This is a genomic window from Sphingobium trunci, from assembly GCF_022664535.1.
Lineage (GTDB): Bacteria > Pseudomonadota > Alphaproteobacteria > Sphingomonadales > Sphingomonadaceae > Sphingobium.
In genome coordinates this window covers 114,281-308,141 of sequence record NZ_JAKUJY010000002.1, presented here as the reverse complement: position 1 = coordinate 308,141, position 193,861 = coordinate 114,281, and the positions used below count along the sequence as shown (strand labels likewise).

The 193,861-nt window shown below is 65.1% G+C and carries 185 protein-coding genes, 3 tRNA genes and 2 other RNA genes (1 of these 190 only partly in view); 110 read left to right on the top strand and 80 right to left on the bottom strand.

The window, feature by feature from the left end; all coding sequences use genetic code 11:
• Nucleotides 1-172: 172 nt before the first annotated feature.
• From MJ601_RS03565 to MJ601_RS03550, 5 genes are all read right to left on the bottom strand, one after another.
• Nucleotides 173-415: a DUF2842 domain-containing protein gene (locus MJ601_RS03565; protein WP_242123300.1), complete on the bottom strand. Its 243-nt coding sequence runs from the start codon at nucleotides 413-415 to the stop codon at nucleotides 173-175.
• Nucleotides 412-990: a 5-formyltetrahydrofolate cyclo-ligase gene (locus MJ601_RS03560; protein ID WP_242123298.1), complete on the bottom strand. Its 579-nt coding sequence runs from the start codon at nucleotides 988-990 to the stop codon at nucleotides 412-414. The genes MJ601_RS03565 and MJ601_RS03560 overlap by 4 nt, the downstream gene beginning before the upstream one ends.
• A 39-nt stretch (nucleotides 991-1,029) precedes the next feature.
• Nucleotides 1,030-1,186: non-coding RNA, 6S RNA (ssrS, locus tag MJ601_RS22075), on the bottom strand.
• A gap of 12 nt (nucleotides 1,187-1,198) precedes the next feature.
• Nucleotides 1,199-1,534 carry a cell division protein ZapA gene (locus MJ601_RS03555; protein ID WP_242123297.1) on the bottom strand — a complete coding sequence of 112 codons (336 nt, stop codon included), beginning with the start codon at nucleotides 1,532-1,534 and terminating at the stop codon, nucleotides 1,199-1,201.
• Nucleotides 1,527-1,739, bottom strand: coding sequence for a hypothetical protein (locus MJ601_RS03550; RefSeq protein ID WP_242123296.1), 213 nt, complete (start codon nucleotides 1,737-1,739; stop codon nucleotides 1,527-1,529). Before MJ601_RS03550 ends, MJ601_RS03555 begins: the two co-directional genes overlap by 8 nt.
• A 184-nt stretch (nucleotides 1,740-1,923) precedes the next feature.
• Here MJ601_RS03550 and tkt point away from each other — a divergent pair, with 184 nt between their 5' ends.
• The 4 genes from tkt to MJ601_RS03530 all read left to right on the top strand — a co-directional run bounded on the left by tkt (nucleotide 1,924) and on the right by MJ601_RS03530 (nucleotide 7,376).
• Complete coding sequence (gene tkt / locus MJ601_RS03545) at nucleotides 1,924-3,891, top strand: transketolase (protein WP_242123294.1); 1,968 nt, start codon at nucleotides 1,924-1,926, stop codon at nucleotides 3,889-3,891.
• Nucleotides 3,892-3,926: 35 nt separating this feature from the next.
• The gene (gene gap, locus MJ601_RS03540) at nucleotides 3,927-4,937 is read left to right on the top strand and encodes a type I glyceraldehyde-3-phosphate dehydrogenase (RefSeq protein WP_242123292.1); all 1,011 of its coding nucleotides are present in this window, start codon (nucleotides 3,927-3,929) and stop codon (nucleotides 4,935-4,937) included.
• A gap of 74 nt (nucleotides 4,938-5,011) precedes the next feature.
• Nucleotides 5,012-6,214 carry a phosphoglycerate kinase gene (locus MJ601_RS03535; RefSeq protein WP_242123290.1) on the top strand — a complete coding sequence of 401 codons (1,203 nt, stop codon included), beginning with the start codon at nucleotides 5,012-5,014 and terminating at the stop codon, nucleotides 6,212-6,214.
• 265 nt (nucleotides 6,215-6,479) lie between these two features.
• Nucleotides 6,480-7,376, top strand: coding sequence for a fructose bisphosphate aldolase (locus MJ601_RS03530; RefSeq protein ID WP_242123288.1), 897 nt, complete (start codon nucleotides 6,480-6,482; stop codon nucleotides 7,374-7,376).
• A gap of 21 nt (nucleotides 7,377-7,397) precedes the next feature.
• Here the strand turns inward: MJ601_RS03530 and MJ601_RS03525 are convergent, their stop codons facing one another.
• A complete protein-coding gene (locus MJ601_RS03525) occupies nucleotides 7,398-8,117 on the bottom strand; it encodes a DUF72 domain-containing protein (RefSeq protein ID WP_242123286.1) in 720 nt (239 codons plus the stop codon).
• A gap of 75 nt (nucleotides 8,118-8,192) precedes the next feature.
• On the opposite strand from MJ601_RS03525, the gene thiE reads away from it, so the two are divergent.
• The 24 genes from thiE to MJ601_RS03405 all read left to right on the top strand — a co-directional run bounded on the left by thiE (nucleotide 8,193) and on the right by MJ601_RS03405 (nucleotide 30,647).
• The gene (gene thiE / locus MJ601_RS03520; protein WP_242123283.1) at nucleotides 8,193-8,882 is read left to right on the top strand and encodes a thiamine phosphate synthase; all 690 of its coding nucleotides are present in this window, start codon (nucleotides 8,193-8,195) and stop codon (nucleotides 8,880-8,882) included.
• A 56-nt stretch (nucleotides 8,883-8,938) separates the two neighbouring features.
• Nucleotides 8,939-10,048: a L,D-transpeptidase family protein gene (locus MJ601_RS03515; RefSeq protein WP_245405623.1), complete on the top strand. Its 1,110-nt coding sequence runs from the start codon at nucleotides 8,939-8,941 to the stop codon at nucleotides 10,046-10,048.
• Entirely contained in the window at nucleotides 10,045-10,620 is a 576-nt protein-coding gene (locus tag MJ601_RS03510; RefSeq protein ID WP_242123279.1) for a M23 family metallopeptidase, read from the top strand. Before MJ601_RS03515 ends, MJ601_RS03510 begins: the two co-directional genes overlap by 4 nt.
• 102 nt (nucleotides 10,621-10,722) lie before the next feature.
• Nucleotides 10,723-11,286, top strand: a complete 564-nt coding sequence (gene efp, locus MJ601_RS03505; RefSeq protein ID WP_025549544.1) for an elongation factor P — start codon at nucleotides 10,723-10,725, stop codon at nucleotides 11,284-11,286.
• A 147-nt stretch (nucleotides 11,287-11,433) separates the two neighbouring features.
• Nucleotides 11,434-12,249, top strand: coding sequence for an inositol monophosphatase family protein (locus MJ601_RS03500; protein ID WP_242123277.1), 816 nt, complete (start codon nucleotides 11,434-11,436; stop codon nucleotides 12,247-12,249).
• A 130-nt stretch (nucleotides 12,250-12,379) separates the two neighbouring features.
• Complete coding sequence (locus MJ601_RS03495) at nucleotides 12,380-12,754, top strand: NADH-quinone oxidoreductase subunit A (protein WP_192666551.1); 375 nt, start codon at nucleotides 12,380-12,382, stop codon at nucleotides 12,752-12,754.
• Complete coding sequence (locus MJ601_RS03490) at nucleotides 12,745-13,299, top strand: NuoB/complex I 20 kDa subunit family protein (RefSeq protein WP_242123275.1); 555 nt, start codon at nucleotides 12,745-12,747, stop codon at nucleotides 13,297-13,299. Before MJ601_RS03495 ends, MJ601_RS03490 begins: the two co-directional genes overlap by 10 nt.
• A 1-nt stretch (nucleotide 13,300) precedes the next feature.
• On the top strand, nucleotides 13,301-14,077 hold the full coding sequence (locus tag MJ601_RS03485; protein WP_242123273.1) for an NADH-quinone oxidoreductase subunit C: 777 nt from the start codon (nucleotides 13,301-13,303) through the stop codon (nucleotides 14,075-14,077).
• Nucleotides 14,077-15,312: an NADH-quinone oxidoreductase subunit D gene (locus MJ601_RS03480; RefSeq protein ID WP_242123271.1), complete on the top strand. Its 1,236-nt coding sequence runs from the start codon at nucleotides 14,077-14,079 to the stop codon at nucleotides 15,310-15,312. Before MJ601_RS03485 ends, MJ601_RS03480 begins: the two co-directional genes overlap by 1 nt.
• Nucleotides 15,309-15,725 (top strand): hypothetical protein, encoded by a 417-nt coding sequence (locus MJ601_RS03475; protein WP_242123268.1) that lies wholly within the window; start codon nucleotides 15,309-15,311, stop codon nucleotides 15,723-15,725. Before MJ601_RS03480 ends, MJ601_RS03475 begins: the two co-directional genes overlap by 4 nt.
• Complete coding sequence (gene nuoE, locus MJ601_RS03470) at nucleotides 15,718-16,386, top strand: NADH-quinone oxidoreductase subunit NuoE (protein ID WP_242123266.1); 669 nt, start codon at nucleotides 15,718-15,720, stop codon at nucleotides 16,384-16,386. Before MJ601_RS03475 ends, nuoE begins: the two co-directional genes overlap by 8 nt.
• Nucleotides 16,383-17,699, top strand: a complete 1,317-nt coding sequence (nuoF, locus tag MJ601_RS03465) for an NADH-quinone oxidoreductase subunit NuoF (protein ID WP_242123264.1) — start codon at nucleotides 16,383-16,385, stop codon at nucleotides 17,697-17,699. The genes nuoE and nuoF overlap by 4 nt, the downstream gene beginning before the upstream one ends.
• A gap of 2 nt (nucleotides 17,700-17,701) precedes the next feature.
• A complete protein-coding gene (gene nuoG / locus MJ601_RS03460) occupies nucleotides 17,702-19,708 on the top strand; it encodes an NADH-quinone oxidoreductase subunit NuoG (RefSeq protein WP_242123262.1) in 2,007 nt (668 codons plus the stop codon).
• The gene (gene nuoH / locus MJ601_RS03455; protein WP_242123260.1) at nucleotides 19,705-20,754 is read left to right on the top strand and encodes an NADH-quinone oxidoreductase subunit NuoH; all 1,050 of its coding nucleotides are present in this window, start codon (nucleotides 19,705-19,707) and stop codon (nucleotides 20,752-20,754) included. Before nuoG ends, nuoH begins: the two co-directional genes overlap by 4 nt.
• On the top strand, nucleotides 20,751-21,236 hold the full coding sequence (gene nuoI / locus MJ601_RS03450) for an NADH-quinone oxidoreductase subunit NuoI (protein ID WP_004211738.1): 486 nt from the start codon (nucleotides 20,751-20,753) through the stop codon (nucleotides 21,234-21,236). Before nuoH ends, nuoI begins: the two co-directional genes overlap by 4 nt.
• Before the next feature lie 30 nt (nucleotides 21,237-21,266).
• On the top strand, nucleotides 21,267-21,878 hold the full coding sequence (locus MJ601_RS03445; protein WP_242123258.1) for an NADH-quinone oxidoreductase subunit J: 612 nt from the start codon (nucleotides 21,267-21,269) through the stop codon (nucleotides 21,876-21,878).
• A complete protein-coding gene (gene nuoK / locus MJ601_RS03440) occupies nucleotides 21,875-22,180 on the top strand; it encodes an NADH-quinone oxidoreductase subunit NuoK (protein WP_004211745.1) in 306 nt (101 codons plus the stop codon). Before MJ601_RS03445 ends, nuoK begins: the two co-directional genes overlap by 4 nt.
• A 6-nt stretch (nucleotides 22,181-22,186) precedes the next feature.
• Nucleotides 22,187-24,250 carry an NADH-quinone oxidoreductase subunit L gene (gene nuoL / locus MJ601_RS03435; RefSeq protein WP_242123256.1) on the top strand — a complete coding sequence of 688 codons (2,064 nt, stop codon included), beginning with the start codon at nucleotides 22,187-22,189 and terminating at the stop codon, nucleotides 24,248-24,250.
• Entirely contained in the window at nucleotides 24,250-25,803 is a 1,554-nt protein-coding gene (locus tag MJ601_RS03430; RefSeq protein WP_242123255.1) for an NADH-quinone oxidoreductase subunit M, read from the top strand. Before nuoL ends, MJ601_RS03430 begins: the two co-directional genes overlap by 1 nt.
• Complete coding sequence (gene nuoN, locus MJ601_RS03425) at nucleotides 25,803-27,239, top strand: NADH-quinone oxidoreductase subunit NuoN (RefSeq protein ID WP_242123254.1); 1,437 nt, start codon at nucleotides 25,803-25,805, stop codon at nucleotides 27,237-27,239. Before MJ601_RS03430 ends, nuoN begins: the two co-directional genes overlap by 1 nt.
• A gap of 5 nt (nucleotides 27,240-27,244) precedes the next feature.
• The gene (locus tag MJ601_RS03420) at nucleotides 27,245-27,943 is read left to right on the top strand and encodes a biotin--[acetyl-CoA-carboxylase] ligase (RefSeq protein WP_348635553.1); all 699 of its coding nucleotides are present in this window, start codon (nucleotides 27,245-27,247) and stop codon (nucleotides 27,941-27,943) included.
• Between the two features lie 15 nt (nucleotides 27,944-27,958).
• Nucleotides 27,959-28,741 (top strand): type III pantothenate kinase, encoded by a 783-nt coding sequence (locus MJ601_RS03415; protein WP_242123249.1) that lies wholly within the window; start codon nucleotides 27,959-27,961, stop codon nucleotides 28,739-28,741.
• Entirely contained in the window at nucleotides 28,738-30,375 is a 1,638-nt protein-coding gene (locus MJ601_RS03410; protein WP_242123247.1) for a ribonuclease J, read from the top strand. The genes MJ601_RS03415 and MJ601_RS03410 overlap by 4 nt, the downstream gene beginning before the upstream one ends.
• Before the next feature lie 11 nt (nucleotides 30,376-30,386).
• On the top strand, nucleotides 30,387-30,647 hold the full coding sequence (locus MJ601_RS03405; protein WP_242123245.1) for a DUF1467 family protein: 261 nt from the start codon (nucleotides 30,387-30,389) through the stop codon (nucleotides 30,645-30,647).
• A gap of 3 nt (nucleotides 30,648-30,650) precedes the next feature.
• Here MJ601_RS03405 and MJ601_RS03400 read toward each other — a convergent pair whose 3' ends face one another.
• Nucleotides 30,651-31,403, bottom strand: a complete 753-nt coding sequence (locus MJ601_RS03400) for an NRDE family protein (RefSeq protein ID WP_242123243.1) — start codon at nucleotides 31,401-31,403, stop codon at nucleotides 30,651-30,653.
• Between the two features lie 22 nt (nucleotides 31,404-31,425).
• Here MJ601_RS03400 and ssrA point away from each other — a divergent pair.
• Both ssrA and MJ601_RS03390 read left to right on the top strand, forming a co-directional pair.
• Nucleotides 31,426-31,772, top strand: a transfer-messenger RNA (tmRNA) gene (ssrA, locus tag MJ601_RS03395).
• A gap of 227 nt (nucleotides 31,773-31,999) precedes the next feature.
• Nucleotides 32,000-33,427: a CYTH and CHAD domain-containing protein gene (locus tag MJ601_RS03390; protein ID WP_242123241.1), complete on the top strand. Its 1,428-nt coding sequence runs from the start codon at nucleotides 32,000-32,002 to the stop codon at nucleotides 33,425-33,427.
• Here MJ601_RS03390 and MJ601_RS03385 read toward each other — a convergent pair whose 3' ends face one another.
• A complete protein-coding gene (locus MJ601_RS03385) occupies nucleotides 33,428-34,075 on the bottom strand; it encodes a prolyl hydroxylase family protein (RefSeq protein WP_242123239.1) in 648 nt (215 codons plus the stop codon).
• A gap of 183 nt (nucleotides 34,076-34,258) precedes the next feature.
• On the opposite strand from MJ601_RS03385, the gene MJ601_RS03380 reads away from it, so the two are divergent.
• The 19 genes from MJ601_RS03380 (at nucleotide 34,259) to trxB (ending at nucleotide 51,886) form a co-directional block, all read left to right on the top strand.
• The gene (locus tag MJ601_RS03380; RefSeq protein ID WP_242123237.1) at nucleotides 34,259-35,086 is read left to right on the top strand and encodes a type II secretion system protein N; all 828 of its coding nucleotides are present in this window, start codon (nucleotides 34,259-34,261) and stop codon (nucleotides 35,084-35,086) included.
• Complete coding sequence (gene gspD / locus MJ601_RS03375) at nucleotides 35,083-37,266, top strand: type II secretion system secretin GspD (protein ID WP_242123235.1); 2,184 nt, start codon at nucleotides 35,083-35,085, stop codon at nucleotides 37,264-37,266. Before MJ601_RS03380 ends, gspD begins: the two co-directional genes overlap by 4 nt.
• The gene (gene gspE, locus MJ601_RS03370) at nucleotides 37,263-38,810 is read left to right on the top strand and encodes a type II secretion system ATPase GspE (RefSeq protein ID WP_348635550.1); all 1,548 of its coding nucleotides are present in this window, start codon (nucleotides 37,263-37,265) and stop codon (nucleotides 38,808-38,810) included. The genes gspD and gspE overlap by 4 nt, the downstream gene beginning before the upstream one ends.
• On the top strand, nucleotides 38,803-40,020 hold the full coding sequence (gspF, locus tag MJ601_RS03365) for a type II secretion system inner membrane protein GspF (RefSeq protein WP_242123232.1): 1,218 nt from the start codon (nucleotides 38,803-38,805) through the stop codon (nucleotides 40,018-40,020). Before gspE ends, gspF begins: the two co-directional genes overlap by 8 nt.
• A 184-nt stretch (nucleotides 40,021-40,204) precedes the next feature.
• Complete coding sequence (gspG, locus tag MJ601_RS03360; RefSeq protein WP_242123330.1) at nucleotides 40,205-40,672, top strand: type II secretion system major pseudopilin GspG; 468 nt, start codon at nucleotides 40,205-40,207, stop codon at nucleotides 40,670-40,672.
• A gap of 58 nt (nucleotides 40,673-40,730) precedes the next feature.
• Complete coding sequence (locus MJ601_RS03355) at nucleotides 40,731-41,213, top strand: GspH/FimT family pseudopilin (protein WP_348635549.1); 483 nt, start codon at nucleotides 40,731-40,733, stop codon at nucleotides 41,211-41,213.
• Nucleotides 41,214-41,232: 19 nt separating this feature from the next.
• On the top strand, nucleotides 41,233-41,625 hold the full coding sequence (gspI, locus tag MJ601_RS03350; protein ID WP_242123326.1) for a type II secretion system minor pseudopilin GspI: 393 nt from the start codon (nucleotides 41,233-41,235) through the stop codon (nucleotides 41,623-41,625).
• Complete coding sequence (gene gspJ, locus MJ601_RS03345) at nucleotides 41,625-42,263, top strand: type II secretion system minor pseudopilin GspJ (RefSeq protein ID WP_242123230.1); 639 nt, start codon at nucleotides 41,625-41,627, stop codon at nucleotides 42,261-42,263. Before gspI ends, gspJ begins: the two co-directional genes overlap by 1 nt.
• Complete coding sequence (gene gspK / locus MJ601_RS03340; RefSeq protein ID WP_242123228.1) at nucleotides 42,256-43,245, top strand: type II secretion system minor pseudopilin GspK; 990 nt, start codon at nucleotides 42,256-42,258, stop codon at nucleotides 43,243-43,245. Before gspJ ends, gspK begins: the two co-directional genes overlap by 8 nt.
• Nucleotides 43,242-44,354: a type II secretion system protein GspL gene (gene gspL / locus MJ601_RS03335; protein ID WP_348635548.1), complete on the top strand. Its 1,113-nt coding sequence runs from the start codon at nucleotides 43,242-43,244 to the stop codon at nucleotides 44,352-44,354. The genes gspK and gspL overlap by 4 nt, the downstream gene beginning before the upstream one ends.
• Complete coding sequence (locus MJ601_RS03330) at nucleotides 44,351-44,836, top strand: type II secretion system protein M (RefSeq protein ID WP_242123226.1); 486 nt, start codon at nucleotides 44,351-44,353, stop codon at nucleotides 44,834-44,836. Before gspL ends, MJ601_RS03330 begins: the two co-directional genes overlap by 4 nt.
• Nucleotides 44,833-45,561, top strand: coding sequence for a type II secretion system protein N (gene gspN, locus MJ601_RS03325; protein WP_242123224.1), 729 nt, complete (start codon nucleotides 44,833-44,835; stop codon nucleotides 45,559-45,561). Before MJ601_RS03330 ends, gspN begins: the two co-directional genes overlap by 4 nt.
• A complete protein-coding gene (locus MJ601_RS03320; RefSeq protein WP_242123222.1) occupies nucleotides 45,558-46,313 on the top strand; it encodes a prepilin peptidase in 756 nt (251 codons plus the stop codon). Before gspN ends, MJ601_RS03320 begins: the two co-directional genes overlap by 4 nt.
• 100 nt (nucleotides 46,314-46,413) lie before the next feature.
• A tRNA-Met gene (locus MJ601_RS03315) sits at nucleotides 46,414-46,490 on the top strand.
• Between the two features lie 201 nt (nucleotides 46,491-46,691).
• Nucleotides 46,692-48,101 (top strand): circularly permuted type 2 ATP-grasp protein, encoded by a 1,410-nt coding sequence (locus MJ601_RS03310; protein ID WP_242123220.1) that lies wholly within the window; start codon nucleotides 46,692-46,694, stop codon nucleotides 48,099-48,101.
• Nucleotides 48,102-48,237: 136 nt separating this feature from the next.
• The gene (locus MJ601_RS03305) at nucleotides 48,238-49,170 is read left to right on the top strand and encodes an alpha-E domain-containing protein (RefSeq protein WP_242123218.1); all 933 of its coding nucleotides are present in this window, start codon (nucleotides 48,238-48,240) and stop codon (nucleotides 49,168-49,170) included.
• A 21-nt stretch (nucleotides 49,171-49,191) separates the two neighbouring features.
• Nucleotides 49,192-50,064, top strand: a complete 873-nt coding sequence (locus MJ601_RS03300; RefSeq protein WP_242123217.1) for a transglutaminase family protein — start codon at nucleotides 49,192-49,194, stop codon at nucleotides 50,062-50,064.
• Nucleotides 50,065-50,077: 13 nt separating this feature from the next.
• Complete coding sequence (locus tag MJ601_RS03295; RefSeq protein ID WP_242123215.1) at nucleotides 50,078-50,815, top strand: proteasome-type protease; 738 nt, start codon at nucleotides 50,078-50,080, stop codon at nucleotides 50,813-50,815.
• 108 nt (nucleotides 50,816-50,923) lie between these two features.
• The gene (gene trxB / locus MJ601_RS03290) at nucleotides 50,924-51,886 is read left to right on the top strand and encodes a thioredoxin-disulfide reductase (RefSeq protein ID WP_242123213.1); all 963 of its coding nucleotides are present in this window, start codon (nucleotides 50,924-50,926) and stop codon (nucleotides 51,884-51,886) included.
• 54 nt (nucleotides 51,887-51,940) lie between these two features.
• Here trxB and MJ601_RS03285 read toward each other — a convergent pair whose 3' ends face one another.
• Together MJ601_RS03285 and MJ601_RS03280 are read right to left on the bottom strand one after the other, a co-directional pair.
• Nucleotides 51,941-52,231, bottom strand: a complete 291-nt coding sequence (locus MJ601_RS03285; RefSeq protein ID WP_242123211.1) for a phosphopantetheine-binding protein — start codon at nucleotides 52,229-52,231, stop codon at nucleotides 51,941-51,943.
• Nucleotides 52,232-52,259: 28 nt separating this feature from the next.
• Complete coding sequence (locus MJ601_RS03280; protein WP_242123210.1) at nucleotides 52,260-53,267, bottom strand: GNAT family N-acetyltransferase; 1,008 nt, start codon at nucleotides 53,265-53,267, stop codon at nucleotides 52,260-52,262.
• Nucleotides 53,268-53,314: 47 nt separating this feature from the next.
• On the opposite strand from MJ601_RS03280, the gene MJ601_RS03275 reads away from it, so the two are divergent.
• The 19 genes from MJ601_RS03275 (at nucleotide 53,315) to MJ601_RS03185 (ending at nucleotide 77,141) form a co-directional block, all read left to right on the top strand.
• Nucleotides 53,315-54,853, top strand: coding sequence for an acyl-CoA ligase (AMP-forming), exosortase A system-associated (locus MJ601_RS03275; RefSeq protein ID WP_242123208.1), 1,539 nt, complete (start codon nucleotides 53,315-53,317; stop codon nucleotides 54,851-54,853).
• Nucleotides 54,850-56,082 carry a pyridoxal-dependent decarboxylase, exosortase A system-associated gene (locus tag MJ601_RS03270; RefSeq protein WP_242123206.1) on the top strand — a complete coding sequence of 411 codons (1,233 nt, stop codon included), beginning with the start codon at nucleotides 54,850-54,852 and terminating at the stop codon, nucleotides 56,080-56,082. The genes MJ601_RS03275 and MJ601_RS03270 overlap by 4 nt, the downstream gene beginning before the upstream one ends.
• Nucleotides 56,083-56,214: 132 nt before the next feature.
• Entirely contained in the window at nucleotides 56,215-56,862 is a 648-nt protein-coding gene (locus MJ601_RS03265; protein WP_242123203.1) for an XrtA/PEP-CTERM system exopolysaccharide export protein, read from the top strand.
• A gap of 2 nt (nucleotides 56,863-56,864) precedes the next feature.
• Nucleotides 56,865-58,376 carry an XrtA system polysaccharide chain length determinant gene (locus tag MJ601_RS03260; protein ID WP_242123201.1) on the top strand — a complete coding sequence of 504 codons (1,512 nt, stop codon included), beginning with the start codon at nucleotides 56,865-56,867 and terminating at the stop codon, nucleotides 58,374-58,376.
• A gap of 13 nt (nucleotides 58,377-58,389) precedes the next feature.
• The gene (locus tag MJ601_RS03255) at nucleotides 58,390-59,322 is read left to right on the top strand and encodes a P-loop NTPase (RefSeq protein ID WP_242123199.1); all 933 of its coding nucleotides are present in this window, start codon (nucleotides 58,390-58,392) and stop codon (nucleotides 59,320-59,322) included.
• Nucleotides 59,319-60,905, top strand: a complete 1,587-nt coding sequence (locus MJ601_RS03250; protein ID WP_242123197.1) for a hypothetical protein — start codon at nucleotides 59,319-59,321, stop codon at nucleotides 60,903-60,905. Before MJ601_RS03255 ends, MJ601_RS03250 begins: the two co-directional genes overlap by 4 nt.
• A gap of 31 nt (nucleotides 60,906-60,936) precedes the next feature.
• The gene (locus MJ601_RS03245) at nucleotides 60,937-62,172 is read left to right on the top strand and encodes an XrtA/PEP-CTERM system-associated ATPase (RefSeq protein ID WP_242123196.1); all 1,236 of its coding nucleotides are present in this window, start codon (nucleotides 60,937-60,939) and stop codon (nucleotides 62,170-62,172) included.
• 8 nt (nucleotides 62,173-62,180) lie between these two features.
• Nucleotides 62,181-63,026, top strand: a complete 846-nt coding sequence (locus MJ601_RS03240; protein WP_242123194.1) for an XrtA system polysaccharide deacetylase — start codon at nucleotides 62,181-62,183, stop codon at nucleotides 63,024-63,026.
• Complete coding sequence (locus MJ601_RS03235; RefSeq protein WP_242123192.1) at nucleotides 63,023-64,084, top strand: FemAB family XrtA/PEP-CTERM system-associated protein; 1,062 nt, start codon at nucleotides 63,023-63,025, stop codon at nucleotides 64,082-64,084. Before MJ601_RS03240 ends, MJ601_RS03235 begins: the two co-directional genes overlap by 4 nt.
• On the top strand, nucleotides 64,081-65,307 hold the full coding sequence (locus MJ601_RS03230) for a TIGR03087 family PEP-CTERM/XrtA system glycosyltransferase (protein ID WP_242123191.1): 1,227 nt from the start codon (nucleotides 64,081-64,083) through the stop codon (nucleotides 65,305-65,307). Before MJ601_RS03235 ends, MJ601_RS03230 begins: the two co-directional genes overlap by 4 nt.
• Entirely contained in the window at nucleotides 65,307-66,839 is a 1,533-nt protein-coding gene (gene xrtA / locus MJ601_RS03225) for an exosortase A (RefSeq protein WP_242123189.1), read from the top strand. Before MJ601_RS03230 ends, xrtA begins: the two co-directional genes overlap by 1 nt.
• Nucleotides 66,840-66,850: 11 nt before the next feature.
• Complete coding sequence (locus MJ601_RS03220) at nucleotides 66,851-68,746, top strand: XrtA/PEP-CTERM system amidotransferase (protein WP_242123187.1); 1,896 nt, start codon at nucleotides 66,851-66,853, stop codon at nucleotides 68,744-68,746.
• A gap of 74 nt (nucleotides 68,747-68,820) precedes the next feature.
• Entirely contained in the window at nucleotides 68,821-70,170 is a 1,350-nt protein-coding gene (locus MJ601_RS03215) for a sugar transferase (RefSeq protein WP_242123184.1), read from the top strand.
• The gene (locus MJ601_RS03210; RefSeq protein ID WP_242123182.1) at nucleotides 70,170-71,303 is read left to right on the top strand and encodes a glycosyltransferase; all 1,134 of its coding nucleotides are present in this window, start codon (nucleotides 70,170-70,172) and stop codon (nucleotides 71,301-71,303) included. Before MJ601_RS03215 ends, MJ601_RS03210 begins: the two co-directional genes overlap by 1 nt.
• A gap of 64 nt (nucleotides 71,304-71,367) precedes the next feature.
• On the top strand, nucleotides 71,368-72,111 hold the full coding sequence (locus tag MJ601_RS03205) for a class I SAM-dependent methyltransferase (RefSeq protein WP_242123180.1): 744 nt from the start codon (nucleotides 71,368-71,370) through the stop codon (nucleotides 72,109-72,111).
• A 38-nt stretch (nucleotides 72,112-72,149) separates the two neighbouring features.
• Nucleotides 72,150-73,481 (top strand): hypothetical protein, encoded by a 1,332-nt coding sequence (locus tag MJ601_RS03200; protein ID WP_242123322.1) that lies wholly within the window; start codon nucleotides 72,150-72,152, stop codon nucleotides 73,479-73,481.
• Nucleotides 73,478-74,638, top strand: coding sequence for a glycosyltransferase family 4 protein (locus MJ601_RS03195; protein ID WP_242123178.1), 1,161 nt, complete (start codon nucleotides 73,478-73,480; stop codon nucleotides 74,636-74,638). Before MJ601_RS03200 ends, MJ601_RS03195 begins: the two co-directional genes overlap by 4 nt.
• Nucleotides 74,635-75,387, top strand: a complete 753-nt coding sequence (locus MJ601_RS03190) for an FkbM family methyltransferase (RefSeq protein WP_242123176.1) — start codon at nucleotides 74,635-74,637, stop codon at nucleotides 75,385-75,387. The genes MJ601_RS03195 and MJ601_RS03190 overlap by 4 nt, the downstream gene beginning before the upstream one ends.
• A complete protein-coding gene (locus tag MJ601_RS03185; protein ID WP_242123174.1) occupies nucleotides 75,387-77,141 on the top strand; it encodes an MFS transporter in 1,755 nt (584 codons plus the stop codon). The genes MJ601_RS03190 and MJ601_RS03185 overlap by 1 nt, the downstream gene beginning before the upstream one ends.
• 6 nt (nucleotides 77,142-77,147) lie before the next feature.
• Here MJ601_RS03185 and MJ601_RS03180 read toward each other — a convergent pair whose 3' ends face one another.
• Nucleotides 77,148-78,848, bottom strand: coding sequence for an amidohydrolase (locus MJ601_RS03180; protein WP_491572879.1), 1,701 nt, complete (start codon nucleotides 78,846-78,848; stop codon nucleotides 77,148-77,150).
• Between the two features lie 59 nt (nucleotides 78,849-78,907).
• Nucleotides 78,908-79,777: an NAD(P)-dependent oxidoreductase gene (locus MJ601_RS03175; protein WP_242123170.1), complete on the bottom strand. Its 870-nt coding sequence runs from the start codon at nucleotides 79,775-79,777 to the stop codon at nucleotides 78,908-78,910.
• 97 nt (nucleotides 79,778-79,874) lie between these two features.
• Here MJ601_RS03175 and MJ601_RS03170 point away from each other — a divergent pair, with 97 nt between their 5' ends.
• The 3 genes from MJ601_RS03170 (at nucleotide 79,875) to MJ601_RS03160 (ending at nucleotide 84,735) form a co-directional block, all read left to right on the top strand.
• Nucleotides 79,875-81,122 (top strand): threonine ammonia-lyase, encoded by a 1,248-nt coding sequence (locus MJ601_RS03170; protein WP_242123168.1) that lies wholly within the window; start codon nucleotides 79,875-79,877, stop codon nucleotides 81,120-81,122.
• Nucleotides 81,123-81,255: 133 nt separating this feature from the next.
• A complete protein-coding gene (locus MJ601_RS03165) occupies nucleotides 81,256-82,074 on the top strand; it encodes an arginyltransferase (protein WP_242123166.1) in 819 nt (272 codons plus the stop codon).
• 126 nt (nucleotides 82,075-82,200) lie between these two features.
• On the top strand, nucleotides 82,201-84,735 hold the full coding sequence (locus tag MJ601_RS03160; RefSeq protein WP_242123164.1) for a sensor domain-containing protein: 2,535 nt from the start codon (nucleotides 82,201-82,203) through the stop codon (nucleotides 84,733-84,735).
• Nucleotides 84,736-84,784: 49 nt separating this feature from the next.
• On the opposite strand, the gene MJ601_RS03155 is transcribed toward MJ601_RS03160, so the two are convergent.
• From MJ601_RS03155 to MJ601_RS03140, 4 genes are all read right to left on the bottom strand, one after another.
• Nucleotides 84,785-85,288: a hypothetical protein gene (locus MJ601_RS03155; protein WP_242123163.1), complete on the bottom strand. Its 504-nt coding sequence runs from the start codon at nucleotides 85,286-85,288 to the stop codon at nucleotides 84,785-84,787.
• Between the two features lie 112 nt (nucleotides 85,289-85,400).
• Nucleotides 85,401-85,886 carry a GAF domain-containing protein gene (locus tag MJ601_RS03150; protein ID WP_242123160.1) on the bottom strand — a complete coding sequence of 162 codons (486 nt, stop codon included), beginning with the start codon at nucleotides 85,884-85,886 and terminating at the stop codon, nucleotides 85,401-85,403.
• Nucleotides 85,887-86,021: 135 nt separating this feature from the next.
• A complete protein-coding gene (arfB, locus tag MJ601_RS03145; protein WP_242123158.1) occupies nucleotides 86,022-86,447 on the bottom strand; it encodes an alternative ribosome rescue aminoacyl-tRNA hydrolase ArfB in 426 nt (141 codons plus the stop codon).
• A gap of 4 nt (nucleotides 86,448-86,451) precedes the next feature.
• Nucleotides 86,452-87,129 (bottom strand): RluA family pseudouridine synthase, encoded by a 678-nt coding sequence (locus MJ601_RS03140; protein WP_242123156.1) that lies wholly within the window; start codon nucleotides 87,127-87,129, stop codon nucleotides 86,452-86,454.
• A 70-nt stretch (nucleotides 87,130-87,199) separates the two neighbouring features.
• Between MJ601_RS03140 and MJ601_RS03135 the strand changes: the two genes are divergently transcribed.
• Nucleotides 87,200-88,162, top strand: coding sequence for an acyltransferase family protein (locus tag MJ601_RS03135; RefSeq protein WP_242123154.1), 963 nt, complete (start codon nucleotides 87,200-87,202; stop codon nucleotides 88,160-88,162).
• Between the two features lie 2 nt (nucleotides 88,163-88,164).
• On the opposite strand, the gene MJ601_RS03130 is transcribed toward MJ601_RS03135, so the two are convergent.
• From MJ601_RS03130 to MJ601_RS03115, 4 genes are all read right to left on the bottom strand, one after another.
• Nucleotides 88,165-89,025, bottom strand: coding sequence for a sigma-70 family RNA polymerase sigma factor (locus tag MJ601_RS03130; protein ID WP_242123153.1), 861 nt, complete (start codon nucleotides 89,023-89,025; stop codon nucleotides 88,165-88,167).
• Nucleotides 89,025-89,480 (bottom strand): carboxymuconolactone decarboxylase family protein, encoded by a 456-nt coding sequence (locus tag MJ601_RS03125; protein ID WP_242123151.1) that lies wholly within the window; start codon nucleotides 89,478-89,480, stop codon nucleotides 89,025-89,027. The genes MJ601_RS03130 and MJ601_RS03125 overlap by 1 nt, the downstream gene beginning before the upstream one ends.
• A 236-nt stretch (nucleotides 89,481-89,716) precedes the next feature.
• Entirely contained in the window at nucleotides 89,717-90,316 is a 600-nt protein-coding gene (gene wrbA, locus MJ601_RS03120; RefSeq protein ID WP_242123148.1) for an NAD(P)H:quinone oxidoreductase, read from the bottom strand.
• A 120-nt stretch (nucleotides 90,317-90,436) separates the two neighbouring features.
• Nucleotides 90,437-91,156 carry a pirin family protein gene (locus MJ601_RS03115; RefSeq protein WP_242123146.1) on the bottom strand — a complete coding sequence of 240 codons (720 nt, stop codon included), beginning with the start codon at nucleotides 91,154-91,156 and terminating at the stop codon, nucleotides 90,437-90,439.
• A gap of 108 nt (nucleotides 91,157-91,264) precedes the next feature.
• On the opposite strand from MJ601_RS03115, the gene MJ601_RS03110 reads away from it, so the two are divergent.
• Nucleotides 91,265-92,158, top strand: a complete 894-nt coding sequence (locus MJ601_RS03110; RefSeq protein ID WP_242123143.1) for a LysR family transcriptional regulator — start codon at nucleotides 91,265-91,267, stop codon at nucleotides 92,156-92,158.
• Nucleotides 92,159-92,367: 209 nt separating this feature from the next.
• On the top strand, nucleotides 92,368-93,075 hold the full coding sequence (gene ctrA / locus MJ601_RS03105) for a response regulator transcription factor CtrA (protein ID WP_192666791.1): 708 nt from the start codon (nucleotides 92,368-92,370) through the stop codon (nucleotides 93,073-93,075).
• A gap of 93 nt (nucleotides 93,076-93,168) precedes the next feature.
• Here ctrA and MJ601_RS03100 read toward each other — a convergent pair whose 3' ends face one another.
• The 3 genes from MJ601_RS03100 to MJ601_RS03090 all read right to left on the bottom strand — a co-directional run bounded on the left by MJ601_RS03100 (nucleotide 93,169) and on the right by MJ601_RS03090 (nucleotide 95,985).
• Nucleotides 93,169-93,582 carry a hypothetical protein gene (locus MJ601_RS03100; RefSeq protein WP_242123141.1) on the bottom strand — a complete coding sequence of 138 codons (414 nt, stop codon included), beginning with the start codon at nucleotides 93,580-93,582 and terminating at the stop codon, nucleotides 93,169-93,171.
• 273 nt (nucleotides 93,583-93,855) lie between these two features.
• Nucleotides 93,856-94,581, bottom strand: coding sequence for a hypothetical protein (locus MJ601_RS03095; protein WP_242123139.1), 726 nt, complete (start codon nucleotides 94,579-94,581; stop codon nucleotides 93,856-93,858).
• Between the two features lie 99 nt (nucleotides 94,582-94,680).
• A complete protein-coding gene (locus tag MJ601_RS03090; protein WP_242123137.1) occupies nucleotides 94,681-95,985 on the bottom strand; it encodes a S8 family serine peptidase in 1,305 nt (434 codons plus the stop codon).
• Between the two features lie 91 nt (nucleotides 95,986-96,076).
• Here MJ601_RS03090 and MJ601_RS03085 point away from each other — a divergent pair, with 91 nt between their 5' ends.
• Together MJ601_RS03085 and MJ601_RS03080 are read left to right on the top strand one after the other, a co-directional pair.
• Entirely contained in the window at nucleotides 96,077-96,565 is a 489-nt protein-coding gene (locus tag MJ601_RS03085) for an RNA polymerase sigma factor (RefSeq protein ID WP_242123134.1), read from the top strand.
• On the top strand, nucleotides 96,562-97,257 hold the full coding sequence (locus tag MJ601_RS03080) for an anti-sigma factor family protein (RefSeq protein WP_242123133.1): 696 nt from the start codon (nucleotides 96,562-96,564) through the stop codon (nucleotides 97,255-97,257). Before MJ601_RS03085 ends, MJ601_RS03080 begins: the two co-directional genes overlap by 4 nt.
• Nucleotides 97,258-97,276: 19 nt before the next feature.
• On the opposite strand, the gene MJ601_RS03075 is transcribed toward MJ601_RS03080, so the two are convergent.
• Nucleotides 97,277-99,949, bottom strand: a complete 2,673-nt coding sequence (locus MJ601_RS03075; RefSeq protein ID WP_242123130.1) for a coiled-coil domain-containing protein — start codon at nucleotides 99,947-99,949, stop codon at nucleotides 97,277-97,279.
• Between the two features lie 81 nt (nucleotides 99,950-100,030).
• Between MJ601_RS03075 and MJ601_RS03070 the strand changes: the two genes are divergently transcribed.
• The 4 genes from MJ601_RS03070 to MJ601_RS03055 all read left to right on the top strand — a co-directional run bounded on the left by MJ601_RS03070 (nucleotide 100,031) and on the right by MJ601_RS03055 (nucleotide 104,092).
• Entirely contained in the window at nucleotides 100,031-100,333 is a 303-nt protein-coding gene (locus MJ601_RS03070) for an Hpt domain-containing protein (protein ID WP_242123128.1), read from the top strand.
• A 78-nt stretch (nucleotides 100,334-100,411) separates the two neighbouring features.
• Nucleotides 100,412-101,578, top strand: a complete 1,167-nt coding sequence (locus MJ601_RS03065; RefSeq protein WP_242123127.1) for a hypothetical protein — start codon at nucleotides 100,412-100,414, stop codon at nucleotides 101,576-101,578.
• 46 nt (nucleotides 101,579-101,624) lie between these two features.
• Entirely contained in the window at nucleotides 101,625-102,713 is a 1,089-nt protein-coding gene (locus MJ601_RS03060; protein ID WP_348635547.1) for a DUF2336 domain-containing protein, read from the top strand.
• Entirely contained in the window at nucleotides 102,713-104,092 is a 1,380-nt protein-coding gene (locus MJ601_RS03055; RefSeq protein WP_242123122.1) for a sensor histidine kinase, read from the top strand. The genes MJ601_RS03060 and MJ601_RS03055 overlap by 1 nt, the downstream gene beginning before the upstream one ends.
• 55 nt (nucleotides 104,093-104,147) lie before the next feature.
• Here MJ601_RS03055 and MJ601_RS03050 read toward each other — a convergent pair whose 3' ends face one another.
• Together MJ601_RS03050 and gltX are read right to left on the bottom strand one after the other, a co-directional pair.
• Nucleotides 104,148-105,434, bottom strand: a complete 1,287-nt coding sequence (locus MJ601_RS03050) for a citrate synthase (protein WP_242123121.1) — start codon at nucleotides 105,432-105,434, stop codon at nucleotides 104,148-104,150.
• A gap of 18 nt (nucleotides 105,435-105,452) precedes the next feature.
• Nucleotides 105,453-106,922, bottom strand: a complete 1,470-nt coding sequence (gene gltX / locus MJ601_RS03045; protein ID WP_242123118.1) for a glutamate--tRNA ligase — start codon at nucleotides 106,920-106,922, stop codon at nucleotides 105,453-105,455.
• Between the two features lie 27 nt (nucleotides 106,923-106,949).
• On the opposite strand from gltX, the gene MJ601_RS03040 reads away from it, so the two are divergent.
• A complete protein-coding gene (locus tag MJ601_RS03040; RefSeq protein ID WP_242123117.1) occupies nucleotides 106,950-109,115 on the top strand; it encodes a ComEC/Rec2 family competence protein in 2,166 nt (721 codons plus the stop codon).
• Here MJ601_RS03040 and lexA read toward each other — a convergent pair.
• Nucleotides 109,106-109,771: a transcriptional repressor LexA gene (gene lexA / locus MJ601_RS03035; protein ID WP_242123115.1), complete on the bottom strand. Its 666-nt coding sequence runs from the start codon at nucleotides 109,769-109,771 to the stop codon at nucleotides 109,106-109,108. The two genes, MJ601_RS03040 and lexA, sit on opposite strands and share 10 nt — an antisense overlap.
• Nucleotides 109,772-109,924: 153 nt before the next feature.
• On the opposite strand from lexA, the gene MJ601_RS03030 reads away from it, so the two are divergent.
• Complete coding sequence (locus tag MJ601_RS03030; protein ID WP_242123113.1) at nucleotides 109,925-110,083, top strand: hypothetical protein; 159 nt, start codon at nucleotides 109,925-109,927, stop codon at nucleotides 110,081-110,083.
• A 47-nt stretch (nucleotides 110,084-110,130) separates the two neighbouring features.
• Here the strand turns inward: MJ601_RS03030 and MJ601_RS03025 are convergent, their stop codons facing one another.
• The 12 genes from MJ601_RS03025 to MJ601_RS02970 all read right to left on the bottom strand — a co-directional run bounded on the left by MJ601_RS03025 (nucleotide 110,131) and on the right by MJ601_RS02970 (nucleotide 123,717).
• Nucleotides 110,131-111,315 carry a molybdopterin molybdotransferase MoeA gene (locus tag MJ601_RS03025; protein WP_242123111.1) on the bottom strand — a complete coding sequence of 395 codons (1,185 nt, stop codon included), beginning with the start codon at nucleotides 111,313-111,315 and terminating at the stop codon, nucleotides 110,131-110,133.
• On the bottom strand, nucleotides 111,312-111,782 hold the full coding sequence (moaC, locus tag MJ601_RS03020) for a cyclic pyranopterin monophosphate synthase MoaC (RefSeq protein WP_242123109.1): 471 nt from the start codon (nucleotides 111,780-111,782) through the stop codon (nucleotides 111,312-111,314). The genes MJ601_RS03025 and moaC overlap by 4 nt, the downstream gene beginning before the upstream one ends.
• On the bottom strand, nucleotides 111,779-112,570 hold the full coding sequence (trpC, locus tag MJ601_RS03015; RefSeq protein ID WP_242123107.1) for an indole-3-glycerol phosphate synthase TrpC: 792 nt from the start codon (nucleotides 112,568-112,570) through the stop codon (nucleotides 111,779-111,781). The genes moaC and trpC overlap by 4 nt, the downstream gene beginning before the upstream one ends.
• A complete protein-coding gene (trpD, locus tag MJ601_RS03010) occupies nucleotides 112,567-113,559 on the bottom strand; it encodes an anthranilate phosphoribosyltransferase (protein ID WP_242123320.1) in 993 nt (330 codons plus the stop codon). Before trpD ends, trpC begins: the two co-directional genes overlap by 4 nt.
• 195 nt (nucleotides 113,560-113,754) lie before the next feature.
• Nucleotides 113,755-114,345, bottom strand: coding sequence for an anthranilate synthase component II (locus tag MJ601_RS03005; protein ID WP_242123105.1), 591 nt, complete (start codon nucleotides 114,343-114,345; stop codon nucleotides 113,755-113,757).
• A 140-nt stretch (nucleotides 114,346-114,485) separates the two neighbouring features.
• A complete protein-coding gene (locus MJ601_RS03000) occupies nucleotides 114,486-117,620 on the bottom strand; it encodes an amidohydrolase family protein (RefSeq protein ID WP_242123103.1) in 3,135 nt (1,044 codons plus the stop codon).
• A 112-nt stretch (nucleotides 117,621-117,732) separates the two neighbouring features.
• A complete protein-coding gene (locus MJ601_RS02995) occupies nucleotides 117,733-120,522 on the bottom strand; it encodes a TonB-dependent receptor plug domain-containing protein (RefSeq protein WP_242123101.1) in 2,790 nt (929 codons plus the stop codon).
• Nucleotides 120,523-120,686: 164 nt separating this feature from the next.
• On the bottom strand, nucleotides 120,687-121,478 hold the full coding sequence (locus tag MJ601_RS02990) for a metallophosphoesterase (RefSeq protein WP_242123318.1): 792 nt from the start codon (nucleotides 121,476-121,478) through the stop codon (nucleotides 120,687-120,689).
• 44 nt (nucleotides 121,479-121,522) lie between these two features.
• Nucleotides 121,523-122,077, bottom strand: coding sequence for a dCTP deaminase (gene dcd / locus MJ601_RS02985; protein WP_242123099.1), 555 nt, complete (start codon nucleotides 122,075-122,077; stop codon nucleotides 121,523-121,525).
• Between the two features lie 4 nt (nucleotides 122,078-122,081).
• Entirely contained in the window at nucleotides 122,082-122,558 is a 477-nt protein-coding gene (locus tag MJ601_RS02980) for a cytidine deaminase (RefSeq protein ID WP_242123098.1), read from the bottom strand.
• Nucleotides 122,537-123,202, bottom strand: coding sequence for a GH25 family lysozyme (locus tag MJ601_RS02975; protein ID WP_242123316.1), 666 nt, complete (start codon nucleotides 123,200-123,202; stop codon nucleotides 122,537-122,539). Before MJ601_RS02975 ends, MJ601_RS02980 begins: the two co-directional genes overlap by 22 nt.
• Nucleotides 123,203-123,234: 32 nt before the next feature.
• Complete coding sequence (locus MJ601_RS02970) at nucleotides 123,235-123,717, bottom strand: UPF0262 family protein (protein ID WP_242123314.1); 483 nt, start codon at nucleotides 123,715-123,717, stop codon at nucleotides 123,235-123,237.
• Nucleotides 123,718-123,839: 122 nt separating this feature from the next.
• Between MJ601_RS02970 and MJ601_RS02965 the strand changes: the two genes are divergently transcribed.
• Complete coding sequence (locus MJ601_RS02965; RefSeq protein ID WP_242123096.1) at nucleotides 123,840-125,321, top strand: replicative DNA helicase; 1,482 nt, start codon at nucleotides 123,840-123,842, stop codon at nucleotides 125,319-125,321.
• Nucleotides 125,314-126,162 carry an SGNH/GDSL hydrolase family protein gene (locus tag MJ601_RS02960; protein WP_242123094.1) on the top strand — a complete coding sequence of 283 codons (849 nt, stop codon included), beginning with the start codon at nucleotides 125,314-125,316 and terminating at the stop codon, nucleotides 126,160-126,162. Before MJ601_RS02965 ends, MJ601_RS02960 begins: the two co-directional genes overlap by 8 nt.
• A gap of 6 nt (nucleotides 126,163-126,168) precedes the next feature.
• On the opposite strand, the gene MJ601_RS02955 is transcribed toward MJ601_RS02960, so the two are convergent.
• The 9 genes from MJ601_RS02955 to MJ601_RS02915 all read right to left on the bottom strand — a co-directional run bounded on the left by MJ601_RS02955 (nucleotide 126,169) and on the right by MJ601_RS02915 (nucleotide 135,480).
• Nucleotides 126,169-126,564 (bottom strand): MAPEG family protein, encoded by a 396-nt coding sequence (locus MJ601_RS02955; protein ID WP_242123092.1) that lies wholly within the window; start codon nucleotides 126,562-126,564, stop codon nucleotides 126,169-126,171.
• 13 nt (nucleotides 126,565-126,577) lie between these two features.
• A complete protein-coding gene (locus MJ601_RS02950; RefSeq protein ID WP_242123090.1) occupies nucleotides 126,578-128,470 on the bottom strand; it encodes a CocE/NonD family hydrolase in 1,893 nt (630 codons plus the stop codon).
• 92 nt (nucleotides 128,471-128,562) lie between these two features.
• Complete coding sequence (locus tag MJ601_RS02945) at nucleotides 128,563-129,354, bottom strand: phosphoadenylyl-sulfate reductase (protein WP_242123088.1); 792 nt, start codon at nucleotides 129,352-129,354, stop codon at nucleotides 128,563-128,565.
• The gene (locus MJ601_RS02940) at nucleotides 129,347-129,787 is read right to left on the bottom strand and encodes a DUF934 domain-containing protein (protein ID WP_242123086.1); all 441 of its coding nucleotides are present in this window, start codon (nucleotides 129,785-129,787) and stop codon (nucleotides 129,347-129,349) included. Before MJ601_RS02940 ends, MJ601_RS02945 begins: the two co-directional genes overlap by 8 nt.
• On the bottom strand, nucleotides 129,780-131,411 hold the full coding sequence (locus MJ601_RS02935) for a nitrite/sulfite reductase (protein ID WP_242123313.1): 1,632 nt from the start codon (nucleotides 131,409-131,411) through the stop codon (nucleotides 129,780-129,782). The genes MJ601_RS02940 and MJ601_RS02935 overlap by 8 nt, the downstream gene beginning before the upstream one ends.
• A 2-nt stretch (nucleotides 131,412-131,413) precedes the next feature.
• The gene (locus MJ601_RS02930; protein WP_242123083.1) at nucleotides 131,414-131,710 is read right to left on the bottom strand and encodes a DUF2849 domain-containing protein; all 297 of its coding nucleotides are present in this window, start codon (nucleotides 131,708-131,710) and stop codon (nucleotides 131,414-131,416) included.
• Entirely contained in the window at nucleotides 131,707-132,495 is a 789-nt protein-coding gene (gene cobA / locus MJ601_RS02925) for a uroporphyrinogen-III C-methyltransferase (RefSeq protein WP_242123081.1), read from the bottom strand. Before cobA ends, MJ601_RS02930 begins: the two co-directional genes overlap by 4 nt.
• Before the next feature lie 129 nt (nucleotides 132,496-132,624).
• Nucleotides 132,625-134,058, bottom strand: coding sequence for a succinylglutamate-semialdehyde dehydrogenase (astD, locus tag MJ601_RS02920; protein WP_242123078.1), 1,434 nt, complete (start codon nucleotides 134,056-134,058; stop codon nucleotides 132,625-132,627).
• A 27-nt stretch (nucleotides 134,059-134,085) separates the two neighbouring features.
• Nucleotides 134,086-135,480, bottom strand: coding sequence for a protein adenylyltransferase SelO (locus MJ601_RS02915; RefSeq protein ID WP_242123076.1), 1,395 nt, complete (start codon nucleotides 135,478-135,480; stop codon nucleotides 134,086-134,088).
• 40 nt (nucleotides 135,481-135,520) lie between these two features.
• Here MJ601_RS02915 and MJ601_RS02910 point away from each other — a divergent pair, with 40 nt between their 5' ends.
• From MJ601_RS02910 to MJ601_RS02890, 5 genes are all read left to right on the top strand, one after another.
• Entirely contained in the window at nucleotides 135,521-136,390 is an 870-nt protein-coding gene (locus MJ601_RS02910) for an alpha/beta fold hydrolase (protein WP_242123075.1), read from the top strand.
• A complete protein-coding gene (locus tag MJ601_RS02905) occupies nucleotides 136,383-137,501 on the top strand; it encodes a glycosyltransferase (RefSeq protein ID WP_242123073.1) in 1,119 nt (372 codons plus the stop codon). The genes MJ601_RS02910 and MJ601_RS02905 overlap by 8 nt, the downstream gene beginning before the upstream one ends.
• Nucleotides 137,502-137,595: 94 nt before the next feature.
• Nucleotides 137,596-138,999, top strand: a complete 1,404-nt coding sequence (locus MJ601_RS02900; RefSeq protein WP_242123312.1) for an NAD(P)H-dependent flavin oxidoreductase — start codon at nucleotides 137,596-137,598, stop codon at nucleotides 138,997-138,999.
• Nucleotides 138,999-139,211, top strand: a complete 213-nt coding sequence (locus tag MJ601_RS02895; RefSeq protein ID WP_242123071.1) for a DUF2093 domain-containing protein — start codon at nucleotides 138,999-139,001, stop codon at nucleotides 139,209-139,211. The genes MJ601_RS02900 and MJ601_RS02895 overlap by 1 nt, the downstream gene beginning before the upstream one ends.
• 596 nt (nucleotides 139,212-139,807) lie before the next feature.
• Complete coding sequence (locus MJ601_RS02890; RefSeq protein WP_242123069.1) at nucleotides 139,808-139,972, top strand: hypothetical protein; 165 nt, start codon at nucleotides 139,808-139,810, stop codon at nucleotides 139,970-139,972.
• A gap of 9 nt (nucleotides 139,973-139,981) precedes the next feature.
• On the opposite strand, the gene purU is transcribed toward MJ601_RS02890, so the two are convergent.
• The 3 genes from purU to MJ601_RS02875 form a co-directional block, all read right to left on the bottom strand.
• Nucleotides 139,982-140,821 (bottom strand): formyltetrahydrofolate deformylase, encoded by an 840-nt coding sequence (gene purU, locus MJ601_RS02885; protein ID WP_242123310.1) that lies wholly within the window; start codon nucleotides 140,819-140,821, stop codon nucleotides 139,982-139,984.
• Between the two features lie 86 nt (nucleotides 140,822-140,907).
• The gene (locus MJ601_RS02880; protein WP_242123067.1) at nucleotides 140,908-141,927 is read right to left on the bottom strand and encodes a DUF1338 domain-containing protein; all 1,020 of its coding nucleotides are present in this window, start codon (nucleotides 141,925-141,927) and stop codon (nucleotides 140,908-140,910) included.
• Between the two features lie 67 nt (nucleotides 141,928-141,994).
• Complete coding sequence (locus MJ601_RS02875; protein WP_242123066.1) at nucleotides 141,995-143,023, bottom strand: SPOR domain-containing protein; 1,029 nt, start codon at nucleotides 143,021-143,023, stop codon at nucleotides 141,995-141,997.
• A 171-nt stretch (nucleotides 143,024-143,194) separates the two neighbouring features.
• Between MJ601_RS02875 and MJ601_RS02870 the strand changes: the two genes are divergently transcribed.
• From MJ601_RS02870 to MJ601_RS02860, 3 genes are read left to right on the top strand one after another with little or no spacing between them, the layout of a single operon-like run.
• Complete coding sequence (locus tag MJ601_RS02870; RefSeq protein ID WP_242123064.1) at nucleotides 143,195-143,914, top strand: AAA family ATPase; 720 nt, start codon at nucleotides 143,195-143,197, stop codon at nucleotides 143,912-143,914.
• A 15-nt stretch (nucleotides 143,915-143,929) separates the two neighbouring features.
• Nucleotides 143,930-144,487, top strand: a complete 558-nt coding sequence (locus MJ601_RS02865) for a hypothetical protein (protein ID WP_242123062.1) — start codon at nucleotides 143,930-143,932, stop codon at nucleotides 144,485-144,487.
• A gap of 13 nt (nucleotides 144,488-144,500) precedes the next feature.
• Complete coding sequence (locus tag MJ601_RS02860; RefSeq protein WP_242123060.1) at nucleotides 144,501-145,820, top strand: SPOR domain-containing protein; 1,320 nt, start codon at nucleotides 144,501-144,503, stop codon at nucleotides 145,818-145,820.
• Between the two features lie 134 nt (nucleotides 145,821-145,954).
• Here MJ601_RS02860 and MJ601_RS02855 read toward each other — a convergent pair.
• From MJ601_RS02855 to moaA, 5 genes are all read right to left on the bottom strand, one after another.
• A tRNA-Asn gene (locus MJ601_RS02855) sits at nucleotides 145,955-146,029 on the bottom strand.
• Between the two features lie 145 nt (nucleotides 146,030-146,174).
• On the bottom strand, nucleotides 146,175-148,265 hold the full coding sequence (locus MJ601_RS02850) for a TonB-dependent receptor (RefSeq protein WP_242123059.1): 2,091 nt from the start codon (nucleotides 148,263-148,265) through the stop codon (nucleotides 146,175-146,177).
• Between the two features lie 560 nt (nucleotides 148,266-148,825).
• Nucleotides 148,826-148,900: transfer RNA gene (locus MJ601_RS02845), tRNA-Asn, on the bottom strand.
• A 77-nt stretch (nucleotides 148,901-148,977) separates the two neighbouring features.
• A complete protein-coding gene (locus tag MJ601_RS02840) occupies nucleotides 148,978-149,754 on the bottom strand; it encodes an NAD kinase (protein WP_242123058.1) in 777 nt (258 codons plus the stop codon).
• Nucleotides 149,751-150,764, bottom strand: coding sequence for a GTP 3',8-cyclase MoaA (gene moaA / locus MJ601_RS02835; protein ID WP_242123057.1), 1,014 nt, complete (start codon nucleotides 150,762-150,764; stop codon nucleotides 149,751-149,753). Before moaA ends, MJ601_RS02840 begins: the two co-directional genes overlap by 4 nt.
• A gap of 109 nt (nucleotides 150,765-150,873) precedes the next feature.
• On the opposite strand from moaA, the gene MJ601_RS02830 reads away from it, so the two are divergent.
• Nucleotides 150,874-152,886 (top strand): putative bifunctional diguanylate cyclase/phosphodiesterase, encoded by a 2,013-nt coding sequence (locus MJ601_RS02830; RefSeq protein WP_242123056.1) that lies wholly within the window; start codon nucleotides 150,874-150,876, stop codon nucleotides 152,884-152,886.
• On the opposite strand, the gene MJ601_RS02825 is transcribed toward MJ601_RS02830, so the two are convergent.
• From MJ601_RS02825 to MJ601_RS02810, 4 genes are all read right to left on the bottom strand, one after another.
• Entirely contained in the window at nucleotides 152,875-153,564 is a 690-nt protein-coding gene (locus MJ601_RS02825) for a TorF family putative porin (RefSeq protein WP_242123055.1), read from the bottom strand. The genes MJ601_RS02830 and MJ601_RS02825 overlap by 12 nt on opposite strands.
• Before the next feature lie 25 nt (nucleotides 153,565-153,589).
• Entirely contained in the window at nucleotides 153,590-154,000 is a 411-nt protein-coding gene (locus MJ601_RS02820; RefSeq protein WP_242123054.1) for a hypothetical protein, read from the bottom strand.
• A gap of 102 nt (nucleotides 154,001-154,102) precedes the next feature.
• Nucleotides 154,103-157,564: a transcription-repair coupling factor gene (gene mfd / locus MJ601_RS02815; RefSeq protein WP_242123053.1), complete on the bottom strand. Its 3,462-nt coding sequence runs from the start codon at nucleotides 157,562-157,564 to the stop codon at nucleotides 154,103-154,105.
• A gap of 71 nt (nucleotides 157,565-157,635) precedes the next feature.
• Nucleotides 157,636-157,905, bottom strand: coding sequence for an FAD assembly factor SdhE (locus MJ601_RS02810; RefSeq protein WP_242123052.1), 270 nt, complete (start codon nucleotides 157,903-157,905; stop codon nucleotides 157,636-157,638).
• Nucleotides 157,906-158,049: 144 nt separating this feature from the next.
• Here MJ601_RS02810 and recG point away from each other — a divergent pair, with 144 nt between their 5' ends.
• Together recG and MJ601_RS02800 are read left to right on the top strand one after the other, a co-directional pair.
• Complete coding sequence (gene recG, locus MJ601_RS02805; RefSeq protein WP_242123051.1) at nucleotides 158,050-160,113, top strand: ATP-dependent DNA helicase RecG; 2,064 nt, start codon at nucleotides 158,050-158,052, stop codon at nucleotides 160,111-160,113.
• A gap of 94 nt (nucleotides 160,114-160,207) precedes the next feature.
• Nucleotides 160,208-161,287: a mechanosensitive ion channel family protein gene (locus tag MJ601_RS02800; protein ID WP_242123050.1), complete on the top strand. Its 1,080-nt coding sequence runs from the start codon at nucleotides 160,208-160,210 to the stop codon at nucleotides 161,285-161,287.
• Here MJ601_RS02800 and MJ601_RS02795 read toward each other — a convergent pair.
• Nucleotides 161,259-161,612: a PilZ domain-containing protein gene (locus MJ601_RS02795; protein WP_242123049.1), complete on the bottom strand. Its 354-nt coding sequence runs from the start codon at nucleotides 161,610-161,612 to the stop codon at nucleotides 161,259-161,261. The two genes, MJ601_RS02800 and MJ601_RS02795, sit on opposite strands and share 29 nt — an antisense overlap.
• Nucleotides 161,613-161,685: 73 nt before the next feature.
• Nucleotides 161,686-162,903, bottom strand: coding sequence for a tyrosine--tRNA ligase (tyrS, locus tag MJ601_RS02790; RefSeq protein ID WP_242123048.1), 1,218 nt, complete (start codon nucleotides 162,901-162,903; stop codon nucleotides 161,686-161,688).
• Between the two features lie 146 nt (nucleotides 162,904-163,049).
• Between tyrS and MJ601_RS02785 the strand changes: the two genes are divergently transcribed.
• Both MJ601_RS02785 and MJ601_RS02780 read left to right on the top strand, forming a co-directional pair.
• The gene (locus tag MJ601_RS02785; RefSeq protein WP_242123309.1) at nucleotides 163,050-164,138 is read left to right on the top strand and encodes an anhydro-N-acetylmuramic acid kinase; all 1,089 of its coding nucleotides are present in this window, start codon (nucleotides 163,050-163,052) and stop codon (nucleotides 164,136-164,138) included.
• A 247-nt stretch (nucleotides 164,139-164,385) separates the two neighbouring features.
• Nucleotides 164,386-164,661, top strand: coding sequence for a hypothetical protein (locus MJ601_RS02780; RefSeq protein ID WP_242123047.1), 276 nt, complete (start codon nucleotides 164,386-164,388; stop codon nucleotides 164,659-164,661).
• A 129-nt stretch (nucleotides 164,662-164,790) separates the two neighbouring features.
• Here MJ601_RS02780 and MJ601_RS02775 read toward each other — a convergent pair whose 3' ends face one another.
• Nucleotides 164,791-165,966, bottom strand: coding sequence for a vWA domain-containing protein (locus MJ601_RS02775; protein WP_242123046.1), 1,176 nt, complete (start codon nucleotides 165,964-165,966; stop codon nucleotides 164,791-164,793).
• A 138-nt stretch (nucleotides 165,967-166,104) separates the two neighbouring features.
• On the opposite strand from MJ601_RS02775, the gene MJ601_RS02770 reads away from it, so the two are divergent.
• Nucleotides 166,105-167,469 carry a methyl-accepting chemotaxis protein gene (locus tag MJ601_RS02770; RefSeq protein WP_242123045.1) on the top strand — a complete coding sequence of 455 codons (1,365 nt, stop codon included), beginning with the start codon at nucleotides 166,105-166,107 and terminating at the stop codon, nucleotides 167,467-167,469.
• A gap of 2 nt (nucleotides 167,470-167,471) precedes the next feature.
• Here the strand turns inward: MJ601_RS02770 and MJ601_RS02765 are convergent, their stop codons facing one another.
• The 8 genes from MJ601_RS02765 to MJ601_RS02730 all read right to left on the bottom strand — a co-directional run bounded on the left by MJ601_RS02765 (nucleotide 167,472) and on the right by MJ601_RS02730 (nucleotide 175,686).
• Nucleotides 167,472-168,494 carry a hypothetical protein gene (locus MJ601_RS02765; RefSeq protein ID WP_242123044.1) on the bottom strand — a complete coding sequence of 341 codons (1,023 nt, stop codon included), beginning with the start codon at nucleotides 168,492-168,494 and terminating at the stop codon, nucleotides 167,472-167,474.
• Nucleotides 168,495-168,589: 95 nt separating this feature from the next.
• The gene (locus MJ601_RS02760; protein WP_242123043.1) at nucleotides 168,590-169,003 is read right to left on the bottom strand and encodes a GFA family protein; all 414 of its coding nucleotides are present in this window, start codon (nucleotides 169,001-169,003) and stop codon (nucleotides 168,590-168,592) included.
• 4 nt (nucleotides 169,004-169,007) lie between these two features.
• A complete protein-coding gene (locus MJ601_RS02755; protein ID WP_242123042.1) occupies nucleotides 169,008-169,853 on the bottom strand; it encodes an AAA family ATPase in 846 nt (281 codons plus the stop codon).
• A gap of 86 nt (nucleotides 169,854-169,939) precedes the next feature.
• Entirely contained in the window at nucleotides 169,940-170,620 is a 681-nt protein-coding gene (locus MJ601_RS02750) for a DUF6975 family protein (protein ID WP_242123041.1), read from the bottom strand.
• A 162-nt stretch (nucleotides 170,621-170,782) separates the two neighbouring features.
• Nucleotides 170,783-172,828, bottom strand: coding sequence for an RNA polymerase sigma factor RpoD (gene rpoD, locus MJ601_RS02745; RefSeq protein ID WP_242123040.1), 2,046 nt, complete (start codon nucleotides 172,826-172,828; stop codon nucleotides 170,783-170,785).
• 41 nt (nucleotides 172,829-172,869) lie between these two features.
• Nucleotides 172,870-174,777: a DNA primase gene (dnaG, locus tag MJ601_RS02740; protein ID WP_242123039.1), complete on the bottom strand. Its 1,908-nt coding sequence runs from the start codon at nucleotides 174,775-174,777 to the stop codon at nucleotides 172,870-172,872.
• A gap of 4 nt (nucleotides 174,778-174,781) precedes the next feature.
• Complete coding sequence (locus tag MJ601_RS02735; protein ID WP_242123038.1) at nucleotides 174,782-175,183, bottom strand: endonuclease domain-containing protein; 402 nt, start codon at nucleotides 175,181-175,183, stop codon at nucleotides 174,782-174,784.
• Nucleotides 175,184-175,233: 50 nt separating this feature from the next.
• Complete coding sequence (locus tag MJ601_RS02730) at nucleotides 175,234-175,686, bottom strand: GatB/YqeY domain-containing protein (RefSeq protein WP_242123037.1); 453 nt, start codon at nucleotides 175,684-175,686, stop codon at nucleotides 175,234-175,236.
• Between the two features lie 154 nt (nucleotides 175,687-175,840).
• Here MJ601_RS02730 and carA point away from each other — a divergent pair, with 154 nt between their 5' ends.
• The 6 genes from carA (at nucleotide 175,841) to MJ601_RS02700 (ending at nucleotide 182,376) form a co-directional block, all read left to right on the top strand.
• A complete protein-coding gene (carA, locus tag MJ601_RS02725; RefSeq protein ID WP_242123036.1) occupies nucleotides 175,841-177,004 on the top strand; it encodes a glutamine-hydrolyzing carbamoyl-phosphate synthase small subunit in 1,164 nt (387 codons plus the stop codon).
• On the top strand, nucleotides 177,001-177,369 hold the full coding sequence (locus tag MJ601_RS02720; protein WP_242123035.1) for a ribonuclease E inhibitor RraB: 369 nt from the start codon (nucleotides 177,001-177,003) through the stop codon (nucleotides 177,367-177,369). Before carA ends, MJ601_RS02720 begins: the two co-directional genes overlap by 4 nt.
• Nucleotides 177,366-177,824 carry a hypothetical protein gene (locus MJ601_RS02715; RefSeq protein WP_242123034.1) on the top strand — a complete coding sequence of 153 codons (459 nt, stop codon included), beginning with the start codon at nucleotides 177,366-177,368 and terminating at the stop codon, nucleotides 177,822-177,824. Before MJ601_RS02720 ends, MJ601_RS02715 begins: the two co-directional genes overlap by 4 nt.
• Nucleotides 177,824-181,159, top strand: a complete 3,336-nt coding sequence (gene carB / locus MJ601_RS02710) for a carbamoyl-phosphate synthase large subunit (RefSeq protein WP_242123033.1) — start codon at nucleotides 177,824-177,826, stop codon at nucleotides 181,157-181,159. The genes MJ601_RS02715 and carB overlap by 1 nt, the downstream gene beginning before the upstream one ends.
• Nucleotides 181,160-181,240: 81 nt before the next feature.
• Nucleotides 181,241-181,717: a transcription elongation factor GreA gene (greA, locus tag MJ601_RS02705; RefSeq protein WP_192666842.1), complete on the top strand. Its 477-nt coding sequence runs from the start codon at nucleotides 181,241-181,243 to the stop codon at nucleotides 181,715-181,717.
• Nucleotides 181,718-181,743: 26 nt separating this feature from the next.
• On the top strand, nucleotides 181,744-182,376 hold the full coding sequence (locus tag MJ601_RS02700; protein ID WP_242123032.1) for a rhomboid family intramembrane serine protease: 633 nt from the start codon (nucleotides 181,744-181,746) through the stop codon (nucleotides 182,374-182,376).
• Between the two features lie 20 nt (nucleotides 182,377-182,396).
• Here MJ601_RS02700 and MJ601_RS02695 read toward each other — a convergent pair whose 3' ends face one another.
• The 5 genes from MJ601_RS02695 to MJ601_RS02675 all read right to left on the bottom strand — a co-directional run bounded on the left by MJ601_RS02695 (nucleotide 182,397) and on the right by MJ601_RS02675 (nucleotide 184,663).
• Nucleotides 182,397-182,618, bottom strand: a complete 222-nt coding sequence (locus tag MJ601_RS02695) for a DUF4170 domain-containing protein (protein ID WP_242123031.1) — start codon at nucleotides 182,616-182,618, stop codon at nucleotides 182,397-182,399.
• A 105-nt stretch (nucleotides 182,619-182,723) separates the two neighbouring features.
• On the bottom strand, nucleotides 182,724-183,332 hold the full coding sequence (locus MJ601_RS02690; protein ID WP_242123030.1) for a hypothetical protein: 609 nt from the start codon (nucleotides 183,330-183,332) through the stop codon (nucleotides 182,724-182,726).
• Nucleotides 183,325-183,648: a hypothetical protein gene (locus tag MJ601_RS02685; RefSeq protein WP_242123029.1), complete on the bottom strand. Its 324-nt coding sequence runs from the start codon at nucleotides 183,646-183,648 to the stop codon at nucleotides 183,325-183,327. The genes MJ601_RS02690 and MJ601_RS02685 overlap by 8 nt, the downstream gene beginning before the upstream one ends.
• Nucleotides 183,645-183,974: a phage holin family protein gene (locus tag MJ601_RS02680; protein WP_242123028.1), complete on the bottom strand. Its 330-nt coding sequence runs from the start codon at nucleotides 183,972-183,974 to the stop codon at nucleotides 183,645-183,647. Before MJ601_RS02680 ends, MJ601_RS02685 begins: the two co-directional genes overlap by 4 nt.
• Before the next feature lie 71 nt (nucleotides 183,975-184,045).
• Nucleotides 184,046-184,663 carry a hypothetical protein gene (locus MJ601_RS02675; RefSeq protein ID WP_242123027.1) on the bottom strand — a complete coding sequence of 206 codons (618 nt, stop codon included), beginning with the start codon at nucleotides 184,661-184,663 and terminating at the stop codon, nucleotides 184,046-184,048.
• Nucleotides 184,664-184,877: 214 nt separating this feature from the next.
• Here MJ601_RS02675 and eno point away from each other — a divergent pair, with 214 nt between their 5' ends.
• The 4 genes from eno to MJ601_RS02655 all read left to right on the top strand — a co-directional run bounded on the left by eno (nucleotide 184,878) and on the right by MJ601_RS02655 (nucleotide 189,189).
• Nucleotides 184,878-186,152, top strand: a complete 1,275-nt coding sequence (gene eno, locus MJ601_RS02670) for a phosphopyruvate hydratase (protein WP_242123026.1) — start codon at nucleotides 184,878-184,880, stop codon at nucleotides 186,150-186,152.
• 77 nt (nucleotides 186,153-186,229) lie between these two features.
• Nucleotides 186,230-186,541 carry an FtsB family cell division protein gene (locus MJ601_RS02665; RefSeq protein WP_242123025.1) on the top strand — a complete coding sequence of 104 codons (312 nt, stop codon included), beginning with the start codon at nucleotides 186,230-186,232 and terminating at the stop codon, nucleotides 186,539-186,541.
• A 144-nt stretch (nucleotides 186,542-186,685) separates the two neighbouring features.
• The gene (gene pdhA, locus MJ601_RS02660) at nucleotides 186,686-187,786 is read left to right on the top strand and encodes a pyruvate dehydrogenase (acetyl-transferring) E1 component subunit alpha (RefSeq protein WP_242123024.1); all 1,101 of its coding nucleotides are present in this window, start codon (nucleotides 186,686-186,688) and stop codon (nucleotides 187,784-187,786) included.
• Nucleotides 187,786-189,189: a pyruvate dehydrogenase complex E1 component subunit beta gene (locus tag MJ601_RS02655; protein WP_242123023.1), complete on the top strand. Its 1,404-nt coding sequence runs from the start codon at nucleotides 187,786-187,788 to the stop codon at nucleotides 189,187-189,189. The genes pdhA and MJ601_RS02655 overlap by 1 nt, the downstream gene beginning before the upstream one ends.
• Before the next feature lie 366 nt (nucleotides 189,190-189,555).
• On the opposite strand, the gene MJ601_RS02650 is transcribed toward MJ601_RS02655, so the two are convergent.
• From MJ601_RS02650 to MJ601_RS22000, 4 genes are read right to left on the bottom strand one after another with little or no spacing between them, the layout of a single operon-like run.
• Entirely contained in the window at nucleotides 189,556-191,397 is a 1,842-nt protein-coding gene (locus tag MJ601_RS02650) for a pilus assembly protein TadG-related protein (RefSeq protein WP_242123022.1), read from the bottom strand.
• Between the two features lie 11 nt (nucleotides 191,398-191,408).
• Entirely contained in the window at nucleotides 191,409-192,041 is a 633-nt protein-coding gene (locus MJ601_RS02645) for a hypothetical protein (RefSeq protein ID WP_242123021.1), read from the bottom strand.
• Nucleotides 192,042-192,076: 35 nt separating this feature from the next.
• Nucleotides 192,077-192,754 carry a TadE/TadG family type IV pilus assembly protein gene (locus tag MJ601_RS02640; protein ID WP_242123020.1) on the bottom strand — a complete coding sequence of 226 codons (678 nt, stop codon included), beginning with the start codon at nucleotides 192,752-192,754 and terminating at the stop codon, nucleotides 192,077-192,079.
• A gap of 39 nt (nucleotides 192,755-192,793) precedes the next feature.
• The gene (locus tag MJ601_RS22000) at nucleotides 192,794-193,180 is read right to left on the bottom strand and encodes a hypothetical protein (RefSeq protein ID WP_242123335.1); all 387 of its coding nucleotides are present in this window, start codon (nucleotides 193,178-193,180) and stop codon (nucleotides 192,794-192,796) included.
• On the opposite strand from MJ601_RS22000, the gene MJ601_RS02630 reads away from it, so the two are divergent.
• Together MJ601_RS02630 and MJ601_RS02625 are read left to right on the top strand one after the other, a co-directional pair.
• Complete coding sequence (locus MJ601_RS02630) at nucleotides 193,160-193,651, top strand: hypothetical protein (RefSeq protein ID WP_348635546.1); 492 nt, start codon at nucleotides 193,160-193,162, stop codon at nucleotides 193,649-193,651. The genes MJ601_RS22000 and MJ601_RS02630 overlap by 21 nt on opposite strands.
• A gap of 10 nt (nucleotides 193,652-193,661) precedes the next feature.
• Nucleotides 193,662-193,861, top strand: the 5' end (the start) of a protein-coding gene (locus tag MJ601_RS02625) for an EF-hand domain-containing protein (protein ID WP_242123018.1). Its footprint extends 265 nt past the window's final position; the window shows 200 of its 465 coding nt (coding positions 1-200); the start codon lies at nucleotides 193,662-193,664; its stop codon lies off the right edge, out of view.

The following is a 193,861-nucleotide window of genomic DNA, read 5'->3' as shown; positions in this document are numbered from 1 at the left end:
ATATTGGACGTAAAAATCCCCTTGCGGGATGGCGTGCGAGGGGGATGGCCGGACGCTGGTGGGAGGAACGGTGGATGTCGTGCCATTTCCCCTCTACCATGCTTCGCATGGTCCCCCTCCCCATCTCTCGATGGGGAGGATTTGGGAACTGAGCGATCCGCCCGTCTCCGCGTTAAAAACTCCGCCAGCGGCCGGTTTCCATCCAGGCGAGCAGGCGTTTGAGGGGGAGAACCCAGATCCAGATCAGGCCCAGGAAGATATAGACCGGCACCTGCACGATCATCGGCAGGCGGCCGATCGGGCCCGACAGGCTGCCCACCAGCACCGCCCAGAGCGCGATCAGGGCCAATATCATGAACATGCCCGCAGGCTTGCGCCAGCTGGGCTTGTAGGCGTGGCGGGGATCGATGCTCATTCCGGCAGGCCCTCGATCAGTTCGACTTCGGTCAGGATCAGGTGGAGCGGCAAGTCCCAGGGGTCGGCGGGCACATTTTCCTGTTCCTGGACCGACCAGCCAAGGCCGATCCGCAGCGCATCGGGATAGCGGGCGAAGGCGCGGTCATAATAACCGCCGCCTTGCCCCAGCCGGTTCATCGCCCGGTCGAAGCCGACGAGCGGCGCGATGATGGCATCGGGCACCACCGGCCCCTCGCCCGGATCGGGATGGCTGGTGCGGAACGGGCCGGGCTGGAGCGGCTCGTCCGGCCGCCATTGCAGGAAATCCATGGAGCCCAGGCGATCCAGCACGCGGGGGAGGGCGACGGTCTTGCCCATGGCCTGCAGCGGCGCCGCGAGCCGCTGGGCCGGTGCCTCGTCGTCCAGCCCCATATAGAGTGCCACGATCCGCGCGTCCGCCAGACGCTGCGCGAGCGGGGAGGGGATCACCTTGAAGGCGAGCCGGTGGGCCAGCGGATCGAGCATGGACAGGAAGGCGCGCCGCCTTTCCCGCGCCAGCGCGCGCAGCCTCGTCTTGTCGGTGTCGTCGCTCATCGAGGGGCCTGATTCGATCCGGGTTTGGGGGAGGAGGGTGACGGGACCGCCTCGGCCGTGTGCTGGAAAATCCTCTGACGCCTCAACGTCAGGTGGGAACCATGTAGATCGGGCCGGAGCCCGCCCAGGGACAGTCCCCGTGGATGTGATTATCGCCTCAGGGATGTTCGCTAAAGCTCGTACCGCGCAGTGCCCGTCGCCACTCTATTTAGGCTTGCGCCGTGGCGGCGGCAAGACGGTCGCGCAGCTTTTCTATGCGGGCGGCGAGGGATTCGAGCGCGCGCACGGCGGGTTCATCCTCCGGTTCCAGGGCCAGGCTCTGCTGCCGGCCGATCGCTTCCCGCTTCAGGTCGTTGAGTTCGTCCGCGAGGAAGAGGGCCGAGAACAAAAGGGTGCGCACCTCCGTCAGGCCGGGCGTGTTCTGCTGGGCCAGCCGCGCCTTGCGCTCGATCAGGTTGGCGAGATTGGCCAGATGGGCTTCCTCCCCGTCGCGGCAGCGTATGTCATAGACGCGCCCGGCGATGTGCAATGTGGTTTCAGCCACCGGTCTGCCCCTTCAATTCGGTGATGAGATTGTCCAGCGACTGAAGCGCCGCGCGCGCCGCCAGGCTGTCGATGCCGGGAGAGGATTCGCCGGGAGAGGACTGGGTGGAGGGAGCGGCCGATAAGAGGCCATCCATATCCTGTTCGAGCTGGCTGATCGCACGCTCCAGCGTGGCGATCGCCTTCATCATCCGGTCGCTTGCCATGCATCCTGCCATAGACAAAGTTTTCACCGTGCAAAAGCCGTCATTGGGCGAGTTGGAGGCGACTGGGCGCACCCCTGGGGCTGGCCATGGTTGACGCCTTGTCCCGGAGGCGACAAAGGGGGCGCAATTTCGATTCGCAGGCCTTAACAGGGGGCCGATCGCAAGCAGGAAAGACGCCGCCTCGATGACTGTCTCCGAAAAGTCCCTCGCCAGCGCCATCCGGGCGCTCTCCATGGACGCGGTCCAGGCCGCCAACAGCGGCCATCCGGGCATGCCGATGGGCATGGCGGACGTCGCCACCGTGCTGTTCGGCGATTATCTGAAGTTCGACCCCAAGGCGCCGAAATGGGCCGACCGCGACCGTTTCGTGCTGTCGGCGGGCCATGGGTCGATGCTGATCTATTCGCTGCTGCACCTGACCGGCTATGCGCGTCCGACGATGGAGGATATCCGCAATTTCCGCCAGTTGGGCAGCCCCTGCGCCGGGCATCCGGAGAATTTCGAGCTGGCGGGCGTGGAGGCGACCACCGGGCCGCTCGGGTCGGGCCTGGCCACCGCCGTCGGCATGGCGATTGCCGAGCGGCATCTGAATGCGCAGTTCGGCGACGATCTGGTCGATCATCGCACCTGGGTGCTGGCCGGCGACGGATGCCTGATGGAAGGCATCAACCATGAGGCCATCGGTCTGGCCGGCCACCTGAAGCTGGGCCGCCTGATCGTGCTGTGGGACGACAACAAGATCACCATCGACGGTTCGGTCGACCTGTCGAGCAGCGAGGATGTCCGCGCCCGCTATGCCGCGACCGGCTGGCATGTGGTGTCGTGCGACGGGCATGATGTCGCCGATGTGCGCCGCGCCATCGACGAGGCGCTGGCCGATCCGCGTCCGTCGCTGGTCGCCTGCGCCACCAAGATCGGCTATGGCGCGCCCAACAAGGCGGGCACGTCGGGCGTCCATGGTTCGGCTCTGGGCGAGGCCGAAGTGGCCGCCGCCCGCGAGTTCCTGGGCTGGACCGCAGAGCCGTTCGTGATCCCCGACGACATCGCCGCCGCGTGGAAGGCGATCGGCGCCAAGGGCGAGGGCGTTCGCGCAGAATGGCAAGGCCGTCTGGCAAACAGCGGGAAAGGCGCGGAATTTTCGCGCCGCATGGCTGGCGAGCTGCCCGCCGGTTTCTCGCTCGACGCCTATATCGACAGCCTGATCGCCAACCCGCAGAAGGTCGCCACCCGCAAGGCGAGCGAACTGGCGCTGGGCGCCATCAACGACCTGCTGCCCGAAACGCTGGGCGGTTCGGCGGACCTCACCGGGTCCAACAACACCAAGACCAAGTCGACCGGGCCGCTCACCAGGGACGATTATTCCGGCCGCTACGTCTATTACGGCATTCGCGAGTTCGGCATGGCCTGCGCGATGAACGGCATGGCACTGCATGGCGGCGTCATTCCCTATGGCGGCACTTTCCTGGTGTTCTCCGACTATATGCGTGGGGGCATCCGCCTGGCCGCGCTGCAGGAAATCCGCGCGATCCACGTGCTCACCCATGACTCCATCGGTCTGGGTGAGGATGGTCCGACCCACCAGCCGATCGAACATGTCATGTCGCTGCGCATGATCCCGAACCTTGACGTTTATCGTCCGGCGGACGTTGTCGAGACGGCGGAATGCTGGGAACTGGCGCTCAAGGATGCGGATGGTCCGTCGGTGCTGGCGCTGACCCGCCAGAATCTGCCGCAGCTGCGCACGGAGAAGGTCGCTGAAAATCTCTGCGCGAAGGGCGCCTACCGGTTGAAGGCGGCGGGCGCCGACCGTAAGGTGGTGCTGATCGCCACCGGCTCCGAGGTCGAAATCGCCGTTGCCACCGCCGCGCTGCTGGAGGAGCAGGGCATCGGCGCCGACGTCGTTTCCATGCCGAGCTGGGCGCATTTCGAGGCGCAGCCGCAGGCGTATAAGGATGATCTCCTTCCGCACCATGTGCTGCGCGCGTCGATCGAGGCAGGAACGACCTTCGGCTGGGAGCGCTATACCGGCATTGCGGGGCTGCGGTTCGGCATCGATAGCTTCGGTGCCTCGGCGCCGGCGGAAGATTTGTACGATCATTTCGGCCTGACCGCCGCGAAGATCGCGCCGCAGATCGTGGCAGCGCTCGACTGAAATTAGACCAACCGTCAATCCGGGAGACAAGTGCAGTGGCAACGAAGGTAGCAATCAACGGTTTCGGCCGCATCGGCCGTCTGGTGGCGCGTGCCATTCTTTCGCGCACCGACCATGATCTGGAACTGGTGAGCATCAACGATCTGGGCGATGCCCAGTCCAATGCCCTGCTGTTCAAGCGTGACAGCGTGCATGGCAACTGGGCCGGTGACGTCAGCGTGGATGGAGACGCGCTGATCATCAACGGCAAGCGCATCGCCGTCACCGCCGAGCGTGACCCCGCCAAGCTGCCGCATGCCGCGCAGGGCGTGGACATCGCGCTGGAATGCACCGGCATCTTCGCCGACAAGGCGAAGGCAAGCGCGCACCTGACCGCGGGCGCCAAGCGCGTCGTGATCTCGGCTCCGGCGACGGGCGTCGACAAGACGGTGGTGTTCGGCGTCAATCATGAAACGCTGAGCGCCGACGATATCGTCATCTCGAACGCGAGCTGCACCACCAATTGCCTCGCGCCGCTCGCGAAAGTCCTGCATGATGCCGTCGGCATCGAAAAGGGCTTCATGACCACGATCCACAGCTACACCAACGACCAGAACACGCTGGACCAGCTGCACAAGGACATGCGCCGCGCCCGCGCCGCTGCCCTGTCGATGATCCCGACCACCACGGGCGCCGCCCGCGCGGTGGGTGAGGTTCTGCCCGAACTCAAGGGCAAGCTGGACGGTTCGTCGGTGCGCGTGCCGACCCCGAACGTCTCGGTCGTGGACCTCAAGTTCATCGCCAAGCGCGCGACCAGCGTGCAGGAAGTCAACGAGCTGCTGAAGGCCGCTTCGGAAGCGGGGCCGCTCAAGGGCGTGCTCGGCTATTCGGACGAGCCGCTGGTTTCGATCGACTATAACGGCGATCCGCGCAGCTCGACCGTCGACAGCCTGGAAACGGCCGTGATCGACGGCACGCTGGTCCGCGTGCTGAGCTGGTACGACAATGAATGGGGCTTTTCGAACCGCATGATCGATACCACCGGTATCGTGGCGAAGTTCCTCTAAGACCCGAAAGCCCCGCCGGACCGATCCGGCGGGGTTTTTCAACAGACTGCAATGTGATTTTACAGGGAGCGATCATGGCAAAGCCGTTCAAGACACTCGACGACATGGGGGACATCACGGGCAAGGTGGTGCTGGTGCGCGAGGATCTGAACGTGCCGATGCAGGATGGGTCCGTGACCGACGACACCCGCCTGCGCGCCGCCATGCCGACCGTACTGGAACTGGCCGACCGCGGCGCGAAGGTGCTGATCCTGGCCCATTTCGGCCGTCCCAAGGGGCAGAAGAACCCGGAATTCTCGCTATCGAAGATCACCCGGCCGCTGACGGCGGTGCTGGGCCGCGACGTGCAGTTCATCCCCGATTGTCAGGGCGAGGCGGCGGTCGACGGCATCAAGGTGATGCGCAACGGCGATATCGCGATCCTGGAAAATACCCGCTTCCATGCCGGGGAAGAGAAGAATGACCCGGCGCTGGTCGAGGCGATGGCGGCGATCGGCGACCTTTATGTCAACGATGCCTTTTCCGCCGCGCACCGCGCCCATGCCTCGACCGAGGGGCTGGCGCACAAGCTGCCTGCCTTTGCCGGGCGATCGATGGAGAAGGAACTGGATGCGTTGCAGGCGGCGCTGGGCGAGCCGGTGAAGCCGGTCGCGGCGGTCGTCGGCGGCGCGAAGGTATCGACCAAGCTCGATGTGCTGAACAACCTTGTCGCCAAGGTCGATCACCTGATCATCGGCGGCGGCATGGCCAACACCTTCCTCTATGCGCGCGGCGTCGATATCGGCAAGTCGCTGTGCGAGAAGGATCTGGCCGGGACGGCCGAGGCGATCTTCGAAAAGGCGGAAGCGGCCGGTTGCACCATCCACCTGCCCTATGATGTGGTGGTGTCGAAGGAATTCGCCGCCAATCCGCCCAGCCTGCGGACCTGCAACGTGCATGAGGTGGCCGGGGATGAAATGATCCTGGACGTCGGCCCGGCCGCTGTCGAGGCGCTGGGCGACGCGCTCAAGAATTGCCGGACCCTGGTGTGGAACGGACCGCTGGGCGCGTTCGAGATCGCACCCTTCGACAAGGCCACGGTGGCGCTGGCCAGGACCGCCGCCGCGCTCACCAGGGAAGGCGGCCTGACGTCCGTCGCAGGCGGCGGTGATACCGTCGCAGCGCTCAACCATGCCGGTGTGGCTGCGGATTTCAGCTTCGTTTCCACCGCAGGCGGCGCTTTCCTGGAGTGGATGGAAGGCAAGGAACTGCCCGGCGTCAAGGCGCTGATGGCTTAGGTTTTGGAGGTTTCAGTCCATGGCGGGCTGCAAATGGCGGTTTTCCGGGCTTCCGGCGCTCACGACCTGTGGGTCGCACTGCGCCGGTTCTGGAAATCCACCATTTTCGCCTCGCCCTGAACGGAAGCCCCGCAAAACCTGAAAAGGTTGCGGTGCGCGCCTTGGAGAGTGGCGCGCTTCGCTCGACCGTGGGATGCCGTGCAAGGCGTCCCGTTTGACCGACGCGCTGCCGGGAGGGCGGCGCCAACAGAAAAGGTATGTGCAGATGCAATTCGAGGACATGAAGGCGAAGATCGAGGGCGGCAACGGCTTCATCGCGGCGCTCGACCAGAGCGGCGGTTCGACGCCCAAGGCGCTCAAGGGCTATGGCATCGAGGAAGGCGCATGGAGCGATGAGGAAGAGATGTTCGGCCTGATCCACGCCATGCGCAGCCGCATCATCACCTCGCCGGTCTTTTCGGGCGAAAAGGTGCTGGGCGCGATCCTGTTCGAGCGCACCATGGACGGGCAGGCCGGTGGCAAGCCGGTGCCGCAGGCGCTGATCGAGCGCGGCGTGGTGCCCTTCATCAAGATCGACAAGGGGCTGGAGGACGAAGCCAATGGCGTGCAGCTGATGAAGCCCAACCCGGGCCTCGACACGCTGCTGCACCGTGCCAAGGCGCTGGGCGTGTTCGGCACCAAGGAGCGTTCGGTCATCAACCTTGCCAACCGCGAGGGCATCGCCGCCGTCGTCAGGCAGCAGTTCGAGGTCGGTCAGCAGGTGCTGGCCGCTGGCCTGGTCCCGATCATCGAGCCGGAAGTCAACATCAAGAGCCCGGAGCGCGCCGAGGCCGACCAGATCCTGCTGGAGGAACTTCTCAAGAATCTCGACGCGATGACCGGCGACGACAAGGTGATGCTGAAGCTGTCGCTGCCGACCAAGGCCGGCCTGTTCGATCCGCTGGTCGATCATCCGCGCGTGCTGCGCGTGGTGGCGCTGTCGGGCGGCTTTTCGCGGTCGGAGGCCTGTGTCGAGCTGGCCAAGAATCGCGGCATCATCGCCAGCTTCAGCCGCGCGCTGCTGAACGATCTGCGCCATCAGATGAGCGAAGCCGAGTTCAACGCCTCGCTGGCTGAAGCGATCGACGAAATCCACGGCGCCTCGACCAGGAAGGCGGCCTGATCCGGATGGAGCCGCCGGGCGTCAGAGCCCGGCGGCTTCCTTCAATATCCGCGCGTCGGCAATGGCCTGCGCGTCATAATCATTGTTGAAATAAGCCCAGACCGTACGGCCCTCCCGGCTCTGTCCCTTCATCCATTCGGCCCAGTCCGCCAGCCTGTCACGCGAATAGCCGCCGCGATATTTGCCGGTCGTGCCGTGGAAGCGGACATAGGCGGTCGAACCGGCGGCAAGCGGGGGACTGGCCGAGCCGGGCATGTCATGCACGCAGAACGCCGCGCCGTGCCGTTCCAGCAGCGCATAGAGTTCATCCACATACCAGCTGGGATGCCGGAACTCGAATACCGGGACAGGATCGCGCGGCGCGATGCGAAGGAATGCCTCCAGCCTTGGCAGGTCGAGCGCGAAATGCGGCGGGAGCTGATAGAGCACCGGTCCCAAGGTCGCGCCGAAATGCGCGAAGGACGCCATCATCCTGGCCAGCGGTTCTTCGCAGTCCTTGAGCTTCTTCATCTGCGTCAGATAACGGTTCGCCTTGGCCGCATAGCAGAAGCCGGTCGGCGCCTGTTCGCGCCATTTATCGACCGTTTCCGGCCGGGGCAGGCGATAGAAGCTGTTGTTGATCTCGACCGTGTCGAACTGCCCGGCATAATGAGCGAACCAGTTTTTCGCCGCCAGCTTCTCGGGATAGAAGCGGCCGCGCCAATCCCGGTAATTCCATCCCGAACATCCGATCCTGATCATGCAGGGGGAACGCGGCTGGGCACGGATCGGCTCCGCCCTTTTCCAACAGCATCAAAAGCGGCTAAGGCGGAGCCCATGACCGATTTCACCGACGAAGAACTGGCGCTCGATCCGCATTTCGCCGACCGTTTCGAACAGGGCTTTCGCCCGCCCTGCCAGCTTTATCTGATTTCCCCGCCTGCGATCGGGACCGGATTCACGGACGGCCTTGCCGCAGCCTTTGACGCGGGCAAGGTCGCAGCCTTCCAGTTGCGCCTCAAGGGGCTGGACGAAGATGCCGTCGCCCGCGCCGCCGAACCGCTGCAAAGGCTCTGCGCAGATCGGGACGTGGCATTCATCGTCAATGACAGCATGGCGCTGGCGAAGCGGCTGGGGGCGGACGGCGTTCATCTGGGGCAGGGCGACGGCGATCCGCGCGAGGCGCGCAAGCTGCTCGGTCCCTCGGTGCAGATCGGCGTGACCTGTCATGACAGCCGGCACCTTGCCATGGAAGCGGGGGAGGCGGGGGCCGACTATGTCGCGTTCGGCGCCTTCTATCCGACCGCCACCAAGGAAACCCGTCACCGGCCCGATCCGTCGATCCTGAGCTGGTGGACGGCGCTGTTCGAACTGCCCTGCGTGGCGATCGGCGGCATCACGGCGGACAATGGCTTGCCGCTGGTCAGGGCGGGTGCCGATTTCCTGGCGGTGAGCGGGGCGGTGTGGAACCATGACGCGGGGCCGGGGGCGGGCGTGGCGGCCTTTGCCCCATTGCTGGGCGGCTGACCGGCCCGGCAGGCAGCTTTCTGCCAAACCGTGCGTTCTTTCCATAAAAGGAGAGAATGCCGGTGAAAAAACATAGCCTTGTGCTCTGCCTGCTGTGCGCGGCCTGCAATATGTCGGTGACGGAGGGCAATGAGAATGCCTCCTCCCCGCAGACCCGGCAACCGCAGGCGCAGGCGGCGAAGCCCGCCGCCGATCCCCCCGCCGCCGATCCCTACGCCTTTGCCATCCTGCCCGAACCCGCCGGAGCCCCCGCGCGGACCGACGGGGTGCTCCAGGCGCAGGTGGCGCTGGACCGGGCGGGCTTTTCGCCGGGCGTGCTCGACGGGAAGGAGGGTATGTCCTTCACCATCGCCCTCAAGGGATTTCAGGAGGCGAGGGGATTGCCGCCGACCGGCCGATATGACGAGGCCACGGCCAAGGCGCTGCTGGGCGACCGGCCGCCACCGGCTACCTGGCTGGTGCGCATCCCGGAAGGCTTTGCCAAGGGGCCGTTCCTTGCCGTCCCCAGGGATCTGAACGAACAGGCGAGGTTGCCCGCGCTGGGGTATCGCAACCTGCTGGAGAAGCTGGCCGAGCGTTTCCATACGAAGCCGGAGGTGCTGGTGGCGCTCAACCGGCCCGATACGCGGGTGGGCGCGGGCGCGACGATCCGCGTGCCAGCCATCGCGAACCAGCCGGTGGCGCGGATAGAGGGCGATGAGCGCGGATGGGGGGAGACGCTTGCCGGGCTGGGCGTGGCGAAGGACCAGACGCAGGCCGATCATATCGTGGTGGACAAGTCCGACGGGGTGTTGCGCGCCTATGATGCGCAGGACCGGCTGATCGCGCAATTTCCCGCCACCATGGGATCGCAGCATGATCCCCTGCCGATCGGAACATGGGAAATCAAGGGGTTGAGCCGCAATCCCGATTTTCATTATAATCCCGACCTGTTCTGGGATGCCTCCGCAACGGATCAGAAGGCGGTGTTGAAGCCCGGTCCCAACGGGCCGGTCGGGGTGGTGTGGATCGACCTGTCCAAGCCGCATTATGGCATTCACGGTACGCCCGAACCTCAACTCATTGGCCGGACGGAAAGCCATGGCTGCATCCGCCTGACCAATTGGGATGCGGCGCGGCTGGCGCAGATGGTGAAATCGGGCGTGAAGGCGGTGTTTCAGGAATGAGGACAGGCGGTTGGGCGGGGGTTGGTCTGACGCTTCTGCTCTGTCTTGCCTTCCTGCGCCTGTGCGTGCGGATCGTGCCCGCGGACGCGCCCGCGGATGCGCCCGCGCCTGGGCTCCGGCCCGCTTCGGCCGGGGCGGGCGAACTGCTCATTCCGGTCGAAGGCGTGCCGCCGACAGCCCTGACCGATACTTTCACGCAGGCGAGGGCGAGCGGTGCGCGGGCGCATGACGCGATCGACATCATGGCGGCGCGGGGCCGGGCCGTGCTGGCGGCGGCGGACGGCCGGATCGAAAAGCTGTTCTGGAGCGCGGAGGGCGGCAGGACGCTGTATGAGCGCTCCGCCGATGGCCGGCGCATCTATTATTACGCGCATCTCGACGCCTATGCGCCGGGCGTCAGGGAGGGGATGGCGGTGCGGCGCGGACAGCGGATCGCCAGCGTGGGCAGCACGGGCAATGCCGATCCGTCCGCGCCGCATCTGCACTTCGCCGTGCATGAGATGGGCGCGGGCGAGCCATGGCACGGCGGGCGCGCGATCAACCCCTATCCCCTGCTGGCGCGACCGCGATAGGCCGCTCCCCCTTGCCCTTTCGCCCTTAGCCATGTAAGGGCGCGCGCAGCCTCGAAACAGGCCGGCTCTTTTCACCTTCAGACATATAGGCAGGCTCTTCCCATGAAGATCAGCGGCGTCGAGATTCGTCCCGGCAACAATATCGAATATGACGGCAGCCTGTGGCGCGCCGTGAAGATCCAGCACACCCAGCCCGGCAAGGGCGGCGCCTATATGCAGGTGGAACTCAAGAATCTGATCGACGGGCGCAAGAACAACGTCCGCTTCCGGTCGGCCGAGACGGTCGAGCGCATCCGCCTCGACACCAAGGATTTCCAGTATCTCTATGCCGAGGGCGACATGCTCGTCTTCATGGACACGGAAACCTATGAGCAGATCAACCTGCCGCAGGATCTGGTGGGCGATGCCTCCGCCTTCCTGCAGGACGGCATGATGGTGATGCTGGAAATGTATGAAGAGCGTCCGATCAGCGTGCAGCTGCCCGAAACGGTCGAGGCGACCGTGGTCGAGGCCGACGCCGTGGTGAAGGGCCAGACCGCTTCGGCCAGCTACAAGCCCGCCATTCTCGACAATGGCGTGCGCGTCATGGTGCCGCCGCATATCGTCACCGGCACGCGCATCGTCGTCGATGTGTATGAGCGCGAATATGTGAAGCGCGCGGACTGAAAGACAATTCACCCCTCCGCTGGCGGAGGGGGCAGGGGGCGGGTGGCGAGCATGTGCGAGCTTCCTGCCCTTTCGGTATGAGAAGGCCGCTGACGCGGCCGCCCACCCCCGGCCCCTCCCCGTTTGCGGGAGGGGGGAGACAGAAAAATGGTATCGCATTCGGGCCTTCTGACCGTCATGGAACGTGCCGCGCGCAAGGCCGGTTCCAAGTTGCGCCGCGACTTTGGCGAGGTCGAACATCTCCAGGTGTCCCGCAAGGGGCCTGCGGACTTCGTGTCCAAGGCCGACCAGCAGGCCGAAAAGACCCTGGTGGAGGAATTGCAGAAGGCGCGGCCGGACTGGGGGTTCCTGCTGGAGGAAGGCGGCGAGATCGCCGGCGATCCCAGCAAACCGCGCTGGATCATCGATCCGCTCGACGGCACCACCAACTTCCTGCACGGCATTCCGCACTTCGCGATTTCCATCGCCGTCGAGGAGCCGCTCTACGGTGGCTCCAAGCGCGAGGTGACGAGCGGCATCGTCTATCAGCCGGTGACGGACGAAACCTATTGGGCGGAAAAGAGCCGGGGCGCCTGGCGCCATGACCAGCGGCTGCGCGTGTCGGCGCGGCGCGATCTGGGCGAATGCCTGATCGCCACCGGCATTCCGTTCATGGGCCATGGCGATATGGCCGAATGGACCCGTATCTTCGGCGCGGTGGCGCCTTCGGTGGCGGGCATCCGGCGGTTCGGCGCGGCTGCGCTCGACCTCGCTCATGTCGCGTCCGGACGGTATGACGGCTTCTGGGAAAGCGGGTTGCAGCCATGGGACGTCGCGGCGGGTCTTTTGCTGGTGCGAGAGGCGGGCGGCTTCGTCACCGACTTCCGCGGCGGCGACCAGCCGATCGAGCGCAAGCAAGTCATTGCGGGCAACGACGCCATTCACAGTAAATTACACAAGCTGGTTGCGGGCGCGCTGCGCTGAAAACCGTGCTTTTGGTAGCGGCATCAGGCTGCCGCGTCTGTTGCGAATCATTCTCATGCCTCCGGGCCTTGCTTCGCATATGCAGCGGGCTTAAAGCGCGCCTCATTGTTCATTCGCCCAGGGGATTCCGTTGGTCGATCTAGCCCAATATCTGCCGATCCTGATCTTTCTCGGGATTGCCATCCTGCTTTCGAGCGCATTCGTGTTTCTGCCGATGCTGGTGGGCCGCCTGACCGGCGCGCATCAGCCCGATCCGGCCAAGCTCAGTGAATATGAATGCGGCTTCCCGGCCTTTGAAGAGCCGCGCAGCCAGTTCGACGTGCGTTTCTACCTGGTCGCCATCCTGTTCATCATCTTCGATCTGGAAGCGGCGTTCCTCTTTCCCTGGGCGGTCAGCCTCGACCAGATCGGCTGGGCCGGCTGGGCGACGATGATGATCTTCATAGCGGAGCTTGTGCTTGGCCTCGTCTATGCGTGGAAGAAGGGAGCACTCGATTGGGAGTAGAACTTGAGCGTCCTGTGCCCGGCACCCTGCCGCCCGCAGGAACGCAGCCCGACCAGGATTTCTTCAACGCGCTCAGCAGCGAAGTCAGCGACAAGGGCTTCCTTGTCACCTCGACCGAGGAGCTGTTCCAGTGGGCACGCACCGGTTCGCTGTGGTGGATGACCTTCGGCCTTGCCTGCTGCGCGGTGGAGATGATCCACGTCAACATGCCGCGTTATGACATGGAGCGTTTCGGCGCCGCGCCGCGCGCGTCCCCGCGCCAGTCGGACGTGATGATCGTCGCGGGCACGCTGTGCAACAAGATGGCTCCGGCGTTGCGCAAGGTTTACGATCAGATGTCCAATCCGAAATATGTGATTTCGATGGGCAGCTGCGCGAATGGCGGCGGCTATTATCATTACAGCTATTCGGTGGTCCGTGGCTGCGACCGCATCGTGCCGGTCGACATCTATGTGCCGGGCTGCCCGCCGACCGCGGAGGCCCTGCTCTACGGCATCATGCAGTTGCAGCGGAAAATCCGCCGGGTCGGGACGATTGAGCGCTGATATGGGTCATTCTGCTCCAAAGGTCGTGAACCCGGAAGGGATCGCGCAGGAAATCGCCGGGTTGCTGGGAGCGATGCTGGTCGAAACCGTCGACCATGCCGACGAACTGAGCTTCACCATAGTGCGCGAGAAGCTGGCCGATGCCATGCTGCTGCTGCGCGACAAGGCGGGCTATCAGCAGCTGATGGAAGTCGCTGGCGTCGATTATCCGGAGCGTCCGGACCGGTTCGAGGTCTGCTATCATCTGCTCAGCGTCACGCGGAACCATCGCGTCCGGGTGAAGGTGTCCACCGACGAAGACATGCCGGTTCCCACCGTCACGCACATCTGGCCGGTCGCCGGCTGGCTGGAGCGCGAGGTGTTCGACATGTATGGCGTCATCTTCGGCGGCAATACCGACCTGCGCCGCATCCTGACCGACTATGGCTTCAAGGGGCATCCGCAGCGCAAGGACTTCCCGCTGACCGGCTATGTCGAGCTGCGCTATTCGGAAGAGGACAAGCGCGTCGTCTATGAGCCGGTGAAGCTGGCCCAGGATTTCCGCAGCTTCGACTTCATGAGTCCCTGGGAAGGCGCGCAATATGTGCTGCCGGGCGACGAGAAGGCGCCGCAGGCTCCGGGTGCACCCAGTCCCGCGCCCGCTCCCCCGCCGCCGCCCGCCGCGCCCAAGGGCGAGCCGAAGGCGGATACGCCCAAGACGACGGACAAGCCCGGCGTCAGCGGGGCAGGGGAGCCCGCCGACAGCGAGGCGAACAAAAAGTCTGAGGACAAGGCCTGATGTCCGACTATCTGGAAAAGCTGGACCATGTCATCAACGCGGACGATCCGACGCTGGGTGACACGGAAATCCAGAATTACACGATCAACTTCGGCCCGCAGCACCCCGCCGCGCACGGCGTTCTGCGTCTGGTCATGGAGTTGGACGGCGAAATCGTCGAGCGCTGCGACCCGCATGTCGGCCTGCTGCATCGCGGCACCGAGAAGCTGATCGAGCACAAGACCTATTTGCAGGCGCTGCCCTATTTCGACCGGCTGGACTATTGCTCGCCGCTGGGCATGGAGCATAGCTATGTGCTCGCCATCGAGAAGCTGCTGAATCTGGAAGTGCCGCTGCGCGCGCAATATCTGCGTGTGTTCTTCGCGGAACTGACCCGCATCTGCAACCACATGCTGAACTTGGGTTCGCACGTCATGGACGTCGGCGCGATGACGCCGAACCTGTGGTTGTTCGAAATCCGCGAGGACTGCCTCAACTTCTTCGAGCGCGCGTCCGGCGCCCGCATGCACTCGGCCTATTTCCGGCCCGGCGGCGTGCATCAGGATGTGCCGCTCAAGCTCCTGACCGACATCGCCGACTGGCTCGATACGCGCCTGCCGCGCCTGTTCGAGGACGCGATGAGCCTGGTGGTCGACAACCGCATCTTCAAGCAGCGCAATGTCGATATCGCGGTCGTCAGCAAGGAAGACGCGCTGAAATGGGGCTTCTCCGGTCCCATGATCCGGGGATCGGGCATCCCGTGGGACATCCGCAAGGCGCAGCCCTATGACGTCTACGACCGGATGGAATTCGACGTTCCGGTCGGCACCAATTTCGACTGCTACGACCGCTTCATGGTCCGCGTCGAGGAAGTCCGTCAGTCCGTACGCATCATGAAGCAGTGCTTGAGCGAAATGCCGGAAGGTCCGGTGGCGAGCTTCGACCGCAAGGTGGTGCCGCCCAAGCGCGGCGAGATGAAGCGCTCGATGGAAGCGCTGATCCACCATTTCAAGCTCTATACCGAGGGCTTCCATGTCCCGGCGGGCGAAGTCTATGTCGCTACCGAAAGCCCCAAGGGCGAATTCGGCGTCTATCTGGTCGCGGACGGCTCCAACAAGCCCTATCGCTGCAAGATCCGTCCGACCGCCTTCTCGCACCTTCAGGCGATGGATTTCATGATGAAGGGCCACATGCTGGCCGACACAACCGCTGTCCTTGGCGCCATGGACATCGTATTCGGGGAGTGTGATCGGTGAGTTATCGTGCTCAACCGTTCGACAAATTGTTGGCGCGAGTGCTTCGTTTGTCGAATGGACGGCTCTATATTTACCTGCTTCTTCAAGGCGCGGTCATTCTGGCCGCCATCGGGTTGTCGAATTTGAAAGTTTCGGTAACCGGCAAGGTTATAATCCTTATTGGGATTAACTTGTTCGCTCTTTATCTGTGCAAGCGTGCCTACGATTTGCCAAAGAAGATGTGGTGGTATTTATACGAAGGCCGTGGAGGGCCGCGATATTATCCACTGCTCTTCCGGGGACATCTGGATAATGATCAAGACTACCGTCGGATCGTTAATGACGATCTTGCAATCCAAATTGAACGCGAACTAGCTGAAAGAACATTTTGGGCGAGTTTGAAGAAATTTATCAAGAGGCCGACTAATGGCTGACGCAGTTCATATCCCGGACGAGGCCGAAACCCGCGCGCGCTGGGGCGCGTTCGCGTGGACGGCCGAGAATGCCGAACAGGCGAAGAAGGTCATCGCCCGCTACCCCGCTGGTCGTCAGCAGTCGGCGGTGATGCCGCTGCTCGATCTCGCCCAGCGTCAGGTCGGCGCCGAAACGCAGACGCAGGGCTGGCTGCCGGTGCCGGTGATGGAATATATCGCCGATCAGCTCGAAATGCCCTATATGCGCGTTTACGAGGTCGCGACCTTCTACACCATGTATAATCTGGCTCCGGTCGGCCGCTATCATGTGCAGGTTTGCGGCACCACGCCCTGCATGTTGCGCGGTTCGGACGATGTGTTTTCGGCGTGCAAGAACAAGGGGCTGGTGAAGGGCGGTACGACCCCCGACGGCCTGTTCACGCTGACCGAGGTCGAGTGCCTTGGCGCCTGCGCCAATGCGCCGATGGTCCAGATCAACGATGATAATTTCGAAGACCTGACCTATGACAGCATGAGCGCGATCCTCGACGATCTCGCCGCTGGCAAGCAGCCCAAGATCGGGCCGCAGATCGATCGCCAGACGAGCTGTCCCGAGGGTGGTCCGACCAGCCTCAAGGACATGGTCAACGAAAATCACGACTATCGGGGCGAATGGGCATGAGCGACGTGATTGCGCCTCTCAGCGACAAGGATCGCATCTTCACCAACGTCTATGGCTTCCAGGATTGGGGCATCGACGCGGCGATGAAGCGCGGCGATTGGGACAACACCAAAAAGCTGCTGGAAATCGGCCAGGACGAAATCATCGAGCGCATCAAGGCCAGCGGATTGCGCGGTCGTGGCGGCGCGGGCTTCCCGACCGGCATGAAGTGGAGCTTCATGCCCAAGGAAAGCAGGGATGGCCGTCCGAGCTTCCTTGTCATCAACGCCGACGAATCCGAGCCGGGCTCGTGCAAGGACCGCGAGATCATCCGTCACGATCCGCACAAGCTGATCGAGGGCGCGCTGGTTGCGGGTTTCGCGATGCGGGCGCGCGCGGCCTATATCTATATCCGCGGCGAGTTCATCTATGAGGCGAAGGTGCTCTTCGCCGCCGTCGAGCAGGCCTATGAAAAGGGCTTCCTCGGCAAGAATGCCTGCGGCTCCGGCTATGATTTCGACGTCTTCGTCCATCGCGGCGCGGGCGCCTATATCTGCGGCGAGGAAACCGCGCAGATCGAGAGCCTGGAAGGCAAGAAGGGCCAGCCGCGCCTGAAGCCGCCTTTCCCGGCGGGCGCTGGCCTTTATGGCTGCCCTACCACGGTGAACAATGTGGAATCGATCGCGGTCGCGCCGACGATCCTGCGACGCGGCGCTGAATGGTTCTCCAGCTTCGGGCGGGAGAATAACAAGGGCACCAAGCTCTTCCAGATCAGCGGCCATGTGAACAAGCCCTGCGTCGTCGAAGAATCCATGGGCATCAGCTTCAAGGAACTGATCGACCGGCATTGCGGCGGCATTCGCGGCGGCTGGGACAATCTGCTGGCGGTTATTCCCGGTGGGTCGTCGGTGCCGCTGGTTCCCGCGGCGCAGATCATGGACGCGCCGATGGATTTCGACGGGCTGCGTGGCTTGGGTTCGGGCCTTGGCACCGCCGCCGTCATCGTCATGGACAAGTCGACCGACATCGTCCGCGCCATTTCGCGCCTCTCCTACTTCTACAAGCATGAGAGCTGCGGCCAGTGCACGCCCTGCCGCGAAGGCACCGGCTGGATGTGGCGCGTGATGGAGCGTCTGCGTTCGGGCGATGCCGACCAGAGCGAGATCGACATGCTGTTCCAGGTGACCAAGCAGGTCGAAGGCCACACCATCTGCGCGCTGGGCGATGCGGCGGCATGGCCGATCCAGGGCCTGATCCGGCACTTCCGGCCAGAGATTGAGCGCCGGATCAACGAAAACAAGGGTAGCGCCCCCGTCATGGAGGCAGCGGAGTAACCATGCCGAAGGTCAAAGTAGACGGCGTAGAACTCGAAGTCCCGGCGGGCGCCACTGTCCTGCAGGCCTGCGAGCTGGCGGGGAAGGAAATCCCCCGTTTCTGCTATCATGAGCGCCTCAGCATCGCGGGCAATTGCCGCATGTGCCTGGTCGAGGTGAAGCCCGGACCGCCCAAGCCTCAGGCTTCCTGTGCGTTGCCGGCCGCTGAAAATCAGGAAATCTTCACGCAGACCGAGATGGTGAAGAAGGCGCGCGAAGGGGTGATGGAGTTCCTGCTCATCAACCACCCGCTCGACTGTCCGATCTGCGACCAGGGCGGTGAGTGCGATCTTCAGGACCAGTCGGTCGCCTATGGCAAGGGCAGCAGCCGTTACGACGAGAATAAGCGCGCCGTCACCGAGAAATATATGGGTCCGATCGTCAAGACGGTCATGACCCGCTGCATCCAGTGCACCCGCTGCGTGCGCTTTGCCGAGGAAGTCGCGGGCGTGCCGGAAATCGGCGCCATCTATCGCGGCGAGAATATGCAGATCACCACCTATCTCGAACATGCCGCGAAAAGCGAGCTGTCGGGCAATGTGGTCGATCTCTGCCCGGTCGGCGCGCTGACGTCGAAGCCCTACGCGTTCGAGGCGCGTCCGTGGGAGCTCAAGAAGACCCATGCGATCGACGTGATGGACGCGGTCGGCACCAATATCCGCCTCGACAGCCGTGGCCGGCAGGTGCTGCGCGCCGTGCCGCGCATCAATGACGATGTGAACGAGGAGTGGGCGAGCGACAAGACCCGGCACAATGTCGACGGTCTGGTGCGCAAGCGGCTCGACAAGCCGTTCGTTCGCAAGGATGGCAAGCTGGTCCCGGCGACCTGGAACGAGGCTTTCGCGGCGATCGCTGCCGTTAAGCATGGCGGGTCGGTCGCGGCGCTGGCGGGCGACCTGCTCGACTGCGAGACGATGTTCGCAGGGCGCGCGCTGGTCGAGAAGCTGGGCGGTTCGCTGCTCGAAGGGCGTCAGACGGGCCTTGCCTATGACGTGTCGAGCCTGAGCGCGGTGAACTTCAATACCACGCTGAACGGCCTTGAAAGTGCTGACGTGATCCTGCTGGTCGGCACCAACCTGCGCTGGGAAGCGCCGCTGGTGAACACCCGCATCCGCAAGGCGATCAAGAAGGGCGCTAAGGTCTTTGCGCTGGGTCCGCAGGTCGACCTCACCTACAAGGTCGAATGGCTGGGCAATGACGCGTCGCTGCTGGCGAAGCTGCCGGAAGCGGTGGTCGAGGCGTTCGGCAAGGCGGCGCGTCCGGCGATGATCGTCGGCGGCGGCGTGCTGGCCAAGGACGGCGCGCATGGCGATACGCTGGCGCTGGTCGAGACGCTGGGCCTTATCAAGGATGGCTGGAACGGCTATAATGTGCTGCACTTCGCGGCGGCGCGCATGGGCGGGCTGATGCTGGGCTATGCGACGCAGGGCGGCATCAAGGCGGTGGCCGCGGCCAAGCCGAAGCTGCTCTTCTCGCTGGGCGCGGACGAGGTCGATTATGCGGCGTTCGAGGACAGCTTCAAGGTCTATGTCGGCCACCATGGCGACAAGGGCGCGCATGCGGCGGACGTGATCCTGCCGGGCGCGAGCTACGCCGAAAAGCCGGGCACCTATGTCAATCTGGAAGGCCGGGTGCAGCGCGGTGAAAAGGCCGTGTTCGCGCCAGGCGATGCCCGCGAGGACTGGTCGATCCTGCGCGCCCTGTCGGAAGTGCTGGGCGCGACCCTGCCGTTCGACAGCTTCGAGCAGCTCCGCGCTGAAATGGCCAAGGCGGTTCCGGCTTTGGGCGTCGAGGGGCTGGCAGATTATGGCTGGTCCGTTCCCAAGCTGCCGACCGGTGCGACCGGCGAGTTCGGTTCGCCGATCAAGGATTTCTACCTGACCAACGCCATCTGCCGCGCCAGCCCGACGATGCAGCAATGCTCGGCCGAGCTGATCCATGGCGTGACCTTCGCGGAGGCCGCAGAGTGACCGCTTTCTTCAACAATCTGGGCCTGCCCTATGAAGGGGCGTGGCTGCTTTCGACGATCATCGGCATTTTGCTGATCGCGCTGCCGCTGATGCTGGCGGTCGCGATGATCATCTATGTGGACCGCAAGATCTGGGCGGCCATGGCCCTGCGCCGTGGTCCCAACGTGGTCGGTCCCTTCGGTCTGCTCCAGTCCTTCGCGGACGGTGCCAAGGTTTTCCTGCAGGAAACCATCATCCCGTCTGCGTCCAACCGGGCGTTGTTCCTGATCGCGCCGATCATCACCTTCACCGTCGCGCTGATGGCCTGGGCGGTGATCCCGTTCCAGGTGGGCGTGGTGCTGGCCAACATCAATGTCGGCCTGCTCTACATCCTCGCGATCAGTTCGCTCGGCGTCTATGGCGTGGTGCTCTCGGGTTGGGCGTCCAACTCCAAATATCCCTTCTATTCGGCGATCCGCGCCAGCGCGCAGATGATCAGCTATGAAGTCTCGATCGGCTTCATCCTCATCACCGTGGTGCTCTGGGCGGGCAGCTTCAACATCTCGGCGATCGTCGAAAGCCAGAAGGGCTATTATGGCTTCCTGAACGGCAATGGGTTCAACCCGCTGCTCTTCCCGATGGCGATCATGTTCCTGATCTCGGCCATGGCGGAAACCGCGCGCGCACCCTTCGACCTCACCGAAGCGGAATCGGAACTGGTCGCGGGTTACCAGACCGAATATTCGTCCATGGCGTTCGCCCTCTTCTGGCTCGGCGAATATGCCAACGTGATCCTGATGTGCGGTTTGAACGCCATCCTGTTCTGGGGCGGATATCTGCCGCCGTTCGACTGGGCGCCGCTCTATCTGGTGCCGGGGATCATCTGGTTCCTGCTGAAGCTCGCCTTCTTCTTCTTCGTCTTCTCCTGGGTGAAGGCGACGGTGCCCCGCTACCGTTACGACCAGCTGATGCGGCTGGGCTGGAAGATCTTCCTGCCGACCTCGCTGCTGTTCGTCTTCCTGGTTTCGGGCTTCCTCATGTTCACGCGTTACGGAGGCGCTCAATGAGCCTCGGCTATTATGTCAAATCCTTCACCCTCTGGGAGTTTGTGAAGGCGCATTGGTTGACGCTGAAGTATTTCTTCAAGCCCAAGGCGACCATCAACTATCCCTATGAGAAGAACCCGATTTCGCCGCGGTTCCGGGGTGAACATGCGCTGCGCCGCTATCCCAACGGGGAAGAGCGCTGCATCGCGTGCAAGCTGTGCGAGGCGATCTGCCCCGCCCAGGCGATCACCATCGAAGCGCAGCCGCGCGACGATGGCAGCCGCCGGACGACGCGCTACGACATCGACATGACCAAGTGCATCTATTGCGGCTTCTGCCAGGAAGCCTGCCCGGTGGATGCGATCGTCGAGGGTCCGAACTTCGAATTCGCCACCGAGACGCGCGAGGAGCTGATCTACGACAAGGCCAAGCTTCTTGAAAATGGCGACAAGTGGGAGCGGGCGATTGCCGCGAACCTTGCCGCCGATGCGCCGTACCGTTAAGCCGCAGCCGCCAGAGGGATATACAGACCTGTGATACATGTCTTCGCCTTTTACCTGTTCGCCGCGATCGTGGTGTGCAGCGGCGCGCTGACGATCCTGTCGCGCAATCCGGTTCATTCGGTGCTGTGGCTGATCCTCGCCTTCTTCAACGCGGCGGGGCTGATGGTCCTGCTGCGCGCCGAATTCATCGCGATGCTGCTGGTCATCGTCTATGTGGGGGCGGTCGCCGTGCTGTTCCTGTTCGTGGTCATGATGCTGGACATCGATTTCGCGGAGCTGCGCGCCGGTTTCGTCGATTATCTGCCCTTCGGGCTGCTGATCGCGCTGGTGCTGCTGGCCGAGATCGTGCTGGGCATTGGCCTCTGGAGCGCCGGTCCCATCGAGATGGCGCAGCGCGCCGCGCCGGTGAAACCGGAGCTTTCCAACATCCAGGCGATCGGTGCGCTGCTCTACACCCGCTATATCTTCCTGTTCGAAGCGGCGGGCATCGTCCTGCTGGTCGCGATGATCGGCGCCATCGTGCTGACCCATCGGGCCCGTGGCGGCGTGCGCGGCCAGAATATCGCCCGCCAGAACCGCCGCCGTCCGCAGGATGCGGTGCGTAACGTCAATCAGCCCGTAGGGCAGGGGGTGGAGCTGTGATCGGCCTTCAGCATTATATGGTGGTCAGCGCGATCCTCTTCGTGATGGGCGTGCTGGGCATCTTCATCAATCGCAAGAATGTCATCATCATCCTGATGGCGATCGAGCTGATCCTTTTGAGCGTGAACATCAACCTTGTCGCCTTCAGCGCCTTCCTGGGCGATCTGGTGGGCCAGGTGTTCAGCATGTTCGTGCTGACCGTCGCTGCGGGTGAGGCGGCCATCGGCCTTGCCATCCTCGTCATTTACTTCCGTGGTCGCGGCACCATCGCCGTCGACGATGTCAACCGGATGAAGGGCTAAAGCTCGATGATCCAGCTTATCGTCCTTCTCCCGTTGCTGGCTGCTGCCATCGCCGGCCTTGGCAACAAGGCCCTGGGCAAGCTGCCCGCGAAGATCGTCACCACCGGCGCGCTCTTTGCCTCCTGCGCCATGAGCTGGCCGATCTTCCTCAGCTTCCTGACCGGTCATGCAGAGCCTCATGTGGCGCCCGTGTTCACCTGGATCCAGTCGGGCAGCTTCGACGCCCAATGGGCGCTGCGCGTTGACACCATGACGGCGGTCATGCTGGTGGTCATCACCAGCGTGTCGAGCCTCGTCCACCTTTATTCGTGGGGCTATATGGAGGAGGAGCCGGACCAGCCGCGCTTCTTCGCCTATCTGTCGCTCTTCACCTTCGCGATGCTGATGCTCGTGACGGCGAACAATCTGCTGCAGATGTTCTTCGGCTGGGAAGGCGTGGGCCTGGCATCCTACCTGTTGATCGGTTTCTGGTTCCGCAAGCCAAGCGCAAACGCCGCCGCGATCAAGGCGTTCGTCGTCAACCGCGTCGGCGACCTTGGCTTCATGATGGGCATTTTCGGCACCTATCTGGTGTTCAACACCATCTCGATCCCGGAAATTCTGGCCGCCGCGCCGTCCATGGCCGGTTCGACCATCGGCTTCCTGGGCCATCGTTTCGACACCATGACCGTGCTTTGCCTGCTGCTGTTCGTCGGCGCGATGGGCAAGTCGGCGCAGCTTGGCCTCCACACCTGGCTGCCGGACGCAATGGAAGGCCCGACCCCGGTGTCGGCGCTGATCCACGCGGCGACCATGGTGACCGCAGGCGTGTTCATGGTGTGCCGCCTGTCGCCGATGTTCGAAACCTCGCCTACGGCGCTGCATTTCGTGACCTTCATCGGGGCGGCGACCTGTCTGTTCGCGGCGACCGTGGGCACGGTGCAGAACGACATCAAGCGCGTGATCGCCTATTCGACCTGCTCGCAGCTGGGCTATATGTTCTTCGCGGCGGGTGTCGGCGCCTATGGCGCGGCGATGTTCCACCTTTTCACCCATGCCTTCTTCAAGGCCCTGCTGTTCCTGGGCGCCGGTTCGGTCATCCATGCGATGCACCATGAACAGGACATGCGTTATTATGGCGGCCTCAGGAAGGAGATACCGATCACCTTCTGGACGATGACGCTGGGCACGCTGGCCATCACCGGCGTCGGCCTGCCGCTCGTCGGCGTCGGCTTCGCGGGCTTCTATTCGAAGGACGGCATTCTCGAAGCGGCCTATGCTTCGGGCGGTGCGGGCGTGGGCGCCTATCTGGTCGGCGTGTTCGCGGCGCTGCTCACCAGCTTCTATTCCTGGCGACTGGTGTTCCTGACCTTCTTCGGCAAGCCGCGCTGGGCCGCTTCGGAGCATATCCAGCATGCGGTCCATGGCCATCATGAGGCGGCGGATGAAGAGGACGGCCATGGTCACGACGCCCATGCGCATGGTCATGACGATCATGGCCCTCACGGCCATGAACTGACCGGCACGGCAGGCTATCATCCGCATGAAAGCCCCTGGGTCATGCTGCTGCCGCTGGTGGTATTGAGCCTGGGCGCGGTGTTCGCCGGTTTCGCCTTCCACGACCAGTTCATCGGCCCGGAGGGCGGCATCGAGTTCTGGAAGGGCGCCCTGGCGTTCGACAGCCACCTGATGCACGCGGCGCATGAAGTGCCGACCTGGGTCAAGTTCGGTCCGTTCACGGTGATGCTGACCGGCCTCGTGATCGCGATGCTGGCCTATCTCAAATTCACCGACTGGCCGCGGCGTTTCGTCGCCACCTTCGGCGTTCTCTACCAGTTCCTGCTCAACAAATGGTATTTCGACGAACTCTATCATGTCCTGTTCGTCAGGCCTGCCTTCGCCATCGGCCGCTTCTTCTGGAAGTTCGGTGACGTCGGCTTCATCGACCGCTTCGGGCCCAACGGTCTGGCCGCGCTGGTCGTGCAGGGCAATAAAGTCACCCGTCGGCTTCAGTCCGGCTACCTCTACACTTACGCGCTGGTGATGCTGATTGGCCTCGCCGCGGCTGCAACCTGGGCGATGACACGATAATGGACGGCTTCCCCATCCTTTCCCTGATGATGGCAGTGCCGATGGCGGGGGCCATCGCCTGTCTCTACGCAGGTGCCAGTCAGGCGCGTCTGATCGCGCTGGTGGCGACGCTGGTCGATCTGGTGCTGGGCATCCTGCTCTGGGCGCATTTCGACCAGTCGGCGGGCGCCGCCCAGTGGCAGTTCCAGGAATATGCGCCGATCTTCGGACGCTTCGCCTGGGCGCTGGGCATCGACGGCATCGCGCTGATGCTCATCATGCTCACCGTCTTCCTGATGCCGATCTGCATCGGGGCCAGCTGGCTGGCGATCGAAAAGCGCGTCGGCGAATATATGGCGGCGTTCCTGTTCATGGAGGTGCTGATGATCGGCGTCTTCACGGCGCAGGATCTCTACCTCTTCTACATCATGTTCGAAGCCGGCCTGATCCCGATGTACCTCATCATCGGCATCTGGGGTGGCGCCGATCGCATCTACGCGTCTTACAAATTCTTCCTCTACACGTTGCTTGGATCGGTGCTGATGCTGATCGCGATGATGTGGATGGTGCATGAAGCGGGCACGACCGACATCCCGACGCTGATGGCCTATCATTTCGATCCGAAGATCCAGACCTGGCTGTGGCTGGCCTTCTTCGCCAGCTTCGCGGTGAAGATGCCGATGTGGCCGGTCCACACCTGGCTGCCCGACGCGCACGTTCAGGCGCCGACCGCGGGGTCCGTCATTCTGGCGGGCGTGCTGCTGAAGATGGGTGGCTATGGCTTCATCCGCTTCTCGCTGCCGATGTTCCCGGAAGCCTCGGCGCAACTCGCGCCGCTGGTCTGGGGCCTGTCGATGGTCGCGGTGGTCTATACCAGCCTCGTCGCCCTCGTTCAGTCGGACATGAAGAAGCTGATCGCCTATTCGTCGGTTGCGCATATGGCGATCGTCACCGTCGGCCTGTTCGCCTTCAACCAGGCGGGCATCGAAGGCGCGATGATGGTGATGCTGGGCCATGGCCTGGTGTCGGGCGCGCTGTTCCTCTGTGTCGGCGTCATCTATGACCGCCTGCACACCCGCGAGATTGCCCGCTATGGCGGCCTCAGCATCAACATGCCGAAATATGCGGTGCTGTTCATGCTGTTCACCATGGCGTCGGTGGGTCTGCCGGGCACCAGCAACTTCGTCGGCGAATTCCTGTCGCTCATGGGCGTTTACCAGGCGTCGAGCTGGGTGGCGCTGGTCTGCACCACGGGCATCATCCTGGGCGCGGCTTATATGCTATATCTCTATCGCCGCATCTGTTACGGCGAGCAGAAGAATGCCGACGCGGCGGCCATGCCCGACCTGTCGATGCGGGAAGTCTGGCTGCTGGCGCCGATCGCCGCTGCGGTGCTGTGGATGGGCATCTATCCAGAGAGCTTCCTCGCACCCATGCGTTCCGACATCCGCGCGCTGGAAGCGCGCATCGCCTCCGCCGCTCCGGCGGGAGATTCCAGGATCAAGATGGGTCCGGCCATTCCGGCCGCTGAGGCCCATCACGAAGAAGCACCCGCGCACGGGGAGGCGCACTGATGATTGATAACGCTTCCCTTCTGGCGGTCCTGCCGGAGCTGGTACTGACGGCTGGCGGCCTGATCCTGATGCTGATCGCGGCTTTTGGCGGCGACGGCACCACCCGGCTGGTCAACTGGCTGTCGGTCGCGACGCTGGCCGTTGCCGGGCTGACGCTCTCGACGTCGCTGGCCCATGGGCCGGTGGCCTTTGACGGGCTGGTGTGGGCCGATGCCTTCTCTGTCTTTGCCAAGGCGCTGATCTATGGCGCGGCGGCGGCGGCGATCCTGCTGGCACCGCGCTATTTCGTCACCGGCGGCGCGCTGCGCCCCGAATATCCGATCCTGATCCTCTTTGCTGCCATCGGCATGGGGATGATGGTGTCGGCGGGCGACATGTTGACGCTCTATGTCGGCCTCGAAATGAACAGCCTTGCCTCCTATGTGCTGGCAAGCTTCATGCGGCAGGACGATCGCTCGTCCGAAGCGGGCCTCAAATATTTCGTCCTCGGTTCGCTGGCGAGCGGCATCCTGCTCTACGGCATTTCGCTGCTCTACGGCTTCACCGGCGGCACCAGCTTCGACGGCATCGCGGTCGCGTTGGGCGACGGCGTGTCGAAGGGCGAGCTGTTCGGCCTGGTGTTCGTGCTGGCGGGCCTTGCCTTCAAGATCAGCGCCGTGCCGTTCCACATGTGGACGCCCGATGTCTATGAAGGCGCGCCGACGCCGGTGACGACCTTCTTCGCCAGCGCGCCCAAGGTCGCGGCGATGGGCCTGACCGTCCGCGTGGCGATCGAGGCGCTGGGTCCGGCCGGGCTGGACTGGCAGCAGATCGTGATCTTCGTGGCGCTGGCGTCGATCCTGTTCGGTGCGGTCGCGGCTATCGGCCAGACCAACATCAAGCGCCTGATGGCCTATTCCTCGATCAACAATGTCGGCTTCGCGCTGATCGGCCTGGCGGCGGGGACCCCTGCCGGCGTGGCGGGCACGATGAGCTACATGGCGATCTATGTCGTGATGACCATCGGCGCGTTCGCCTGCATCCTGCAGATGCGCGATGCGGACGGCAAGCCGGTCGAGACGATCGCGAGCCTTGCAGGGCTGTCGCGTTCGCGCAAGGGGCTGGCGGCGGCGCTGGCCATCTTCATGTTCTCCATGGCCGGTATCCCGCCGCTCTTCGGTTTCTGGGCCAAGTTCCTGGTGTTCGATGCGGCGGTGGCGGCGGGGCTGACGGCTCTGGCGGCCTTCGGCATCGCGGCTTCGGTGATCGGCGCCTTCTATTATCTCAAGATCATCAAGACGATGTATTTCGACGAACCTGCCGACGCCTATGAAGCGCGCGGCGGGGCGGTCGAGAATATCATCCTGACGGCCTGCGCCGCGGTCATCGTCTTCGGCTATCTGCTGAACCCGATGCTTGACAAGGTGAGCGCGGCGGCAGCGGCGTCGCTGTTCTGAGCGACATCCGCTTCGTCGAGGAGACCGGCTCCACCAACGCCGACATGCTGGCCATGGTGGAGCAGGGCGTTTCCGAAGGCACATGGCTGCGCGCCGGTCGGCAGACGGGCGGGCGCGGCCGGATGGGGCGGACCTGGGAGTCGGTAGGCGGCAATCTCTATTGCTCGACCGTGGTTCGGCTGAACCCGAACGATCCCCTGCCGCATAGTCTGGCGCTGGTGGCGGCCAATGCCGTCCATGCGCTGGTCGCCCCCCTCTGCGACGGGCAGGCGCGGATCAAATGGCCCAATGATGTGCTGGTCGACGGCGCGAAGATAGCGGGCATCCTGCTGGAGCGATCGGGCGATGCGATCGTCGTCGGCATCGGCATCAACGTGACCAGCCATCCCGAAGGACTGGATCGCCCGGTGACAAGCCTGTTCGCGCAGGGCGCGACGGAGGCGGAAGCGGGCGCGCTGCTGGAACGGCTGGCCCAGCTTTTCGCGCATTGGCTCGCGGTCTGGCGGGCGCAGGGGCTGGAACCGGTGCGGGCGCACTGGCTGCTGAATGCCCATCCGTCCGGCACGTCGATGCGCGTGGTGCAACCCGATGGCGAGATCGTCGAGGGCACGTTCGACACGCTCGACCGGCAGGGCATGCTGATCCTGCGCTTGGCGAACGGGCAGAGCCGTGCCATTCATGCCGGCGATATCCTTCTCATTTGAAATCGGGGACCGGCCATGCTTCTCGCGATCGACGCGGGTAACACCAATGTGGTTTTTGCGCTGCTCGAAGGACGGGAAATCCGCTCGCGCTGGCGGATCGCCACCGATCCGCGACGCACGGCGGACGAATATGCGGTCTGGCTGAACCAGTTGCTGACGCTGGAGGGATACAGGATCGCCGATGTGGAGGCGGTCATCATCGCGACCGTCGTGCCGCGTGCGCTCCACAATCTTCAGGTGCTGGCGGAAAAATATTTCAAGACGACGCCGCTCGTCGCGGGGCAGGCGCCGGTGGAATGGGGCGTCGCGCTGGACGTGGATGAACCGGCCTCGGTCGGCGCGGACCGGGTTGTAAATGCCATCGCCGCCCACCATCTGTATGAAGGCGATCTGATCGTCATCGACTTCGGCACGGCGACGACCTTCGACGTGATCGATTATCATGGCGCCTACAAGGGCGGCATCATCGCGCCGGGCATCAACCTGTCGCTGGACGCGCTGGTCGCGGCGGCGGCCAAGCTGCCCAAGATCGCGATCGAGCCGCCGGAGAACCGGTCGGTGATCGGCCGCACCACGGCGGACGCGATGCATATCGGCGTCTTCTGGGGCTATGTGGCGATGATGGAGGGGCTGGTGGCCCGCATGCGCGCGGAAATCGGCCGCCCCGCCAAAGTGATTTCGACGGGGGGACTGGCCGTCCTCTTCGACGAGAATAGCGATATTTTCGATGCGATCGCGCCCGATCTGACGATCCTGGGCCTCGCATTGCTGTATGAACGGAGTTTGAAAACAGAATGATACCTGGAAATGAGCTGATCTTCCTGGCCCTTGGCGGGTCGGGGGAGATCGGCATGAACGTCAATCTCTACGGTTGTCAGGGCAAATGGGTGATGGTCGATCTGGGCCTGACCTTTGCCGATCCGGCCTATCCCGGCGTGGAGCTGGTGCTGCCGGACCTCGCCTTTATCGAGGAGCGCAAGGACGACCTGCTCGGCATCGTGCTGACCCATGGGCATGAGGACCATATCGGCGCCATCCCCTATCTGGCGGCGGACCTGGGGGTGCCGCTCTATGCGACCCCGTTCACGGCGGGCCTGATCCGGCAGAAGCTGGAGGAGGAGGGGCTGACGCAAGAGGTCGAACTGAACGTCATCGACAATGAGGGCAGCTTCGCGCTGGGGCCGTTCGGCTTCCGTTATGTGCCGCTGGCCCATTCGATTCCCGAAGGCAATGCGGTGCTGATCGACACCCCCTATGGGAAGGTGTTCCACACCGGCGACTGGAAGCTGGACGAGACCCCGCTGCTCGGCCAGCCCTCGACGCCCGAGGAACTGACGGCGATCGGCGACGAGGGCGTGCTGGCGCTGGTGTGCGACAGCACCAATGTCTTCAACCCGCAGGCGAGCGGTTCCGAAGGTGATGTGCGCGAAGGGCTGATGCAGACGATCCGGGGCGCCAGGGGACGCGTGCTGGTCACGACCTTTGCATCCAATGCCGCGCGCTTGCAGACGCTGGGTGAGGTGGCCAATGCCGTGGGACGCAAGCTCTGCGTCGCCGGGCGGTCGCTCGACCGGATCATCTCGACCGCGCGAACCGCAGGCTATCTCAGCGATTTTCCGCCGACCGTCGATTGGGACGATGCGATGGCGTTGCCGCATAATGAGGTGATGATCATCGCCACGGGCGGCCAGGGCGAGGCGCGGGCGGCCTTGTCCCGGATCGCGTTCGACAGCCATCCGATCAAGCTGGACGAAGGCGATATGGTCGTCTTCTCCTCCAAGCAGATTCCGGGCAATGAGATCGCCATCGGGCGCATCCAGAATGCACTGGCGGCCAAGGGCGTGCTGATGGTGACGGATCGCCAGGCGGAGGTCCATGTGTCGGGCCATCCGGGGCGGCCGGAACTGGAGGCCATGTATCGCTGGGTGCGGCCGCAGATCCTGCTGCCGGTGCATGGCGAGCGACGGCATATGGCGGAACAGGCGCGGCTGGGCCTTGCCAGCGGCGTGCCGAGCGCCGTCGTGCAGTCCAATGGCGATCTGCTGAGGCTGGCGCCGAACGGGCCGGAGATCATCGGCAATGAGGCGACCGGGCGGCTGGTGCTGGACGGGGACGTCATCCTGCCCGCGGACGGATCGACCATGAACGAGCGGCGCAAGATTTCGCTGCATGGACAGATCAGCGTGGCCGTGGCGCTGGACGGCAAGGGCCGGGTGATCGGGACGCCCGCGCTGCGGACGCAGGGCGTGCCGGTCGAGGAAGACAAGACCGCATTCCTGGAGGAAGCCGCCGAGGAAGCCGTGGGCGCGGTCGTCAAGGGATCGCAGGAGGAAGAGGCGCTGCGCGAACGGGTACGGCTGGCGGTGCGCCGCACGGCAACGCGCTGGACGGGCAAGAAACCGGTGGTGGACGTGCTGCTCATTCGCGCCTAAATCCGACGTCCATGAACTGGTACGCCATCTTCGCCATCTATGTGCTGTTCTGGACGATCAGCGCGTTCATCGTCCTCCCCTTCGGCATTCGCACGCCGGATGAAACGGGCGAGATATTGCTGAAGGGGCAGGCGGACAGCGCGCCCAGCAATTTCCGGCCGGGCGTCGTCGTGCTGAGGGCGACGATCCTGTCGGCGGTGCTGTTCGGCCTATATTATGCCAATTATGTCGAAGGCTGGGTCACGCTGGAGCGTTGGACGCATATCAGCTGAGGATCATGGGGACGGCCAGGAAAAATCGAGCCTGGTGCGTCCATTTTCCTCACCCTGTGCGTCGAACCGGCGTTCGGTGATGATGCCCTTCCCTTCCATGTCGATGGCGATGACGGTGCTGCATCGCGTGCCATAAAGTGGATTGCGGATGAAAATCGGCGAGATGGCCGCTTCGTCCGGGATATCGGAGGGGGCGTCGGGCGTCAGGCCCGCGTCCGGCAGATTTTCGATACGGAGGGCACCGAACAGCATTTCGGGCTGCTCCGCGCCTGCCACCAGCCAGTCGAGCAGCGCTGATTTGAGAGCGAGCGTCTTGGGCCATGGCGCGTCGAGCGTGCCGTTCGACAGGCCGTAGACGCCCGGCGTCAGATGGGTATGGACCGGATGCGGCCGGTTGGTGAGGAAATGGGCCTGATCCGGGGACAGGAGGATCAGGTTGAAGGGATTATAGTCGTCGAGCGCCGCCGTTTCCGGATCGGCGCCCTCCAGCAGGTCCGTCACCAACGCGCCGCGGGAGACGCGATCGGCGCGCGGATCGCCATAGCCGCGCAAATTGGTGATGATGGCCGCGCGGCCCCCTTCCGATATGCCGAGCCAGGTGCCGCCCGATTGCAGGTCGCGCCCGGCGATCAGCGACGGCGATTCGTCCCAGCGCGCCAGCGGCGCGGCGGGACGGGCATGGAATTCGTCGCGGTTGCCGATCAGGATCAGCCGCCAGCGGGGATGGACTCCCCACGCCATGGCCATGATGCACATCCGTTTTCCCTCCACGCTTCGCCGACTTGATAAACGCTCCGGCTCTCTCCATATAGGCCCGTGCCGGGTTCGCCCGGCTATGGTGATAAATCGTGTCGTGCAATAGGCGCAGCGGACCCGGGGGCAGTACCCGGCGGCTCCACCACAAATCCCGTTTCCGGACGGGGTCTTTGACGGGGCCGAACTAGGATCGACGTGTGTTGAAAAGCGGTGCCTTCACCCGGCCTGAGTACGCCGTAAAAAGGTTCAAAACTCACAAGTGCCAACGATAACGAGGCTCTTGCTCTTGCTGCGTAATTGATGGCCTCACGGCCGGACATTACTCAAAAAGAACGCGGTTGAACCCACCGGGCAACAGAAGGGAATTCAGCGGCCGCCGGAGGGGCCGGGCAACAGAACCCTCCGGACCCTTTCCCTGAAATTTATATTCCTGCGCGTGCGCCGGATGCGTGCCCTTTGACGGCTCGTTCAATGGCTGCCCGCGCCGGGCGGACGTGGACCTTTCCGATTTCCATTCCATTTCCGAATCTTTGTCTCCCCTGCCGGGTTCGTGATACAGGCGGTCTGCTATCGGCCGGAGCCATGGGAAAACGCGGATGAGCCGGGAAATCGAGCTGAAGCTGGAATTGGCGCGCGAAGCGGCGGATGCTTTCGCGGGACTGGCGCTGCTGCCCGGCGAGAGCGAAGTGGCGGATCTGCGGGCCGTCTATTTCGATACGCCGCAGCGGGATCTGGCGCAGCGGGGCGTCACCCTGCGCATCCGGCGGTCGGGGGATCGTCTGGTCCAGACGGTGAAGGCGGATGGCGACGGCGGCGCCGGGCTGTTCGCGCGGGCCGAATGGGAAATGCCGGTTGCGGGCGACATGCCGGTGTTGGATGCGCGCACGCCGGTCGCGGCGATGCTGGGGGAGGCGGTCGAAACCATCGAACCTGTCTTCCATGTTGATGTCGAGCGGCGCACATGGATCGTCAGCCCGCCGCATGCCGAGATCGAACTGGTGCTGGACCGGGGGCAGGTCAGCGCGGGGGAGAGGCAGGCGCCGGTCTGCGAGATCGAACTGGAACTCAAGGCAGGCGAACCGGCCGCCCTGTTCCATCTGGCGCGGCGGATCGATGGGGAAATTCCGGTCCGGCTGGGCGTCCTCCCCAAATCGGAGCGCGGCTACAGGCTGCGTGATGCGGTCAGCGCGGCGGTGAAGGCGGAGCCGGTGATGCTCGATGCGTCGGCGACCGTGGGCGAGGCCTTCGCGCGGATCGTATCGGCCTGCATGCGTCATTATCGGCTGAACGAGGCGCTGCTGTTCGATCATTATGAGCCCAGGGCGCTTCACCAGGCGCGCGTGGCGATCCGGCGGCTGCGGTCGGCCCTGTCCCTGTTCAGGCCGTTGCTGGCCGATGCGGACCTGGCGCGTTTCCAGGGCGAACTCAAATGGCTGGCCGGGATGCTGGGGGAGGCGCGCAACCTGGACGTGCTGGCCGAGCGGATCGGAGCGAAAGAACTGCGCCAACGGCTGGAGACGGTTCGAACCGAGGCGCATGAGCGTGTCGGCCAATGGTTGCAGTCGGCCAGGGTGCGAGCCTTGATGATCGATCTGGCGGAGTGGCTGGCGCTGGGCGCCGTGCGGGATGAAGGGCCGGCGGCGGATTTCGCGGCGAAGCGGCTGCGCAAGCTCCATCGCCGGATCGCGAAAGAGGGTTCGCATCTGGAAAGATTGTCCGACGCGGCGCGGCATGAAGTGCGCAAGGATGCGAAGAAGCTGCGCTATGGGTCGGAATTTTTCGCCGGGCTGTTTGCCGGAAGGAAACAGCGGCGGCGGCAGGCCCGGTTCATCGCGGCGCTGGAGAAGATGCAGGAGGGGCTGGGAACGCTCAACGACCTCGTTTCGGCGCCGGAGATCCTGGCGCGGCATGGGTTGGATGGCGGGGATGCGGTCGCGGTGCCACCGAAGAAGAAGCGCAAACTTCTGTCCGCGACTGCCGGTGCGCAGGAGACGCTGGCGCAGGCCAGGCCCTTCTGGACCTGATCAGCGCCAGGGCTTCTCCCGATACCATTTGGTGATGATATGCTTGACGCCGCTGCGCACCTTCATGCCATGATGGATGCTGGCGGGGTTGCAGGTGCCGGGCGACAGGCGGTTGTTCCAGGCGAGCAGCTTGCCGGGTTCTGGCTGTATCGTCTTGCCGATCCGGGTGAAGCGGGTCGCCCCGCCCGCTAAGGGTTCGTCCAGATAGACCATCAGCGTCCAGGTGCGGTTGCCCGCGACCGAGCAATATCGGGCGTAATCGGCGCCATCCGGTTCGAAATAATCGGTATGGGCCTTGAATTCCTGACCGGCGGCATAGCGCTGGCCCTGGATCGGTTCGCCATAGGCCGGATCGATGCCCGAAAAGGCGGCGAGCTTCGCATCGATCGCGGCGATGAAGGGATCGGCCGCATCCAGATCGCAGGTTTCGCTGGTGCGGAAATATCCGTCGCCATTGGCGTCCGCGATGGTGGATGGACGGCGTCCGGCGTCGATCCGCTCGATCAGTTCGGCGCATTCTCCCGGACACAGAAAGCCGCGCTGGATGAACAGGGCAAGATCGCGGCTGGGTACGCGCTGGACGCGGGGATGGGACGCGATCCAGGCGGGATCGGCGTCCGGTGCGCAAGGGGGCAGGCTGTCGGCCATGATGAGTCCTGAAAGAGCCGTCGCCAGGCGGGAAAAGCCGGTCTTTGCTATTCCTCATCGCTTGAAATGCAAGTGCCGTCGCTTCCGGCGTTGCGCTCGTAACGAAAGCGTCACACAACCGTCATCCGGCAGTAAAACCAGTTTCCTAGCAGGCGCCGGTATCAAGGGGGATTGCCACAGCTCATGCGCGTGCCTTTTGGCCACAATATCCGGAATTTGGGCGGGCGGCTCCGGCCGATCGACTGGTTGTCGGGGGTGGAAAAGCTTTTGCTGGGCCTTGTGGCGGTGCAATGCGCGCGGCTGGTCTGGGTGCTGCTGACCCCGGTCGGCAGCTTCGGCCCCTGGGAAGGGCGGCAGGCGCAACTGCTTTCCATGACGGAACGGCAGGCCCTGTTCGCGAGCTTCGACCCCTTCTTCCGCAGCGGTGCGCAACAGCAGGGTGGCGGCGTGGTGACGTCGCTGGCGCTGAAGGTCTATGGCATCAGGCTGAACGAGGGGTCCGGGCTGGGTTCGGCGATCGTGGCCGGGCCGGACGGCGTGCAGAACAGCTTTGCCGTGGGTGAGGAGATCATGCCCGGCGTCAGGCTGAAGGCAGTGGCCTTCGACCATATCACCATCGATCGCGGCGGTGCGGAGGAACAGGTTTTCCTCGACCAGTCGCAGCCCGTGCCGGCCGCCGCGCCCGCGGGGGGAGCGGCTGCCGGTCCCCCGTCCCCCGTCCCCGGCATCGACAATCCGACCGCCGACAGTCTGAAGCGCGACATCGGCTACACCCCCCGGACGCAGAATGGGCGCGTCACCGGCCTTATCCTGACGGCTAGGGGGCCGGCTTTCCAGAATGCCGGTTTCATGCCGGGCGATATCGTCACCCAGGTCGATGGCCAGCCTGTCGGCTCGATGGATGACCTTCAGGCGTTGCAGGGCAAGATCATGCCCGGCGCGCATATTTCCCTGACGGTGGAGCGCGGCGCCGCCGTCTCCTCGGTCAATCTGACTCTGCAGGGCCAATGACCAGAAAATTGCTTCTTTCCGCCGCCACGGCCCTCGCTCTGGCAGCACCCCTGGCTTCGCCCGCCATGGCGCAGCAGACGCTGAACGTGCGCGATGCCGATATCCGGGCCTTCATTCAGGACGCCGCGCGGGTGACGGGGCGAACCTTCATCATCGACAATCGGGTGCAGGGTAAGGTGTCGGTGGTGACGGACCGGCCTTTGTCGCGATCGGAATATTTCGAGATTTTCCTGTCTACGCTGCGTGCCAACGGGCTGGTGGCCGTGCCCGCGCCGGGCGGGGCCTATCGTATTCAGCCCGCCGATGGCGCGGCCGGGCAGCCCAGCGCCGTGGGCAGCGCGGCCAATCGCAACCAGTTCGTGACGGAGGTTTTCCGCCTGCGATCGATCGATGCGGCAAGTGCCCTGGAAACGCTGCGGCCGCTGATCAGCAAGGAAGGGTCGGTGACCGCCAATCGCGCGGGCAACAGCGTGGTGGTGGCGGATTATGCCGACAATATCGGGCGCATCCGGCAGGTCATTGCGCGGATCGACCGGGACACGGCTTCGACCACCACCGTGTTGCTGAAAAATGCCGGGGCGCGGGAAATCGCGACCTCCTTGCAGGCTCTGGTGACGACCGGCGGGGAGGGCGCGGCCAAGCCCGCGACCATCGTGCCGGTCGACAGCAGCAATGCGGTGGCGATCCGGGGCGACGCAGGCACGGTGGCCCGGCTGGCGCAGATGGCGCGCGACCTTGACCGGCAGGCGGCGGCGGGCACGGAAATCCGCGTCTACTGGCTGGAACATGCCGATGCGGAAAAGCTGCTCCCGGTGTTGCAGCAGTTGATCGGGCAGTCGGCCACCTCGACGGTGACGTCATCCACGCCTGCGGCGGGAACCGCGCCGTCGGCCGTGCCCGCCGTTTCCTCTTCGGTGGCGGCGGGGTCCGGCGCATCGGGCGGCAGCGGGATTTCGACGCGCGGCCCGGCCATCGTCACCCGCTACGAGGGCGCCAACGCGATCATCGTCGCGGCCAACAGCGATGTGCAGCGGATGCTGGGCGAGACCATCCGGCAGATCGACACCCGCCGCGAACAGGTGCTGGTGGAGGCGATCATCGTCGAGATCAGCGATGCCGCCGCCAAGAAGCTGGGCGTGCAGTTCCTGATCGGCAGCACCTCGACCGGCTTTGCCGCGACCAACTATTCCAATGCCTCGCCCAATCTGCTGACGCTGGCAGGGGCGGTGGCGGCCAACCGGCTGGGAACGACCAGCACGACGGTGGTTGCCGCCGACGGAACGACCACCACGACCGAAACCCAGACCAACAGCGATCTTGCCAGTTCGCTCCAGCAGGCGGCGGTCAACAGCCTTTCCAGCGCGACGGGCATCATCGGCGGCCTTGGCACGCAGATCGGCAGGAACGGCATATTCGGGGCGATCATCAATGCGGTGAAGTCCGACACCAACAGCAATATCCTCTCCACGCCGTCGATCATGACGCTGGACAATCAGAAGGCATCGATCCTTGTCGGACAGCAGGTGCCGGTGACGACCGGCGAGGCGCTGTCCCAGAATTTCGACAACCAGTTCCGCACCGTGCAGCGGCAGGATGTCGGCATCAAGCTGGAGGTGAAGCCCCAGATCAACACCGGCGGCGCGATCAAGCTGTTCCTGAAGCAGGAGGTGTCGAGCGTCGCCGGGCCGGTTTCCAGCAGCAACAGCGATCTCATCATCAACAAGCGCGAGATCGAGACGACCGTCACCGTCGACGATGGCGATATATTGGCGCTGGGCGGATTGCTGGACGACAATGAACGGCGGACCATCGAGCGCATACCGCTGCTGTCCGACATTCCGGGCATTGGCGAACTGTTCAAGTCGCGGTCGAAGAGCCGGACCAAGACGAACCTGATGGTCTTCATCCGGCCGACCATATTGCGATCGAAGGAAGATGCGCAGAAGCTGACGCAGCAGCGCTATGGCTATGTTCGCGGCATGCAGTTGCAGCGCAACCCCGATGCGGAACCCAGCATCGACGAGCTGGTGCGCGACTATATGGGGGCGACGCCACCCGCCGCGGCGCAGCCGGGCGATGCCGTGGTGCAGCCGCCCGCCGAGATCATCGAGCCGACCGCCCGCCAGTCGAGCGGCGTCGTGCGTCCCGTGGAGAGTCCGGCAAGCGAGGGTAAGCCGTGAGCGAAACGATTGCCGCGCAGACCGATCCTGTTCCCCCCCATGTGGCGCCGCGGGTGGTCGACATACCCTATGTCTTCGCGCGAAGGCATGGCGTGGTCATGTTGCCGCCGGAGGGCGACCGGCTGGCCATAGCAATGCGCGAGGGCAGCGATCCGCGCGTGCTGCTGGAGGTGCGGCGGCATCTGGCGCGCAGCTTCGATGTGCGCTTCGTCGACGGGTCGCAGTTCGATCGGCATCTGTCCGATCATTATGCAATGGAGGGCAGCGCGGCCGCCATGGCGGGTTCCCTCGACGTGGGCGCGGACGAGCTGGACATGCTGGCTGCCGATATCCCGACGGCGGACGATCTGCTCGACAGCGCGGACGATGCGCCGGCCATTCGCCTGATCAACGGCATCATTGCCGAGGCGGCGCGGCAGGGCGTGTCCGACATTCATATCGAGCCGTACGAAACCGGCCTGATCGTGCGGATGCGCGTCGACGGCGTGCTGCGCGAGACGTTGCGGATGCCGCCCCATGTCGCGCCCGTGGTGGTCAGCCGCGTCAAGGTCATGGCGCGGCTCGACATTGCCGAGCGGCGCGTGCCGCAGGACGGGCGGATCGGGCTGACGCTGGGGGGCAAGCTGCTCGACGTGCGCGTCTCGACCCTGCCGAGCCGGGCGGGCGAGCGGGTGGTGCTGCGTATCCTGGACAAGGAGAATGCGGGCATGAACCTCGACCTGCTGGGCATGGCGGGGGCGGCGGACCGGATATTCCGGGAGGGTTTGCAGGAGCCGAACGGGATCATCCTGGTCACCGGGCCGACCGGTTCGGGCAAGACGACGACGCTTTATGCCGGGCTGCGGCAGCTCAATGACGGGACGCTCAATATCCTGACCGTGGAGGATCCGGTCGAATATGCGATCGAGGGCGTCGGCCAGACCCAGGTGAATGCCAAGGTCGGGCTGACCTTCGCTGCGGGCTTGCGCGCCATCCTGCGGCAGGACCCCGACGTGGTGATGGTCGGCGAAATCCGCGACCGGGAGACGGCGGAGATCGCGGTGCAGGCCTCGCTGACGGGGCATCTGGTGCTGTCGACCGTGCACACCAATGATGCCGTCGGTGCGATTACGCGGATGCGGGACATGCGGGTGGAGCCTTTCCTTCTCGCCTCGACGCTGCGCGCCGTCATCGCGCAGCGGCTGGTGCGGCGGCTGTGCCAGCATTGCCGGGAGCCGGTGCAGGCGGACAAGTCGGCCAGCGCCCTGCTGGGCTTCGACCCCGGCACGATCATCTATCGCGCGCGGGGGTGCGATGATTGCAACGGCTCCGGTTACAAGGGCCGGATCGGCGTGTTCGAGGCGATCCGGGTGGATGACACGATCCGGCGGCTGATCAACGATGGCGGCGATGAATCGCTGATCGCGCGCCATGCCTTTCTGAACGCGCCCAACCTGGGGTCGGCGGCGCGGGCCCTTGTGCGTGATGGCCAGACCACTGCGGAGGAAGCCATCCGCGTATCGCGGCGGGACGCGGCGGAGGTGGAAACCATCGCCGATGGCTGAATTTGACTATATCGCCATCGAGCCCGCGGGCAAGGAGCGCAAGGGGGCGATCAAGGCCGAGACGGTCGAGGATGCTCGGGCGAAGCTGGATGCGCGCAAGCTGTTCATCGTGGGGATCGAGCCGGGGGCGGTGGAAAGGGCGCGCAAGCGGGCCGGATTGTCGCTGCGGGCGCCGCGCCTGTCGGCCAAGGAACTGACGCTGTTCACGCGGCAGCTTTCCACGCTGATCCAGGTCAGTCCATTGGAGGAATCGCTGCGCACCATCGGGCGGCAGAGCGAGCAGCTCCATGTCCGCGCTATCATCGGCAAGGTCCATTCCGGCGTGCTGGAAGGCCGGCGGCTGGCCGATGCCCTGGGCGCGGAGCCGAAAAGCTTTCCGCCGCTCTATCGCGCGATGGTGTCGGCGGGCGAGAGTTCGGGCAGTCTGCCCACGATCATGGAGCGGCTCTCCGACCTCATGGAGCGGCAGGCGGTGATCCGTTCGAAGGTGTTGACCGCCATCGCCTATCCCAGCGTGCTGGCGACCTTTGCCGTCTGCGTGGTCGCCGCGCTGATGATCTTCGTCGTGCCCAAGGTGGTCGAGCAGTTCGATACGGTCGGGCAGCAATTGCCGCTGCTGACGCGGATGGTGATGGGGATTTCGGCCTTTCTGGCCGGTTACTGGTGGTTGCTGCTGATCCTGATCGGCCTTTGCGCTTTCGGTTTCTGGCGGGCGCTCAGGGTCGAAAGCTTCCGCTATCGCTTCGATTCCCTGCTGTTGCGACTGCCGCTTCTGGGGCGGCTCATCCGTGATCTTCATGCCGCGCGGATGGCGCGCACGCTGTCCACCATGGTGGCGAGCCGTCTGCCGCTGATGGAGGGTCTGTCGCTCACCACGCAGACGGTTCACAACCGGGTGCTGCGCCAGGCTTCGGAGGAAATTGTCGAGGCCATCCGTGGCGGCGGCAGCCTGTCGGCGGCGCTGCGGCGGGCGGGGGTGTTTCCGCCCCTGCTGGTCTATCTGGCGGCCAGCGGCGAGAGTGCGGGGCGGCTCGACACCATGCTGGAGCGGGCGGCGGATTATCTGGAGCGGGAATTCGACAGCTTCACCTCCGCCGCGCTCGCCATGCTGGAGCCGGTCATCATCATACTGATGGGCGGCATTGTCGCCGTCATCATCCTGTCTATCCTGCTGCCCATCCTGCAATTGCAGAGCCTTACCGGGGCCTGAAGGAGTGTTTATGCGTAAAGTCCTTTCCCTCCGTCATTCCCGAAAAAGCGGGAACCCATCTCCGGACCTCACCCCGAGGTCCGAGGTACGGGACATGGATTCCCGTCCCTGCGGGGATGAAGACAAGGGTGCGGACGGAGAGAGCGGCTTCATCCCCGGCCGGCGTTCCGCCGAACACGGCTTCATGTTTTCGCGGCGTTCCGCCGAACACGGCTTCACGTCCTTGAGGCGTTCCGCCGAAAACGGCTTCACGCTGGTCGAACTGATGGTCGTGATCGTCATCATCGGCCTGCTGGCGACGATCGTGGCGATCAATGTCATCCCGGCGACCGATACCGCGCGGGTGGAGAAGGCCAAGGCCGACATCGCCACCATCGAACAGGCGCTGGAGCAATATCGGCTCGATAACCTCGCCTATCCGTCGGCGACGGACGGCTTGCAGGCGCTTCTGAACCCGCCCGCCTCGCTGGCCCAGCCGCAGCGCTATCGGCGGGGAGGCTATATCAAGAAGCTGCCCAACGATCCCTGGGGCCGGGCCTATCGCTATACCGTGCCCGGCAAGAAGGGTGCGTTCGACATCAGTTCGCTGGGCGCGGACGGCCAGCCGGGCGGCGAGAATGAAAATGCCGACATCTATTCCAGCGAGCTTTGATCGCCCGCAGGCAGGTTTCATGTCCTTGAGGCGTTCCGCCCAACAGGGCTTCCTCCCTTTGAGGCGTTCCGCCCAACAGGGCTTCACGCTTTCGCGGCGTTCCGCCCAACAGGGCTTCACGCTGATCGAGCTGATGGTCGTCCTGACGATCATCGGCTTCATTTCGGCGGCGGTGGTGTTTGCGATCCCCGATCCGCGCGGGCGGGTGATCGAGGATGCCGACCGCTTCGCCGCGCGCGTTGCCGCCGCGCGCGACGAAGCGGTCGTCACCGCCCGTCCCATGGGGGTGTGGGTTTCCGCCTCGGGCTATGGTTTCCAGCGCCGTGACGGGGCCGCCTGGGTGGCTGTGGAAGACAAGCCCTTCGTCACCACCCGCTGGAAGGGCGGTACGCAGGCGCTGGTGGGGAAGGACGGGCGGCAGCAGATCGGTTTCGACGGTACCGGCCTTCCCACCGATCCCATGACGCTGACCCTGGCGCGCGAGGGCGAACGGGTGTCGGTGACCGTCGACACGGCCGGGAAGGTCATGGTCGGTGGATAGTTACGCTTCCCCGCCGCTCATGCTCCATGGTCCCGCCAAAGCAGGAGAGGGGCGGCGCGAAGAAGCGGGCTTCACCCTGCTGGAGATGCTGGTCGCGCTGGCGGTGTTCAGCCTGGCCGCGCTCGCCCTTGTGCGCTTGCAGGGGGTGACGCTGCATACGGCGGCCGATCTCGACAGCAAGGCGATGGGGCAGATCGTCGCGCGCAACCTGATGGTGGAGCTGCAGACCGATCCCGCGCCACCCTCGCTGGGTTCCCAGGAGGGGGCGGTGGAGAATGGTGGGCGGCGCTGGCATTGGGTGCGTGAGGTCAAGGCGACCGATGACAAGCGGCTGTTGCAGGTCAGTCTGGCCGTGGACGGGCAGGCCGGTGCCTCCCCGGTCCTGCTGAGCTTCGTGCGGGTGGTGCGGTGATGTGCCCGTCTGTTCGGGAGGAGGCGGGCTTTACGCTGATCGAACTGCTGGTTGCCCTGATGATCTTCGCGATGCTGGCGGTGGCGGGCGTGCTGCTGCTCGGCAACAGCGTGTCGGCGCAGGCGCAGATCAAGCTGCGGCTGGACGATATGGCCGCCGTGCAGCGGGCGAGCGGCGCGCTCTCGGCCGATCTGGGGCAGGCGGTGCCGCGCATCAGCCGTACCGGGGCGGGCACCCTGGCGCCCGCCTTCTGGTCGCATCGCGAAGGGGAGCAAAGGCCCGTCATGCAGTTCGTGCGCGGCGGCTGGGACAATCTGGGCGATCTGCCGCGTCCCTCCCTGCAGAAGGTGGAATATTGGGTGCGGCAGGGGCGGCTGGAGCGGCGGACCTATGCCCAGGTGGATGGCGCGGCGGGTGACGAGCCGGCTACCCTGCTGGATCATGTCCAGGATATCGCGCTGCGTTTCCGCGACGCCAGGGGTGAATGGCGGGACGAGTGGGTGCCGGTCCAGCCCGACCTGATGCCGCGCGCGGTGGAGATGACGGTCAGGCGCATCGGTGAACCTGCCGTGACCCTGCGCTTCATGGTCGGGCCGGGACCGGCGGAAAAGCCGGAGACGGGGGGTGCCGGTGGCTGATCCGTTTCGCCCGAATGAGCGCGGCGCAGCGCTGCTGACGGTGCTGCTGCTGGTGGCGGTGATGGCCGTGGTGGCCGCGACCGCGCTGGAGCGGCTGGCCCTGGCCACGCGGATGACCGGCAATGGCGGCGCAGTCGATCAGGCGCGCGCCTTTGCCGATGCGGGGACGGAGATTGCGCGCCTGCGGATCGGCGATCTGGTGGCGGCCAATCCGGGCAAGACGACGCTGGCGGGCAACTGGATGGGAACGCCCCATTCGATCGCCGTGCCTGGCGGCTTGGCCGTGGCGCGGGTGACGGACGGCGGCAATTGCTTCAACCTCAACAGCGTGGTCGCGGGCGAGAGCGAGGCCGACCTGAAGGTCCGGCCGGTGGGCGTGTCGCAATTCCAGGCGCTGTTGCAGGCGCTGGGCGTCGACGCGCGGCAGGCGCAGGCCGCGGCGGCTTCGCTGGCCGACTGGATCGACAGCGACAGCGTGCCGCAACCCGGCGGGGCGGAGGATGAGACCTATGCGCAGAGAACGCGGCCCTATCGCACCGCAAACCGCTTCATGGTCGATCCGAGCGAACTGCGGGCGGTGAACGGCATCACGCCTGCCATTTATGCGCTGGTGCGGCCCTGGGTCTGCGCCTTGCCGACGGCGGACCTGTCGCCGATCAACATCAACACCTTGCTGCCAAGCCAGGCGCCGCTCTTTGCCATGCTGATGCAGGGGCAACTCAGCGTCGCGCAGGCGCGGCAATTGCTGGCGCAACGGCCCGCCGAAGGCTACGGCAGTACGGTGGCGTTCTGGGCCGCACCCGCTCTGGCAGGCCTCAGTCCCTTGGCGGAGGTCTCCCAACAGGTCAAATTGACGACAGGCTTTTTCGGAGTGGAAGTATCGGTGGACGTCGGGGGAACGCAGGTGGTCGAACGGGCGCTGATCGATGCGCGGCAAAGTCCGGCCATGCTGATACGCCGCAGCTGGGGGCCGGGTGCGTGAGCGAGGGGCTGATCGTCACCTTGCCGGAAGCGGAGGGCGCGGACCCGCTGTGGATGCGCGTGGCCAACGGGACCATGGTTCAGACCGGCGCGGGGGCCAACTGGCTGGCGGCATGCGGGCTGACGGCCTTGCCGGAAGATATGCAGGTGATGCTGGTTCCACCCGCCGCGCTGGTGACGCTGCACTGGCGGGACTATCCCGAACTGCCCGTCCGGCAGGGGCGGGCGGCCGCACGGCTGGCGGCGCTGGCCGAGGGGATCGTGCCCGCCGATCAGCTTTTCGCGGCGGCGGACGAGAATGACGATCCGGCGCGGCCGCATCTGGTGGCTGTCGCCTCCCGCGCCGACATGCAGCATTGGCTGCTCTGGGCGCAACATCATGGGTTGGACCCCGATCTGATCGTGCCGGCGCCGCTGTTGCTGCCGGAGATGGACGAGGGCTTTCATCGCGGAATCATCGGCGGCACGCGCGTCCTGCGGGGGCCTGACATGGCGCTGACCGGCGAATTGGCCCTGCCCGAGCTGATCGGCGACGCGCTGCTGCGCGACGTGCCGGCGGAGACGATCCATGCGCGCGCGATCGCCGCGCTGGACAATCCACCGATCGACATGCGGCAGGGCGATTTCGCCAAACGGGTGCGGCGGTCGTTCGATCAGCGGACGCTGAGGCGGATTGCGCTGTGGAGTGGACTTGTCCTGCTCCTCAGCCTCTTGATCGCCTTGACCGGGCTGGTGAAGCAGCATGTCGAGGCGGGCCGTCTGGATGCCGACAGCCTGGCGCGGGCGCGGGAAGTGGTGCCGGGCGCGAGCGACCTGATCCAGGCCGAGGCGGAAATGGACCGGCAACTCGCGGTGCGCGGTGCGGGCGGCTATGCCTTTACCGCGCCGGTTGCCGGGCTGCTCGATGCCCTGCAGGGCGTGCCGGGCGTGTCGCTGACGGCCATGTCGCGCGATCCCGACGGCATGGTCCGCGCGACGCTGGCTGCGGCCAGGCCGGAGGATATCGACAGGGTGCTGCTCGCGCTCCAGGCGGCGGGCTTTGCGATCACGCAGACGCCTTCGCAGGATTCGAGCGGGCGGACGCTGACGGATATCACGGTGCGGTCATGATCGAGAGGCTCAGGATATTTTGGGATGAACGCTCCCCGCGCGAACAGGGGATGCTGGCCGTGATGTTCGCGCTGCTGGCGGGGGTGATCCTGTGGTTGGGCGTGCTGCGGCCGCTCGACGGGGCGCAGAGGGCGGCGCGGGATGCCTTGCGCGAAGCGACCGACCGTAATGCGGCGATCCGGGAGAAGGCGAAGCTGCTGAAAACCTTGCCCAGGCTCGCGGGCGGCGCGGTTTCTGCCCCGCTCGACCAGCTTGTCGGGCAGAGCGCGGGGGAGGCGGGGCTGACGCTGGATCGGGCGCAGGCGCAGGGCGCTGACCGGCTGGACATAGCGGTGGCATCGGCGCGGCCGGCGGCGTTATTCTCCTGGCTCGCGGCTCTGGAGGGGCAGGGCATCCGGGTCGAGACGATGAACGCCCGGCCTTCGCCCACGGCAGGCAGCGTATCGGTGCAGGCGGTGCTGGTGCGGGGTGGCGGGCAATGATGGGCCTCAAACTTTCGCGTCGGGTGCGGCTGGGCCTGATCCTCGTCTTTGCGGCCGCTTTTCTCCTTTTCTTTCCGATGCGCATCGCGCTGGGCATGGCGGGGCTGGATCGGCTGGGCGTGGCGGCGCGGGAGGTGCGGGGCACTGTCTGGACGGGCGGGATCGACCAGCTGATGCTGGGGACGACGTCGCTGGGACCAGTCCATGCCGGGCTTTCGCCGCTGTCGCTCCTCGCCGGACGCGCGCGGTTCGATGTCTGGCGGGATGATGGCGCGCCGGATGATGTGCGCGGCGCATTGACGGTCGGGATCGGGCGGATCGGGATCGACGATGTGACGGGCACGGTGCCGCTGGGGCGGACCTTTGCGCCGTTGCCGGTGGGCAGCTTCGTCATGCACGACGTGTCGGCCTATTTCTCCGGCGACCGTTGCGGCCATGCCGAGGGGCGTGTGCGGGCGCAGATGGCGGGGCGGTTTCCAGGCCTCAATCTGTCGCAAGGGCTTTCAGGCGAGGCGATCTGCGATGGGGAAGCGCTGTTGCTGCCGCTGGTCAGCGAGTCGGGAATGGAAAAGGTCAATCTGCGCATCTGGCGTTCGGGCCGCTATGCCGCGGAAATGCGGGTGGAGACGGCGGACGCGACATTGGGCGAGGCGCTGGCGAAGGCGGGCTTTTCCGGGGCTGGGGCTGGGGGTGTGCGCGTGCTGAAGGTTGAAGGGACGCTGTGATCCATCCTCTTGCCGCCATGGCGGGTGGTGTCGCCGGGGCCATTGCCGGAAGTTTTCTCGCCACGCTGATATGGCGCTGGCCGCAGGGGCGAGGGGTGGTGCGTGGACGCTCGGCCTGCGACGGCTGCGGGCGGCTGCTGGGCGCGCGCGACCTGGTGCCATTGCTGAGTGCGCTGGTGCAAAGGGGAAAGTGCCGGACCTGCGGCGCGGCGATCGATCCGCTGCATGGGCGGGTCGAGGCGGGCTGCGCGACGATCGGTGCCCTGGCCTTCGGCTTTGCGCCGGATCTCGGCGGCCTGGGCTGGGCGTTGCTCGGCTGGCTGCTGCTGACGCTGGCGGTGCTGGACAGGCGGCATTTCTGGCTGCCCGATGCGCTGACCCTGCCGCTGGCCTTTCTGGGCTTCACCGTCGGATTTTGGGTCACGGACATGGCGATGGCGGATCGGGTGATCGGCGCGGTCGCGGGCTATGGCGCGCTGCTGGTCGTGGCGGTGGGTTACCGGAGTTTGCGCGGGCGCGAGGGGCTGGGATTGGGGGACGCCAAATTGCTCGGCGCGCTGGGGGCCTGGTTCGGCTGGCAGGCCTTGCCCTTCATCCTGCTGCTGGCGGCCAGCCTGGGATTGATGGCGGTGCTGGCGGCGATGACGCTGGGCCGCCCGGTCGGCGGCGCGACGCGGGTGCCGCTGGGCACGTTCCTCTGCCTTGCCGCGGTGCCGGGCTGGTGGCTTTCCTTGTTGGCGCTTCGGCTGTGAGGGAATTTTTCAAAAGCGCTTCAAACCCCGTTGACCCATGCGTCCGCGCTGCGTATAGCGCCGCCTCACCGCAGGGCACTGCCCCGCGCGAAGCCCTTGGGGCGGAGTAGCTCAGCTGGTTAGAGCAGCGGAATCATAATCCGCGTGTCGGGGGTTCAAGTCCCTCCTCCGCTACCACCTTCACAGTCCATTTTCCTTCATAGTCAGGCTTTTGCACGCGCACTTGCGCATGCGATGTGAACATGTGCCTTGGCTGCGCTGCAAAAAATATTGGAAATGCGCGGGTGCGTCACGCTTTTGCGCTTGCAATCCGTCCTGCGCGTTGCACTAATGTTGCAATGCACAACCAGCCCAGGCGGCTGAGGGAGGATCGACACTTTGCCCTTCCACGAAATGTTTGAGCCGGATGGTTCGATACGCCCCTGCTATGCGGAAGTGCAGAATTGGGTGGATCGGACAGGCATTGCCGGGCTCAATCGTCGGATGGATGAGGCGGAGGCGATCTTCCGGCGGATCGGCATCACCTTCGCCGTCTATGGTGAGGGCGGCGATCCGGAGCGGCTGATCCCCTTCGACCTGCTGCCGCGCATCTTCATGGCCCAGGAATGGCGCGTGCTGGACAGGGGCATACGCCAGCGGGCGAGGGCCCTGAACGCCTTTCTGCACGACGTCTATCATCGCGGGGAAATTGTGAAGGCGGGGATCATGCCCGCCGACATCATCTACCAGAACAGCGCCTATCTGGCGGAAATGGCCGACTTCACCCCGCCGGGAAAGGTCTACAGCCATATCGTCGGCATCGATATCGTCCGCACCGGGCCGACCCGGTTCGAGGTGCTGGAGGATAATTGCCGCACGCCGTCGGGCGTTTCCTACATGCTGGAAAATCGCGAGATCATGACCCGCATGTTCCCCGAACTGTTCGCGCAGGGGATCGTGGCGCCGGTCGATGATTATCCGGCGGAACTGCTGAAAAGCCTGAAGGAAGTCGCGCCGCCGGCCTGCAAGGGCGATCCGGTGGTGGTGGTGCTGACCCCCGGATCGCTCAACAGCGCCTATTATGAGCATAGTTTCCTGGCCGACCTGATGGGCGTGGAGCTGGTGGAGCCGGCCGACCTGTTCGTCGACGATGACCGGGTGTGGATGAAGACCACGCTGGGGCCCAAGGCGGTGGATGTGATCTATCGCCGCATCGATGACGAATATCTCGATCCGCTGGTGTTCCGTCCCGACAGCCTGCTGGGCGTGCCGGGCATCTTCAACGTCTATCGCAATGGCGGGGTGACGCTGGCGTCGGCGCCGGGATCGGGGATCGCGGACGACAAGGCCGTCTATATCTATGTGCCGGAGATGATCCGCTTCTATCTGGGCGAGCAGCCGATCCTGGACAATATCCAGACCTGGCAGTGCGGAAAGCCCGACGAATGCGCCTATGTGCTGGAACATCTGCACGATCTGGTGGCGAAGGAGGTGCATGGATCGGGCGGCTACGGCATGCTGATCGGACCGAAATCGACCAAGGATGAGGTCGATGCCTATGCCGAGCGGATCAGGGCCAATCCCGGCGAATTCATCGCCCAGCCGACATTGGACCTGTCGACCGTGCCGACCCTCGGCCCGGCGGCGGTGGTCGGGCGCCATGCGGATTTCCGGCCCTATTGCCTGGTGGGCAAGCAGATCCGGCTGGTGCCGGGCGGCCTGACCCGCGTTGCGCTGACCGAAGGATCGCTTGTCGTGAACTCCAGCCAGGGCGGCGGGGTGAAGGACACATGGGTATTGCAGGATTGATGATGGTGGAGCTGAGTCTTTTCTTTCCCCGTCATTCCGGCGCAGGCTGGGATCTCAGGCGACAGGGCGCCGCCTGTCCTCACGAGATCCCGGCTTTCGCCGGGATGACGGAAAACGGGTTGGGGGTGGCGCCTTCATGTTGAGCCGGACCGCCGAAAATCTCTTCTGGATGGCACGCTATATGGAGCGGGCCGAGGCGACAGCGCGCCTGCTGACCATGGGACAGCGCATGGCGATCCTGCCCGGCGCGCATCATCGCGACGAATGGCGATCGGTGGTGCGGGCGACGGGCGCGCTCAACCATTTCCCCGAAGGCGCGCAAGTGACGGAGAGCGATGCGATCGCCTTCCTGATGCTGGACCTCGACAATCCCTCTTCCATCCGGTCCTGCCTGCTGAAGGCCCGCGCCAATGCCAAGTCGGCGCGCACCATGCTGACGCAGGACATGTGGGAGGCGCTGAACGAGGGCTGGCGCAAGCTGGACAGCTATGACGTGGCGGAGGCGCGGCAGCAGCTTCCCGCGCTGATCGACTGGGTGAAGACGCGGGTGATGACCTTCCGCGGCGCTGCCCATTCGGGCCAGTTGCGCAATGAGGGGCATGATTTCCTGCGCACCGGATCGGCGCTGGAGCGGGCGCAGATGACGCTGCGGCTGCTGGACGTCAAATATTATGTGCTGTTGCCCGAAACCGAGGTGATCGGCGGCAATCGCGACCATTATCAGTGGACGTCGGTGCTCTACGCCCTGTCGGGTGCGCGGGCCTTCCACCATGTCTATGGCGGCACCTACACGCCCTGGCAGATCACCGATTTCCTGATGCTGAACCGGCTGTTCCCGCGCAGCGTCGCCTATTGCTACGACCAGCTCGCCTACCGGCTCAACCGGCTTGCGGGGTGGCATGATGCGCGGTCGGCCTGTCATGACACGGTGCGGGAGATGGTGGCCGATCTGGAAAAGCTGGACAGTGGCGAAATTTTCCGCCTCGGCCTGCACGAGACGATCCAGAACGGCCTGATGACGACCAACCGGCTGGGCGGGGAGATCGCCCAGGCCTATCATTTCGGCTGAGAAGAAGGGGGAAGGGCGCCAATGAAACTGCTCGTCCGCCATCAGACGGTCTACCGCTACGAGGCGTCGGCCGGGCGGGTGGCGATGCGGCTGAAACTGATGCCGGTCGATACGCCGGCGCAGAAGGTGCTGGATTGGCAGGTCAGCGTGAATGGCGAGCCGCTGACTGGCTTTCGTCCCAACAGCTATGGCGAGATGGAGGCGATCTGGGTCCGGCACGACCGGATGGACAATGCCGTCATCGTCGCCGAAGGCCTGGTCGAGACGCGGGAAAGCCATGGCGTGCTGGGCTGGCTGGGCTGCCCGGTCCATCCCCGCTATTTCCTGCGGGAGACGCGGCTCACCGGGGCGTCGGACGCGATCCGGGCGATGGCGCTGGCGTTGCCCGATGATGACGGTCCGCTGGCGCGCCTGCACGCGCTGTCGGCGGCGGTCAGCGATGCGGTGGCCTATCGGCCTGGCGTCACCACCGCCAGCACCACGGCGGCGGAGGCTTTCGCGCTGGGCGCGGGCGTGTGTCAGGACCATGCGCAGATATTCATCGCGGGCGCGCGGGCGATGGGCATTCCGGCCCGCTATGTGTCGGGCTATCTGCTCGCGGATGAGGGCGATGTGCTGCACGAGACCCATGGCTGGGCGGAGGCGCTGGTGCCCGAACTGGGCTGGATCGGCTTCGATCCGTCCAACCGTGTCTGCGTGACGGAGCGTTATCTGCGGATCGCCTGCGGTCTGGATGCCGATGAGGCGGCGCCGATTCGGGGATCCGTGACGGTGGCTGGCGATATCTGGATTGACGCGGACGTCCGGATCGCGCAGGCGGAGGAAGGGGTGGAGGAGCGGCAGCTGCAAAGACAGCAACAACAGATCGTTCAGCCAGTCCCGACGCAGGACTGAAACAGGAACCAAGATGACCTATTGCGTGGCGGTGCGCGTTGACCAGGGGCTGGTCATGCTGTCCGACACCCGCACCAATGCGGGGATGGATAATATTGCGCGCTTTCGGAAAAGTTTCACCTACAGCGTTCCGGGCGAGCGCGCGATCACGATGATGTGTTCGGGCAACCTGTCCATCACCCAGGGGGTGAAGGCAATGGTGGGGCGCGCGATCAAGGATTCGAAGCTCGATCCAGAGGTGGAAACGATCCTCAACTGCCCGACCATGCACCGCGTGGCCCAGATGGTGGGGGAGGCGATGTGCGCCATGCAGGGCCGCTATCGCAGCACCATAGAGATGCAGGGCGCGGCGGCGGATGCCTCCATCCTGATCGCCGGGCAGCGCAAGGGCGGCAAGCCGCGGCTCTACCTCATCTATTCCGCGGGCAATTTCATCGAGGCGACCGAGGACACGCCCTTCTTCCAGATCGGCGAGCATAAATATGGCAAGCCGATCCTGGACCGGATCATCAAGCGCGACACCACGCTGGAGGATGCGACCAAGGCGGTGCTGGTGTCGATGGACTCGACCTTGCGCTCCAATCTTTCGGTCGGCATGCCGCTGGACCTGACGGTGATCGAGCGGGACATGTTCGACTTCCGCGTCCGCACCCGGATCGAGGCGGACAATGAGGAATTCCAGCTTCTCTCGCACGGCTGGTCGGCGGCGTTGCGCAAGGGGTTCGAGGATCTGCCCAACGTCCTCGCCTGACGGGCCTGATCGTCCAGCTTCTTACCCCTCAAGCAAATCCATGGCTTGCGCCGGTGACCGTGCGGCCTATCTCATCCCGACATACGAATCGCAGCCGGAAAGACGTTCATGACCGCCACCCATTCGACCCGCATGCTGATCCTCGGTTCCGGTCCCGCTGGCCTGTCCGCCGCCATTTACGGCGCGCGCGCGGGTCTGGCGCCGATCGTGGTGCAGGGCATGCAGCCGGGCGGGCAGTTGACCATCACGACCGACGTGGAAAATTATCCGGGCTTCCGCGATGTCATCCAGGGGCCATGGCTCATGGAGCAGATGCAGGCGCAGGCGGAACATGTCGGCGCGCAGATGATGTACGACCAGATCGTCGACGTCGACCTGTCCGAGCGGCCCTTCCGTCTCAAGGGCGACAGCGGCACGCTCTATTATGCCGACAGTCTGGTGATCGCGACCGGCGCGCAGGCCAAGTGGCTGGGCACCGAGGGTGAGCAACTGCTGCAGGGCAAGGGCGTTTCCGCCTGCGCGACCTGCGACGGCTTCTTTTATCGCGGCAAGAAGGTGGTGGTGATCGGCGGCGGCAATACCGCGGTCGAGGAAGCGCTCTACCTCACCAACCACAGCCATGACGTCACCCTGATCCACCGCCGCGATTCGCTGCGGGCGGAAAAGATCCTCCAGCAGCGGCTGTTCGCGCATCCGAACATCAAGGTCCTCTGGAATCAGGCGGTCGAGCGCTTCGTCGGCGGCGGCAATCCCGAAGGGCTGGTGGGCGTCGATCTGGTCGACACGGTGACCGGCCACAAATCGCATATCGAGACGGATGGCGCCTTCGTGGCGATCGGGCATCAGCCCGCGACCGAACTGTTCGTGGACAAGCTGCCCATGGATGAAGGCTATCTGCTGGTGGAGAAGGGCACGACCAGGACCGCGGTTCCCGGCGTGTTCGCGGCGGGCGACGTCAGCGACAAAATCTATCGTCAGGCGGTGACGGCGGCGGGGATGGGCTGCATGGCGGCGCTGGATGTCGAGAAATTCCTGGCCGAAGCCGATTTCGAGGCGGTCGCGGCGGAATAGGCTCCTATATTCCCGCCCGCGCGGGAACGGCGTAGCGAGCGGCGGGAAGCCTGCTTAATTCCCGACCTTGGCCTTGGCGAAGGCGAGCAGCGTCCCGAACGTCTCGAACGTATCGCCGTCAATGTCGTCATCCTCGATCAGGATGTCAAGCCGGTCCTCCATTTCGGTGAGCAGGCCGGCGACGGCCATGGAGTCCAGCTCCGGCAGCGCCCCGAATAGCGGTGTATCAGCATCGAACGCATCGACCCGATCCTGGGACAGGCCCAGCACGTCGCGCAGCAAGCCGCGCATAAGCGTTTCGATATCCATGGCCCGGTCGACCGGTTGACTATGTTCCGCCCGCATGATGGGCGCCTACCTAATCGTTCCAGGGCTAACCTACAAGCGCGGAAATGGCCGTGCGCGCGGCGGGCAGCCAGGCGGAGGCGAAGCGCGGGTTGAAGAAATCGAGGCGGTGGAGCACTTCGCGCTGCTCCATCCAGTCGCTCTTGTAGCCATTGTCGCCCGTGCCATAGTCGATCAGGTCGACCCGATCCCCGTCGATGGCCGCTGCGAACATCGCGTGACTGAGCAGGCTGCCGGGAGAGGCGCCGTCGAACGCCTGGTCATGGGCCAGCTTGTGGATGAGGGCGGTGCCGTTCTCCACCGTCCAGAGCTGGGTCGCGACCGGCTGTTCGCCGAGCCGCGCAAAGCCCAGGCGCAGCGTTCCGGCGGCGCTTTCCCTCTCGGCCAGGTCGCGCAGGAAGAAGGGGCTGGGTTCGGGCTGTTTCCAGCTGCGGCCATGCATGGCGAGATAGTCGCCCCACAGCGCATCCGTCAGCGTGCCCGTGATGCTGAGCGTGAAGCGGCCGGACCGGCTCTTGCGACTGATGAGGGTACGCAGGCGTCCGGGGCGGCCCGCCCAATAATCCCCGAAACTGCGGCCATTGAGGCGCAGCAGATGCCGCCCGCCCATGGGTCGCTGCACGCCGAACCAGCCGCCCCGGCGGAAGGCTTCCAGCAGCAGCCCGGCGCTGCCCGTTACGGGATAAAGGTCGATCTGCGCGCTGTCCTTCAGCAGATATTGGGCGAGAAGCCCGATCAGGCGGCGCTGTGTCGCTGCGTCCGGATCGCCCAGAAAGTGCGGCGACCAGCCGAAACTGTACCAGTTGGCGAGCGCGCTCAATTTTCCGGGCGCGGGGGAGCGCAGGAACAGCCAGAGTTGATGCTCGCCCTCCATCGCCTGGAGGATGCGGACGGGTTCGTCGGGAAAACAATGGTCATGGAGCGATTCGAACCAGTCGATCCGGTCGAACAGGGACGGCGTGCAGGCGCGGTCGAGCGCCCCGGACAGCGCCATGCGCGCATCCTTCACGCTTCGATATTCCCTTGTGACCAGCAAAGCTCTATCTCCCGGCAACTCATGAGGGTTAGAAGAAAAGTCTGGAGATGGAGTTAAGCGATCCCCTGCCGCCGACGATCGATGGGGTGGCCATGCTGCCCATCGATCATGTGCTTCTGCGCGGCGATCCGGCGCGCCCCGCGCTGGACGGCCGGTCGGGCACGCAGAGCTATGCCGAACTGGAATGGACGCTGGGACGGCTGGCGGCCTGGCTCGCGGGCTTCGGGCTGGAAAAGGGCGCGCGAGTCGCAAGCTGGATCGCCAAGGGACCGGTTGCCGCGCTTATGCCTCTGGCCGCGCCGCGGGCGGGGCTGGTGCATGTTCCGGTCAATCCGCTGCTCAAACATGCCCAGGTCGCACATATATTGGCCGATAGCGGGGCATCGCTGCTGATCGGAACGGCGAGCCGGCTTGCCACCCTGGCGCCGGGCGATGTGCCGCAGGGGTGCCAACTGCATCGGGAGGATGATGCCGCCTGCGCGATGAGCGGGGGCGGCGCCCTCGGCCCGTCCGCTGCGGCGCCGGGCGACCTGGCGGCGATCCTCTACACCAGCGGATCGACCGGGCGGCCCAAGGGGGTGATGTTGAGCCATGCCAATCTGTGGCTGGGCGGGGTGTCGGTCGCTGCCTATCTGGGGATGACGGCGGAGGACCGGACGCTCTGCGTCCTGCCCTTCAGCTTCGATTATGGACAGAATCAGCTTTTTTCGACCTGGTTCGCGGGTGGCTGCGTCTATCCGCTCGACTATCTGACGCCGCGCGACGTGGTGAAGTCGGTGGACCGGCGGGACATCACGACATTGGCCGGTGTGCCGCCGCTCTGGGTGCAGTTGACCGAGCTGGAATGGCCTGCCGAAGTCGCGGGGAAATTGCGGCGGCTGACCAATAGCGGCGGGGCGCTGACCCGTCCCCTGGTCGCGAAGCTGCGGGCCTTGTTTCCTAGGGCGGATCTCTATCCCATGTATGGGCTGACGGAGGCGTTCCGGTCGACCTTCCTGCCGCCCGCGCTGGTCGAGAGTCATCCCGACAGCATGGGATCGGCCATCCCCCATGCCGAGATTTTGGTGGTGCGGCCCGACGGCAGCCTGACCGATGCGGACGAACCGGGCGAGCTGGTGCATTGTGGGCCGCTGGTGGCGCAGGGCTATTGGCGCGATCCGGCACGCACGGCGGAGCGGTTCAGGCCCGCCCCCGCCGCCTCGCGTTACGGGGGCATGGCGGTGTGGTCGGGCGACACGGTGCGGCGCGACGGCGAAGGCCTGCTCTATTTCGTCGGGCGCGACGATGCGATGATCAAGTCCGCGGGCAATCGCATCAGCCCGACCGAGATCGAGGAGGCGGCCGCGGCCGTGGACGGCGTGGCGGAGGCGGTGGCGCTGGGCGTCGGGGATGACCGGCTGGGTCAGGCGGTGCTGTTGCTGTTGCGCGGCGCCGATCCTGCACTAAAGGCAGCGGTCGAGGCACGGCTGAAGGCCGAGCTGCCCAATTTCATGCAGCCGCGCGAGATCGTCATGGTTCCAGAATTTCCCCGCAATCCCAATGGCAAGATCGACCGGGTGGCGCTTGCGAAGGAGCATGGCGCATGAAGCCGATGGGCCCTGTCCCGCCCTTTTTCTCCGGCGAGGAGGGCATGTTGCTGATCGGCGGTTGCGGTGCGGCGAGTCTGGTGGATGAGGCAGGGGATACGCCGCTGTTCGTCTATGACATGGGCATCATCCAGGCGCAGGTGAAGGCTCTGCGTGACGCCATGCCTTCGGCACTGTCGATCCATTATGCGGTGAAGGCCAATCCCTACGCGCCGTTGCTGGAGCGCATGGCGAAGCTGGTCGACGGCTTCGACGTCGCCTCCGGCGGTGAGCTGGCGCGGGCGCTGGAGGCCGGGATGGACCCCGCCCATGTCAGCTTTGCCGGGCCGGGGAAGCGCGACGACGAACTGATCGCCGCCATCGACAATGGCGCCACGATCAATCTGGAATCGGAGGGCGAGGCGAGGCGGGCGATCGCGCTGGCCGAACAGCGCGGCAAGACGCCGAAGCTGGCGGTGCGGGTGAACCCGGATTTCGACCTTAAGGGGTCGGGCATGCGCATGGGCGGCGGCGCCAAGCCCTTTGGCGTCGATGCGGATCGGGCCGCCGACCTCGCTCGCTGGGTGATCGGGGCCGGGGCCGACTGGCGCGGATGGCATATTTTCGCCGGCAGCCAGGCGCTTGGGGCGGAGGCGCTGATCGAAACGCAGGCGGCGACCGTCGGTCTGGCGGCGCGCCTGTCCGACGCGGTTGGCGTCATGCCGCCGCTGGTCAATCTGGGCGGCGGCTTCGGCATTCCCTATTTTCCCGGTGACGAGCGGCTGGATATCCGGCCGATCGGCGATGCGCTGGCGGCCTTGCTGGACAGGCGGCAGGACAGCCTGAAAGGCAGCGAGTTCGCCATCGAGCTGGGCCGCTGGCTGGTCGGGGAGTCGGGCGTCTATCTGACCCGCGTGGTCGATGTGAAGAAAAGTCAGGGCGAGACCTTCGTCGTGGTCGATGGCGGGTTGCATCACCAACTGGCGGCCAGCGGCAATTTCGGCACGGTGGTCCGGCGCAACTATCCGCTGGCGGTGGCGAACCGCTTTGGCGCGGCGGCGGCGGGGGAAGCGGTGACCGTGGTTGGTTGCCTGTGCACGCCGATCGACAGGCTGGGGGATAAGGTGGCGCTGCCGCCGGTCAGCGAAGGCGACCTGATCGCGATCTTTGCGGCGGGCGCCTATGGAGCCTCCGCAAGTCCATCCGCTTTCTTGGGGCATCCGCCTGCTCTGGAAGTTTTACTTGACTGATTTGCCAACAACTTAACTCCTAACGCTATTTTTACCCTTTGCGGGCAAGAAGGCCGTCAAAGCCCTGTGCCTGACGTCCGCCTTGCTTCCCCGGCGGCGACCGGTGCGCGGCCGCATCAAGGGGTTGATTTTATGCGTTTCCTGTCGGTTTCCCAGGCATTGATCGGCGTATCGCTGCCTGCTCTGGCTCTTTCGGGTTGTGCATCGGGCGGCGGGAGCGCGCCGAAACTGCCGCCTGCCTCCTTCGTGTCGCAGCAGGAGGGGCCGGGCGAGGAATATGTGATCGGGCCGCTCGACGACCTCACCATCTTCGTGTGGCGCAACCCCGACCTGGGGGCGAAGGTGCAGGTGCGGCCCGACGGGCGCATCACCACGCCGCTGATCTCCGACATGTCGGCCGTGGGCAAGACGCCCAAGCAGCTGGCCGACGATCTCAAGGTCGCGCTCTCAAAATATATCGAAAATCCGCTGGTATCGGTGATCGTCAACAATTTCTCCGGCACCTTCAGCCAGCAGGTGCGGATCGTCGGCGCGACGGAAAAACCCGCCTCGATCCCCTATCGCGCCAACATGACGCTGCTCGATGCGATGATCTCGGTCGGTGGGCTCAACCAATATGCGGCGGGCAACAAGGCGCGGCTGGTCCGCTTCAACCGGGAAACCGGCAAGCAGCAGGAATATCAGGTCCGAATCGGCGACCTGCTGAAGCGCGGCGACAGCAAGGCCAATGTCATGCTGGCGCCCGGCGACGTCATCATCATCCCTGAAAGCATGTTCTGACTATGGCGGCGCTTCTCGACGAGCTGCTGGTCATCCTGCATGGCATATGGACGCGGCGCTGGCTGGCGCTCGCGGTCGCATGGGGCGTTTGCATGGCCGGCTGGCTGGGCATCGCGCTGATCCCCAACAGCTATCAGTCCAAGGCGCGGGTCTATGTGAACACCCAGTCGCTGCTGGAGGACAAGGTGGGCATCACCCAGGTCCAGTCGCAGCAGGATCTGGACCGGGTGCGCCAGACGCTGGCCAGCACCGGCAATCTGGAGCGGGTGGTCCGGGAAACCGACCTCAGCCGGACGGTGAACGGCCCGCGCGACATGGCCGCGAAGATCACCAGGCTGCGCGAAGGCATCACGGTGGTCGCGCAACTCGACCCCAGCATGATCGACATCAGCGCGACATGGGCGGACGCCAGCCTGTCGGACAGCGCCAATGCGCGCATTTCCCAGCAGATCGTGCAGAAGCTGGTCGACATCTTCCAGGAAACGAACCTGTCGTCCGACAGGGTCGAGACGAAGCAGAGCCTGGCCTTCCTCGACCAGCAGCTTGCCCAGCGCGGCCAACAGCTTGCCGCCGCCGAGCAGCGCCGCGTGCAGTTCGAGCAGCGCTATGCCGGGATGCTGCCCGGCGCGGGTTCCATCGGTCAGCGCATGGATGCGGCCCGGTCGGAAATCAACAGCATCGATTCGCAGCTTGTCCAGGCGCAGAGCGCCCTGGCGGCGATGAACGGGCAGTTGGCGGGCACGCCGCAGACCTTGCCGGGCGTCGGTTCCTCGGGCGGGCCTTCCGCCCTGGCGCAGGCGCAGGCCGACCTTGCCTCGATGCGGGCGCGGGGCTTCACCAGCGACCATCCCGACGTCATTGCAGCCCAGCGGCAGGTCAATCTGCTGCGCGGGCAGGCGAGCGGCGGTGCGGGGGGCACGCCCAATCCCGCCTATCTCTCGATCCGGTCGATGCAGGCGGAACGCGCCGCGACGGTGCAGGGCCTGTCGGCCCGCAAGGCGCAGTTGCAGGCGGACCTCAACAGCATGTCGGCCCGCCAGACCGATGAGCCGGGCCTTTCCGCCGAGCAGGAAAAGCTCGACCGCGATTATGAGGTGCTCAAGACCCAATATGACAAGATGCTCGCCGACCGCGAGGAAATCCGCCTGCGGGGCGACGTGAAGAGCGAAACCGGATCGGTCCAGTTCCGTGTCGTCAATCCGCCGAACCTGCCGACCGTGCCCGAGGCGCCCAACCGGCCGCTGCTGCTGGTCGGCATATGGGTGCTGGGCATGGGGGCGGGCATCGGCACGGCCTTTGCCATGGCGCAGATCAAGGGTGGCTTCCCCAATGCGGCGCGGCTGGAGAAGATCATGGGCGTGCCGGTCATCGGATCGATCAGCCAGACCGTCGGCGCGGCGCAGGCCGCGGTGGAAAAGCAGCGCCTGAAATGGTTTGCGGGCGCCAGCGGCGGTCTGGCGGCGCTGTGCCTGCTGCTGATCGTCATCGAATTTGTCCAGCGCGGGCTGGCCTGAGGGGGGACGGACGATGAACAAGCACAAGTCCCTGTCCGGAGGCTCGCTGATCGAGCGGGCGACCGAAATCTACGATTTCAGCGCGGCGCTGAAGGGACGCGCGGCCCCGGCGGTGGAAGTGCCGGAGGATGAACCGGCCGTTTCCGCCGCGCCCGCCGTGCAGCCTGCTGTTGCCGCCATCGTGGAGGAGCAAGGCGGCTATCGCGCGCCGGACTGGACCGGGCCGGTGCAACCGATCGACCGCATTGCACTGGCCGAGGCGGGCTATCTGCTGCCCGACGGCCCGGTGACCGCCATGAGCGAGGAATTCCGCCTGCTCAAGCGCGATCTCCTGTCCGATCTTGCGGCCAGCCAGCGCGGCAATCGCGTTCTCATCTGCTCGGCGCAGAGCGGGGAGGGCAAGAGTTTTTGCGCGCTCAATCTGGCGCTCAGCCTCGCGGCGGAGAAGGAGCGGGAAATCCTGCTGGTCGACGCCGATTTCGGCAAGCCGGGCATTCCCGAAACGCTGGGGCTGACCGCCGGACCGGGCCTGATGGACGCCCTGGCCGATCCGGCCATCGCCATCGAGGATTGCGTGCTGCGGACGGATATCCCGTCCCTCTCCGTGCTTCCCGCCGGGCAGCGCAGCAACAACGACACCGAATATCTGGCGTCGGCGCGGACGGAGATGCTGCTCCACCGGCTGACCGAGGGGCGGCCCGACCGCATCCTCCTGTTCGATTCGCCGCCGCTGCTGGCCGCTTCTCCGGCTGCCGTGCTGGCCAGCCATGCCGCCATTGCGCTGCTGGTGGTGCGGGCGGACAGGACCACGGAAGCCGCGCTGCGCGACGCCGCCAGCCTGCTCAAGGGCGGCCCGCAGGTGAAGCTGCTGCTGAACGGCGTGCGCTTTTCCACCGGCGGCCGCCGCTTCGGCAGCTATTATGCAAAGGGGCAAGCGGACGGATGATTTCGCGCACAGCCCTTGTCCTCGCGGGCCTCGCCCTGGCCACGCCCGCGCTCGCGCAGGACGATCGGCGCAAGGTCGATGTCACGCCCTATATCGGCATCGATCAGGTCGTGGTCGCGCCACTCAAGGGCGGTGGCGACGTCCTCACCTATACCAACGTCACCGCCGGCGTGGCCGCCAGCATCCAGACGCGCCGCATGGAGGCATCGGCCGACCTGCAATATGCGCACAGCTTCGGCTGGGGCGATCGGCTGAGCGATCAGGACATCATCAGCGGCATCGCCAGCGGCCGATATGGACTGGCGCGCGGTCTGACGCTGAACGCGGGCGGGCTTGCGACACGGGTGCGGACCGATGGACTGTCAGGCGCCTCGGTGCGCAACGACGGCTTCAGCAGCCAGGTCTATGCGGGTTATATCGGCCCCTCCTACACCACGCGGCTGGGCGACCTGGACATCAACGCTTCCTACCGGCTGGGCTATGCGCGGGTCGAGGATGACGTGAATGTCGACTTTCCCGGCGGGCCGAGGGGCAGCGGCTTCGCGGATTCGACGACTCACGACCTGATCGGGTCGGTAGGCGTCGGACCCGGCGTGTGGATGCCGCTCGGCCTTGTCGCCAGCGCGGGCTACAGCCGGGAGGATGCGAGCCAGCTCGACCAGCGGTTCGAGGACAAATGGGCGCGCCTGGACGCGACGCTGCCGGTGTCGCCCACGCTCGCCCTGATCGGCGGCGTCGGCTATGAGGATATCAGGATCAGCCAGCGCTCGCCGCTGCTGGACAGCAACGGCCTGCCGGTGATTTCATCGAGCGGCCGCTATGTCACCGACAAAAGCTCGCCGCGCCAGCTTCTCTATGATTTCGACGATATCATCTGGGACGTGGGCGTGCTCTGGCGTCCCAGCCACCGCACGTCGCTGACCGCGCGCGTGGGCGAGCGCTATGGCGGCATGACCTATTCGGGCAGCTTCATCTGGCAGGGGCGCAACAAATCCTTCGCCCTGGTCGTGTTCGACGGGATCGACAGTTTCGGGCGCGTCATCACCTCCGACGTGGCGGCGCTGTCGGGCAGCAACCTCAACATCGTGCGCAATCCCTTCACCGGCGATTTCACCGGTTGCGCTTTCTCGACCACCGGCGGCGGGCAGTGCTTCAACGATGCGCTGGCCGGCGTGACCGGCGCGAACTTCCGCTATCGCGGCGTCGCGGCGCAATTCGCGGCGGAGCGTGGACCGTGGGGAATGGGCATTGGCCTGGGCTATTCGCAGCGCAAGTTCATCACGCCGTCGGGCGAGACGGTGTTCGTGCGCGGCACGCGGGACCAGAACTGGTACGGCAACGCCTCGCTCACCTATCGGGTCGACAGCCAGTCGAGCATCGATACGGCGGTCTACGCCAATTATTTCGATGCCAGCGGCAACCGGCTGGACGTGCTGAACCTGGGCGCTTTCACCAGCTATTACCGGCTCGTTACGCGCAATCTTCAGGCGTCGGCCTCGGTCGGCGTGGACAGCGCCAAGGCCGACAAGCTGGATGCGGTCATCAACGCCATGGGCCAGCTTGGCCTGCGCTATACATTTTAAAGCGAAAGCCCGGCAGGGTGGAGAGATAGACATGTACGATCAGTTCTACGGATTGCAGGGACGCCCGTTCCAGCTGACGCCGGACCCGCATTTCTATTTCGAGAGCGCGACCCATCGCAAAGCCCTGTCCTATCTGGGCTATGGGCTGGCGCAGGGGGAGGGCTTCATCGTCATCACCGGCGATATCGGCGCGGGCAAGACCACGCTGGTGGGGCATCTGATGGGCACCATCGATCCTTCGCGGCTGACCGCGGTGAAGATCGTCTCGACCCAGGTGGAGGGCGACGACATGCTGCGCCTCGCCGCGCAGAGCTTCGGCCTGGCCGTGGACGGCATGCCCAAGGCGCAGATATTGAAGCAGATCGAGGGCTATCTGCACGCGCAGGCGCGCACCGGGCGCCGTTCCCTGCTGATCGTCGATGAAGCGCAGAATCTGCCGGTTTCCGCCATCGAGGAGCTGCGGATGCTGTCCAACTTCCAGTTGGGCGGACAATCCCTATTGCAGATCTTCCTGCTGGGCCAGCCGGAGTTTCGCGACCTGCTGAAATCGCCTGAGCTGGAGCAACTGCGCCAGCGCGTGATCGCGACCCACCATCTTGACCCGATGATGCGGCGGGAGGTCGAACCCTATATCCTGCATCGCCTCTCGCTGGTCGGCTGGCAGGGCGATCCGCAGTTCACGCCCGAAGCCTTCAACGCCATCTATGCCGCGACCGGCGGCGTGCCCCGCCGGATCAACGTGCTGGTGAGCCGCGTGCTGCTGCTGGGCGCGCTGGACCGGTTGTCGGTGATCGATGCCGAGGTGGTCTATGCGGTCGTGGCTGACATGGGCGCGGATGCCGACGTCACGCCCGAACCGATGGCGCACAGCGTGCTGGACGATGCCGGGGAACTGGCCGAGACGCCCGTGCCCGCACCCGTTGCCGCCGATCCGGCCGTTTCGGAAGAGGTCGCCGCGCTGCGGGCCGAGGTCGATGCCCTGCGCAGCGCGCGGGTCGAACCGGCGAGCGACCTGCGGGACGAGATCGCTTCGCTTCGCGCCGAACTCGACACGCTGCGCGCGGAGAATGACTTTGCCCGCGCCGAGCCGAGCGTCGATCCCGAAGCGCTCAAGGATTGCTTCACGCTGATCGAGGAACGGCTTTCCACGCTGGAATTCCGTGTGACCGAGCAGGACACGGCGCTGCGCCGCGTGCTGACGATGCTGGTCGAATGGGTGGAGCGCGAGGAGCGGATGGGCGACGCGCAGCACAGCGCCGCCGCCTGAGCGGACCGATGCTGAACGCCCTGTCCGTTGACGTCGAGGACTGGTTCCAGGTCGGCGCGTTCGAACGCACGATCCGGCGCGAGGATTGGGCGGGCCTGACCCATCGGGTCGAACGCAACAGCGATGCGGTGCTGGCGCTGTTCGACGAGGCGGGGGTCAAGGCCACCTTCTTCACGCTGGGCTGGGTGGCGGAACGCTACCCGGCATTGATGCGGCGGATCGTGGAGGCGGGGCATGAGGTGGCGAGCCATGGCTATGACCATGCGCGCGTCTTCACCTTCGACGGGGCCGGCTTCCGCGCCGATCTGCGCCGGTCGCGGGCGATATTGGAGGATGCGAGCGGGCAGGCGGTGACCGGCTATCGCGCGCCCAGCTTCTCCATCGACCGGCGCACGCCCTGGGCGCATGAGGTGCTGGCCGAGGAAGGCTATGCCTATTCCAGCAGCGTCGCACCGATCCGGCACGACCATTATGGCTGGCCGGAAAGCCCGCGCTTCGCGTGGAAGCCGGTCAAGGGATCGCCGCTGGTCGAACTGCCGGTGACGACGGCGAAGCTGGCGGGCCGCACGCTGGCGGCGGGGGGAGGCGGCTTTTTCCGGCTGCTGCCCTATGGCTTTTCGCGCTGGGCGATCCGTCAGGTGAACCGGCGGGATGGGCGGCCCGCGATCATCTATTTCCACCCCTGGGAAATCGATCCCGATCAGCCGCGCGTCGAGGGCGCGCCGCTGCGCTCGCGGCTGCGGCATTATACCAACCTCTCCGGCATGGCGGCCAAGCTGCGGCGGCTGACGCGGGACTTCCAGTGGACGCGGGTGGATGCGCTGGCCGCCCAGGAAGCGGAGCGGGCGGCATGATGGCGGGCGAACTGTTGGTCACGGCCCTCGATCTCACCGATCCGGCGCAGCGGCAGGCGGCGGATGCGTTCGTGATGGGACATGGCGAGGGCACGCCCTTCCATCGTCCGGCATGGCTGCTGGCGGTGGCGCGGGGCACGGGCAACCGGGCGCACATGCTTTCGGCGGTGGCGCCTTCGGGGCAGATCGTCGGGCTGCTGCCGCTGCATCATGTGAAGAGCCTTCTGTTCGGGCAGGCGCTGGTGTCGTCGGGCTTTGCCGTGGACGGCGGCATATTGGCGAGCGATCCGGCGGCGGTGTCCGCCCTGGCCGCGGCCTGCGAGGGCATGGCGCGGGACGGCGGCATCGCTTCGGTCGAGATACGCGGCGGGCCGGTCCCGGCTGAAGGCTGGGCGCGGCACGAGGGCAGCCATCTCGGTTTCACGCGTCCGCTCGCGGCGGATGATGAGGCGGAATTGCTCGCCGTTCCGCGCAAGCACCGCGCCGAACTGCGCAAGGCGCTGGCGAACGATGCGCTGCGGGTCGAGATCGGGCGGGATGCGCGGCATCGGCAGGCGCATTATCGCGTCTATTCGGAAAGCGTGCGCAATCTGGGCACGCCGGTCTTCCCGGCACGGCTGTTCCGCGAGGTGCTGAGGCAATTTGGCGAGGATGCCGACATATTGGTCGTGCTGGAAGGCGACCGGCCGGTTTCGGCGGTGCTGACCCTCTATCACCACGGGCGCGTCATGCCCTTCTGGGGCGGCGGGATCGGCGACGCGCGGCGGCTGCGGTCCAATGAACTCATGTATTACCGCCTCATGGCGCATGGCCGCGACCGGGGGATGACCATGTTCGATTTCGGCCGTTCCAAGACGGGCAGCGGCCAGGCGGCGTGGAAGAAGAGCTTCGGCTTCGATCCGGTCCCGCTCTCCTATCATAGCTGGCCGGCAAATGGCGGGATGCGGGACATCAACCCCAACAGCCCGCAATATCAGCGGCGGATCGAACTCTGGAAGAAGCTGCCCCTGCCGGTCGCCAACCTGATCGGCCCTTTCATCGCGCGGGGCCTTGGGTGACGGGCGAGATACTCTTCCTCTGCCACCGCATCCCCTTTCCGCCGGATCGCGGGGACAAGATCCGCTCCTACCATCTGCTGGAGCGGATGGCGCAGGTCGCGCCCGTCCATGTCGGCTGCTTTGCCGACGATGCGCGGGACATGGGGTTCGCGCCCGGCATGGCGGCCATGACCGCCAGCCAGTGCGTGCTGATTCGGGACCGGTCGCGCATCGCGGCGGGCCTGAAGGGGCTGGCGACGGGCCGGCCGCTGCTGGTGTCGCTGTTCGATCATCCGGGGCTGCATCGCTGGGTCGCGCACACGCTGGCGGAGCGGCCGATTGCGGCGGTCGTCACCTATTCCGCGCAGATGGCGCATTTCGTGCCGCCGCTGCCCGATGGCGTGCGCTTCGTCATGGATTTCGTGGATTTCGATTCCGCCAAATATGCCGCCTATGGCGCGCAGGGTTCCGGCCCGATGGCGTGGATCAACCGGCGCGAAGGACGGACGTTGCTCGATTTCGAGCGGGCGGTGGCGGCGCGCGCCGACCTGTGCGCCTTCGTCAGCGAGGCGGAGGCCGCGCTGTTCCGCCGGGCCAGCGGGCTGGGCAAGGATCGCGTCGTCGCCATCGATAATGGCGTGGCGCTGGATTATTTCGATCCGGCAGGGGATTTCCCGCCGGTGGAGCATGGGGATGGGCCGCTGCTCGTCTTCACCGGCCAGATGGACTATCGCCCCAATGCAGAGGCTGTGGAAAGTTTCGCGACGCTGGCCCTGCCCGCCATTCGCGCGGCGTGTCCCGGCACGCGCTTCGCCATTGTCGGGCGCAATCCCAACCGGCAGGTCCAGGCCCTGGCAGCCTTGCCGGGCGTGATCGTAACCGGTGGCGTTCCCGACGTGCGCGGCTGGCTGGCGGCGGCGGACGTGATCGTCGCGCCGCTCAGGATCGCGCGCGGCATCCAGAACAAGGTGCTGGAGGCGATGGCGATGGCGCGCCCGGTCGTGGCATCGGCCCAGGCGGCTGAGGGGATCGACGCGCGCGATGGCGATCATCTGCTGATCGCCGCCGATCCGGCCGGCGAGGCGGCGAAGGTCATTGCCCTGCTGTCCGACCCCCGTGGAGCACGGCGGCTGGGCGCGGCGGCGCGGGCGCGGATGGAGCAACGCTACCGCTGGTCCGCGACGCTGGCCGCCTGGCCCGACATGCTGTTCGGCCCGGTCCCGGCGAACGGGGTGGCGGCCTGATGGAGCGCGTTCTTTCCGCAGGGCCGTGGCAGGGGAGCGGGCTGACCGGATGGCGCGGGCATCTGACGGCGCTCGCCATCGTCGCGGCGACGATCCTGCTGCTGTTCCATCGCGACGCGACGGGCATGATGGCGATCTGGTGGAATGCGTCCACCTATGGCCATTGCCTGTTCATACCCTTGCTGATCGCCTGGCTGGTGCAGCAGCGCTTGCCGGGGCTGAGGCAGCTTGAACCGGTGGCCTGGGCGCCGGGGCTGCTCTGGCTGGGGCTGGGCGCGCTGGCATGGATGACGGGCGCGGCGGCTGGCGTCGCGGTGGTGCGGCATGGCGCGCTTGTCGTCATGCTGCAGGGCGCGGTGATCGCCCTGCTGGGACAGGCGGTGGCGCGCGCGCTGCTGTTCCCCCTGTTCTACGCCTTTTTCATGGTGCCCTTCGGCGAGGAGATCGTCGCGCCGCTCCAGCTCGTGACGGCGCATATCAGCATGGTGCTGCTGGGGATCGCGGGGGTTCCCGCCCATATGCAGGGCATCTTCATCACCACGCCCAACGGTTATTTCGAGGTGGCGGAGGCCTGCTCCGGCGCCAAGTTCGTGATCGCGATGACGGCCTATGGCCTGCTGGTCTGCAACCTCTGCTTCACCGCCCTGCCGCGGCGCATCTCCTTCATGGTCGGTGCGCTGGCCCTGTCGGTCCTTGCCAACGGCGTGCGAGCCTTCGCGACGATCTGGGTCGCGGAACTCACGACCATCGACGCGGCGGCGGGGTTCGACCATGTCGTTTACGGCTGGGTGTTCTTCGCCATCATCATGACGCTGGTGATGGCGATCGCATGGCCCTTTTTCGACCGCAGGCCCGGCGATCCCTGGTTCGATCCACACAGGTTGCAGCCTCGGCCTCCCGCCGCGTCCGGAACCGGCAGGGTCGCCGGCATCGGGCTGGCGCTGATCGCCGCGGCGCCGCTGTGGATCGCGGCCAGCGCGGCGGCGGGCGATCCGCTGCCCGGTGCGCCTTCCATGCCCGATCTGAAGGGCTGGACCCGCAGCGACGAACCTGCCCTTGCCCCCTGGCGGCCGCGCTTCGATGGCGCGGATTATCTCGGCATGGCGCGCTATCGCAATGCGGCGGGGCAGGTGGTCGACCTCGCCATCGCGACCTATGATCGGCAGGACGAGGGCCGCGAACTGGTCGGTTTCGGTCAGGGCGCGGCGGGGGCGGGCAGCGGCTGGACCTGGTCCCAATCCGCGCCCGCGCCCGATCATGGGCGCGGCGAGCAGATCACCGGCCCCGGCCAGGTAATACGCCATGTCGTCAGCTTCTATGTCGTGGGCGGCGACGATCCGACCGGGAGCGCCCATCTGGTGAAGCTGGAAACGATGAAGGCGCGCCTGCTGGGCACCGACCAGCGCGCGGCCGCCATATTGGTGTCCGCGGAGGAAAGGGCCGGGCGTTCGTCCGACGCGGCGATCGCGGCCTTCCTGCAGGATCTCGGCAATGTGAAGGATTTGGCTGACCGAAGCCTTGGAACCCGCTAAGGCTCTTTCGCATGTGCGGGATAGCGGGCATTTTCCACCTTGAAACGGCCAAGCCGGTCGATCCGGCGCGGGTCGGCCTGATGCTGGACGCGATGCCCTGGCGCGGGCCGGACGACAGCGGCATCTGGACCGCGCCGGGCGTGGGGCTGGGGCATCTGCGCCTGTCGATCATCGACCTTGGCAGCGGCGCGCAGCCCATGCTGACCGAGGATGACAGTCTCGCAGTCGTCTTCAACGGCGAAATCTACAATTTCATGGAGGTCCGGGCGGAACTGGAGGCCAAGGGCCATGTCTTCCGCACGCACAGCGATACCGAAGTCATCCTCCACGGCTACCGCCAATGGGGCGAGGCCTGCGTCGAAAAATTCAACGGCATGTTCGCCTTCGCCCTGTTCGATGCGCGGGCGCAGGCGCTCTGGCTGGCGCGCGACCGGCTGGGCGTGAAGCCGCTGCACTATGCGCTGCTGTCCGACGGCAGCCTGATCTTCGGCTCGGAGCTCAAGAGCCTGCTCGCCCACCCCCTGCTGCGCCGCGCGCCGGACCTCTCGGCGGTCGAGGATTATCTGGCCTATGGCTATGTGCCCGACGATGCCTGCATGGTGGCGGGCGTACGAAAGCTCGGCGCTGGGGAGACCTTGCGCGTCGTGCGCGGGCGGCCCCTGCCGCAGCCGCAGCGCTACTGGGACGTCAGCTTCGCCGACCGCAGCAGGGCGAAGCCCGAAGCGCTCGAGGAGGAACTGGTCGCGCTGATGCGGCAGGCGGTGCGCTCCCGCATGGTGGCCGACGTGCCGCTCGGCGCCTTCCTGTCGGGCGGTGTGGACAGCAGCAGCGTGGTCGCGCTGATGGCCGAAGCGTCGAAACAGGCGGTCAAGACCTGCACCATCGGCTTCGACGTCCGGGAACTGGACGAGACCGCCTATGCCGACCGCATCGCGCGGCGCTTCGCGACCGACCATCGCATGCGGGTCGTCTCGCCCGACGACTACGGGTTGATCGACACGCTGGCGCTGCATTTCGACGAGCCTTTCGCCGACGCCTCGGCGCTGCCCACCTATCGGGTGTGCGAACTGGCGCGGGAGCAGGTGACGGTGGCGCTGTCCGGCGATGGTGCGGACGAGGCCTTTGCCGGCTATCGCCGCCATCGCTTCCAGATGCAGGGGGAAAGGCTGCGCGCGCTGATCCCGGCATCGGTGCGGCAACCCCTGTTCGGGACGCTGGGCCGCTATTATCCCAAGGCCGACTGGGCGCCACGTCCCCTGCGTGCCAGGTCGACCTTCCTCGAACTGGCGGGGGAGGGCGGCGAAGCCTATGCCGCCTCGGTCGGGGTGACGCCCCATGCCCTGCGGCAAAGGCTGTTCAGCCAGGATATGAAGACCCGGCTTGGCGCCTATCGGGCGGAGGATCGCTATGTCAGGGCGATGGCGGATGCCCCGGCGCGCGATCCGCTGGACCGGGCGCAATATGCCGATATCCGCATCTGGCTGCCGGGCGATATCCTGACCAAGACCGACCGGATGAGCATGGCCGTCAGCCTGGAGGCGCGTGAGCCGCTGCTCGACCACCGGCTGGTGGAGTTCGCCGCCCGCCTGCCCGTCGCCCAGCGCATTCGCGGCAACAGCGGCAAATATCTGATGAAGAAGGCGATGGAGCCGTTTCTGCCGCAGGATATTCTCTACCGGCCGAAAATGGGCTTCGTGACGCCGATCAGCGCCTGGTTCCGGGGGCCGCTGGCCGGCGAAGCCAGCGCGATCGCGGGCGGATCGGCACTGGCGAAGACCGGCTGGTTCGACACGCGGGTGCTGGGCAGGGTCGCGGCGGACCACAAGTCGGGGATCGCCGATCATGGCCGGCTGCTCTGGCAATTGCTGATGCTGGACAAGGCGCTGACCCGGCTCTTCGCCCTTTGAACCGGCACAGCCCCTTGCCAGCGCGGCCCGGCAGTGCCAACGGAGCGTCACGGAAGTTCATTCAAGGCCCCAAAGTGACAGTCTCCAAGGAAATCTTGCGGTTGCGGCTTTACCTGCTGTGTCTGCTGGGGGACATGGCGGGCTTGTTCCTGTCGTTCCTCGCCGCGAACTGGCTGGTGCTGGGCGCCTGGGCGGGCGAACCGGGCAAGCCGCACGGACTTGTCATGTTCGCCATGATCGCGCCGCTCTACACCCTGCTGGCGGTGCAGAGCGGTGCCTATGGCATCCACATGCTGGAGAATATCCGGCGCGGCATATTCCGGGGGCTGCTGGCACTGGCGCAGGCGGCGATGCTGATGCTGCTGATCGTCTATCTGGGCAAGATCGCGGAGCAGCTGTCGCGTCTGACCTTCGTGGTCGGGCTGTCCCTCTCGGCCGTCGGCGTGACGCTGGCGCGGCTCCTCATCGCGCGGCTGGGCGCCCGCCTGCTGGGGGAGGTGCCGCATCTGACCGCCGTCATCATGGACGGCGTCACCATCGAAACCGGACCCCATATGGAAGTGATCGAGGCCGGGGCCGCCAGCCTTCATCCCGCCCGGCACGACGCGGACATGGCGGCGCGGCTGGCGGCGGCCGTGGGCATGGCGGAGCGCGTCATCGTCGCCTGCCCGATCGATCGGATGGACGACTGGTCGGTGGCGCTGAAATCGCTTTCCGCGCGGGGTGAGATCGTCGTGCCCGAACTGCTGCGTTTCGCGCCCGCCCGGCTGGACGAATTTGACGGCCAGCCGACGATCATCGTCGCGGGCGGGCCGTTCCAGTTCCGCGACCGCATCATCAAGCGCTTCTTCGATATTGTCGTCGCGACCGTCGCGACCATCGCCCTGTCGCCGGTGCTGATCGCGGCGGCGCTGGCGGTGAAGCTGACCAGTCCCGGCCCGATCATCTTCCGCCAGCCGCGCATCGGTCGCGACGCCGCGCCCTTCAACATCTACAAGTTCCGCTCGATGCGCGCCGAGGCGAGCGACCGCAAGGCCGACAGGCTCACCGCCCGCGACGACGACCGGGTGACGGCGGTCGGCCGCTTCCTGCGCAAGACCAGCATCGATGAACTGCCGCAACTGTTCAACGTGCTGCGCGGCGACATGAGCATCGTCGGCCCGCGCCCCCATGCCGCCGCCGCAAAGGCCGGAGACAGCCTCTATTGGGAGGTGGACGAGCGCTATTGGGCGCGCCATTGCATCAAGCCCGGCATGACGGGTCTGGCGCAGGTCCGCGGCCATCGCGGGTCGACCGATCATCATCAGGATCTGATCGACCGGCTCCAGTCGGACCTTGAATATGTGACGGAATGGTCGATCTGGCGCGATCTGCGGATCATCGTCGCGACCATCGGCGTGCTGGTGCATCACAAGGCCTATTGATGGACGGGATCGACCTGATCGCGGCCGTCGTGCTGCTGCTGTCGCTGGTGGCGGTGGCATGGCCGTTTCTCTTCTATCCGCTGGTCCTGCAGATGCTGCCGACGCGCCCCGAACGGCCCGTCGCGGCTCCGCCATCGTCCGCCTCGCTGCTCTTCTGCGCCTATAATGAGGCGGCCGCCATGCCGGAAAAGCTGGCCAATCTGTCGATGCTGAAGGCGCGCTATCCGGGGCTGGAAATCCTGGCCTTCGACGACGGCTCGTCGGACGGGACGGCGGCCCTGATCGCCGCGCAGGGCGATCTTGTGACCCTGCTGCGCGGGCCGGGGCGAAGCGGCAAGGCGCATGGCATGAAGCTGCTGGCGGCGCGGGCGACGGGCGATGTGCTGATCTTCACCGACGCCAATGTCCTGCTGGACGCGGATGCGATCGCCCGTCTGCTGGCGCGCTATGCCGATCCGGAAATTGGCGGCGTGCTGGGCTCGCTCCGCTATGTCGGCGATGATGAGAGCGCGACGGCTTCGGTCGGCTCGCTCTACTGGCGGATCGAGGAAAGGCTGAAGGACGAGGAATCGCGCACCGGCAATGTGCTGGGGGCGGACGGTTCGATCTTCTCGATCCGGCGCGCGCTCTATCCCGAATTTCCCGACAGCGTGCTCGACGACCTGACCGTCTCCATGGCGGTGGTCTTCGCAGGCAAGCGGCTGGTCAAGGCCGGGGATGTGATCGCCCGCGAACGGCTGGTCGCGGCGCGGGGCGACGAATATCGCCGCAAGGTGCGGATCGCCGCCCGCGCCTGGCACACGCATGGCCATTTGCGGCCGCAATTGCGGCGCATGACCGCCCTCGACCGCTTCAAATACGGCTCGCGCAAGATCGTGCGCTGGTTCGGCGCGCTCTTCATCCTGGCCGGCATCGTCGCGGCGGGGACGCTGGCGCTGCGGATATCCCCGACGCTCTACATGATCGGCGGGCTGACCGGCGTTTTCATCCTGTGGCGCGGCCTGCGCTCGAGGGGCGGACCCTTCGCGGCGGTGGTGGACATCCTGATCGCCTATGTCGCGACCCTGCAGGGCGTCGTGAAGGCGATGACCGGGCGCACCGTCACGATCTGGAATCCGGCCAAGTCGCGCTGATCCCTCTCGCCAAAGCGGCGGCATATTGTATAGGCCGGTGCCAACTGCTTTTTGGAGCCAAGGCGTGATTACTTTCCAGCGGGTGGCGAAGGCCGCCGGCAAGCATCTGACCCGGACCTTGCTCTCCGTGCGCAAGGCGCTGGGCGCGCGGGCGAGCCGGGCTTGCCCGGCCTGCGGTCAGGCGGTGGTCGGTTTCTTCCGCTATGGCGACAATGCGGAATGGGGTTGCCCGAACTGCGGCGCTTCCCCGCGCGAGCGGCTGATGAACCATCTGATCGCCGGGCGGGTGCTGAACGTGCCGCGGCAGGGCGCGGTGCTGCACATGGCGCCCAACGAGGCCAGCCTGGTCCGCCGCTTTTCCGCCGCCGCCGACTATACGCCCGCCGATCTCGATCCCGGCCGCTATCATGTGCCCGCCATGCGGCGCGTCGACCTGATGGCGCTGGACGACACCGATCGTTACGACCTCTTCTACGCTAGCCATGTGATGGAACATGTGCCTGACGACCATGCCGTGCTGCGCAACATCCATCGCGCGCTCAAGCCCGGTGGCGAGGCGTGGCTGATCGTGCCGCTATGGGACAAGCCGACCGAGGACGGCAGCTTCGACATGCCGCCCCGCGAACGCGAGCGCCGCTTCGGCCAGTGGGATCATGTGCGCCAATATGGTCCCGACTTCGCCGGGCGCATCCGCGCGGCGGGCTTCGAACTGGAGGAGATCGACGCCAGCGGCATCGATCCCGACACGCGCCACCATTATGCGCTGGACGACCGCCTGTTCCGCGCGCGCAAGCCGGTGCGAGCCTGATCCCGGTGCACAAGGACTCCGGCGGCGCGCTGGCCCGGATGGAGGCTTCCGCCCGCATCCTTGCCCTGATCAAGCTCGCCAATGTCGGGCTGACGCTGATCTGGGGCTTTGCCGTCACCTATGTGTTCGTGCGCGTCCTGCCGCTCAGGGAATTCCAGTCCTTCCTGCTGCTGGTGGCCTTCGGCAACTTCACCATTTCCGCCGAATTCGGCCTCACCAGCATCATCTATGCGCGGCTGCGGCGGCATTGGCTGGGGAATTTGGGGCTGGGGAATTTGGGGCTGGGGAATTTGGGGCCGGGCCTTCCCGCGGACGATGCGGGCGGCTTCCGCCTGGAGGAAATGGGCGTGCTGTTCCTGTTCCTCGGCCTGCTGATCGTCGGCGGCTTCGCGATCCTGTCGGTGGCGCTGGCGGTGGGCGGGCTGCATACGGCCATGCCGCTGCTCTTCCTGCTCTTCTTCCTTTCGGCCTGCATCAACCTGCCCGCGCTGCTGGCGAAAAGGGCGCTGGCGGCGGTGGACGGCAATTTCCTCTGGGAGGCGCTCGACTGCCTGCGTCGCGTCATGACGATCGCGCTGCTGCTCTTCATCCTGCAGGGGCTGGACCCGCGCCTGTCGCTGGCCCTGCAGCTTTGCGTCAGCATCGCCGTGATCGGCTATGCGATCGCGCTGGTGCACCGGCGGCTGGGGATGCGGGTGGCGCACTGGCTGTCCTTCCGTGCGGGGGGAGGACATGTGCGGGCGCATTATCTGCGCGACATCGGCGCTTCGGCGGCCTTCACCCTGTCGGAGATAGTGGCCTATAACGCGCCCTATTTCACCATCGCCGCGGCGACGCATGATGCGCGGCCGATGCTGCTCTTCGACTTTTTCTTCAAGATGTCGCGCTCGCTGTCGATGCTGGTGCGGGCCATGGTCGAGGCGGCGCTGCCGCGCATCACCCGCGCCTATCATGCCGGGGACCGGGCACGGCTGCGCCAGTTGATGGTCCGGGCGCTGGGCGCGGCGCTGGTCTTCGCGCTCGGGGCTTCGGGCGCGCTGATGGTGGTGGGGGAATGGCTGTTCGCCAGGCTGTTCGACGGGCGCGCGGCGATCGACAGGATCGACCTGCTGCTGATCGACGGCGCGCTGCTCGCGCTCGCCGTGATCTGCGTGTCGGTCTATGTGCAGGGGGCGCTGGGGCGTTTCACCCATCTGCTGGGCCGTTCCCTGCCTTTCCTCGCCGGTTCCCTGCTCAGCGTGCCGCTGGCCCGCATCCTCGCGCCGGAACGGTTCGATCTGCTGTTCCTCATCCTTTATGCGCTGACGCTGCTGGCGGCGGCGGCGATCCATGGCCTGTCGCTCCATCGGCTGGTGGGGAGGCGGCCATGAAGGTCGCGATGTGCGATCCCTCGCTCTTCACCGGCCGCTATGACGACAGCCTGTGCGCCGCGCTGGCGCGGGCAGGGGCGGAGGTGACGCTGCTCGCACGCCCGATGCGCGCCACCGATGCCATAGAGCCGCAGGGCTATGCCTATCGTCCGCGCTTCTTCCGGCGGAGCGAGGCGCTGCGCGAACGGATCGGCGAAGGCCGGGTCTTCCGGTTCGCCAAGGCGGCGGAATATGGGCTGAGTTGCGCGATGGGCGATCTGGACGCGCTTGCCGCCTGCGACGTCGCGCATATGCAATGGCTGCCGCTGGCGCCCGTCGACCGGCTGATGCTGCGGCGGCTCCGGGGGCGGACGAAGCTGGTCCACACCGTCCACAATGCCGACGCCTATCATGCCGATTCCGGGGTGCAGGGGCAGGGCTATCGCGCCCTGCTCGACATGTTCGATGCGCTGGTCGTGCATGGCGAGACGACCCGTGCGGCGCTGGAGCGGCAGGGGCTCGACCCGGCGCGCATCCATGTGACCCCGCATCCGCCGATGCGGCTCGCTCCGGCCGGCCCCGCCGATCTCGCGCTGATCGCCGATCCGGCCCTGCCGCGCCTGCTCTTTTTCGGCACGATCCGGCCCTATAAGGGCGTCGATCTGCTGGTGGAGGCCTGCCTGTCGCTCTGGCGCGCCGGGCACCGGTTCGAACTGGTGCTGGCGGGCAAGCCCTTCATGGACATCGGCCCCCTGCTGGCAAGCGTCCATGAAGCGGGCTTCGGCGATCGGCTGATCGCCGATCTCGGTTTCCTCACCGAACAGCGGCTGGACGCGCACATGGCGAAGGCGGACATCATCGCCTTCCCCTATCGCCATATCGACAGCAGCGGCGCCTTCCTGTCCGCATTGCACCATGGCAAGGCGATGGTGACGTCGGACGCGGGCATGTTCGCATCCCTGCCCGGCGACGTGGCCGTCAGGGCATCGGCCGGAAATGCACCGGCGCTTGCGCAAGCCCTCTTGCCCCTCGTAGAAGGCGCCGCCATCAGGCAGGCTTTGGGCGCAAGGGCGCGGGCCTATGGAGAAGCGATGGGGAACTGGAAGGACATGGCTCTGGCCACGATCGGCATTTATCGTTCCGTGCTATCGGCAGGCGCCAGGGCGACCCGGAAATGAGCCGCTATGTTCGCGAACTGGCCGACCGGGCGCTGGCGCTGCGCCTCGCTGTGGCGGGCCGGGTGCATCAATATCCCGAAATCCAGGCGCTCCGCCGCTTCCTGGCGGCGTTCGAGGTTGACTGCCTGTTCGACGTCGGCGCCAATCGCGGCCAATATGCGACGATGCTGCGCAAGGACGCGGGTTTCCGGGGCACGATCCTGTCCTTCGAGCCCAATCCGGAGATTTTCGCGGAACTGGAACGGCGCGCCGCCTCCGATCGCCGATGGCACGCGTTCAACATCGCGCTGTCCGATTTCGACGGCATGGCGAGCTTCAACATCATGGCGGCCGACCAGTTCAGCTCGCTGAAGAAACCGTCCCAAGCGCAGGATGCGATCTTCGCCGAACGGAACAAGGTGACGCGCACCCTCGACATGCAATGCCGCCGCCTCGAAACCATGCTGCCCGAACTCAGGCACGCGCACGGTTTCGCCCGGCCCTTCCTGAAGATGGATACGCAGGGCCACGACCTCTCTGTCTGCCAGGGCGCGGGAGGAGCTCTGGGCGAGATGCTCGGCGTCCAGACCGAACTGGGCGTGCGGCCGATCTATGAGGGCGGCACCGGCTATCGCGCGATGATCGACTGGCTCGGCGATCGCGGCTTCGTTCCCTCGGCCTTCTTCGCGAACAACAAGGGCCATTTTCCGCTGCTGGTCGAGATGGACGGCATCTTCGTCAATCAGGCGCGGTTGCCGCAGGACCGCTGATGGACGCCGCGCCGCGCCCTGCCAAGCCGCGCTGGATCAGCGCATCCCGCCTGTTCCTGGCGGGCGCGATCGGCCTGACGCTGTGGCTCGGCGCGACCTTCCTCTGGCATGTGACCTACCGGCAGGGGATCAGCCTTCCGGTCATCCTGTTCCTGGACCAGGATTTCCCCGCCTTGCTGGGCGCCCTGCTGCTGCTGACGCTGGCGGCGCCCTTTGCCGAAGGGCTGGGCTGGCGCCTTCCCCTGCCGAGGGCGCGGGTGATGGTGCCGCTGGTCCTGCTGTTCGGGCTGGTCGCCTGGGCGGGCCATTATTGGCTGTTCCAGGACTATTCCATCTCCCGCGACGAGGAAGTGGCGCGCTTCGCCGCCGCCTATATGCGGGAAGGTTTCCTGGCCCGGCCGATCCCGCTCGAGTGGGAGGGTTATCGCCGGGCGATCATGCCCGAATTCTTCTCGCCCTTCGGCGCGGCGGATTATTGGACGGCCGCCTATCTGCCGGTGAACAGCGCGATCCAGGCGCTGTTCTGGCGATTGGGCGACCCCAATCTGGCGGGACCGGTGCTGCTGATCGCGGGCCTCCTCGCGCTGTGGCGGGTGGCGCTGCACCTCTTCCCCGATCGTCCGGACGCGGTATGGGTGACGATGCTGCTCGGCCTGTCCTCCGCCCAGCTCTGGGTCACGGCGATGACGCCCTATGCCATGACCGGCCATTTCGCGCTCAACATGGTCTGGCTCGCCCTGGTGCTGCGCGGCGGGCTGCTCGGGCATCTGGGCGCGGGAGTCGTCGCGCTGGCGGCGGCGGGGCTGCATCAATGGCATTTCCCGCCGATCTTCATTGCGCCCTTCATCCTGTGGATGCTGCTGGGGCGCCGCTGGAAAGTGGCCTTCTTCCACATCCTTGTGCTGGCGGCGATCGTCATCGTCTGGGCAAAGCTCTGGCCCGCCTTCCTCACCCATTTGCTGGGACAGCCCACCGATATCCGGCCCTCGGCCGGCGTGGCGGACAAGGTCGGCAGCCTGTTCGAGCGGCTGGGCGACCGCTGGCAGCCGCTGGTCAATCTCAGCCGCTTCGCCGCCTGGAACAATATCCTCATGGTGCCGCTGGCGGCGCTGGGCGTGTCCGCGATGCACTGGCGCAAGGCGATCCGGGGGCAGGAGATCGCGCTGCCGCTGGCGCTGGGCTGCTTTGCCGGTTGCGCCTTCGCCCTGGCCCAGGGCTATGGCTGGGGCTTTCGCTATGCCCATGGCTTCATCGGGCCGTTCTGCCTGCTCGCGGGGCTGGGATGGGCGCGTTTCCGGCCCGCCGCGATGCGGCCGCTGTTCATCGGCTTCTTCATCACCCTGTTCGGCAGCGCCTTCCTCGTCTGGCGCACCCATGCCTTCGTGGCGCCCTATGCGGCCAGCCATCGCATGATCGACGCGTCGAAGGCCGATGTCGTGCTGGTCGATCCGCGCGGAGGCCTCTACGTCACCGATCTGGTCCGGGGCCGCAATGGCGTGCCGGGCAAGCCCATGGTCATGAACCTGGGCATGCTGACGCTGGATCAGGTCGACAATCTCTGCAAAAATTATGTGGTGGAACTGTTCGACCGCGCGGAATTCCGTCCGCTGGGCGTGCCGCTCGCGCGCTGGAACCTGGGGCGCATGGACTCGCTGCGCGCGCATATGAAGGAAGAGGATTGCGACAAGCCGGTCCAGCCGCCCCTGCCGGAGACCGAGGAGGACGCCTTCAATGCAGCCGGGAATGTGTTGTAAGGGGCATCATTGCCCCTTCACATAGACCCGCTTGCCGCCGATCCATGTTTCCAGCACCTGCGTCGCGCGGATATCGTTGGCGCTGGCGGCGGAAATGTCGCGGTCGATCAGCAGGAAATCCGCCCGCTGCCCCGGAATCAGGCTGCCGAAACGCGTTTCCGCAAAGCCCGCATAGGCTGCCTGCCGCGTAAATCCGTCGAGCGCTGCCGTAAAGCTCACCCGCTGCTCCGGCATCCAGCCGCCCGCGGGCTGGCCCGTCGCATCCTCCCGGCTCATGGCGGCGGCTATGCCCGCGAAGGGATTGGGGCTCTCCACCGGCACGTCCGACCCGAAGGCCAGGGGAACGCGATTGTCCAGCATCGCCTTCCACGCATAGGCGCCCTTAAGCCGGGCGTCGCCCAGCCGGGCCGTCGCCATGCGCCAGTCCGACGTCTGGTGCACCGGCTGCATCGACGCAATGATGCCGAACCGGCCGAAGCGCGGCAGTTCGGCGGGGTCCACGATCTGCGCATGTTCGATGCGCCAGCGCCGGTCGCCCTTGTAGGTTTCGCTCAGTTCCTGGATCGCGTCCAGAATCTCGCTGTTCGCCGCGTCGCCGATGGCGTGGACGGCGATCTGGAAATTGTCCATCGCCGCCCGGCTCATGACATTGCGCAATGGGGTGGAGGGGATCATCGGCAGTCCCCGCTGCCCCGGCGCGTCGGCATAGTCCGCTTTCAGCCACGCCCCGCGCGATCCCAGCGCGCCGTCCAGGATCAGCTTGATCCCGCCCATGCGCAGATGGTCGTCATACAGCCAGGGCGTCGGCTCCGGCCCGGCGATCAGCACCATATTGTCGAGGCCCAGCGCATAGGACATGATCCGCACCCGCAGGGCGCCACGATCCGCCGACCGCCGGAAGGCCTGCCAGTCCTCGATGCTGGTGCCCATGTCGGCAATGCCGGTAATGCCCTGCCGCAACAGCGCCTGCTGCGCCTTTTCCAGCGCGATGTCGCGGTCCTTGGGCGCGGGCGGCGGCACCACCCTCGTCACCAACTCCATCGCCTTGTCGACGAACACGCCCGCGGGCTTGCCGCCCGCCATCTCGATGCGGCCGCCCGCCGGCGCTTTGGTCGCCGCCGTGACGGCCGCCGCCTTGATCGCCAGCGAATTGGCCCAGCCCGCATGGCCGTCCACCCGCTCCAGCCAGACCGGAATGTCGCTGACCGCCGCATCCAGTTCGGCGGCGGTGGGGAAGCGGCCAAGGCCCCATGCCTCCTGGTTCCAGCCGGTGCCGATGATCCATTTCCGGCCCGTGCCCGCGGCGGCATAGGCGCGGATCTTCGCCTGCGCCTCGGCCAGCGACCTGGTGTCCGACAGGTCCAGCGTGATCAGCGACAGGCCATAGCCCATCACATGCCCATGGGCGTCGATCAGGCCGGGAATCAGCGTCTTGCCGCCCGCGTCCAGCTTGAAGGCGAGCCTTTTGGGCAGGGCCGGTTCCGGCTCATTCTTCCTGCGCTTCTTCGGGCGCGGCTGTTCGGGCTCCTGATAGCGGTCGGGCAGCAGCGCCTCGACCTTGCCCTCATCGTCGATGGTCAGCGCCCTGAACCGCAGGATGCGGCCATCGGCGTCCAGCGCGATGCCGTTCACATTGTCGATCACGCCCGAAGCGACGGCCGGAACGGGAAGGGCCAGAACGGAGAGGGCCAGAACGGCGGGGGCCAGAACCGGCAGGACCAGAACCGGCCGGGAAAACGCGGCGACCGCCGCCCACCATGCAGCCTTCATGCCCGCGTGATCCGCCGTACCAGGGAACTGGTGTCCTGCCGGTGGCCGCCCATCGCCTGCACATCGGCATAGAATTGGTCGATCAGCGCCGTCACCGGCAGGGTCGCGCCATTGGCCCGCGCCTCCTCCAGCGCCAGCCCCAGATCCTTGCGCATCCAGTCCACCGCGAATCCGAAATCGAAACTGTCCGCCGCCATCGTCTTCCAATAATTGTCCATCTGCCAGCTTTGCGCCGCGCCGCCCGAAATGGCCTCGAACAGCTTGTCGAGATTGAGTTCCGCCGCCTGGGCAAAGCGCAGCGCTTCGGCCAGGCCCTGCACCACGCCGCCGATGCAGATCTGGTTCACCATCTTGGCGGTCTGGCCCGAACCCGCCCGGCCGACATGGACGATGCGCGAGCTATAGGCCTGCATCACGATCTTCGCGGCGTCGACGGCGGGCTTGCTGCCGCCGCACATGACGGCCAGCGTGCCCTTCTCGGCGCCCGCCTGCCCTCCCGTGACGGGGGCGTCCACGAAATAGAGGCCACGGCTCTCGCCCTCGACATAGAGCTGCCGTGCGATCCGCGCCGACACCGTGGTATGATCGATATAGAGACCGCCGGGCTTCATCGCGCGAAACGCGCCGTCGCGGCCCAGCGTCACCTGCGACAGATCGTCGTCCGTCCCGACGCAGCTGATGACGATATCGGCATATTCGGCCGCCTTGGCCGGGCTGACCGCGACCGCCCCGCCATAGGCCTCGGCCCAGCTTTTCGCCTTGCCGATGGAGCGATTATATACCGTCATCTGATGACCGGCCTTGGCCAGATGCCCTGCGATCGGGCCGCCCATGACGCCCAGGCCGATAAAAGCGATATGTGCCATATGCCTCATGCATTTCAATGCGTGCAGGAAAGCCATAGGCACAGTTTTCCGTCAGTGCCAGTTCCTTCCGCCGTAATTTTAGGGTAGGTGCGCGCGCATGAACACCTTGACCAAGATCGAAACCGCCATGCCGCTGCCCATTTCCGTCGATGATATATTGGCGGCGCGGGTGCGCATTTCCGGTTCGGTCGTGCATACGCCCACGCTGGTCAGCCAGACGCTGTCCAACATGTTCGGCTGCAAAGTGTATCTGAAGTTCGAAAATCTCCAGTTCACCGCCGCCTACAAGGAGCGCGGGGCGCTCAACCGGCTGCTTCAACTGGACGATGCAGCGAAGACGAAGGGCGTGATCGGCGCGTCGGCGGGCAATCATGCGCAGGGTCTCGCCTATCATGGCAAGCGTCTGGGCGTGCCCGTCACCATCGTCATGCCCACCACCACCCCCACGGTGAAGGTGACGCAGACGCAGGGCCATGGCGCCACCGTGGTCCAATATGGCGAGAAGTTCGACGACGCCTATGCCCATGCCCGCAAGCTGGAGGTGGAGCAGGGGCTGACCTTCGTGCATCCCTTCGATGAACCCGACGTCATGGCCGGGCAGGGCACGGTCGCGCTCGAGATGCTGGAGGACGCGCCGGAGATCGACACGCTGGTCATCCCGATCGGCGGCGGCGGCCTGTTTTCGGGCGTGGCGACGGCGGCCAAGGCGATGAAGCCGGATATCAAAATCTATGGCGTGCAGGCGGAGCTTTATCCGTCGATGTACGACTATATCAAGGGCGCGAACCTGCCCTGCGACGGCGACACGCTGGCGGAGGGGATCGCCGTCAAGCAGCCGGGCGAACTCACCCGCCGGTTCGTCGAACGGCTGGCGGACGATGTCATGCTGGTCAGCGAACGCCATCTGGAGGAGGCGGTCAGCCTGCTGCTCCAGATCGAAAAGACGGTGGTGGAGGGGGCGGGGGCCGCCGGGCTCGCGGCGCTGCTGACGCACAGGGATCAATTTGCGGGACGCAATGTCGGCCTGATCCTGACCGGCGGCAATATCGACACGCGCCTGCTGGCCAATGTGCTGCTGCGCGACCTGGCGCGGTCCGGCCGCCTCGCGCGGCTGCGCATCATCCTGCAGGACCGGCCGGGCGCGCTGTTCCATGTCGCGCGCATCTTCGACCAGGAAGCGGTCAACATCCTCGAACTGTCGCACCAGCGGATTTTCACCAATCTGCCCGCCAAGGGCCTCAGCCTCGACGTCGAGTGCGAGACGCGCGACGGCGCCCATCTGGAGCGCCTGATCGCCGCTTTGCGGGAGGTCGGCTATGAGGTGGCGCCGATCGAGGTCGCCTGATGGCGGGCGCCGCGGAAGGCGCCTCTGCCCTGCAGGCGATTTTCGTGGTAAATAAACTTTTCACAGCCGCCCGGGGACGGCATAGTCGACTCATGAATCAGGGGTCGGGCAGCGCTGTGGGGGAGATGCGGTTGTGAGTGCGCCTTTCCGCTTTCCGCGTTTCTTCGTGACCAATCCCAGCCCCTGTCCCTATCTGCCGGGGCGGAGCGAGCGCAAGGTCTTCACCGAACTCAGCGGCGACAATGCCTCCGAACTCAACGACGCCCTTGGCCGGATCGGTTTCCGCCGCAGTCAGAATGTCGCCTATCGGCCGAGCTGCGCCGATTGTTCCGCCTGCGTATCGGTTCGCGTGGTCGCGGGCGAGTTCGAACCCAATGCGACCCAGCGCAAATTGCTGCGCAAGAACAGCGATCTCGTCATCACTGCCTGCAAGCCCTGGTCGACCGAGGAGCAGTTCGCGCTGCTCCAGCGCTATCTGCGCGCGCGGCATCCGGGCGGCGGCATGACCGAAATGGACGAGATGGACTTTGCCGACATGGTCGAACAGACCCCGGTGGAAAGCCATGTCGTCGAATATCGCGAACCGGGCGTCGATGGCCGCCCCGGCAGGCTGATCGGCGCCTGCCTCACCGACCGGCAGGGCGATGGCCTGTCGATGATCTACAGCTTCTTCGACACGGAACTGGAGGATCGCAAGGGTCTGGGCAATTTCATCATCATGGACCATATCCTGCGCGCCGCGAAGGCCGGGCTGCCCTATGTCTATCTCGGCTATTGGGTCGAAGGATCGCAGCGGATGGAATATAAGATCCGCTACCGCCCGCTCGAACGGCTGAGCCGCAACGGCTGGACCCGTTTCGATCCCGATGAGCAGGCGCAGGCCGTGCAGGCGGTCGAATCGCGCGACGAACCACCCCTGCCGCGCGAACTGGCCGCGATTTTCCGCAAATAGACGCCGGGATCCAAGTTCCCGCCGATATGAATGGTTTTCCACCTATTGCGTTGGAAAGCTTATTTAACTTTTTCCGCTAGTGCATCCCCATGAGGTGGAGGATGCAACATAGATCGGGGCCGGTCCATGGATCGTTTTGCTGATCGTCGTTTTGGGCAATTCGGGGCGGAATCCGGGCCGAACGCGCTCGACCCGCATATGTTGCACTATCGCAACGAACTCCTGTTTTCGCCCATCTTCCAGCAAATTTCACCCCCGGCAGTTCGCTGGATCGCTGATGGACTCGGCCGCATCCTGTCGCGGGACATCGGCTCCGACCAGTTTTCGCTCCATTTTTCCGGCGACATAACCGGTTTCGGCTGGCGGTCGATACTGGACCGGCGCGACTGGAAGGCGCTGGCCGACGCGGCCCGATCTTCGCCCCGGCCCGATCCCGTTCCCGTCCGGATGAAATCGCGGTCGGGCGCGAAGAGATGGGGCGTCGTCCGGATGGTGCTGGTCGGGGAACCGGATGAAGCACCGCTCTGGTATGGCACGATCGAGGATATTGACGATCGGTTCGATCCGGACCGCCAGACGCTGGCCGAAGCCCTGGCGGAAAGCCGGCAGCATTATCGCTGGTCGGTCGAACTCAGCCCGCAAGTGCCCTGGACCGCCGCGCCCGACGGCGCGATCGATGAAGTCGGGCCGCGCTGGCTAGAATTGACGGGCATGCCACCGGAACTGGCGCGGGGGAGGGGGTGGATCGCGTCCCTGCATCCCGACGATGTCGGCCGGACACTCGAAGTCTGGGCGGAAAAGCTGGTTTCGGGCGACCCGGTCGATGTCGATTACCGCCTGCGCCTGCTCGACGGCAGCTATCGCTGGATGCGGGCGCGTGCATCAGCGCGCAAGGATGCGCAGGGTCAAATCCTGCGCTGGTACGGCACGCTGGAGGATATCCATGCGCAAAAGGTCGCCCAGCGTGAACTGGCGGAAAGTGAGGAGCGCTTTCGCCTGGCGGTGCAATCGGCGCGGCTGGGCATATGGGATTTCGACGCCACCACCGGTACGCGCACCTGGTCGCCCGAATTCCGGCAAATGCTGGGTCTCTCCGCTACCGAACCAGCGACCAGTGAAACAGCTTTGCGGATCGTACATCCGGAGGATCGGACCCGCCTCGCCGGAATGCTGGATGCCGTGGCCAGCGGCCAGATGCCGCCGCATTTCGAAGCCACCCTCCGGGTCCATCGCGCCGACAATGGCGCGCTGCGCTGGATCAAGAGTATCGGCTGGACCAGCTCTTGCGAGGCCGGTCGGCCGCTGCGACTGATCGTCACCTTCCAGGACGTGACCGAAGAACGCAATATCGAGGATCGCATCCGTTGGGCGGCCACCCATGATCCGATGACGCACATGCCCAACCGGGCGCTTTGGCAGGAAACCTTGGAGGTGATGACGGAGCAGGCCCGCAGGAGCGGCGAGAGTTTCGGGCTGGTTCTGGTCGACATCGATGACCTCAAGCGGACCAATGACATGCTGGGTCATGACGCCGGAGACGCTCTGCTTTGCGGCTTTGCCCAGCGATTTGCCGCCAGCGCCCCGGCTGACGCCATGATCGGGCGGCTGGGGGGCGACGAATTCGGCATGCTCGCGCCCTCGCTTGCCGACAGTGCGGCGCTGGTGGCGTGGAGTACCGAATTGCTGGGTGGGGTGCGCGGACCCTATGTCCATAATGGCCGCTCGCTCGATTGCAGCGTCAGCATTGGCGGCGCGGTTTTCGGCGAGCATGGCGATGATGCGGCCGAATTGCTGAAGGCTGCGGACCTCGCGCTCTACGCGTCGAAGTCGGCGGGCCGGGGGCGGCTGACGCTGTTCCATTCGCCATTGCGGGCCGAAGCGCAGCAGCGCAGTTCGATGATCCACATGGCGCGGCAGGCGATCGCTGACGATCTGGTGGTGCCTTATTACCAGCCGAAAGTTGACCTCAGGACCGGGCGCATCCTGGGCTATGAAGCGCTCCTCCGCTGGCAGCATCCGCGCACCGGCGTGCATGCGCCCGATTCGATCGCCGCCGCTTTCGACAATGCGGAAATCGCCGTGGATCTGACGGAGAAGATGCTGGCCAATGTCGTCCGGGATGTGCGCCGCTGGCTGCACGCGGGCCATGATCCGGGACGGGTCGCCATCAACGCGTCGGCGGCGGACTTCATGCAGCATGATTTTGCCGGCTATGTCCTGGCTCATCTGGCGCGCTGCGGCGTCCAGCCCCAGCATTTCGAGGTCGAGGTGACGGAGACGGTGTTTCTCGGACGCGGAGCTGAACAGGTTGAACAGGCGCTTCATCGGCTGTCGGCGGCCGGCGTGCGGATCGCGCTGGACGATTTCGGTACGGGTTACGCATCGCTCAGCCATTTGAAACAATATCCGGTGGATGTGCTGAAGATCGATCGCAGTTTCGTTCGAAATATCGAACAGGATGCTGGCGACGCTGTCATCGTCGATGCCATCGGCAAGCTGGGCGGGAGCCTGGGCATGGAAGTGGTTGCCGAGGGGGTGGAGACGGTGGGGCAGGTCGAATTGCTGCTCGCCCGCGGTTGCGCGATCGGACAGGGCTATCTGCTCGGCAGGCCTCAGCCCTGGGCACAGGAAGTCCCTTCACCCAAATCCATTGCCGGCTAGGAATCGGGGCGGCGGACGACAGCAGCGCGGCTGCAAGCCGCTAAGGACACTATTTCGAGTGAACCCTTCGGCGGACGACCCGTTCGGTGACATAGGTCCGGGTGGTCTTGACCGCGGGTTGGATCACGACCGTCGTGGTGGTCACGCCAGGATAATAATAGCCGTTCGCGAAATAGCCGGGCGCCTGGGTGGTTGTGACGACGGGCTGACCCGGCGCAGGCGGCGGGCTGGTCCAATGGGGCGCGGCGGCATGAGGCGGCGCGTCATAAGCGACACCGGGACCGCCATGGACCTGACCTTCGAAGCGGCCTTCATATTCGCCGCTATAGGCCTTCCCGTTCCGATCGCGCCAGGTGCCGCTCCAGCGTCCTTCATAATGATGGACCGGCGCCGCTTCCGGCGGCGGCGGACTGTCTGGCGCAGTCACATCATCGTCATAGCCCGCGCCCACCGGCGGCACCTCCTGCGGCGGGCGGGCGTCGGATGCCAGTACGGGCGCCGTCATCCCGAGCATCAGGCCGGTGCCCGCCAGGATGATGTTCCGGATCCGCATGCTTGAACTCCGCGTTTTGGCTGATTTGTTAACGGCTTGTTTAGCACGATGGCGCGCGCCGATCCACGCATGGGCGCCTCTTGGCCTGTCCCGAAACGGGGCAAGCCTGTTTTCAGGCGAGGCGTGATCCGATACGTACGACCAGCGCTTCAAGCCCTGTCTTGTCGGCCGCGTCGAAGCGGGCCGGTGTCGGGCTGTCGAGGTCGAGAACCGCAACCACGCGGCCATCCTTCGTCACCGGCACGACGATTTCCGAAGCGCTGGCGGCGTCGCAGGCAATATGGCCGGGAAAAGCGTGCACATCCTCGACCAGTTGGGTTTCGCCGCTGGCCGCCGCCGCGCCGCAGACTCCTTTGCCCAATGCGATCCGGATACAGGCAGTCTTGCCCTGAAAAGGGCCAAGTACCAGTTCCTCGCCGACCATGCGGTAAAAGCCCGCCCAGTTGAGGTCCGGCAGAAATTGCCAGATGAGGGCGGCGATATTGGCCATGTTGGCGATGGTATCGGTTTCTTCCGCGGTCAGGGCATCGGCGGCCGACAGAAGGTCGTCATAGAGCGTGACTTTGTCGGCGTCAGCCGCAGGATTAAAATCGAACATGGCCAGGATATAGGAGGGATGTATCGTGGCGGCCAGTCCTCGACAGCGGCAGTTGCAAATAGCCGAGGCGGACATCCTCCGCATCCCATGACGCGAAGGATCTAGGAGCCTCTGCCTTCCTCCAACGAGCATCCGCTAATCGAGCCGCACCTTGCCCCGGCCCGCCTTGACCGAACTGCGCGCCTTCTTGGCATCGACGCGTCGTGCTTTCGCGGCTTTGCCCGGTTTGGTGGCCTTGCGCCCCTTGGGGACGAAGGTTGCCTCGCGGATCAGGTCGACCAGCCTCGCCAGCACCTCCTGGCGGTTCATGAGCTGCGAACGCGAACCTTCGGAGCGCAGGATCAGCACGCCTTCCGCCGTCATCCGCCGCCCTGCGAGCATCGCCAGCCTCTGCTTCACCGCATCGGGCAGGGAGGGGCTGTTCGCCACGTCGAAGCGTAATTGCACCGCGCTGTCGGTGGTGTTCACATGCTGTCCGCCCGCCCCGGTCGAGCGGACGAAGCTCTCCGACAATTCGTCGCTGTCGATGGCGATCGACCGGGTGATGGGGATCAGCGGCAAGAGCCTACAAGCCCAGTTGTTCCAGCAACTCGACGCCGAAGCCCGCCTTCGCAAAGGTTTCGGGCAGGGGTGCGGTCGCTTCCGCTGCCGGCTTTTCCCCACGAGGCATGCTGAGGAAGCGGCTGTGGAGCAGCATCGGCCCGTTGCCTGAACCATAAACCTGATCGCCCACGATGCCGAAGCCAAGGCCATGCAGCGCATGGGTGCGGATCTGATGGGTGCGGCCGGTGCGGGGTGTGAAGACGATCAAGGCGCGGCCGTCCTGCTCCCCGATCTTGCACCATTCGGTGAGCGCGGCCTTGCCCGCCTTGGCCGGGATCATTCGCCATCCCTGCGCGGCTGTGCTCACCTTCTTGAGCGACAGGTCGATTGTGCCGCTGTCCTGCTCGGGCAAGCCGTCCACCACGGCGACGTAACGCTTGGTGACGGTGCCCGCCTCGAAGGCTGCGGCAAAGCGCTTGTGCGCCTTGGGATTGCGGGCAAGCAACAAACATCCGCTGGTGTCGCGATCAAGCCGATGCACCGGCAGGGGCCAGCGCTGAAAGCCGAAGGTCAGGGACGAAAGATGGTTCTCAAGGGCGAGCGATCCGTCGCGCGGCGCATCGACCGGCAGGCCTGCGGGCTTGTCTAGGATGATGGCCTCGCCATCGATGAACAGCACTCGGTCGTGAAGCAGGGTCAAGGGATCGGATCCGTAAACGAAGGGAAAGGGCGATTGACGCGCGCCCGGCTTCCTATAGGGCGACATCCTTATGGAGAATAGGGGGCATGAAACCCGGCCTCAGGGTGGAGGGCGGCTGGAGTGGATCGATGTCGCGCGCGGCATCGGCATCATCGCCGTCGTCATAGGCCATGTGTGGACGCGCGGCGGTCTGCACGATGCGATGTACAGCTTCCACATGCCGTTGTTCTTCCTGCTGTCGGGCCTGCTGTCCCGCCCGCAGCCAGTGGCCCATTTTACCTGGCGCCAGCTTGGCTCGCAGATGCGGCCTTATGCGGCCTTCCTGATCCTGCTGATCCTGGCCGACCAGATCATCGAGACGATGAAGGGCGGACGGCCGATCTTTCACAGTTGGCCACAGGATTTGCTGCCGATCCTGTTGGGCGGCTCCTGGTTGCGTGGGCCGTTCACGATCTTCTGGTTCGTGCCCTGCCTGATGATGGCGCGCATTCTGTTCAACATGGTGCTGGGGTGCTGGCCCGATCCGCTGGACCGGCGTTGGACGTGGGTGATGCTACCCAGCCTGCTGATCGCCTATGGGGTGGGAAAGATCACCGGCCTTTCACCGCTGGGCCTGTTGACCGTGCCGATGGCGTTGCTGTTGCTGTGGGGCGGCGCTGTTTGGCAACGGGCGCGGTGGAAAGGCTGGATGCTGGCGCCGCTAGCCTCGCTCTCGCTGGCGGGGCTCATGGGGCTGCTGCCGACGCTCAACATGAAGGCCGCGGATTATGGCTGGCCGCTGCTTTCGATAGCGTCGGCGGTCGCCACCACCATCCTCCTGCTCCGCTTTTCAGTGCGGATCGCGCCCTTTGGGGGCTGGGTCGCGACCATTGGCAGGGCGTCACTGGTCATCATGTATCTGCACGTTGCGGTGATCCACTATTTCTCGCCCTATCTGGGTAAACCCTGGCTGCTGATGCAGGCGGTGTTGCTTCCGCTTGCGGCCTATTATCTGATCTGGACCGTTCCCGCCTTACGCCGCATCTTCCTCTAACCTCAATGGAGGTGCCGCAGCTTGTCGGGGTTCCGCATCACATAGATGCCGGTGACGCGACCATTTTCAATGTCCAGCGCCGTCGTCTGGAATTCGCCATCCGCCTCGCGCGTGACGAAACCGGGCAAGCCGTTGATGAGTCCCATGCGCACCAGCGTCGACCCATACTTGCCGTATAGCACCGCCAGCGCCTTGTGCACCTGCATGACTTGGCCAAGGCCGAGCACCGGCACCACCGCCGCAGGCCGCTTGCCGCCGCCGTCGCTGTGCAGGCTGACATCCTGCGCCAGCATGGCGCCCAGCGCGGTCATGTCGCCGCTGCGCGACGCGGCAAAAAAGGCGCTGGCAATTTCCAGCCCTCGCTGTTTCTCAAGCCTGTACCGGGGACGCGTTTCCCGCACATGCGACCGTGCCCGCGCGGCTAGTTGCCGGCAGGCGGCCGGATCGCGATCGACCGTGGCGGCCACTTCCTCAAAGCCCAGGCCGAACACGTCATGCAGCAGGAAAGCAGCGCGCTCCAAGGGGGAAAGGCGCTCCAACGCCAGCATCAGCGGCAGCGTCACATCCTCCTCTTCCTCTTCGTCCTCGACCACGGGATCGGGAAGCCAGGTGCCGACATAGGTTTCGCGCTGGTGGCGCGCCGATTTGAGCTGGTCGAGGCAAAGCCGGGTCACTGTCCGCCGCAGGAACGCCTCCGGCTCGCGAACCGCTTCACGGTCCACGTCCATCCAGCGGATGAAGGCTTCCTGCACCATATCCTCGGCATCGGCGACGGACCCCAGCATGCGATAGGCGACACGGGTGAGGCGGGGACGCAGCGGGTCGAAGCTGTCCGCCGCGTCCAGATGCGTCCCCTGCGGCATCACGCAGCCGCCTTGGCAGGCGTGTCGTACCAGAGGCCGAAGCCGACGGCGATGCGGTTCCAACCGTTGATGACGTTGATCAACAGGGTCAGCTTCACCTGCTCCTCCTTCGAGAATTCAGCTTCCAGCGCCTCATAGGCCACACCATGGCTGTGCCCTTCCGAGAGCTGCGTCAAGGCTTCGGTCCATGCCAGCGCCGCCCGTTCGCGCGCCGTATAGCAGGGCGCCTCGCGCCAGGCGGACAGCAGATAGATGCGCTGTTCCGTCTCTCCCTTCGCACGGGCGTCGGTGGTGTGCATGTTGATGCAATTGGCGCACTGGTTGATCTGGGACGCGCGGATCTTCACCAGTTCGACAAGAGCCGGTTCCAGGCTGTCATTGACGGCATTGGAAAGCGCGAACCAGCTCTTCATCAGCTGGGGCGCGGCGGCAAAGGGGTCTAGCTTCGCAGTCATGGTCAGCACCTTTCGTCTTCGGGGTTGCGCTGACATGACGAGACAGGATCGGCGGGTGTGACATGGGGCTTTAAAAAAAAGCGCCGGACCGGAAATGGAAGAGGGCCGGCGCACAGTCCCGTTGCGCCGGCCCCCGCCGATGTTGACCCTTGCGACCCAAGGCTCAACAGCTGCGCCGTCGGGAGCGATTTCCCTGGAAATCGCTCCCATATAGGGTCAGACGGCGCAGCAATCTGTCAGCCGTGCAATTTCATGGCCGTTTCCGCGATCCGGCGGCCCTGATAGCGGGCGCCGTCCAGTTCTTCCTCGCTGGGGCTGCGGCTGCCGTCGCTATCCGCCAACGTGGTAGCGCCATAGGGCGCTCCGCCGCGGACCTTGTCGACGCCCATTTGCCCGGCAAAGCCATAATCGAGGCCAACAATGACCATGCCGAAATGCAGCAGGTTGGTGATGATCGAAAACAGGGTGGTTTCCTGGCCGCCATGCTGGCTGGCGGTCGAGGTGAAGGCGCCGCCGACCTTTCCGTTCAGCGCGCCGCGTGCCCAGAGACCTCCGGCCTGATCGAGGAAGGCGGCCATCTGGCTGGACATGCGGCCAAAGCGGGTGCCGGTGCCGATGATGATGGCGTCATAGTCGGCAAGGTCGGCCACGGCGGCGACCGGCGCTTCCTGATCCAGCTTGAAATGGGCGGCCTGCGCGACTTCGAGGGGGGCGGTTTCGGGAACGCGCTTGATATCGACCTGCGCGCCCGCGGCCGCGGCGCCTTCAGCCACCGCTTTCGCCATCGCTTCGATGTGGCCGTAAGAGGAATAATAGAGAACCAGAACCTTTGCCATGAGCGTCTCCAATCTCGTCAATGCGTTGATTGTAAAAATGTTTCACAAAATTCGGCCGCCCGCGCGGGAGGGGGGAGGTGCGCGGGCGGCCGGCCCATCCGTAGGGAGGGAAGGACGGGCCTATTCGCTGTCGACCAGAACGATTTCCGAGTCCTCGATCGCGGTGATGATGAGCGGCTGGCCGCCAATGATCGCTGCGCCGTCGCGCGCCTCGAAAATCTGGCCGTCGATCTCGATCCGCCCCGTGGCCGGAACCAGATAGAGATGCCTGCCCTCGCCGCTTTCATAGGTCACGCTGTCGCCGGCCTTGATCGTGCCGCCCAGCAGGCGGGCATCGGCGCGGATGCGCAGCGCTTCCCTGTCTTCGTCATGGCCGCTGGCCAGCACCACCAGCTTGCCGGACCTGTCGCCCTTGGGAAAGGGCTTGGCGCCCCAACTCGGCTGCCCGCCGCGAGCGCGGGGGACGATCCAGATCTGGAAGAGTGTCGTCGTCTCCTCCTCCAGATTATATTCGGCATGACGGATGCCGGTGCCCGCGCTCATCACCTGGACGTCGCCCGCCTCGGTCCGGCCCTTATTGCCCAGGCTGTCCTGATGGGTGATCGCGCCGGTGCGGACATAGGTGATGATCTCCATGTCCGCGTGGGGGTGCGGCGGAAAGCCGGACCGTGCGCCGATCTCATCATCGTTCCAGACCCGGATCGCGCCCCAGTTCATGCGGGCGGGATCATGATAGTCGGCGAAGGAGAAATGGTGGCGCGCGTTCAGCCAGCCATGGTCGGCATGGCCCAGCGACGCGAAGGGGCGGCGCTCGATGCGGCTCCTGACTGTCGTGCTCATTTGCTGTGCCTTTCATATGCGTGCCGGACGCTTCCGGCCTTGCTTTCCGCCAATCTAGCGATCAGGATTGTTTCTTGAATAGGCAGCATTGAAACGGATTGTTTCCCTATGCGACTTCCTGATTTTGAAGCCTGGGCGATGTTCGCCGCCGTGGTCGAGCATCGCAGCTTCACCGATGCCGCCAAGGCGCTGAGCGTATCCAAGGCGACCGTGTCCAAGGCGGTGACCCGGCTGGAGGAGCATCTGGACACCAGCCTGTTCAACCGCACCAGCCGCCGCCTGGCGCTGACCGAAAGCGGCAAGCGGCTGGCCGACCATGCCGCGCGCATCCTGTCCGAAGGGCAGGCCGCAGAGGAGGCGGCGCGAGACGAAACGGCCGAACTGTCGGGCACCGTCCGGCTCGGCGCGCCGATGACCTTCGGCCTGTTGCGCGTCGCTCCCCTGATCGCGGAGTTCACTAGGCAGAACCCGCTGGTGGATGTCGACCTGCACCTGTCCGATGCCCGCATCGACCTGGTGGAAATGGGCCTGGACGCCACCATTCGCATCGCCGACATGCCCGACAGTTCCCTGCGCGCCCGGCGGCTGGCGGACGTCACCATGCATGTCGTCGCCTCCCCCGGCTATTTGAAGGAGCGGGGGCGTCCGGCGCATCCTTCCGACCTCGGCAGCTATGACTGTCTTTGCTATTCCAATGTCGCGACCCCCGACGTCTGGCGCTTTGCAGGACCGGGTCAGCAGAGTGTCGTGGTGCAGGTGCGCGCCCGCATTACTGTCAATAGCGGGGAGGCGATGCTGCCTGCCCTGCGGGCCGGGGTCGGCATTGCCCGATTGCCCGATTTCATCGTCGGGGAAGCGCTCGCGTCGGGCGAACTGGAGGAGATACTCACCGACTGGCGCCCGCCGCCCTTCGGCCTTCATCTGGTGACGCCGCCATCCCGTTTGCGGCCTGCCCGCGTCGAGGCGCTGCTGGATTTCCTGACGCGGCATCATGGCTGCTGAAATCCCGTTTCGAAGTCGAATCTATCTTGACTCGATCTGAATCATTTCGGCGCTAAAACATTGTAAACAGATTCAAAATTGCACGACTCGTTGGAATCCCTGGGTTATCTAAAAATTAACCTTTGTCCTTCAGAAGTTTTTTGGTTAATGAATTGGAGCGGCTGCCGTTCTCTGGGGGTGAACGGGACCGCTACGCAAAGGGGCTTCACATGCGCGTGCTGCTAATCGAAGACGAACCGACGACGGCCAAGGCGATCGAATTGATGCTGACGACCGAGGGGTTCAACGTCTACACGACCGACCTGGGGGAGGAAGGCCTCGATCTGGGCAAGCTCTACGATTACGACATCATCTGCCTTGACCTGAACCTGCCGGACATGCACGGCTATGACGTGCTCAAGAAGCTGCGCGCGGCCAAGGTGCAGACGCCGGTGCTGATCCTTTCGGGCATTGCGGAGATGGACAGCAAGGTCCGTTCCTTCGGCTTCGGCGCTGACGATTATGTCACCAAGCCGTTTCATCGCGAAGAACTGATCGCCCGCATCCACGCCGTGGTGCGCCGGTCCAAGGGGCATTCGCAGTCGGTGATCCGCACTGGCAAGCTGGCGGTCAATCTGGATGCCAAGACCGTGGAAGTGGACGGCAACCGCGTTCACCTGACCGGCAAGGAATATGCGATGCTGGAGCTGCTGTCGCTCCGCAAGGGCACGACGCTGACCAAGGAAATGTTCCTGAACCACCTCTATGGCGGCATGGACGAGCCTGAACTCAAGATCATCGACGTCTTCATCTGCAAGCTGCGCAAGAAGCTAGCGCTGGCCTGCGGCGGCGAAAATTACATCGAGACCGTATGGGGTCGCGGCTATGTGCTGCGCGATCCCGACGAGGCGGAGGAGCTGGCGACCAAGGTTGCCTGACCCGACTCCAGCAGTTCAAGGGGGTGGAAGGACCGGCGATCCGCGAGGATGGCCGGTCTTTTCCTGTCCGGCGATGCCTGCCGGAAACTCAGGTCAGCCCGGCTTGGTATCGGGGCCGGGCCGCCGGGTCCGGAAACCCGGTCTCTTGAAATCGATGGACGGACGGAAGGAAGTGGGTACCTGATAGGGAGCCTGGGCAGGCCTGTCGGCGGGGGCCGGATTCCTGACGCTGGCGGGGTTGATGGGGCCGTCCAGCAAGACGCCGAAACCCTGTCCTCTGCGCCACGTGATCCTGCCGCTCGCCGGGGCGCAGTCGGGAAGGAGGAGGAGTATATTGTCCCCCACCTTGAGATCCCATTCGCAGCGGCCACCGACGCCCTGTTCCGAAACATCGCGGACCAATATGTCGACCTCGCCATGGAGGGGATGGCGCATCCGCGCCTTCAGCAGACGGCGCTGACGCGCATGCGCACGCCGGGAGGTGAAATCGGGATCGGATTCCGGCATGGGCCTGCCGTGCAACCTTCATGTTCCGGATGCTTCCTGGCACCCATTGCGACCTGTCCGCCGACGCGGCGTGCGACCGGCCGATCATTTGTCCTTCTTATATGCTTTGGCTGGAATTGGGAAGCCGGATGGTTCGTAACCTGTTTATATCAACGGCTTAATGGACAGGAAGAAGGCCGGCGATCCTTGGGGGAGCGCCGGCCTGGTGGTCAGGCGGTGGGGCGGGGGCGTGTCGGCTGAAAGCCGGCGGTGGGGTACCGCCCCGTCGGGGGGTTATTGAGCCGCCTGATCCGAAGAGGAAGTGCTGGAGCCGGAGGCCTGGCCGCTGCCCGCAAGCTGGCCGCTGGCATTGACGGAGGCTGCGCTGGTTGCCGTGTTGGCGATGCCGCTGGCCGTGCCGGCGGCGCTGCCCGCCGCATTACCGGCCACCGAGCGCGCCCGTCCCGCGGCGTTGGCCGCGCGATCGTGGGCGGCGCTGACCGCCGCATCGGCCCGGTTGCGGGTGGTGGCGACGGCATTGGCGGTGCGGTCGCGGGTGGTGGCGAGGGCACTGGCCGTCCGGTCGCGAGCCGTACCAGCCGCGCTGCTGACCTGGTCGCGGGCGCCGCCCACGGCGTTGCGGACGTCGTTGGTCCCCAGCGTGTCGGCGGTCAGGCTGCCGCTGGCGGAGCCGCTGGCCGAACCCGAGGCGCTGCCGCTGTGGCTCTTGCCATGACGGCTGACCGATCCGGTCGCGGAACCGCTGCCGCTGCCGTGGCCGGAACCGCTCGCGCCGACATGGCCGTTTGCGAGGTCCACGCTGCGGTCGAGGCCGATGCCGCCCGAACCGCCGAGGGCACCGCCCAGAGATCCGCCGAGCGAGCCGCTACCGCCGCCCAGAGCGCCACCCAGGCCACCGCCCAGCATGCCGCCACCGCCACCGCCAAGCAGTTGCGCGGAAGCAGGGGCAGCCGTCAGAGCGGCGAGGGCGGCGGTGGCAAGAAAAAGCTTCACTTTCATCGATCGTCTCCTTGTTCGCTGTCGATCTGATGAAGGGACAACGTGAGGGGTGACCGATTTCATCCCGGCGCGTCGAAAAAAATAGCAAGTTACTGAAATTCAATCAATATTTCTGCAAGAGGCGCAGATGATGCCCTTGCCGAAAGCCTTGCCGCCCGCCTTTGCCTCGCGTTGCAGGGCGCCGAGGCTACCGGTCGCAAACAGGCGACCCGCCACCAGCGGCGCGGCAAAGCTGGTGCCACGCACCGGGCCCTTGCCGCCATCGGCACGCGCGGCATTCATGTCGGCGCCAGGAGCGGCAAAATCGACATGCCTGGCCCGGCCAGCTTCGGGCAGCAGCCGCCCACGGCCATCCACCCCGGTCACCGCGATGACATCGGGATAGGAGGCGGGGTAGGCGGGGGGCGCCGCGGGTCCGTCATTGCCGACCGCCGCCACCACCGTCACGCCCTTGTCGCGCGCCAGCCGGATCGCGCCGGCCAGCAGGGGATTGTCCGGGCCCACCAGGCTGACCGTGACGACATTCGCGCCCCGCGCCGCCATCCAGCCCAAGGCGCGCGCGATCGCAAAGGCGCCTCCGCCCGCCGGATCATCACCATAGACATCGGCTGCCAGCAGCGGCGCGCCCGGCACAGCACCCCGCACGCTGCCATTGCCGCTGATGAGCGAGGCCACGGCCGTCCCATGGGCGCTAGGGCGAGGCGCGCCGCGCGCAAAGCCCTGCTGCTCCACCGGGCCGTTGAGCGAGGGATGCCGCGCCACGCCGCCATCGATCAGGCCGACGGCCTTGTCCCGCACGCTGCCAGCCTCCGCCAGCGCGGTTGCCGTCCCGGCCATGGTCGCGCCACTGGGGAAATAGAGATTGTCGGCGCTCGCCTGCGCTTCGGGGGCGAGCGAGCGGACCGCCTTCAATGCGCGTGACAGGCTTTGTCCCGGCGGCACGGTGAGCCGTGTGACGCTGAGATCCAGTCCTTCGACCGCCTGCGTTTCAACGCCATAGCCCGCCGAGCGCAGCGCCGCGATGCTTTTCGTCCCGGCGCCGGTCAGCAGGATCACGCCGCGCCTGGCGGGTTCGCGCCGGTCGTCCAGTTCGATCGAATCCGCATGACGCCGCAGCAGATCGCCAATCCGCGCCGCGCGTGCCGCCGCCAGCCGATCGGCCAGTTGAACCGGGGACAGCCGGTCCAGCCCGGTGTGGTCGAGCGCCCCTTCGACCCGATCCAGCACATTGGGCACGACGCCGCCGACCTGCCCCAGCGCCTGGCCGGGCGAGGGCAGCAATTGAGCTTCGGCGCCGGGCGCGGTGAGCAGCAGGCCCGCAATGATCCAGGGACGTGCGAATTTCATCTCGACCTCTTTACCACCGGCGCCTTTTCCGGTCCTTTCGCATTCAAAATGATTCATGGCGAAAAAATTTCCGATACATGATCTACCGTCCGGGATGAAACGTTGGGGGACGGTCGTTTCATCCCTGACGAACATGAATGGAGACCGGATGTCGTTCGAACGCGATCTGCTGGCGATCCTGCCCCGGCTGAGGCGCTTTGCGGCCAGCCTTTCGCGGGATCGCGCCGATGGGGACGATCTCTGTCAGGCGGCGCTGGAGAAAGCGCTCAAGGCGCGTGACCAATGGCAGCCGGGCACAAGACTGGATAGCTGGATGTATCGAATCATGCGCAATCTCTGGATCGACGAGGCCCGATCGCGGCAGCGCGCCGCCCGCACCTTCGCGCCGGAAGAGGCCGGCGAGCATGTGGGCCATGCGGGCGATCGCGATGTGGAGGCGCATGTGATGCTTTCCGACGTGGATCGCGCCATGCACGCCTTGCCGGACGAGCAGCGCGAAGCCATTGCGCTCGTGCTGGTCGAGGGGCTGTCCTACAAGGAAGCCGCCGATGTGCTGGGCGTGCCGATGGGCACGCTGACATCCCGGCTGGTGCGCGGGCGCGGCGCGCTCATCGAAATGCTGGGGGAAGCGGCATGACCGATATTGACGAAGCCTTGCTGATCGCATGGGTTGACGGCGAGCTGGACGATGTGACGCGGCGGCGCGTGGACCGAGCCGTGGCGGAAGATCCCTCTCTCGCGCAGCGGCTGGAAATGCACCGGCAATTGCGGGAAAGGCTGTCGGGACATTATGCCCCGGTCGAGGCCGAACCGGTCCCGGCCGCCATGCTGGCCGTGCTGGAGGAGAGCGCGAAGGTGGTTCCGCTTGCCCGTCCCGCCCCGCCCCGCTGGCGGCAATGGGGGATCGGAGGCGCCATTGCCGCCAGTCTTGTGCTGGGTCTTGGCATCGGCCGTCTCTCCGGTGGCCCGGCCGGGCCGGTCGGGGTGAAGGATGGAGTGATGGTGGCGCAGGGGCGGCTGGCTTCCGCGCTCGATACCCAACTCGCCTCGGCGCAGGATGGCGCGGCGATCCGCATCGGCCTCAGTTTCCAGCGCAAGGGGGGTGGCTGGTGCCGCAGCTTCGAAGGGGAGGCGATGTCGGGTGTCGCCTGCCGCGAAGGGGAGGGCTGGCAGATGCAGCAACTGGTGCCGGGAACGGGGCAGGGTACGGATTATCGCCAGGCTTCCTCCGGCGATGCCCGGGTCATGGCGACGGTCGAGGCGCTGATGGAAGGCGCCCCCGCCGATGCGCGGCAGGAGAGGGCGGCGAAGGAAAAGGGGTGGCGCTGAAACGGCGCCTCTTCGAGGGCTATTGCCGCAGCCGTTCGATCGCCTGGGCGAGGGCGACATAGAGCTTGCCCATGTCCGACGACAGGATCGCCACGCCAAGCGCATTGCCGTCGCGGGCCGACAGGATGATCCGCAGCATCGATTCGAAATCGTGGATGTAGCGGTTCACATGCTCCTGAAATTCGGGATCATTGTCATAATGCAACGCGATTTCCCGGGACTCGCCCGCGTCCAGCAGCTTGACGGCGCGGCGGGTGAAGACGCCGCGATCTCCCTTCAGATAGGATGACCAGGCGGAATCCGTGATGTCGTTCGACAGTATCTTGCTGACGTCGATCGCGGTGCTGTTGAGCGATTCGATGATCACGGCCGAACGGCGGGTGAAATGGTCGCGGTCACGGTCTTCGGTGGCGCGTTCGGCTTCCTGGATGCGGGCTTCGACGCTGGCGCTGGTGTCGGCGATGGTCAGAAGCTGGCGGGTGAGGCGGTCGGATGCCTGGTGGGCGACCTTGACAGCTTCTTCCGCCACCTTCGCGACCTGTTCGATCTGCGCCGCGATCTTGTCGCCGATCACGCGCTGCATTGCTTCCTCGCTGGCGTCGGCGAGTGACTGGGCGGCTTCCGGGATGGCGCGGCTCAATGCTTGACGGGCGCGTTCGGCGGCCTGGTCGGCGGTGTCCTTGACACGCAGCAGGGCGGTGACGAGCAGCGGTCCCGCGCCTTCGGTGATGCGCGTGGCATCCTGATGCGCATTGTCGAGCGCGATGCGCAGCCGTTCGACCAACTCGCGATTGGCGTCCACGCCACTCTGCGTGCTTTCCAGCCATTCGGTAAGGCGGCGGCCCTGACCGCGCAGCAGATCCTCTGCCTCCTGCGTGCGGCCGAGCAGCGCTTCGGAAATCGCCTCCAGCCGCTCGATTTCCGGGGCGGCACTGTCGAGCAGGGTGCGGCTCGTTTCGATCCGTCCGTTGAACCGCTCCAGCGCGGCGGGGAAGGTCTCGTCCAGTTCGCGCACGCTGGAATCGAGCGCGACCATCAGCGTTTCCGCGCTGCCGATCAGCTTTTCGGCGGTCATGCCGCCCGCGGCCAGCGCGCCGTCGATGCGTTGGGTCTCGGCCGTCAGGCGGGTCAGCGCCTCGGTCAGCCTTTCGTTGCGGGCGAGGGCGCTTTCCTCCATCGCGGCGAAGCGGGCCTCGGCCGAACCGACGGCGTCGGTCAGGCTGGTCTGAAGGCCCGCCACCAGCATCCGCTGTCCTTCGACCAGATCGTTGATCTGGTGCAGGCGGTTTTCGATTTCACCGACATGATCGGCGATATGGGTCACCGTTTCGTCGCCGATCGCCGCGATATGGTCGCGTGACCGACCGATCAGCGCCTCGAGCGCCTGGGTCTGGCGGGCAATGCCTTCGTCGGTGATCGCCATGCCCTCGCGCGCCTGGGTGACGGCAGCCTCGACGCGCTGGCGCAGTTCGGCTTCGACCGTCTGGGCGTCGCGCGACAGGATGCCGAGCGCGGACTGGCTGGTCGCGGCGATCCCCGCCTGCGCGCCCTCGATCAGCGCCTTGAGCGATTGAGCCTGGGCGGTGAGATTGGCATCCACGCTGGCCATGGTTTCCTGCGCACGGCCGTGAGTGGTTTCCAGCCGGTGCAGCACGTCGATCTCGACGCGGTTCAGTTCCTGGGTCAGCAGGGCGATCACCGATTGGGTCGTTTCGGCGATCTCCTCCTTCGTCCGCAGCATCAGGCCATCCAGCGCGACCGATTGCTGTTCGATATCCTGCCAGCTGTCCTGCATCGCCTTGCGCGCGCTTTGCGCCGTCGATTCGATCCGGCCCGCCGCAATGTCGGCCATGCCGGTCACTTCCTGCGTGGCGCTGTGGGTCGCTTCCTGCAGCTGGGTGAGCTGGCTCGACAGGCTTTTCGTCGCGGACAGGGTGCGGGACCGGGCGTCGTCGGAGAGTTCGCCGAGCGCATGCAGCCGCGCCTCCAGCGTGTCGATCCGCTCCGAAAGGGTGTGGCCATTGTCGATGATCTGCGCCGACATGCGGGTCGCGCGATCTTCCAGCTCCGGAATCGAGGCGATCAGCGCCTCCATCCGGGCGACCAGCGCCTGGCCGGCCCGCTCGGCGGCTTCGGCACGTTCGGCGGTGCTGTTGGCACGGCCCGCGATCAGTTCGGCCGAAGCCTCCATATTGCTGCTGGCCGCGGCACCGTAGCTGTCGAGCAGTTCGGCCTGGTCCTGCATGGTCTGGCGCGCGGTTTCGAGTTGGCCCGCGATCCTGCCCAGTCGCAGTTCCAGCAGTTCCGCCTCGGTCCGCAGGGCGCGGGCGGTGTCGAGATAGCGGCGGGATTCCGCGCGGCTGTTGCGCAGCAGCAGCAGATAGCAGACGCCGAGCAGGATCAGCGGCACCAGCAGGGTCGCCACCAGTCCCGGCCATGCCGCCGGGCCGGAACGCCATTGGCCCGAGGAAATGCTGGCCCAGCCGGCGAAGCCGACCCATAGCAGGCCGGCCGACAGGAACGCCGATTGCGTGGCGCGGATGCCGCGTTCGCCGTTTTCGCCCACGGCCTGATGATCCTCCAGATCCAGGACGGCCTGTTTCAACAACAGCGTATCGTCCGCCTGCGATGGGTCATCGGTTGCCTGGCCCTTGTCCCGCCAGAATTCGACTATGGTGCTGCCCCCGTTCATGGCGCCTATCCTAGCAGCTTTTGCGCGGACGAAAATGCCCTGTTACCAAAACTTAACGCAAGCCAGATAGCGTTCGACCCCATGTCCTATGATCCTGGCGCCCTGAATGCCGCCCTTGCCGCCGCAGTCGGTGAAGACAGGCAGTTGATTGACGACCTTCGCACGGCCTTCATGGAAAGCGCGGAGCGGCAGCTCGACCTGCTGGCGCGGGCGCGGTGCGACGCCAACTGGCAGCTTGCGGCATGGCGGCTGAAAGGACTGGCCGCCAGTTTCGGGCTGACTAGCCTGATGGTCATGGCCGATGAAGCGGCCGATGCCGCGCCGGGCGACCCGCGTATCCTGCGGTTGCTGCGGGCGGCGATCAGCGATCTTGCACAGGGCTGAATCGAGACACGGCTTGCCTGTTGGCGTCCGCCTTGCAACAAGGCGGATCGAACAACGATCGGGTCGGTTTCTTCGCGCATGACTTTCGCCGCTATTCTTAGCGCCAGCCGGACATCGGGCGATGCCGCTGGATCGCTCCGCGCCAGCCTGCATTTCGCCGGGCAGACGCTGGTGGAATATCAGGCGCGGCAGGCGGCACGGGCGGGTGCCGACCGAATCATGATCCTGGTGAGCGTCATCACCCCTGCTTTGTCGCAGGCAGTCGACCGCCTGTCGGCCGATGGCATCGCCGTGGCGCTGGTTCGCGACATGGTGTCGATGGTGCGGGACGCGCCGCGCGACGCCGATACGCTTCTGGTCGCCGATGGCGCGATCGTGGGGCAGGCCTATTTCGATGCGATGGCGAAAGAGGCGGGCAACGGCCTGCTGGTGACGGACGACAGCAGGGCTAGCGCTCCGTTCGAGCGCATCGACGCGGGACAGCGCTGGGCCGGGCTGGCGCGGATCAGCCCGGACCTGTTGTTCAATACGCTCGACATGATCGGCGACTGGGATCTGTCGCTGACGCTGGTGCGTGCGGCGGTGCAGGCCGGGGCGCGGCGGGTCACGGTGCCGCAGGACGATCTGCTGGAAGGCCGGGTGGCGCTGGTCGACGCGCAGGAACAGGCCGATCTGGCCGCGCAGGCGGTGCTTGCGCAGGGATCCCGTGGCGCGCGGGTGCGCGGTGGGGCGGAACATTATCTGATCGGGCCGGTCACGCGGTTGATCAGCCCGGCACTGATGCGAATGCAGGTGCCCGCCCTGCAGGTGCGGATTGCCGCCATGGCGACGGGCGCCATCGCGCTGGTGCCGATCGAGCTGCACTGGGTAGGGACGGGATTCTGCCTGTTGCTGCTGGGGTTGCTGCTTGCTGAAACCGCCGACCGGCTGGACGAAATGGCGCTGCGGCCGCTGTCCATGGGCTGGATCGCCTTTGTCGTCCCTGGCTTTGCCGTCGCCGGGATCGCGCTGGCGGGGGAGGGGACGGTTCCCACCCATCTGGCGCTGCTGCTGGCCATCATCCAGCTTGCGGACCGATGGCGCCGGACGGGCGTGGTGCGGCCCTGGATGATCTTCACGCCCGCCGGCGCGCTGATCCTGTTGCTCGCCGGATCGGCCGCCGGGGCGATCGCGCTGGCGTTCAGCCTGGCGATGCTGTGCGCTATCGCCTCGGCCGGGGCGATGATCCTGCTGCGGCGGGATTGAGCGATTTTGCTCGTTACGGTTTAGTGCATTTTAACGACGTGCGGCTATGCTGGCCCGTATGAGCGCCTTTTCGTCCCTGATCGGACCGACCATGGCGGACAGTTGGCCCATGGCGCAGGTCATGGCCGACATGTCCGCTGTTCCCGTTGGTCATGCCATTGATCTGGCGTTCTTCTTTCCCGACGGCGGCCGCGACAGGCACGATGCGCTCATCACGGAGACGCGGCGGCATCTGGGCGGATGCATGACCGCGATCGAGATCGGCCTGAGGCTGGCACTGGAGGAAAGGCCCCAAGTCGCGGCGGCGCTTGCGCAATGGCCGCAACCGGTCTGCTGGCCGACCCTGTGCGCGCAGCCGACATTGCTGGGGCCGGCACTGCTGGCCCATATGCAGATGCGGGGCGGCGTCAGCCTCATGCTGCGGCAGTTCGGGCGGCCCGATGGCGACCATGGCGAAGCCGAACCGATTTTCCCGAGCGACGACGCGGTGGTGGGCGAAGCTGTGGCCGCACTGGCGCTCGCCGAGGGACGCTGGCTGATGACGGGAGCGGAGGATCAGCCGATGCAGGCCGATCTGCCCGCCGGGCATTTTGCCGAATTGCTGTGGACGGCGACGGCATGCCTGGCCGCTCTCGTCCAGCGGAGTGGTCTGGTCGAGGCGGAGGCGGTCCTGCCGCTGTTCGAAGCGGCCGGGCAGGCCATGTTGGCGCGGCATGACGAGGCGGCGGGGCCGATCGCAGCGGCGGACAGGCTGGTGCGAATCATGGGCGAGCGGGGGGACGCGCCGGAATTGCTGGGCGCGGCGCTGGGGCAGCGGCAATTTCTGCTGTTCGTGGCGCTAGCCGGGCGGCGGTTGCGAATGGAAAGCGCGCAGATCGCAGACATATTGGTCATGGGGCCGGTGGCGCAGGTTGCGGCCCTATGCCGGGCATTGGGTGGATCGGATTCGGATTATCGGCAATTGCTGCTGGCCTTGCGGCCGGTGCGGCCGTCCCTGTCCGACGCCATGCTGCTCGGTGAAGCCACACGCTATCAGGAACTGACCGTCGAGCGGGCAGACGCTGCCGTCGGCGCGATGCGGGCGCCCGCGCCATTGCGGGCGAAGCTCGATCATCTGCGGCGGATCGCCGGCTGATGAACATGCCGGTGCATCCTGCCATCATCCGGGCGACGGTCGCCGCGGATGGGCGGTTGCTGGCCGCCGATGCGCCCCTGCTTGCCTTGCAGCAGGAGGCGGGAGGCGATCTGGGCCAGATATTGGCGGTTCCGCAACTGGCGGCGATGGCACGGCTGGCGGCGAAGCTGGGCGTGCCGGTGTCGCGGCCGGTGGTGGCGGCTGCCGAGCGCGGCGATATCGACATGTGGGTTCGCGCCAGGCCCGACGCGGATGCGGTGCAGATCGCCGTCATCGACTGGCATGAGCGGCCGCCGGTGTTGCCGCCGGTCGACCTTTCGCGGCGGGAGAGCGATATCGCCGCCCTGTCCGATGGATGGACCTGGCAGATAGACACCCAGCTTCGTTTCCAGATGGTGCTGGAAGGGCTGGGAGGCGAGGGCGTCTTGCCCGCCGCGCCGCCGGTGCCGGGCAGTCGCTTCACCAGCTATTTCGAATTGAGGCCGGATGAGGATGGCGATCTGGCCATCCTGCGCGGTTTTGCCCAGCGGCGGCCCTTTCGCGATCAGGTGGCCAGCATTTCCGGCGATGCGGAACGGCGATACAGGCTGTCGGGCTTTCCGATGTTCGATCTGAGCGGGCAGTTGGTGGGCTATCGCGGCAAGGCGTTGCCGCTGGACCGGGCGGTGATGGCGCCGCTTGCGCCGCCGGAGCCGGTGATGCTCTATCCCGAGGAGTTCGGGAAAAGACTGGACCGGTCCTTGCGCCAGCCGCTGGGGCGGATCATCGCCAATGCCGATTCGATCGGGGCGCAGTTCGAAGGGCCGCTGCGGCCCGACTATGTCGGCTATGCGCAGGACATATCGGCGGCGGGGCGGCACCTGATGGCGCTGATCGACGATCTGGCCGATCTTCAGGCGATCGACCGGCCGGATTTCGACGTGATCGCCGAGGAAGTGGACCTGGCCGATCTGGGGCGGCGGGCAGCAGGGCTGTTTCTGGTCAAGGCGCTGGACCGCGACATCTGCATCGTCGCGCCGGAGCCGGGCGTGATGGTCGCTGCCATAGGCGAGTTTCGCCGCGCATTGCAGGTCATGATGAATCTGGTCGGCAATGCGGTGCGCTATGCGCCCGAGGGATCGACGGTGCGGATCGAGACGGGGCGCGAGGCTGGGCAGGCCTGGATCGCCGTGCTGGATCAGGGCGAGGGCGTTCCCGTCGATAGCCGCGAGCGGATTTTCCACAAGTTCGAGCGGCTGGGCCGTAGCGACGCGGGCGGCAGCGGCCTTGGCCTCTATATTTCGCGGCGGCTTGCGAGGGCGATGGGGGGCGATATCCGCATCGATGATGCGCCTGAGGGCGGCGCCCGGTTCACCCTCTCTCTCCCGGCATTGGGGTAAAAGAAAAACGGCGCCGGGTATCGGCGCCGTTTTTCTTTTGGGCTGTCAGCGCGGATCAGCGCTTGTCGACGGGGACATAGTCGCGCTGCGTCGGGCCGGTGTAGAGCTGGCGCGGACGACCGATCTTCTGCGCTGGGTCCGAGATCATTTCGTTCCACTGGGCGACCCAGCCGACGGTGCGGGCGAGCGCGAAGAGCACGGTGAACATCTCGGTCGGGAAGCCGATGGCCGAGAGGATCACGCCCGAATAGAAGTCCACATTCGGGTAGAGCTTCTTCTCGATGAAATAGGGGTCGTTGAGCGCGATCTGCTCCAGTTCCTTGGCCACGTCGAAGATCGGGTCGTTGACGCCCAGCTTTTCCAGCACGTCCTTCGCGGTCTTCTGCATCACGGTCGCGCGGGGGTCATAATTCTTGTAGACGCGGTGACCGAAGCCCATCAGGCGGAACGGATCGTCCTTGTTCTTCGCGCGGGCGATATATTCCGGAATGCGGTCGACAGTGCCGATCTCGCGCAGCATGTTGAGCGCTGCTTCGTTCGCGCCGCCATGCGCGGGGCCCCATAGGCAGGCGATGCCCGCCGCGATGCAGGCGAAGGGGTTGGCGCCCGAGGAGCCGGCCAGACGCACGGTCGATGTCGAGGCGTTCTGCTCATGGTCGGCATGGAGGGTGAAGATCTTGTCCATCGCGTCGACGACGACCGGATCGATCACATAATCCTCGGCCGGGACCGAGAAGGTCATGTTGAGGAAGTTGGCGGTGTAGCTGAGGTCGTTGCGCGGATAGACGAAGGGCTGGCCCACCGAATATTTATAGGCCATGGCCGCGATCGTCGGCATCTTGGCGATCAGGCGGTGGCTGGCGATCTTGCGCTGTTCCGGGTCGTTGATGTCGGTGGAATCATGGTAGAAGGCCGAAAGCGCGCCGACCACGCCGCACATGATCGCCATCGGATGCGCGTCGCGGCGGAAACCGCGGTAGAAGGTGGTGAGCTGTTCATGCACCATGGTGTGGCGCGTGATGGTCCGGGTGAAGTCAGCCAGTTCCGCCTTCGAGGGCAGTTCGCCGTTCAGGAGCAGGTAGGAAACCTCCATGAAGCTCGACTGTTCTGCGAGCTGGTCGATCGGATAGCCGCGGTGCAGCAATATGCCCGCGTCGCCGTCGATATAGGTCAGGCCCGAATCGCAGCTCGCGGTCGAGGTGAAGCCCGGATCATAGGTGAACATGCCGGTGTTGGCGTACAGCTTGCGAACATCGATGACCTGCGGACCGACCGTGCCACTCAGGATGGCATAGTCCTTGGTGTCGCCTCCGACGCTCAAAGTGGCATTATTATCCGACATGTTGTTCTCCTAGATACGTCAACCGGCCGATGCGTGCCTTACAGCGGCCAGTCGTTCCAAGCTCTCCGCCTTCCCCAGAAGGAAAAGGACGTCGAAAATTCCCGGCGAAACCGTACGTCCGGTCAGCGCCGCGCGCAAAGGTTGCGCGACCTTCCCCAGCCCGAGGCCGGCATCCTCTGCCACGTGGCGTATTGCTTCCTCGATCGCTTCGACCGTCCAGGAGGGAACGGGTGCAAGAGCGTCGGCTGTCTGCCCCAGCAGCGCACGCGCAGAATCGTCTAACAGAGCAAGGGCCTTCTCGTCAAAATCGAGAGGGCAATTTTTGAACAAGAATTCCGCGCCCTCGGCAATTTCGTTAAGCGTTTTCGCGCGCGGCTTCAGCGACGGCATGGCATCGGTCAGCAGCTGTTCCGCACCTGTGGGCAAGGGCTTGCCCAGCCGGTCGGCGACGCGAGGCGCGACCAGAGCGGCGAGGCGTGCGTCGTCGGCTTCGCGCAAATAATGGCCGTTCAGATTTTCCAGCTTCTTGATGTCGAAGCGGGAGGGCGATCTGCCGACGCCCGCTATGTCGAACAGTTCGACGGCACGGTCGCGAGAGATGATTTCCTCGTCGCCATGCCCCCAGCCGAGTCGCAGCAGATAGTTGAGCACCGCCTCGGGCAGCATGCCCATTTCGTCGCGATAGGCGTCGACGCCGAGCGCTCCGTGGCGCTTGGACAGTTTCGCGCCGTCCGACCCGTGGATCAGCGGGATATGGGCGTAGACCGGCTCGTCCCAGCCTCCTTCAATTTCGGCCATAGCCCTGATGATGCCGAGCTGCCGGAAGGCATTGTTGAGATGGTCATCGCCGCGAATGACGTGCGTGATGCCCATGTCATGATCGTCGACCACCACGGCGAGCATATAGGTGGGCGTGCCGTCGGAGCGCAGCAGGATCATGTCGTCCAGTTCCGCATTCTGGACGACGACGCGGCCCTGCACCGCATCCTCGATCACCGTCTCGCCTTCGCGCGGGGCCTTCAGGCGGATGACGAAGGGCGCGCCTTGGGGCGCTTCCTCCGGCGAACGATCGCGCCAGCGGCCATCATAGCGCATCGGCTGCTTGGCGGCGCGCTGCTGCTCGCGCAGTTCGGCCAGTTCCTCCGGCGTGGCGTAGCAGCGATAGGCATGTCCGCCCGCGAGCAGCTGGTTGGCGACTTCGGCATGGCGCGGGGTGCGTTCGAACTGGAACACGGCCGGTTCATCGCCGCCCAGCCCCAGCCATTCCAGCCCGTCGAAAATCGCCGCGACCGCCTCTTCGGTGGAGCGGGCACGATCGGTATCCTCGATGCGGAGCAGGAACTTGCCGCCATGATGGCGTGCGAACAGCCAGTTGAAGAGCGCGGTGCGCGCGCCACCGATATGCAGAAAACCGGTGGGCGACGGCGCAAAACGGGTTACTACCGGCTTGTTCACACCCTTTACGCTCACCGCTTCATTTCCTGACATTCGTCCTGCAGTCCACCTGGCCCATCCATGATCGCGACGCCCCCTAGCATGGCTTTCAAGCCACGACAAACCTCCGTTGCCGCTTCCGCCGGGCAAAGGACGCCTGCGCTTTGGGAAGCCGTCGAAGGCTGGCTGGAGGAAGAGCGCGAGCAATTGGCGCTATGGGTGCCGGTGGCGCTGGGCGCGGGCATTGCGGCCTGGTTCATCATCCCTAACCGGTTGGGATGGCTTGGCTTTTGCTGCATCATGCTGGCGGCGGCCAGCGCGGCGCTGATTCTTCCCGGCGGCGGGCGATTGCGCCGGGCGGTGCTTCTGGCCAGTCTGCTGGCCTGTTCGGGATGTGTGCTGGTTTGGGGCAAGGCGATGTTTTGGGGCGCGCCCCCCTTGGCCCAGCCCGTTTTTGTCGAGCTGACCGGAGAGGTGAAGGCGGTCAATCCGGTTCCCGCGCGCAAGATGAGTCGCATTCTGGTCCGGCCGATCGATCCGTCCGGCCTTCCGCCGCTGGTCAGGGTCAATCTGGGCGACGATCTGAAGCCTGCGGGCCTGGGGCAAGGGGCGATCGTCCGTTTTCGTACAAGATTGATGCCGCCCGCCTCGCCCAGCCTGCCCGGCGGATATGATTTCGCGCGGCGGGCCTATTTCGACGGCATAGGGGCGAGCGGACGTGTCCTGCGGCCCATTGCCGTGCTGCGCCCGGCGGTGTCGGCGCCGCCGCTCAGGACAAGGCTGTTCGCGCATATCATGGGGCAGGTTCCAGGCGCGGGCGCCGGTATAGCCGCAGCGCTGGCGACGGGGGATCAGGGAGGCATAAGCGAGGCCGATGCCGAAGCGATGCGGCGCAGCGGGCTGGCGCATCTGCTGTCGATCAGCGGGCTGCATGTGACGGCGCTGATCGCGGCGGTCGTGTTCCTGCTGATGCGGGCGATGGCGTTGAGCCGGAGGGCAGCGCTGGACTGGCCACTGATGCTGATCGCGGCAGGCGGCGGCGCGCTGGCGGGACTGGGTTATACGTTGCTGACCGGTGCGGAAGTGCCGACCGTCCGCTCCTGCGTCGCTGCCCTGCTGGTGCTGGGTGGATTGGCATTGGGGCGGGATGCGATCACGCTGCGGCTGGTGGCGGCGGGGGCACTGGTGGTGCTGCTCCTCTGGCCGGAGGCGCTGGTCGGGCCGAGTTTCCAGATGAGCTTTGCCGCGGTCGTGGCCCTGGTGGCGCTGGGCGAGCATCCCCGCTTCCGGGCCTTCATGGCCGCGCGTGAGGAGGCGGGATGGCGGCGGCTCGGTCGCCACCTGCTGGGCTTGCTGGCGACCGGGCTGGTGGTCGAACTGGTCCTCGCGCCGATCGCGATCTTCCATTTCCACAAGGCGGGGATGTTGGGATCGATCGCCAATCTGGTCGCGATTCCGCTGACGACCTTTGTCGTGATGCCGCTGGAGACCGTGGCTTTGCTGTTCGATTCCCTGGGATGGGGGGCACCCTTCTGGTGGATGACCGCCCGCGCGCTCGACCTGTTGCTGCTGGTCGCGCATGGGGTGGCATCCAGCCCCTGGGCGATCATGCGTTCCTCCGCGCAATCCTTCGCCATTTTCGGGCTGATCCTCGCGGGTCTTCTCTGGTGCCTGCTGTGGCGCAGCCGATGGCGATGGGTGGGGTTGATCCCGGTCGCGGCCGGCGCGGCGATGATGCTGAACAGCGCGCCGCCCACTTTGTTGGTGACGGGCGACGGCCGCCACGTCGCCGTCCGCACGGGGAATGGAGGCATGGCGATCCTACGCGAAAGGGCGGGCGGCTATGTGCGGGAAACGCTCACCGAAACCGCGGGTTATGACGGCGTGCTGGACGCGATGGCGGCGCTGCCCGAGGCGCGCTGTTCGCCCGACCTGTGCGCCGTCAAGCTGACGGGTGGAGGGCGAAGCTGGAACCTGCTGGTCACGCGGAGCGGCCATCGGGTCGGCGGAGCGATACTGGCGCGGGATTGCGCACGGGCCGACATCGTGATCAGCGACCGCTTTTTGCCCTACGGCTGCCGTCCACGCTGGCTGAAGGTGGACCGGCGCCTGCTCGGGCGGACGGGCGGGCTTGCCATCCACCTGGATAACCGGTCCATCCGGACCGTCCGGACGGTGGACGACGAGCATCCATGGCTTGTGCAGCCCGCGATCAGGCCGCGCCCATTCCGCCCCAATCAATTATAGCGGCGCAGCAATCCGGCAAGCTTGCCCTGAATGCGGACCTGGCGCGGGTCATAAATTTGCGGCTCATAGGCGCTGTTCGCCGGATCGAGCCGGACCTTTGCCCCCTCGCGCCGGAAATATTTGAGCGTCGCCTCATTGTCGTCGATCAGCGCCACGACGATCTGCCCTTCGCGCGCGACCTCGGTACGCTGGATCAACGCGAAATCACCGTCGAGAATGCCAGCCTCCATCATGGAATCGCCCGAAACCTCCAGCGCATAATGATCGCCCGCCCCCAGCAGGGCCGCGGGTACGGAGAGCATGTTCTGACCCTCCAGCGCTTCGATCGGCACACCGGCGGCTATGCGCCCATGCAGCGGAATCTCCAGCACGTCATTGGCCGCGATCGGCGGGCTTGCCGGCAATTGCGGCGGTGCGGCGACCTTGCTTGCGCGGTGCATCGCATCGGGCAGCTTCAACACTTCCAGCGCGCGGGCGCGATTGGGGAGGCGGCGAATGAAGCCGCGTTCTTCCAGCGCGTTGATCAGGCGATGAATGCCGGATTTGGATCGCAGATCCAGCGCTTCCTTCATTTCCTCGAAAGAAGGGGAGACGCCGCCTTCCTCCAGTCGGGTTTGAATGAAGTTCAGCAATTCCTGTTGCTTGAGCGTCAACATGCCTGCTTGCCCTCTTTGGAACGGATGGAGAACGCATAGGAAACGAAAAAGGGGAAGTCAAGCGTCTAACCGTTGGGCGCATTTGATGGAACGCGGCGGGGGGCAGGCCGTTTTCATGTCTGCCTTCCACAAGAGGGTGAATAGGAGTGCAAGATGCCTAATCAGAACGACAAGGACAAAAACCAACGCCGCGATCAACAGGGCGGCGACCGGTCGAGCCAGGGCGGACGTCAACAGCAGCAGGAGAACCGGCAGGGCCAGATGGGCGACGAACGCCGTCAGGACAAGGCGCCGGGAAAGCAGCAGCGCTGAACGTTCAACCTGCTGTCGTGGAAGGGGTCGCTTCGCGGCCCCTTTCCTTATGCGCCAAGGGAGATGACAGTGACAGGGTCGCCCGCGGCAGCGGCGGGCGATCCGGCGGGGCGCAGGATCAGGCAATCGGCCTTGGCCAGGGCGGCGGTGGCGGCGCTGTCCTGCGACGTCACCGACACGACGCCCGCCTCGCTGCGGAAGGCTCGGAGATAATCGTCCCGCTCGCCGGTGGCGGGCAGGGCTGAGGCCAGTGCGGCGGGCATGGTGCGAGGGAGGGAAGCGCCCGATCCCATGAGGTGCCGGACGAGCGGCAGCAGGAACAGCGTCGCCGTCACGAAAGCGGATACGGGATTGCCGGGCAGTCCTAGGAATATCGCCTCGTTCAGTATGCCCGCCATGAGCGGCTTGCCCGGACGCATCCTGATCTTCCAGAAATCGAGCGAGCCGCCTGCGCGAGCGAAGGCGGGGCGGACGATGTCATGATCGCCGACCGATGCGCCGCCTGTCGAGACGATGATGTCGGCCCCCCGGGCACGATCGAAGGCGGCGGTCATGCTGTTGAGATCGTCGCGGACGATGCCGAGATCGATCACCTCGCACGGCAGGCTTGCGAGCAGGGCGGCCAGCATCGGCGTGTTGGAACAGGGTAATTGTCCGGGCGATGCAAAGGCGCCGGGCGATACCAACTCGTTGCCGGTGGAGATGAGCGCGATGCGGGCGGGGCGCGCGACCGGCAGGGTGCCGTGGCCGCCCAGGACGGCGAGGGCGATCTGGGCGGGGCCAAGTGCCGTGCCGGCGGCGAGCAGGAGGCCCCCCCCACGGAAATCGGAGGCGGCGGGGCGCACGTTGCGGCCAGTGGGCAGGGACGCTTCTGTGGAGCGCAGGAGGGTGCCCTCGCGGATGGCATCTTCCTGTATGAGCACGCTATCGGCGCCGTCCGGCAGGGGCGCGCCGGTGAAGATGCGGCAGGCCTCGCCCGGCTGGAGGGGGGGAGGCAGGGCGCCGCCTGCGCTGCTTTCCGCTGTGACTTGCCAAGGACCGGGGCATTCCGCGGCGCGAACGGCATAGCCGTCCATGGCGGAAAGATCGGCCCAGGGCTGGTCGCGCAGCGCCATGACATCCCGGGTCAGCCAGCGGCCGGTGCAGGCGGGGATGGCGACGTCCTCCGTCGGGAGGCGCGTGCCCAGCGCCATCAGGCGGCCCTGCGCCTCCGCGACCGGCAGCAGGCTCATGGCGCGCGCCACTCTCCGGACTTGCCGCCGCTCTTGGCGAGCAGCCGGACGTCGCCGATCACCATGCCCTTGTCCAGCGCCTTCGCCATGTCGTAGACGGTGAGCAGCGCGACGGTCGCGGCGGTCAGCGCCTCCATCTCCACGCCCGTCTGTCCGGCGGTTTTCGCCGTTGCGGTGACGGTGACGCCGTGCGTGTCGAGGGCGAAGTCGATGCTGACGGAAGTAAGCGCGATGGGGTGGCAGAGCGGGATCAGGTCGGCGGTGCGCTTGGCGGCCATGATTCCCGCGACGCGGGCGACGGCGAGGACGTCGCCTTTCTTTACCAGCCCCTGTGCGATGGCGCTGGCGGCCTCTTCGCTCATGCCGATGCGGCCGGTGGCGATCGCCTGGCGGGCCGTCACCGCCTTCGCCGAGACGTCGACCATATGGGCCGAGCCGTCCTCGTCGAGATGGGTGAGGCTGCTCATGCGCCCGTCAGCAGATTGTGGGTTGCCGCCTCGACATCGGCCTGGCGCATGAGCGTTTCCCCCACCAGGAAGCAGCGCACGCCATGGTCCGACATGGCGATGAGGTCGGCATGGCCGGTGATGCCGCTTTCCGCGACGAAGGTGCAGCCTTCGGGCGCCTGCCCCACCAGTTCATAGGTGCGGGCGAAGTCCACCGTGAAGTCGCGCAGGTCGCGATTGTTGACGCCGATCAGGCGCGAGCGCAGCTTCATCGCGCGCTCCAGTTCCTGCGCGTCGTGAACCTCGATCAAGGCATCCATGCCGAGGCCCAGGGCGGCATCCTCGATCTCCGCCATCTGGCCGTCGTCCAGCGCGGCGGCGATGATGAGGATGGCGTCGGCGCCCAGCGATCGGCTTTCCAGCACCTGCCAGGGATCGACCATGAAATCCTTGCGCAGCACCGGCAGGGCACAGGCCGACCGGGCGGCCATCAGATAATCGTCATGGCCCTGGAAATAAGGTTCATCGGTCAGTACCGAGAGGCAGGCGGCGCCGCCCGCCGCATAGGCCTGGGCATGGGCGGGCGGGTCGAAATCGGGGCGGATCAGGCCCTTGGACGGGCTGGCTTTCTTGATTTCCGCGATCAGGCCGAAGCCGGAGCGGGCGGCATCGTCCAGCGCCTTGCGGAAGCCGCGCGGAGGCGTCTGTTCGGAAGCGCGGGCGTGCAGGGTCGAAACGGTGATCGCGGCCTTACGGCGGGCGACCTCCTCCCGCTTCGCATCGCAGATTTCGATCAGCTTGTTGGTCATTCGAAGGCAATCCAGCAATTGAGGAGGGCGTTGGCAAGGCCGCGATCGATGGTTTCGGCGGCTTCCTCCACGCCTTCGCGGAAATCGGATACGGCGTCGGCCACGACAAGGGCAGCGGCGGCGTTGAGCAGCACCGCGTCGCGATAGGGGCCCGGTTCGCCTTGCAGCAGGGCGCGCAGGGCCGCGGCATTATAGGCGGGGTCGCCGCCCTTGATCGCCTCCACCGGATGGGTGGAGAGGCCAAGGTCGGCGGCGGTGAGGCGGTGCATGGCGACCAGGCTGTGGCCCTTCACCTCCGCCATGTCGTTGCCGCCCGCGAGCGAGAGTTCGTCCAGGCCCTCGTCGCCGGAGATGATCATGGCGCGGTCGACGCCCAGTTCCGCGAGCGCCTGGGCATAGATGGGCACATAATCCGGGCGGGCGATGCCGACCAGTTGGCGGCGGACGCGGGCTGGGTTGGCGAGCGGACCCATGAGGTTGAAGATGGTGCGTTCGCCGATCGCCTTGCGGATCGGGCCGAGGCGCCTGAGCGCCGGGTGGTAGTTTTGCGCGAAGAGGAAGCAGATGCCGAGATCGGCCAGCGTCGCTTCGGCGGTTTGGGCGGCGCGGTCCAGATCGAGGCCGAGCGCTTCCAGCGTGTCGGCGGCGCCCGCCTTGGAGGAGGCGGCGCGGTTGCCATGCTTGGCGACGGGGACGCCCGCAGCGGCGACCACCAGCGACACGGCGGTCGAGACGTTGAGCGTATGGTGCCCGTCCCCTCCGGTGCCGCAGACGTCGATCGCGCCGTCCGGGGCGATGACCGGGATCATCCGGGCGCGCATGGCGCGGGCGGCGGCGGCGATTTCCGTTGAGGTCTCGCCGCGACGGGCCATGGTGACGAGGAAGCCCGCAATCTCCTCTTCGGAAAGGTCGGCGTCGAACAGCAGGTCGAAGGCCGTGGCGGCGGCTTGCGCATCCAGCGGCGCGGAAGGATCGGGCAGGCGGGTCATCGACGCTGCCTTAATCATGGGATGGCGCCAAAGTCGAGAGCGGCAACGCGCATATCGCTGCGGCACCCCGTCGCAGGGTGACATAGGTGACACGATGGAGACGCTGGAAAAGCGCGATTTTCCGGGGATTTCGACAAGTCAAGGAGCCAGCCCCCGTTTAGCGCGGGAGAGGCCTGTAGGACAGGAAAAAGCGTCTCAGGCGGCCACGCGGTCCCGGACGGGGATGCCGGCGATCCGCAGGAAATTGGCCAGCATGTCATGGCCATGTTCGGTCGCGATGCTTTCCGGGTGGAACTGGACCGAATGGATCGGCAGATCCCTGTGGCGGAAGCCCATGACCGATCCGTCCTCGCTGGTGGCGTTGACGATCAGGCTGGCGGGAATATCCTCCACGATCAGCGAGTGGTAGCGGGTGGCGATGAAGGGCGAGGGCAGGCCCTTAAACAGGCCGGTGCCGTCGTGGCTGACGGGCGATGTCTTGCCGTGCATCAGGCCGCCGCGCACGACCTTTCCGCCGAAATGCTGGCCGATCGACTGGTGGCCGAGGCACACGCCCAGCAGCGGCGCGCCCGCATCGGCGCAGGCGGCGACAAGGTCGAGGCTGACGCCCGCTTCATTGGGGGTGCAGGGGCCGGGCGACAGCAGGAAGGCCTGCGCGCCGCTGGACAAGGCCTGGCCCGCCGAGATGGCGTCGTTGCGGACGACTTCGACTTCCGCGCCCAGTTCCATGAGATAATGGACGAGGTTCCAGGTGAAGCTGTCATAATTGTCGATGACGAGGATCATGGGCGGAGGCTTTAGCGCGGGAATGGGGTGGGGGGAAGGGGGAGGTGTAATCGTGCCCGTCGCCCTCACCCTTCCGCCGCGCTGTGCGCGGCTCCCTCCCTCTCCCGGTGGGAGAGGGAACGTCCACATGCGATCACATCTCAGGCATGCGCCACGCTGTGTCCAGCGCAACAGGCGGCGCGGCTGGACTCGACATATTCCGCATCGTGCCACCAGAAATGCTGGTGGGCGTGGGCCAGCGGCGGGAGCACCGGCGTCCGTTCGGCCTGCGGTCTTGCGCTGACGAAGGGCGCCATCAATTGCTCCGGCGTGTGCACCACCCCGTTGGCGACGACTTGCTTCACATCGGCGACGGCGTTCACATCCTTCAGTGGATCGCCCTCCACCAATATCATGTCGGCCAGCATCCCGCGCTCGATGCGCCCGATCGGTTCGCCCAGAAACTCGCCGGACCAGCGCGTCGTCATCATCAGCGCGTCATGGGGCGAAATCCCGCACCGCACCATCCCGCGCAGGTTGAGATGCAGGCTGACCGCCGTCAGGTCGATGGGGGCATCGGTTCCCGAAATGGGATGCCAGCCCGCTGCCAGCATCAGCCTGATCTGCTCCACCTGCCGCTCCAGCGAGGCCAGCATCGGCTTGCCGCCGTCGCCCGCCATCGCCCTTGCCCGGGCCAGCAGCTTTTCATATTCCCAGACGGGGTAGAGCGTCCTGACCCGCGCATCCCTGGCGAAATAATCATCCTCGCCCAGCAGGGCCGTCGCCGCGAAGAGGGTGGGGGTCCGCCCGGCCCTGGCCGCCGCGAACAGGTCGGTGACGTCATGATAGCCGCCGCCCAGCGAGGTGATCGTCCGCGAATAGCCATAGCGGTTGGTGGCGCCGGTATGCTCCATGCAGTCCATGCCGCTGTGCAGGGCGGGATAGTGATAGTGGGACGAGAGGTGCATCCCCATGCGATGCGCCTCGGTGACGACCTGCTTCTGCACATCGTGGCGCAGCCGCACATAGGTCTTCACCATGTCGTAGTCGAGCGCCCGCGCCCGCTCCAGCTCCAGCGCCATCTGCCCAGGCTCCGTCACCGGCCGCATGAAATTGTAGAAGATGCGCCCGCCGTCGATCGCCTCGCCCGTGGCATAATGGCGTGCCGCGATCCGCCGGCCGCTCTGGATCGCTTCCCGGTCCTCGACCATATGATAGGCCGGGCAGCCGGGCGAGCGGGTCGCGGTGATCCCCATCGCCAGCCACAGCCGCCCCATCCGGTCGCCATAGCCATAGCCCGCCATCTGCCGGTGGGTGTGCATGTCGATGAGGCCCGGCATCAGCGTCAGCGCGGGCGCATCGACCAGTTGCGCATTCGCGTCCGATGGCATCCCGCCGTCATGGGGGGTGATCGCGGCAATCTGGTTGCCGTCGATCACCACGTCCACGCCCGTCCGGTAATCGGCGGACAGGGCGTCCCACATTTTGCCGGCCCTGATGACGGTGCGACCCGAAGGCATGGCATTTGCCCACTGGAGACGGCACGGGATGGTCTGCGCCGCAGTGCCCGACAGCGGCACCAGCCGAAATTTTCCGGAACTCAGATAAAGCAGGGATCGGGAGTCGCCGCTCCAGCTCGGCGCGTCGGTCACTTCGCGGGTGATCTGCCTTGGCGCGCCGGTGAAGCTGCCGTCCGGCGCCACCGGCACGACCCAGAGCGTGCTGGCGAAGACATAGGCCATCCATTTCCCGTCGGGCGACCAGACCGGGCCGTCATGCCCGCGCACGCCGATCGACTTGCCCTCCGCCACCGGCTGGTAGCGGCCCTTGCCGGTCGCGATATCGACGGTCAGTATCTGGCTGGCGCCTTCGCGGTAACGGCCCGTCACCGGCTTGAAGGCGGCATAGGCGATGGTCTTGCCATCCGGCCCGAAGCTGGGCCGTCCCGGTTCCCAGAGCGCATCGAACAGCTTGCGCACGGTGCCGCTCGCCACCTCGACGCTGTGAAGGGCGCCCTCCTGATCGAGAAAGGCGATCAGCTTGCCGTCCCGCGACCAGCTTCCCCAGGCCACCGCCTTGTCGGGGATGTTGGTGAGCTGCCTGTCCTTGCCCGTCGCCAGATCGTGCAGCCACAGGTCCAGCGTCCCGCCCCGGTCGGAGGAATAGGCGATCGTCCTGCCGTCGGGCGACCAGGCGGGGTCGCATTTATGAAAGGGACCGCCTACCAGCTTCTTGGGCGCGCCGCCGATAGGCAGCAGATAGATGTCGTTGAGCGCGGCGAAGACGATGCTCCTGCCGTCGGGGGACAGCATCGGGGCGGCGATGCCGACGACCGGCTTGGGCGTGGTCGAGGTGAAGTCCCGCGTCTTTTTCCGGTAGCTGGGCGTGGTCACCGGCACGCTGGTCTGGAAGGGGACGACCGTCGCGGTGCCGTTGCGCCATTTGCGGATCTTGCCGCCCGACCCGTAGAGGATCGCGCCGTCCGGGGTGAAGGCGGGGCGGAAGGGATAGAGATCCTCGCCCGCGATGATGTCTTCGCCGCCCCGGACCAGCGTCAGCGATCCGGGCAGGAGCCGGGTGTAGAGGATCGTCCCGTCGGGGGCGAAGGCGGGCGCCATGATCGCGGAGGGGTTGAAACGGTCGGGCGAGGGGGGCACCGAGGCCGCCTGCCTCGCGGCGCCGCTGGCCACGTCCACCGCCAGCAGCTTCGTTCCGCCTGCCACATAGGCAAGCGTCCTGCCGTCGGGCGACCAGGCCGGTTCGCTGTCGTTGGTCGTGCCCTTCGAAAAGAGCGTGACCCTGCCGGTCGCGACGTCGAGCAGATGGATGGCATAGCGTCCCTCCGCGCGGTCGGATGAAAAGGCGATGGTCCTGCCGTCGGGCGACCAGCGCGGTTCGCGGTCGTCGAACGCGCCGTCGCCATGCTGGCGCATGTCCCCGCCATCGGCGGCCACCGACCAGATGTGGAAATTGCCCGATCGATAGGATTGGAAGGCGATCCTTTCGCCGTCCGGCGACCAGTCGGGCTGGGCCAGATCGTCGAAATCGCCCGTCAGCCTTTGCAGCGGGCCGCCTTCGACCGGCATGGTCCACAAAATGCCCAGCAGGTCGAAGGCGATCCGCTTGCCGTCCGGGGAAAGGGCGAGGGCGACATTGGTGCAATCCTCGACCTTTACCACTGTCTCCCTGCCCGCCGCCGGGGCCTGCGCCAGCGACCCGGCGTTCCCGGCCGCGAGCAGCCCGATGCCGCCCGCCGCCAGAGCCTCACGCCGGTTGATTGTCACTCGACCCGTCATGCCGTTCCCCTGCCTTGGAGCATCGTGCGCAAAAGTGGGAGCCGGTTTTGCGCACGATGCGAAAACAAAAAACGTGAGCGCGCGACTTGCGTCCGATTTGACGCAGCGCGCTCTAAAATTCGAAGTTCAGCCGGCCATAATAGAAGCCGCCGCTGGTGCCGTAGGGTGAATATTGGTTGTAGAGGGAGAAGCCGTTGCCCTGCAGCACGGCCGGCAATTTGTTCGGATAGATGTTGAACAGATTGTTCGCGCCCGCGCTCAGCTTGATCCCCTTGCGCAGTTCCAGCCCCAGTTCGAGGTCGAAGATCACCTTGGGATCGATCACCGCGTCCAGCGCGGGCGTGGTGGGATTTACCATCGTCACCTTGCCGTAACGGGTCGCGCGCAGGTTCAGGCTGGCCGGGCCCCTGGTCCAGAGCATGTTGGCGATGAACTTGTCGCGGGGCGTGCCCTTGGTGAAGTCGCCCTGCTTCGACCGGCCGATCAAGACCAGGCCCGAACTGGCGAGCACCGCCGGGACGGCATCGACATGGGTGAAGACGGTCTTGTTGAAATTGGCCGACAGGTTGAACACGGCATTGCCCAGCTCGCCGAGCGGCGCGCGCCATGTGCTGACGATGTCCAGCCCGCGCGTCCGCGTGTCTGCCGCGTTGGAGAAATAGAAGCCTCCCGCCGAGGAAGTGATGCCCGCCGCCGCGAGGACGCTGCGCACCAGGGGCCCCTGCAGCGTTTCCGACAGCAGGATGCGGTCGTCGATCTTGATCTGATAGGCGTCGACCGTGATGTTGAGGCGCGGCGTCGGCGTCAGGACGATGCCCGCGGACAGGTTTTTCGACTTTTCCGGCTTGAGCGGCGTGGCGCCGAGCGCGATGGCCGCGGGCGAGTCGACCGGCAGCGCCGATACCGGCAGCAGCACGCCGCCCACATTGATGGTGGAGGCGGAGGAATAATGCTGCTGCTGGAGCGTCGGAGCGCGGAAGCCGGTGCTGGCCGTGCCGCGCAGGGCAAGCCCGCGCACCGGCTCGATCCGGATCGAGGCCTTGCCGGTGTTGGTGGTGCCGAAGTCCGAATAATCCTCATGCCGTCCGGCCAGCGCGATCTCCAGCCCGTCGACGATCTTCTGTTCGAGGTTCAGATAGGCGCTCCAGTTGTTGCGGCTCCATTCCCCGGCGGCGGAGAGGGGGAAGCCGGTCACGCCCTGCGAGCCCGAGGTCCGCAGTACGCCCCGGTTCGGTCCCGTGGTCGACCGGTAGCCGCCGTCGATGTAGGAGGCTGGATCGCCCGCGCCGATGGCATAGCTGTTCCAGCGATATTCCGCCCCGACCGCGACCAGCAGCGGTTCGGCCAGCCCCAGTTCGAGCGTCTTCTGCAGGTCGAGATTGGTCGTCCACTCCTTGGCGGTGACCGAACCGATATACATGCTGGCCGGGCTGGCCGGGCCGAGCGAGGCGTTGACGACCGAGCTTTCCCGATATTTCACCCAGTCGCGCGAAAAGCTGCTCGACAGATCATAATGGAATGTGTCGGACAGGTCGCCGCGCAGGCCCGCCGCCGTCTGGAAATCCTCGTCATAGATATGGAGGTGCGGGCTGTAGCCGTTGGGGAAGAGTTCGGGAATGTTGTTCGGCGCATCGGGGAAGCGATAGGTGAGCCAGGCGTCGCTATGCCGCCGTGACGCGGTGCCGAACAGGTAGAATTCGATCATGTCGTTGACCGGCAGCGACATGTCATAGGCGAAGTTGACGCCGGAAACCTGCGGCTGGCCGCCCTTGTTCACATTGCGGTCGACGGTCGCCTCGCGCGGGTCGAGCGTGCCGGCGGTCGAGGAGTAGAGCTGGCCGACGCGGGCGTAGAACTGCCCCGGATTGAGGGCGCTGCGATAGGTCCGCCCCTGCAGGAAGGCATCGAGCGTGAAGTGGACATGGCCGCCATCGCCGATGCCGAAGCCCTTGCTGATCTGAAAGCGGCCCTGTTCGCCGCCGCCGTCGGCGGTGCCGCCGCCCAGCAGCGAGGCGCTGCCGCTCGTGTCGTTCTTGAGGAGGATGTTGACCACGCCCGCGATCGCGTCCGACCCATATTGGGCCGACGCGCCGTCGCGCAGCACCTCGATCCGCTCGATGGAGGCGGAGGGGATCAGGTCCAGGTCCGGCGGCGACTGGCCGTTCTGAGTCGTGCCGTTGATGAAGAGGGTGGCGGTGTTGTGCCGCCGCTTGCCGTTGACGAGCACCAGCAGCTGATCGCCCGCAAGCCCGCGCAGCGACAGCGTCTTGACCGCGAAACTGGCGCCTGCGCCGCTGTTGGACACGTTGATCGAGGGCACCAATGTTCCCAGCAGGTCGCGCACCGACTGTTTGCCGCTCGCCTCCAGATCCTTGGCGCCCAGAACGTCGATGGGGGCCAGGCTGTCGGCGACGGTGCGGGTCGTCTGGCGCGTGCCGGTCACGATGATCGGCGCCGACGCATCCTCCGCTTCGGCGGCGGGGGCCATGGCGACGGGCGTCGCGGAGGCTCCCGCAACATTGGCCTGGGCGAGTTGCACGCCCATCGGGCTGTGGCGGGCGGCGGCGCGATTGGCGGGCACGGCGAGCGCGATGACGCCGGCGCCCGCCTCGCTGTGCCGGAGCGCGGTTCCGGCCAGCAGCCGCTCCAGCGCGTCCTCGGTGGAGAGCCAGCCCTGGACCCGGCGGCTGCGGATCGCGGCGACCTCGTCATAGGGGAAAAGGATGCGGACGCCCGATTGCGTCGAGAGGAGGCGCAGCGCGCTGCTCAGGGGCTGGGGCGCGATGTCGAACTTGTGGCGCTGCGAGAGCGTCGCGTCCTTGCCGGTGGCGGCGTTCAGTGCGGAGGGCGAAACGAGACAGGTGGCGAGGGCGACCCCCGCCAGTGCATGGCGAATACGCATGATTGTTCCCCTGTTCCTGACGGCATTTTTGCCGTTCCGGTTCTTCGAACGAAGAGTAGGTCCCGATCCGCCATGGTCGGCAGCGGAACGGGACAGGGAATGACCCCCGATCCGCTATGAATGATCAGAATATCGGCGTGAAACGGGTTATTGTTATAATTATATTACAAAGACTGATCTGGATGGGGGGCATCCGCGCCGGTTTGCAGAAACCAGCGCTGCTCCTTTTCCAGCCCTATGGCGGTCAGCCGCCCGCTGCGGAAGGCGCCCGTGTCGATGCCGATGCGGTTGGGCTGGACATCCACATCCTCGCTGATGCTGTGGCCATGGACGACCATCTTGCCGAACGGGCGGCGATGGTTGAGGAAATCGCCCCTGATCCAGCGCAGATCGGCCGGGATCTGCGCGTCCAGCGGGACGCGGGGGCGCACCCCGGCATGGACGAACAGATAGTCGCCCACGCCGATCTGGTCCTCGCCATCATCCAGGAAATCGATCGCGTCGCGCGGAATTTCGGCGAGCATCCACTCGACGAGCGCCTTGTCGCCCAGGGCCATGGCCTCTTCCGGCGCCAGGCCATAACTGGCCAGCGTCTCGATGCCGCCAAAGCGGCGGAACGGGCGCACCGCCTGGACCTGTCCCCGCGCCGCGGCGATGAACATCTCCTCATGATTGCCCTTGATGAAGCGGACGCATTCGCCCGATCGCGAAAGCTGCATCGCCCGTTCGACCACCTGCCGCGACGCAGGCCCGCGGTCCACCAGGTCGCCCAGCAGGATCAGCAGCCGCGGCAGGGGAGGCCGCCCGGCTTCGTCCCGGGCGATCCGGTCGAGCAGTTCGGCGAACAGGTCGTCGCGGCCATGAATGTCGCCGACCGCATAGACGCGGCAGTCCTCTCCCGCGCTATAAGCAGGCGTGTCCCCCGGCGCTTTCCGGCGGAGGAAGGGGATCAGCATGGCGGGCAGGGCGCGCACATCATGCCTGCCAGTCTCGCACGACCTTAAAGGCGGGGCAATGTAACGCCCTGCTGCCCCATATATTTGCCCGCGCGGTCGGCATAGCTGGTCTCGCAGGGTTCGTTGCCCTGGAGGAACAGGAACTGGCAGGCACCTTCATTGGCGTAGATCTTGGCCGGGAGCGGTGTGGTGTTGGAGAATTCCAGCGTCACATGGCCTTCCCAGCCCGGTTCCAGCGGAGTCACGTTCACGATGATGCCGCAGCGCGCATAGGTCGATTTGCCGAGGCAGATCACCAGCACGTCGCGCGGCACCCGGAAATATTCGACCGTCCGGGCCAGCGCGAAGCTGTTGGGCGGGATGATGCAGCAGTCGGTCTTGCGGTCGACGAAGCTGTTGGCGGCGAAATCCTTGGGGTCCACCACCGCGCTGTCGACATTGGTGAAGATCTTGAATTCGTCCGCCACCCGCGCGTCATAGCCGTAGGAGGAGAGGCCGTAGCTGATGCAGCCGTCGCGCCGCTGGCTCTCCACGAACGGTTCGATCATGCCGTTCGTCCGGGCCTGCTCGCGAATCCATTTATCCGACAATATCGACATTGTTTCAGTTCTTTCCCGGCATGATGCCCAGATCGGCAGGGCCGAAGGCAAAGGGTAGGAGTTGCGCGACGCGATGTTCGGCCACGGCATCGCCATCGGGCGCCGCGCAGTAGATGGCAAGCGTCCGCCCGGCCATCTGTTCGGCTTCGTTCATGATCTGGCGGCACCGCCCGCAAGGCGTGACGATCGCATCGCCGCTCACCGATCCGTCCGCGCCCATCGCGCCGCCCACCACCGCGATCGCTTCCACATCGGCCAGGCGCCCCTGCGCGTTGACCGAAGCCAGTGCGACCGTCTCGGCGCAGAGGGACAGGCCGTAGCTCGCATTTTCGAAATTGCTTCCGGTCACGATCGCGCCATCGGTCAGCCGCACCGCCGCCCCGACCGCGAAACGGCTGTAGGGCGCATGGGCGTGGGCCATCGCCGCCCGCGCCGCCTCTATCAATGACTGCTTCGCACTCACGGCGCCATCACATCCCATCTGACCGGACCTTCGACGCCGTCGATATGCCGCATATCGCTGGCTGTCCACATCACCCATTTCCGCTTTTCGGCGTCGGGGGGAAAGAAATTCCCTTCCAGCCACAGCGTCCGGTTGATCCGCGAGGCGATGTCATATTCCGCGTCGAAATCGTCGGAAAGATTGAGCACGACGGGCGTGCCCGCATGGCTTTCGATCAGATTGACCAGCGTGTTCAGCTCCGACAGCACGAAATCCTGGCCCGGCCGCGCCCGGCACGCGGGATCGAAGGCCAGCCGGATCACCGGAGGCAGGGCCGCATTGTCGCGCGGCACCGTCGTGATGAAGCGCGTCGCCTGATCGGCCGCCCTGGCGCACAGGCTGAAATCCAGCACCGCGCCATAGCGCATGCCGGCCGCCTGCACCTGTTCCCAGTTGCGTTCGAAGGCGGGGTCGCGGAACTGCCCGCCCTTGGCCGCGCGAATATAGGCGAAGTCTGCCCCCTGCGCCGCCAGCGTGCCCCATTCGATCGGGCCGTTGTCGGACGAGACGGACACGCCCTGGGCCGGAAACGCCTTCCGGTCGGGCGCCCAGTCGCGCGCATAGAGCAGCAGCCCCAGGCCGATCAGCCCGAAGATGGCGAGAATCGCGAAAATACGGGCCAGCAACTGGCCGAAACTCAACTGACGGATGCCCCTTACCCCTTGATGTGCAGAACGCAGATCAGCGTGAAGAGGCGGCGGGCCGTATCGAAATCGACCTTGATCTTGCCCCCCAGCCGCTCGATCAGCGTCTCGGCGGCGGCATTGTGGATGCCCCTGCGCGCCATGTCCACCGTCTCGATCTGTGCGGGCGACGCATTGCTGATTGCCTGATAATAGCTGTCGCAAATGGCGAAATAGTCGCGGATCGGGCGCCGGAACCGCCCCAAGCCGAGGATGATCGCCTCCAGCGGATCGCCATTCTCCCGCTTGATCTCTATGACCAGCCGGCCTTCCTCGACCCGCAGGTGGACCCTGTAGGGGCCGGCATAGCCATCCTCATGGACGCGCTGCGGTTCGAAATGATTTTCCTCCAGCAGGTCGAAAATGGCGATGCGCCGTTCCTGCTCCACATCGGCGTTGCGCCAGAGAATCGTCCGCTCGTCGAGCGTGATATCGATGATGCGCGGATCGGCCATGGGCGCTATGGTCAGTGCGGTGCCGCGCGGCGAAAAGCAAGGGGGACTCTTGTCCACAGCTTTTCCCGGCCGTTTCAAGCTTGTGGCTTGCGCGGCGCGGCGGTCGCGGCGATGAGGGGACAATGGTCGAACTCGTGCAAATCAATGCTGCCACGGAAGCAGCCCTTACCGAACTGCCCCGCAACGTCGAGGCGGAGGCGGCGCTGCTGGGCGCGCTGATGATCGACAACCGCATCGCCGAAGATGTGCAGTTGAAGCTGAAGCCGGAGCATTTCTTCGAGCCGCTGCATGGCCGCATCTATGAAGCGGTGATGCGGCTGGTCGAGCGCGACATGGTCGCCAATCCGGTAACGCTGAAGCCGATGCTGGAGCAGGACCCGGCGCTGAAGGAACTGGGCGGCGCGGGCTATCTGGCGCAGCTTACCGGCAATGGCGCGGCGCTGCTGGGCGCGCGCGACTTCGCGACGCAGATCTACGACCTTGCCCTGTTGCGGCAGCTTGTCCAAGTCGGGCGGGAACTGTTTGAAAATGCTCTGGATACCAGCGAGGACGTCAATCCGCGCGAGCAGATCGAGCAGGCCGAGGTCGCGCTCTACAAAGTGTCCGAGGGGGAGGGGGAAACCGGATCGGTCAAGAGCTTCGCGACCGCCACCACCATGGCGGTTCAGGTGGCCGAGCGGGCGCTCAACAGCGGCGGCCATGTGTCGGGCATCACCACCGGCATCAACAGCCTCAATGAGAAAATCGGCGGCATGCACAATTCCGACCTGATGATCCTGGCGGGCCGGCCGGGCATGGGCAAGACGTCGCTCGCCACCAACATCGCCTATAATGCCGCCTCGCGCTGGCTGAGGGACCATGCCGACGGGATTCCGCCGGAAAAGAATATGGGCGCGAAGACCGCCTTCTTCAGCCTGGAAATGTCCGCCGACCAGCTTGCCACCCGCGTGCTGGCCGAACAGTCGGGGATCAGCGGCGAAGCGCTGCGCATGGGCAAGATCAGCCGGGCCGACTTCCAGAATCTCTCTCGTGCGGCGCGCGAGCTGCAGGAACTGCCGCTGTTCATCGACGATACGCCGGGCCTGACCATCGCCGCGCTGCGCACCCGCGCCCGGCGGTTGAAGCGGCGGCACGATATCGGCTTCGTCGTGGTCGACTATCTCCAGCTGCTGCAGGGCACCGGCAAGGGCGACAATCGCGTCAACGAGATTTCCGAAATTTCCCGTGGCCTGAAGACGCTGGCGAAGGAATTGAACTGCCCGGTGCTGGCGTTGTCGCAGCTCAGCCGTGCGGTGGAACAGCGCGAGGACAAGCGGCCGCAGCTCTCCGACCTGCGTGAATCGGGCTCGATCGAGCAGGACGCGGACATGGTGTGGTTCGTGTTCCGCGAGGATTATTATGTCGCCGCCAAGGAGCCGGGGAACAAGGAAAGCGCCGAGCATCTGGAATGGGCGCAGGAAATGGAGCGCATCTACGGCCTGGCCGAGGTGATCGTGGCCAAGCAGCGTCACGGCTCCACGGGGCGCATCCGGATGAAGTTCGACGCCAAGATCACCCGCTTTTCCGACCTGGCGGAAGGCAGCTATCTGGATGATTATGAATAAGCGGGGAGGGCTTGTCCTTGCGGGCTGCGCTTTCGGCGTCATGCTGCTGGCCGGGTGCGCGACGCCGCAGCGCACGGCCGACCATGGCTCGCCCGGTCGGGGCGCCAGCTATGTTGCGATGGGGAGTTCCTTCGCCGCGGGACCGGGCATCACGCAGACCGCCGACACGCCGCCTACGCGTTGCGCCCGATCGAGGGACAATTATGCGCATCAACTGGCTCGCAAGCGTGGATTTCGGCTGACGGATGTGAGCTGCAGCGGTGCCAAAGCCCTTCATCTGCTGGAGAAATGGGCCGAACTGCCGCCGCAACTCGATGCGCTGACTCCGGACACCGCGTTGATTACCGTCACGGTCGGGGGCAATGATGTCGGCTATATTGGCGGGTTGATAGGCGCGTCATGCCGTGCGGTCGGCGGCAGTTCCTGCCTGCCCGTCATGGACCCGGGCGAACAGGACTGGCAGGAACTGGAAGCGCGCATGCGGGCCATGCTGGCGGAAATGCGCCGCCGGGCGCCCCATGCGCGGATCATCGTCATCGATTATCCCGCGGTCCTGCCTGACGGGGGGCAATGCCAGGCGACGCCATTGCCGCCGCAACAGGCGGACAGGAGCCGGGCGATCGCAGCGCGTCTGGCCCGGTTGACGGCGGAAGTCGCCCGCCAGTCGGGGGTCGAGCTGTTGCAGGCATCCCGTTTCACCCATGGTCATGATGCTTGCGCCGCCGATCCATGGATGAACGGTTTCAATGCTTCTGCGGATTGGACCAGCTTCGTCCCCTATCATCCCAATCTGGCGGGAATGACGGCGGTGGCCAATGCGCTCGATCACATGATCGACTGACCGTCGCTATCCGCTGACAAAGGCCTGGAAGACCAGAGCCAGGCCGACCATGCTGATCAGATAGGCGATCGTCCGCACCACCGGCACGCCCATGCCGTAGAGCGGCAGATATACCGTTCGCGCGCCCAGCCACAGCCACCCGCCGATCGCGGTCAATCCGCTGGTCTTGCCCGCGATCACCACGCCGAGCAGCGTGATGATCGCGATCGGATAGGTTTCGAGGAAATTCGCCTGCGCGCGCACCAGCCGCCCACCGACGGGATCGAGCGGCGGCAATTCCTCGTCCCGCGCGCCCATATTCCATTTGGTGCCATATTGCCGGGTCTTGATATGCGCCGCCGCGAAGATGTGAACCAGCAACAGCACGCAGCTCCACGCCAAAATCTTCAGCTCAACGGCCATATCGTCCCTCCTGTCAGTCCGGCATCACCGGCAACCATATCGCGCTCGCGCCGCCCGCGCCATAATGCACGCTCTGCGTCGCGACCTTGTAATTGCCCTTCTTCGCGTCGAAGATGGACGGCACGAAGCTCTGCGGATTGCGATCGTAGAGCGGGAACAGGCTGGATTGCACCGTCACCATGATGCGGTGGCCCGGCTGGAACAGATGGTTCACATTGGGCAGGCCGAATTTGTAATTCTCGACCTTGCCCGGCACCAGGGCCTGCGGCTTGTCGAAGCCGTGGACATAACGGCCGCGATAGATCTCGATTCCGATCGGGAGCTGATAGCCCGCCATCTTCGGGACATTGCTATATTGATCGGGATAGACGTCGATCAGCTTGACCACCCAGTCGCTGTCGGTGCCGGACGTGGCGGCGAACAGGTCGACCATCGGCTGCCCCGCGATATGCACCGGCTTGTCCAGCACCGGCGTCATATAGGTCAGCACATCGGGCCGCCCGGCGACGAAGCGCTGGTCCTTCACCAGCCAGGTCTTCCACGCATCATCCTTGTTCGGCAGCACCGGGCGGGGAAGGTAGGGCACGGGCTTGGCGGGATCGGAGACATAGCTGTCGCTGCCCTCTACCCCCGGTCTGGTCCAGCTCAGCCCGTTGCCCGCCGACAGATAGAGCGGCATCGCCTTGCCGCCCGGCCATTTCGCCATCACCTGCCATTTGTCGGCGCCCGTCTCGTAAGTGAGGGCGCCGGGCATCTTATATCCCTTGGGAGGATTGTCCTTCAAATAATGGTCGAGAAAGGGTTTCATCGTGTCCCGGCGGAACTGGAGGCCGGTATCGCCCGCGAAATCCAGGTCGCCCAGATGCGATCCGTCATAGTTGACGCCGCTATGCCGCCATGGTCCGATGACCAGGCTCACCATGTCGCCATTCCTGTCCTGCGGCTTCAGCGCCCGGTATACCGCCGGGGCGCCATAGCTGTCCTCCTGGTCCCACTGGCCCACGACCAGCATGGTCGGCACGGTCAGCTTGCGACGGGCCAGCAGCTTGTCGACGGCCTGTTCCTGCCAATAGCCGTCATAGGTGGGATGCTCCATCAGCTTGCGGGAGAAGGGGAAGGCGTCCAGCCCATAGGCGCGCGCGAAATCGCCCGCCGACCCCTCGGCCAGATAGGCGTCATATTCGTCGCCCGTGCCATAGGGCACGCCGCCGCCGCCCTTCTTCGCGGTCTGGCCCAGCACATAGTTGAAATTGGGCTGGCGGAAGGCGCCGTTATGGAACCAGTCGTCGCCGATCCAGCCGTCGACCATCGGGCTTTGCGGCACGGCGGCCTTGAGCGCCGGGTGCGGATCGATGAGCGCCATCAGGGAGGTGAAGCCGAGATAGGAGGAGCCGGTTATTCCAACCTTTCCATTGCTTTCCGGGACATTCTTCACAAGCCAGTCGATAGCGTCATAGGCGTCCGTGCTATGGTCGACTTCGGTATGATTCAGCGGCCCGCGCAAGGGCCGGGTCATCACATAGTCGCCTTCGGAGCCATCCAGCCCGCGCACGTCCTGATAGACGCGGATATAGCCGTCATTGACGAATTCGGCGTCGGCGACCGGCAATATCTCCTCGATCTTCTGGCTGCGGTTGCGCGATGTCGCCTTGCCCGCATCATAGGGGGTGCGGCTGAGGAGGATCGGGCCGTGGGTCGTGCCCTTGCGCATGACGATGACGGTGAACAGCTTCACGCCGTCGCGCATCGGGATCATCACTTCGCGCCGGATATAGTCGGCCTGGTCGCGGACGGGGTCATAGGCCTTGACCGTGTCGGGCGTCATCGGGTCGATCTGGGCGCCCAGCGGCGGTCCCAGCACCGTCAGGGTCAGAGCGAGAATGGAAACCCGTGCGAACAGTCTCATGGCGTTGCTCCCTTTGCAGGCGCAACGGTTAGTTGTTGAACGACTGTATGGCAATGCGGCAGTTTTCCCTCTCCCACCGGGAGAGGGGAAGCTCAGAAGACCGGCTGGTTGGCCGGATCGTCCGGATCGGCGGCGGGCGCGGGGATCGGCGTCACCGGCGAGTGGATGCCGCATTCCACCTTGTCCCACCCGCGCCAGCGCCCGGCGCGAGGGTCTTCGCCCGGCAGCACCTTGGACGTGCAGGGTTCGCAGCCGATCGAGAGATAGCCCTGCGCCTCCAGCGGATGGCGGGGCAGATTTTCCGCGTCGAACCAGGCCTCCAGATCGTCCTTGGTCCAGTCGCCCAGCGGATTGATCTTCAGCCGACCATCCTCCACCTCGAAACGGGGCAGGTTCTGGCGCGTCACCGACTGGAACGCCTTGCGCCCGGAAATCCAGGCGTCCAGCCCCTGCTTCGCGCGGTTCATCGGTTCGACCTTGCGGATTTCGCAGCAGCCGTCGGGGTCGTAGGACCAGCGCAGGCCAGTCTCGTCCTTCTGGGCCAGCACCTGCGCGTCGGGAGTGACCGACCGGCTGTCGGTGAAGCCGAGCGTCCGGATCAGCGTATCGCGATAATCCAGCGTTTCCGAAAACATCTTGAGCGTATCGACGAAGATCACCGGCACGGTCTTGTCCGCCTTCGCGACCAGGTCGAGCAGCACCGCGCTTTCGGTGCCGAAGGAGGAAACGACCGCGACATTCCCGGCCAGTCCCTCGGCAAAGACGGCCTTGAGCATCGAGAGCGTATCGACACCTTCGAAACGCGCGTTGAGCGCGTCCGCCTCGGCCTGGGTAAAGGCGGGGCGGGCGTCGATGACGTCAAGCTTGCGGGCAGGTTCAGCCATTCACTCTCTCCGGGTGCCGTTTCGCCCACACCGGGCGGCGGCCATCGACGGTCTTCTGATAGACGTCGGCATAACGATTGAGGGCACGTTCGACGGCGGCATCGTCCAGCGCCTTGTCGGGCCGGAACGTGTCGAAGCCGCAGCGGCGCATGGCGACGAGCTGGTCCACCAGCACATCGCCCACGGCGCGCAGTTCGCCTTCATATCCAGCTTCGCGCAGGATGCGCGCGGCCGAATAGCCGCGCCCGTCGCCATAGACCGGGAAGTTGACCTCCACCAGCGACAGGCGGTCGAGATAGGGCAGCAATTCGCGCGCATCCTCGCCCGCCTCGATCCTGACGGCGGTCGAGTTGGACTGGCCGGTGAAGGATTCGACCGTCACGGCCGGTTCCTGTGCGGCATCGCCTTCGCGGAAGGACAGGAACTCAACCATAGATCGCCTCCTTGAAGGGCTTCATGCCAAGACGGCGATAGGTGTCGAGGAAGCGTTCGCCTTCCTGGCGCTGCGCGACATAGAGGTTGGTCACCTTCTCGATGGCATCGACCACGCCATCCTCCGAGAAGCCGGGGCCGGTGATCTGGCCGACGCTGGCGTCCTCCGCGCCCGATCCGCCGAGCGAGAGCTGGAAATTCTCCACGCCCTTCCGGTCCACGCCCAGCACGCCGATATGGCCTGCATGGTGATGGCCGCAGGCGTTGATGCAGCCGGAAATCTTGACCTTCAGCTCGCCCAGATCCTTTTGCCGTTCGGCCGAAGCGAAACGCTCCGACAGCTTCTGCGCCAGCGGGATCGAGCGGGCATTGGCAAGGCTGCAATAATCGAGGCCGGGGCAGGCGATGATGTCGGTGATGAGGTCCAGATTGGCTTCGGCGAGGCCCGCTTCGTCCAGCTTCTGCCAGATGGCGTGGAGGTCCGCCTTCTTCACATGCGGCAGGACGAGGTTCTGCGCATGGGTCACGCGCAGTTCGTCGAAGCTGTAGGTTTCGGCAAGGTCCGCCACCAGCGCGATCTGTTCGGCCGACGCATCACCCGGAATCCCGCCCTTCGGCTTCAGGCTGATGTTGACGATGGCATAGCCCGGCTGCTTGTGCGCCGCGATCTGACGATCGACCCACAGGGCGAAGGCCGGATCGGAGCGGTCCAGATCGTCGCTCAGGCCAGCCTCATAGGCCGGGTTCGCGAAGAAGGGCCGGATGCGGTCCAGTTCCTCGGTCGGCGGGTTGAGGCCGAGCTCACGCATATGCGCATACTCCTCCTCGACTTGGCGCTTATATTCCTCGACCCCCAGTTCATGGACGAGGATCTTGATCCGCGCCTTGTACTTGTTGTCGCGGCGGCCATAGCGGTTGTAGACGCGCAGGCAGGCTTCCAGATAAGAGACGATCTCATCTTCGGGCACGAAGTCCCTGATTTGCGGGGCAACCATCGGCGTGCGGCCCATGCCGCCACCGGCATAGACCTCCGCGCCGATCCGGCCGTCGCGCGACACCAGCTTGAGGCCGATATCATGCAGCCGCATGGCCGATCGGTCTTCCTCGCTGGCGATCACCGCGATCTTGAACTTGCGCGGCAGATAGGTGAATTCCGGATGGAAGGTCGACCATTGCCGCAGCAGTTCCGCCCAGGGACGCGGATCGGTCACTTCATCCGCCGACACGCCCGCATATTGGTCGGACGAGATATTGCGGATGCAGTTGCCGCTGGTCTGGATGGCATGCATCTCCACCGTCGCCAGCTCGGCCAGGATATCGGGCGCATCGGCCAGCTTGATCCAGTTATACTGAAGATTCTGGCGCGTGGTGAAATGGCCATAGCCCCTGTCATATTTGGCCGCGATCTCGCCCAGCTTGCGCATCTGCCTGCCCGACAGCGTGCCATAGGGAATGGCGACGCGCAGCATATAGGCGTGGAGCTGGAGATAGAGGCCGTTCATCAGCCGCAGCGGCTTGAACTGGTCCTCCGTCAACTGCCCGGCCAGGCGGCGCTGGGTCTGGTCGCGAAATTCCTCGACGCGGGCGTCGACGATGGATTGGTCGTAGCTGTCGTAACGATACATGGTCAGATCACCCAATTGCCGGCATCGGCATCATTCGGTTTCAGCGTCAGGTCGGGGCGGACGGTCGGCCCCAGGGCGCGTATGCGGTCCTTGATGTGCGCGGGGCGCACGCCGCCCGCCTCGACCGTGGCGTCGATCACATAGGCGCCCACGACGCGCAATGCGGCTTCCTCGGCCCGCGCCATTTCCTCGCCCTTGTCGCCCACATCGGCGGAATCGCCGACCTGCCGCGACCAGCCATCGCCCGCCCACCAGATCACGTCCCCGGTGCTGAGGTCATTGCCGGTCAAAATCTTCACTTATCTGTCTCCACCCCGATAAATTCCTGCGCCGCCCATCCGGCCAGCACATCCTGCGCCAGCGCATGGGCCGCCACGTCGCCGACCACGATCAGGGCCGGACTCTTCACCTTTTCTCGCGCCACCATGTCGCCCAGATCGGCGAGCAGGGTGCGCAGCGTCCGCATGTCGGCGCGCGTGCCGTTTTCCAGCACCGCCACGGGGATGCCTGGGCTGACGCCGTCGGCGATCAGCTTGTCGGCAATGTCCGCCGCCGTGGCCACGCCCATGTAGATAACGAGCGTCCGCCCGGCACCCGCCAGGCCGGACCAGTCCTGATCCGTCAGCCCCTTGCACTGGCCCGCGACGAAAGTCACCGCGCTTGCTGCGTTGCGATGGGTGAGGGGAAGCTGCGCCTGCGCCGCGCTGCCCATGGCGGCGCTGATCCCCGGCACGATCTCCACCGGCACGCCGGCGGCGCGGCAGGCCTCCATTTCCTCGCCTCCGCGCCCGAAGATGAAGGGATCGCCGCCCTTCAGCCGCACGACCGCCCGCCCGGCCAGCGCCAGTTCGACGAGCAGGGCGTTGATGCCGTCCTGCGGCAGCGAATGGCGGCTGCGCTGCTTGGCGACGGAAATCAGTTCCGCATTCGCCGATGCCAGCGCCAGTATCTCCGCCGAAACCAGCCCGTCATGCACGATCACCTCCGCCTCGCCGATCAGGCGCGCGGCGCGCAAGGTCAGCAGTTCCGGGTCGCCCGGACCCGCGCCGACGAGGTGGACAGTGGCAGGTGCAGTTTCAGCCATGCTGGCCACATGGCGAAAGTGGCCAATGGTTTCAATTGAGAATGCTTTGCCCGACGCGAAGGAAAATTTGGGGGCGGGCCAATTTATAATGTATCGGCGGCGCTGCGGGACGCGCGGGGGCGCCGCCGCTCAGTCCCCCATCGCGCTGGTGTCGATGTCCCTGAGGCCGACGCCGATGGAGGCGCGGGGCTGCTCTATTTCCACCGAAACCACCGGATAGGCGCAATAATCCGCCGCATAATAGGCGCTGGGCCGGTGATTGCCGGAAATCCCGACCCCGCCGAAGGGAGCGGACGAAGAGGCGCCGTTGGTCGGGCGGTTCCAGTTGACGATCCCCGCCCGGATATTGGCCCAGAACTGGTTATATTGTTCCGGCGACCCGCCGACCAGCGCCGCGGACAGGCCGTAGCGCGTATTGTTCGCCTCCAGGATGGCGGATTCGAAGTCCGGCACCCGGACGACCTGCAGCAACGGCCCGAACAGTTCGATGTCCGGCCGCTCCGCCATGGCGGTCACGTCGATGATGGCGGGGGTCAGGAACGGCAGGCCCTTCACCGGCCGCTGCATATGCTTGATCGGCTTGCCGCCGTTGCTCATCAGGTAGAGGAAGCTTTCGGTGAGCTGGTCGGCCGCGTGATTGTCGATCACAGGGCCCATATAGGGGGCGGGATCGGCATGGGGATGGTCGACGATCAGCCGGTCGGCCAGCTTCTTGACCTCCGCGATCAGCGTGTCGGCCAGGCTTTCCCTGACGATCAGGCGGCTCGCCGCCGTGCAGCGCTGCCCGCTCGACAGGAAGGCGGACTGTACGATCAGCGCTGCCGAACTTGCGACATCGGCCGTATCCCAGGCGATGATGGGATTGTTGCCGCCCATCTCCAGCGCCAATATCTTGCCGGGATTGGCGGCGAACTGCCGGTTGATGGCGATCCCGGTCTGCGCCGATCCGGTGAACAGCACGCCGCCGACATCGGGATGCGCAGCCAGCGCCTTGCCCTCTTCCGGGCCACCCAGCACCAGCCGCACCGCATCCTCCGGCACGCCCGCCTCATGATAGAGGCGCACCAGCATCTCGCCCACGGCGGGCGTCTTTTCCGAAGGCTTGAACAGCACGGCGTTCCCGGCCAGCAGCGCGGGCACGATATGGCCGTTGGGTAGATGCGCCGGGAAATTATAGGGGCCGAGGACCGCCATTACGCCATGGGGCTTGTGCCGCACCGACTGGCGCGCGCCCATGGCCGCCTCCAGCCGCCGCTGCCCGGTGCGTTCCGAGAAGGCCGTGACGGAGATGTCGACCTTGTTCATCACCGCCGTGACTTCGGTTCGCGCGTCCCATAGCGGCTTGCCGGTTTCGCGGGCGATCAGGTCGGCCAGCGCCTCCTCATTCGCGCGCACGACATTGACGAAGCGGCGCAGCGTTTCGATGCGATAGGCGATGGGCTGCGCGGCCCATCCGGGCCAGGCGGAACGGGCGCGGGCGACCTCCGCCTCCACGTCGCTGGCAGTCCCCTGCCACAAGAGAGCACCGGTGGCGGGTTCGAACGAAGTCAGCGTGGCAGACATGGCAATGATATGGAGGATAATCGGGCGTTAGGGAAGGGGTGGCGCGTCCCCCAGGGCATCGCCCATGGCCCGGATCGACGCGACCTTGGCATGGAGCGGCGCCCAGTCGTCGTCCCTGTCGATGGCGCTCCAGATCGCCTCCACCTCGTCGATATGCATGGAACAGGGCGAGGGAGCGCTCCAATAGGGATGGTCGTGCGGGCTGCTTGCCTCGAACCCGGCAACGGTCTCGCGGAATCCGGCCCATTCCTCGCCCGCATAGACGGCGCCGTCGCGGGGGGCGCCGCCGCGCCAGTCCTGGAAGAAGCGGTCGATGGGCGTCTGGCTGGCGATCATCCCCCTGACCGCGGCCTCGATCATGGCGGGGGCGTCGCCTGTCTGCGCCACGCCCAGCCGCCAGCAGAAACGCCGGGCCATCGCCTCGCCATAAAGTTGCGGAAAACGCTCGAGCTGCGCGATCAGGGGGTGCGCCTCGACCAGCGGACGCAGCGATACCGCCAGTTGCGCGACGTCCCAATGGATCGCTTCGGCCTGCCGCCCGAAGGCATAGAGGCCCGCATGATCGAAATAGGCGGCGGTGAAGCCCGCTTCCCACAGCGGCGTGAAGCGCCATGGGCCATAGTCGAAACTCTCGCCCGTCACATTGATATTGTCGCTGTTGAGCACGCCATGGACGAAACCCGCGACCATATAGCTCGCGGCGAGGTCCGCCGTTCGCTCGACCACGCGCCCCAGCAGTTGCGCGGGTGGGTTGTCGTCCGGAACCGCGCCATACAGCTTCGTCAGCGCATAATCGACGAGCCGTTCCAGCAGGGCCTTGTCCTCGAAATAGGCGGCTCGCTGGAACGATCCGATGCGGATATGCGAATGGCTGAGGCGCACCATGACGGCGGCGCGGGTGGGGGAGGGTTCGTCGTTGCGCTCCAGCGCCTCGCCCGTTTCGATGATGGAAAAGGTCTTCGACGTGTTGACGCCCAGCGCCTCCAGCATTTCGGTTGCGAGAATTTCCCGCACGCCGCCCTTCAGCGTCAGCCGTCCGTCGCCGAAGCGGCTATAGGGCGTCTGTCCCGACCCTTTGGTGCCCAGGTCCAGCAGCCGTCCGGCGCCGTCGCGCAACTGCGCGAACAGGAAGCCGCGCCCGTCGCCGATATCGGGATTATATTGCCGGAACTGATGCCCGTGATAGCGCAGCGCCAGGGGTTGGGGCAGCGATCCTTCCAGCGGCTGGAACCGGCCGAAATGCGCCAGCCACTGTTCGTCGGTCAGGCTTCCCAGGCCGACCGTGGGTGCCCAGCGGTCGTTGCGGAAGCGCAGGATCGTTTGCGGAAAATCCGCCGGTGCGACGGGATCGGCGAAATCGGGTTGCAGCGCGGCGATTTCGTTCGCGGGGCGATATTTGGCGGCTTGCAGGGGAGAGCGCATGCGGCGATATGTGGGACGAAGGCCTTAAGGATCAAGCAGCTTGAGCAATTACACCGACGGATATTGGTGGTCGCCCGATGGCCTGAGGCTGCATTATCGCGATTATGCCGGGGGCGAGGATGGCCGTCCGCCCTTGCTCTGCCTGCCGGGCCTGACCCGCAACGCCCGCGATTTCGAGCCGCTGGCGGGTCGGCTGGGCGGGCCATGGCGCCTGATCTGCCCCGACATGCGCGGCCGCGCCGAAAGCGCGCAGGCGAAGGATCCGATGAGCTATGTCCCGCTCACCTATTTGCAGGATATCAGCCGCTTGCTGGCCGACCTTGCCATCCCCCGCTTCGTCGCCATCGGCACGTCGCTGGGCGGCGTCATCACCATGCTCATCGCCGCCACCCATCGCGAATGGCTGGCGGGGGGGCTGCTGAACGATGTCGGCCCGACGCTGGAGGAGGCGGGGCTTGCCCGCATCCGCACCTATGTCGGCGTCGGCCAGTCGCATCCGAGCTGGGTTCATGCCGCCCGCGCGCTGGAGGAGGCCAATCGCGATATCTATCCGGCCTATGGTCTCGAACAATGGCTGGCCATGGCGCATCGCCTCTACCGGCTGAACAATGCCGGGCGCATCGTGCTCGACTATGACATGCGCATCGCCGAACCGTTGCGCGTCGCGGGCAGCGAGGCGGGCGTCGACATGTGGCCGGTGATGCAGGCGTTCAGGGGCATCCCGACCCTCATCCTGCGCGGTGAGCGTTCCGATCTGCTGAGCGACGCGACGGCCGCCCGCATGGCGCAGGAGATCGGCCCCGACGCCGACTATGCGATCATCCCCAATGTCGGCCACACGCCCGTCCTTGACGAGCCGGCGTCCGTCTTCGCCGTGGATCGGCTGCTCAACAGGGTCCTGAATGGCTGACCCGCCCCGGCTGCTGCATGTGCACGGCAGCTTCTCCCTGGGCGGCAAGGAAGCCCGCGCCGTCCGGCTGATGAACCTCTGGGGCGATCGCGCGCGGCACAGCATCGTCAGCGCCGCCCCTCATCTGATGAGCGCCCGCGACGCGATCGACACCAGCCTCAAGGTGGATTTCCCCCAATCGCCTCCGCTCGCCGGAAAGCCGAGCCTCGGGCGCTTCAAGGCCATCGCCCGGTTCCTGTACGGCTACGACCTGATCCTCAGCTATAATTGGGGCGCGATGGATGCGGTCATGGCGCATCGCATGCATGGCGGCCCGCCGCTCATTCACCATGAGGACGGTTTCAACGCCGATGAAACCGGCGGCCTCAAGCCCCAGCGCAATCTCTACCGTCGCCTCGCGCTCCAGCGCGCCCATGCGCTGGTCGTGCCCTCGATCCGTCTAGACAGCATCGCCCGGCAGGTGTGGCGCCAGCCGCCCGCCAGGGTCCACCTGATCCGCAACGGCATCGACACCGGCCGTTATGCTGGGCCTTGCGCGCCCGATGCGATCCCCGGCCTCGTCCGTTCGCCGGGCAAGCTGCTTGTCGGTACGCTCGCGGGACTGCGCCCGGTCAAGAATATCCCGCGCCTCGTGCGTGCCGTCGCGCCGCATCGCGACCGGCTGCAACTGGTGGTGATCGGGGAGGGGCCGGACCGCGACGCCATTCTTGCCGAAGCGCAACTTCAGGGACTTGCCGATATCTGCCTGCCCGGTTTCCTGCCCGAACCCTGGCGATTCATGGGCCTGTTCGACCTGTTCGCCCTCTCCTCCGACAGCGAGCAATTCCCGATCTCGCTGGTGGAGGCGATGGCGGCGGGCCTGCCGATCGCGTCGACCGATGTCGGCGACGTCGCCAACATGATCGCGCCCGAGAACCGCCCCTTCATCGTCCCGGACGAGGCGGGCCTGAGCGCGGCCCTGGGAACGCTTGCCGCCGAGCCCGGCCTGCGTGCCCGGCTGGGTGAGGCAAACCGCCACCGCGCCGGGCGCGACTTTACCGAAGATGCCATGGTCGCCGCCTATGCGACGCTTTACGGCCAGGCACTATCCAGCCCTCATATTTTGCGGTAGGGGCCGCCGGAAAATTCGCCCTATTTCAGCAAAGCTGCTATAGGGCGGCGTTTACGTGGCTGGCAGCCACGCGACTTTGCGCAGGGAGATTGCGTTGTTCAAGGGGTTGAAGCCCATCATCTATGGCGGCCGCGAAGTGTGGCCGCTGGTCGAGGGCGGCAAGGGCGTAGCTGTTTCCAACCATGCCAGTTCCGGCGCATGGGCCGCCGCCGGGGGTATCGGTACCGTGTCGGCCGTCAATGCGGACAGCTATGACAGTTTCGGCAATGTCATCCCGCAAATCTATCATGGCCGCACCCGCCGCGATCGGCATGAGGAACTGATCGCCTATGCCATTGACGGCGCGGTCGAGCAGGTGAAGCGTGCCTTCGAGATCGCAGACGGCAAGGGCGCGATCAACATCAACGTCCTGTGGGAAATGGGCGGTGCCCAGCGCGTCCTGCACGGCGTCCTCGAAAAGACGAGGGGCATGGTCGCGGGCGTCACCTGCGGCGCGGGCATGCCGTACAAGCTGTCGGAAATCGCCGCCTCCTACGGCGTCAGCTACCTTCCCATCGTGTCCTCCGGCCGCGCCTTCCGCGCGCTGTGGAAGCGCGCCTATTCCAAGGCTTCGGAATGGCTGGCGGCGGTAGTCTATGAAGATCCCTGGCTGGCGGGTGGCCATAACGGCCTGTCCAATGCCGAAGACCCCAAGGTGCCGCAGGACCCCTATCCCCGCGTGCGGGACTTGCGCGCCACCATGCGCGAAGGCGGCATTTCCGACGATGTGCCGATCGTCATGGCGGGCGGCGTGTGGCACCTCAAGGACTGGAACGACTGGATCGACAATCCCGAACTCGGCGCCATCGCCTTCCAGTTCGGCACCCGGCCGCTGCTGACGCAGGAAAGCCCGATCCCCGACGAGTGGAAACAGCGCCTGACCAGGCTGGAGCCGGGCGACGTGCTGCTGCACCGATTCTCGCCGACCGGCTTCTACAGCTCGGCGGTCCGCAATCCCTTCCTCCGCCAGTTGGAGGCGCGTTCGGAGCGGCAGATTCCGTTCAGCACCGAACAGGCGGGCGATCATACGCACCAACTCGACGCGGGCGTGAAGGGCAGGAATTTCTGGGTGACGCGGAACGACCTGCTGCGCGCCCGCGAATGGGTGGGGCAGGGCTTCACCTCCGCGCTCAAGACGCCGGACAATACCCTGGTCTTCGTGACCGAGGAGGAAAGGGCCGAGATCCGCAAGGACCAGACCGACTGCATGGGCTGCCTCAGCCAGTGCGCCTTTTCGAGCTGGATGGACAGCGAGACCAACTCGACCGGCCGCCTGGCCGATCCGCGCAGCTTCTGCATCCAGAAGTCCTTGCAGGAGGCCGTCCATGGCGGCGATCTGGACAAGAATCTGCTTTTTGCGGGCCATGGCGCCTACAAGTTCAAGCAGGACCCCTTCTACTCCAACGGGTTCGTGCCGACCGTGAAGCAACTGGTCGATCGCATCCTGACCGGCGACTGATGGCGGATATTCAGGGACTGGCGGTGCTGCATTACGACACGCCGCATTTCGATATCGTGCGTCCGGGCCAGTTCGTGCTGTGCGCCGTTTCGGGCGCGCGGATCGAATTGGACGATCTCAAATATTGGAGTGCGGAGTTTCAGGAAGCCTATCGCGGTCCCGAAGAGGCCACCCGGTCCTTCCTGAAGCATCGCGGCCCCGATTTCAGATAAACCTTATCATTCAATTGGCTATCGGCTATTGCTGATGATGTAAGTTAATCACGATATCCTGCCGGAATGAAATCCATGCAAAAATTTTCGGTTCACCGCTGAAAAGGATGATTTGGGCGCACTAAAGCTATTCCTTTGTGCGTTCACATGGTTTATCCTTTCGCAAGGAAGCGACAAAGATCGCTCCAAGGTGGAAGGATGTGAATGATGTCGCGGATCGACATTTTTGGTGACCGGCTTTGTGTGGTGACGAGCCTGCTGATCATGGGCTGGTTCATCTATAACGTAGCCTTCTGACGGATCGCATTTCGCGCACTTTATGCCCGTCGGCATGGTGGCCTTGTCGTGGAGTCTGCGGCCTCGCTTTCCGTGAAGACATCCATCCTGCGCTGCAGCTCCCGCTGAAAAGCTGAAATCCTCACGCCTCAAGCAAAGCTATCTTTGCATCTCTCTATTCAATCAGTAGATATATGCCTGAGCGATGAGCTCCGCGGCTTTTGAAGGATGTCAGCTTGCTCCGCGTCATCAACGGCTAAAGCGCACGGTACTGAAGCGACCACGCAAGGTTTCGTGTTCCTCCTCATCAGGAGAAGACGATGACCCAGACTGTTTCTCGTGTCCGCCGGCAGCGCCGGGCCAGCTTCGGCCAGCAGATCCACATCCCTCATTCATCCTGGACGCGCACCGGTCCTGAAACCGCCGTGCCGGTCAGGGGCCATGAACTGGCGCCGGACGAATTCTGGAGCCGCCTCGGCCTGTAGGCCGGGGCGTCAGCGGAACACCACGGTCTTTCCGCCATTCAGCAACACCCGGCGGTCGGCCAGCCAGCCGACCGCGCGGGCCAGCACCTGCGCCTCTATGTCGCGGCCGATGCGGATCATGTCGTCTGCCGTGGCGCGATGATCGATGCGCTCGACCGCCTGTTCGACGATCGGCCCCTCGTCGAGGTCGGCGGTCACGAAATGCGCCGTTGCGCCGATCAGCTTGACGCCGCGCTCATGCGCGCGGTGATAGGGGCGGGCGCCCTTGAAACCCGGCAGGAAGCTGTGATGGATGTTGACGCAGCGCGCCTCCAGCGCCTCGACCAGCCCTTCGGACAGCACCTGCATATAGCGGGCCAGGATCAGATATTCCGACCGCGTCCGCTCGAACAGGCCCAGCAGCGCGGCCTCCTGCGCCGCCTTGTCGCCATTGGGCGGCAGTTCATGATAGGGGATGCCGTGCCATTCGGTGATCCGGCGCATGTCGGGATGGTTGGACACCACGCCCATGATGTCGACCGCCAGCGTCCCCGTCTGCCAGCGGTGCAGCAGGTCGGCCAGGCAATGCGATCCCTTCGACACGGCGATCAGCATCCGGGGCTTCTCATCCGCCGCCGTCAGCCGCCAGTCCATGGCGAAGCGCGTTCCCACCGCCGCAAATTCCTGCCGCAGCCTTTCGGTGTCGGTCATGCGCTCGTCGGTCGCCTCGAACGCGACGCGCATGAAGAAGCGATCCGCCTCCCGGTCGGCATATTGCTGGCTGTCGGTGATGAAGCCGCCGCGCTCGGCCAGAAACTGGCTCACCGCCGCGACGATACCGACCCGATCGCCACAGACCAGACTGAGCACCCAGGATGGGACAACCGATAATGTCAACGCGACCTCCCCGATAAGATAGGCAGGGGTTGCCCCAAGCGGCGGCGCCGATCAACCCGTCAGTCGGGCTTTGCGCTGGTCATGGCGAAAATCCCTGTCGCGTTTCCGGTGTCGAAGGCCAGGTCGAGGCGGCCGGTGTTTGGATCGATGTCGCGGCTGATGAATTCGTAGAAGGAGCCCGGCACGTCGCGCAGTTCGTTGCCGGCAAACAGCCGTTCGACGGTGTCGGCCCGGAAAGCCGTCTGCCGCACGCGCCCGGTGCGCGACACTTCCAGCCTCTCCTTCATCGGCCAATCCTCCGTCTTCAGCCGTTCCGCGAGCGCGGCGACGTCGGTCACCCGGTCCGTCGCATGGTTGAAGGCATTGCCCTCCGTCGCGATCCAGGCGGCTTCGTGCGAGCGGGAGAGGAGCAGTTCATAATCCTCGATGCTGGCCGGATCATGCTGCCGGTCGAAGGCGCCGACGATCACCGGCAACGCGGCGGCTGCGTCCGCGAAGGGCACATGCTCGCCCGCGGCATAGCGTGCCAGCACCGCCTTCGCCTCCGCCGTCAGCGGATCGCGCGAGGTGCCGAACACCCGCGCCGCGACCTCCGCAAATTCCGGGTCGAAACGATCGACATGCAGTTCCGACAGGAAGAATTGCGGGACAGCCTCCGGCCAGTCGGCATGACGATAGGCCCGCCCGGTCATGCGCAGGCGATCCAGCGGATAGATGGCGGCCATTTCATAGCCCAGGGGCAGGAATATGCGGGTGAAGGCCTCTTCTCCCGGCGGCAGGGCGCCGGTCGGCCCTTCGGCCAGCCTGACCGTCCGCAGCGCGCCATGATCGAACATCACCTTGCCGCCGCGCGCCATCCGATCGGCGACATAGGCGGCGCCGCTCGGCACGCGCTGCAGAAGGTCATGGAAAAGCAGGACGTTCATCGCCATGGCGAAGGCGCCGCGCGATACGCCCGGGCCGCTTTCGGCCATCAGCGCGGGGGCGATGGCCAGCGCATCCAGCACCTGCGACGCGGCGTCCGCACCCAGCGCGGCTTCCACCAGCGCGCTGACCGTTGCTTCATTCTTCCCTGTCATGCCGAGGCTCCAATCCTGAAGCCGCATTATGCCACGCTTGAAATTAAGTTCCAAGCGTTGGCAAGATTCACATCTTCTTGGGAATGCACTCCGCACCCGCCGCCTTGATCGCGCCGCACAGCTTTGCCGCATCGGCGCCGCTTGCGAGCGGGCCAGCCTGAAGCCGGGTCACGCCCGCGCTCGTCATGATATAGGGCTGGTAGCCGGACAGGCCGCTGACCTTGCTGCTGAGCTGGCTCCACAGGCTGCGCGCCCGCGCCTCCGCACTGAACGCGCCGATCTGGACCCGCCATCCCCCGCCGTTCGCGACATGCGGCAGGGCCGCCTTGGCAGGCACAGGCTTGGCGGTGGCGCTCTTTGCCGGAGCCGCCGGTTTGGCCGCCGGCGGTTGCTCGACCGGCTTCGGCTTCGCCAGGGAAGGGCTGGAGGGTGGAGGGCTGGAGGGCGGCAGTTCCGCCGTCCGCACTGGCCTGGGCGTGTCGCGGGAAACCGGAGCGCTCTGCCGCGAGTCCTCCCCGGACAGCGCCGCCTGTTGCTGCGTGCCCATGGAGCGCGCCAAAGCGACCGCCTGTTCGCGCTGGTCCTGCGGGATATATTTGTCCATCTGTGCCAGGCTGGCCTTCGCCTGCGCCAGGCCGGAGTCGGATGCCCGCGTCATCAGCGCATAGGCCCGTACCCAGTTTTTCGGCGCGAGATCGCCGTTGAACAGCGCCGTGCCGACAATATATTGCGCGCGCGGTTCGCCCCGGTCGGCGGCGCGTTGCAAATAGGGCAGGGCGCCCGCCCGGTCCCCCTGCTGGAACATCAGCAGGCCCAGATTATCCTCGGCCCGGCTGTGGCCCTGAGCCGCCGCCTTGCGATACCATTCGATCGCGGCACCGGCATCGGTCCTCACCCCCCGGCCCAGCTTGTAGGCCTGGCCCATGTTGAACTGCGCATCGGGATCGCCAGCCTGCGCCAGCGGCTGCCATACCGCCACGGCCTTGGCATAGTCGCCCTGCTGCCAGGCATCGACGCCCGCCTTCACATCGGCGAAGGACGGCTGGGCAAGGCCCACTATCGTCCCGGCGGCCAGCACATTCCAGATATGCTTCATGTCCCATGCTCCCATCGGCTTTCCGCGCTTCATGCCCGATCAAGGTTAATAGCGACTTAGCGCTAAGAACATCGCTTTTTCGACGAGAGCCAGCCTTCCGCGCCGATTAACCAATTCTTAGGCGGGGCTGTGGCACTCCCTTTTCCAATTGGATTTTCTGGGGGAAATTGCGTGCGCATATTGGCATTGGCATCGCAAAAGGGGGGATCGGGCAAGACCACCCTATCGGGCCATCTGGCCGTGCAGGCTCAGATGGCGGGCGCAGGCCCGGTCGTCCTGATCGACATCGACCCGCAGGGTTCGCTGGCCGACTGGTGGAACGAGCGGGAGGCCGAATATCCCGCCTTCGCCCAGACGACCGTCGCGCGGCTGGCCGCCGACCTCGAAATCCTTCGCCAGCAGGGCTTCAAGCTCGCGGTCATCGACACGCCGCCCGCGATCACCATGGCGATCCAGAGCGTCATTTCCGTCGCCGAACTGATCGTCGTGCCGACCCGTCCCAGCCCGCACGACCTGCGTGCCGTGGGCGCCACGGTGGACCTGTGCGAACGCGCGGGCAAGCCGCTGATCTTCGTGGTCAATGCCGCCACGCCCAAGGCGCGGATCACGTCCGAAGCCGCGGTCGCCTTGTCCCAGCATGGAACCGTCGCGCCGGTGACCTTGCACCACCGCACCGATTTCGCCGCCTCGATGATCGACGGCCGCACGGTAATGGAGGTCGATCCCAACGGCCGCTCCGCCGCCGAGGTGGCGCAGCTCTGGACCTATGTGTCCGACCGGCTCGAAAAGAATTTCCGCCGCACCGTCTTTTCCGTGCCGCACAATGCGGTCGGTACGGCTGGCGCGGTCCGTCCGGCCAGCGGTGGCTTCGGCCGCCGGGTCACGCAGTAAGGGGAGGGGATTGCCATGGTTGAACCGAAACCTCTCGCCTCGCTGACTTCCGGCCTGCTGGCGCGCAAGGGCGCGGCGTCGCCCGCCATGCGCCGCCCGGTGCCGGGCTTTGGCCTGACCTCCGGCGCCAATGCGCTGCAGGAGGATCTGGGCTGGAACGACATGGGCTTCGATGTGACGCGGCCTGAGCCGGTGCCGACCGAGTCGCGCTCCGTCGCCGGGTTGACGCCGATGACGCCGGTTCCCGCCGCCGCTCCCGTGCCGCCGGTCGTGACAGAGCGCGAGGAACTGGCCGAGCGCATTGCCGAAACGGCTCCGGCACCGGCGCCCGTACAGGCGGCAAAGCCCAAAAAAGCCGCCAAGGCGCGCAGCTCCGCCGTGTCGAAGGGGCGCAAGGCAGCCTTCACCCTGCGGCTCGATGCCGATCGGCATCTGAAGCTTCGCCTCGCCAGCGCGATCGTCGGCCGGTCGGCGCAGCAGATGGTGACCGAAGCGCTCGACAGCTTCCTTGGCGGCCTGCCCGAAGTCGACCGCCTGGCCCAACAGCTTCCGCGCTCGCGCAGCGGCAAATAAGGGATCACAGCCCATGAAGCCCAAGGCTTTCACCAAGGCGGCGATTGCGTCGCTGCTCGTCGGAACCACCATGGTGGGGTGCACCGGATCGGCCTTCCGCCCCGCCGCCATCGCGCCGCAGCAAAGCCCCGACCGTCTTGCCGGTTCGGTCGAAAAGGCGCTGGCCGATCGTGACGGCGCCCGCGCGGTGGAGCTTGCCGAAGCCGGCGTTCAGGTCGCGCCGCGCGACGCCCGCGCCCGCCAGTTGCTGGGCCGCGCCTATGTCGCCGACGGCCGCTTCGCCTCGGCCGAAACCGCGCTGTCGGACGCGATCACGCTTGGCAACACCGATCCCCGCACCGTCATCACCCTTGCGTTGGTGAAGGCCGGGCTGGGCAAGGATCGCGAAGCCCGCGACCTGCTCGCCAGCCATGCCGACATCGTTCCCGCCGCCGATTACGGACTGGCCATGGCGATGGCGGGCGATGCGGACGAAGGCATACGCATTCTCTCGCAAGTGATCCACGATCCTTCGGCAACGGCGCAGACCCGCCAGAACCTGGCCTATGCCTATGCACTGGCCGGTCGCTGGAAGGATGCGCGCATGATCGCCGGCATCGATCTCGACCCGCTCGCCGCCAACCAGCGCATTACACAATGGGCCCAGACCGCCGCGCCGGGCATGACGCCGCAGCGCGTCGCCGTGATGATCGGCGTGACGATCGATGGCGCCGATGCGGGCCAGCCTGTCGCGCTGGCGCTGGCTCCCGAAGCCGCGCCGGTCCAGATGGCGCAGGTCGCCCCCGTCGAGCAGGCGCCCAAGGCCTTGCCCGCCGAACAGCCATCCCAGGCTGCCGCTCCGGCCGAAATGGCCATGGCTGATCCTGCGCCCGCGCCGCAGCCTGTCGCCGCCGAAGCGCCCGCGCCGATGATCCGCAGCCTGGCCGCGCCCGTCCGCGTCGCCGCGCCCCGCACGGCCGCTTCCGCCCGCCGGGTTGCGCCCGCCACCATGCAGCAGGTGGCGTTCCACCCGATGACGAAGGGCAACGGCCGTTGGGTGGTACAGCTCGGCGCCTATGACAATGCCGCCATCGCCAAGGAAAAATGGTTCGGCATGGCCCGCCGCGATCACCGCCTCGCCGCGCTGCCGGTCGTGACCAGCCAGATCGCGGTCAACGGCGCTTCCTTCACTCGCCTTGCCGTCAGCGGCTTTGACGAGCGGGCCGAAGCCGTGGCCCTCTGCCACGCGATCCAGGCCCGCCGCGGCCAATGTTTCGTGCGCGAGAATGTGGCGGATGCGGCGCCCCAACGCTGGGCCCTGGTCACGCGTGGCCGCCAATATGCTGCGCGCTGAGAACAAAGGCTGAAATATCGACAAGTCATGCGAGCGGCGCCGAAGGCGTCCGCCCGCAATGGCTTTATGCGGCCATTCGGCACGGAGAGAAGGGGAATGCCGCCATCGGCTGACCCGCCGTCATGGGCAGAAAATGGCTCCCCGAGTAGGATTCGAACCTACGGCCATTCGATTAACAGTCGAATGCTCTACCGCTGAGCTATCGGGGAGCGACCCGGCATCTGCCGGGCAGGCCGCGCCTATGCATGGGCGCGACCCAAATGGCAAGACCGTAAATCGCCCCCATCCAGGCAAGAGCCAGGAATTCCGACAGTCGGCCCTGCCCGCCATTCCCCTGGCGGGCAGGGTGAGGCATCAGAACTGGTATTTCACCCGGCCGCCGATGACGCGCGAGACGCCAAGGCCGCCGAAGTTCACCGCGGTGCCCGGCGCCGCATAGACCGTATAGTTGTAATAATGCTCGTTGGTCACATTGTCGCCATAGACCGCCAGCTTCCAGGGGCCCTTGGTCCAGGTCGCCGACAGGTTCAGCAGGCCCAGTGACCGGATGGTCGACGATCCCTGCTCGTCACCGGGAGCCAGGGGATCGTTGGTGACGGAGAAGAAGCTGCTGCGCCACGCATAGTTGGCGAACAGATCAACATTGCCGCCCGCCAGATCGAAGCTCTTTTCCAGCGTGACGCTCCAGGTCCAGCGGGGGATCTGGATCATCTGCGAACCCTTGGACGGGCCGCTGGTCAGCTTGGCGTCGGTCAGGCCGGCATTGGCCGAAAGCGTGAAGTCCGCAGGCAGGCGGAAGGAGCTTTCCAGTTCGAAACCCTTGATATGCGCATCCGCGTTCAGCGTCGTGCGGATGATCGTTGCGGGGTCGATCGCCGAATATTGGTAATTGCTATAGTCCTGATAGAAGAAGGCGCCGTTCAGCATGACCTGCCGGTCTAGGAACTGGCTCTTGAAGCCCGCCTCGTAATTCTTGATCTCCTCCGGCAGGAAGCCGGCGATGGTGCGGTAGAATGCCGATGTCGGCGATCCCGTGCGGCGGTCGACGCCCATGCCGCCCGAACGATAGCCCGTGGCATGGCTGATGTAGAACATCAGATTGTCGATCGGCGAATAGTCGATCGTCGCCAGATAGTTCACCTTCTGCTTTTTCAGTTCCAGCGAGGCGGTGGGGTTCAGCAGCGCCTTGGCCTCCGTGCCGGGACCGTCGGTGCCGAGCGTCGAGGCATGGAGCAGCCCGGTCTTCTTGTCGTCCGTGTAACGCAGGCCCAGCGTCAGGTTCAGATTGTCGGTCAGATGACCCGTGGCCTGGAAATAGGCGGACTTGGAATCGGTCGTCGCTTCCAGCAGGCGCGAGGTGCGCTGGACACCCGAATAGAGGAAGGTGTTCTGCCGTTCGTGGATGGTTTCGTTGAAGTAGAATAGGCCTGCCGCGATATCCAGCCGGTTGTCGAGCAGCGACCCGTTGAACTGCAGTTCAGCCGAATAGTCCTTGTTGTCCGGCTTGTCCTGGAACGTATAGCCAAGGCCGGGGGGCAGGGAGTTCGCTTCCTCGATGGAATAGGCGCGATGCCCCAGAAGCAGCTTGATATTGCCGATGGCGATATCATGCTCGATGCGCACGCCATAGGATTGATTGACGGCCAGCGCCCGCTCGCCATTGGTGCGGGGGTCGACGGGCGTGACGCCCGGCGCGCTGGCGCCGGTCTTGGGCACCAGCGGCACATCGTCATAGCGCGGATTGTTGGGCTGGGTCAGTAGGTCCATGGTCGAATGGGCGAGTTCGCGCGTTTTTTCGCCCGACAGATAGACACGGGTGCCTTCCGCCGGCTCGATCAGTATCTTGCCGCGCAGCACATATTCCTTCTTCCGTCCCAGGCCGCTGCCGTCGGAAAAGGTCTGATAATCGCCGCGTTCGTTATTCTGGTAGACCAGCCTGACAGCGACCTGGTCGCCGACCGGGATGTTGATGGCGCCGCCGAAGCGCCTGGTGTCCAGTTCGCCCAGATCGGCCTGCACATAACCCGACAATTTGCCCAGTTCCGGATCGACCGTGGTGATCAGCATCGCGCCGCCGGTGGTATTGCGCCCGAACAGCGTGCCCTGCGGACCCTTCAGCGTCTGTACGTTGGCAAGATCGGTCGTCAGGCCGATGGTGCCGAAGGTGTGGGCCTGGATCAGGCCATCGACATAGACGCCGACCGACGCATCGACGGGCAGGGTGTTGGAATTCTGGACGTTGCCGCGGATCGTCACGACGAAGGCGACCGGGTTGCCGGCGGCCGGGCTGATCTTCACATTGGGGTTGCTCGCGGCAAGGCCATCGAGCGTGGTGACATTCTGCTTGGCCAGGCGGTCGGCCGAAAATGCCGTTACGGAGACAGGGACGTCCTGCAGCCGTTCCTCGCGCTTGCGCGCCGTTACCACGATTTCCTGATCGGCCACCGAATCTCTGGTCTCGGCCGCATTACGGTCCTGTGCATAAGCTGGCAGGCAAAAAGCGCCAGACGTCAAAAGGGCACAACTAATGGACTTCCGAATCATCATTTTTCCTCCCCTGTAATGATTCTGAATCCAAGCTATATAACTAAATTAGCTATGTGAAGCCGTATTTGGTTCGATTATTTTCGGGCGTGCTGCATTGATGATCTTGCCGAGGCAAATCTCCTGCAAATTCATCTGTCTCATACGGATATGCGCGGCAGGAGATCTCATGCTTTTCAGAGGAATATTGGAGCCCAGTCTCTTGTTAAGCGCGGCGAGACCGGCGCGATACATCGCGGCAATCTTCCGGAATCGTCCATGTCCCGAAAGGGGAGGCGCTGAGGCGAAAGCCCCCCGACCGTGATCGGCTTATCCAACCTGCGGTAATGATGGGAGAGCGTGGCCGGACGGCCGCTCCGCTCTTCCACTGCAGCCGATGCGCGGCGTGTTCGGACGTGGATTTCGCCCGCAGGCGGTGCGGGATTTTCCCTGCGCGGGAATGCGGCACATGTCTGGAAAATTGGCTCCCCGAGTAGGATTCGAACCTACGGCCATTCGATTAACAGTCGAATGCTCTACCGCTGAGCTATCGGGGAGCAGCCCGGCCTTCGCCGGGCAGGCCGCGCATATGCAGCGGCTTGCCCGAAATGGCAAGCGGCAAATTGCGGATTTTTTACGCGATAAACTGTTCCGCCGCGATCCGGTCGTCCAGCGTATGTTCCGGGTCGAACAGCAGCGTCAGCGGCGTCGTCCGGTCGATCTTCACCTCCACCTGCGACACGTCGCGCACCTCGCGCTGGTCGGCCACGGCGCTGACCGGCCGCTTCACCGGATCGAGCACGCTGAACTGGATCACGGTGTTTTCGGGCAGGATCGCACCACGCCAGCGGCGGGGGCGGAAGGGGCTGATCGGCGTCAGCGCCACCAGCGCCGATCCCAGCGGCAATATCGGCCCGTGCGCCGACAGATTATAGGCCGTCGATCCCGCAGGCGTCGCCACCAGCACCCCGTCGCACACCAGTTCGGGCAGCACGGCGCGGTCGTTCACCTTCACCTCCAGCTTGGCGGTCTGGCGGGTTTCACGCAGCAGCGACACCTCATTGATCGCGGGAATGGAGAAGCGCTCGCCATCCACCGTATCGACGGTCATGCGCAGCGGATTGACCTTGAACGGCTTGGCCGCCTCGATCCGCTGCTCCAGCCGCTCCAGCCTCCATTCGTTCATCAGGAAGCCGACCGTGCCCAGATTCATCCCGAACACCGGCAGGATACGCCGCCCTTCCAGCATGGAGTGCAGCGTTTGCAGCATGAAGCCGTCGCCGCCCAGCGCGATGACCATGTCGGCCTGCTCGACCGGCACGAAATCATAGGCAGCGCGCAACCTGTCCTCCGCCGCCTTGGCTGCCGGGGTGGGGGAGGCGACCAGGGCGCGCCCGACGTCCTGCGTCATCCGCCGGTAACGCTCATATGCCGCCGCACGGCCGCTGCCGGAGCATCCGCGCCGATGCGGAAGTCATGCGCCGCCGGTTTCAGTCGCAATGCCCGGTCGATCAGGGGCTCCACCGCTTCGGGGCCGCCCTCGCGGAAGGCGGTCTTGAGATCGACATGATCCTCATGCCCCAGGCACATGAAGATCTTGCCCTCGCAGGTCATGCGCATCCGGTTGCAATCGGCGCAGAAATTGTTGGTGAGCGGCGTGATCAGCCCCAGCCGAACGCCCAGGCCCTCGACGGCATGATAGCGCGACGGTCCCCCGGTCCGGTAGCCGGTCGGCGTCAGCGGATGATGCCGCCCGATCCCGTCTGCCACGTCCGTCAAGGGCAGATAATGATCGGTCCGGTCCTCGCCGGTTTCCCCCAGCGGCATCGTCTCGATCAGGGTCAGGTCGAAACCCTGGGCGTCGCACCAGTGCAGCATCGGCAGGATCTCGTCCTCATTGATGCCCTTCAGCGCCACCATGTTGATCTTGACCGCCAGCCCGGCCTCCCGCGCGGCATCCAGCCCGTCGAGCACCGCGCGGATGTCGCCGCCCCGCGTCACATGGGCGAACCGTTCGGGGTCGCGGCTGTCCAGGCTGACATTGATCCGCCTGACGCCCGCCTCGGCCAGCGCCTGCGCATGCTGCACCAGCCGCGTACCGTTGGTGGTGAGCGTCACCTCGTCCAGCCCGCTGCCCAGATGCCGCCCGATCCGCCGGACCAGATCGGTGATGTCCCGCCGCACCAGCGGCTCCCCGCCGGTCAGCCGGATTTTCCGCACGCCGCGCGCAATGAAGAGATCTGCGATCAGCGCGATCTCCTCCAGCGTCAGCACCTGGTCCTTGGGCAGGAAGGTCATCCGCTCCGCCATGCAATAGCGGCAGCGCAGGTCGCAGCGGTCCGTCACCGAAATCCGCAAATAGCTGATCCGGCGGCCGAAGGCATCGGTCAGCGCCGTGCGTGCGGGATCGACCATCTCCATCATCCCTAGCTAGGCGATGGACCAGTCCTCTGCAAGCGGTCCCGGTTGCGCCAATGTGAACGGCCCGGTAACCGATAGACATTAATGGCCGTCCCAAGGAGTATCATGTGTGAGCGGTGAAACCGCACTGGACGGACAGCGCAGCCTTTTCATCCTGTCACCGGGCGACCGCGACAGCCTGTCGCAGCAGGTGCGGCAGGCGGGCTGGCGCGCGATGGCCGCCCGCCGCGCCACCGATGCCGCGCAGCGTTTCCTGCACAGCGACGCCCAGATCGCGCTGGTCGACATGCGCGGCGTCCGCGAGGGCGACCGGAAATTGGTCACCTCGCTGCTGCCCGCCGTGGATGCGGGGGGCGGAGCGCTGGTCGTCCTTGTCGCCACGCAGGAGATGGACAGCGTGCCCGGCCTGATGGAGGCGGGCGCGACTCATTTCCTTGCCGCGCCCTTCTCGCAGGAGCAGTTGCGCGCGACCCTCGCCTCGGCCCAGCGTCTGGTCGACCGGCTGGTCGGCGGCGTCACGCACAGCCGCCGCGCCCAGCGCATCCGCCGCGGCGACGCCCTGTTCTGGGAAAGGGAGGGGCAGGACATCCGCCTCAGCGACAGCCTCGCCCGCCATCTCGGCGTGGACGGTCGGCATATCAGCCCCGCCGGGTTCCTGCGCCGCCTGCCGCGTTCCGAACGCCGTCCGGTGATCGCGGCCCTGCGGGGCATGATGCGCACGGGCCGGGCGGAGGCCTTCGCCCATGCCGCTCCCGGCCGCCCAGGCGACCGGCTGGTCCACCATCTGCGCCTGATCGACGGCACGGTCGCGGCGGATGTGGAATGGCTTTCCGACACGCATGGCCTTGACGCGACGGGACGCGACGACCTGACCGGCCTGCGTTCGCGCCAGGCCGCGTTCGACTGGCTGGAGCAGCGCAACGGGCTGGCGACCACGGTACTGCTCCTCTCCATCAGCCAGTTCGACCGCATGAACGCCGCCTATGGCCAGGTGGTCGGCGACGCGCTGCTCGGCCGCATCGCCCGCCGCATCGAGCGGATGACCTTCGACGCGGCGGCAGGTTCCATGGTCGCGCGCATCGCGGGCACCGAATTTCTGATCGGGCTCACCGGCGACGCTGCCGCCGCCGACCGTGCGACCTTCCTTGCCCGCCAGTTGATCGGCGCCGTCGGCCGCCCCTTCAGCGCGGGGGATCACCTGATCCGCCTGACCGCCCGCTGCGGCATCGCGCAGTCGCGGTCCGACGACGATGCCACCCGCCTCATCCGCCGCGCGGGCACGGCCCTGGCCGACGCCAGGGCAGGGGGCGGCGAAGGCATCCGCATCTTCTCCTCCGAAAGACGCAGCCGCCAGGTCGATGCCGACCAGCTCGAAACCGACCTGCGCCTTGCCCTCGATCGCGGCGAGATCGGCATCGTCTTCCAGCCGCAATATCCCGTCGAGGGCGAACGGATGACCGGCGTGGAGGCGCTCGCCCGCTGGAATCATCCGCAATATGGCCCACTGGGCGCGGGCATGCTGTTCGCCACGGCGGAGCGGTCGGACTATATGCTGCCCCTGTCGGCGCATATCCAGGCCGAGGCGCTGCGGCAGGCGGCCGCCTGGCCCCGTGCGCTGTCGCATCTGCGCCTGTCGATCAACGTCACGGCCGACGATATCGCCCAGCCCGGCTTCATGCCGCAATTCCTCAATCTGGTGGACATGAGCGGCTTTCCCCGCGCCCGCCTGACGGTGGAAATCACCGAAAGCGGCCTGATCGAGGATGTCGCCAATGCCACGGCGCTGCTGACGGCCCTGCGCGCCGAGGGGCTGGCGGTTGCGGTGGACGATTTCGGCACCGGCTATTCCAGCCTGGCCTATCTGAAAAGCCTGCCGCTCGACTATCTCAAGATCGACAGCGGCCTGGCGCAGGATATCGCGGGCACCGCGCGCGACCGCATCATCGTGCGCGGGGTGATCCACATGGCGAAATCGCTTGGCCTCAGCGTCATCGCGGAAGGGGTGGAGACCGAACAGCAGCTCGATCTCCTCGCCCGCGAAGGCTGCGACTATTATCAGGGCTTCCTGCGATCGGCGGGCGTGTCCTCGGCCGAACTGGTGGCCCTGGCGCTAAAGGTTTAGCGCCACGCGCCCGATGAGCTGCCCACCCGCGTGGCGCCGGTCCGGCCGGTCGATGCTGCTGTCGGCATAGCGCAGACCCGCAGCCCAGCGGCCCTTGAGATAATCGACCCCGACGCCATAGTCCCAATAGGCCCCGTCCGGCCGCAACCGTGTGGTTTTCACCGGATCGCGCGCATGTCCGGAGGAATGACCGGCCCGCGCCGACACGGTGAAGGGTGTTCCCGGCAAGGCGACCGCCGCCGATGCCGCCGCGTAGAGATTGTCGCCCCCTACGGAATCCTGGCGGGGCGCATAGCTGCCGGACAGGTCGATGCTGGCCGGGCCGATGAGAAAGCCCGCGCCCGCGCCGATCTCGCCATAGGCCTGCCCGGAAGCGCCCGGAAACAGATGATAGCGTGCCTGCGCCGACAGCCGCCATCCGCCCCACTGCCGCACATAGCTCGGCCCAAGGTCAATGACCGCGTCCGCCCCGGCATGGCGCGTGCTGCCCCACAGCGAAACCGCCGTGCCGTCAAGGCTCAACCCGTCCGCCACGGCCACGGAAACCGACCCGCCGATGACAGGATTGCCGTTGCTCCAGCTCAGGCCGCGCCGCCGCTCGTCGCTGGCGATCTCGATCGAGGCTGAAATCCCGTCCGTATATTGCGCCAGGGCCGGGGAGGCGCCGGCGGCGGCCATCGCACCCGCCAGCGCCCATGGCAGTTCAGTTCGACGCAAGGCTGCGAACGGCGTCGAGTTCCGCCAGCAGCGGCGCGCGATCCCTTTGCGCCACCTCGATCAGATGCTCGCGAATCCTGCCTTCATGCTGCGCCATATTGCGCTCGCCCGACCGGCGGCCCGGCGTGCAGGCGCCATGCTCGCTGCCTGAAAACTGCTTGTCGCTGGACACGGTGCGGGTCAGCGCCGGACCATGGCTCAACGCCCGGTCGACGATGATGGTCGCCGTCCACTGGCACCGCTGCATGTCCATCCGGTTCGGCGCCTTCGCGCCCACGGTCCTGGTGTGAATCTCCGTCCGGGCGCTGTAGGTCGCCTGCACCGGCGCCCCGCCATGATCGATCTGGACGGTGTGCGTGGCGGCGGCCGCCGCCATCGCGATAAGGGTCAAACTCATGCACATTCTCCTGCTCGACGCCGGACTTTGCCTCCCGGTCGTCGAAGCGGGATTTAGGTTGCGACTGTTGCTGGCTCTTTTCCGCGTGATAACAAAGGCGTTCTACCCGGCCGCCTTCGCCAGCCCCTTCGACAGTTGCAAAGCCCCATTCAGCCGCGCCGCCGGATCGGCCCATGCCCGGTTCACCACGACTTTACTGTCTGGCCTCAGCCGCGCCACCCCGTTCAGCCGCTGGATATAGGCGACCAGCGCCTCCGGCCGGGGGAAGCGATCCTCGAAGAAGCTGACCAGCGCGCCCTTCGGCCCGACGTCGATCTTCGCGATATTGGCGGCAACGCAATTCTGCTTGATCTCGATGATCTTGAAGAGATTCTGCGTCGGCGCGGGCAGCTTTCCGAAACGGTCGATCAGTTCCGCCGCAAAGGCTTCCAGCCCCTGCCGGTCCTCCACCTCGTTCAGGCGCCGGTACAGCCCCATGCGAAGGTCAAGGTCGGGCACATAGTCCTCCGGAATGAGGATCGGCGCATCCACGGTGATCTGCGGCGAGAAGCTGTCCCGCTTCTCGATTCCCGCGCCGCCAGCCTTGGCCTCCAGGATCGCATCCTCCAGCATGGACTGGTAGAGTTCGAACCCGACCTCCTTGATATGGCCCGACTGCTCGTCGCCGACCAGATTGCCCGCGCCGCGGATATCGAGGTCGTGCGACGCCAGTTGGAACCCGGCCCCCAGCGTGTCCAGGTCGGACAGCACCTTCAGCCGTTTTTCCGCCGTCTCGGTGATCACGCGGTTGGCGGGCGTGGTGAAATAGGCATAGGCCCGCGTCTTCGACCGGCCCACCCGCCCGCGAAGCTGGTAAAGCTGCGCCAGCCCGAAACGGTCCGCCCGGTGGATGATGAGCGTGTTGGCCGACGGAATGTCCAGCCCGCTCTCCACGATGGTGGTCGACAGCAGCACATCGTAACGCTTGTCGTAGAAGGCCGACATGCGCTCCTCCACCTCGGTCGCGCTCATCTGCCCATGCGCCACCACCGGCCGGACTTCGGGCACTTCGGTGCGCAGGAACTCCTCCACTTCGGTGAGGTCGGCAACGTGCGGCACCACGAAGAAACTCTGCCCGCCGCGATAATGTTCGCGCAGCAGCGCCTCGCGGATCACCACCCCGTCCCAGGGCATGATATAGGTCCGCACCGCCAGGCGATCGACCGGCGGCGTCTGGATCACCGACAGTTCGCGCAGGCCGGACATCGCCATCTGCAAGGTGCGCGGGATCGGCGTCGCCGTCAGCGTCAGCACATGCACATCGGTCTTGAGCGACTTCAATCGCTCCTTGTGGGTCACGCCGAAACGCTGTTCCTCGTCGACGATGACGAGGCCCAGCCGCTTGAACTCGAGCCCCTTGGCCAGCAGCGCATGGGTGCCCACGACGATGTCTATCGTCCCGTCGGCCAGCCCGGCCTTGACGGCCTTGGCCTCCTTGTCCGGCACCAGCCGCGACAGCCGCCCGATATTCACCGGAAAGCCCCGGAAGCGCTCCTCGAAATTCATGTGATGCTGCCGGGCGAGCAGGGTGGTGGGGCAGATCACCACCACCTGCATCCCCGCCATCGCGGCCACGAAAGCCGCTCGCAAGGCCACCTCCGTCTTGCCGAAACCGACATCGCCGCACACCAGCCGGTCCATCGGCCGCCCGGCACCCAGATCCTCGACCACGTCCATGATCGCGCGGTCCTGATCCTCGGTCTCCTGATAGGGGAAGCGGTCCACGAACGCGGGATAGCCGGCACTGTCCGGCTCGGCCACGCCCGCCGCCCGCAGCGCGCGTTCCGCCGCGGTCTTGAGCAGTTCACCCGCAATCTCGCGGATACGCTCCTTCATCCGCGCCTTGCGCCGCTGCCACGCCTCGCCGCCCAGCTTGTCGAGGCTCACCCCCTCGCTGTCGGACCCGTAGCGGGAGAGAACCTCCAGATTCTCCACCGGGACATAGAGCTTGTCGCCGCCCGCATATTCCAGCGCCACGCAGTCATGCGCCGCCTTGGCTACGGGGATCTGCGTCAGCCCTTCATAGCGGCCGATGCCATGATCCATATGCACGACCAGATCGCCCGGTGAGAGCGTCGCCAGTTCGGCGAGGAAGGCGTCGGCGCTCTTCTTCCGCTTGGCCCGCCGCACCAGCCGGTCGCCCAGCATGTCCTGTTCGGTCAGCACCGCCACGTCGGGCGCGGTAAAGCCATGGTCGAGGGGCAGGACGGTCAGCACCGTGCTGCCGCCCGCGGCGACCCCCAAAGCCTCCTGCCAGCTGTCCGCCGCCGCGACCCGTTTCAGCCCATGGTCGGCCAAAAGGCCCGAAAGCCGCTCCCGCGCGCCGCCGGAATAGCTGGCGATGACGACCTTCTTCTTCGCCCGCTGGAGCGCGGCGACATGCTTGCCCACCGCCTCGTAGACATTGGCGTTCTGTGCCCGCTCCGGCGCGAAGTCGCGCGGGCCGTCCACCTCGAAATCGAGGACGGATGCGCTTTCCGGCTCATGGAAGGGCGTGGTGGCATGCATCGGCCATGCGCGCGTGATGGCGTCCCATTCGGCGGCATCCAGATACAGTGCCTTGGGCTCGAGCGGCCGATAGGCGCCCGGATCGGAGGATTTCGCCTGCACGCGATTGGCGTGATAGTCCCGGATCGCCTCGAACCGCGCCTCGGCCGCGCCCGCCACGCCATGATCCAGCACGACGATCGTGTCCTCGCCCAGATGCTCGGTCATCGGCACCAGCCGCTCCTCGAACAGCGGCAGCCAATGTTCCATCCCCGCCAGCCGCCGTCCGTCACTCACCGCCTGGTAGAGCGGATCGCCCGTCGCCGTCGCACCGAACGTCTCGCGATAGCGTCCCCGGAAACGCTTGATGGTCTCCTCGTCCAGCAAAGCCTCGGACGCGGGCAGCAGCGTGAAGCCTTCGACACTGCCGCTGGTCCGCTGGTCCGCCGGATCGAAGCGCCGCACCGTCTCGATCTCGTCGCCGAAGAAATCGAGCCGCAGCGGCTGCTCCTCGCCGCCGGGAAACAGGTCGACGATGCCGCCGCGAATGGCGAACTCGCCCCGGTCATGCACGGTATCGGTGCGCACATAGCCATTGGCCTGCAACATGTCGGCCAGCCGCGCAATCGCGATCCGCTCCTTGGGCGCCAGTTTCGCCACAAGCTGCCGCACGCGGAAGGGGGTGAGCGTCCGCTGCGTCAGCGCATTGAGCGTGGTGAGGACCAGTTGCGGTCCCCTGGGCTTGCCCTGCAACGCATAAAGCCCCGCCAGCCGTGCCGAGGCCGTCCGCAGCGAAGGACTGGCCCGGTCATAGGGCAGGCAGTCCCAGGCGGGAATCTCGACGATCTCGATCTCCGGCGCGAAATAATGCGCCGTGTCCGCCACCGCGCGCATGAGTTGCTCGTCGGGCGCCACGAACAGGGCGCGAGAGGGCGCCGCCCGCGCGATATCCGCCAGCAACCAGGGCTGAAACCCGGCCGGAACCCCCGAAAGGGTCATGGGCGAGGAGGCTTTCAGGATTTTCAGAAGATCGGTCATTTCGAAACTCGGTCCCCCTCCCGCAAGCGGGAGAGGTTGGGGGAGGGCAGGTCAGTCCGCAAAGGAGGAGCTTATTTCTTCCCGATCTCCACGAAATCCAGCCTGGCGAACCTGTCCCACATCGGTCCCTGCCATTCCTGCGGCACCGGCAGCGTCCCCATGGCCCAGGCCATGATGTCGGCATCCTGCTCATCCATGAAGCGCTCGAACCACCGGATTTCTTCCTCACCCCATTCGGCATGGTAGCGATCGAAGAAACCACCCACGGCGAGGTCCGCTTCCTTGATGCCACGATGCCAGGCCCGGAATTGCAGGCGGCGGATACGGGGATCTTCGTTCACAATTTGTTCCTTGCGCAGACATGCCAAGATCGCCGATCGGATGTTTGAGCCACCGTCCCGGCTGGAGTTTTTCGTTTGCCGCATTTTCCAAGCCGCCGGACATACCGTCCGGCTCGAAAATGCTCTAGACGCCGTCAGATAGCCATGCGACCCGATATCCTCAACCCACTCTTCACCGAAATCGAAGCGCTCAAGGGCGTCGGCCCCGCGCTCGCCAAGCCGCTGGAGCGGCTGGGGCTGGCCCGTGCCGTCGACGTCGCCTTTCACCTGCCGGTCACCTTCATCGACCGCCGCATGGTCGACGAACTCGCCTTGAGCGACTCAGGCCGCGTCATCGGCATCCAGCTCACCCCGATCGACTACCGCGCCTCCGGCAGCGCCCGCGCGCCCTTCCGCGTCATCGCGCAGGACAGGCATGGCAACACCGTCGCCCTGGTCTATTTCGGCCGCAACAGCGCCTGGCCCCGCAAGCTGCTGCCGCTCCATGAGCCCAAATTCATCTCCGGCAAGCTGGAGGCCTATGGCGACAATCTCCAGATCGTCCACCCGGACTATGTGCTCCCGCCGGAAGAAGCCGCCACCATCCCCTCGCGAGAGCCGGTCTACGGCCTGTCGGAAGGTCTCACCAACAACCGCATGCGCGACCTCGCCGCCCAGGCCCTGAGCCGCGCCCCGGATCTCCCCGAATGGATCGAACCCAGCCTGCTTGGCCAAAAAGGCTGGCCCGCATGGCGCGAGGCCCTGAGCCGCATCCATGCCGACCCCGGCGATGCCAAGGCCCGCGAGCGCCTCGCCTATGACGAAATCTTCGCGGGGCAGCTCGCGCTGATGCTGGTCCGCCAATCCTCCCGCAAGCGCCGGGGCGTCCCGATCGAGGGAGACGGCCGCCTGCGCGCCATGCTGAAACTGCCCTTCGCCCCCACGGGCGCCCAACGCCGCGCCTTCGGGGAAATCGAAGGCGACATGGCGCAGCCCATCCCCATGCTCCGCCTCCTCCAGGGCGATGTAGGCTCGGGCAAGACGCTGGTTGCCCTGATGGCGCTGCTCAACACGGTGGAGGCGGGCGCCCAGGGCGCGCTCCTCGCCCCCACCGAAATCCTCGCCCGCCAGCATTATGAGACGCTGCGCGCCATGGCATCCGGCCTGCCGGTCACCATCGCCATCCTCACCGGCCGCGAGAAGGGAAAGACCCGCGAATCCACCCTGATGGGCCTTGCGGACGGCAGCATCGACATCCTCGTCGGCACCCACGCCATCTTCCAGGAGGCGGTGCGCTACAGGAATCTCGCCCTCGCCGTGATCGACGAACAGCATCGCTTCGGCGTCGCCCAGCGCATGATGCTCGCCGCCAAGGCGGAGCGCACGCCGCACCTTCTGGTGATGACCGCCACCCCCATCCCGCGCACGCTGACGCTGACCTATTATGGTGAGATGGACGTCTCCCGCCTGGACGAGATGCCGCCGGGCCGCCAGCCGATCCAGACGGTGGTGATGTCCGCCAGCCGCCTCGACGAAGTGGTCGAGGCGCTCGCCCGCCATGTCGAAGGCGGCGGCCAGGCCTATTGGGTCTGCCCGCTGGTCGAGGAAAGCGAAACCAGCGATCAGGCCGCCGCCGAAGCCCGCGCCGAAATGTTGAAGATGCGCTTCGGCGAGTTGGTGGGCCTCGTCCACGGCCGCATGAAGGGTCCGGACAAGGATGCCGCGATGGAGGCTTTCGCGTCGGCCCGCACGAAAATCCTCGTCGCCACCACGGTCATCGAAGTGGGCGTCGACGTCCCCAACAGCAACCTCATCATCATCGAAGGCGCCGAACGCTTCGGCCTCGCGCAACTCCACCAGCTCCGGGGCCGGGTGGGCCGGGGCCAGAACCACTCGGTCTGCATCCTGCTGCGCGGTAGCGCCCTCTCCGAAACCTCCCGCGCCCGGCTCGCGCTGATGCGGGAAACCAATGACGGCTTCCGCATCGCGGAGGAGGATCTTCGCCTGCGCGGTGCGGGTGAAATCCTGGGCACCCGCCAGTCGGGCGAAGCCCAGCTCAAGCTCGCCACCCCCGAACATCTCTCCGCCCTGCTCGATTCCGCCCGCGACGACGCCCACCTGCTGATCGACCGCGACGGAGGCCTGACCGAAGCGAGGGGCGAGGCGGCCAGAACCTGCCTCTACCTGTTCGAACGCGACGCGGCGGTGGGCCTGTTGCGCAGCGGCTGAAGCCGGGATGCTCGCGCGATAGACAGGCGGCCTCGATCCCGCGACGAATCGCTGCGCCCGCGAAACCATCGCTGGCGCGGGCCGTTGCCAATCCATGCAATCGGACATCAGCCTGCACCACATCACGCCGATGGCGGCGATCTCCATCCTCCTGTCGGTAGCGGTCGCCTTCCTCCTCCACTGGCTCGCTTACTGGGCGGCCATCCGCATCGCCCGCCGGATGCGCGTGGAGCCGGTCATCCTGCCCGCCCTCTATCAGCCGACCCGCTGGATCATCGTCCTGATGACCCTGGCCGCGGGCATCCAGCCCCTGACCTTCGCCCCCAATGTGGAGGCGATCTGGTCGATCGGCTCGAAGATGCTGTTCATCCTGCTGAACGGCTGGCTGATCTTCGCCGCGATGCGCGCCGGCCGCGTCCTGCTCGAACGGCGCAGCGACATCACCGTCGAGGACAATCTGAAGGCCCGGCGCCAGCATACCCGCATCCGCATCCTCTACCGCGTGGCGCAGTGCATCATCGGCTTCCTCATCCTCTCGCTGATGCTGATGATGATCCCCGGCGTCCGCACCGTCGGCGTCACGCTGATGGCTTCGGCGGGTCTTGCCGGGCTCGCGGTCGGCGCCGCCGCCCAGCCCGCGCTCAAGAACCTCATCGCGGGCATCCAGATGGCCTTTTCCGAACCCGTCCGGCTGGACGACGTCGTCGTCATAGAGGGCGAATGGGGCCGCATAGAGGATATCAAGCTGACCTATGTGGTCGTCCGCATCTGGGACGACCGCCGCCTGATCGTGCCTGTCTCCACCTTCCTCGAAAAGCCGTTCCAGAACTGGACGACCAGAACGTCCGACCTGCTCGGCACCGTATTCCTCTATGTCGACCCCGCGACGGAGATCGAGCCGATCCGCGCCAAATTCATCGAAACGGTCAAGTCCAACAGCCGCTGGGACGGCCGGGTGGCGATCCTGCAGGTGACCGACCACCGGGCGGACGCGCTGGAACTGCGTGGCCTCCTCAGCGCCCGGAACGCCGGCATCGCCTTCGACCTGCGCTGCGAGGTGCGCGAAGCGATGCTGGATTATCTGCGCACGCACATGCCGCAGGCGCTGGTCCGCTCACGCCATCTTGTCGAAATGGAGGAGGGGCCTACCAGGCCGTCTGTCGTGGCGGGATGAGCGAAAGCATCGCGTCATAGGTGCGCGGTTCGATCGTCCCGACAAATTCCATGCCGATCCGGCCATCCTCGACCCAGCGCACTTCGGCGGCGCAATCTGTCACCACCGGCAGCCAGACGGTGACGCGCTGCCCGATTTCGAGCAGCGCGTCGGTCCGGCACATCAGTCCCAGCGCGGAGATGTTGATGATCCGTGCGCCATGGGTGCGGCCCAGCGCGGTGATATGGCTCACCATGTCCACCAGATCGCGTTGCGCCCGTCGCTGGTCGACCGAAGGATCGCGCGACAGGTTGAGATGACCGAGGTTTGCGAACACCGAAGGCATGCCGCTAACCTAGTTAAGTAAGATAGCCTCTTTCTTACCGGATATGGTTAGCGCGCCGTTGACGCCAGATATATCAGATGGTTACGATGCCGTGCTTCTTCGCGCCGAAGCTGACCTTGTCGCCCGCCTTCAGCGCCAGCGCGGGATCGCTGACCACCTCGCCATTCACCCTTATGGCGCCCTCCGCCAGCTTGCGCCGCACTTCCTTGTTGGACGCGGCAAAGCCCAGCGCCGCCGTGCCCTGGACGATGTTCAGCCCTTCCGCGCCAAGCGACACGGTCGGCAGATTGGCGTCCGAAGCGCCTTCCTCGAAGGTCCTGCGCGCCGTTTCCGCCGCCAGGGCGGCCGCCTCGGCGCCCCGGCACAGGGCCGTCGCCTCATTGGCCAGGATCTTCTTCGCGTCGTTGATCTCCGCCCCCTGCAGGGCGGCCAGCCGCTCCACCTCTTCCATCGGCAGGTCGGTGAACAGCCGCAGCCGGTTGGCGACGTCGGCGTCGGCGGTGTTTCGCCAGAACTGCCAGTAATCATAGTTCGAAAGCTGATCCTCGTTCAGCCACACCGCGCCGCCCACGGTCTTGCCCATCTTGCTGCCGTCCGCATTGGTCAGCAGCGGCGTGGTGAGGCCGAAGACCTGGGTTCCGTCCACGCGCCGGGCCAGCTCGACGCCGTTGACGATATTGCCCCACTGGTCCGACCCGCCCATCTGGAGCCGGCAGGCCGAACGCCGCGACAGTTCCAGAAAATCATAGGCCTGAAGGATCATGTAATTGAATTCGAGGAAAGAGAGCGACTGCTCCCGGTCCAGCCGCAGCTTCACCGAATCGAAGCTCAGCATCCGGTTGACCGAGAAATGCTGGCCGATGTCGCGCAGGAACGGGATATATTCCAGCTTGTCGAGCCAGTCGGCATTGTCGACCATGATCGCGTCGGTCGGCCCGTCGCCGAAGGTCAGGAAACGGGCGAATACCCGCTTGATGCTGGCGACGTTCTCCGCGATCAGGTCGGTCGTCAGCAGCTTGCGCGCCTCGTCCTTGAAGCTCGGATCGCCGATCTTGCCGGTGCCGCCGCCCATCAGCACGATCGGCTTGTGCCCGGCCTTCTGCAACTGGCGCAGCATCATGATCGACACCAGATGCCCGACATGCAGCGAGGGCGCCGTCGGGTCGAAGCCGATATAGCCGGGCACGATCTGCCTGGCGGCGAGGGCGTCCAGCCCCTCCGCGTCGGTCAGTTGATGGATGTAACCGCGCGCTTCCAGCAGGCGGAGCAGATCGGATGTGTAGCTGGTCATGACGCCGCGCGCTGTAGCATCGGCTCATCGCGCGGAAAACCCTCCGTGGAAGCGAAAAACTCACCTCCATTCGGCCTGAGCTTGTCGAAGGCCTCCACTTCTCTAAAGAGGAGGCTCGCAATGGAGGAAATGCGGTGTCGTCGAAAATGCTGGCAATCGGCCTCATGTCGGGCACGTCGCGCGACGGCATCGACGCCGCGCTGATCGAAACCGACGGGGAAGGGGCCAGCCGGGGAATCGCCTTCCACGCCAGGCCCTATCATGACGGCTTCCGGCTGCGCCTCGCCGAAGCCTGCCAGCGCGCCATGACGATGGAGAGGCCGGGTTTCGAACCGCTGATCCAGGCGGTCGAGCAGGAACTCACCGAACTCCATGTCGAGGCGGTCGCGGATCTGCTGGGCCGCAGCGGCCATATCGCGCAGGACATCGCGGTCATCGGCTTCCACGGCCACACCGTCGCGCATCGTCCCGAATGGCGCTGGACCTGGCAGATCGGCGACGGCGCGTCCCTTGCGGGCGCCTTCGGCATTCCGGTGGTCGCCGACCTGCGCAGCGCCGACGTCGCCGCGGGCGGGCAGGGCGCCCCGCTGCTGCCCGTCTATCATCGCGCGCTGGCGCACGGCCTGCCCAAGCCTGTCGCCATCCTCAATCTGGGCGGCGTCGCCAACATCACCGCCATCGCCTCCAGCGGAGAGATCACCGCCTTCGACACCGGCATGGCGAGCGGCCTGATCGACAACTGGATGCAGACGCACAGCGACCGCGGCTTCGACGAAAACGGCTCGTGCGCGGCGAAGGGCAAGGTCGACGAAGCCCGGCTCGCGGCCATGCTTTCGGACCCCTGGTTCGCCGTGGCGCCGCCGAAGAGCATCGATCGCGAAGCCTTCACCATCGACGCGGTACGCGGGCTGACATTGGAGGATGGCGCGGCGACCCTGACGGCCTTTTCAGCCGCCGCCGTGGCTCGCGGCCTCGACCATCTGCCCGAACGCCCCGCGCATATCCATGTCGCGGGCGGCGGGCGTCACAATGCGACGCTGATGCGGATGCTGGCGGAACGGACCGGCGCACAGGTCCGCCCGGTGGATGAACTGGGCTGGGACGGCGATGCGCTCGAAGCGCAGGGCTTTGCCTATATGGCCGTCCGTCACCTGAAAAAGCTGCCGATCAGCTTCCCCGGCACCACCGGCGCGCCGGAACCCATGACCGGCGGCGTCCTGTTCGATCCATCCTGAGCCTCCGCCCCACGGACGCAAGTCGCGCGCTCTGGTTTTTGTTTTCGCATCGTTTCAAGCGCAAAACCCGGGCAAGGAGTCACATGCCTCCGGCTCGCCCACTTTTGCGCACGATGCTCTAAGCCCTTCAGGAGGGACGGCGCATCGGATCAGGCGTTTACGGTCTAACCCCTATGCCCAGAGCGGGTGCCCGCCCGAAACGGATATCATGCTTCTCGCGTCATCCGACGCGGGGAGAAACTTCATCATGCACCCTTATCTGCGCCGCTTCGCCCTGGCAGGCCTGGCATCCTGCCTGGTCCTGTCGACCCCGTCCCTGGCCGCCCCCACCCTGAAGGACAAGCCCAAGGGGGATCACCCCGAACGCCGCTGCAAGCCTGAAAAGCAGCTATGCGGCAAGGATGGCAGCTTCGACGGCAACGGGCCGACATGGGACAGCCCGGTCTGGGGCGACAATCCCGATGGCGACCATCCGGAGCGAAATTGCCCCGCCGAACAGACATGGTGCCTGACGGACGAGTGACGGTCGGATTTTCCTGTCCTACAGCCGTCCGGTTCCGTTAGGGTCAGGACGGCTCTTTGACCCTGTCGGAAAATTCACGGAAAGGGCGCCGTCCGGCGCCTTCATCGTGTCACCTATGTCACCCAGATCCTACCGCTTGCGGGTCAGTTCCCGCATCGCCGCATCGATCCCCTCGATGGTCAGCGGGTACATGCGATCGTTCATGATCTCGCGGATGATCGCGGTCGACTGGCTGTAGCCCCAATGCGCCTCCTGCGACGGGTTCAGCCACACGGCGGCGGGATAGGTATGGGTGACGCGGCCCAGCCACACGGCGCCCGCCTCCTCGTTCATATGCTCTACCGATCCGCCGGGATGGCTGATCTCATAGGGGCTCATCGCCGCGTCGCCGACGAAGATCACCTTATAGTCATGGCCATATTTGTGCAGGACGTCCCAGGTCGGCGTCCGCTCCGAAAAGCGGCGGCGATTATCCTTCCAAACGCCCTCGTACAGGCAGTTGTGAAAGTAGAAGAATTCCATATTCTTGAATTCGCTGGTCGCCGCGGAAAACATCTCTTCGCACAGCTTGATGAAGGGGTCCATCGATCCGCCGACGTCCAGGAACAGCAGCAGCTTGACCGCATTGTGCCGTTCCGGCCGCATCCGGATATCCAGCCAGCCCTGCCGCGCTGTGCCCCGGATGGTCTCGTCCAGGTCCAGTTCGTCGGCCGCGCCTTCCCGCGCGAAGCGCCGCAACCGCCGCAGCGCCACCTTGATGTTGCGGGTGCCCAGTTCCTTCGTGTTGTCGAGATTGGCGAATTCCCGCTTTTCCCAGACCTTTATGGCGCGCTTGTGGCGGCTTTCGCCACCGATTCGCACGCCTTCGGGATTATAGCCGCCATGGCCGAAGGGGGATGTGCCGCCAGTGCCGATCCATTTGTTGCCGCCCTGATGCCGCTCCTTCTGCTCCTCCAGCCGCTTCTTCAGCGTCTCCATGATCTCGTCCCAGCTACCCAGCGACTTGATCTTCTCCATCTCCTCGGGGCTCAGGAATTTCTCCGCCACCAGCCGCAGCCATTCTTCCGGAATCTCCGCCTCGACCCCGTCCGTGCCCAGCACGCCCTTGAAAACGCGGGCGAACACCTGGTCGAAGCGGTCCAGCAGCCCCTCGTCCTTCACATAGGTCGCACGGGCGAGATAATAGAAGTCCTCGGGCCGCTGACCGATCACGTCGCGGTCCAGCGCTTCGAGCAGCAGCAGATGCTCCTTGATACTGGCGGGGATGCCGGCAGAGCGGAGCGCATCGAGAAAATTGAGCATCATAGTGCGACCCTTCTCTTCCAGCATCGCGAATGATGCAAGCTCTGGCCGTTGTCGGAATGTTAAGTGTTGCAATGCAAGGTTAACAAGGCAGTATCCATATCGGGCGGAACGGGCGGGGTATCATTGGAAAACGAGCACTTGTTGACCGACCTTGGGGAACGATCGGGCGACATCGCATTGCAGTGCAGCGAAACCGCTGGCTTCCTGGGCGAGTTGAATCTCCGCATCCAGAACGATTCCGCGCGCCTTGCCGAATTGCAGTCGAATATGGAGGCGCTGGCCGTCAGCCAGAATGAAAGTGTCCTCGCCGCCCAGGAACTCAGCCTCACTGCCCGCCGAGCCGGCAGGATCATCGCCGAAGGGCATGACGCCATCACCCAGTCGCTGGGGCAGGTGATGCAGCTTATCGAGAATGTGACGGGTCTGGAGGGGCGCCTTCGCCGCTTTCTGGACGTCATCGAGACGGTAGGCGGCATATCGGACGAACTGGGCACCATCGCCCGCCAGACCCGGCTGCTGGGCGTCAATGCCGCGATCGAGGCCGCGCGCGGTGGTGAAGCGACCCTGGGTTTTGCCGTGGTGGCTGACGAAATCCGCCGCCTGGCAGGGCAGGCGGGGGATTCGGCCGCCTCGGTCGGCGACAAGCTGGGGCAACTCGATCGCGATGCCCGTCAGCTCATCGGCGGGGTGGAAGCCAATATTGCCCGGGGGCGTGACGCAGGCGCCCATATCGACACGTTGCGCGTCACAATGGCCGAAATCGCCTCGCTGGTGACGCAGTTCGGCGAGCGTTCCGACAGCATCGTCAACTGCACCGACGAGGCGGATGGCGATGTCAATGCATTGCGGCAGGGCCTTTCGCTGTTCAGCCAGTCCTCGACGGAGAGCGCCACCCGCGTCGAAACGGTGCGGGGACAGCTGGAGCGGCTGGAGGGGATGGCGAATGCCATGCTGAACAGCTCGGCGCATGGCGGCCATGTCACGCGCAACAGCCGCTATATCGCCCTGGCCGAAGAGGGTGCCGTGGAAGTGATGGCGTTGATCGAACAGGCTTTCGAGCGACAGTTGCTCGACATGGATCGCCTGTTCGATACGGCCTATCGGCCTGTGCCGGGGTCGGAACCGGCGCAATATGAAAATGGCTTCACCGCCTTTGCCGATCAATATGTGCGCCCCTTGCTGGATCGCAGGACGGCACAGGATTCAGCCATCGTCGGTTGTTGCCTGGTGGACATGAACGGCTATCTGCCGACCCATATCAGCGCGCGCAGTCAGCCCCAACGGCCCGGACAGTGGCGCTGGAACATGGAAAATGCCCGCAACCGGCAGATATTCATGGACAGCCAGACCCGCAGCGCCCTCGACGGAGAGGGGGATTTCTTCCTCTTCACCTACCGGCAGGATCTGGGCGAAGGCCGCTATCGCGCCCTGCGCAGCGTCTTCGTGCCGCTGATCTTCCGTAGCCGCCGCTGGGGCCTGTACGAAGTCGGCTATCTGATCTGAGATCAGCGACTGGTTGCGCTGCGCAGGGTCACTTCGCCGTTCGCCGCAAAAGCCGCAACGGTACCGGCCTGGGCTGTCTGCGGATCCTTGCCGTCCAAAATCTGTGCGATCTGGCGGGGGCTGGGTATCTTGTCATAGACGCCATAGAGATCGGTCTGCCCGACCGAATGAATGGAAAGCTGATAGCCCTGGCCGTTCCGCGCAGGATCGAAGGCCAGCACCGTGCCCGCATCGTCCACCGGAACGATGATCGCGCCGCCCTTGACGCCGGCTTGCTGTAGCATGTCGTAACTGCCCTCGGCCGTCCTGACCTGATCCCGGATGCACAGGGTCGCACTTCCTTCCCTCGGCATGGCGCTGGCAACCGGCGCGGCAGCGGAAGGACCGGTGATGCGGGCATCCTCGCGGTCGCCCGCCGGACAGGCTGCGAATTTGGCCGGAGTCGTGGACTGAATGGCCGAAGCATCGTCAAATTGCAGGCCGTTCACCATCCCGTCGAGGCCCGCCAATATCTCCTTGCGCCGCTCCGACGGGCCGGTGATCCGCAGCTTCACCAGCCACCGCCCGGCATGGACAAAGGCGGCCGCCGTCGTGAGCGCGCCATCCGCCGCATCGTCATAGACCGCCCGGATCGCGCCGTTCGCATGCCCCGCCGCCGCAATGCTGGCATAGGCGGTGCGCCGGGTCTTCGCGCCGAAACGGTCCATGATCGCCTTGTCGGTCATATAGGCGGCCAGGGATGCGTCGGCATAGCTCGGCATATAGACGTACAGCGTCGCCTGGATCGCCCCGTCATCCGACAGATATTGTGCGTAGTTATCGATGCCCTTGCCACCGTTGGACACCTCGCCGCTTTTCGACAGCGACAATCCCGCGACGGTCTGAGGCAGGGCGATCCCTGCGGCATCGGCCCGCAAAGCGGTCGCGGTCGGTGTCCAGGCTTCCCCATTTTCGGCTGCATGCACCATCGCGGCCGCTGACAGGGCCAGCACGGCCGTTAAAAAGGACAACGCACGCTTGGGCATTGGCATCCTTCCCAAAATTCATGGCCGTCTTTGCGCGGCTTTGAATGGCAGAAGGAAAGGTTGAGCCGAAATGCGGCGCCGGTGCAAGCAGGCTTTTAAGCAACCGGCGGCATTTGTGCAGGAAAATGGGGCAGATTCGGGTCGAGATGCGCCCAGTCAGGCGCCGTGCCCGTCCAGATGACGGCTTCGGGCGCCTTCAGATCGGGATCGTCCAGCGCGCCGGCACGAATGAAGGTCAGATGCGGCCGCGATTCGGCCATGCTGACCAACGGTGTTCCGCATTCGGGGCAAAAGCCGCGCCGCATGGCATTGCCGCTATCCGCGATGCTCGCATACCAACGCACTTCGCCCTTTATGTTCACTTTGTCGGACGGGAAGCAGACATTCACCGTGCCCGATCCCGCGCCCAGATATTGGCAGAGGCGGCACCAGCACATGCGCGCCGCCATCGGTTCCGCATCGATGCTGATCCGCACCTGTCCACACAGGCACCCAGCACCATGGGGCATGGGTTCAGCGGCCCTGCCGGCGTGCCATGAAGGCGAGCCGTTCGAACATCATGACATCCTGCTCATTCTTGAGCAGCGCGCCGTGCAGCGGGGGAATGGCCTTGGTCGGATCGCGCTCCTGCAAGACCTCCAGCGGCATGTCCTCGGCCAGGATCAGCTTCAACCAGTCGAGCAATTCGCTGGTCGACGGCTTCTTCTTGAGGCCGGGAACGTCCCGGATCTCATAGAAGATTTCCAGCGCCCGGTTCACCAGGATCTTCTGGATGCCGGGGAAATGCACGTCGATGATCGCCTGCATCGTCTCCCGATCGGGGAATTTGATATAGTGGAAGAAGCAGCGGCGCAGGAAAGCGTCCGGCAATTCCTTCTCATTGTTGGAGGTGATGACCACCACCGGCCGTTCCTTGGCCGCGATCGTCTCCCCCGTTTCATAGACATGGAAGGCCATGCGATCGAGTTCCTGCAACAGATCGTTGGGAAATTCGATGTCGGCCTTGTCGATCTCGTCGATCAGCAGCACGGGCAGGGTGGGAGAGGTGAAAGCCTCCCACAGCTTGCCCTTGCGGATATAGTTGCTGATCTCATGAACGCGGGGATCGCCCAGTTGGCCGTCGCGCAGACGGGCGACTGCGTCATATTCATACAGGCCCTGATGAGCCTTGGTGGTCGACTTGACGTTCCATTCGATCAGGGGGGCGTCCAGCGCCTTGGCGATTTCCTGCGCCAGCACGGTCTTGCCCGTGCCCGGCTCGCCCTTCACCAGAAGGGGGCGGCGAAGCAGCACCGCGGCGTTGACGGCCACCTTCAGATCATCGGTGGCGACATAATCCTGCGTGCCTTCAAACCGCATATTCTTCACTCATCCTGCCCATGTTCCAGACCGGTTATGGCAAAGCGGGGCAGCGGAGCAAATGCTTTATGCGTGTTTTTTCGCGATCAGCCCTTGCGAGCGCGAATTTTGGCCCGGGCCTGGAGCACGTCCCAAAGGCCGCGATGCTGGTTCAACAACTGGCGCGCACCAAAAAGGATGGCCCGGTCGATCGCGTCGTCGCCGCCAATGGCGCGCGCGACCTCCAGCGTGGAACCACGATCGGGCAGGTCGCAGCCATGCGGCTCCACTCCCACGCGAATCGCGGCGATGTCCAAAATGTGCCGGACCGATCGCCAATCCAGCACCAGCGCAATGGCCGCGCCCATGGCACAGCCACGCCGGTCCGACTGGGCCAGCATGTCGAGTGCGTGACGCTGCTGGCTGACGACGGTTTCGCAGTCGCTTTGCCCCGCGGTGCTGGGCGCGGGCCCGACCGCGACGGTCACCTGGGTCAGATAGGTCCGCTCCCGTGCAAAGCCGTCCGCTGCCTGAATCAGCCAAGCGCGGGCGGCATTGTCCGCCGAACGTGTGGCGGCATGGTCGATCACACCCGGATGCCGGCCGTGGAGAAGACAGAGATAATGGGCCGCATCGGCCAGGTCCGGCAGCGATAGCGTCGCATTGGGCCCCAGGCTGGCGCGCGCGCCGCTGGCATAGCCATGACCCGCGGTGCCGTCCGCCGCCACCAGGGCGTCCAGAACATGCGATACATCGCCAAATTGATAACGCGGTGCTGCTTCGCTCATCATCATCCCCTGCGCGCTCCGGACAAGCCATCGGGGCGCTGTTCCGCGACCGTAGAGAAGCGAGGTAAAAGAGGAGTTTACGCCAACAAAAAAGGGCGACCCAAAAGCCGCCCTTTTCGGATCATTTTGCCGTGCCCCGCGCTCTTCCTGTCGGGGAATCGCTTATTGATCGAGGAAGCTGCGCATCTTGCGGCTGCGGCTGGGATGCTTCAGCTTGCGGAGCGCCTTCGCCTCGATCTGGCGGATGCGTTCGCGAGTCACGCTGAACTGCTGGCCGACTTCCTCCAGCGTATGATCGGTGTTCATGCCGATGCCGAAGCGCATCCGCAGCACGCGTTCTTCACGCGGCGTCAACGAAGCCAGAACACGGGTGACGGTTTCCTTGAGGTTCGCCTGGATCGCGGCATCCACCGGGATGATCGCATTCTTGTCCTCGATGAAGTCGCCCAGGTGCGAATCCTCCTCATCGCCGATCGGCGTTTCGAGGGAGATCGGCTCCTTGGCGATCTTCATCACCTTGCGCACCTTTTCCAGCGGCATGGACAGGCGCTCGGCCATCTCCTCCGGAGTCGGCTCGCGGCCCTGTTCGTGCAGGAACTGGCGGCTGGTGCGGACCAGCTTGTTGATCGTCTCGATCATATGGACCGGAATGCGGATGGTCCGCGCCTGATCCGCGATCGAACGGGTGATCGCCTGCCTGATCCACCAGGTGGCATAAGTGCTGAACTTGTAGCCGCGGCGATATTCGAACTTATCGACCGCCTTCATCAGGCCGATATTGCCTTCCTGAATAAGATCAAGGAATTGCAGGCCGCGGTTCGTATATTTTTTAGCGATGGAAATCACGAGACGTAGATTCGCCTCGACCATTTCCTTCTTCGCGATGCGCGCCTCGCGCTCGCCCTTCTGCACCATGTTGACGATGCGGCGGAATTCCGACAGCGACATGCCGGTCGCCTGCGCGATCTCGCTGACTTCGGTGCGGATACGCTCGACGGCGCGGCCCTCGGCGGCGGCGAAGGCGGCCCATTTCTTGTCCAGCCCCGACACCTTGTCGAGCCAGCCATCGTCCAACTCGTGGTTCACATAGCGATCGAGGAAATCCTTGCGGCTGACCTTGTGGCGCTCGGCCAGGCGCAGCATCTGCCCGCCCAGCGCGGTGAGGCGCCGGTTATAGGCATAGAGCTGGTCGACCAGATATTCGATCTTCTGCTGGTGGAACTGGACGCTCTCGACCTCGGCGGTCAGCTGCTCGCGCAGCTCCTGATATTCGTCCTCATCCTTCTGGCTCAACGTCTCGCCGATCGCCATGGCGATCATGCGCGATTCCTGCGCGGCGGAGAAGGCGCGGAAAATCTCCGTGATGGTCGCGAATTTCTCCAGCGCCATCGGTTTCAGGGTCTCTTCCATCTGGGCGAGGGAGAGGGTGTTGTCCTCCTCTTCTTCTTCTTCCATCCGGCGGGCGCGGCGTTCGGTCAGGCCGTCCTCATCCTCGTCGGAATCGGCGGATTCCTCCTCCGGCTCTTCTTCTTCCTTGAAGCTGGGGCCAGCGGTCTTCTCGCTGATCTCGCCATCATCGTCCTCGGCGCCTTCCTCCAGATTCTCCGGAGCAGGATCCTTGGACAGCATCGCGTCGAGATCGAGGATCTCGCGAAGCTGCATCTCGCCATTGTTGAGCGCGGTCGACCATTCGATGATCGCGTTGAAGGTGGTCGGGCTTTCGCAAAGGCCCAGAATCATGGTGTCGCGACCCGCCTCGATCCGCTTGGCGATGGCGATCTCGCCCTCACGGCTGAGAAGTTCCACTGCGCCCATTTCGCGCAGATACATGCGCACCGGGTCGTCCGTGCGGTCGACGGTTTCTTTCTTCTTCTCGGCGACCGGGCGGGGCGAGCCATCATCCTCGGCGGATTCATCGCCGCTGTCGTCGTCGCTGTCGTCGCGCTGATCCTCGCCGTCTTCGCCGGCTTCCTCATTCTCGACGATGTTCACACCCATCTCGTTGAGCGCGGACATGATGTCCTCGATCTGCTCGGAGGACATCTGGTCCTGCGGCAGGGCGTCGTTCAACTCGTCATAGGTGATGTAGCCGCGCTTCTTGGCACGCGCGATCAGCTTCTTGACCGAAGCCTCGTTCAGATCCAGCAGCGGTGCATCGCCAGTATCCGCATCCTCGCCCGCACTCTTGCTGTTCGCCTTGCTCGCCATTTATTCGCCTTAACTCCGCCGATCCGGTGGGATCGATCCAATCATATAATATCTTCGGACTGCGCCAGTTCCGCCAGGCGGCGATCATGATCCAGCTTCAACTGCCGGACCCTTTGCTGTTCGGCAAAGCTGTCCTCGTTGAGGTCTTCTCTCGCCCGCCGGGTGGCTTCCGCCAATGCAGCCTCCAGCTCCGGTCCTTGCGCCATCACCCGAATCGCCTCGTCCAGATCGCGCTTCACGCGATCGGCGTCGGCTTTCATCCTGTGGGGGGTGAATGTGAACGTGTCGGCCCGAAGCATCCCCTTCGCCATATTATACACTTCACCTTGCCCCAATATGGTAAGGAGGCCACCTGTTTCAACTGTTTCTTTGCCGAATGACGCCGCGATCATCGCGTTCAGCAGTTCGGCGAGCGCCGCGTCGCCGATTCGCAGTCCGGAAAGCATTTCCCGATGCAGTGCGATCTGTTCGGGATGCCGCAGCAGACTGGCCAAAATAGCCCTGAGCAGCCTTTGTTCCATGCCGCTGGCGCCGATCGCCCGCGCCTCGCTTCCGGCGGGCGGGACAGGGGGCTTCCAATTGCCCTTCCTGTCCCTCTGCCAGCCCGACCGCGCTCCGCTGCCACCCCGTTGCGGCCGGGCCTGTCCCCCGAAAGCCGGGCGTGCGAAGAACAGCGCTTCATAACGCTCGCGAAAAGCATGGACATAATGCGCCCGCACATCGGGATGGGCGATCGCGTCGGTGATGGCCGAAAGCCGTTGTTTGAGCGCTGCTTTCTGTTCCGGCGTTTCCAGCGGGGCGGCTGCCTGCTCATATTTCCAGAGCCGCTCGACCAGCGGTTCGGCCGCGCCCAGCACCGCTTCCATCGCTGCCGGTCCTTCCGCGCGGATCAGGTCGTCCGGGTCCTGTCCCCCCGGCAGCGTCGCAAAGGCAAGGCTCATTCCCGGACGCAGCAGGGGGAGAGCGCGCGTCGCCGCCCGAATCGCCGCCTTCTGTCCTGCCGAGTCGCCATCGAAACAGAGGATCGGCACATCACTCATCTTCCACAGCCGCTCGATCTGATGCTCGGTCAATGCGGTGCCGAGCGGCGCGACAGCCTCGCCGAAACCGGCCTGTGCCAGGGCGATGACGTCCATATAGCCTTCGACCACGATGACGCGCCCGGCCTGACGGCTGGCAGGGGACGCCCGATCGATATTGTAGAGCGTTCGCCCCTTGTCGAAGAGCGGCGTGTCGGGGGAATTGAGATATTTGGGCTCTCCCGCGCCCAGAATGCGGCCGCCAAAGGCGATTACGCGCCCCCTGATGTCCCGGATCGGCAGCATCAACCGTCCGCGGAAACGATCATAGCTGTCGCGTTTCCTGGTTTTGCCGCCATCCGGCTCGGCGCCATCGGGATCGATCAGCAGTCCGGCCTCGATGAGCAGAGGATCGCCAAAATCGTTGAGCGCGGCCTTGAGCCGCCCGCGGCCATCGGGAGAAAAGCCGAAGCCGAACATCCTGGCGGTCGACGCGCTGATCCCGCGTCGCTGGAGATAGGCCCGCGCCTCCGCGCCCTCGATTGCGCCAAGCTGTTCCTCGAAAAAGCCCTGCGCCGCCGTCATGGCGTCGTGCAGCCCCCTGGCCTGCTCCTGCCTTTTGGCCGCGCGGGGATCGGGGGCCGGGACGTCCATGCCCGCCGCCTGCGCCAGCTCCTTGACCGCCTCCATGAAGGGCAGGCCGCGCTGATCGGTCATCCAGCGGATCGCGTCCCCATGCGCGCCGCAGCCGAAACAATGGTAAAAGCCCTTTTCGTCGTTGATGGTGAAGCTGGGCGTCTTCTCGTTATGAAAGGGGCAGCAGGCCTTATATTCGCGCCCGGCCTTCTGCACCTTCACCGTCCGCCCGATCAGGGTGGAGAGCGAAGTCCGCGCACGCAACTCATCGAGAAAGGCGGGGGAGAGGCTCATGCCCTTAAAGCCCCTCCCTTTGAGGGGAGGGATTGGGCTGGGTGATCCTCCGCCTCTCCGGCAGGGACCGAGCCATGGCGAGGATCGTTGTCAGCACGCCATCAAGATTGTCACGGATAGCGGCATTTGCAAAACGCAGAACGCTGTAACCGAGGTGGGCCAAATCAAAATCACGTGGCCGGTTCCGCTCGGGAAGGGGCCGGTCGTCGTCAACCTCCATGATCAGCCCAATGAGTTGGCGGAGGAAGTCGGAAATATAGGGCTCGACCGCTGGCTGGCGGCGAAACTTGGACCCATCGAGCTGGGACGCGCGCAAATGCGCCCACAGGCGCCTTTCATGATCCGTGGGTTCATGGCGCATGGTGCGCGCATGTTGGCCGAGCTTTGCATTGATGCGTAACGCCATCACCCACCCCGACCCCTCCCACAAGCGGGAGGGGCTTCATCAACGCAATCTCAGGAAAGGGCCGCCTTCACCAGTCCGCTGGCCTTGCTCATGTCGATCACCGAGCCATGCCGTTCCTTCAGCACCGCCATGACCTTGCCCATATCCTTGACGCTCGCGGCGCCGATCTCGGCCTTGATCCCTTCGATCGCGGCCCTTGTCTCGTCCTCGCTCAGTTGCTGCGGCAGGAAGCCGTCGATCACGTCCAGTTCGGCCTGCTCCTTCGCCGCCAGTTCATCGCGTCCGCCATTCTTGAACATCTCGATGGATTCGCGCCGCTGCTTCGCCATCTTCTGGAGCACTTCGACCACCACCATGTCGTCGTCCGGCACGTTGGACGCCGTGCGCAGTTCGATATCGCGGTCCTTCAGCTTCGCGAGGATCAGCCGCACGGCGGCCAGCCGGTCCTTTTCCCTCGCCTTCATGGCTGCGATCTGGGCACTTTTGATGGCGTCGCGAATCATGCGAATGAATCCTGTCTCTTCCGGAAAGGTACAGATATAACGCCAAAAGAGATTTTTAACAGGAGTTGACCGCAGGGCCTCACCCGCATAGGTGACCGGCCGTTTAACCCGCTCCAGACGGGTTCCCGCAAAAAGCATAAAGGACCAAAAGACCATGGCTGACGCCAAGACCCTCATTGTGCCCAAAGGAGCGACAGGGGTATTGGTTTTCGCCGATGGCTCCGCGGTTTTCGGGCGCGGTTTCGGCGCGACGGGCGATGCGGTGGGGGAACTCTGCTTCAACACGGCGATGACCGGCTATCAGGAAGTGATGACCGATCCCAGCTATGCGGGCCAGATCGTCACCTTCACCTTCCCGCATATCGGCAATGTCGGCACCAATCTGGATGATGTGGAGGCGGATGCCCCCCATGCGCTCGGCTGCGTCGTGCGCCAGGACGTCACCGAACCCAGCAATTTCCGCAATGTCGAACCCTTCGACCAGTGGATGAAGGAGAAGGGCCGGATCGGCCTTGCCGGTGTCGACACCCGCGCGCTCACCCGCATGATCCGGCTGAAGGGCGCCCCCAACGTCGTGATCGCGCACGATCCCGAAGGCAGGTTCGACCTCGAAGCACTGGCTGCCAAGGCTGCGGCCTGGCCTGGCCTGGAAGGCATGGACCTTGCCATCGAAGTCAGCGCCAGGGAAAGCCGCCTCTGGAAGGACGGCGTGTGGAAGCTGGGCTTCGGCTATGGTCTTGATGAGGCTGGCGAGGAACGCCCCCATGTCGTGGCGCTCGATTATGGCGCGAAGAACAACATCTTCCGCAATCTGGTGAAGGCGGGCGCCCGCGTCACCGTGCTGCCCGCCACCGCCAGCTATGAGCAGGTGATGGAGCATAATCCCGACGGCGTGTTCCTCTCCAACGGCCCGGGCGATCCGGCCGCGACCGGCGAATATGCCGTGCCCGTGATCAAAAAGGTGCTGGAAGCCGACAAGCCCGTCTTCGGCATTTGCCTCGGCCACCAGATGCTGGCGCTCGCCGCTGGCGCGAAGACGATCAAGATGCACCAGGGCCATCGCGGCGCCAACCACCCGGTCAAGCGCCTGTCCGACGGCCTGGTCGAGATCACTTCGATGAACCACGGCTTTGCGGTCGACGCCGACACGCTCCCCGCCAATGTGAAGCCGACCCATGTGTCGCTCTTCGACGGCAGCAATTGCGGCATCGAACTGACGGATAAAAAGGCCTTTTCGGTCCAATACCACCCCGAAGCCTCGCCCGGCCCGCAGGACAGCTTCTACCTGTTCCAGCGCTTCGTCGAGGGGTTGAAATGAACCTCAACCTGCCTCCGGTTGACGAAACCCGCTTTGCGCAGGAGTGGGAGGCGGACAAGGCCGTCCTCGCCAATCTCGCGGCGAATGGCGACGTGGCGCGCATTGCCCGCCCTGTAGACGTCAGCTTCAAGGGCAGTGAGAAGGATTTTGAGCGCGTTCTGACCATCGCCAGCCAGTTCGGCTTCGTGGAACTGGACCGCGAAGAGGATGAGGATGGCGACCTGTTCTTGTTCCTCGAATGCGAGCAGTCGGTCGATGAACAGTCGATCCGCGCCCTGACGAAGAAATGCCTCCAGATCGAAATCCTCTGCGGCGTCGAATATGACGGCTGGGGTTGCGAGGCCCGGACGGGGGGCGTGCATTGAAAATATATGTCTTTGCATCTAACACATTGACCAATATTTGGGCCGGTATGGGCGCTCAAAGGTGGGCGGTGTCTCCCATGGAAGCTGGAAGCCCTCAAGAAAAAGGGCGGATTACCAAGGCGCGTAAGATGCCGGTTGGCGCATTGGGCATCCTTTATTGCAGCGCAGATAAAACGCTAACGGTCCCTTTTGTGGTGACTTCAAGCGTTGATGAGGATGCTATAATATCCCACGTCTGGCCTGAACGCTGGGTGCTGCCATTTAAATTTCGACCTTTGGGGACACCCCATCGACGCATCACGATAGATGAAGCGAAGCAGCGCCTTCCTTCTTTTTCGAGCGATCCTTCGCCAGCTTTCAACAACGTATTTAGGGTCCGAGCGGACTTTGCATTCCAGACATCGGACATCACCGATGAAGATTGGAGTGTTTTGATTAGGGAACTCGCGGAATAATGCCCAAACGCACCGACATCTCCTCCATCCTCATCATCGGCGCTGGCCCGATCATCATCGGCCAGGCTTGCGAGTTCGACTATTCGGGCACGCAGGCGGTGAAGGCGCTCAAGGAGGAGGGCTATCGCATCATCCTGGTGAATTCCAACCCGGCCACCATCATGACCGACCCGGAATTCGCCGACGCGACCTATGTCGAGCCGATCACGCCCGAAATCGTGGCGAAGATCATCGAGAAGGAACGCCCCGACGCGGTGCTGCCGACCATGGGCGGCCAGACGGCCCTCAACACCGCGCTCGCGCTGTTCAACGACGGCACGCTGGAGAAGTTCGGCGTCAAGATGATCGGCGCCGACGCCGAAGCCATCGACAAGGCCGAGGATCGCCTGAAGTTCCGCGACGCAATGGACAAGATCGGGCTGGAATCCGCCCGCTCGCGCATCGCACATACTATGGAAGAAGCGCTGGAAGCCCTTGAGTTCACCGGTCTTCCTTCGATCATCCGGCCCAGCTTCACGCTCGGCGGCACGGGCGGCGGCGTCGCCTATAACAGGGAAGAGTTCAAGCGGATCGTCGCCGAAGGGCTGGACGCCTCGCCGACCACCGAAGTGCTGATCGAGGAATCGCTCCTCGGCTGGAAAGAATATGAGATGGAGGTCGTCCGTGACCGGAACGACAATGCCATCATCATCTGCTCGATCGAGAATGTCGATCCGATGGGCGTCCATACCGGCGATTCCATCACCGTCGCGCCCGCGCTGACGCTGACCGACAAGGAATATCAGATCATGCGCAACGCGAGCATCGCGGTGTTGCGTGAAATCGGCGTGGAAACAGGCGGTTCGAACGTGCAGTTCGCAGTCAATCCGAAGGATGGCCGCCTGATCGTCATCGAGATGAACCCGCGCGTATCCCGTTCCTCGGCACTGGCGTCGAAGGCGACCGGCTTCCCCATCGCCAAGGTCGCCGCGAAGCTGGCCGTCGGCTACACGCTGGACGAGATCGAGAATGACATCACCGGCGCGACCCCGGCGTCGTTCGAACCGACCATCGACTATGTCGTGACCAAGATCCCGCGCTTCGCCTTCGAGAAGTTCAAGGGGTCCGAACCGCTGCTCGGCACCGCTATGAAGTCGGTGGGCGAGGTGATGGCGATCGGCCGCAACATCCATGAATCGATGCAGAAGGCGCTGCGCGGTCTGGAAACGGGTCTCAGCGGCTTCAACAATGTCGATCATCTGGAGGGCGCGCCCAAGGATGACATCGTCGCCGCTCTGGCGCAGCCGACCCCGGACCGCCTGCTGGTTGCCGCACAGGCCTTGCGCGAAGGGCTGACCGTCGCGGAAATCCACGCCATCGCCAAGTTCGATCCCTGGTTCCTGGAGCGGATCAAGGAGATCATCGACGCCGAAGCCGAGATTCTGGGCAATGGCTTGCCGCAGGATGCCGAGGGGATGCGCCGGTTGAAGGCGATGGGATTCTCCGACAAGCGTCTTGCTTTCCTTGCGCTCAAGTCCGCCAATCTGCGCGGCATGGAGCGGGGCATCGCGCGTGGGTCTGGCCTGATCCACGAAGCGGTCAAGGCGATGACGGGCGGCGTCACCGAGGATGAAGTGCGGAGCCTGCGCCACAGGCTGGGCGTGCGTCCGGTCTTCAAGCGCATCGACACCTGCGCCGCCGAGTTCGAGGCGAAGACGCCCTACATGTATTCGACCTATGAAGCCCCGCTCTTCGGCGAACCTGAGAATGAGGCGCAGCCCAGCGGCCGGAAGAAGGTCGTGATCCTGGGCGGTGGTCCCAACCGCATCGGCCAGGGCATCGAGTTCGACTATTGCTGCGTCCATGCCTGCTTCGCGCTCAGCGAAGCCGGGTTCGAGACGATCATGGTCAACTGCAACCCGGAAACGGTGTCGACCGACTATGACACGTCCGACCGCCTCTATTTCGAGCCGCTGACCGCCGAGGACGTGCTGGAAATCCTGAGCGTCGAAATGTCGAACGGCACGCTGGCGGGCGTCATCGTCCAGTTCGGTGGCCAGACGCCGCTCAAGCTGGCGCAGGCGCTGGAGGATGCGGGCATCCCGATCCTGGGCACCAGCCCCGACGCCATCGACCTGGCCGAAGATCGCGAGCGTTTCGCGGCGCTCATCGACAAGCTCAAGCTCAAACAGCCCGCCAACGGCATCGCCCGCAGCCGGGAGGAGGCGATCGCGGTCGCCAACCGCATCGGCTATCCGGTCCTCATGCGCCCATCCTATGTGCTGGGCGGGCGCGCGATGGAGATTGTCGACGGTCAGGCGCAGCTGGAGGAATATATCGCCACCGCCGTCCAGGTGTCGGGCGACTCCCCGGTGCTGATCGACCAATATCTGCGCGATGCGGTCGAAGTGGACGTGGACGCCCTGTGCGACGGCGATGATGTGGTGGTCGCGGGCGTGCTCCAGCATATCGAGGAGGCGGGCGTCCATTCCGGCGACAGCGCCTGCTCGCTGCCGCCCTACAGCCTGTCGGACGGGATCATCGCGGAAATCGAGCGCCAGGCCGATGTTCTCGCCCGCGCCCTGTCGGTCCGTGGCCTCATGAACATCCAGTTCGCGGTCAAGGACGGCGTGGTCTATCTGATCGAGGTCAACCCGCGCGCCAGCCGCACCGTGCCCTTCGTCGCCAAGGCGATCGGCACGCCCATCGCCAAGATCGCGTCGCGCGTCATGGCAGGCGAGAAGCTGAAGGCCCTGCCGAAGATCGACCGCAATGCGATCGATCATATCGCGGTCAAGGAAGCGGTCTTCCCCTTCGCCCGCTTCCCCGGCGTCGATCCGGTCCTGTCCCCGGAAATGAAAAGCACCGGCGAAGTCATGGGCATCGACAGCGATTTCGCGACCGCCTTCGCCAAGGCGCAGTTGGGCGCGGGCACCGTCCTGCCGACCAGCGGCACGGTGTTCGTGTCGGTCAAGGACAGCGACAAGCCGGTGATCCTGCCCGCCGTGCGGAAGATTGCGGCGCTGGGCTTCACCATCATCGCGACGGGCGGCACCGCCCGCTATCTGGAAGAGCAGGGCATCGCCGTGCAGCCGGTGAACAAGGTGGCCGAAGGGCGCCCGCATATCGTCGACAGGATCACCGACGGCGACGTCGACCTGATCTTCAACACGACGGAGGGCTGGCAGTCGCTCAAGGACAGCAAGGCGATCCGCACCAGCGCGCTGCGAGCCAAGGTCGCGAGCTTTACTACGGCGGCGGCCAGCGTTGCCGCAGCGGACGCGATCGAGGCTCTTCAGGGGCATGCCCTTGAAGTGCGGTCGCTCCAGTCCTATTATCCGGTGTCGCAAGCCTGATCCCCTGCACAAGGAAGCATGCTGCGGGTGGCCCCATGGCGGGGGCCGCCAAAGGGAAGTTTTGACGAAGGATTTGCAATAATGGCGACCGTCGAAAAGATGCCGATGCTGCAAATGGGCTATGACAAGCTCAATGCGCAGCTCCGCGAATTGAAGGCCGAGCGGCCCTTGATCGTGGACGCCATCGAAGAAGCGCGTGCGCATGGTGACCTGTCGGAAAATGCCGAATATCATGCCGCCAAGGAACGCCAGGGTCAGGTCGAGGCGACGATCGCCGACCTGGAGGACAAGCTGTCGCGTGCCCAGATCATCGATCCCACCACGCTGTCGGGCGACAAGGTGGTGTTCGGCGCGACCGTCACCTTGCTCGATGAAGACGACAAGCCGGTGAAATATCAGATCGTGGGTCAGGCCGAGGCGGACGCCAAGGCCGGCATGATCAGCTATAACAGCCCGATCGGCCGCGCGCTGATCGGCCGTCAGATCGGCGAAGAGGTCGAAGTGTCGGTCCCGTCGGGCGACAAATTCTACCTGATCGACAAGATCGATTTCATCTGACCAACGTGAGACTGCCAGCCGGTCGCATGACAAACGGGATCGCGGCGATCACTTTCGCCGCCTTCCTGTTGCTGTATCTGACGGGGCAGGTCGACAATGCTGCCATCATGGCCGGTTTCATCCCTGCGCGCGTGGAGGATGGGGCGCTGCTCGCCGGTATGGCGGCGGTGCCGGTCTGGCTGACCCCGATCAGTTGCACGCTCGTTCACGCCAACTGGCTGCACATCGCGTTCAACCTGTTCATGTTCGTCTTCTGCGGACGGCAGGTCGAGCATGTGCTGGACAAGGGGGCGACGCTCGTCCTCTACATTGCGGGCGCCTATGGCGCCACGGCATTGCAATGGGCGGTCGATCCGCATTCGACCAACCCCATGGTCGGGGCGAGCGGCGCTATTTCCGCCATCATCGCGACCTATGCGCTGCTTTACAGCCAGCAGAATGTCCGGCGGATCGGGCCGTTTTCGGCCAATCTGGTGCGGGCGCTGTGGCTGGCGGCAAGCTGGATCGCGATCCAGTTGATGATCGGCCTTGCCGGAGGATTTGGCGATCTGGGCCAGATCGCGATCGCCGCGCATATCGGCGGCTTTCTGGTGGGGCTGGCGTTGACGCGTCCGCTGCTTCGCTGGCGCTTCCGCAAGCGGCCCCAGCCGCTTTCCTGACCAGCCCCTTTCCTGAGAGTTCAGGCCGACGGCAGGTCGGGTTCCAGCAGCCGGTGCAGATGCACGATCACATAGCGCATCTCGGCATCGTCGACCGTCCGCTGCGCCGCGCCGCGCCAGGCATTTTCCGCCGACGCATAATCCGGGAACACGCCGACGATGTCGATGGAGTTCAGGTCTTCAAAATCAAGCGTCTGAGGATTGGTGACGCGACCACCCATTACAAGGTGCAGCTTGCTCATGGTATATTATGTTCTCCTGTTCGGTGAACGATCACATTAGCAGCGCTGCAACGCCCTTGGAAGGGCGTGGCCTGGCCTGTCCGGGTGCTTTTGGCGACGAAGCGATTAGCTTTTCGGCAACCGCGCCTTCAGCGCTTCGCTGATCGCGTCGATCTTGCCGGCAACGATCGCGACGGCATCTTCCGCCAGCCGCGAAGCCTTGCCGCCCAGATCGGCTGAAGCCGCTGCACTCTTGGCCGATGACGCGGCCTCCTTGGCGGTTTCGCTTGCGCTGTGCAGCGCTTCTCCGGCCGTGGACTTCAGATTTTCCGCGCTGTCGGAGGCTGCCGTTCGGGCGGCCGCCGCCGCTTCCAGCACCTTTGCGCCAGCGGTCGAGGCAAGACCGGGCAGGGCTTTCATGACCTTCCGGCTCTTCGGGAACATCCATGCGATCACGGCTCCGGCCGCAACGGCACCCGCGACGGCGGCGATCGGATGCTCCTGCACAATCTCATTGGCGCGCGCGGCAACGCGCTGCGATCGGTCACGCGCATCGGCATAGGCGGCACTGGCCTTGTCACGGACATCGCCCGCCCGCTCACGCCCGGTCTGGATGATGTCCCCGGCGCTTTCGCGAGCGCGCTCCGTCGTGTCGCGGAACATGCCCGACGCAGTCTCCGCCATATCGTTCGCCGCTTCGCGGGCGCGGGTGATCTGGGCACGGATATCAGCCATCGTCAGTCTCCGAAGTATCTTCTTTGCGGTTGTTGATCCGAACATATAGCCGCCGGAAAAGTGCCCCAAGTGGCCGTCGGAATAAATAAAGGCCCAAAGCGGCAGTTGCTGCCGCCGTTGCGGTCGGCCGTTGCTGGACTTTCGCGGCGGCATAGGCTGCGCCGTCCAGCAGCGTCTCCGTCGCCTTGTCCTTTGCATCCTGCTTCAGCCGGGCCGGGGCGATCCGCGCCTTGGCCGCCTGCGCGCTGTTCAGAAAGGCGGCCTTGCGCTCGTCCGCCCGGGTCGATGCCGCGCGATAGGCCTCTTCCTGGCTCATGATTTGACGGCCCTTTTGATCTGGCTCATCTGTCCTTTGGCGATCAGCAGCAGCAGCAGCGCGATGGCCAGGCTGCCGCCCGCGACGGCCGCAGTGGCCCAGCCTGCGCCCAGATCGGGCGTCAGGGCAATGATGACGCCGATCAGGCACGCGACCAGGGCGGCGAACAGAAGCACGACGGCAACAGCCGCGAAGATCGCTGCATTGCGCACGCCCGCCGCGACGATGCCGGCGCGCAGCTTCTGCCGCTCGACCTCCGCTTCGGCATAGGCGCGCCCATCGGCATAGAGACGCGAAAATACCTCCCGGACTGACTCGTCGGGCATCTCGGTCTGTATCGGCTCTTGCGTCAAAACTTCCTCCGCCCCCGCAACCGGGACTGCATCATGGGGCGGGCTCAAGCCTCGTCGTCGGACCCTTTGGCAAGACGCATCAGGACGAAGCCGACCACAGCGGCGGCGCCGATCGCCACGGCCGGGCTTTTACGCACGAAATCGCGAGCCTCGGTCATGAGCTGATCGACATCCTTGCTGTCGAGCGTCTTGGCCGCGCCCGCCACCGATTCGGCGGCCTGGCGGGCATAGTCGCCATATTGCGGACCCAGTTTCGCATCGACGGTTCCGGCGGTGTCGGAAATCAGCTTGGCCAGGCTCTGCATCGCCGACCCGGTCTTGTCCTTGGCAACGCCGGCGGCGGACTTCGCCGTCTTGCCGGCCTGTTCCCTGATCGGGTCGATATGCGCTTTCCAATCCACGGCATTCAGCTTTTCGGCAGCGGACCTGGCCGCTTTTTCCGCTTGTTCCTTCAGCGGCGCGATCTGCGCGGTCCAGCCATGGGCAGCGGCGCCGTTGCCGCTTTTCTTGGGCGCGGCAGCTTTCCGGGCTGCGGCTTTCTTGACGGGAGCAGCCTTCACCAGCGTCGCGGCAGGCGCCTTGGCCGGTTTTGCCTTCGGCGCCTTGGCCGCGACAGCCTTGCGCGGGCGCTTGGCGGGCGGGGTTTCCGGGGTGTCGGCCATCGTCCTGTATCTCCCTTTTTCAAGTCTGTGGCATCGCGAAACGGGCGGGGGCACTGTTCCAAATGCTTCGCGGCGGCTCATAGTTCCGTTGCCGTCACCATTTCGACCATCGGCATTTTTCGTTGCCTTGCAAGCCCCCGCATTGCCATTCGGGGAGGTGCTGGTTAAGCGGGGCGCGAAAACGGCCCTCAGCGTTCAGCCCAAGGAGCAATCCATGACCGCCATTCTCGATATTCACGCCCGCCAGATCCTGGATAGCCGCGGCAATCCCACCGTCGAAGTCGACGTCATGCTGGAAGATGGCAGCTTCGGGCGCGCCGCTGTTCCGTCCGGCGCATCGACCGGTGCTTATGAAGCGGTCGAAAAGCGCGACGGCGACAAGAGCAAATATCTGGGCAAGGGCGTGCTGGCGGCGGTCGCCGCGGTGAACGACCAGATTGCCGAGCAGATCATCGGTCTGGACGCCGAGGATCAGGCCGAGGTCGATGCCGCGATGATCGCGCTCGACGGGACGGACAACAAGTCGAACCTGGGCGCCAATGCGATACTGGGCGTCAGCCTCGCCGTGGCGAAGGCGGCTGCCGATGCGCGCGGCCTGCCGCTTTACCGCTATGTCGGCGGCGTCAACGCCCATGTCCTGCCGGTGCCGATGATGAATATCATCAATGGCGGCGAACATGCCGACAATCCGATCGATTTCCAGGAATTCATGATCATGCCGGTCGGTGCCGAGAGCATTGCCGACGCGGTGCGGATCGGTTCGGAAATCTTCCATACGCTGAAGAAAGGTCTGCACGACAAGGGACTGGCGACCTCCGTCGGTGACGAGGGTGGGTTCGCGCCCAACATCGCCTCGACCCGCGACGCGCTCGACTTCATCATGCTGTCGGTCGAGAAGGCCGGTTACAAGCCGGGCGATGATGTCGTGCTGGCGCTGGACTGCGCCGCGACCGAATTCTTCAAGAACGGCAAATATGAGATTTCGGGCGAGGGCTTGTCGCTCAATCCTGTCGAAATGGCCGACTATCTGGCGGCTCTCTGCGCCGACTATCCGATCAAGTCGATCGAAGACGGCATGAGCGAGGATGATTTTGAAGGCTGGAAGGCGCTGACGGACAAGATCGGCGGCAAGGTTCAGCTTGTGGGCGACGACCTGTTCGTGACCAATCCCAAGCGTCTGGAAATGGGCATCGGCAAGGGCCTCGCCAACTCGCTGCTGGTCAAGGTGAACCAGATCGGTTCGCTGACCGAGACTCTGGCTGCCGTCGACATGGCGCATCGGGCACGCTACACCGCCGTCATGTCGCACCGTTCCGGCGAAACCGAGGATGCGACCATCGCCGACCTCGCCGTCGCCACCAACTGCGGTCAGATCAAGACCGGCTCGCTTGCCCGTTCGGACCGGCTCGCCAAATATAATCAGTTGATCCGCATCGAAGAAGAACTGGGCGACATTGCCGTTTACGCAGGGCGCTCCATCTTCCGCTAAGTCAAATTTTCGACGACTGGCCGCAAGCACCGTAAATTTCGCTTGCGGCCCGCTCGTCCCTGTGATTCAACCTGTCCATGGCGCATATCGCGAAACTCCGCATGTTGCTTTTCTCGGCTTTCGGCCCGGCAATTGCGGTGCTTCTTCTGCTTTTCTTCGCTGGCTATGTGGTGTTGGGTTCCAACGGGATTCTGGCCTGGGGCGACTATAAGCGTCAGCTGCATAACGCGCAGGGGGAACTGAAGCAGGTCCAGGCCCATCGGCAGGAATTGAAGAACCGGGTGGATCTTTTGAATCCCCGGCGCGTCGATCCCGATCTGAGCGACGAGCTGATCCGGCGGGAACTGGGCGTCGTCCACCATGATGAAGTCATCGTGCCGCTAAACTGATCGTCTCTGCTCCGGCCCTCCCACTGGAACGCCCGTTTGGGCGGATTTGCCGTGTTTCAGACCCATGAGTGCGTTGCATTTTGGGGCGCTCTGCCGCTATACGGGCCTTCCTTCCATCCTCACCCACGCAAAAGGATAAGAGCCTTGGCGAAACCAACGACGCCGCGTCCTTCACGCGCAAAGGCAGCAAGCCCCGCTCGTGCAGAAGCACGAGCGACGGCCGACCACGCCGGCGCGGACCATAACCGGCCTCGCCCCGATACTCCCAAAGACTATAAGGCCACCCAGGAAGAGCTGCTGCAATTCTACCGGCAGATGGTCCTCATCCGCCGCTTCGAGGAAAAGGCGGGCCAGCTCTACGGACTGGGCCTGATCGGCGGCTTCTGCCACCTCTATATCGGTCAGGAGGCCGTCGCGGTCGGCATCCAGTCGGCGCTCAAACCCGGCAAAGACAGCGTTATCACCGGCTATCGCGACCATGGCCATATGCTGGCCTATGGCATCGATCCCAACGTCATCATGGCCGAACTGACCGGCCGCGAAGCGGGCATCTCGCGCGGCAAGGGCGGTTCGATGCACATGTTCAGCGTCGAGCATAAATTCTACGGCGGCCATGGTATCGTCGGCGCGCAGGTGTCGCTGGGTGCCGGCCTTGGCTTTGCCCATAAATATAACAATGACGGCGGCGTGTGCGTCGCCTATTTCGGTGACGGCGCGGCCAACCAGGGCCAGGTCTACGAAAGCTTCAACATGGCCGAGCTGTGGAAGCTGCCGATCATCTTCGTGATCGAAAACAACCAATATGCCATGGGCACCAGCGTCAACCGCTCCTCGGCGGAAGATCAGCTTTACCGCCGCGGTGAAAGCTTCCGCATTCCGGGCATCCAGGTGAACGGCATGGACGTTCTGGCGGTTCGCGGCGCGACCGAGGAAGCGCTCAAATGGGTACAGGGCGGCAACGGTCCGATCCTGCTCGAAATGAAGACCTATCGCTATCGCGGCCACTCCATGTCCGATCCGGCCAAATACCGGTCGCGCGAGGAAGTGCAGTCGATGCGCGACAAGTCCGACCCGATCGAGGGCGTCAAGAAATATCTGACCGAAGCCGGCGTGAGCGAGGACGAACTCAAGAAGATCGACCAGGACATCCGGAAGGTCGTCAGCGATGCGGCGGACTTCGCTGAAACCTCTCCCGAACCGGAAATGCACGAACTTTATACCGACGTGCTGGTGGAGCAATATTAATGGGTATCGAAATCAAGATGCCGGCGCTTTCGCCGACCATGGAGGAAGGCACGCTGGCGAAATGGCTGGTGAAGGAAGGTGACGAGGTCCGGTCGGGCGACATTCTGGCCGAGATCGAGACCGACAAGGCGACGATGGAATTCGAAGCCGTCGACGAAGGCAAGATCGGCCAGATCATGGTGGCCGAGGGCACCGAAGGCGTGAAGGTCGGCACCGTCATCGCGACTATGGCCGGAAATGGGGCCGGAGATGGCACCGGAGATGGGGCGGGCGAGGGCAGCGAGGCGGCCCCGGCTCCCAAGGCGGAAGCGCCCAGGGCCGAAGCCGCGCCGGAACCGAAAAAGGCCGAGAGCGGAACGTCGAAGCTCGCCACCGAGGCGAAGGCAACCGTCAAGGATCCGGCACTTCCCGAAGGCACCGAATATGTGAAGACGACCGTGCGCGAAGCGCTCCGCGACGCCATGGCCGAGGAAATGCGCCGTGACGAGCGCGTCTTCGTCATGGGCGAGGAAGTCGCCGAATATCAGGGCGCCTACAAGGTCACCCAGGGCCTGCTGGAGGAATTTGGCGGCAAGCGTGTCATTGACACCCCCATCACCGAATATGGCTTTGCGGGGATCGGCGCGGGCGCGGCCATGGGCGGCCTGAAGCCGGTCATCGAGTTCATGACCTTCAACTTCGCGATGCAGGCCATCGATCACATCATCAACTCGGCGGCCAAGACCAATTACATGTCCGGCGGGCAGATGCGCTGCCCGATCGTGTTCCGCGGTCCCAACGGCGCGGCAAGCCGCGTCGCTGCCCAGCACAGCCAGAATTACGGTCCCTGGTATGCGGCGGTTCCCGGCCTGATCGTGATCGCGCCCTATGACTCGGCCGATGCCAAGGGCCTGCTGAAGGCAGCCATTCGTTCCGAAGACCCGGTCGTGTTCCTGGAGAATGAACTGGTCTATGGCCGCAGCTTCGACGTGCCCAAGGTCGACGATTATGTCCTGCCGATCGGCAAGGCCCGTATCGTCCGCGAGGGGAAGGACGTGACGCTGGTCAGCTATTCGATCGGCGTCGGCGTCGCTCTGGAGGCCGCCGAAACGCTGGCTGCCGAAGGCATCGACGCGGAGGTCATCGACCTGCGCACCCTGCGCCCCCTGGACACTGCGACGGTGCTGGAGAGCCTGAAGAAGACGAACCGCCTGGTGGTGGTGGAAGAAGGCTGGCCGGTCTGCTCGATCGCATCGGAAATCGCCGCCGTGGTCATGGAGCAGGGCTTCGACGACCTCGATGCCCCGGTGCTGCGCGTCACCAACGAGGATGTGCCGCTGCCTTACGCCGCGAACCTCGAAAAGGCCGCGCTGATCGATGCGCCCCGCGTCGTCGCGGCGGCGAAGAAGGTCTGTTATCGATAATAAGTCATGTGATCGCGCCCTCGGGCGCGATCACATATTTCTGTAGTTGGACGGATCAACTCAGCCGCTTTCTCAATTTTTCTTGCGTTGCTGACGGTGGCCTTATCATGTCGCCATCTCAGCCCGCGAATTGCCAACTGATGCCTAGAAACTGGGATGTGTGGGGATTCAGCCCAGGGCGGGCTGCAAAGACGGCTTCCTGCGCTTCCAGTGCTCACGACCTGCAGGTCGCTCCGCGCCGGCTCTCGAAATCCATCACTTTAGCGGCACTGGACTTCGGCTCGGCTCGCCCTGAACTGAATCCTCACACATCCTGGCTTCCCTTCAAGTCTGTGGGTTTGATCCAGCGAAGGCAAACCATTCCATTTATTGAACCAGCCGCGCAGTTTGAAGGGCTGTAGAAAAGAGTTGCTGGAGGGCTGCGGTGATATTGTCATTGGCGGTCACCGTCTGCACCAGCGGTGAACCGTTGACGCCAGGTGACGCGCAACTTTGCAGAGCGGTGAGGACCTTGTCGGAACTCCCCGCGTTGCCAGCGGGATAAGGTGACGGGGGAGCCGGCAGGAACGGAGCGACGTTCGACTGAGACCAGGAATCACCGACCAGCGATTCTGGCAGATATTGCGTATAGAGGATCGCAATCTTGATGCCCTTGCCCTTGATCGCGGTGCATTGGGTCAGGTCGCTAGTCCGAAGCGGTCCGAAATAGCGGCCGCTCCCATTCGGCTGATCCAGCATGCCGTCGGTGATGATGAACAATATCTTCTGCGGGGTCGCTCCGACGGCGCCTGATCCCGCTGTGGGAATGATATTGTACATCGTTGTGAGCATGTTGGTCATTTCCGTGGCTTTGTCATTGATGTTGGTGCTGCTGGTGGGCTGAGAGTTCTTCCACCAATAGTCATCCGCCGGGAACAGCGAGGTTGCCGAAAAGCCACTGCCGTAGGAGGCGACGTTCGTCAGACTGTTCAGCGTCTTGACGGGCGAACTGCTGCCGGACCGCGTCCAGTCGAAGGAGAACATCTGGGCCTGGTAAGTGACCTGGTACTGTGCAGCCTGGTTTGCGGCGAACGGAATCAGCTGTGACGCTGCCGAAACGACGTCGTCCTTGCGCAGGACAATGCTGGAGGGGCTGCCGTAGATGAGACCGTAATTGTGCGTCAGCCAGTAGCCATCGGCCCAGTAGCCGGTATCATAGGTTGTCGTGCTTGTGCTCGTGCTTCCGATGGTTGTCGTGGTGCTCGTATTCCCGCCGTTATTGGTCGTTATTTTAGTCGTGGTGGGTGTCGAAGATACTTTTTTATTGATTGTGACAGGACCAGAGGTGCTGTCGACGATCGAATAGGTTGTTGTTGTGACAGTTGTCACGGTCGTGGTCGTGTTTCCGCTCGTCGTTGGTCCGGATACGGAGGTCGTGGAGGAATTCATGGAGTTCCCCGAACTGTCGTACAGCGTGCTGGTTGTTGGATTCCAACGATAGTAGACGTTTTGATTCGAAGCGCCGGACGTGTAGTAGCTGGTCGACAAAAGAACTTGCCGGCTTTGCGTGTCATTGATGTAGATGTTATCGCTATGCGGAATTTGAGCATGACAGGCAAAGGCGCAGCCATTGGGAAGTTGGGTGGTTTTGGTCGCCGCGATGATCTTGGCAACGCCATCGGAGGTTGCAGGCAACAGCATTGACGGCGAATTGTCCATCGCCAGATAGAAGTCGACATTTGGCGGCTGGGCGGCGCTTGCCGTTGCGGTTCCGCTCACGGTCAGCGTGCTCAGTCCGAGTATTTTGCCGAACAGGTTGATGGATTTGACCGTATAGCTGATCGTCGCTGTGCGCAGATAGCCCAAAGCGCCGCTGCTGCTGCTGGAGGTGCTGTCCGTGACGGTAGGGGTCATCTGCAGGTTCTGATAGCCCGTGAGCAGCGCGGCCTGTGAATTGAACATCTTCGTGGCAGCAGAGGTCGACGCGCTGTTTGACTGAAGGATCATTGCGGGCGTAACGGCCGCGAGCGCTGCAGCGTCGGCAGCGGCATTCAACTGCGTCTGGAGGCTCATGGCGCGCGCATAGTCGACTCCAAAGCCAACCGCGAAGGTCAACGGAATGACCGCAAACCCCATAATCATCAGGACGTTGCCTTCCTGATCGGCCTTCAATCGGACGAGGCGCTTAAGCGGTGCCATCGAACATATGGCTGAGAGGGTTTTCTTCATCACATATGTACCTAGTAAAGGCGCGGAACCATATAGATGGTGTCGCTGAAAGTTCGAGCGGGGAAGGTGACAAGACTGACGGACGGCGTGAAGTTGTAGGATACCTGGCTCCTGAACAGCCAGCCGCCTGCCGTGCCCACCTGGGTCTTGTTTGCATCGCCTGGGGCAAGATTGCCGCACACGTTCGAGCCGTCCGGCGAAACCGGTACCATCGGAGAGGTGATCATGTTGCTCGGAATGGACACGACGTTGCTGGCCGACTGCGTCTCGTTGGTGGGGAGCGTGCCGGCGGTTTGGTTCGAAGTCGTGGCGGTAACGGTGCTGCCATCGGCATTCTGCGTCTGGGCCTGGGTCCACACAACATAGGCATGTGTGGCATCGCACACTCTCAGCAGCGAGATTTGCTCGGTTGCGTTGTCAAGTCTGTAGGGCGACAGGACGACGGCACTGGCGCTGAGATAGGATTGCGCGGTAGTGCTTTGGGCGTTGTTATAGATGACCGCAGGTGACATGGTCCGGCTGACGAGGTCTGCGAGCGAACGGGTCGCGATGGCAACCTTGCGGTCGCAGGCGATCATGTCGGACAGGCCGGTTCCGCTCACATAAAGCAGCAGAACCACGGGCACGCAGATCGCGAATTCCACGATAACCGCACCATGCGTGCTCTTTAGGAAGCGTCTCAGCATGAGGTTTGCGATTGCAACGTGTTGCATGAATAATTCTCTGTCGTGAATACGGACGTTGCCACAAGCATGTGATTGGAATTGGGCTGATTGACGAGGTTGAGATTCAGCGGCCCCGTTCCGGTTGGCCAAAGATAGATCAACTGCAGGACAACGATCAGGTTCTGACCGCTGCCGCCCGATTGATAATTATATCCCGTGCCCGTGGAGGTCAGTACGCCATTACTGTCGTAGGTGAACGTCGGCGAGGCGGTGCTCGCCACGTTGTAGCTGGTCGTGGTGGTGACGTTGACGGTAAGCCTGGAGCATGAGAGCATCGAGGGCAGCAGCGCAGGAATGGTGATGGACTGGCCATTGGAATCCGTACCGGAAGTGCCGTTGCAGATGGCATTCTTGAAGTCGCTTGCTGTCATGCCGACATTGCCGTTTGCCAGTCGCGTGGTTTGCGCCGCACCGGTCAGCAACAGCCGTCCTGCGCCTTGGGCCGCCGTCTCCAGCATCTGTTGCGCCAGATAGATGAGGATCGTGTACAGGATCGCCAGAAGGCATGCTATGAAAGCCGGCCCCACGATGGCGAACTCCACCGTCGCCGCGGCCTCGCGGTTCTTCCACAGTTTTCTTTTAAACCCGTGTACCGCCCTGAGGGCATGAATGATGCTGTGCAAGATCGCCACGCAAAGGCCCTCCTTGTCTCTCCTGTGCATGACTAATGTTCAGATTTGGTAAATGTGTGGATCGGACGGGATGATCGGGAATTTCATGCCATGGGCATGTTGAGCAAAGTGAAAGTTCAGGCCGTAAGGCGTGGAGGCTTCCTTACTTTCATGCATGTTTCTATTCAGGCGACGTAATGGCGGCGACAGGCCAGCAATATGGAGCCTTTCCAAGAGCATGCTGACAGGCGTTTTATTTTCTCGGGCAGGTGGTGCATGACGGCATCGAATGAGGATTTGCCAGCGTTGACGTCCCTGCTCAGCGCATATGCAGGTCAGGATGCTGTGCGACATCGGCTGCTCTGGCGGCTTGATCAGCGCTTTGCCCGCCTGGTTGCGACGACGAGCGAACCCATGATCGGCCAGATGCGCCTGGCGTGGTGGCATGATGCGCTGACGGACGACAGCGGCCTCAAGGGACGCGGGGAACCGGTGATCGACGCATTGCGCGGTTTGAATGCGGCGCCGCCTGCCGGTCTCGCGCAATGGCTGGACGGCTGGGAAGCCCTGATCGGAGAGATCGATCTTCCGGCCTATGCTCAGGGGCGGGGCGGTGGATTGTTCCGCGCCTTGGCGGGTGAGGATGCCATTCCCCATTGGCTGGCGCAGGCCGGGGCGGCGTGGGCGCTTTGGGATCTGTCGGGACAGGCGAGTGACGGCGACATCGCCGAGAAGGCGATCGCCATGGCGCGCCGGCATCTGCTGCCCGCGACGATCCCATGGCCTGGGCAATGGCGTCCGATGCGCCTTGCCTATCAACTCGCGCGACATGACATAAAAAGGGGACGGCACGCACCGCCGGGATTGACCCCGGCACTCTATATGCGGTTGATACGCCTCGCATTATTGAGGCGTTGAAAGGGATCAGGTGGGGCGAGTTCTGGCAGGAGCCATGGCGGCGCTGTTTCTGGCGGCGGGTGGGCTGTTCTGGTGGCAGGGCCGCGCCAGCAACGAAGCCGTGCCGCAACCGCTGGTCGGCGCCCCGCCTCCTCCGGCCATCGAAACCTTGCCGGAAGGTGATCCGGATGCCATGGGCGAGGCGCCGCCCATGCCCGGCGAAGCCTCGCC

Coding starts and splice junctions, on each gene's coding strand:
- MJ601_RS03565 (WP_242123300.1), bottom strand. CDS start 415: ATGAGCATCGATCCCCGCCACGCCTACAAGCCCAGCTGGCGCAAGCCT.
- MJ601_RS03560 (WP_242123298.1), bottom strand. CDS start 990: ATGAGCGACGACACCGACAAGACGAGGCTGCGCGCGCTGGCGCGGGAA.
- MJ601_RS03550 (WP_242123296.1), bottom strand. CDS start 1,739: ATGGCAAGCGACCGGATGATGAAGGCGATCGCCACGCTGGAGCGTGCG.
- tkt (WP_242123294.1), top strand. CDS start 1,924: ATGACTGTCTCCGAAAAGTCCCTCGCCAGCGCCATCCGGGCGCTCTCC.
- MJ601_RS03535 (WP_242123290.1), top strand. CDS start 5,012: ATGGCAAAGCCGTTCAAGACACTCGACGACATGGGGGACATCACGGGC.
- MJ601_RS03530 (WP_242123288.1), top strand. CDS start 6,480: ATGCAATTCGAGGACATGAAGGCGAAGATCGAGGGCGGCAACGGCTTC.
- MJ601_RS03525 (WP_242123286.1), bottom strand. CDS start 8,117: ATGATCAGGATCGGATGTTCGGGATGGAATTACCGGGATTGGCGCGGC.
- thiE (WP_242123283.1), top strand. CDS start 8,193: ATGACCGATTTCACCGACGAAGAACTGGCGCTCGATCCGCATTTCGCC.
- MJ601_RS03515 (WP_245405623.1), top strand. CDS start 8,939: ATGCCGGTGAAAAAACATAGCCTTGTGCTCTGCCTGCTGTGCGCGGCC.
- MJ601_RS03510 (WP_242123279.1), top strand. CDS start 10,045: ATGAGGACAGGCGGTTGGGCGGGGGTTGGTCTGACGCTTCTGCTCTGT.
- efp (WP_025549544.1), top strand. CDS start 10,723: ATGAAGATCAGCGGCGTCGAGATTCGTCCCGGCAACAATATCGAATAT.
- MJ601_RS03500 (WP_242123277.1), top strand. CDS start 11,434: ATGGTATCGCATTCGGGCCTTCTGACCGTCATGGAACGTGCCGCGCGC.
- MJ601_RS03485 (WP_242123273.1), top strand. CDS start 13,301: ATGGGTCATTCTGCTCCAAAGGTCGTGAACCCGGAAGGGATCGCGCAG.
- MJ601_RS03480 (WP_242123271.1), top strand. CDS start 14,077: ATGTCCGACTATCTGGAAAAGCTGGACCATGTCATCAACGCGGACGAT.
- nuoE (WP_242123266.1), top strand. CDS start 15,718: ATGGCTGACGCAGTTCATATCCCGGACGAGGCCGAAACCCGCGCGCGC.
- nuoF (WP_242123264.1), top strand. CDS start 16,383: ATGAGCGACGTGATTGCGCCTCTCAGCGACAAGGATCGCATCTTCACC.
- nuoG (WP_242123262.1), top strand. CDS start 17,702: ATGCCGAAGGTCAAAGTAGACGGCGTAGAACTCGAAGTCCCGGCGGGC.
- nuoI (WP_004211738.1), top strand. CDS start 20,751: ATGAGCCTCGGCTATTATGTCAAATCCTTCACCCTCTGGGAGTTTGTG.
- nuoL (WP_242123256.1), top strand. CDS start 22,187: ATGATCCAGCTTATCGTCCTTCTCCCGTTGCTGGCTGCTGCCATCGCC.
- MJ601_RS03430 (WP_242123255.1), top strand. CDS start 24,250: ATGGACGGCTTCCCCATCCTTTCCCTGATGATGGCAGTGCCGATGGCG.
- nuoN (WP_242123254.1), top strand. CDS start 25,803: ATGATTGATAACGCTTCCCTTCTGGCGGTCCTGCCGGAGCTGGTACTG.
- MJ601_RS03415 (WP_242123249.1), top strand. CDS start 27,959: ATGCTTCTCGCGATCGACGCGGGTAACACCAATGTGGTTTTTGCGCTG.
- MJ601_RS03410 (WP_242123247.1), top strand. CDS start 28,738: ATGATACCTGGAAATGAGCTGATCTTCCTGGCCCTTGGCGGGTCGGGG.
- MJ601_RS03405 (WP_242123245.1), top strand. CDS start 30,387: ATGAACTGGTACGCCATCTTCGCCATCTATGTGCTGTTCTGGACGATC.
- MJ601_RS03400 (WP_242123243.1), bottom strand. CDS start 31,403: ATGTGCATCATGGCCATGGCGTGGGGAGTCCATCCCCGCTGGCGGCTG.
- MJ601_RS03390 (WP_242123241.1), top strand. CDS start 32,000: ATGAGCCGGGAAATCGAGCTGAAGCTGGAATTGGCGCGCGAAGCGGCG.
- MJ601_RS03385 (WP_242123239.1), bottom strand. CDS start 34,075: ATGGCCGACAGCCTGCCCCCTTGCGCACCGGACGCCGATCCCGCCTGG.
- MJ601_RS03380 (WP_242123237.1), top strand. CDS start 34,259: ATGCGCGTGCCTTTTGGCCACAATATCCGGAATTTGGGCGGGCGGCTC.
- gspD (WP_242123235.1), top strand. CDS start 35,083: ATGACCAGAAAATTGCTTCTTTCCGCCGCCACGGCCCTCGCTCTGGCA.
- gspF (WP_242123232.1), top strand. CDS start 38,803: ATGGCTGAATTTGACTATATCGCCATCGAGCCCGCGGGCAAGGAGCGC.
- gspG (WP_242123330.1), top strand. CDS start 40,205: ATGTTTTCGCGGCGTTCCGCCGAACACGGCTTCACGTCCTTGAGGCGT.
- gspI (WP_242123326.1), top strand. CDS start 41,233: ATGCTCCATGGTCCCGCCAAAGCAGGAGAGGGGCGGCGCGAAGAAGCG.
- gspJ (WP_242123230.1), top strand. CDS start 41,625: ATGTGCCCGTCTGTTCGGGAGGAGGCGGGCTTTACGCTGATCGAACTG.
- MJ601_RS03330 (WP_242123226.1), top strand. CDS start 44,351: ATGATCGAGAGGCTCAGGATATTTTGGGATGAACGCTCCCCGCGCGAA.
- gspN (WP_242123224.1), top strand. CDS start 44,833: ATGATGGGCCTCAAACTTTCGCGTCGGGTGCGGCTGGGCCTGATCCTC.
- MJ601_RS03305 (WP_242123218.1), top strand. CDS start 48,238: ATGTTGAGCCGGACCGCCGAAAATCTCTTCTGGATGGCACGCTATATG.
- MJ601_RS03300 (WP_242123217.1), top strand. CDS start 49,192: ATGAAACTGCTCGTCCGCCATCAGACGGTCTACCGCTACGAGGCGTCG.
- MJ601_RS03295 (WP_242123215.1), top strand. CDS start 50,078: ATGACCTATTGCGTGGCGGTGCGCGTTGACCAGGGGCTGGTCATGCTG.
- trxB (WP_242123213.1), top strand. CDS start 50,924: ATGACCGCCACCCATTCGACCCGCATGCTGATCCTCGGTTCCGGTCCC.
- MJ601_RS03285 (WP_242123211.1), bottom strand. CDS start 52,231: ATGCGGGCGGAACATAGTCAACCGGTCGACCGGGCCATGGATATCGAA.
- MJ601_RS03275 (WP_242123208.1), top strand. CDS start 53,315: ATGGAGTTAAGCGATCCCCTGCCGCCGACGATCGATGGGGTGGCCATG.
- MJ601_RS03270 (WP_242123206.1), top strand. CDS start 54,850: ATGAAGCCGATGGGCCCTGTCCCGCCCTTTTTCTCCGGCGAGGAGGGC.
- MJ601_RS03265 (WP_242123203.1), top strand. CDS start 56,215: ATGCGTTTCCTGTCGGTTTCCCAGGCATTGATCGGCGTATCGCTGCCT.
- MJ601_RS03260 (WP_242123201.1), top strand. CDS start 56,865: ATGGCGGCGCTTCTCGACGAGCTGCTGGTCATCCTGCATGGCATATGG.
- MJ601_RS03255 (WP_242123199.1), top strand. CDS start 58,390: ATGAACAAGCACAAGTCCCTGTCCGGAGGCTCGCTGATCGAGCGGGCG.
- MJ601_RS03250 (WP_242123197.1), top strand. CDS start 59,319: ATGATTTCGCGCACAGCCCTTGTCCTCGCGGGCCTCGCCCTGGCCACG.
- MJ601_RS03245 (WP_242123196.1), top strand. CDS start 60,937: ATGTACGATCAGTTCTACGGATTGCAGGGACGCCCGTTCCAGCTGACG.
- MJ601_RS03240 (WP_242123194.1), top strand. CDS start 62,181: ATGCTGAACGCCCTGTCCGTTGACGTCGAGGACTGGTTCCAGGTCGGC.
- MJ601_RS03235 (WP_242123192.1), top strand. CDS start 63,023: ATGATGGCGGGCGAACTGTTGGTCACGGCCCTCGATCTCACCGATCCG.
- xrtA (WP_242123189.1), top strand. CDS start 65,307: ATGGAGCGCGTTCTTTCCGCAGGGCCGTGGCAGGGGAGCGGGCTGACC.
- MJ601_RS03220 (WP_242123187.1), top strand. CDS start 66,851: ATGTGCGGGATAGCGGGCATTTTCCACCTTGAAACGGCCAAGCCGGTC.
- MJ601_RS03210 (WP_242123182.1), top strand. CDS start 70,170: ATGGACGGGATCGACCTGATCGCGGCCGTCGTGCTGCTGCTGTCGCTG.
- MJ601_RS03200 (WP_242123322.1), top strand. CDS start 72,150: ATGGAGGCTTCCGCCCGCATCCTTGCCCTGATCAAGCTCGCCAATGTC.
- MJ601_RS03195 (WP_242123178.1), top strand. CDS start 73,478: ATGAAGGTCGCGATGTGCGATCCCTCGCTCTTCACCGGCCGCTATGAC.
- MJ601_RS03190 (WP_242123176.1), top strand. CDS start 74,635: ATGAGCCGCTATGTTCGCGAACTGGCCGACCGGGCGCTGGCGCTGCGC.
- MJ601_RS03185 (WP_242123174.1), top strand. CDS start 75,387: ATGGACGCCGCGCCGCGCCCTGCCAAGCCGCGCTGGATCAGCGCATCC.
- MJ601_RS03175 (WP_242123170.1), bottom strand. CDS start 79,777: ATGGCACATATCGCTTTTATCGGCCTGGGCGTCATGGGCGGCCCGATC.
- MJ601_RS03170 (WP_242123168.1), top strand. CDS start 79,875: ATGAACACCTTGACCAAGATCGAAACCGCCATGCCGCTGCCCATTTCC.
- MJ601_RS03160 (WP_242123164.1), top strand. CDS start 82,201: ATGGATCGTTTTGCTGATCGTCGTTTTGGGCAATTCGGGGCGGAATCC.
- MJ601_RS03155 (WP_242123163.1), bottom strand. CDS start 85,288: ATGCGGATCCGGAACATCATCCTGGCGGGCACCGGCCTGATGCTCGGG.
- MJ601_RS03150 (WP_242123160.1), bottom strand. CDS start 85,886: ATGTTCGATTTTAATCCTGCGGCTGACGCCGACAAAGTCACGCTCTAT.
- MJ601_RS03135 (WP_242123154.1), top strand. CDS start 87,200: ATGGAGAATAGGGGGCATGAAACCCGGCCTCAGGGTGGAGGGCGGCTG.
- MJ601_RS03130 (WP_242123153.1), bottom strand. CDS start 89,025: ATGCCGCAGGGGACGCATCTGGACGCGGCGGACAGCTTCGACCCGCTG.
- MJ601_RS03125 (WP_242123151.1), bottom strand. CDS start 89,480: ATGACTGCGAAGCTAGACCCCTTTGCCGCCGCGCCCCAGCTGATGAAG.
- wrbA (WP_242123148.1), bottom strand. CDS start 90,316: ATGGCAAAGGTTCTGGTTCTCTATTATTCCTCTTACGGCCACATCGAA.
- MJ601_RS03115 (WP_242123146.1), bottom strand. CDS start 91,156: ATGAGCACGACAGTCAGGAGCCGCATCGAGCGCCGCCCCTTCGCGTCG.
- MJ601_RS03110 (WP_242123143.1), top strand. CDS start 91,265: ATGCGACTTCCTGATTTTGAAGCCTGGGCGATGTTCGCCGCCGTGGTC.
- ctrA (WP_192666791.1), top strand. CDS start 92,368: ATGCGCGTGCTGCTAATCGAAGACGAACCGACGACGGCCAAGGCGATC.
- MJ601_RS03100 (WP_242123141.1), bottom strand. CDS start 93,582: ATGCCGGAATCCGATCCCGATTTCACCTCCCGGCGTGCGCATGCGCGT.
- MJ601_RS03095 (WP_242123139.1), bottom strand. CDS start 94,581: ATGAAAGTGAAGCTTTTTCTTGCCACCGCCGCCCTCGCCGCTCTGACG.
- MJ601_RS03090 (WP_242123137.1), bottom strand. CDS start 95,985: ATGAATCATTTTGAATGCGAAAGGACCGGAAAAGGCGCCGGTGGTAAA.
- MJ601_RS03085 (WP_242123134.1), top strand. CDS start 96,077: ATGTCGTTCGAACGCGATCTGCTGGCGATCCTGCCCCGGCTGAGGCGC.
- MJ601_RS03080 (WP_242123133.1), top strand. CDS start 96,562: ATGACCGATATTGACGAAGCCTTGCTGATCGCATGGGTTGACGGCGAG.
- MJ601_RS03075 (WP_242123130.1), bottom strand. CDS start 99,949: ATGAACGGGGGCAGCACCATAGTCGAATTCTGGCGGGACAAGGGCCAG.
- MJ601_RS03070 (WP_242123128.1), top strand. CDS start 100,031: ATGTCCTATGATCCTGGCGCCCTGAATGCCGCCCTTGCCGCCGCAGTC.
- MJ601_RS03065 (WP_242123127.1), top strand. CDS start 100,412: ATGACTTTCGCCGCTATTCTTAGCGCCAGCCGGACATCGGGCGATGCC.
- MJ601_RS03060 (WP_348635547.1), top strand. CDS start 101,625: ATGCTGGCCCGTATGAGCGCCTTTTCGTCCCTGATCGGACCGACCATG.
- MJ601_RS03055 (WP_242123122.1), top strand. CDS start 102,713: ATGAACATGCCGGTGCATCCTGCCATCATCCGGGCGACGGTCGCCGCG.
- MJ601_RS03050 (WP_242123121.1), bottom strand. CDS start 105,434: ATGTCGGATAATAATGCCACTTTGAGCGTCGGAGGCGACACCAAGGAC.
- gltX (WP_242123118.1), bottom strand. CDS start 106,922: ATGTCAGGAAATGAAGCGGTGAGCGTAAAGGGTGTGAACAAGCCGGTA.
- MJ601_RS03040 (WP_242123117.1), top strand. CDS start 106,950: ATGATCGCGACGCCCCCTAGCATGGCTTTCAAGCCACGACAAACCTCC.
- lexA (WP_242123115.1), bottom strand. CDS start 109,771: ATGTTGACGCTCAAGCAACAGGAATTGCTGAACTTCATTCAAACCCGA.
- MJ601_RS03030 (WP_242123113.1), top strand. CDS start 109,925: ATGCCTAATCAGAACGACAAGGACAAAAACCAACGCCGCGATCAACAG.
- MJ601_RS03025 (WP_242123111.1), bottom strand. CDS start 111,315: ATGAGCCTGCTGCCGGTCGCGGAGGCGCAGGGCCGCCTGATGGCGCTG.
- moaC (WP_242123109.1), bottom strand. CDS start 111,782: ATGAGCAGCCTCACCCATCTCGACGAGGACGGCTCGGCCCATATGGTC.
- trpC (WP_242123107.1), bottom strand. CDS start 112,570: ATGACCAACAAGCTGATCGAAATCTGCGATGCGAAGCGGGAGGAGGTC.
- trpD (WP_242123320.1), bottom strand. CDS start 113,559: ATGACCCGCCTGCCCGATCCTTCCGCGCCGCTGGATGCGCAAGCCGCC.
- MJ601_RS03005 (WP_242123105.1), bottom strand. CDS start 114,345: ATGATCCTCGTCATCGACAATTATGACAGCTTCACCTGGAACCTCGTC.
- MJ601_RS03000 (WP_242123103.1), bottom strand. CDS start 117,620: ATGACGGGTCGAGTGACAATCAACCGGCGTGAGGCTCTGGCGGCGGGC.
- MJ601_RS02995 (WP_242123101.1), bottom strand. CDS start 120,522: ATGCGTATTCGCCATGCACTGGCGGGGGTCGCCCTCGCCACCTGTCTC.
- MJ601_RS02990 (WP_242123318.1), bottom strand. CDS start 121,478: ATGCTGATCCCCTTCCTCCGCCGGAAAGCGCCGGGGGACACGCCTGCT.
- dcd (WP_242123099.1), bottom strand. CDS start 122,077: ATGTCGATATTGTCGGATAAATGGATTCGCGAGCAGGCCCGGACGAAC.
- MJ601_RS02980 (WP_242123098.1), bottom strand. CDS start 122,558: ATGGGATGTGATGGCGCCGTGAGTGCGAAGCAGTCATTGATAGAGGCG.
- MJ601_RS02970 (WP_242123314.1), bottom strand. CDS start 123,717: ATGGCCGATCCGCGCATCATCGATATCACGCTCGACGAGCGGACGATT.
- MJ601_RS02965 (WP_242123096.1), top strand. CDS start 123,840: ATGGTCGAACTCGTGCAAATCAATGCTGCCACGGAAGCAGCCCTTACC.
- MJ601_RS02960 (WP_242123094.1), top strand. CDS start 125,314: ATGAATAAGCGGGGAGGGCTTGTCCTTGCGGGCTGCGCTTTCGGCGTC.
- MJ601_RS02955 (WP_242123092.1), bottom strand. CDS start 126,564: ATGGCCGTTGAGCTGAAGATTTTGGCGTGGAGCTGCGTGCTGTTGCTG.
- MJ601_RS02950 (WP_242123090.1), bottom strand. CDS start 128,470: ATGAGACTGTTCGCACGGGTTTCCATTCTCGCTCTGACCCTGACGGTG.
- MJ601_RS02945 (WP_242123088.1), bottom strand. CDS start 129,354: ATGGCTGAACCTGCCCGCAAGCTTGACGTCATCGACGCCCGCCCCGCC.
- MJ601_RS02940 (WP_242123086.1), bottom strand. CDS start 129,787: ATGGTTGAGTTCCTGTCCTTCCGCGAAGGCGATGCCGCACAGGAACCG.
- MJ601_RS02935 (WP_242123313.1), bottom strand. CDS start 131,411: ATGTATCGTTACGACAGCTACGACCAATCCATCGTCGACGCCCGCGTC.
- cobA (WP_242123081.1), bottom strand. CDS start 132,495: ATGGCTGAAACTGCACCTGCCACTGTCCACCTCGTCGGCGCGGGTCCG.
- astD (WP_242123078.1), bottom strand. CDS start 134,058: ATGTCTGCCACGCTGACTTCGTTCGAACCCGCCACCGGTGCTCTCTTG.
- MJ601_RS02915 (WP_242123076.1), bottom strand. CDS start 135,480: ATGCGCTCTCCCCTGCAAGCCGCCAAATATCGCCCCGCGAACGAAATC.
- MJ601_RS02905 (WP_242123073.1), top strand. CDS start 136,383: ATGGCTGACCCGCCCCGGCTGCTGCATGTGCACGGCAGCTTCTCCCTG.
- MJ601_RS02895 (WP_242123071.1), top strand. CDS start 138,999: ATGGCGGATATTCAGGGACTGGCGGTGCTGCATTACGACACGCCGCAT.
- MJ601_RS02890 (WP_242123069.1), top strand. CDS start 139,808: ATGACCCAGACTGTTTCTCGTGTCCGCCGGCAGCGCCGGGCCAGCTTC.
- MJ601_RS02880 (WP_242123067.1), bottom strand. CDS start 141,927: ATGACAGGGAAGAATGAAGCAACGGTCAGCGCGCTGGTGGAAGCCGCG.
- MJ601_RS02875 (WP_242123066.1), bottom strand. CDS start 143,023: ATGAAGCATATCTGGAATGTGCTGGCCGCCGGGACGATAGTGGGCCTT.
- MJ601_RS02865 (WP_242123062.1), top strand. CDS start 143,930: ATGGTTGAACCGAAACCTCTCGCCTCGCTGACTTCCGGCCTGCTGGCG.
- MJ601_RS02860 (WP_242123060.1), top strand. CDS start 144,501: ATGAAGCCCAAGGCTTTCACCAAGGCGGCGATTGCGTCGCTGCTCGTC.
- MJ601_RS02840 (WP_242123058.1), bottom strand. CDS start 149,754: ATGACGCAGGACGTCGGGCGCGCCCTGGTCGCCTCCCCCACCCCGGCA.
- moaA (WP_242123057.1), bottom strand. CDS start 150,764: ATGGAGATGGTCGATCCCGCACGCACGGCGCTGACCGATGCCTTCGGC.
- MJ601_RS02825 (WP_242123055.1), bottom strand. CDS start 153,564: ATGGCCGCCGCCGGCGCCTCCCCGGCCCTGGCGCAATATACGGACGGG.
- MJ601_RS02820 (WP_242123054.1), bottom strand. CDS start 154,000: ATGAGTTTGACCCTTATCGCGATGGCGGCGGCCGCCGCCACGCACACC.
- mfd (WP_242123053.1), bottom strand. CDS start 157,564: ATGACCGATCTTCTGAAAATCCTGAAAGCCTCCTCGCCCATGACCCTT.
- recG (WP_242123051.1), top strand. CDS start 158,050: ATGCGACCCGATATCCTCAACCCACTCTTCACCGAAATCGAAGCGCTC.
- MJ601_RS02800 (WP_242123050.1), top strand. CDS start 160,208: ATGCAATCGGACATCAGCCTGCACCACATCACGCCGATGGCGGCGATC.
- MJ601_RS02795 (WP_242123049.1), bottom strand. CDS start 161,612: ATGCCTTCGGTGTTCGCAAACCTCGGTCATCTCAACCTGTCGCGCGAT.
- tyrS (WP_242123048.1), bottom strand. CDS start 162,903: ATGACCAGCTACACATCCGATCTGCTCCGCCTGCTGGAAGCGCGCGGT.
- MJ601_RS02785 (WP_242123309.1), top strand. CDS start 163,050: ATGCTGGCAATCGGCCTCATGTCGGGCACGTCGCGCGACGGCATCGAC.
- MJ601_RS02780 (WP_242123047.1), top strand. CDS start 164,386: ATGCACCCTTATCTGCGCCGCTTCGCCCTGGCAGGCCTGGCATCCTGC.
- MJ601_RS02775 (WP_242123046.1), bottom strand. CDS start 165,966: ATGATGCTCAATTTTCTCGATGCGCTCCGCTCTGCCGGCATCCCCGCC.
- MJ601_RS02765 (WP_242123044.1), bottom strand. CDS start 168,494: ATGCCCAAGCGTGCGTTGTCCTTTTTAACGGCCGTGCTGGCCCTGTCA.
- MJ601_RS02760 (WP_242123043.1), bottom strand. CDS start 169,003: ATGCCCCATGGTGCTGGGTGCCTGTGTGGACAGGTGCGGATCAGCATC.
- MJ601_RS02755 (WP_242123042.1), bottom strand. CDS start 169,853: ATGCGGTTTGAAGGCACGCAGGATTATGTCGCCACCGATGATCTGAAG.
- MJ601_RS02750 (WP_242123041.1), bottom strand. CDS start 170,620: ATGAGCGAAGCAGCACCGCGTTATCAATTTGGCGATGTATCGCATGTT.
- rpoD (WP_242123040.1), bottom strand. CDS start 172,828: ATGGCGAGCAAGGCGAACAGCAAGAGTGCGGGCGAGGATGCGGATACT.
- dnaG (WP_242123039.1), bottom strand. CDS start 174,777: ATGAGCCTCTCCCCCGCCTTTCTCGATGAGTTGCGTGCGCGGACTTCG.
- MJ601_RS02735 (WP_242123038.1), bottom strand. CDS start 175,183: ATGGCGTTACGCATCAATGCAAAGCTCGGCCAACATGCGCGCACCATG.
- MJ601_RS02730 (WP_242123037.1), bottom strand. CDS start 175,686: ATGATTCGCGACGCCATCAAAAGTGCCCAGATCGCAGCCATGAAGGCG.
- carA (WP_242123036.1), top strand. CDS start 175,841: ATGGCTGACGCCAAGACCCTCATTGTGCCCAAAGGAGCGACAGGGGTA.
- MJ601_RS02720 (WP_242123035.1), top strand. CDS start 177,001: ATGAACCTCAACCTGCCTCCGGTTGACGAAACCCGCTTTGCGCAGGAG.
- carB (WP_242123033.1), top strand. CDS start 177,824: ATGCCCAAACGCACCGACATCTCCTCCATCCTCATCATCGGCGCTGGC.
- greA (WP_192666842.1), top strand. CDS start 181,241: ATGGCGACCGTCGAAAAGATGCCGATGCTGCAAATGGGCTATGACAAG.
- MJ601_RS02700 (WP_242123032.1), top strand. CDS start 181,744: ATGACAAACGGGATCGCGGCGATCACTTTCGCCGCCTTCCTGTTGCTG.
- MJ601_RS02695 (WP_242123031.1), bottom strand. CDS start 182,618: ATGAGCAAGCTGCACCTTGTAATGGGTGGTCGCGTCACCAATCCTCAG.
- MJ601_RS02690 (WP_242123030.1), bottom strand. CDS start 183,332: ATGGCTGATATCCGTGCCCAGATCACCCGCGCCCGCGAAGCGGCGAAC.
- MJ601_RS02685 (WP_242123029.1), bottom strand. CDS start 183,648: ATGAGCCAGGAAGAGGCCTATCGCGCGGCATCGACCCGGGCGGACGAG.
- MJ601_RS02680 (WP_242123028.1), bottom strand. CDS start 183,974: ATGCCCGACGAGTCAGTCCGGGAGGTATTTTCGCGTCTCTATGCCGAT.
- MJ601_RS02675 (WP_242123027.1), bottom strand. CDS start 184,663: ATGGCCGACACCCCGGAAACCCCGCCCGCCAAGCGCCCGCGCAAGGCT.
- eno (WP_242123026.1), top strand. CDS start 184,878: ATGACCGCCATTCTCGATATTCACGCCCGCCAGATCCTGGATAGCCGC.
- MJ601_RS02665 (WP_242123025.1), top strand. CDS start 186,230: ATGGCGCATATCGCGAAACTCCGCATGTTGCTTTTCTCGGCTTTCGGC.
- MJ601_RS02655 (WP_242123023.1), top strand. CDS start 187,786: ATGGGTATCGAAATCAAGATGCCGGCGCTTTCGCCGACCATGGAGGAA.
- MJ601_RS02650 (WP_242123022.1), bottom strand. CDS start 191,397: ATGAAGAAAACCCTCTCAGCCATATGTTCGATGGCACCGCTTAAGCGC.
- MJ601_RS02630 (WP_348635546.1), top strand. CDS start 193,160: ATGCGCCTGGCGTGGTGGCATGATGCGCTGACGGACGACAGCGGCCTC.
- MJ601_RS22000 (WP_242123335.1), bottom strand. CDS start 193,180: ATGCCACCACGCCAGGCGCATCTGGCCGATCATGGGTTCGCTCGTCGT.